General features: G+C 60.3%; 151 protein-coding genes and 1 riboswitch. Of the genes, 74 read left to right on the top strand and 77 right to left on the bottom strand.

Annotated features, from left to right (window positions below; all coding sequences use genetic code 11):
- The 3 genes from ACILSO_RS17435 to ACILSO_RS17445 form a co-directional block, all read right to left on the bottom strand.
- On the bottom strand, positions 1 to 1346 hold a 1346-nt coding region (locus ACILSO_RS17435; protein ID WP_395738720.1), incomplete at its 3' end, for an efflux RND transporter permease subunit.
- On the bottom strand, positions 1343 to 2359 hold the full coding sequence (locus ACILSO_RS17440) for an efflux RND transporter periplasmic adaptor subunit (RefSeq protein ID WP_395738721.1): 1017 nt from the start codon (positions 2357 to 2359) through the stop codon (positions 1343 to 1345). The genes ACILSO_RS17435 and ACILSO_RS17440, both read right to left, overlap by 4 nt.
- A 70-nt stretch (positions 2360 to 2429) precedes the next feature.
- A complete protein-coding gene (locus tag ACILSO_RS17445; RefSeq protein ID WP_395738722.1) occupies positions 2430 to 2636 on the bottom strand; it encodes a DUF2892 domain-containing protein in 207 nt (68 codons plus the stop codon).
- 111 nt (positions 2637 to 2747) lie between these two features.
- On the opposite strand from ACILSO_RS17445, the gene ACILSO_RS17450 reads away from it, so the two are divergent.
- The 4 genes from ACILSO_RS17450 to ACILSO_RS17465 are packed head-to-tail and all read left to right on the top strand — an operon-like array spanning position 2748 to position 4740.
- The gene (locus ACILSO_RS17450) at positions 2748 to 3098 is read left to right on the top strand and encodes an ArsR/SmtB family transcription factor (RefSeq protein WP_395738723.1); all 351 of its coding nucleotides are present in this window, start codon (positions 2748 to 2750) and stop codon (positions 3096 to 3098) included.
- 25 nt (positions 3099 to 3123) lie between these two features.
- On the top strand, positions 3124 to 3549 hold the full coding sequence (locus ACILSO_RS17455) for a rhodanese-like domain-containing protein (protein ID WP_395738724.1): 426 nt from the start codon (positions 3124 to 3126) through the stop codon (positions 3547 to 3549).
- The gene (locus tag ACILSO_RS17460) at positions 3546 to 4034 is read left to right on the top strand and encodes a DsrE family protein (protein ID WP_395738725.1); all 489 of its coding nucleotides are present in this window, start codon (positions 3546 to 3548) and stop codon (positions 4032 to 4034) included. The genes ACILSO_RS17455 and ACILSO_RS17460 overlap by 4 nt, the downstream gene beginning before the upstream one ends.
- A gap of 25 nt (positions 4035 to 4059) precedes the next feature.
- Positions 4060 to 4740, top strand: coding sequence for a class I SAM-dependent methyltransferase (locus ACILSO_RS17465; protein ID WP_395738726.1), 681 nt, complete (start codon positions 4060 to 4062; stop codon positions 4738 to 4740).
- A gap of 4 nt (positions 4741 to 4744) precedes the next feature.
- Here the strand turns inward: ACILSO_RS17465 and ACILSO_RS17470 are convergent, their stop codons facing one another.
- Positions 4745 to 5203: a thioredoxin family protein gene (locus tag ACILSO_RS17470; RefSeq protein ID WP_395738727.1), complete on the bottom strand. Its 459-nt coding sequence runs from the start codon at positions 5201 to 5203 to the stop codon at positions 4745 to 4747.
- An 86-nt stretch (positions 5204 to 5289) separates the two neighbouring features.
- Here ACILSO_RS17470 and ACILSO_RS17475 point away from each other — a divergent pair, with 86 nt between their 5' ends.
- The 3 genes from ACILSO_RS17475 to ACILSO_RS17485 are packed head-to-tail and all read left to right on the top strand — an operon-like array spanning position 5290 to position 7400.
- Positions 5290 to 6519, top strand: coding sequence for an NAD(P)/FAD-dependent oxidoreductase (locus ACILSO_RS17475; protein WP_395738728.1), 1230 nt, complete (start codon positions 5290 to 5292; stop codon positions 6517 to 6519).
- Positions 6520 to 6540: 21 nt separating this feature from the next.
- Positions 6541 to 6852 carry a TusE/DsrC/DsvC family sulfur relay protein gene (locus ACILSO_RS17480; protein WP_184340353.1) on the top strand — a complete coding sequence of 104 codons (312 nt, stop codon included), beginning with the start codon at positions 6541 to 6543 and terminating at the stop codon, positions 6850 to 6852.
- A gap of 20 nt (positions 6853 to 6872) precedes the next feature.
- Positions 6873 to 7400: a DsrE/DsrF/DrsH-like family protein gene (locus tag ACILSO_RS17485; protein ID WP_395738729.1), complete on the top strand. Its 528-nt coding sequence runs from the start codon at positions 6873 to 6875 to the stop codon at positions 7398 to 7400.
- A gap of 6 nt (positions 7401 to 7406) precedes the next feature.
- Here ACILSO_RS17485 and ACILSO_RS17490 read toward each other — a convergent pair whose 3' ends face one another.
- The 5 genes from ACILSO_RS17490 to ACILSO_RS17510 all read right to left on the bottom strand — a co-directional run bounded on the left by ACILSO_RS17490 (position 7407) and on the right by ACILSO_RS17510 (position 12130).
- Positions 7407 to 8390, bottom strand: a complete 984-nt coding sequence (locus ACILSO_RS17490) for a cupin-like domain-containing protein (RefSeq protein ID WP_395738730.1) — start codon at positions 8388 to 8390, stop codon at positions 7407 to 7409.
- 11 nt (positions 8391 to 8401) lie between these two features.
- The gene (locus ACILSO_RS17495; protein WP_395738731.1) at positions 8402 to 9178 is read right to left on the bottom strand and encodes a hypothetical protein; all 777 of its coding nucleotides are present in this window, start codon (positions 9176 to 9178) and stop codon (positions 8402 to 8404) included.
- On the bottom strand, positions 9175 to 9753 hold the full coding sequence (locus tag ACILSO_RS17500) for a DedA family protein (RefSeq protein WP_395738732.1): 579 nt from the start codon (positions 9751 to 9753) through the stop codon (positions 9175 to 9177). The genes ACILSO_RS17495 and ACILSO_RS17500 overlap by 4 nt, the downstream gene beginning before the upstream one ends.
- Positions 9754 to 9759: 6 nt before the next feature.
- Positions 9760 to 10938, bottom strand: a complete 1179-nt coding sequence (locus ACILSO_RS17505; protein WP_395738733.1) for an SDR family oxidoreductase — start codon at positions 10936 to 10938, stop codon at positions 9760 to 9762.
- A 448-nt stretch (positions 10939 to 11386) separates the two neighbouring features.
- Positions 11387 to 12130, bottom strand: coding sequence for an ABC transporter ATP-binding protein (locus ACILSO_RS17510; protein WP_395738734.1), 744 nt, complete (start codon positions 12128 to 12130; stop codon positions 11387 to 11389).
- Positions 12131 to 12225: 95 nt separating this feature from the next.
- Between ACILSO_RS17510 and ACILSO_RS17515 the strand changes: the two genes are divergently transcribed.
- From ACILSO_RS17515 to ACILSO_RS17530, 4 genes are read left to right on the top strand one after another with little or no spacing between them, the layout of a single operon-like run.
- Positions 12226 to 12999 (top strand): metallophosphoesterase family protein, encoded by a 774-nt coding sequence (locus ACILSO_RS17515; RefSeq protein WP_395738735.1) that lies wholly within the window; start codon positions 12226 to 12228, stop codon positions 12997 to 12999.
- Positions 13000 to 13010: 11 nt separating this feature from the next.
- On the top strand, positions 13011 to 14615 hold the full coding sequence (locus ACILSO_RS17520) for a hypothetical protein (protein ID WP_395738736.1): 1605 nt from the start codon (positions 13011 to 13013) through the stop codon (positions 14613 to 14615).
- On the top strand, positions 14615 to 15724 hold the full coding sequence (locus ACILSO_RS17525; protein ID WP_395738737.1) for a hypothetical protein: 1110 nt from the start codon (positions 14615 to 14617) through the stop codon (positions 15722 to 15724). Before ACILSO_RS17520 ends, ACILSO_RS17525 begins: the two co-directional genes overlap by 1 nt.
- A 13-nt stretch (positions 15725 to 15737) precedes the next feature.
- A complete protein-coding gene (locus ACILSO_RS17530; protein WP_395738738.1) occupies positions 15738 to 16313 on the top strand; it encodes a hypothetical protein in 576 nt (191 codons plus the stop codon).
- Between the two features lie 66 nt (positions 16314 to 16379).
- On the opposite strand, the gene ACILSO_RS17535 is transcribed toward ACILSO_RS17530, so the two are convergent.
- From ACILSO_RS17535 to ACILSO_RS17545, 3 genes are all read right to left on the bottom strand, one after another.
- Positions 16380 to 17192, bottom strand: coding sequence for a superoxide dismutase (locus ACILSO_RS17535; RefSeq protein ID WP_395738739.1), 813 nt, complete (start codon positions 17190 to 17192; stop codon positions 16380 to 16382).
- 76 nt (positions 17193 to 17268) lie between these two features.
- The gene (locus ACILSO_RS17540; protein ID WP_395738740.1) at positions 17269 to 18453 is read right to left on the bottom strand and encodes a serine hydrolase domain-containing protein; all 1185 of its coding nucleotides are present in this window, start codon (positions 18451 to 18453) and stop codon (positions 17269 to 17271) included.
- A gap of 29 nt (positions 18454 to 18482) precedes the next feature.
- Entirely contained in the window at positions 18483 to 19811 is a 1329-nt protein-coding gene (locus ACILSO_RS17545; RefSeq protein ID WP_395738741.1) for a PEP-CTERM sorting domain-containing protein, read from the bottom strand.
- A 286-nt stretch (positions 19812 to 20097) separates the two neighbouring features.
- Positions 20098 to 20209: riboswitch (TPP riboswitch) on the top strand.
- 67 nt (positions 20210 to 20276) lie between these two features.
- Here ACILSO_RS17545 and thiC point away from each other — a divergent pair.
- Entirely contained in the window at positions 20277 to 22238 is a 1962-nt protein-coding gene (thiC, locus tag ACILSO_RS17550) for a phosphomethylpyrimidine synthase ThiC (protein WP_395738742.1), read from the top strand.
- Between the two features lie 50 nt (positions 22239 to 22288).
- Positions 22289 to 24256, top strand: a complete 1968-nt coding sequence (locus ACILSO_RS17555) for a hypothetical protein (RefSeq protein ID WP_395738743.1) — start codon at positions 22289 to 22291, stop codon at positions 24254 to 24256.
- 231 nt (positions 24257 to 24487) lie between these two features.
- On the opposite strand, the gene ACILSO_RS17560 is transcribed toward ACILSO_RS17555, so the two are convergent.
- Positions 24488 to 25897 (bottom strand): hypothetical protein, encoded by a 1410-nt coding sequence (locus ACILSO_RS17560; protein ID WP_395738744.1) that lies wholly within the window; start codon positions 25895 to 25897, stop codon positions 24488 to 24490.
- Positions 25898 to 26016: 119 nt separating this feature from the next.
- Between ACILSO_RS17560 and ACILSO_RS17565 the strand changes: the two genes are divergently transcribed.
- Entirely contained in the window at positions 26017 to 26793 is a 777-nt protein-coding gene (locus ACILSO_RS17565) for a hypothetical protein (RefSeq protein WP_395738745.1), read from the top strand.
- Positions 26794 to 26940: 147 nt separating this feature from the next.
- Here the strand turns inward: ACILSO_RS17565 and ACILSO_RS17570 are convergent, their stop codons facing one another.
- A complete protein-coding gene (locus tag ACILSO_RS17570) occupies positions 26941 to 27678 on the bottom strand; it encodes a hypothetical protein (protein WP_395738746.1) in 738 nt (245 codons plus the stop codon).
- Between the two features lie 431 nt (positions 27679 to 28109).
- On the opposite strand from ACILSO_RS17570, the gene ACILSO_RS17575 reads away from it, so the two are divergent.
- A complete protein-coding gene (locus tag ACILSO_RS17575) occupies positions 28110 to 28538 on the top strand; it encodes a hypothetical protein (RefSeq protein ID WP_395738747.1) in 429 nt (142 codons plus the stop codon).
- 46 nt (positions 28539 to 28584) lie between these two features.
- Here ACILSO_RS17575 and ACILSO_RS17580 read toward each other — a convergent pair whose 3' ends face one another.
- Both ACILSO_RS17580 and ACILSO_RS17585 read right to left on the bottom strand, forming a co-directional pair.
- A complete protein-coding gene (locus tag ACILSO_RS17580; protein ID WP_395738748.1) occupies positions 28585 to 29943 on the bottom strand; it encodes a DUF1501 domain-containing protein in 1359 nt (452 codons plus the stop codon).
- 21 nt (positions 29944 to 29964) lie between these two features.
- Positions 29965 to 31494 carry a DUF1549 and DUF1553 domain-containing protein gene (locus tag ACILSO_RS17585; RefSeq protein ID WP_395738749.1) on the bottom strand — a complete coding sequence of 510 codons (1530 nt, stop codon included), beginning with the start codon at positions 31492 to 31494 and terminating at the stop codon, positions 29965 to 29967.
- Positions 31495 to 31714: 220 nt separating this feature from the next.
- On the opposite strand from ACILSO_RS17585, the gene ACILSO_RS17590 reads away from it, so the two are divergent.
- The 7 genes from ACILSO_RS17590 (at position 31715) to ACILSO_RS17620 (ending at position 36815) form a co-directional block, all read left to right on the top strand.
- The gene (locus ACILSO_RS17590; protein WP_395738750.1) at positions 31715 to 32305 is read left to right on the top strand and encodes a hypothetical protein; all 591 of its coding nucleotides are present in this window, start codon (positions 31715 to 31717) and stop codon (positions 32303 to 32305) included.
- A gap of 216 nt (positions 32306 to 32521) precedes the next feature.
- Positions 32522 to 32998, top strand: coding sequence for a VOC family protein (locus tag ACILSO_RS17595; RefSeq protein ID WP_395738751.1), 477 nt, complete (start codon positions 32522 to 32524; stop codon positions 32996 to 32998).
- 168 nt (positions 32999 to 33166) lie between these two features.
- A complete protein-coding gene (locus tag ACILSO_RS17600; RefSeq protein ID WP_395738752.1) occupies positions 33167 to 33931 on the top strand; it encodes an SDR family oxidoreductase in 765 nt (254 codons plus the stop codon).
- A 152-nt stretch (positions 33932 to 34083) separates the two neighbouring features.
- Positions 34084 to 34866 carry a zinc-dependent peptidase gene (locus tag ACILSO_RS17605; protein WP_395738753.1) on the top strand — a complete coding sequence of 261 codons (783 nt, stop codon included), beginning with the start codon at positions 34084 to 34086 and terminating at the stop codon, positions 34864 to 34866.
- Between the two features lie 102 nt (positions 34867 to 34968).
- A complete protein-coding gene (locus ACILSO_RS17610; protein ID WP_395738754.1) occupies positions 34969 to 35445 on the top strand; it encodes an FKBP-type peptidyl-prolyl cis-trans isomerase in 477 nt (158 codons plus the stop codon).
- Positions 35446 to 35506: 61 nt separating this feature from the next.
- On the top strand, positions 35507 to 36139 hold the full coding sequence (locus tag ACILSO_RS17615; protein WP_395738755.1) for a DUF1080 domain-containing protein: 633 nt from the start codon (positions 35507 to 35509) through the stop codon (positions 36137 to 36139).
- Positions 36140 to 36182: 43 nt separating this feature from the next.
- The gene (locus tag ACILSO_RS17620) at positions 36183 to 36815 is read left to right on the top strand and encodes a DUF1080 domain-containing protein (RefSeq protein ID WP_395738756.1); all 633 of its coding nucleotides are present in this window, start codon (positions 36183 to 36185) and stop codon (positions 36813 to 36815) included.
- Positions 36816 to 36896: 81 nt separating this feature from the next.
- Here the strand turns inward: ACILSO_RS17620 and dacB are convergent, their stop codons facing one another.
- Positions 36897 to 38381 carry a D-alanyl-D-alanine carboxypeptidase/D-alanyl-D-alanine-endopeptidase gene (dacB, locus tag ACILSO_RS17625; RefSeq protein WP_395738757.1) on the bottom strand — a complete coding sequence of 495 codons (1485 nt, stop codon included), beginning with the start codon at positions 38379 to 38381 and terminating at the stop codon, positions 36897 to 36899.
- 78 nt (positions 38382 to 38459) lie between these two features.
- Here dacB and ACILSO_RS17630 point away from each other — a divergent pair, with 78 nt between their 5' ends.
- The 3 genes from ACILSO_RS17630 to thiS all read left to right on the top strand — a co-directional run bounded on the left by ACILSO_RS17630 (position 38460) and on the right by thiS (position 40249).
- The gene (locus tag ACILSO_RS17630) at positions 38460 to 38807 is read left to right on the top strand and encodes a VOC family protein (protein WP_395738758.1); all 348 of its coding nucleotides are present in this window, start codon (positions 38460 to 38462) and stop codon (positions 38805 to 38807) included.
- Between the two features lie 78 nt (positions 38808 to 38885).
- Complete coding sequence (gene thiH / locus ACILSO_RS17635) at positions 38886 to 40031, top strand: 2-iminoacetate synthase ThiH (RefSeq protein WP_395738759.1); 1146 nt, start codon at positions 38886 to 38888, stop codon at positions 40029 to 40031.
- A 17-nt stretch (positions 40032 to 40048) separates the two neighbouring features.
- Entirely contained in the window at positions 40049 to 40249 is a 201-nt protein-coding gene (gene thiS, locus ACILSO_RS17640) for a sulfur carrier protein ThiS (RefSeq protein WP_395738760.1), read from the top strand.
- A gap of 182 nt (positions 40250 to 40431) precedes the next feature.
- Here thiS and ACILSO_RS17645 read toward each other — a convergent pair whose 3' ends face one another.
- From ACILSO_RS17645 to ACILSO_RS17655, 3 genes are all read right to left on the bottom strand, one after another.
- The gene (locus ACILSO_RS17645) at positions 40432 to 41832 is read right to left on the bottom strand and encodes an alkaline phosphatase family protein (protein ID WP_395738761.1); all 1401 of its coding nucleotides are present in this window, start codon (positions 41830 to 41832) and stop codon (positions 40432 to 40434) included.
- Positions 41833 to 41912: 80 nt separating this feature from the next.
- Positions 41913 to 42296 (bottom strand): DUF3307 domain-containing protein, encoded by a 384-nt coding sequence (locus ACILSO_RS17650; RefSeq protein WP_395738762.1) that lies wholly within the window; start codon positions 42294 to 42296, stop codon positions 41913 to 41915.
- A 79-nt stretch (positions 42297 to 42375) separates the two neighbouring features.
- Positions 42376 to 42831, bottom strand: coding sequence for a Crp/Fnr family transcriptional regulator (locus ACILSO_RS17655; RefSeq protein WP_294396665.1), 456 nt, complete (start codon positions 42829 to 42831; stop codon positions 42376 to 42378).
- Between the two features lie 260 nt (positions 42832 to 43091).
- Here ACILSO_RS17655 and ACILSO_RS17660 point away from each other — a divergent pair, with 260 nt between their 5' ends.
- From ACILSO_RS17660 to ACILSO_RS17670, 3 genes are read left to right on the top strand one after another with little or no spacing between them, the layout of a single operon-like run.
- Positions 43092 to 43577: a hypothetical protein gene (locus ACILSO_RS17660; protein ID WP_395738763.1), complete on the top strand. Its 486-nt coding sequence runs from the start codon at positions 43092 to 43094 to the stop codon at positions 43575 to 43577.
- 50 nt (positions 43578 to 43627) lie between these two features.
- Entirely contained in the window at positions 43628 to 45091 is a 1464-nt protein-coding gene (locus ACILSO_RS17665) for a Gfo/Idh/MocA family protein (RefSeq protein WP_395738764.1), read from the top strand.
- Positions 45092 to 45130: 39 nt separating this feature from the next.
- The gene (locus tag ACILSO_RS17670) at positions 45131 to 45856 is read left to right on the top strand and encodes a discoidin domain-containing protein (RefSeq protein WP_395738765.1); all 726 of its coding nucleotides are present in this window, start codon (positions 45131 to 45133) and stop codon (positions 45854 to 45856) included.
- Positions 45857 to 45941: 85 nt separating this feature from the next.
- Here ACILSO_RS17670 and ACILSO_RS17675 read toward each other — a convergent pair whose 3' ends face one another.
- Positions 45942 to 46313, bottom strand: a complete 372-nt coding sequence (locus ACILSO_RS17675; RefSeq protein WP_395738766.1) for a YkvA family protein — start codon at positions 46311 to 46313, stop codon at positions 45942 to 45944.
- Between the two features lie 168 nt (positions 46314 to 46481).
- Here ACILSO_RS17675 and mtnB point away from each other — a divergent pair, with 168 nt between their 5' ends.
- From mtnB to ACILSO_RS17705, 6 genes are all read left to right on the top strand, one after another.
- A complete protein-coding gene (gene mtnB / locus ACILSO_RS17680; RefSeq protein WP_395738767.1) occupies positions 46482 to 47096 on the top strand; it encodes a methylthioribulose 1-phosphate dehydratase in 615 nt (204 codons plus the stop codon).
- Positions 47097 to 47110: 14 nt separating this feature from the next.
- Positions 47111 to 47704, top strand: coding sequence for a 1,2-dihydroxy-3-keto-5-methylthiopentene dioxygenase (locus tag ACILSO_RS17685; RefSeq protein ID WP_395738768.1), 594 nt, complete (start codon positions 47111 to 47113; stop codon positions 47702 to 47704).
- A complete protein-coding gene (gene mtnC / locus ACILSO_RS17690) occupies positions 47701 to 48408 on the top strand; it encodes an acireductone synthase (RefSeq protein ID WP_395738769.1) in 708 nt (235 codons plus the stop codon). Before ACILSO_RS17685 ends, mtnC begins: the two co-directional genes overlap by 4 nt.
- Positions 48405 to 49499 carry an S-methyl-5-thioribose-1-phosphate isomerase gene (gene mtnA, locus ACILSO_RS17695; RefSeq protein WP_395738770.1) on the top strand — a complete coding sequence of 365 codons (1095 nt, stop codon included), beginning with the start codon at positions 48405 to 48407 and terminating at the stop codon, positions 49497 to 49499. Before mtnC ends, mtnA begins: the two co-directional genes overlap by 4 nt.
- Positions 49500 to 49603: 104 nt before the next feature.
- On the top strand, positions 49604 to 52003 hold the full coding sequence (locus ACILSO_RS17700) for a VWA domain-containing protein (protein WP_395738771.1): 2400 nt from the start codon (positions 49604 to 49606) through the stop codon (positions 52001 to 52003).
- Positions 52004 to 52072: 69 nt separating this feature from the next.
- Complete coding sequence (locus ACILSO_RS17705) at positions 52073 to 52417, top strand: hypothetical protein (protein WP_395738772.1); 345 nt, start codon at positions 52073 to 52075, stop codon at positions 52415 to 52417.
- Positions 52418 to 52485: 68 nt separating this feature from the next.
- On the opposite strand, the gene ACILSO_RS17710 is transcribed toward ACILSO_RS17705, so the two are convergent.
- Positions 52486 to 53919 (bottom strand): Gfo/Idh/MocA family protein, encoded by a 1434-nt coding sequence (locus tag ACILSO_RS17710; RefSeq protein ID WP_395738773.1) that lies wholly within the window; start codon positions 53917 to 53919, stop codon positions 52486 to 52488.
- Positions 53920 to 54036: 117 nt separating this feature from the next.
- Positions 54037 to 54459, bottom strand: a complete 423-nt coding sequence (locus ACILSO_RS17715; RefSeq protein ID WP_395738910.1) for an NINE protein — start codon at positions 54457 to 54459, stop codon at positions 54037 to 54039.
- Between the two features lie 117 nt (positions 54460 to 54576).
- Between ACILSO_RS17715 and ACILSO_RS17720 the strand changes: the two genes are divergently transcribed.
- From ACILSO_RS17720 to ACILSO_RS17730, 3 genes are all read left to right on the top strand, one after another.
- On the top strand, positions 54577 to 54924 hold the full coding sequence (locus ACILSO_RS17720; protein WP_395738774.1) for a PQQ-binding-like beta-propeller repeat protein: 348 nt from the start codon (positions 54577 to 54579) through the stop codon (positions 54922 to 54924).
- Positions 54925 to 55015: 91 nt separating this feature from the next.
- Positions 55016 to 56302, top strand: coding sequence for a hypothetical protein (locus ACILSO_RS17725; protein ID WP_395738775.1), 1287 nt, complete (start codon positions 55016 to 55018; stop codon positions 56300 to 56302).
- Positions 56303 to 56336: 34 nt separating this feature from the next.
- Positions 56337 to 57083: a hypothetical protein gene (locus tag ACILSO_RS17730; RefSeq protein ID WP_395738776.1), complete on the top strand. Its 747-nt coding sequence runs from the start codon at positions 56337 to 56339 to the stop codon at positions 57081 to 57083.
- Between the two features lie 16 nt (positions 57084 to 57099).
- On the opposite strand, the gene ACILSO_RS17735 is transcribed toward ACILSO_RS17730, so the two are convergent.
- The gene (locus ACILSO_RS17735; RefSeq protein WP_395738777.1) at positions 57100 to 57720 is read right to left on the bottom strand and encodes a sulfite oxidase heme-binding subunit YedZ; all 621 of its coding nucleotides are present in this window, start codon (positions 57718 to 57720) and stop codon (positions 57100 to 57102) included.
- A 6-nt stretch (positions 57721 to 57726) separates the two neighbouring features.
- Positions 57727 to 58692 carry a protein-methionine-sulfoxide reductase catalytic subunit MsrP gene (msrP, locus tag ACILSO_RS17740; RefSeq protein WP_395738778.1) on the bottom strand — a complete coding sequence of 322 codons (966 nt, stop codon included), beginning with the start codon at positions 58690 to 58692 and terminating at the stop codon, positions 57727 to 57729.
- 117 nt (positions 58693 to 58809) lie between these two features.
- On the opposite strand from msrP, the gene ACILSO_RS17745 reads away from it, so the two are divergent.
- Positions 58810 to 59607, top strand: coding sequence for a phthiotriol/phenolphthiotriol dimycocerosates methyltransferase (locus tag ACILSO_RS17745; protein ID WP_395738779.1), 798 nt, complete (start codon positions 58810 to 58812; stop codon positions 59605 to 59607).
- Here the strand turns inward: ACILSO_RS17745 and ACILSO_RS17750 are convergent, their stop codons facing one another.
- From ACILSO_RS17750 to ACILSO_RS17775, 6 genes are all read right to left on the bottom strand, one after another.
- The gene (locus tag ACILSO_RS17750) at positions 59608 to 59934 is read right to left on the bottom strand and encodes an H-type lectin domain-containing protein (RefSeq protein ID WP_395738780.1); all 327 of its coding nucleotides are present in this window, start codon (positions 59932 to 59934) and stop codon (positions 59608 to 59610) included.
- A gap of 167 nt (positions 59935 to 60101) precedes the next feature.
- Positions 60102 to 61325, bottom strand: coding sequence for a molybdopterin-dependent oxidoreductase (locus ACILSO_RS17755; protein ID WP_395738781.1), 1224 nt, complete (start codon positions 61323 to 61325; stop codon positions 60102 to 60104).
- Between the two features lie 41 nt (positions 61326 to 61366).
- Complete coding sequence (locus ACILSO_RS17760) at positions 61367 to 62002, bottom strand: hypothetical protein (RefSeq protein WP_395738782.1); 636 nt, start codon at positions 62000 to 62002, stop codon at positions 61367 to 61369.
- Positions 62003 to 62018: 16 nt separating this feature from the next.
- Positions 62019 to 62918, bottom strand: a complete 900-nt coding sequence (locus tag ACILSO_RS17765) for a uracil-DNA glycosylase (RefSeq protein ID WP_395738783.1) — start codon at positions 62916 to 62918, stop codon at positions 62019 to 62021.
- 197 nt (positions 62919 to 63115) lie between these two features.
- A complete protein-coding gene (locus ACILSO_RS17770; protein WP_395738784.1) occupies positions 63116 to 64240 on the bottom strand; it encodes a sugar ABC transporter permease in 1125 nt (374 codons plus the stop codon).
- A 6-nt stretch (positions 64241 to 64246) separates the two neighbouring features.
- Positions 64247 to 65317 (bottom strand): zinc ribbon domain-containing protein, encoded by a 1071-nt coding sequence (locus tag ACILSO_RS17775; protein WP_395738785.1) that lies wholly within the window; start codon positions 65315 to 65317, stop codon positions 64247 to 64249.
- Positions 65318 to 66029: 712 nt separating this feature from the next.
- Between ACILSO_RS17775 and ACILSO_RS17780 the strand changes: the two genes are divergently transcribed.
- The 3 genes from ACILSO_RS17780 to rplQ all read left to right on the top strand — a co-directional run bounded on the left by ACILSO_RS17780 (position 66030) and on the right by rplQ (position 69213).
- Positions 66030 to 67352: a Trx7/PDZ domain-containing (seleno)protein gene (locus ACILSO_RS17780; protein ID WP_395738786.1), complete on the top strand. Its 1323-nt coding sequence runs from the start codon at positions 66030 to 66032 to the stop codon at positions 67350 to 67352.
- Positions 67353 to 67555: 203 nt separating this feature from the next.
- Positions 67556 to 68677, top strand: a complete 1122-nt coding sequence (locus ACILSO_RS17785) for a DNA-directed RNA polymerase subunit alpha (RefSeq protein WP_395738787.1) — start codon at positions 67556 to 67558, stop codon at positions 68675 to 68677.
- Positions 68678 to 68724: 47 nt separating this feature from the next.
- Positions 68725 to 69213: a 50S ribosomal protein L17 gene (gene rplQ, locus ACILSO_RS17790; RefSeq protein ID WP_395738788.1), complete on the top strand. Its 489-nt coding sequence runs from the start codon at positions 68725 to 68727 to the stop codon at positions 69211 to 69213.
- Positions 69214 to 69293: 80 nt separating this feature from the next.
- Here the strand turns inward: rplQ and ACILSO_RS17795 are convergent, their stop codons facing one another.
- A complete protein-coding gene (locus tag ACILSO_RS17795; RefSeq protein WP_395738789.1) occupies positions 69294 to 70454 on the bottom strand; it encodes a hypothetical protein in 1161 nt (386 codons plus the stop codon).
- 128 nt (positions 70455 to 70582) lie between these two features.
- On the opposite strand from ACILSO_RS17795, the gene ACILSO_RS17800 reads away from it, so the two are divergent.
- Together ACILSO_RS17800 and ACILSO_RS17805 are read left to right on the top strand one after the other, a co-directional pair.
- Positions 70583 to 71851 (top strand): Gfo/Idh/MocA family protein, encoded by a 1269-nt coding sequence (locus ACILSO_RS17800; protein WP_395738790.1) that lies wholly within the window; start codon positions 70583 to 70585, stop codon positions 71849 to 71851.
- Positions 71852 to 71950: 99 nt separating this feature from the next.
- A complete protein-coding gene (locus ACILSO_RS17805) occupies positions 71951 to 72196 on the top strand; it encodes a hypothetical protein (RefSeq protein WP_395738791.1) in 246 nt (81 codons plus the stop codon).
- Positions 72197 to 72267: 71 nt separating this feature from the next.
- Here the strand turns inward: ACILSO_RS17805 and ACILSO_RS17810 are convergent, their stop codons facing one another.
- From ACILSO_RS17810 to ACILSO_RS17825, 4 genes are all read right to left on the bottom strand, one after another.
- A complete protein-coding gene (locus ACILSO_RS17810; protein ID WP_395738792.1) occupies positions 72268 to 74763 on the bottom strand; it encodes a c-type cytochrome in 2496 nt (831 codons plus the stop codon).
- Between the two features lie 68 nt (positions 74764 to 74831).
- The gene (locus tag ACILSO_RS17815) at positions 74832 to 75575 is read right to left on the bottom strand and encodes a platelet-activating factor acetylhydrolase IB subunit (RefSeq protein WP_395738793.1); all 744 of its coding nucleotides are present in this window, start codon (positions 75573 to 75575) and stop codon (positions 74832 to 74834) included.
- Between the two features lie 59 nt (positions 75576 to 75634).
- Entirely contained in the window at positions 75635 to 76702 is a 1068-nt protein-coding gene (locus ACILSO_RS17820; protein WP_395738794.1) for a D-alanyl-D-alanine carboxypeptidase family protein, read from the bottom strand.
- Between the two features lies 1 nt (position 76703).
- Positions 76704 to 77414 carry a type I 3-dehydroquinate dehydratase gene (locus ACILSO_RS17825; RefSeq protein ID WP_395738795.1) on the bottom strand — a complete coding sequence of 237 codons (711 nt, stop codon included), beginning with the start codon at positions 77412 to 77414 and terminating at the stop codon, positions 76704 to 76706.
- 87 nt (positions 77415 to 77501) lie between these two features.
- On the opposite strand from ACILSO_RS17825, the gene ACILSO_RS17830 reads away from it, so the two are divergent.
- The 3 genes from ACILSO_RS17830 to ACILSO_RS17840 are packed head-to-tail and all read left to right on the top strand — an operon-like array spanning position 77502 to position 81832.
- Positions 77502 to 78869 carry a sugar transferase gene (locus ACILSO_RS17830; RefSeq protein WP_395738796.1) on the top strand — a complete coding sequence of 456 codons (1368 nt, stop codon included), beginning with the start codon at positions 77502 to 77504 and terminating at the stop codon, positions 78867 to 78869.
- Positions 78870 to 78903: 34 nt separating this feature from the next.
- Positions 78904 to 80586, top strand: a complete 1683-nt coding sequence (locus ACILSO_RS17835; protein ID WP_395738797.1) for a CocE/NonD family hydrolase — start codon at positions 78904 to 78906, stop codon at positions 80584 to 80586.
- Between the two features lie 7 nt (positions 80587 to 80593).
- On the top strand, positions 80594 to 81832 hold the full coding sequence (locus tag ACILSO_RS17840) for a lactonase family protein (protein WP_395738798.1): 1239 nt from the start codon (positions 80594 to 80596) through the stop codon (positions 81830 to 81832).
- A gap of 3 nt (positions 81833 to 81835) precedes the next feature.
- On the opposite strand, the gene ACILSO_RS17845 is transcribed toward ACILSO_RS17840, so the two are convergent.
- Positions 81836 to 82414 (bottom strand): TMEM175 family protein, encoded by a 579-nt coding sequence (locus tag ACILSO_RS17845; protein ID WP_395738799.1) that lies wholly within the window; start codon positions 82412 to 82414, stop codon positions 81836 to 81838.
- A gap of 8 nt (positions 82415 to 82422) precedes the next feature.
- A complete protein-coding gene (gene fabV / locus ACILSO_RS17850; protein WP_395738800.1) occupies positions 82423 to 83616 on the bottom strand; it encodes an enoyl-ACP reductase FabV in 1194 nt (397 codons plus the stop codon).
- A 165-nt stretch (positions 83617 to 83781) separates the two neighbouring features.
- On the opposite strand from fabV, the gene ACILSO_RS17855 reads away from it, so the two are divergent.
- From ACILSO_RS17855 to ACILSO_RS17865, 3 genes are read left to right on the top strand one after another with little or no spacing between them, the layout of a single operon-like run.
- On the top strand, positions 83782 to 84126 hold the full coding sequence (locus ACILSO_RS17855) for a hypothetical protein (protein ID WP_395738801.1): 345 nt from the start codon (positions 83782 to 83784) through the stop codon (positions 84124 to 84126).
- Positions 84127 to 84142: 16 nt separating this feature from the next.
- Positions 84143 to 84967, top strand: a complete 825-nt coding sequence (locus ACILSO_RS17860) for a hypothetical protein (protein ID WP_395738802.1) — start codon at positions 84143 to 84145, stop codon at positions 84965 to 84967.
- Entirely contained in the window at positions 84964 to 85719 is a 756-nt protein-coding gene (locus ACILSO_RS17865) for a class I SAM-dependent methyltransferase (RefSeq protein WP_395738803.1), read from the top strand. Before ACILSO_RS17860 ends, ACILSO_RS17865 begins: the two co-directional genes overlap by 4 nt.
- Before the next feature lie 180 nt (positions 85720 to 85899).
- Here ACILSO_RS17865 and ACILSO_RS17870 read toward each other — a convergent pair whose 3' ends face one another.
- The 3 genes from ACILSO_RS17870 to ACILSO_RS17880 all read right to left on the bottom strand — a co-directional run bounded on the left by ACILSO_RS17870 (position 85900) and on the right by ACILSO_RS17880 (position 93361).
- Positions 85900 to 86964: a hypothetical protein gene (locus ACILSO_RS17870; RefSeq protein WP_395738804.1), complete on the bottom strand. Its 1065-nt coding sequence runs from the start codon at positions 86962 to 86964 to the stop codon at positions 85900 to 85902.
- A gap of 3 nt (positions 86965 to 86967) precedes the next feature.
- Positions 86968 to 92691, bottom strand: coding sequence for a putative Ig domain-containing protein (locus ACILSO_RS17875; RefSeq protein ID WP_395738805.1), 5724 nt, complete (start codon positions 92689 to 92691; stop codon positions 86968 to 86970).
- 148 nt (positions 92692 to 92839) lie between these two features.
- Entirely contained in the window at positions 92840 to 93361 is a 522-nt protein-coding gene (locus ACILSO_RS17880; RefSeq protein WP_395738806.1) for a hypothetical protein, read from the bottom strand.
- 53 nt (positions 93362 to 93414) lie between these two features.
- On the opposite strand from ACILSO_RS17880, the gene ACILSO_RS17885 reads away from it, so the two are divergent.
- The 4 genes from ACILSO_RS17885 to ACILSO_RS17900 all read left to right on the top strand — a co-directional run bounded on the left by ACILSO_RS17885 (position 93415) and on the right by ACILSO_RS17900 (position 104078).
- On the top strand, positions 93415 to 94374 hold the full coding sequence (locus ACILSO_RS17885; protein ID WP_395738807.1) for a glycosyl hydrolase family 18 protein: 960 nt from the start codon (positions 93415 to 93417) through the stop codon (positions 94372 to 94374).
- A gap of 84 nt (positions 94375 to 94458) precedes the next feature.
- Positions 94459 to 101904 (top strand): DUF1800 family protein, encoded by a 7446-nt coding sequence (locus ACILSO_RS17890; RefSeq protein ID WP_395738808.1) that lies wholly within the window; start codon positions 94459 to 94461, stop codon positions 101902 to 101904.
- A gap of 6 nt (positions 101905 to 101910) precedes the next feature.
- Positions 101911 to 103476 (top strand): DUF1501 domain-containing protein, encoded by a 1566-nt coding sequence (locus ACILSO_RS17895; protein WP_395738809.1) that lies wholly within the window; start codon positions 101911 to 101913, stop codon positions 103474 to 103476.
- A gap of 23 nt (positions 103477 to 103499) precedes the next feature.
- The gene (locus ACILSO_RS17900) at positions 103500 to 104078 is read left to right on the top strand and encodes a hypothetical protein (protein WP_395738810.1); all 579 of its coding nucleotides are present in this window, start codon (positions 103500 to 103502) and stop codon (positions 104076 to 104078) included.
- A 37-nt stretch (positions 104079 to 104115) separates the two neighbouring features.
- On the opposite strand, the gene ACILSO_RS17905 is transcribed toward ACILSO_RS17900, so the two are convergent.
- The 3 genes from ACILSO_RS17905 to ACILSO_RS17915 are packed head-to-tail and all read right to left on the bottom strand — an operon-like array spanning position 104116 to position 106782.
- On the bottom strand, positions 104116 to 105384 hold the full coding sequence (locus tag ACILSO_RS17905) for a hypothetical protein (protein WP_395738811.1): 1269 nt from the start codon (positions 105382 to 105384) through the stop codon (positions 104116 to 104118).
- Between the two features lie 40 nt (positions 105385 to 105424).
- Entirely contained in the window at positions 105425 to 105712 is a 288-nt protein-coding gene (locus ACILSO_RS17910) for a translation initiation factor (RefSeq protein ID WP_395738812.1), read from the bottom strand.
- Positions 105709 to 106782, bottom strand: a complete 1074-nt coding sequence (locus tag ACILSO_RS17915) for a nucleoid-associated protein (RefSeq protein ID WP_395738813.1) — start codon at positions 106780 to 106782, stop codon at positions 105709 to 105711. Before ACILSO_RS17915 ends, ACILSO_RS17910 begins: the two co-directional genes overlap by 4 nt.
- Before the next feature lie 210 nt (positions 106783 to 106992).
- Here ACILSO_RS17915 and ACILSO_RS17920 point away from each other — a divergent pair, with 210 nt between their 5' ends.
- The 3 genes from ACILSO_RS17920 to ACILSO_RS17930 all read left to right on the top strand — a co-directional run bounded on the left by ACILSO_RS17920 (position 106993) and on the right by ACILSO_RS17930 (position 109382).
- Positions 106993 to 107292: a DUF2934 domain-containing protein gene (locus tag ACILSO_RS17920; RefSeq protein ID WP_395738814.1), complete on the top strand. Its 300-nt coding sequence runs from the start codon at positions 106993 to 106995 to the stop codon at positions 107290 to 107292.
- 361 nt (positions 107293 to 107653) lie between these two features.
- Positions 107654 to 108112 (top strand): hypothetical protein, encoded by a 459-nt coding sequence (locus tag ACILSO_RS17925; protein ID WP_395738815.1) that lies wholly within the window; start codon positions 107654 to 107656, stop codon positions 108110 to 108112.
- Positions 108113 to 108329: 217 nt separating this feature from the next.
- The gene (locus ACILSO_RS17930; protein ID WP_395738816.1) at positions 108330 to 109382 is read left to right on the top strand and encodes an SAM-dependent methyltransferase; all 1053 of its coding nucleotides are present in this window, start codon (positions 108330 to 108332) and stop codon (positions 109380 to 109382) included.
- A 16-nt stretch (positions 109383 to 109398) separates the two neighbouring features.
- Here ACILSO_RS17930 and ACILSO_RS17935 read toward each other — a convergent pair whose 3' ends face one another.
- The gene (locus ACILSO_RS17935; protein ID WP_395738817.1) at positions 109399 to 110061 is read right to left on the bottom strand and encodes a hypothetical protein; all 663 of its coding nucleotides are present in this window, start codon (positions 110059 to 110061) and stop codon (positions 109399 to 109401) included.
- A 362-nt stretch (positions 110062 to 110423) separates the two neighbouring features.
- Here ACILSO_RS17935 and ACILSO_RS17940 point away from each other — a divergent pair, with 362 nt between their 5' ends.
- A complete protein-coding gene (locus ACILSO_RS17940; protein ID WP_395738818.1) occupies positions 110424 to 111134 on the top strand; it encodes a PEP-CTERM sorting domain-containing protein in 711 nt (236 codons plus the stop codon).
- Positions 111135 to 111143: 9 nt separating this feature from the next.
- The gene (locus tag ACILSO_RS17945; RefSeq protein WP_395738819.1) at positions 111144 to 131906 is read left to right on the top strand and encodes a beta strand repeat-containing protein; all 20763 of its coding nucleotides are present in this window, start codon (positions 111144 to 111146) and stop codon (positions 131904 to 131906) included.
- A gap of 141 nt (positions 131907 to 132047) precedes the next feature.
- Here the strand turns inward: ACILSO_RS17945 and ACILSO_RS17950 are convergent, their stop codons facing one another.
- Positions 132048 to 132587, bottom strand: a complete 540-nt coding sequence (locus ACILSO_RS17950; protein WP_395738820.1) for an ATP-dependent Clp protease proteolytic subunit — start codon at positions 132585 to 132587, stop codon at positions 132048 to 132050.
- 317 nt (positions 132588 to 132904) lie between these two features.
- On the opposite strand from ACILSO_RS17950, the gene ACILSO_RS17955 reads away from it, so the two are divergent.
- Positions 132905 to 133423 carry a hypothetical protein gene (locus ACILSO_RS17955; protein ID WP_395738821.1) on the top strand — a complete coding sequence of 173 codons (519 nt, stop codon included), beginning with the start codon at positions 132905 to 132907 and terminating at the stop codon, positions 133421 to 133423.
- Between the two features lie 123 nt (positions 133424 to 133546).
- Here the strand turns inward: ACILSO_RS17955 and ACILSO_RS17960 are convergent, their stop codons facing one another.
- The 3 genes from ACILSO_RS17960 to ACILSO_RS17970 form a co-directional block, all read right to left on the bottom strand.
- Positions 133547 to 134350, bottom strand: coding sequence for a DUF2314 domain-containing protein (locus tag ACILSO_RS17960; RefSeq protein WP_395738822.1), 804 nt, complete (start codon positions 134348 to 134350; stop codon positions 133547 to 133549).
- A gap of 99 nt (positions 134351 to 134449) precedes the next feature.
- The gene (locus ACILSO_RS17965; RefSeq protein ID WP_395738823.1) at positions 134450 to 134902 is read right to left on the bottom strand and encodes a hypothetical protein; all 453 of its coding nucleotides are present in this window, start codon (positions 134900 to 134902) and stop codon (positions 134450 to 134452) included.
- A gap of 48 nt (positions 134903 to 134950) precedes the next feature.
- Positions 134951 to 136033 carry an SPFH domain-containing protein gene (locus ACILSO_RS17970; protein ID WP_395738824.1) on the bottom strand — a complete coding sequence of 361 codons (1083 nt, stop codon included), beginning with the start codon at positions 136031 to 136033 and terminating at the stop codon, positions 134951 to 134953.
- Between the two features lie 387 nt (positions 136034 to 136420).
- On the opposite strand from ACILSO_RS17970, the gene ACILSO_RS17975 reads away from it, so the two are divergent.
- From ACILSO_RS17975 to rpoN, 3 genes are all read left to right on the top strand, one after another.
- The gene (locus ACILSO_RS17975; protein ID WP_395738825.1) at positions 136421 to 138388 is read left to right on the top strand and encodes a phospho-sugar mutase; all 1968 of its coding nucleotides are present in this window, start codon (positions 136421 to 136423) and stop codon (positions 138386 to 138388) included.
- Positions 138389 to 138543: 155 nt separating this feature from the next.
- On the top strand, positions 138544 to 139545 hold the full coding sequence (locus ACILSO_RS17980; protein WP_395738826.1) for a hypothetical protein: 1002 nt from the start codon (positions 138544 to 138546) through the stop codon (positions 139543 to 139545).
- 168 nt (positions 139546 to 139713) lie between these two features.
- Entirely contained in the window at positions 139714 to 141132 is a 1419-nt protein-coding gene (gene rpoN / locus ACILSO_RS17985; RefSeq protein ID WP_395738827.1) for an RNA polymerase factor sigma-54, read from the top strand.
- 165 nt (positions 141133 to 141297) lie between these two features.
- Here the strand turns inward: rpoN and ACILSO_RS17990 are convergent, their stop codons facing one another.
- Both ACILSO_RS17990 and ACILSO_RS17995 read right to left on the bottom strand, forming a co-directional pair.
- A complete protein-coding gene (locus tag ACILSO_RS17990) occupies positions 141298 to 141858 on the bottom strand; it encodes a hypothetical protein (RefSeq protein ID WP_395738828.1) in 561 nt (186 codons plus the stop codon).
- A 127-nt stretch (positions 141859 to 141985) separates the two neighbouring features.
- Positions 141986 to 143122, bottom strand: coding sequence for a M20 family metallopeptidase (locus tag ACILSO_RS17995; protein ID WP_395738829.1), 1137 nt, complete (start codon positions 143120 to 143122; stop codon positions 141986 to 141988).
- Between the two features lie 68 nt (positions 143123 to 143190).
- Here ACILSO_RS17995 and ACILSO_RS18000 point away from each other — a divergent pair, with 68 nt between their 5' ends.
- Positions 143191 to 145998: a PSD1 and planctomycete cytochrome C domain-containing protein gene (locus tag ACILSO_RS18000; protein WP_395738830.1), complete on the top strand. Its 2808-nt coding sequence runs from the start codon at positions 143191 to 143193 to the stop codon at positions 145996 to 145998.
- 69 nt (positions 145999 to 146067) lie between these two features.
- On the opposite strand, the gene ACILSO_RS18005 is transcribed toward ACILSO_RS18000, so the two are convergent.
- From ACILSO_RS18005 to ACILSO_RS18060, 12 genes are all read right to left on the bottom strand, one after another.
- Entirely contained in the window at positions 146068 to 148161 is a 2094-nt protein-coding gene (locus ACILSO_RS18005) for an exo-alpha-sialidase (RefSeq protein ID WP_395738831.1), read from the bottom strand.
- 64 nt (positions 148162 to 148225) lie between these two features.
- On the bottom strand, positions 148226 to 150259 hold the full coding sequence (locus ACILSO_RS18010; protein WP_395738832.1) for an FAD-dependent oxidoreductase: 2034 nt from the start codon (positions 150257 to 150259) through the stop codon (positions 148226 to 148228).
- Positions 150256 to 151071, bottom strand: coding sequence for a glycerophosphodiester phosphodiesterase (locus ACILSO_RS18015; RefSeq protein ID WP_395738833.1), 816 nt, complete (start codon positions 151069 to 151071; stop codon positions 150256 to 150258). Before ACILSO_RS18015 ends, ACILSO_RS18010 begins: the two co-directional genes overlap by 4 nt.
- Positions 151072 to 151076: 5 nt before the next feature.
- Entirely contained in the window at positions 151077 to 152012 is a 936-nt protein-coding gene (locus ACILSO_RS18020) for a glycerophosphodiester phosphodiesterase family protein (RefSeq protein ID WP_395738834.1), read from the bottom strand.
- Positions 152009 to 154258, bottom strand: coding sequence for an FAD-dependent oxidoreductase (locus ACILSO_RS18025; protein ID WP_395738835.1), 2250 nt, complete (start codon positions 154256 to 154258; stop codon positions 152009 to 152011). The genes ACILSO_RS18020 and ACILSO_RS18025 overlap by 4 nt, the downstream gene beginning before the upstream one ends.
- Positions 154255 to 155457, bottom strand: coding sequence for an exo-alpha-sialidase (locus ACILSO_RS18030; RefSeq protein ID WP_395738836.1), 1203 nt, complete (start codon positions 155455 to 155457; stop codon positions 154255 to 154257). The genes ACILSO_RS18025 and ACILSO_RS18030 overlap by 4 nt, the downstream gene beginning before the upstream one ends.
- A 54-nt stretch (positions 155458 to 155511) precedes the next feature.
- The gene (locus ACILSO_RS18035) at positions 155512 to 156717 is read right to left on the bottom strand and encodes an exo-alpha-sialidase (RefSeq protein ID WP_395738837.1); all 1206 of its coding nucleotides are present in this window, start codon (positions 156715 to 156717) and stop codon (positions 155512 to 155514) included.
- Between the two features lie 9 nt (positions 156718 to 156726).
- Positions 156727 to 158181: a right-handed parallel beta-helix repeat-containing protein gene (locus ACILSO_RS18040; protein ID WP_395738838.1), complete on the bottom strand. Its 1455-nt coding sequence runs from the start codon at positions 158179 to 158181 to the stop codon at positions 156727 to 156729.
- Positions 158182 to 158187: 6 nt separating this feature from the next.
- Positions 158188 to 159000: an HpcH/HpaI aldolase/citrate lyase family protein gene (locus tag ACILSO_RS18045; protein ID WP_395738839.1), complete on the bottom strand. Its 813-nt coding sequence runs from the start codon at positions 158998 to 159000 to the stop codon at positions 158188 to 158190.
- Positions 158997 to 160139, bottom strand: a complete 1143-nt coding sequence (locus tag ACILSO_RS18050; protein WP_395738840.1) for a sialidase family protein — start codon at positions 160137 to 160139, stop codon at positions 158997 to 158999. The genes ACILSO_RS18045 and ACILSO_RS18050 overlap by 4 nt, the downstream gene beginning before the upstream one ends.
- Complete coding sequence (locus ACILSO_RS18055) at positions 160136 to 161317, bottom strand: exo-alpha-sialidase (protein ID WP_395738841.1); 1182 nt, start codon at positions 161315 to 161317, stop codon at positions 160136 to 160138. The genes ACILSO_RS18050 and ACILSO_RS18055 overlap by 4 nt, the downstream gene beginning before the upstream one ends.
- A gap of 2 nt (positions 161318 to 161319) precedes the next feature.
- A complete protein-coding gene (locus ACILSO_RS18060) occupies positions 161320 to 162120 on the bottom strand; it encodes an RraA family protein (RefSeq protein ID WP_395738842.1) in 801 nt (266 codons plus the stop codon).
- Between the two features lie 36 nt (positions 162121 to 162156).
- Between ACILSO_RS18060 and ACILSO_RS18065 the strand changes: the two genes are divergently transcribed.
- On the top strand, positions 162157 to 163221 hold the full coding sequence (locus ACILSO_RS18065; protein WP_395738843.1) for a substrate-binding domain-containing protein: 1065 nt from the start codon (positions 162157 to 162159) through the stop codon (positions 163219 to 163221).
- A gap of 9 nt (positions 163222 to 163230) precedes the next feature.
- Here ACILSO_RS18065 and ACILSO_RS18070 read toward each other — a convergent pair whose 3' ends face one another.
- From ACILSO_RS18070 to ACILSO_RS18115, 10 genes are all read right to left on the bottom strand, one after another.
- On the bottom strand, positions 163231 to 164223 hold the full coding sequence (locus ACILSO_RS18070) for a hypothetical protein (RefSeq protein WP_395738844.1): 993 nt from the start codon (positions 164221 to 164223) through the stop codon (positions 163231 to 163233).
- Positions 164213 to 164848, bottom strand: a complete 636-nt coding sequence (gene tmk, locus ACILSO_RS18075) for a dTMP kinase (RefSeq protein WP_395738845.1) — start codon at positions 164846 to 164848, stop codon at positions 164213 to 164215. The genes ACILSO_RS18070 and tmk overlap by 11 nt, the downstream gene beginning before the upstream one ends.
- Before the next feature lie 4 nt (positions 164849 to 164852).
- On the bottom strand, positions 164853 to 166373 hold the full coding sequence (guaA, locus tag ACILSO_RS18080; RefSeq protein ID WP_395738846.1) for a glutamine-hydrolyzing GMP synthase: 1521 nt from the start codon (positions 166371 to 166373) through the stop codon (positions 164853 to 164855).
- Positions 166374 to 166421: 48 nt separating this feature from the next.
- Positions 166422 to 167879, bottom strand: a complete 1458-nt coding sequence (gene guaB / locus ACILSO_RS18085; protein ID WP_395738847.1) for an IMP dehydrogenase — start codon at positions 167877 to 167879, stop codon at positions 166422 to 166424.
- 87 nt (positions 167880 to 167966) lie between these two features.
- Positions 167967 to 168680 (bottom strand): Verru_Chthon cassette protein D, encoded by a 714-nt coding sequence (gene vccD, locus ACILSO_RS18090; protein WP_395738848.1) that lies wholly within the window; start codon positions 168678 to 168680, stop codon positions 167967 to 167969.
- A 65-nt stretch (positions 168681 to 168745) separates the two neighbouring features.
- Positions 168746 to 169963, bottom strand: coding sequence for a Verru_Chthon cassette protein C (gene vccC, locus ACILSO_RS18095; RefSeq protein ID WP_395738849.1), 1218 nt, complete (start codon positions 169961 to 169963; stop codon positions 168746 to 168748).
- A gap of 12 nt (positions 169964 to 169975) precedes the next feature.
- Entirely contained in the window at positions 169976 to 170446 is a 471-nt protein-coding gene (gene vccB, locus ACILSO_RS18100) for a Verru_Chthon cassette protein B (protein WP_395738850.1), read from the bottom strand.
- Between the two features lie 29 nt (positions 170447 to 170475).
- Complete coding sequence (gene vccA, locus ACILSO_RS18105) at positions 170476 to 175389, bottom strand: Verru_Chthon cassette protein A (RefSeq protein ID WP_395738851.1); 4914 nt, start codon at positions 175387 to 175389, stop codon at positions 170476 to 170478.
- A 129-nt stretch (positions 175390 to 175518) separates the two neighbouring features.
- Positions 175519 to 211353 carry an autotransporter-associated beta strand repeat-containing protein gene (locus ACILSO_RS18110; RefSeq protein ID WP_395738852.1) on the bottom strand — a complete coding sequence of 11945 codons (35835 nt, stop codon included), beginning with the start codon at positions 211351 to 211353 and terminating at the stop codon, positions 175519 to 175521.
- Between the two features lie 318 nt (positions 211354 to 211671).
- Complete coding sequence (locus ACILSO_RS18115) at positions 211672 to 215094, bottom strand: PVC-type heme-binding CxxCH protein (RefSeq protein WP_395738853.1); 3423 nt, start codon at positions 215092 to 215094, stop codon at positions 211672 to 211674.
- A 155-nt stretch (positions 215095 to 215249) separates the two neighbouring features.
- Here ACILSO_RS18115 and ACILSO_RS18120 point away from each other — a divergent pair, with 155 nt between their 5' ends.
- The 3 genes from ACILSO_RS18120 (at position 215250) to ACILSO_RS18130 (ending at position 216303) form a co-directional block, all read left to right on the top strand.
- On the top strand, positions 215250 to 215516 hold the full coding sequence (locus ACILSO_RS18120; protein ID WP_395738854.1) for an addiction module protein: 267 nt from the start codon (positions 215250 to 215252) through the stop codon (positions 215514 to 215516).
- Positions 215513 to 215806: a type II toxin-antitoxin system RelE/ParE family toxin gene (locus ACILSO_RS18125; protein ID WP_395738855.1), complete on the top strand. Its 294-nt coding sequence runs from the start codon at positions 215513 to 215515 to the stop codon at positions 215804 to 215806. Before ACILSO_RS18120 ends, ACILSO_RS18125 begins: the two co-directional genes overlap by 4 nt.
- An 80-nt stretch (positions 215807 to 215886) precedes the next feature.
- Positions 215887 to 216303: a hypothetical protein gene (locus ACILSO_RS18130; RefSeq protein ID WP_395738856.1), complete on the top strand. Its 417-nt coding sequence runs from the start codon at positions 215887 to 215889 to the stop codon at positions 216301 to 216303.
- Between the two features lie 9 nt (positions 216304 to 216312).
- Here the strand turns inward: ACILSO_RS18130 and ACILSO_RS18135 are convergent, their stop codons facing one another.
- The gene (locus tag ACILSO_RS18135; RefSeq protein WP_395738857.1) at positions 216313 to 217197 is read right to left on the bottom strand and encodes a GH25 family lysozyme; all 885 of its coding nucleotides are present in this window, start codon (positions 217195 to 217197) and stop codon (positions 216313 to 216315) included.
- A gap of 172 nt (positions 217198 to 217369) precedes the next feature.
- On the opposite strand from ACILSO_RS18135, the gene ACILSO_RS18140 reads away from it, so the two are divergent.
- Positions 217370 to 218194, top strand: a complete 825-nt coding sequence (locus ACILSO_RS18140; protein WP_395738858.1) for a HipA family kinase — start codon at positions 217370 to 217372, stop codon at positions 218192 to 218194.
- Positions 218191 to 218619: a DUF3037 domain-containing protein gene (locus tag ACILSO_RS18145; RefSeq protein WP_395738859.1), complete on the top strand. Its 429-nt coding sequence runs from the start codon at positions 218191 to 218193 to the stop codon at positions 218617 to 218619. Before ACILSO_RS18140 ends, ACILSO_RS18145 begins: the two co-directional genes overlap by 4 nt.
- 111 nt (positions 218620 to 218730) lie before the next feature.
- On the opposite strand, the gene ACILSO_RS18150 is transcribed toward ACILSO_RS18145, so the two are convergent.
- Together ACILSO_RS18150 and ACILSO_RS18155 are read right to left on the bottom strand one after the other, a co-directional pair.
- Complete coding sequence (locus ACILSO_RS18150) at positions 218731 to 219090, bottom strand: hypothetical protein (protein WP_395738860.1); 360 nt, start codon at positions 219088 to 219090, stop codon at positions 218731 to 218733.
- A gap of 391 nt (positions 219091 to 219481) precedes the next feature.
- On the bottom strand, positions 219482 to 220039 hold the full coding sequence (locus ACILSO_RS18155) for a YaeQ family protein (protein WP_395738861.1): 558 nt from the start codon (positions 220037 to 220039) through the stop codon (positions 219482 to 219484).
- Between the two features lie 1029 nt (positions 220040 to 221068).
- On the opposite strand from ACILSO_RS18155, the gene ACILSO_RS18160 reads away from it, so the two are divergent.
- From ACILSO_RS18160 to ACILSO_RS18180, 5 genes are all read left to right on the top strand, one after another.
- Complete coding sequence (locus ACILSO_RS18160) at positions 221069 to 221692, top strand: hypothetical protein (RefSeq protein WP_395738862.1); 624 nt, start codon at positions 221069 to 221071, stop codon at positions 221690 to 221692.
- 151 nt (positions 221693 to 221843) lie between these two features.
- On the top strand, positions 221844 to 223034 hold the full coding sequence (locus ACILSO_RS18165) for a hypothetical protein (RefSeq protein ID WP_395738863.1): 1191 nt from the start codon (positions 221844 to 221846) through the stop codon (positions 223032 to 223034).
- 705 nt (positions 223035 to 223739) lie between these two features.
- On the top strand, positions 223740 to 224144 hold the full coding sequence (locus tag ACILSO_RS18170) for a helix-turn-helix domain-containing protein (protein WP_395738864.1): 405 nt from the start codon (positions 223740 to 223742) through the stop codon (positions 224142 to 224144).
- Between the two features lie 354 nt (positions 224145 to 224498).
- Positions 224499 to 225713, top strand: a complete 1215-nt coding sequence (locus tag ACILSO_RS18175; protein ID WP_395738865.1) for a CHC2 zinc finger domain-containing protein — start codon at positions 224499 to 224501, stop codon at positions 225711 to 225713.
- 203 nt (positions 225714 to 225916) lie between these two features.
- The gene (locus ACILSO_RS18180) at positions 225917 to 227275 is read left to right on the top strand and encodes an AAA family ATPase (RefSeq protein ID WP_395738866.1); all 1359 of its coding nucleotides are present in this window, start codon (positions 225917 to 225919) and stop codon (positions 227273 to 227275) included.
- A 224-nt stretch (positions 227276 to 227499) separates the two neighbouring features.
- Here the strand turns inward: ACILSO_RS18180 and ACILSO_RS18185 are convergent, their stop codons facing one another.
- Positions 227500 to 230637 carry a DUF3427 domain-containing protein gene (locus ACILSO_RS18185; RefSeq protein ID WP_395738867.1) on the bottom strand — a complete coding sequence of 1046 codons (3138 nt, stop codon included), beginning with the start codon at positions 230635 to 230637 and terminating at the stop codon, positions 227500 to 227502.
- Between the last annotated feature and the right edge of the window lie 49 nt (positions 230638 to 230686).

Below are 230686 nucleotides of genomic sequence, written 5' to 3' on the forward strand. Positions count from 1 at the left end.
TCTCCCACGGCCTCCACCGCGATGGTGGACCAGCTCCGCCCTTTGTTCTGCGGCAGGTGGAAATGACGCACGATGTTTTCCACCACCACGATGGCGTCGTCCACCAGGATGCCGATGCTGAAGATGAGCGCAAAGAGCGTGATGCGGTTAAGCGTGAAGCCGTAGAGGTAGAAGATGAGCAGCGTGAGCGCCAGCGTGGCCGGGATGGCCACCGCCACGATGCCGCTCTCCCGCCAGCCGAGCGTGAGCCAGATGAGAATGGCCACACTGAAAACCGCGATGCCCATGTGCAGCAGCAGTTCGTTGGATTTCTCCGCCGCAGTCTCGCCGTAGTTGCGCGTCACACTGACCTGCACATCGGCGGGAATGATCGTGCCTTTGAGCAGGTCCACTTTCTGCAGCACCTCGTCGGCCACGCTGATGGCGTTGGCGCCGGGGCGCTTGGCGATGCTGAGTGTGACGGCAGGCTCGTCGGCGCTTTTGCTGCCGTGAAAGACGTACTGCGTGGGCTCCTCGCCACCGCCGATGATTTCGGCCACTTCGCGCAGATACACGGGTCGTCCGCTGAAGACGCCGATGACCACATCTCCCACCTCGTGTGCGGTGCGCAGGAAGGCACCGGTCTCCACCAGCACCTCGTTGTTGCCCGTTGTCAGGCCGCCTGCGCGGAACTGGCGGTTGGCCTGCTGGAGCATGGGCACGAGGCCTGCGGGGCTGAGATTGCGCGAGGCGAGCTTCACAGGGTCCAGCATCACGCGCACGGCACGGCGGGAGCCGCCCAGCAGAGTGGTCTCCGCCACCAGCGGCACCTGCTTCACCGACTCCTCCACCTGCGAGGCCAGACGGCGCAGAGTGAGGTGATCATAACGCGCACTGTGGAAGGTCAGCGCCAGGATCGGCACGTCGTCGATGCTCTTGGGCTTGATGAGCGGCGGGGTGACGCCCATCGGGATGCGGTCAAAGTTTGAGCGCAGCTTTTCCGTGATTTTCACCAGGCTGCTTTCCGGGTCTTCGCCCACCTTGAAGCGCACGATGACGAGGCTCTCGCTGTCGCGCGAGGTGCTGTAGAGATACTCCACGCCGGGCACCTCCCAGAGCAGCTTTTCCATCGGGCGCGTGGCGCGCTCCTCGATCTCATTGGCAGAGGAGCCGGGCATGGACACCAGCACATCCACCATGGGCACCTTGATCTGCGGCTCCTCCTCGCGTGGCAGCAGCACCACGGCGGCAGCCCCGAGAATGACGGAGGCGATGACGACCAGCGGCGTCAGCTTGGAGTCCACAAACGCAGCGGCGATGCGGCCTGCGATGCCGAGGTGGGGGGAGTTGTCGGCGGGGGTGCTCATGGCTGGATCGTCACGGGTTGACCATCGGTAAGTTTGGCGGTGCCGTTGATCACGACCTGCTCCCCTTCCTCAAGACCGGAGAGGATCTCGATGCCGTCAGAGAGCACCTTGCCCGTCTTGACCAGACGCAGCAGCGCATGGCCATCCTTGGCCACAAAGAGCAGCTCCATCTGCCCGCGACGGATCACGCTGGCAGCGGGCACCACCAGCAGCTTGGTCTGCGCCACTGGCACGGCCACGCGGCCAAACTGGCCCGTGCGCAGGCCGTCGGCGGCAGGCAGGTCCAGCTTGACCAAAAACGTGCGGCTCACCGGATCAGCCACTGGGGCGATCTCGCTCACCACGGCCTCCAGCGGCTGCGGGAGTGTGGCGATGCGCACCTGCATTTTGGCGCTCATGCTCACGCGATCCAGCATGGCCTCGGGCAGGTCGGCTTCAAAGCGCAGTGAGGTGGGGGCCTCGATCTCCAGCAGCGGCTTGCCCGGCATGGCCAGGTCTCCCACGTCTGCCAGCTTGCGGGTGATCACGCCGTCAAACGGGGCCGTCACGCGGGCGTATCCCGCCATGGTTTCGGCCTCCGTCACGCTGGCGGTGGCCACCTTCACGCGCGCTTCGGCGGCGTCAAAATCCTGCCTCGTGGTGGCCTTGCTCTCGATGAGCTGCTTCTGGCGGGAGAAGTCGCTCTGCGCCTGCTCCAGCATGGCCTTGGCCTGATCCACCTTGGCCTGGATCTCTTGATTCTCCAGGCGTGCCAGGAGATCGCCCTTCTTCACTTTGGTGCCGGGGATGGCGGTGTATTCCAAAAGGCGGCCGCTGATCTTGGCCTCCACCATGGCGCGGAGTTTGGAGCGCACGGTGCCCACCACCTCTTCGGCGGCGGTGTGTGGCTGCAGTCGGGCCACCTGCACCCTGACCGTGGCTGCGGGCAGCGCGGCGGCCTCGTGGGTGGCTGCTTCATGCCTGCCGCAGGATGCCAGCAGCGGGAGTGCAGAGAGTAGGATCAAAGGTTTCATGGTGATCATAAGTCGGATGGAGCCTGCTGAGCCACACTTACGGCGGCAGATGAGGTAGCGCTTCCCACGTTTAGCGTTTTGCTGTGCAGGAATCTTTAAAGCCCAGCTTTCTGAAGATCGTCTCAGCCGGGCAGAAGCCGGTGAAAGCGGACTGCAGGAGATTGGCCGCCACAAAGGCGGCCAGCCAGATCCAGTTCGGATTCACGTAGCGGCTCAGGGCCAGGCTGAGGAGGATCAGGGTGCCGGCGAGGGCGCGGATGGCGTTTTCGAGCTTCATAAGGATGTTTTGATTCGGGTTTGACTTCGGAGACGGCTCAGTGAATAATCCATTATCAACTATATGAGTCTATACGCATATAGCAGATGCCTGCAAACCCTTTTTCAACTCATGCCTGCCGCACGCAAAAAAAACCTGCCGCCGGTTTCGGAGGAGGCGCTCGTCTTGATCGCCTCCTGGTTCCGAACCCTGGCCGAACCCAGCCGTCTCAAGATCCTGCGCGCCTTGGAGGAGGGCGAAAAGAACATCACTGAGCTCGTCGAGGCCACGGGCCTGACCCAGGCCAACGTCTCGCGCCATGTGCAGTCGCTGGTGGAAGCCGGCATGGTGGGCCGCCGCCGTGAGGGGCTGACCGCCATCTGCTTCATCGCCGACCCCACCATCACCGAGCTGTGCGACAACGTCTGCACGAACCTGCTCAAGCGCCTCTCCCAGCAGATGAAGAAGCTGGGCGGGGCCTGAGAGGGCCGCCTCGAACCTCAACTCCATGATCCTGCGCACCATGATGTGGACAATCATCACCCTCGCCATCGTAGTCGTCCTGTGGTTCTGGTATGAAGGGAGCTGGGACCGACGGCTCTTCTCCGCCGCGCCCGGCTGCACCTGCGCCAACCTCGACGCAGGGCAGGCAAATGCGTGGCTGCAGGCGCATCCTGAGACCCAGGTGCTGGACGTGCGCTCCTCCGGTGAATATGCCGACGGCGCCCTGCCAGGAGCCGTGAACATCTCCGTCGGCGATCCCGCTTTTGAGACCCGGGTGGCTACGCTCAGCAAGGACAAACCCGTGATGGTGTACTGCGCCGGCGGCTTCCGCAGCCGCAAGGCCGTGGCCGTGCTCAAAGAGCTCGGCTTCCGTAACATCCAGCACATCCACCGCGGCTATATGTCGTGGAAACCCGATGCCCAACCATGAAACGACTTTTCCTTCCCATCCTTCTCCTCACCGCCTCTGCAGCCACCTTCGCCGCCGAACCCGAGGTCATTCCCATTCAGGTGCGCGAAAACCTGCGCATCGTTTATCAGGTCACCGATGACGTGGCGCACGACGGCGTGAACAAGGGCCTCTTTTACGCCCGCAAGCTCATCAACACCTACGACAAGCAGGGCATCGCTGCCGACCAGGTGCACCTGCACCTCGTCTATCACGGCACCGGCATCGCCGCCGTGGTGAATGATGCGGCGCGCAAGCGCCTCGGTGTGGATGCGCCCAATCCCAACGCCGACATCCTCGCGGAGCTGATCCGGTGTGGCGTGCAGATCGAGCTATGTGAGAACACCATGCAGCAGAAAGGCGTGAAACCCGCCGAGCTGATGCCCGGCGTGAAGCTCGTGGTGGGCGCCTTCCCGCGCCTCGTCGATCTGCAGTTGCAGGGCTTTGCGTACATTAAGTTTGAGTAGGTGGTTCCAATCTTTTTTCATTTCCATGAAACCTCTCCGCTATCTCCTCCTTCCACTTCTTTCCACGCTGACCCTCGCCCAAGACGCGAGTGTCAAACCGGGCATCAATGACAAGTTTCTCGACCCCAACCTCAAGGTCGGCGAATGGACGCAGAAGTTTGAAACCGAAAGCCGCGAGATCTTCCACCAGCGCGAGAAGATCGTGGCGGCGGTGGGGCTGAAGCCGGGCAGGGCCATGGCGGACATCGGCGCGGGCACGGGGCTCTTCACCCTTCCCTTTGCGCAGGCGGTGGGGCCCAAGGGGCAAGTCTATGCGGTGGACATCGCCAAAAATTTCCTTTCCCACATCCAGGCCCGCGCTCTGCAGGCTCAGGCGTCCAACGTGACCACCGTGCAGTGCACGCCCCGCAGCGTGGAACTGCGAGAGAGCAGCATCGACCTCGCCTTTATCTGTGATGTGTACCATCACTTTGAGTTCCCGCAGGCCAGCCTCGCCAGCCTGCACAAGGCGCTGAAACCCGGCGGCGAACTGGTGCTCATCGACTTCAAGCGCATCCCCGGCGTGAGCAGCGACTTCGTCATGGGCCACGTGCGTGCCGGCCAGGAAGTGTTTGAAGCGGAAGTCACCGCCGCCGGCTTTGAAAAGATGGGCGAGGTGAAGGACGTGCTGAAGGAGAACTACTTCGTGCGGTTCAAGAGGAAGTGAGGCATCAACCCTGCCGTGCCCAGGCAAGCAGTCGCTCTGCTGGCTGGAAGCCGGAGGTCTGGGCGGCGAGACGGCCGCTCTTCACCAAAGCAAAGGCGGGGATACCCTGCACCCGGAACTGACCGGCGATGTCCTGATGCTCATCGGTGTTTACTTTGACGAGAACCGCCGTACCAGCGGCCATTGCGGCTGCTTTGGCAAACTCCGGCGCCATCATCTGGCAGGGGCCGCACCAAGGGGCCCAGAAGTCGATGACCACCGGCAGCGTGCTGCCTGAAACGAGCGCGGCAAAGCTGGCCGCGCTGTCGATCTCCACGGGCGCGGCAATGTGGGGCAGGTCCGACTTGCACGAGCCGCAGCGGCCCTGCTGGGCAACTTTGGCGTAAACGATGCGGTTGGCGGTGCCGCAGGCAGGGCACGGCAAAATGATGCCGCGTTCGTCGGCGGTCAGGTGAGAGTTCATAAATGACAATAAAGGGAGAACATTAAATATTGTATATACGCATACACGCATATAGATGGAATGCAACTCAACCCTTCCACAACTCCATGAGCAGACAGCTTCTCATCCTCGGTGGCGGCACCGCCGGCACCATCATGGCCAACAGCCTGCGCAGGAGGCTGCCAGCGCAGGAATGGGATATCACGTTGGTGGACCGCTCAGACAAGCACCTCTACCAGCCCGGCCTGCTCTTTCTGCCCTTCGGCCAGTATGAGGAGAGAGACATCATCCGCAGCACCCGCGACTTCATCCCGCAGGGCGTGGAGTTCATCCAGGCGGAGGTGGAGCAGATGGTGCCGGAGGATCATGAGGTAAAACTCAAAGACGGGCCCATCCTGCATTATGATCTGCTCATCGTGGCCACCGGATGCCGCACCGCCCCCGAAGAGACGGCAGGCATGCTGGGGCCTAAATGGCACGTGAACGTACACGACTTCTACACACTGGACGGCGCACGCGCGCTGCGCGGCTTTTTGCAGAACTTCGAGGGCGGACGCGTGGTGGTGCACATCAATGAGATGCCCATCAAATGCCCCGTGGCGCCGCTGGAGTTCACCTTTCTGGCGGACACCTTTTTCCGCGAACGCGGTATTCGCGACAAGGTCACACTGACCTACGTCACACCGCTCTCCGGCGCCTTCACCAAGCCCAAGGCTTCCAAGAAACTGGGCCACCTGCTGGGAGACAAGGGTGTGGATCTGGTGACGGACTTCGTCGCGGAAAAGATCGACCAGGAAAACAACAAGCTCGTGTGCTTTGACGGCCGCGAGGTGCCCTATGACCTCCTGGTCACCATTCCCACCAACATGGGCGACGAAGCCGTGCGCCGCTCCGCCCTCGGAGACGATCTGGATTTCATCGCCACAAACAAGCACACGCTGCAGTCCATCGAGTACAAGGACGTCTTCGTCATCGGAGATGCCACGAACCTCCCGGCCTCGAAGGCGGGATCGGTGGCGCACTTCGAAAGCGAAACCCTGGCGGACAACATCCTGCGCCACATCGCCGGAGAGCCGCTCAAGGAGGAGTTTGACGGCCACTCGAACTGCTTCATAGAGTCCGGCAACGGCAAGGCGCTGCTGATTGACTTTAACTACGAGTATGAGCCTCACGAAGGCGGCTTTCCCTTCGCATTCGGCCCCATGCGCCTGCTGGAGGAGAGCCGCGTGAACCACTGGGGCAAGCTGGCCTTCCGCCACATCTACTGGAACGTGCTGCTGCGCGCGTGGCCGCTGCCGGGCATCAGCCGGCAGAAAAAGAAACCCGTCGAATCTTGAAAATCACTCCGTACAACGATCATGAAAAAGAACATCGCAGGAACTGAAGTGGACGTGAACGAAGAGGGCTACCTCACCGACATGTCCCAATGGAACGAAGCCATCGCAGCCGCCATCGCCGCTGAGGAAGGCGTGGGTGCGCTGACGGACGCGCATATGAAAGTGGTGCGCTACCTGCGCGAGCAGCAGGCCAAGGGCGCCGCGCTGACCATCCGCAGCATGGGCAAGAGCGGCGTGGTGACCACGAAGGAACTCTACGATCTCTTTCCCGGCGGCCCGCTGAAGAAGTCCTCCAAGATTGCCGGCATCCCCAAGCCCGTCGGCTGCATTTAGACCTCCCACATTCCGCACTTATGAGCACTCCTGACGACAAACAACCGGTGAAGAAGATCTGCATCATCGTGAGCCGCGGCTCGCTGGACGGCATCTACCCGGCGCTGATCATGGCCAACGGCGCGCGCATGGAGGGCATCGAGGCCTCGCTGTTCTTCACCTTCTTTGGCCTCAACGGCCTGGCCAACAAGACGCTCGACCACATGAAGGTCTCCACCGTGGGCAATGCCGCGCTGAACATGGCCATGCCCATGCTCGGCATGCCGATGACGATGCCCTTCCCCACCTGGATGGGCGCGATTCCCGGCGTCTCCGCCTTTGCCACCCATCTCATGAACAAGGAGATGGAGAAGCTGGACATCCCGCCCGTGCGCGAATTCCTCGAACTCATCTCCGACTCCGGCGGCAAGATCTTCGCCTGCAAGCTAGCGATGGACATGTTCAAGCTGAAGAAGGAAGACCTCATGGACCGCGTGGACGGCGTGCTGACCGTGGGTCAGTTCTATGAGGAGTCAGCGGGCGCGGGCACGCATATTCTTTTTACGTGAGCAGAGTCAGACTTTGGCGCCTTTGGGGGCAGCTGTCATCTTGTGGCAGGTGCAGTTGCCCCAGCGATAGAGACGCATGCTGTGCAGCAGCGCTTTGAGCTCAGCCCTGCCACCGCCAATCAAAACTTCAGGCAGCGTCAGTCCAAAGACCGCGAGGCTCACGGACGGTTCCAGTGCGACAACACAATGCCAGGTCTGCTTGGGAACAAAAAGCGCGTCTCCTGCCTCCACGCGTGCATAGAGGCCTTTCGTTTTGGCAAAGTCCTCCCGCATTTGCGGCTGCTCCGCGAGCTTTGAAATGTTGATGTCGCTGAGAGTAGCACCCCAGTCGAACTTCTTGGAAGTGTGCATGTGCGGAGTGTTCTCCGGCGGGAAGAGCAGGAACTCTTTCACCCCAGCCACCTGGCAGAACCAGTTGTCCGGAAAGTCGTAGTGCAGGCCGGTGACGGTGTTTGAAGGACCGATGAAAACATACTGCCAGGTCATGCGCCAGCCGGGCCAGAGGGTGCGGATGGCAAAGTCCTTTTTCATTTCCGGGAACTCCCGCAAAATATCCCACTGAGCCAGGTAGATGCGATTCGGCGTGAAGCTCTGCAAATGGTCCCAGTTTAGGTGAAAGCGATCGCCTGGTTTGAGTCCTTTCCAGACACGATCCGGACATAGCCCCGTGTTTCCGTTCCACTCCGCACGAATCTTGCGCGCCAGCTCATCGAGCTCACGCAGGTAGGGAGCCACGGGAAGATCGAGCGGCTCTTTGGTCATGCCCTGCTCGACCAGTCCATTTTGGAAACTGGAGATGACTTCCGAGCCATCAGGCCGCTTGAGTTCTGCAAGCTTGGCAAAAGTCCATTTATCCCAGGCAGGCCAGGATTTCACCGCCCCCTTCACGAGCAGAGGTGTCTTGCGAGGCTGAAATCCACCCTGCCGCGCCAGGTCTGCTGCGGAGATGGTCTCGACCAGTTGGAATTCGGGACCTTGATAGTTGATCATGGTATCGCGAGTCAGTAGTTCCACAGCACCACCGGGAAGCTGTCTTTCACCTTCACATCCGACTTGGTGCGGAGAAGCTGCTCCAGTTGTTTCGCCCATTCGGTGATGGCAAAGTGTGCCTGCCCGGAGGGGAAGAACTCCTGGATAGGCAGGATCAAAACGGTCTTTCCTATCTCCTTGTCAGCAAACTCGAAAAAAGACTTCCCTGACTTTGGCTCAATCAAGCGCCCTTCAATGGCGATGAGCCCCCGCGTCCCTTTGAGAGTTACAGCAGCCACTCCGTCAAACGTGACCCAGTCCACGACTTCGCGCACGGTGAATCCCGTGTAAGTGTTTGGCACCCATTCCAGCAATGAAAGCTCGAGGGTCACGGCCTCCTTGTCAGGCTCGTCCACCACGGCAAAGCGTGGGTTCTTGGCATCCCGAAAGACCTGAATGAATTTTTTGCGGGTGTATTTTGCGAGCGAAGGCAGGTTGCGGTCACGGCGCCAGGAGCCGTATTCGATCTTCGGAATTATCCCCTCCATCGGCCGCACGTGGCTGTGCTGCACCGGAGCGATGTGGATTTTTTTGGCCTGCTCCAGAACCGCAGACATTTTTTTGTCCGGGTTCCACCAGTTTCCAAGAAACGGAGAGCGTTCGCGGACTTCCTTCAGATCCCCGGCGTGCTCCAGGAAAGCTGAGGGCTTGACCTCGACAGCAGCGACGACGCTTTTGGCGGTGCGGCAGGATGAAAGCGCCAGCAGCAACAACAAGCCTTTGAACAGGCGGCATACAACGGCGCTCACAGTGCGTCCTCCTTTTCCACGGCCCGGGCGGCACGTGCCGCGCGCCAGTGGAACAACAGCAGGATGACGCAGGCCAGCACGGCCAGCAGCCAGCCGCTATACTCATGGAATTTCTCCAGGAGAGGCTGGATGGACATGCCAAACAAATAGCCCACGCCAAGGAGAGTCCCGGACCACAGACCGGCAGAGAGAACATCCAGCACCAGAAAGCGCAGCGCCAGCAACCGTGTCATGCCCAAGGTGAAGGGCACGATCATGCTCAGGCCGGGAAAATACTGGAAGCTGAAAATGATCGCCGTCTGGTGGCCCTCCACTCTTCTGCGCACCGATTCAAAACGCGCCCGCATTCCCGGGAAGCGTTGCAGCACCCTGCCTCCCATCAGCCGTCCTGTGTAAAAACAGAACTGGTCCGAAATGACGGTGCCGAGCAGCGCGGCGAGCAAAGCCGCCACTGGCGGCAGCAGTCCCTGGCGGATGGCAAGACCTGCCACGAGCACGACACCCTCTCCTTCAAAAATGGTACCAATGACAAGAGCCAGCAGGCCATAGTCCTGGATAAAGCCCGAAGTGTTCATGCCGCCTCAGACAAAATCGATCATCGCCTGGGCGTAGATGTTTACCTCCTTGCAGGTCTCCAGGCAAACCGCCAGATAGTCTGAAAACTTTGGCGGTGGCGGAGCTCCTTCCTTTAGCAGTCGTGCATTGTCGAACGTGGCATTCAGCGCCGCAAATCCCCCGTAAAGCCGGATGGCCATCTGCATAAAGCGGCGATTGCATTCGCCGAAGATTTCGTGGAAGCTGGATTTGCGCGCAATCGCCTCTTCCACGGTTCCGCTGTAAAACGTCTTGTCCGCACCAGTGCCCGCCGACTTGACAAAGGCGGCGTCAATTTCCGCGAAAGTCGAGCTATGGGAGGGACCGGACCCCACGTGGTAAATGGAATGCTTGAGCTTTCGTGCGGCCACAAGGTGCAGCACAGCACGCGCGGCATAATCCACCGGCACGACATCGATCATGCCATCCAGAGGCGAAGTCGTCATGCGGAGCGCATGGCTCATGCGGAAGGCCCAGAAGATACTTCCGGAGGGGCGGCAGCCCAGCTTTGTGTGTCCGGCGATGATGGTCGGCCGAACAATGACGAACGGCAGCCCTTCCATCTCTTTCATCAACCGCCGCTCGGCCTCGGCCTTGCTTTCGGTATAAGGCACCAGGTGCTGGCCGTTGATGGTCAGGCTTACATCTTCATCCACGACGCTCGGCGGCTTGTCTCCGCAGATCATTGCCGTGCTGATGTGCATGAAGCGCTTCAAGCCCGAAGCCCGCTTCAGAAGGCGTGCGAACTCCAGCGTGCCGTCCACGTTCACGCGCCAGACGTTGGGATCTTTTCCAAAGGAGGTGATGCCTGCGCAGTTCACCACATGCGTCACGTTTTTCAACCTCTCGTCATGCCCAAAGGCACTCACGTTGGCAAGATCTCCACAGAGAATGTTCTCCACCGTCAGCTGCTCAAGCCGCGAGGAAGACACCTCAAACCGCTGCAGGGAGCGCTTGATACGTTCAAGCCCTTCCTCAGCGCTGGCCGCCCGCGCCATCAGAAGCAGCTTTCCTGGAAACACTGCATTCAGCAATTCTGCGACGACAGCCCCTCCCAAAAAGCCCGTCACGCCAGTGACCAAAAACACATCCGAGGTCACCACATGTGCCAGATTCGGGAAAGGCAGTGAAGCGGCGGGGCTTTCGACCCGTCCCTCGGATTCCATGACAACTGATTCAGCAAATGAAGTCTTCCGGCCATCTGCACGGCGCATGCCCGGGGTCACAGAGAAAGGGGTTCGGTAACGGCTGGCAGCCAAGGCGAGACCCAGGGAGTCTTTATCAAAAAGGGTGTCAGGAATCATGAAGGGGCCGCAAGAGATGGAGCATCGCGCTTGGTTTAAAGCACTCTAAAGGAAACAGAGGAATGGTTGCAGAGATCGATATGCAACGGGGTAAGCATACCTTGGGTATTCAAAGAAAAATAAGCCCTTTAACGCAAGCACAAATCTTTGAATTTCAATATTTTACACACTGTCTACAGCCTATTCACGAGCGGCGCTGAGCCAACACAAAGGCTTACCGAATGCCTATCGATTTCAATCGAATAACTATATCTTTATAAGATATTTTGTTATCAGAATAACATTTACCCACCATCACTTCCTGTAAAGCTTACCACTGCAAGCTGGACACCGCAGCGCGCTCGGCATTGCGGCTTTCCTTCACGATGTGGCCGTCGGACAGGTGCAGCACGCGGTCAGACATGGCGGCCATGGCTGCGTTGTGAGTGATGACGATGGTCAGGGTGCCGAGCTCGCGGTTGATGCGCTCAATGGCTTCCAGCACGGTGATGCCGGTGTTCACGTCCAGAGCGCCGGTGGGCTCGTCGCACAGAAGGACCTCGGGCTTTTTGGCGATGGCGCGGGCGATCGCCACGCGCTGCTGCTCGCCACCGCTGAGCTGGGAGGGGAAATGGTCCATGCGGTGGCTGAGGCCCACGCGGTCCAGCGCGTCCTCGGGTTTCATGGGGTCCGGGGCAATGTCGGTGATGAGAGCCACGTTCTCCCGCGCGGTAAGGCTAGGGATGAGATTGTAAAACTGGAAGACAAAGCCCACGCAGTTGCGGCGGAACTGCGTGAGGGTGCGTTCACCGCCACTGGAGAGGTCCCAGCCCTTATAACGGAGACTGCCCGAGGTGGGGATGTCCAATCCGCCGAGGATATTGAGCAGCGTGGACTTCCCACTGCCGGAGGCGCCGAGAAGCACCACCAGTTCCCCCGTGTGGAAGTCCAGATCCACTCCCTGCAGAGCCACCACGTTGAGGTCTCCGGTGTGGTAAACTTTCCGCAGGGCACGGGCCTCAAAAATCGGGGAGCCAAGTCCGGCAGGCTGCTGGGGGGAGATACTGGACTGCATGGAGCTGGGCATGCCGCCACTTTGCATGGCGAAAGTCATTGTGCCAACACGATGATCGGCAGTTGCGTCCGGCTCTCATCGCGCAAGAGTGATCGATGCCCATTTTGGTCAGCGACGACACCCCCGAGATTCATACCTCGAGGGTCCCACTTCCCACGCGTGAACGCAGCTGCGGACGCACGATGGTCATTGGCGACATTCATGGGTGCTCCACGGCGCTGGACCTCATGCTGGAGGAGCTGAACCCACAGAAGGATGACGTCCTGGTAACGCTGGGAGATTACGTGGATCGCGGCCCTGATACACGCGGGGTGATTCACCGGCTGCTGGAGCTGGAGACGCGCACGCAGCTTATTCCGCTGATCGGCAATCATGAAATCCTCATGCTGGACGCCCGCGCCAGCCTGGTGGACGCCACTTCCTGGTATGGCGTGGGGGGCAGGCAGACCATGCAATCCTATGGCTGCATGGACACTCCGGACTGGGAGTCCATCCCGCAGGAGCACTGGGATTTCCTGAGCCAGCGCCTGCGCCGCTGGCACACGAATGACACGCACATCTTCGCCCATGCCAACGTGAATGCCATGCTGCCGATGCCGGATCAAAGCGACGACTGGCTGTTCTGGCGGCGGTTTGACGACTCGCACCCGCATTTCTCCGGCAAAACATTGATCTGCGGGCACACGGCGCAGAAAAGCGGCCTGCCCCTCATTTTGCCGGGACGCATCTGCCTCGACACCTGGGCCTACGGGGAGGGCTGGCTCACCTCTCTGGTCACCGGCACGGAGACCCTGCTGCAGACCAATCAACGTGGCGAGACGCGGCGCTTCAGCTTTGACGAGGTGCGAATGCTGACTGAAAAAGCGTGATCTCTCCCGCCATGACTCGCGCGCGCTGGATTCTCTCTGCTGCCACCCTCTTCGCGCTCTGGCTGATCGGTGCGCTTGTGTGCATACCGCGACTTCAGGGTGATCTTCAAACAGCGACGGAAGAGGTGCTGGCCATGGAGCCGGCGCTGCAGAAGCGTCTGGGAAAGCTGCGCCTGGAAGCAGACGGCCAGGTGCTGCGCCTGAGCGGGAGTGTGCGCACGCCGCTGGACCGCGAGACGATCGAGACTGCGGTGAATGACCGGGTGCGGGTGTCCACGCCGCTTACTGGATTTCTCGGAAAGCACCTCAACCCCGTGAGCAACGTGCACAACGAGATCGAGGTAATCCCGTATCCGCCGGGCTGGATGCTGCTGGCCGCGCAGGGTTCACAAGCCCGGCTGCTGGGCAGCGCCGCCACTCCCTATGAAGCGCGAGATCTGGCGCGCAGTGTGCAGGAGAGCTGGAACACCCACGGCGGCACAGCGGAGGGCACGCCCGGAGCTGATGCAGAAAATCACGACGAAGCCGCCAGCGTCTCCGCCACGCTGCGCGGAGTGCCGCCCCCGCAGACCACGGTGCAGGCCCATCTGGTGCGCATAGGCCAGCCATGGAACGAACTCCCGCTCAGCAAAGGGGATGAGGAGCTTTATCTTGAAGCGCAAACCCTGGGTGTCAGTGAGACGGAGTGGCGGGAGCAGGTGCTGCCGGTTTTGAAAGATCTGCGGGCGGCCCTAAAAGAACAGAAGCTGAAGCAGAGCGAAGAAGAGCGCCTGGCACGGCTTGCGCCGGGGTATCTTTTCATCGCTGTGCGCGATCAGCAGATCATCATCAGGGGAGAAGTCGGCACTGAAGCGATGAAACAGGAGATGCTCGAAGACGCGCTGGCCACGTTTGCCCCGCGCCGTGTGCATGACGAGATCCGGGTGAGCGAGCAGCGCAGGCCTGACGGGGAATTTGGCCCCGTCACCACGGCGCTGCTGCCTGAAGGAAACAAAACCAAGGGGAAGTCATATTTTCTCGGTCTCAGCGGCGGAGCCTGGAAACCGGTGGACTGGCAGATCACAGCGAAGGAACAGGCGTGGAAGGACGAGCTGCCGGCCGGGCTGAAACCGAGGGCGCTGCAGGAGGACAGCGCCGTGCTGAGCACCTGGCTCGAGGGAGACAACTCCAATGCACCCGCGCCTTCCCAGCCCACGGAGCCTGCGTTCATGGCACTGGCCCTGTTTGGCGACCGCGCCATTCTCTCCGGTCAGGTGGCGGAAGAAGCCGTGCGGGCTCAATTTATTGCGGCAGCTCACAGTGCCTACGACGCTCGATTTTTGGTGATCAGCGACGATGTACATGTGCGTGGCGACTGTGAGCCATCCAGAGGCATCCTGCATACGGTCAAGGTCCTGCCACCGCCCCCGCCGGCGAACAGCGCCGGGCTTTTTGCCATCGCCAGACCGGGCGGCAACTGGACGCTTATTCCGGTGACACAGGAGCTTGTGGAGGCGGGAGGGCTCGCGAAATCCGGCGCGCTGCCCGCTGGCATTCCTGCCGCCGTCATTGAAAATATCACCGCCGAGACCCTTGAGCAGCTGCGCCTGCGTCCGGCCATTCCTGTATCCCGCTGATGTTCTCCTTCCTCTGGCTGCTGCTCTACCTCGCACCTCTGCTCGGCCTGACCGCCGCGCTGTTTGCGTGGTTTGGCTGGCAATGGCGTGGCTCCGACCTGCAGCAACGCATCTTGGAGCTGTCCCTCGATCTCGAAGCGGCCCGCAAAGACGGGCAGGAGCACGTGGAAACCGAATCCGAAAAGGCATCGTCCGAGGCGGCGTCTGCCGCAGCGGAACCTGCTGCGACCGCGCAAGCGGTGGAGAAACCCGCCGAAGTGAAAGCGGAGCCTTCGCACGATGCACGTGCCGAGGAACTCAATGCCCTGAGGGCAGGCTTGCGGGACGCAGAAAGCGCCGCGCAGGCGGCTGCGATCCTGCGCGAGGATGAGAAGGCGAAGGCCAATGAGGCGAGGCTGGCGCTGGAAACAGAAGCAGCGCGGCTGCTGGACGCGCTGGACCAGCTTCGAGCGGACCATGCCGCCGCAGTGGCAGAATTAGCCCTCCTGCGCAGTGCAGCGCCTCTCGTGGACACGCCCGCGGAAGCACCTGCGGACGAAAGCAGCCTGCCGGCGAAATCAAAACGCAAACGCAGTGCTCCCGCAAAACCAAAGGCGCCCGCGGCAGCCACGGCTACCCTGCGCGAAATCACCTCCACCCTTGAGGGTCAGCTGGCGGCGTACCAGTCCAGCCTTTCAGCATTGACTCAGGAGAGAGACGACTGGCAGCGACGCATCGCCAAACTCGAAGACAAGGCGCCACCAGATCCCGCCGGCCTGGGACTGGCGCGCCGGAGTTTTGCGGACAGTGAAAAGCGACTGGCGACCGCCCAGGCGGAGATTGAGCGTCTGCAAAATCAGACGCGGGTGCTGCACCGCGTGGAGGCGCAGGCCGAGGCTCTTGGCGGGGTGCCTGATGATGACCTGACGCAGATCAAGGGCATCAAAAAAGTCATCAGCGAGCAGCTGCGGGCCCACGGGATCCGGACGTGGCGGCAGATTGCCCAATGGAATGATGATGAGCAGCGTGCTTTCAGCGAACTGCTGGCATTCAAAAACCGTGCCACGCGCGAACAATGGCAGGAGCAGGCGCGTGCGCTGCACGATGCCGCTCATGGTCCCTCTGCCTGATTTCCCCCACTGCATGTCTTTTCTCCCAAGCCTTCGTTCACTGCTGCTGATCCCTCTTTTCCTCGCCTCCTGCGCCAACCCTGGAACTCCTGAAAAACGCCAGGAGCAGGCACGCCGCATGAGCCAGGATCTTCAGAAACTGGCTCCGACGGTGAATGCGCGTGAGGCTGACAAGCTGGCGCTGACGGCCATCGAAGAATCGGCCAAAATGTCCGCGGACTTCAAACCCTTCGTCCATCCCTGGATGAACAACGGGCTGGTCAACATGGGTCTGCGCAAGCGCGGCCTGTGCTACCAGTGGCGGGATGATCTTTTTCCGCATCTGTTTCGCCTGAATCTCAAGACGATGGATCTGCACCTCGTCGTTTCCCGCGCTGACACCGTGCGTCAGCATCACGGCATTGTGGTGACTGCCAAGGGCCAGCGCTACGAAGACGGACTGGTGGTGGACCCCTGGCGGAATGGCGGCCGGCTGTGGTGGGGCCTAATGAAAGATGACAAGAGTCATCCATGGAAGCTGCTGCCCTGGGAAAAGACACCCATGGTGCTGCGGCCGCTGCTGATGCCGGATTTGTATCCGACGAGGTAGGCTCTTGAGGGCTGCAATTCGTTAAGCAGCGCTGCCCAGAGCGAGCTGAAGCTCTCAACTACTTTCTCACACCCGTACTTTATTAGTGACCACGGTGTAGGTGCGAGCCACGAACTTCCAGTTCACGACGTTCCACCACGCCTCGATGTATTTTTTGCGGTCATTCCGATACTTGAGGTAGTAAGAGTGCTCCCAAAGATCGAGGCAAAGAATGAAGCGTCCGCGCTGCCCTAGCTCCACGATGTCTGTCATCAACGGATTGTCCTCATTGCGCGTGGTGGTGATGACCAGTTTGCCATCGGGGCGGTAAACTAGAAAGGCCCAGCCTGAGCCGAAGTGCTTGAGCGCGGCTTCGGTGAAGGCAGTTTTAAATTCGTTGATGCCGCCGAAGTCGCGAATGATTGCCTCTGCCACCTTGCCTTCTGGTCCGGCAGGGCCGGAACCGGCGGGAGCAAGGAACCGCCAGAAGGCGGTGTGATTGATATGCGCGCCGCCATAGACTCGGATGTCGTGCTGCGTTTCTGCGGAGAGAGTTTGCGGAGGGCCGCCCATCCGCACCACGCTTTTGCGAGGATCGGTTGGCAGCACCAGATCGCGCAGATTCGGCATCAAGGAGGTAAGGTTTCCGATGCTGAGATTCAGCGGATGCAGGGTGGCGCTCAGTTTGTCGAAGATCTCGCCGTGGTGCCTGGTGTAGTGCAGCTTCAGTGTGGCTGCGTCGAGATACGGCTCCAAGGCATCGAACTCAAAGGCGAGCGGCTCCTGCCGCATGGGGATGCCCAAAGAAGCAACAATCTCCTCTTCTGCAGCACTGAGCACACCCGCCACCGAGATGCAGCTGGCAGAAAGAAAAGTGCGTCGGGTGAGTAGGTGTTTCATCAGGGCAGACGGCAAAGTTTAATCAAGAATCGACTGAATGCGCAAGCAGGAACCACGCCGCGAGTGCAAATGAATTTCATGGCTTGGCTTTCTTCCCTGCGGGTACCGCGACGACTTTGATGGCCGCAGCTTCCATCACCAGATGCTGAAAAGCATCCTTAGGCTTGCCACTGTCTGGCACCAAGACGTTTTGCACCATATACACCGTGACGATTTTGCTCTGAGGATCGATGCAGCCGTTCGTGGCAAAGGCGCCACCGTGGCCGAAGCTGCCCACGGGCATCTGGGAGTTCACGCGCTGCGTCTGGGTGTTCACCTGCCAGCCGCAGGCGTAGTTGAGCTGCTTGCCACCTGCGGTGACGGGCGTGGTCATGTCGCGCACGGATTTTTCGGTGAGGATGCGTGTGCCGTCCAGTTCGCCGCCGTTGGCGATCATGGCATAGAAGCGGCCCATGTCGGCTGCGGTGGAGAAGAGACCGCCTGCGGGTTCGGGCATGTGAGTGACGCTGGCATCGCTGGTGACAAAGGGATTGTAGCCGGGCACGAGTTCATGGGTCTCGTCGTCCATTTTATAGGTGCGTGCGATGCGGACTCGGTGGGCGTCGTCTGGATTGAACATGGTGTCCTTCATGCCCAGGGGAGCGAAGATTTTGGCCTGAAGGAAGGCTTCATACTTCATGCCTGAAGCAAGTTCGATGATGCGGCCGGCCACGGTGGGGCCGAAGCCGTACTCGTAGGAGCTGCCGGGCTGGAAGGCGAGCGGGGTCTTGAGGAGGGAGGCCACGTAGGCTTTCAGGGAGATGGCTCCGTCCGAAGGAGTGCGGCGTGGAAAGGCGATGCCTGCGGTGTGGCTAAGCAGCATGCGCAGGGTGATGGGCTTCTCCGGCGCGCTGCCATTGGCCAGCTTCACTTTAGCCAGTTCGGGCAGCCATTTGGAGGCGGGTTCATCGAGGGAGAGCTTGCCCTCATCGACCAGCACCATGACGGCGGTGCCGTTGATGGATTTCGTCATGGAGGCGATCCAGAAGAGCGCGTCTTTTTCCATTGCGCGGCCTTTGGCGATATCGGCCATTCCTGCGGCATCGTGGTGGACGACTTTGCCATTTTCCATCACCAGGGTGACGATGCCGGCGGCCTGCTTGGCCTTCACGGCCTCCTCCATGGCGGGATGGATGGCGGCGAGCTTGGTGGCATCGAGCGCAGGGAGCAGCGCGGGAAAGAGAAGGAGGGCGGAGGCGACGACGAATGCGGCGGGATTCATCGCGACACAACGTCGCTGCATCACACCATCTAGCGGCGTCTGCGTGAGCCGAGAAAAAACATGCCGCCGAGCATGACGAGGACGACGCCGGCGGGTTCGGGGACCACGGCGAAATTGTTGGAAAGGACGTAGTTTGCCACGTCGGCGCCGAGGGCCTGGCCGTCGGTGACGGAGGTCTGGAACTGGGTGCCGCCATAGACGCCGCTCATGGCGGCCTCGTGTGCCGCCTGGCTGAAGCTGGTGAAATTGCGCGTGAGGTCGATGCTGCCATCGCCATTGATGTCGCTGCCGAGGCTGAAGGACACGTTGTCGCCGAGGTAGGAGGCGAGCACGACCGCGGCGGCTTCGCTGATGGTGGCGCCGAGGGAGACGTACTCAGGGAGCGAGGGGGACTTGATCAGGGGTGCCCAGAAGGAATCCACCGCGGTGCTCGCATTGCTATCGATGTCGCCATTGGCGATGGCTGTCTCGGGACGCCAGAACTGGGTGTCGTAACTGGTGGCCATGGCGGCGGTGCTGGCATCTGCCATGGCCACATTGAGCGTGGCCAGCAGGCGGGCGGAGTCGGTGACGCTCAAGCCTGCATTGGCGGCGACGGTCTGGGCGATCTGATTCCACATGCCGGTCATTTTGACGGTGCCGTCTCCGGCGGCCCAGAAGTAGGCCTGATTGGTCTGGTCCGAGGTGCGGGTGAGGCTGAAGGCGGAGCCGAGGTCCTTCACTTGATTGTAGTCCGCGGCATACTGGCTGGACTGCAGGTAGGTGGACACGGAGCCGCCCGGCAGAGCGCCCATGTAGCTGCCGGTGCCGGGAATGGCGAAGGTGCCCACGCTGCCCCAGCCAGGGAGCATGGCGCCCGCTGCGGAGGTTTGCTGCCAGTAACCGACGGTGCCCACCGGGGTGTAAGGGGTGCTGGCAGCGGCGGCGGAGCCATCGGTGGCGCGCCAGTTGAGGAGATTGTTCGCGACGGTGATGCCCCAGTTGATGCCGTCCGTTTTGGCCTGGCTGTCGGCGATGGCGCCGAGCTGAGCATTGTAAAGGCTGGTGGCATTGCTGCTGGAGCCCGGGTAGAGGCTCTGCATGACGGTATTGGCCGCGGCGATCATGGCGGCCTGGTAGTCCGCGCCCGCCGGTCCGGCGTCCGGTGCGGGGTAGGCGCCATAGCCGTAGGGGTTATACACTCCCTGAATGCTCTGGCCCGCATTGTAAATGGAGGCTTGGAGGATCGCCAGATCGTGGGCCACCATGGGGTCCTCCGTGGTGGTCATCGAGGTCAGCGCGAGTGCATTCCAGTCCGAGACGAGATCCGCGCGCGCTGCCGTGACCGTGGTCAGAAGCAGGGCGGAACAGGCCAGCAAGCGGGTGAAATGGGGGGTAAAACGCAGCATCGACTGATAAAACATCTAAGTTTATTATAATTTTCATAGTTTACCAACCACTTTCTGGGGGTTTTCCTCCGAGGGGGGCCTAGCGCGGTGATGGGGGACGATTTCCTCGGGGCGAGTTCGGAGGGCCGTGTCCCCTTCCCTTTCTCCCCCTGTCTAAGTGAGCGGCGGCGAACTGGCGCGAGTCGCGGCAATCTCCGGGACGGGGTCCACTTCCCCTTGACCTTCGCCCGGCCAGCCGGACTATCCGGGGCACATATCATCACGACAGGGGCGTCCCGCCGCAGGGACTGAGACAGGCCTTCCTCGGCCCGAACCCTCCGAACCTGATGCGGGTCATGCCGCCGAAGGGAGTTCGCTCGGAGGTTCATCTCAGTTTCTGGCCGCGTGCAGCGCCCTGTTTGAAACTTTAAATCCAAACCGAAACTCCGACCCGCCATGATCGCCACGCAAGATTCCTTTGAGCCGCATTCTTCCGACCAGCTCCCCGCCTCCACCCGTGTGTATGTGCAGGGGCAGATCCATCCGGAGGTGCAGGTGCCCATGCGCGAGATCACGCTTTCGCCGACGAAGGCCTTCAATGGCCGCATCGAGGAAAACGCCGCCGTGCGTGTCTATGACACCTCCGGCCCCTGGGGCGACCCGGATTACAAAGGCACCGTGGAAGAAGGCCTCCCTGCCCTGCGCAAAAGCTGGATCCTCGCCCGCAATGACGTGGAAGCCTACGAAGGCCGCGCCATCGAGCCGCGCGACAACGGCTACCTCACCGCGAACCACGCCGAATACGCCGCCGCCAAGCGCGAAGGCATCCTCAGCCCCCTGAAGGCCCCCATCAATGCCCAGCGCCAGCCGCTCAAGGCGAAGGAGGGCAAGGTAGTGACGCAGCTCGCCTATGCCAAGGCGGGCATCATCACCCCGGAGATGGAATTCATCGCCATCCGCGAAAACATGAAGCGCGCGAAGATCGCCGACTTCACCACGGACATTGTTCGCAATGATTTGGACAAGCAGCACGTGGGCTCCTCCCAGGTGCAGAACGAGTACACGCCGGGCATCTTCAAGCGCTTCCCACAGCGCATCCCGAACGAGATCACGGCTGAGTTTGTGCGCAGCGAAGTGGCCGCAGGCCGCGCCATCATTCCCGCGAACATCAACCACCCCGAGCTGGAGCCGATGATCATCGGCCGCAATTTCCTGGTGAAGATCAATGCCAACATCGGCAACAGCGCCGTGGCTTCCAGCATCGAGGAAGAGGTGGAGAAAATGCGCTGGGCCACCCAAGGCGCGGACACCGTGATGGACCTTTCCACCGGCAAGAACATCCACGCCACGCGCGAGTGGATCCTGCGCAACAGCCCCGTGCCCATCGGCACCGTGCCGATTTATCAGGCCCTGGAAAAGGTCAATGGCAAGGCCGAGGACCTCACCTGGGAGCTCTTCCGCGACACGCTCATCGAGCAGGCGGAGCAGGGCGTCGACTACTTCACCATCCACGCCGGCGTGCTGCTGCGCTTTGTGCCCATGACCGCAAGCCGCATGACGGGCATCGTCCCCCGCGGGGGCTCCATCATGGCCAAGTGGTGCCTGGCCCACCACAAGGAAAACTTCCTCTACACCCACTGGGACGACATCTGCGACATCATGGCCGCCTACGACGTCTCCTTCTCCATCGGCGATGGTCTGCGCCCCGGCTCCATTGCGGACGCCAATGACAAGGCGCAGTTTGGCGAACTCGAAGTGCAGGGAGAGCTGACCAAGCGCGCCTGGGCCAAGGGCGTGCAGGTCATGAACGAAGGCCCCGGCCACGTGCCCATGCACATGATTGAGGAAAACATGGCCAAGCAGCTCGAATGGTGCCACGAGGCCCCCTTCTACACCCTCGGGCCCCTCACCACCGACATCGCTCCCGGCTACGACCACATCACCAGCGGCATCGGTGCCGCCATGATCGGCTGGTACGGCTGCGCCATGCTCTGCTACGTGACGCCGAAGGAACACCTCGGCCTGCCCAACAAGGAAGACGTCAAAGCCGGCGTCATCACGTACAAGCTCGCCGCCCACGCCGCCGACCTCGCCAAAGGCCACCCCGGCGCGCAGTATCGCGACAACGCCCTCAGCAAAGCCCGCTTCGAGTTCCGCTGGGAAGACCAGTTCAATCTCAGCCTCGACCCAGTCACCGCCCGCTCCTTCCACGACGAAACCCTCCCCCAGGAAGGCGCCAAGTCCGCCCACTTCTGCTCCATGTGCGGCCCCCACTTCTGCAGCATGAAGATCACCGAAGACGTCCGCAAGTATGCGGCCGAACAGGCGATCTCCGAGGAGGAAGCCCTCGCCAAGGGAATGGCGGAGAAGAGCAAGGAGTTCGTGGAGGCGGGCGCGGAGGTGTATTCTAAAGCATGAGGCCAAGGGCAGTGTGCCAAAGAACCTGACAACCACTTAGACTCACTAAAATGGCCAAACTTACTGACTCAATCGATCCGCTCGAGGCAAAAGCCGCTCAAGGTACAATTGCAGCCCAGGCAGCTATTAAGCGCGAGATTGAGAATATCTTGAGTTCTTATGTTGGATGGTTCGACCCATTTGCTGAGCTACTGCAAAACTCGCTGGATTCTGTCGAAGAGATGACAAAAGCGGGCATCAAAGGATATTCGCCGCGCATTCGCATTTTGATTAACCTGAAAAAGCGAAACACGTCTCTCACAGTTTCAGACAACGGCACAGGACTATCAGAAGAAAAGTATCGACAGTTTCTCGCCCCAAGCTTTTCATTTAAATCTGGAAAAACGCGAGGTCACAAAGGAGTGGGAGCCACCTATTTGGCATATGGTTTCAACTTCATGCAAATTGCCACCAAAACAGATGACTTCTCGCATGTGGGGAAAATGGAAAACGCGAGGAAGTGGCTCACCGATGCCAATCCCGCCTCAAATCCATTAATTATTCGTGACAGAAATCCATGTATTGATCCTGGATTCAAGGAATTCGAACAAGGCGTATCGATAACATTACGTTTTGACTCTACAACAGTCCCAGGTGACCTCAACTGGCTGAAAGCAGACTCAGCAAAAGTCTGGAAAGATATCCTTCTACTAAAAACTGGACTTGGCGCGGTGCTTGCCCCACTCAAGGTTAATGTTCATTTGGAGGTCACCACCGACGGTGGCTTAACCACTAAAGAAGACTGGTCAACAAGTGAATATAGATGGCCACACGAGTTGGTCGGCAAACATAAGACATTGAGAGAGGTTCAGAAGAAAGCTGCCGAGTTGCATAAAAGGCTAGGCAAAAACTACCAAATGCCGGCCGCATTTCGGAATCTAGACTGTATTTATGAAAAGATAAAACCTGCCGAATTGGACTCGTTTATTGAGCTCACGCAGGATGAGCAAGAACTGGTGGATCGCTGTTTGCCTACCATTTACCTTTGCTACGCACATTCTGCACGGGTCTGGTCGGACTACAACGCTTCTTGTCAGATACGCGCAGGCGTGGATATTTTAAAGCCAGGAATTCAAATCGCAGCTAACAACATGCCGCAAGGCGAAATGATCCAAGTACCACTGAAGAGGAACATTGGTAGACAAAATCAGGTTCACTTCGTTGCACATTTTGATAACTGCAAACCTGATCTTGGCCGAAAGGGATTCCAGAAAGAAATCGTGACTTTCTGTGAAGACATAGCACGCAAACTCATTGAGGGACCATTTCAAAAAGAGCGGCACGTTTTAAAGGCAGCTACTGGAGCGAAAACGGATTTGAAACGCGAACTCGCTTTGGATGAATGGAAGACAGAAATGGAGAAGCACGAACAAGATTCGCCTTTGCTTCTGCAGCATCAGCACTTTTTTCTACCAACAAAGCAAATTTCGATCACGTCCACTCCTACTCGTGAGCAAGATGTTATTGCATTGTTTAACCAACTGATCGCTGGAGGAGTCATACGTGGTGTAAAAATCATGTCCACAAATGAACGCTTCACTTATGATGGCATGTATAAGGTTGTGTTCTCCCCACCAAAGGAGATACACCTCCACGATTCCAAAAAAAATCCTCTGGGCATTGATAAGGATAATCTTCAGGATGAAGGATTTGAGACAAAGCCGAGGATTCTTGAATACAAGTTCTCTCTCGATGGATTGATTGAGGATCTAGAAAGTGGTGACAAGAACGCAAAGGATATTGGGTTGGTGGTAGTTTGGGAGACCGGCGATTCCTACCAGCACAACTATCAAATCGTTTCGCTATTGGATCCGGACAATTTGTCTGAACGCCAGTATCACGGAGTAACACACGTCGTTCAGAACTTGCAGACAAATGCCCGCGAAATGGATCTAATTGTTTTGAGTGAGTTGATCAATTTCTTGAACTCATCAACCATTGAGATAGCGAACCAAAAGAAAAAATACGATATTGAATGATCTGCTGAAGACGCCCTTGATTTACGGTAGTCAATCGCGAACCGAATAAAAGTATAACTTCGCCCCCGCAGAGTTAGTCGCGAGGAACACGTAGCATCTTTGCTCGCGACTTTCAGCATAAGATATCTAGACCAAGCAACCAGGAATTATATAAGCTAACCATTACCACAAGCACTCTTCAAGCACTCACCCATGGCAAGGCAACTCAATATTGCACCCATGAAATGAAGATCACCTCTGACTACAATAATAGTTCCAAAACGCTTCTGCCAATAGGCTGTCGTTTGTCTGAAGACGAACAACCGACCCAGTTATGGACTCAACCAACTGAAGGTAACCGGACTTATCTGCAGGCTGCTGTAACGTGTATTCCATCTCATTCTCAAACAGCCTGTCCAACAACTCTGAAACCTCTTCAGCCTTTGACGTGACAATGGCACCCACAGCAACACCTGTCTCAAAATTAATCAAGCGACTGAGTGGATGCACTTCCTTGTAAAAGGTTTGCCGCTGCTGTTCATCACACAAGAAGATAACTGGTTTGCCGAGACTGAGCGCCATCGCTGCCTCAGCATCTTTACCGTAGCTTTCCTTTTCTCCCGCACAGTAAAGCAGAACCTTCGCGCACTTGACCATTAAGCACTCGATTAGCCCTTTGTCCTGATGGCCGTCGGCAGCACTCATTGTGGGATCAAAATACCTGAGATGCAAATCCGCAAGACGGTTATGATGAAACACTTGCTCGCAGCGGTCGGCCATCGATCTAAAATCTTTCCTTGTGCGCATACTTGTCGCTACATAAACATCCAAATCGTTCACCATTGACAAGTATAGCTTAGTATTTTCGAGCGCTGCCTCACGTGCAGCCAAAAATGAATCAGCAATTTTTTCATACTTGGACTCGATGTCGCAGACGGATGATATCGTGTCTTCAAGCATATCATCAGCAGAGAATTCAAACATTCCCTGCGCCTTGCTGTACTTGGATTTATTGAGTGAATTAGATAAAAGATCTTTTACAACAACCGGGCCCCCAACTGCTTTCTCGTGCGTTTGCCACGCTTCGATTAGCGCATCTTTGAGTTCACTGCTGGTTTTTGGAGCTGCTCCATAAGACTTGCAAGCCATCTCAGAAATCAGGTAACGACTGTCTTTTTTGATCGTTCGGAGAGGCAGTATTGGGCCACGCCGTTTAATTGACTCAGTGGGAAAAAGGTGTGACTCGACGAAATTCGTAATATCCTGTTCCGATTTAGCGGCGAATTCACGAAAATATGCGCGGACATTCCCTCTATAAAGCAAGCCATCGATGAAGATTCGATATAGGCCATACGCGAAGTGATCGAGATTAATAATCTTTTCGTGTTTTGGATACTCGATTGAGTATCCTGGGAGTGAAGATAGCTTGTAAGGTGCGCGTGGTTGAGCGTTCCAGTAATATGTAAAAAAGCCGTCGGAAACAGCTCGTTCCATTCTAAGACCTAATAGCTGGTTAAGTTGTACTTTTGACAAAGGATCGGAGTCGATGCTTGACACTCTTTCGAGCAAAAGTCTGTCTGCATCTGGACTAATAAAATTCTCGATTCCTGGGTTATTTGTGCGAAAAACAGCAAATTTGTCTATCAATTTATCGATGTTCATAGGCATGTTCACTTAAGTTTGCATATTGTTATACCCGAAAAAATCAAGAGAGCAACACCAGGAAAAAAGCTGATTTGAACATAAAATTTACCACCGTGTGCTGCACGTTTCCTTCCCCAATGAACCTCCGCTTCCTCACCCTGGCCAGCTTTCTCACCGTCTCCACCTTCGCCGCTGATGCGCCGAAGCTGCCTGCCGTTGCCGCTGCCAAAGAGAAGCAGATGAGCGGCGAGCTTCGCAAGCCCGCAGAGCCGACGGCGAAGAAGAAGGAGCTGCTTTTCTCCGATGACTTTGAGCGCGCAGAGCTGGGCAAGGACAAGGGCTGGGCCATTGTGGTGCCGACGTTTTCGTTGGAGAACGGGGCGCTGAAGGGGACGCAAATGCGCTTTGATGCGCCGGCGAAGGATGGCAAGCCGCCCGTGAAGGGGCACCAGGCGGTGATCGGCAATGACATCCCGACGAAGGACAGCGTGATCGAGTTCCGCTTCCGGTTGGGCGGAGCGCAGTCGGTGACGGCGGAGTTTGACGACCGCAAGTTCAATGGCTCGCACTACGGCCACCTTTGCATGGCGCGGATCGCAGCGGACAAGATCATTCTGGTGGACCAGAAGGGCCTGGCCGTGGCCCGACCCGAAGGCGCCACCGGCGAGCCGCCGACGCCGAAGGGCCGCAAAAACATCTCCTTCCCCCTCAGCCTCGATCCCCAGGCTTGGCACAGCTTCACCCTCGAAACCGTGGGCGACACCATGCGCGCCTCCATCGATGGCAAGCCCGTCGCCTTCCTGCAGTCCCCCGGCATCGCCCACCCGACTAAGTCCAAAGTCGAATTCGGCTGCATGGGCCAAGGTGGCTTCTTCGACGACCTCAAGATCTGGAACGCGGAGCCGGTGAAGTAGCGGCGCTATTGGCAACGCGGATGGGCACGAACATTCGCGAATTGGCTCGAATCAGAGGTCCTGGACATTCGCGAAACTTCGCGGTCATTCGTTGGCATTCGCGTTTAAAAATTCGGCCCGCCAATCAAGCCCCTCAAAGCAGGGCTGTCACTTCGACTCGCTGGCAGATTTCGACGACGATTCTCCGCATTCCACGAGTCTCATCTCGCAGTCGCCGGGGGTGCCGTGGTGGACGTAGGTGTATGAGGTGATGCCGATGCCGGCGGCGAAGAGGACATTGGTGTGGTCAGGACTGGTGCGGAAGGTGAGGGCGATGGTGAGGCGTTGTTCGGAAGGCGCGCCTTTGATGGCGGGGGCGGGCTTTTCCGTTGTGACGTCTGTGACGGCCCAGCAGTAGCGGGCGCCGAGCTTGACCTGTTCAGGATCGCCGAAGCGGTCGCCGACCTTGGGCGGAAATTTGAAGAGGATGGTGTCGGGCCTGATGAGTTTATCGGGAAGAACGCCGCTTGATTTGAGGGTTTGAAAGGTCTGCGCGAGGTTTTCTGAATCGCTCACTTCGTGGAACTCTCCGCTGGAGGTGAGGATGACGAGGGTGTCGCTGCGTTTGGTTTCGTCCGAATACCATGCGAGATCGTGGGGGTGACCTTTGAGCAGGGCTGCTTTGAAGGTGGTAGCTTCGGCGGTGTCGATCACCTCGGAGCGCCAGCCGGTGATTTGCTGTTCCTTGGTTTTGCCTTCGGCGGCAAATTTAACCTGGCCGTCATAGAGCCAGTAGTGACCTTTGACGAAGGGGAACACATCGCCGCGAGGCTTGGCGGCATCTGCGGCGAAACTGGATGCGACAAAGAGAAGAGTGCCGCCTAGAACGAGCAAGATCGACTTCATGGTGGGATTGAAGGAGCGAGGGAGGGCCGCGTGCAAGTTGGAACCGTGTGGGCAGAAGCGGGGCGATTGAGGATTGTCGAGCATTCGACTTTGGATATTAAAGGTTCGAATCCGAGCAACACCTGCCGCGACCAAGAGACAAGGCGAGCATCTTCTTAAATAGTTATTTATACCGCGCCCGAGGCAAGAGCTATAAAATGCCCTCAACCTTTAAGCGCTGATTCAAAATCGCCTGCGTGACTCTGCACTTGTGCGGCGCGGGTTCCACTCCCTTCTTACGGCGCGACGCCATGACCGGACCTCAACCTCAACTTCCGTCTGAATACTTTTTCGAACGGTTTCCCTGGAACCACCGGGGGGTATTGTTTTGCATCGCGCTGCTGATGGCTTGCAGCGACTTCCTGGCGGGGCCGGTGGTGTTTTTTCCTTTCATGTTTGTGTTCCCCGTCGCGCTGATGGCGTGGAACTGCGGACTGCGCACCGCGCTGTGGCTGGCGGCGGTGCTGTGCATCATCCGCTTCTCCATTCAGTATGCGTGGGGCATTCCGTATGCGTTTCACGTGGCCTTGATCAATGCCATTCTGCGTCTGGCGATTTTGTTCTTCATCACGTTTTTATGCGGCAAGCTCTCGGAGCAGACGCAGGCCCTGCGCGCCCGCGTGCGCACGCTGGAGGGACTGCTGCCGACGTGCGCGCACTGCAAGGACATCCGGGACGAGAATGGAGAGTGGCAGCAGATCGAGGAATACGTGGCTCTACGCTCCGAAGCTCAATTTACCCACGGCATCTGCCCGACGTGTGCTGCGAAACATTTCGGCCACGTCCTGAACCGTGAGGAGAAAAAGGGTGCGGCAGCTTGAGGTGGTGCGCTGGAACAGACTCAATCTGCAAGTTCGGTTGCAACGGCTATATCACCTCGCTGATGACCTTCACGTCCTTGCTGGTGTCCACGATGGGGATGGGGCGATCGACTCCGGGCGGGCGGTTCTTCTGCTTGTAGTCGATGCCAAGGATGGTGCAGATGGTGGCGAGGAAATCGGGCACGCTGATGGGGCGGTCCACCACGGTGGCGCCGTCGCGATCGGTCTGGCCGACGACCTGACCGCCGCGGATGCCGCCACCGATGAGGACGGTGCTCCAGGCTTTGGACCAGTGATTGCGCCCGCCGCCGGTGCACTGCGGTGTGCGACCAAACTCGCCCATCCACACCACGAGTGTGGAGTCCAGCAGGCCGCGGCTTTTGAGATCGGTCACGAGCGCGGCCATGGCGGCATCGCACTCCAGGGAAAGGGCGCGCACGCGGGGGAAATTGTCGCGGTGGGTGTCCCAGCCGACGCCATCGCCCATGACGACCTCCACGAAGGGCACGCCCGCTTCTACCAGACGCCGCGCCATGAGGCAGCCCTGGCCAAAGCTGCCCGCGCTCGCGCCGCTGCTGACCATTTTACCCATCTTGCCACCGGCCCCCGGCGCAGGTGCTGTGACGGCTGGCGGCGGGCTGTAGAGATCGCGCATGCTGGCGGGTTCGCGTGAGAGGTCGAAGGCTTCCTTTTGCTGCGAATTCATCAGACGCACTGCGCGCTCCACCGCCTTGTGATGTGCCTCTGCAGCGGGGCTTTGGAAGCGGGAGTGGAAGGCGGCGTCGAAGCCTTGAAGGAGATCGAGCTGACGACGGAACTGCGCAGGCTCACCGGCAGGCTCCACGAAGTCCAGCCCGCGAATGGGATCATTCACCGCGAGCGGCTGATGATCGGGCCCGAGAAAGCCGGAGGTGAGCGCCTCCTGCGGGCCACGGCCGATGGTGATGAAATTGGGCAGAGCCACGTCCTGTTTGCCAAGCTCTTTGGACACGAGCGCACCGAGGGTGGGGAAGGACACCGCACCGGCGCGGTTCTGGTAGCCAGTGTGCAGCTGGTAGGTGGCGAGCTTGTGATCTGACTCCTGCGTGCTCATGCCGCGCAGGATGGCAGCGTGCTGCATGAACTGGGCGAAGCGGGGGAAGTGCTCGCTGATGCGGATGCCGGAGACGGAGGTCTCGATGGCGCTGAATTCTCCGCGGATGTCCGCGGGTGCGTCGGGCTTCGGATCAAAGGTGTCGATGTGACTGGGGCCGCCCGCCATCCACAGGAGGATGCAGGCTTTGGGCCGCCGCCCCTCCGGTGCCGCTGCCGCCAGACGGCCGAGCCAGCCGCTCAGCGGAAGGCCTGCGCCGATGGTCGTGCCGGTGGTGCCGAGAAATTGCCGTCTTGGAATCGTGGTGTTCATGATGATGGACGGTGTAAGGTGTCAGTGATTGAGAGAAAACTCGCTGGTCATCATGAGCACCCACGCGAGTTCGCGCAGGGAGCCTTTGCTCAGGAATGCGACGGCCTGACGGCGCTCGTCTGCCGAGGGCTGGCGGGAGAGGAAGGTGAGGAAGACATCGGAGACGAGTGAGTCTTGCACACTGACCGAGCCGCCCGCGCTCTGCGAAGTCTGCAGCGCGGAGAGGGAGAACTGTCCGGAGTTCATCTGGCGCAGCAAATGTGGAATGCCGCGGCGATAGGCGGTGGGATCGGGATCGCCGCTCTCGCCAAAGAATTGCACGAACTCCCAGCGCGCGCCCTGCTTGGTATCAATGCCAGATACTTTTCCGGGTGAGCCGCAGACGGTTTCCAGTGAATCATAGAGCTGCCCGGCTGAGAGCACCTTGACGGCCATGCGACCAAACAGCGACGTCAGCTTGCTGGCGACATCTCCTGCCGGGCCCTGGCTGGTACGCTGGTAGGCGCGCGTCAGCACGATGGCGCGCGTGAGAAACTTCAGATCAAAACCTGAGGCTGCAAAGCGGCGCGACAGACCGTCCAGCAGCACGGAGTGACTGGGTGGATTGCCCTCGTGCATGTCATCCACGGGTTGAACGAGGCCGCGACCAAAGAGGCGCCACCAGGTGCGGTTCACCATCGCACGGGCAAAAAACGGATTCTCCGGAGCGGTCATCCATGCGGCCAGCGCGGCGCGATGCGTCTGCCCCGCTGCGGCATCTAATGCCTTGCCGCCGGGAAAGGTGGGTGTGAGCGGCATGTAGCCATCCGGCTTGCCCGCCTGTGTCAGAGAGGCCAGCGTGAGGCTGGGATCGTCCACCACGCCTTTTTCATAGACCTGTTTGGCGCGCTTCGGTGTCTGAATCTGCGTGAAGAAAGCGGCCATACCCCAGAACTCCTCCTGCTTCCACTTCACGACGGGGTGATCGTGGCACTGCGCGCAATTCAACCGCACGCCGAGGAAGTAGCGGCTGGTGAGGTCGGTGAGGTCCGGAACGGCGCGCGGCAGGCGGGCCTCGATGAGGTAGGTCACCGCAGGATTGTCCTCCATTTTGCCAGTGGCGGTGAGGAGGTCGGTGACGATCTGGTCCCAGCGCCGTGTATTGAACTGCACCGCGAGCCAGCTGCGAAAGAGATCCGAGCGTTTGGACATTTCATCCGCGAGCGGAGACATCAGGTAGGCCTGCCAGATGTCCGCCATGTAGCGGCCATAGCTTTCATCTGCCAGCAGGGCATCCACCAGTCGCGCGCGTTTGTCCGCTGTGGCATCGGCCAGAAAGCGCCGCGTCTGCTCCACCGGGGGGACGGTGCCGTGGAGGTCCAGGTAAACGCGGCGGATGAATTCCGCATCATCCGCGAGTGCTGCGGGCTGTATTTTTTCTTTGCTCAGCTGCGTGTCGATCTGCTGATCGATCAATGCTGCGAGTTCTGCGGCGGCATCGGCCGCATGGGATGGGTTGTCCACTGCGACGGCGAGTACAAGCACGATGAGAGAGCGGAGCAGGCGGCGCATGGTGGTGCTTTCCAAAAAAAGGTTGAGGCAGTTTGCGGCGAAGTTTTTCCCTCAAGCAGGAGATCAGAACTCCGAATGAACTGCTGGCAGGCCTAAAACGGGCGCGCCGGGCTGCCTCTTTCTGAGGGTGCTCTAGGGGGCGGCACCGATGCCGTCCAGCCCATCCGCTGCGGGCTTCGTTCGCGATGATTTGGAAACCCCAACTTCAATTCCCAAACCCATGACCTCCACCACGACTTCCACCACTGACACTCACGCCGACAATCTCCGCATGTATGTGAACGACACTGCCGCGATGGCCAAGCACATCGAAGGCGCCTTTGACCAGCAGCGGACAGACGATGACGTGCGCGCCAATCCCGCGGCGCATGAGCTGATCGAGCGCATGCACAGCACGCTGGCGGCGCAGCGAGTGACGATGGAACGGCACGCGGAAGCTCTGGGCGGTGGCGTAGGCGCATCTCTGAAAGAAGCGGTGACCACTGTCACTGGTGCTCTCGCTGGGCTGTATGGCAAGGTGCGCAAACATCCCCTCTCCCGCATCCTGCGGGACAACTACACCGCCATCTCCCTCGGCTGCGTCTCCTACGAGATGCTGCACACCACCGCGCTGGCGCTGAAGGAGCAGGCCCTGGCAGACACCGCGCTGCGCCACCTGAAGGAGCTCGCCCCGCTCATCATGGCGGTCACGAAGATCATTCCAAACGTGGTGTTGGAAGAGCTCGCCAAAGACGATCCCGCCCTCGACACATCCGTGGCGAAGCAGGCGCTGGAAAACACGCTGAACGCCTGGTGCGCTGAATCGAAGTAAGCGCGTGCAATTCATTCCGCAGTGCGGCGCACCAAGGTGAAGTCCGTCTCTTTGGGTCGCCTGGCTGCGGAGGAAGCCGTGGCTTTGCTTTGTGTCTTCATGCGAGAGACGCGGGAGGAGGAATGAGTGGCCCCTGGCTTTACGGGCGTCTGATACGTGCTCCATTCGCGATTAGCCGGGCAATCCACCGCACCCACCTTCACCCCGCCACACGCCATGCAAAAAGTCACTCCTTTCCTCTCCTTTGACGGCAAAGCCTTGGAGGCTGCCGAATTCTACACCTCGCTGCTGCCGGACTCACGCATCGACCGCATCACTCGCTCTCCCATGGACACTCCGGGAGGCCCGACTGGGACGGTGCTGGTGGTGGAGTTCACGCTGGCGGGCATCTCCTACATCGCGCTGAACACGCCGGGATTTACCTTCACAGAGGCGGTGTCGTTCATGATCTCGTGCGAGGACCAGGCCGAAACTGACCGGCTCTGGGCGGCACTCACCACGAATGGTGGAGAGGCTGTGGCCTGCGGCTGGCTCAAGGACAAGTACGGCCTCTTCTGGCAGATCACACCGACGCGCATGCTGGAACTGCTGCGCGATCCGGATCCCGCCCGCGCCCACCGCGCAATGAAGGCGATGACCGAGATGGTGAAGATCGACATTGCGACGATTGAGCGTGCGGCGGATGGCGCGTAGGAACGTGTGTGTTGAGACCATATCAGTGTCATTCGTGTCGATTCGTGGTCACTCATCATTCCCGTTGAATGAGTCTCTGCTAAGCGGGCGGCGGCTTTCATTAAATCGGCACCTGCGCAATTGCAGGGGCGTATGAGTTGACTCAATCAACCCGTCACACCTCTCCTCATGAACACTCAAGACAACACCATCCTCATCACTGGCGGCGGCTCCGGCATTGGCCGTGCTCTGGCGGAAGCTTTTCACGCTTTGGGCAATCAGGTGATCATTTCCGGACGCAGCCCAAAGACGCTGGATGAAACCACAGCGGCGAATCCGGGGATGAAGTCGCTCACGGTGGACATGACCGATGAGGCGAGCATCCGTGCGTTTGCGGCGAAGCTGGAGGCGGAGTTTCCGAAACTGAATGTGCTCATCAACAACGCAGGCATCATGCGGCCGGAAAACCTGCTGAGCGGAGAGGGCGGCACAACGGACGCGGAGGCGATGATTCTGACCAATCTACTCGGGCCGATCCGCCTGATCCATGCGCTGCTGCCATTGCTGCGGAAGCAGCCGCAGGCCTCGGTGGTGAACGTGACCTCCGGGCTGGCCTTCATCCCTCTGGCGATGACGCCCACCTACTGCGCCACCAAGGCGGCGATGCATTCCTACACGGAGTCGCTGCGGCATCAGCTCCGCGAGACGACGGTGGAGGTGCTGGAACTGGCACCGCCCTATGTGGCCACGCATTTGATGGGAGAGCAGCAGGCGGCGGATCCGCGTGCCATGCCTCTGGACGATTTCATTGCGGAGGTGATGGAAATCTTCAAGACGCAGCCGACGCCGAAAGAGATCCTGGTGAAACGAGTGGAGCCTCTGCGCTTTGCGGTGGCCGGTGGTGCGGAGAATTATGCCAAGGTGTTTGAGGGGCTGAACTCCATGGTGTATTGACGTGTTGTCTTCCAGAAATTTGAGGGCCACTGCATGGTTTGCTTGTGGCGGCGCGCCTCCCTGTTCAGCAGGAACGGGGAGGCTTTGACGGGCCTTGCCTTGCGGCGCGAAATGGTCTCGCGCGGGGCTTTGTGCTCTTCATGCTGCGGAGCATGATCTGGCAGAAACTGAAATCCTTCTTCGGCGGAGAGGCGCAGGAGGCGGCGGTGTTCCACGAAGAGTGGATCGATCTCCTGAAGAAGAATGTGCCGCTGTATGCACGATTGCCGGAGGATCTGCGGCTGCAGCTTCATGGAAGGATTGCGCAATTCATTGCCACGATCCGGTTTGAGGGTTGTGGCGGGCTGGAACTGACGGAGGAGATGATCCTGACGGTGGCGGCGCAGGCCTGTCTGCTGGTGCTGCACCGCGAGGGGAGGCCCTATCCCAAACTGAGCGCTGTTTACATGTACCCCACGACTTTCAGCTCCGTCAGAAAACAGGCGGACGCCCACGGCATCGTCACGGAAGGCCAGGTGCACCGGCTGGGAGAGTCCTCGGGCTGGGGCACGGTGGTGCTGGCCTGGGATTCGGTGGTGCAAGGAGCGCGCTGTATTGATGATGGAGACAACGTGACGTTTCATGAATTTGCCCACCAGCTGGATCACGAGGACGGTCCTACGGACGGCGCCCCTGCCCTGCCCACTGGCGCGGCGTATCGGACGTGGTCGCGGGTGTTTCACGAAAACTATGCCGATTTCCTGGAGCGCACGGAGGAGGGAACCGAAAAGGTGCTGGATGCCTATGGTGCGACCAATCCGGCGGAGTTCTTTGCCGTGGCGACGGAGACCTTCTTTGAGAAGCCGCGGCAGTTGTTTGAAGAAAGGCCGGAAATGTACACGGAACTGAGAAGATACTACCACCTGGATCCTCGGGAGTGGTGGCAGGAGCCATGAGGCGGCGCAGCTGGAGCGCGCATCCCGGTTGCGGAGACGCCGTTTCCGGCCACATCTACGGGCGTCTCGCGCCAAAGCCGGGGCACCACCCACCCAACCGCCATGAAACTCTCGCTCTTGTCCTTGTCCCTCTCCGCCGCGTCGCTGCTTTTCATCGCGGGATGCCAGACGAAACCTGAACCGAAGAAGACGGCCAACGACAGTACGCAAGCTGCTGTGAATGCCGCGGACCGGATCACGACGGCGAGCGGTCTGCAGTATCAGGTGATCGCGAACGGTCCCGCGGGCGGGCGCTCGCCGACGGCGACGGATTCCGTGACGGTGCACTACATTGGCATGCTGACCAATGGCACGGTCTTTGACAGCTCGCTGGATCGCGGGCAGCCGCTGACGCTGGGAGTCAATCAGGTGATCCCGGGCTGGACGGAAGCGCTGCAACTCATGAAGCCTGGCGACCAATGGCTGCTCCACATTCCAGCACGCCTGGGCTACGGCAGCCAGGGTGCAGGTGAGAAGATCCCGCCAAACAGCGATCTGATTTTCAAAGTGGCGCTGATCTCCGTCAACGGCGCGCAGTGATACAATGCCCCTCTATCCTTTCTGAATCCCAACCCTCTGACCTTTCCATACGAACTCGCCCATGAAATCACGCCTCTTCCTCGCCACACTTGCCCTGGCTGTCTCGATTACCGCGTTTGCGGCTGACTTTGTGCCGCTGTTTGACGGCAAGACGATGACGGGCTGGAAGAACCCGTATGACTGGGGCCAGATCGACATTGTGAATGGAGAGATCCATCTCACGGGGGAGAAGAAGTTTTTTGTGGTGACGGAGAAGACTTACGGTGACTTCATCTTTGAAGGGGACATCCTGCTTCCGGAGGGCCAGGCGAACAGCGGCTTCATGTTCCGCGCGCACGTGGAGAAGAACAAGGTCTTCGGGTATCAGGCCGAAGTGGATGGCGATGCGAAGCGCAAGTGGAGCGGAGGCCTGTATGACGAAGGACGCCGCATGTGGTTCGTCAGCCCGATCAAAGGGAACAAAGAAAGCGAAGACGCCTTCCGTGCTCGTGCCGGAGATGCGTTCAAGCGCAATGACTGGAACACCTACCGCATCGAATGCCGTGGGAAGAGCCTGAAAATCTTTGTGAACGGTGTGCTCACCACGGATGTGGAAGACGACAAGGATGCGACGGGCGTGATTGCCATTCAGCATCACGGCGAAAAAGGGCAGACGTACAAGTTTCGGAATCTGAAGATTCAGGAGCTGAAGTAGAACTGCAGATACATGGGCGAAACCATCACAGGTGTTCCCTGCCATGAAACAACGCTTTTTCTTCACGCTCTTCGCCCTGGCCTTCTCAATGGCTGCATTTGGGGAGGACTTTGTGCCGTTGTTTGATGGCAAGACGCTGGCAGGGTGGACGAACCCGTTTGAATGGGGGCAGGTGGATGTGGTGGACGGGGAAATTCGACTGAGCAGCGAGAAGAAGTTTTTTCTGGTGACGGAGAAGACCTATGGCGACTTCGTCTTTGAAGGAGATGTCTTCATCCCGCCGGGCAAAGCGAACAGCGGCTTTATGTTTCGCGCGCATGCGGAGAAGGGCAAGGTCACGGGGTATCAGGCGGAGGTGGATGGGGACGATGCGCGGCAGTGGTCTGGAGGACTGCAGGAGGCAGGAGGGCGGGCGTGGTTTGCCAGCCCGATCAAGGGGAACAAGGAGAGTGAGGCAGCCTTCCGCGCGCGTGCCGGAAGCGCCTTCAAGCGCAACGACTGGAATACCTACCGCATTGAGTGTCGTGGCAAGAGCCTCAAAATCTTTGTGAATGGTGTACTGACAACGAATGTGGAGGATGACAAGGCTGCGAGCGGTGTGATCGGCATCCAGCATCACGGGGAGAAGGGGCAGACGTACCGGTTTCGGAATTTGAAGATTCTGGAGCTGAAGTAAATTCGGGGCGCTCGCCCAGAGCCGATAAAATATCGGCGCTCCCAGCACGGACCGGCACGCGACTCTATCGAGGGCGTAGCGCTACTGCTCCATCATCGCATCCATCACGGCCTGGCTGAGTTCGGAGACAACGGCGCCATCGGTGTAGTGATTGATCATGAGGGCGTAGCAGTATTCCTCGCCGGATTTGCTCTGCGCGTAGCCGGTGAAGGTGCGAATGCCGGACATGGCGCCGCCTTTCCAGATGAGGCCGTCTTTGGCGAGGAGAGAGGCTTTGTAGGCAGGCCCCTGCGGGCCGGTGCCAGCGAAGAATTGCAGACGGGCGAGATCCAGCGGGCGGGTGAAATCGGCGCGAGCGAGGCCGCAGCCGTCCACCATGCGGAGGCCGGTAAAGTCGAGGCCACGAGTTTTCCAGTGCTCGAGGATCACCTCGGCAGAGGGTTTGGCGGCCTTGATGCCGAGCATGCGGAAGACGCACTCGGTTTCGTGATTGTCGGAAGTGGCGTGGATGCTTGTGATGATTTTGAGCAGCGGCGGGGAGTCGTGTTTTAATAGCGAGCGAGTGGCGGGAGCTGTGCCTGGGTGATCGCCGACCTGAATGCCCGCGGCGATGAGGATGGCGCGGAGATGATGAGCGGCAAAACGTGCGGGATCTGGCACGGCGCCCTGGACCTTAAACTTCGTGGCGCCCAGAGGCACGGTACCGCGCAAGAAGATCTCCGAGGTTTTCTCACCACCATGAATAACCGCGCCATCGCCTGAGTCCTCGGGACCGGTGGTGACCTCATTGTTCCAAATGGCCCCTGGCACTTCCAGATTGATGCCGAGGATCTGCGCCGGAGAACCAACCTCGGGACCCGCAGTGAATGCCACGACATAGCGGTTGTGATTGAGGTTCAGACCCGCCACGCCGCTGCCGTAGCCATTGCCGATATCTCCCCAGTTCCAGAAGTCGCCGTAAAGGCTGCCGGGGAAAAAGGTGGTGTCCGCGCGAACGCCACCCGTGACACGCATGAGGCCGCGCGTTTTGAGTTCGGCGGCCATGGCTTTGAGATCGTCCAACTTCAGCATGGGATCGCCACCGCCGACGAGGATGAGATCGCCTTTGAGGATGCCGCTTTGAATGGGAGTGGTGGATTTGAGCTCGGTGGTGAAATGAAAATCAGGGCCGAGAATTTCCAACGCGGTGGCGGTGGTGAGCGTTTTCAAACTGGAGGCGGGAATGAAGGCCGTGGTGGCATTTTCATCGAGCACGACTTCTCCTTTGCTGTTGAGGAGGGAGAAGCCAACGGCCGCGCCTGCGAGAGCGGGATTGGCGCGGGCTTCCTGGAGCAGAACCGCGATGGGGTGTGACGGCGGCTTCGGAGGCTGAGGCGGAGCGGGAGCTGGATCTGGAGGCGTTGGCAGCGTTTGGGTTTGCTGCGGAGGCGCGGGCGAAGCTTGAGATTGGGCTGGGGGCGCAGAAGGCGGCGATGCGATGGAATGTTGCGGCTTCTCAGTGAAATGAATGAACAGCAGGCCGGTCAGCGCCGAGGCGAGCAGGAGGATGAGGACGTTTTTCCACATGCGCGTGAGTGTAGCCTGAAAGCGAGCAGCGCCAAGTGTGGTGCTTGCGGATTGGCAGGAGGTGGGCAGCTTGAACCTATGAAACCGGAAAAAGTAAAGTTTATGCTGATGGCGGCCGACATGAAGCGCGCCGTCCGCTTTTACTGCGATGTGATCGGCCTGGAAAAGATCTTTGTGAGCGACTTCTGGACGGAGCTGAGCTTTGGAGATGCGATCATCGCACTGCATGGCGGGCACGACGGATCGCGGAATCCGACGGGGCTAAGCTTTCAGTATGAGAATGTGCTGGCCCTGGCGGAAAAAATCGCCGCCGTCGGCGGAACGATTTTGCAGTCGCCGCAGCAGCGGGAGGGGGAGCCGATTCTGCTGGGGGTGTTTCGCGATACGGAGGGGAACGAAGTGTTTATGACGCAGTATGTTGGCTAGGAGGGCGAGCGCCTGAGGCATTCTGAATTCAGCATTTCGGGGTGTTCCCGGCGTTGCACCCTGCGTGAGGCGCGTATTATGTCAGCCCCCCAAATGCTTACCTCCTTCATACCCACGCTCGATGCCCTCCCTGCGCGCAAGACGCCGCTGATGGAGCGGTTTGCAGGGCTGCTGGAGCCGAAAGGGCCGGGGCAGATCGAGGCGATGGCCAAGGAGTCGCGGATGATCACGCGGCGCAATTTTGGACGGACGATGCGGCTCTTTGCCCCGCTGTATGTCTCCAATGAGTGCGTGAACAACTGCAGCTACTGCGGCTTCTCACGCGACAACAATTCCATCCTGCGTGTGACGCTGACGGTGGAGCAGGTCGTGGCGGAGGCGAAGCATCTGGTGGCGCAGGGCTTTCGGAACATCCTGCTGGTGGCCGGGGAGCATCCGCGCTTTGTGAGCGAGGGCTACCTGGAGGAATGCATCCGGGCGATCCGGGATTTTGTGCCGACGATCGGGATCGAAGTGGGCCCCATGGAAGCGCCGGAATATGAGCGCATGGTGAAGGCGGGAGCGGAGGGGCTGGTCGTGTATCAGGAGACCTACGACCGCGAGATTTACAAGGACATGCACACCGCCGGCCCGAAGAAGGATTTTGACTGGCGGCTGGCCTGCCCGGAGCGCGGGTATGCGGGCGGATTTCGCCGCATCGGCATCGGGGCGTTGTTTGGCCTGAGCGACTGGAGGCTGGAGGCGCTGCGACTGGCGGCGCATCTGGAGCATCTTTATAAACACTGCTGGAAATCGACGTTCACAGTGGCGTTTCCACGGCTGCGGCCGGCGGCGGGTGGGTTCACTCCCATGACGGATTTTCCGGACTGGGCGCTGGTGCAGACGATCTGCGCCTTCCGCATCATCTTCCCTGAGGTGGGTGTCATTTTGAGCACGCGTGAGCCTGCGCCGCTGCGAGATGCGCTGGCGCCGCTGGGGGTGACGGTGATGAGCGCGGGCAGCCATACGGAGCCGGGAGGCTACACGGGTGCTGGCTCTGAGGACCTGCACCTCACGGTGAAAGGAAAGCGCGTGGAGGTGGCTGAGAAGGCGGAGACGAATCGTGCCGAAGGGCAGTTTGGGATCGCGGATCAGAGATCGCCGCAGAGTGTGGCGGAGATGCTGAGGAAGCAGGGTTTGGATCCGGTGTGGAAGGACTGGGATGCTTCGATCTTGGCGGCGTAATTTAAGAGACCTCAGACATGACGATCACATTGAACGGACAGAAACGTGAGCTGGAAGCCCCGCAGACAGTGCGCTCGCTGCTGGACCTGGTGGGCCTGGGAGGCAAGCCGGTGGTGGTGGAGCAGAATCAGGTGGCGCTGCTGCCGCGAGAGATCGAGGCGGCGAGTGTGAGCGATGGGGATGTGATCGAGGTGGTGCAGATCACGGCGGGGGGGTAGGACAGTGCGTCGGTGAATCAGTGAATCAGTTGGTGGCGAGCGTCCGTGCGTTTCACCGGCCCTTGTGAGAGCTGGACGTGCGTGATTGACGATCGATGAACAAGGATTGTCGATTGCCGAAGTTCGGAGCGGCAGGACCGAGGACGAGTTCGGGTAGGAGGACGAGGACGATGTCGCTCGCGTTACCGGGATACGTTTGAGTAGCCGTGGCCGCTGGAGCAGAGGCGGAAGAGGTGGTTGCAGACTTCGTGGGCGGAGAGGATGCCGGTGCGGGGGAGCGAATCGAAGTCGCCGATGAGGACGGGCCAGTCGGCGCGGTCTTCGGGGATGCGGCCGTGGGAGCCTTTGACGAGGGTGGCGTCGAGGGGGATGACATCCATGAGCATGCGCTGACCCATGGCTTTTTTGGCGAGCTTGGAGGCGACTTTGAGCTTGGGCCACTTGATGGCGGGATCGACGAAGAGCTCGGCGGGGTCGTAGCCGCATTTGCGGTGGATGTCCACGCAGCGGGCGAAGTCGGGGGCTTTCTTGTCGTCCTGCCAGTAGTAGTAGGTGAACCAGCTTTTGGCATCAGCCACGGCGATGAGGTCGCCACTACGCTCGTGATTGAGGCCGACGAGGTGTTTTTCCATCTTTCCGAGCACCTGGGCGACGCCAGGGGTGGTTTCCAGCGCGCCACGTACGTTGGCGAGGATGCTTTGATCGTTGACGTAGATGTGGGCGATCTGGTGGTCGGCGATAGCAAAGGCCCTGGAGCCGCCGAGGTCGAGGGTTTCGCGGCCGAGTTCATCCTTGATGCTGAGCCAGCCGCGCTCGCGGAAGACGCGGTTCAGATGGACGGGCTGCTCGACATTGGTGATGCCGTATTCGGAGAGGAGGACGACCTTGATGTTGCGCGTTTCGTAGAAGCGGATGAGGTCTCCGACGACGTTGTCGATCTGCCGGAGGTCGAAGCGGATTTTCTCCATGTTGAGCCCGACGCGCTGGAGATTGTAATCAAGGTGCGGGAGATATACGAGGGAGAGACCGGGCCAGTGCTTTTCCTCGATCCATTTGGCGCTCTCGGCGATCCAGATGGAGGATTTGATGTCGGAGCCGGGGCCCCAGAAGTGGCGGAAGGGAAAGGGGCCGAGGTCTTTTTTGATGCGGTCGCGCAGCGGCATGGGCTGCGTGTGGATGTCAAAGACCTTGCGGCCATCGGCCGGATAGAGGGGGCGCGGGGTGATGGAGATGTCAGCGGTGGAGTACATGTTGAACCACCAGAAGAGCTTGGCGCAGGTGAACTGGGGATCCACACGGCGGAGTGCCTCCCAGAGCTTTTCCCCCTGCATGAGCTGCTCGGGCTGTTTCCAGAAGCGGTGTTCGGCGTAGTCACGGTCATACCAGCCGTTGGCAACGATGCCGTGATCCCGTGCAAGGCGGCCGGTGAGGTAGGTGGCTTGGGCCGTGCAGGTGACGGCGGGGAGAACCGGCTCGATGAGGGTAGAGCGGTTTCGCTCGACGAAGGCCCGAATCGCCGGCGTGTGCTCACCGATAAGCCGGGACGTAAGGCCGACGACGTTCAGGATGGCGGTGCGCTGCATGACTTCCCAGTGACAGGTTCAAGGTTTAAAGTTTCAAGTTACTCCAGAAGCAGATCGCTGCTCAAAGGGGACTTGGAGCCTTAATAGAGCATGGCTGCGACGACATAGGCAATTTTGCAGATGCAGTGCAGGGCCTGGTCCTGGACGAAGGTGGTCTTGTTCTCACATTTGGCCAGGTCGATGAACCAGTGCAGGACCAGTTCAATGCAGGCGAGGATGAAACAACCCGTGACAGCCCAGACCGCGACAGCATGGAGCAGGCAGTGGGATGTCATGCACCAGGGCCAGATCTGGACCGGACGCGTGGGATCGTTTCTGAGAACCAGCAGATGCCGGTTTTTGCAGGTGGAAAGAAACTCCCCCTGCAGCGGGTAGTCCATCAGTGCATGCCCGGCAAAAAGAAGGAAAACGACCTGGATGGCGTCCAGCAGGGTGTGCGGAGGGAATGGCAGCAGGCCGGACATGGGGAATTTTTAATTGTGACAGGCAGACTGCAACGCAGGATTCGTTCCTGCGCCGAACAATCCGCCGCACCTCCATGAATCAGGCGCTGTAGAAGGCGGCGATCTTCTCATTCACCGCACGAAGGCGGTGGGAAATGGTGCGACCGACACCAATGAGCAGCCAGGCGGCGGCACGAGGGTATTCATTGATGTAGCTTTCGAGGGTCTCGCCATCAATGCGCCAGACTTGGGAAAACTCGACGGCGGTGACACTTGCGCTGGCGACATTGGGGTCGAGCAGATTGATTTCCCCGATGGTTTCCCCCTTTTGGATGGAGCCGAGGAGCACTTTGTGGCCGCCGCGCATGGCGGTGGCGTGGAATTTGCCCGAAACAACAAAGAAGAGGCTGTTCTGCTGCTGCCCCTCTTCAATGAGGTGCTGACCAGGCTGCACTGGGAGGAATTCGCCGTAGCCACTAAGGATGTCACGATCCTCATCGCCGAGCGGTTCGAGGATGCCTTGGGCGGGAAGCTTGGGAGATGAGAGGGAGCTCATAGGAGTGGGTGAGATGAATTAAGCTGCCTTTTTTAAGCGGGGACGGCCTGAATGGCAAGCACGGCTAGCAATAAGCCGCAGAAAGGCCAAAGCGCACAAGACTGACACATTTGCCACCTGCCGCCACTTCCCGGACCGTTCAGGGGCGGGCCTTCCTTCACCTTTACGAAGCATGTGGGGGCCAAATTTTGCTGGATTTCCAAGGGCATCGGTTCAAAATCACGCCCCTCACTTCAACCCAGCCACCCAGAACTCAATCCATGTCCGACACATCCTCCTCCAAGTGCAGCAGCTGCTGCGGCTATTCGTTTGCCCATCTTCTGCTCCGCCTCTGGGTCGGCATGCGCTTGTTCATGGCTGGACTGGACAAATTCCGCTACGGCAACGGGCCGGACACGACCTTCAGCATCGCCAACTACACGGACAAGAAGGGGCCGCCGATCGCCAAGCTGATGAGCAGCAACAGTTTCATGCCGGAATGGGCATGCACCGCCTTCGCCAACAGCATCGGCTACATCCTTATCCCCGTGGGCGTCTGGGTCGCCCTGGGCATCTTCACTGAGCTGGGCCTCCTTGTCGGCGGCCTGGTGTTCCTGGCCCTGGGTTTTGGCCTTGCCGCCCTGCCGGACGACACGGAAGTGGTGAGCAACATCGGCCTCTCCATTCTCATCGTGGCAGCCGCGCTGGTGACCGCGAAGGCAAAGAATTTTTCGATCGACGGATTTCTCGGCCGTAAGAAAGCATAAACACGACTTTGTGTCGTTAAGGCAGTGAACCCACGCGCCTGAATGCACCTATGAATTCCCAGACTCCATCCCCTTCCCCAGCGCCGCTGTCCCGCTTCATGGACCGCCGCGGCTTCCTCCGCACCAGCGCCCTGACCAGCAGCGGCGTCTACCTTGCCACCAGCAAGGGAGCCATCGCCCAGCAGACCGCACCCGGCCGAACCATCAAGTGCGCCCTCGTCGGCTGCGGCTCCCAGGGCAACAAGGCCCTTCGTGTCGCTTCCAAGGATGTCCCAGGCATCCAGTGGGTCGCCATGTGCGACATTTGGAAGTACTCCCTCGACCAGGCTCGCGGCGGTTTCCGCAGCGAAAACAAGCATCAGGTCGAAGGCGAGATCAAAGTCTACCAGGACATCAATGAGATGCTCGACAAGGAGCCGTCCATTGAGGCCGTCTTCATCGCCACGCCCGACTTCCTGCACGCCCCCTACTCGCGTCTATGCCTTGAAAAAGGCAAGTCTGTCTACTGCGAGAAGATGATGAGCAACACCCTCGAAGGCGCCCGCGACATGGTGCGCGCCGGCAAGGCAAACAACGGCATCTTCCAGATCGGCCATCAGCGCCACTCCAACCCGCGCTACATCAACCTCCGCGAGAACATCATCAAGCCCGGCAAGATGATGGGCCGCATCACTCACGCCTATGCGCAATGGAACCGCGGTGTCTCCGGCAGCGCGCCCCAGGGCATGGTGAAGGGCTACGACATTCCTTCCGATGTGCTGGCTAAAAACGGCTACGGCAGCATCGAGGAGTTCCGCAACTGGCGCTTCTTTGCCAAATACGGCGGTGGTCCGCTCTCCGACCTCGGCGCACACCAGATCGACATGTTCAACTGGATGTATGAAGCCACCCCCGTGTCGGTCATCGCCTCCGGCGGCGTGGATTATTTCGATGGCACGGAAGGCCGCCCGAAATTCGAGCTGCCGGACAACATGATGTGCATCTACGAATTCAAGACGCCCCAAGGAGCTTTGCGCGCCTACTATCAGGTGCTTACCACCACCGGCTCGCAGGGTGCGTATGAAAAGCACATGGGCATCGGCGGTACAGCCATCATTTCCGAACTCGACGCGAACGGCAACCAGCTCTACGCCGAACCCGGACAGGACTGGGAACCCTACGCGCTGGGTGACAATCCGCCGATCATGAAGGCGGCGGACAAAGCCAAGAACAAGTTCTGGGAACATCCCCGTGACTGGGAAAAGCCCAAGCCACCGTCCTACGGTGCTGTGAGCGTGGCCGACGTGCGCGAGAGCAAGGCGCTGGCCCAGTGGGAGCTGGCAGTGAAACTCCAGCGCAAGCCGCACTCCCCCCACGTGCAAAACTTCATCGAAGCCGTGCAGACCAAGAACCCTGCGCACCTCACATGCCCCGTGGAAATGGCTTACAAGTCATGCGTCACGGTGCTCAAGGCTTACGAGTCGGTCAAAACCGGCAGCAAGTACATCTTCACCCCTGAAGACTTCCAGGCCTGATCTGCCCTCTCAATTCACCCGCACCACCAACCACTCCCCATGAAAAACACCCTCCACATCCTCACGGGCCTTGCGCTCGCCCTCACCCTTGCCTCCTGCGGCAAGAAAGAAGAATCAAACGCCGGCGCTGCCGCCGCCTCCACCACCGCTGCCGTTCCAGCCGGTGACCTGGTCGAAATCCCGCTTGAGTTCCCCAAGCCCATGTTCATCGGCACGCCGGTGCCTGCTGAACTGCCGAACCTTGAGAAGGCTGACCCCAGCAAAGTGGTGAAGACCATCATGGTCCCAAAAGGCACCACCAACCTGGCCAAGGGCAAGACTGTCACCAGTTCTGACTCGGCTCCGATCATTGGTGAACTCAAGCTGGTGACCGACGGCGATGCCGACGGCGCTGACGGTTCCTTCGTGGAACTCATGCCCGGCAAGCAGTGGGTGCAGATCGACCTCGGCGAAGAGGCGAACATCTACAAGATCGCCATGTGGCACTACCACAAGCAGGCCCAGGCCTACATCGACGTGGAAGTGCAGGTGTCTGACGATCCTGATTTCAAAAACGGCGTGACCACGCTTTGGAATTCCGACCACGACGACTCCTCCGGCATGGGCAAGGGCAGCGATCCAGCCTACGTGGAAACCAATCATGGCCGCGTCGTGGACGCCAAGGGCATCAAGGCCCGCTACGTGCGTCTGTGGAGCAACGGCAACACCAGCAACGACATGAACCACTACTGCGAAGTGGAAGTGTTCGGCAAGCCTGCCAAGTAAGCTCCGCCGGCCATCTGTAAATCAAATTGCCGCCGTGCAGGAGACTGCACGGCGGTTTTTTTATGCCCACGTTGGGCGCGATTGGCTACACGTCCCCGACCTTGCCAGCCTTGGTCTGCGCGGCCTTCCATTCCTGATAACGTTCGAGCTCATGTTGTACGAGTTTCAGACAAAAGGCCACCACGGTCGCGTCGTCGAGATAGCCAACGCCGACAATGACATCTGGAAGGACATCGGCAGGGTTGAGGACGTAAAGCAGGGCCAGGGATACGGCGCTGATGGCCCAGTAGGGGATTTCGCGATAGGCCCCCGTCCAGTAGTCCTTGACCATGCTGAGCATGACTTTGGTCTGTTCGAAAACCGCTTTTAGCCTGGGCAGTTTCAGCTCAATCTCCTGCGCGCGCTGGTTGACCTTGGCGATATCCAGATCGTGTTCGCCGTTTGGGGGAGTGCTCATTCTAAAAAAATAACCATCCGGACCCGCGAAGTCCAGCCAGCAATGCCAGGAGATGCGGGAGGAGAATCTGGCACACAGGCGGATTTGACACATGGACCACAGCCCGAATCATGCCGTGTGACACCCGCCGCAACTGCTTCAGTCCCCTGCCCCGAAATGAGTGATGCCATGACGCAGGAACTCATGGAATGCGGCAGCGACTTCCACCGGCGCGGTTGGTCGCTGGGCACAAGCAGCAACTACAGCGTGGTGATTGAGCGAGATCCGCTGACCCTGCTGATGACTGGCAGCGGATTCGACAAAGGGCGGCTGAGGCCGGAACAGTTTGTGATGGTGGATGAACAGGCGCGGCTTCTCAGCCCCGGGCCGCTCAAGCCTTCCGCGGAGGCCTTGCTTCATACCGTTCTGGCCAGGTACGGTGCGGGTGCCGTATTGCACACTCACTCGGTGGCGGCCACGGTGCTGAGCGAGCACTTTTTGAAGGACGGCGGACTGCGCATCGCAGGGTACGAAATGCTCAAGGGGCTTGCGGGCATCACCACGCATGAGGCTGAGGCGTGGATCGAGATTTACCCGAACACCCAGGATATCGCCGCTCTGGCCACGGTGATCGAGGCAAGGCTGCAAAACGCGGCCAACCCGTTGCGCCATGGTTTCCTCATGGCCGGCCATGGGCTTTACACCTGGGGCTGCGACATCGCGGCGGCCCGGCGCCAGGTGGAGGTGCTGGAGTTTCTTTTCGAAGTCGTCACGCAGAAGCGTTTGCTGTCAGGTGCTTTTTAAGCCGCACTGTGCTCATGGCCTACCTCCGCATTCCATCCACCCACTGTGTTATTGAAGACGTGGACAACATCCGCAGTTTTTTGCTGCCTCATGGCATACACTATGACCGCTGGCCGGTGGCGGGCCGCATCGACCGCGATGCCTCGCCGGAGGCGATCCTGGCCGCATATGCACCGGAGGTGGAAGCCCTGAAGCGAAGCGGCGGCTACATCACCGCCGACGTGGTGAACGTGACCCCCGACCTGCCCGGCCTGCAGCAGATGCTGGAAAAATTTAATCAGGAACACCGGCATGCGGAGGACGAGGTACGCTTCATCATCAAAGGCCGCGGCCTTTTTTACATCAATCCAGCAAACGGGGATCCCGTTTTCTCCATTGAGATCGAGGAGGGAGACCTCATTAACGTTCCCGCCGGCACAAAGCACTGGTTTGACCTCTGCCCGGACCGCACCATTCGGGCCATCCGACTTTTTCGCGAGAGGGCCGGGTGGACACCTCTCTATACGGGTGACGCGATCGCCGGAGGGTACCAGCCGCTCTGCTTGAGCATACCGCCCACGCCTGCCAAAGCCATTCAGATTGATCAGGCGGTCGCCATCGCCGCATGATCACTTTTGGAGGCAAGCTCATCCTGCTGGACATAGAAGGCACAGTTTCGCCGCTGGCATTTGTGCATGATATGATGTTTCCGTATGCGCGGCAGCGCGTCGACGCGTTTCTCTCAGCAAACTGGGATGATGCTGGTGTGCAGGCAGCGTTGAAGCAAATGGCGCAAGATGGCGGATCGCGTTGGGAAAATGTGCAGGATCTGCAGCCTTTCGTCGTGGCGGAAGTGCACCGTCTGATGGATGCGGATGTGAAAGCCACGGGACTGAAACTGCTGCAAGGGCTGATTTGGGAAGAAGGCTTCCGCACTGGTGAACTGCGCAGCAGGATCTTCGAAGATGTGCCGCACGCCCTGGCTCAGTGGTGCCGAAAGGGCTGCGACATCCGCATTTACTCATCTGGCAGCGTGCACGCCCAGAAGCTCTTCTTTGCGCACACCCAGCGGGGGGACCTTTCCGTGCATTTGTCCGGCTGTTACGACACCACCACCGGCTCCAAGCGCGAGGCCTCCAGCTACGCGTCCATAGCGGCTGACTGCCGTTTGCGGGCAAATCACATTCTCTTTGTAAGCGATGTTGCTGATGAATTGGACGCCGCACGAACCGCAGGCATGTTCACAGCTCTGGCGATCCGTCCAGGCAACCGATCTGCGCCGCCGCACGATCATCCAGTCATCCACTCTTTTTCAGAAATAGAAATCGCATGAATATTCACGGCCAGCCGCACCGCTCCATCGAAGCCGTTCCCAGCACACGGACCGCCCGCATCATTGACCAAACTGTCCTGCCGCATGGGGTGGAATGGCGGGAACTGCGGACGATGGAAGATGCCGCGGAGGCCATCAAGGTCATGCGGGTGCGTGGCGCGCCATTGATTGGCGCGACGGCCGCATTCGGCCTGTGCTTTGCCCTGCGGGAGAATGCCACGGACGCCGCGCTGCAGGTGGCCTACCACGTGCTGCATGCCACCCGGCCCACGGCGATCAATCTGCGCTGGGCGCTGGACCGCGTGAGGCGGGTGGTATCCCCGCTCAGCCCCGATGAACGCGCCGATGCCGCATGGGCTGAAGCACTGGCGATTTGCGAGCATGATGTGCAGGTCAATCACGCCATTGGCAAACACGGGCTGGAATTGTTCCGTGCCATCCAGACGAAGAAAGCCGACCCCGACGCTCCTCTGAACGTGATGACTCATTGCAATGCCGGATGGCTGGCCACGGTGGACTGGGGCACGGCTATTTCACCGGTGTATCAGGCGCATGATTCTGGCATGAAAATCCACGTCTGGGTGAGCGAGACGCGGCCACGTGGCCAGGGTGCCTCCCTCACGGCCTTTGAACTCAGGGAGCATGGCGTGCCGCACACTCTGATCGTGGACAACAATGCCGGACATCTGCTGCAGCGCGGGCTGGTGGATGTGGTCATCGTGGGCACGGATCGCGTGACGGCGCACGGCGATGTGGCCAACAAAATCGGCACCTACCTCAAGGCGCTGGCGGCAAAGGCGCATGACGTGCCCTTTTATGTCGCCACCCCCGTCAGCACCATTGACTGGACCATCACAGATGGCATTCGCGAAATCCCCATCGAGCAGCGTAGCGCGCGCGAAGTGACGCACATGCCCGGACTGACAGCGGCAGAGCAGCGCGAGGAAGTGCTGATCACTCCCGATGGGACGCAGGCGCGAAATGACGGCTTTGATGTGACGCCGGCAGCCCTCGTCACCGCTTTGGTGACAGAATACGGGGCCTTCCCGACCACGGCTTCAGCCCTGAAGGAGTTGCAGGCACAGGCCTAAATCAGGGCAATCCCTGATTTTTTTGATGTTTTGAACGGCGGCTTGGCATCGGACATCCGAATAGCCTTCGTCAGTTATTGCCTCAGAAAGAAAATCTCCTCTCTATGAACCGTTGCCTGATCAGTTTGTTGACAGGGTGGGCCTTGCTCATCGGAACTTCGGGTTTGTTTGCCCAGCAGCCCGCTGCGCCCTCACGGGCGATCATCGTTTTTGATGCCTCCGGCAGCATGTATGGCCAGGTGCCGGGCGGTGTGAAGATCGACATCGCCAAGAAAGTGGTGAGCGACATCGTCGGCTCCGTTGATCCCGCGATGGAGCTGGGTCTCATGGCTTACGGACACCGTAAAAAAGGCGACTGTGAGGACATCGAGCTGCTGGTGCCGCCGCAGCCAGGCAGCTCCGCCGCTATTTTGAAAGCGGTGTCTGGTTTGGAGCCGAAAGGCAAGACTCCACTGACGGCGGCTGTAATCCAGGCGGCGAAGTATCTGAGATTTGAAGAAGCAAAGGCCTCCGTGATCCTGGTAAGCGACGGGGTGGAGACCTGTGACAAAGATCCGTGCATGGCTGCGGAGGAACTGGAGCGCCTGGGCATTGATTTCACCTGCCACGTCATCGGTTTCGATCTCAAGCCCGGCGAGTCATCCGGCCTCGAATGTCTGGCGAAAAAGACCGGCGGCATGTACCTCGCGGCCAAGGATGCAGCGTCGCTGAAGACTTCGCTGGAAGCCGCCATGAAGCAAGTCGCCAAGCCCGTGACGACGCTGGTGGTGGATGCCAAGAAGTCCTCCGGCGGAGCGCTGATTGATGGCGTGAATTTCCAGGTCTTTGCCGAGGGTGCTGGTGAGAACGCCATTGCAACCGGAAGTGGCGGACACTGGAGCACGGAACTGCCGAAAGCTGGGAAATACACCCTGAGCGCGAAGCTGGGCGCAAAGTCGATCGAACTCGATGTGACGATCAAAGATGGCGAGACGGTGACAAAGGAAGTCGTGTTTGCTGAGACTGGAGTGAAAGCGGTGGCCTATGACAAGGAAGGCGGCGTGGCCTTTGAAAAGGACGTCAGCTGGGATCTTCTCGGACCGGCAGATGCCGAAGGCAGCCGCCCGAAGGTTTCCTTCAGCTATGAGGCCAAACCCTTCTTGCAAGTGGCGCCGGGCACCTACCTGCTTGCGGCGACGCGAGGCAATGCCACCGCCAGCGTAGAAGTCACGGTGAAAGAAGGACCGCCGCAGGTGGTGAAGGTCATTCTAGGCAGCGGCAACCTGAAGCTGAGCGCCATCAGCGCGGAAGGGCAGCCGCCGATTGCCAAAGATGTGAGCTGGGAACTATTCTCTCCGCCAGATGCGGAAGGTCAGCGCAAGAAACTGGGCTACAGCTACGAAGCACAGCCCAAAATGACCCAGCCATCCGGACCTTGCCTCGTGGTGGCGACTTACGGCAATGCCAAAGGGCAGCGAGAAGTAGAAGTCAAAGCGGGGGAAACTCAGGAGATCGTGGTCCTCCTAGGCAGTGGAAAACTCAAGCTCTCCGTAGTCATGGAGGAAGGCGGCACACCTGTGGCCAAGGACGTGAGCTGGGATGTCTTTGGCGAAGCAGATGCGGAAGGCAACCGCCCGAAGGTGGCCTACAGCTATGAGGCGCAGCCCACGCTGGCAGTCCCAGCGGGGAAATTTCAAGTGGAAGTGGCCTATGGCAATGCCAAGGCAAAAGCGATGGTGGAGGTCAAAGCGGGTGCGACTACGGAAAAAGTCATCAGCCTTGGGGCTGGCAAGCTCAAGCTTTCCGCACTGGCAGTGGAAGGAGCGGAGCCGATTTCCAAAGACTTGTTCTGGGAGCTACAAGGCGCCGCAGATGCAGAAGGAAACCGCAGCAGGGCTGGCTATAGCTACGATGGGCAGCCCTCCTTCAGCCTGCCTGCCGGAAAATACCTGCTGCAGTTGGAATGGGGCGCCGCCAAGACAAAACAGGAGATTGAAGTCGTTGCGGGAAAGCTGACGGCGATCCCCATCGTCATCAATTCCGGCAGCATCTCTATAAGCGCCATCATGGCTGAAGGTGCGGATCCTGTGTCCGAAGGCCTCAACTGGGACGTATTTGGCGAACCAAATGCCGAAGGTGAACGCACCAAGGTCACTTACAGCTATGACGCCCAGCCGAAGCTCCACCTCAAGGCAGGCAAGTACACCATCATGGTAACTCGTGGCGCCGCTGCCGCCAAAGCAGATGTCGAAATCCAGGCGGGCAAAATGGTCACCAACGTCCTCAACCTGAGTGCAGGCACGTTGAAGGCCAGCAGCTCCACCCCCGGAGACTGGGAGGTATTTGGCCCGGTGAATGCCGAAGGCGAACGCAAAAAACTCACCTACTCCTATGATCAAAACGCGAAGCTCTTCCTCCCGGTGGGCAAGGTGCTGGTGGTGCGCAGCAAGGACGGTAAAAAGGCCGAGCAGGAGGTGGAGATCAAACCCAATGCGCTGACCGAGCTCACGCTCGATGCGAAGTAGCCCTTTAACCGAATTTCATGCCTCTCAACGAGGCAGGCCTCGTTTCTCACATCAACATCACTCGCCATTATGAAACTTCACCAACTCATCCTGATCGGGTTGCTTGCGGGCAGCTTCACCTCATGCCACAAAACGCCTGAGAATGCCAAGGCTGCCGAAGACACCAAAAAGGCCGCTGAATCCGTCAAAGAAGCGGCCGTGAAAGAATTGGAAATAGCCAGGGAGAAGGCCATCGAACTCGAGGCCAAGGCCAAGAAAGAGGCCATTGTCCTGAAGGAGGAAGCGAAAGTAAAAACTGCCGAGGCAGCCAAGGCCTTGGAAGATGCGGCAAAGAGAGCCAAGGAATCTCTGACTCCGGCACCACAGCCGCCGCCTGCCCCTCCTCCAACTGCGGCACCGGCCACGCCGAAATGATCAGCCAACAGCACCGCTGAAGAACGAGCGTCAGGATTTCTCCTGACGCTCGTTGTTTTGACACACCATCACACTTCTTTCGGCACGGCATAGCCCTGGCGATACTCACGCGTGAGGAGGGCAAGAGCCTCCGGCGTGGCGGTGTCTCCCACAAAGGTTTCCTTGGCGGCATCGATTTCAAGCATCGGTCCCATTTTGATGTCGAGCTTCGAGGCATCGAGTTCGTTTTTGATGAGATGCTCGTGGAAGTCAGCGATCACATCATTCCAAGGCTGGAAGTCTTTGACCGCAGCCTCAGCCTGCTCTCGATTGTACTTCTGGCCGAGGCGGAAGGAGTTGTTGGCCAGGTGGCACCAGGCGCTGGAGAAGTGAATCTTCTCCACCTCGCCCTTAAGATCCTCCGATTTACGGCTGCGGATGGCTTCGATGAAGTTGGCCGCGTGCGTTTTGCCACCATCGCCCTTGAAGGTGTGGAGTTTCTGTCCGGCAGCATCATAAGCGGTGCCGCCGCCACGGCTGCCAGTGTAGTAGCCGCCTTCGCATTCGATGATGAGAAAGGCGCCTGTACGACGCCGCAGGTACACATCAGGCGCTTTGACGCCCTTCTGCCGTGGCAGGTTGTGGAAGTCGATGATCACTGGGATGCTTCCCGTGTCCATGTAGGCGAAGTGGGTGTTGGGTGTTTCGCCGGCATCATCCCAGGCGAAGCGGCCGCCACCGGCGATCACACGTTTGGGCAGGGCCACCTTGTCACGGAAGACGACATTGCGCAGGTCATCGAGGATGTGCGGTCCCCAGTTGCCCATCTCGCCGTTGCCAGTGTTCCAGTTCCAGTGCCAGTCGTAGTGGAACTTCTCGCGGGAGATCGGCTCGTCTTTCGCCGGGCCAAGCCAGATGTCGTAATTCACCGTGGCGGGTGGTGTGAGTGGCTCGGTGCGTTTGCCGATGGAGGCGCGCATGCTGTAGTGATTGCAGCGCACGTACTTGATCTTGCCCATCGTTCCTGCATCCAGAAAGCCTTTGATCTCCTCCTGCAGAGGATCACTGCGCTGCTGCGTGCCGCCTTGTACGATGCGGTTGTACTTGCGCGCGGCTTCGACGAGTTTGCGCCCTTCCCAGATGTTGTGGGAGACGGGCTTTTCCACATACACGTCCTTCCCGGCCTGCATGGCCCAGATGGATGCCAGCACATGCCAGTGATTTCCCGTGGAAACAACGACAGCATCGATGCTCTTGTCCTCCATCACCTTGCGCAGGTCCTGGGTGGTCCTGGCATTGGGAAAAGCCTTCTTTCCTTTGTCCAGCGCTGCGGTGTCAGGATCGCAAAGATAAGCGATTTCAACCCCGGGCACCTTGGCCATGCGACCTGCATTGCCAAGTCCCTGGCCGCCGAGTCCGATCGAGGCAATGCGGATGGTTTCGTTTGCCCCCAGCACGCGGCTGGCAGACAAAGCGGTGAACGCGAGTGCGGAGTGGGTGATGAAGGAACGGCGTGAGGTCATGGGTTGGGACGGATTGGAGACGGATTGGAGACGGAACTTCTGCCAGAACGCAGCCCTGCCCACAACTCCTTCGCCAACTTCCCACATTATTTTTGGCCTGCTCCTGCAGCGCCCCTTTTATACCCCGCCACGGCTGTTTTCCTCCAGATTGATGCCGCTGATCTGCGTGTTGAGGGTGCAGAAGTCATAGACGACGCCGATCAGGAAGCCACCGCCTGTGACGAGATAGAGCAAGCCGGTGGCCCATTTCCCCAGGTAGAAGCGATGGACACCGAACACCCCAAGATAGGTCAGCAGAATCCAAGCGACTGTGTAATCGAGTCTGCCCTGGGCAAATCTGCGATCCGCCTGACGATCCATTCCGGGAATCAAAAACAAATCAATCAACCAGCCCACGCCGAGAAGGCCTCCCGTGAAGAACCACAGGATTCCCGTCTTGGTTTTGCCAAAGTAAAAGCGGTGCGCTCCGGTAAATCCAAAGATCCAAAGAAGATAACCCACCAGTTTGTTGTGTGTGGAAGGAAGCGTGGTGTTGTTCATGACGGCCTTATCATCATGCGTGGCGGACATCTTGCGATTGCAAATCTGCTTCATTTTTACCAGTCCGAGCCTGAAGGCTGGACAAGCCGCGAAGGATGCGGCTAATCTGCCCGTGCCATGAACATCGCAGATCTTGTCTTTGTGGGTTTCAATCGTCGTGTCGCAGCACTCAGGCGCCAGAACGGAGAGATCGTCTGGGAATGGAAGGCCTCCCATGGGGCATCCTACGTCAGCCTGCTGCTGGATGGTGGAACGCTGATCGTGTCGGTCCAGGGATACATGTATGGTCTGGATGCAGCCACCGGAAATCAGCTCTGGTTCAATCCCATGAAAGGCTTTGGCACCGGCGTCACGGCTCTTGTTTCTCTCCATGGCATGAGCAGCAATCCGCTGAGCGCCGCTGCGGCGGAGCAGGCGGCCCAGCAGGCAAGTCAGTCCTCAAACGCGGGAAGCACGAGCACGTGATGAATTGCCCGGCCATGCACGTTTTCATGGGAATTCCAAACGGGTTGCGTGAGGGGGCGGAGATGCTTGACTGCCAAATCCCATGATCATCATGCCCCGGAAACTCGCTTCTCCCACCACGCAATTTGCCAGTCTTTTGTGGGCTGGTGTTTTGGGTTGCGCCCAGCTTTCGGCACAGCATGCCACGGTGTCTGCCGCAGTGGAGCAGGCGCATGGCGTCCTTTGGCGCTCGTTTGTTGATTCCCATGGCATCATTGATGACTATGTGGGAGAGCGGCCCACGCCCGAAGACTGCAAACTGGGAAAACCGAATGCAATCGGCTGGTGGAGCCCGATTGAAAACGGACCCATGTTCACCGGCCTCTATCTTCCGGCGGCCTGCGAACGCGCCCGCCGCAGCGGAGACGCCACGGACAAAATGCATGCGGGACAGCTTGCACAGGGCCTGCTGAAATGCGCTTCCGTATCGGATGTACCAGGGTTCATCGCACGTGGAGTTGGCACAGATGGCCGCTGCCACTATCCGCTCGGGTCGGATGATCAGACGCACCCGTGGTTCCTGGGTCTGCACGCCTATTTCAAGAGCGGCCTCCCTGCCGAGAAGGAACGCCAGCAGATCGCGGCCAAGGTGAAAGAGGTGGCAGAGGTGCTGCAGTCCACAGGGTGGCAGTGCCCTTGCGATGGTGACTTCAAAGGACAATACCGTGGCGCCTACAAAGGACATCTGTTTCGAGATGCCGTGCGCTACCTCTATCTGCTGCGTGCCACGCATGAAATCACCGGCGAAGGCATCTGGCTGGAACGCTACCAGAAGGCTCTGGTGGAGCGTCCGGCCAATGCCAGCAAAACGCGGGCTGAGATCTGCGCTGAAGGCTACGCCTTTGATCACGAGGCGATCAAGCATATCGACGAATTCCAGCTGTGGATTTATGTGGGCTGCCAGGGCTCGCTCGCGCAGCTTGTAAAGATGGAAACAGTAGAAACGGTCCGTGACCGCTATCGTGCAGGGCTGGCGCTTAATGCCCGCAACGCGGCCGCTGCCATCACTGCGCACTCCCAGTTCGACAACGCCGACACCAAGGTCTTCGGCAATGCCGACTGGCGGGCCGTTTACTCCACCTGGTTTCCCCAGCACACGCAGGAGGAGGCCGCCAAACTCGCAAAAATCGAGGACAAAGCAAAACGCGGCGAGCGCAAATACTACGAGGCCAAATGGATGCGCAACCCGTTGGCGGCTGCCGTCATTGCCGCCCTCGGGGGAGATTCAGCACGCACGGAAATCCATGCAGCCATCTGCCATTACGATTACAGCAGGCTGCACATGGCGGAGTTGTTCTTTGCCGAATGCGCCTACTACGCGCTGCCGGAAGCACGCTGATATAGTTCCCCACTTGATTCGTTTAAACTTTCCCATGAAAATCCGCCACCTCCTCGTCCCCTGCCTCCTCATCAGCGCCGCCGCCTTTGCCGCAGACCCGCCCAAAATTCCGGCCGAACCCATCGCCGTAAAGAAGGAGCTGCTGTTCTCCGATGAGATGACGGGCAGCGAGCATGACAAGCGCTGGCACCGTGTGGTGGACACTTTTGTCTTTGAAAAAGATGCGCTGAAAGGCACGCAAACACGCGTGAAGGACATGCCTTCCAAGGATGGAAAATCCGTGATCACCGCACACGCAGCCGTCTATGGCCTGGAAGTTCCCACCAAGGACAGCGTGGTGGAAGTAAAAATGCGCTTCGATGGCTGCACGATGATGGATGTGGAATTCGACGACCGCAAATACACCGCCGCCCACTACGGCCACCTCTGCCGGGCGCAGATCCGCCTGGACAAGGTGACCATCATGGATGAGCGCGAAGGCAGCCAGAACCTGATCATCAAGGAGATGCGCAAGGATCCCGCCAAGAAGGACGAGGTAAACAAGATGATGGCCGGGAAAAGCGCCACCTTCCCCGTGCAACTGGAGCAGAACAAGGAGTACACCGTCGTGGTGGAAACCGTGGGCGATGAAATGCGCGTGAGCATTGATGGCAAGGCCGTGGCCTTTCTGAAGTCTCCTGGCATCGGCCACGAGACAAAGTCGAAGATCGAACTTGGCGTGGCGGGTCAGAGCGGCTGGTTTGACGACATCAAGGTCTGGAACGCCGCGCCTGCGAAATAAGCCTCTCCCGAAAATCTCATGAGGCGCGGGGTGCAGCAGCACCTCGCGCTTTTTTTATGGCCATCACAGCGCGGTATCCGAGCAGCAACGCCAGCACCAGCGCGAATAGGAACGGATAGGTGACATCCGACTTCACGATGATCCAGTAGTGCAGCACACCGCCCATAGTGATGTAATAGGTGAGGCGATGCAGCTGCGCCCAGCGAGGACCACCGAGCTTTTTGATCATGGCATTGGTGGAGGTGACGGCGAGCGGCACCATCAGCAGAAAGCTGAACATGCCGATGGCGATGAAGGGACGTTTGTACACATCTCCGATCACGGTCTGCAACTGCCAGTCGCGATCATAAGCCAGATAGGTCATGAGGTGGACGAGGCCATAAAAGAATGCATACAAGCCCAGCAGCCGGCGCTGCTTGAGCAGCCAGTTCCAGCCGTAGATCTTGCGCAGCGGCGTGACCAGCAGCGTCAGAAAAAGAAAAACGAGCGTGAGCACTCCCGTGGCACGCGTGACGAACTCCACGGGATTCGCCCCCAGTTTGCCACGCCAGCCATCGATGAGGATGAGGAGGACGGGCAGCAGTCCATTGAAGAGAAAGAGCTGCCGGTGAAAGCGGGTGTCTGCGCTGAAGTTCATGACGGGTTAAAAGTCCGTGGTGAGATCCATGCCTTCATAGAGATGCGCCACCTGCTCCGCGTAGCCATTGAACATGAGAGTGGGACGCGTGCCTATTTCACCGATGCGCCTCTCCCGGGCCTGCGACCAGCGCGGATGATCGACCTTCGGGTTCACATTCGAATAGAAGCCATATTCACCCGGATTGGCGAGGCTCCAGGTGGTTCCCGGCTCGCGATCCATAAGCGTGATCTTCACCACCGACTTGATGCTTTTGAAGCCATACTTCCACGGCACCACCAAACGCACCGGCGCGCCATTTTGATTGGGCAATGTCTTGCCATACAGGCCGGTGGCCAGCAGCGTCAGCGGATGCATCGCCTCATCAAGCCGCAGGCCCTCCTGGTAGGGCAGATCAATGCCGGCGAAACGCGAGTCAGGCATCTGCTTGAGATCATAGTACGTTTCAAAGGCCACGTGTGTGGCTGCGCTCAGCGGCTCCACCTGGTATAACAATTTGGAAAGAGGGAAGCCCACCCAGGGGATGACCATGGACCAGCCCTCCACGCAGCGGAAGCGATAGGTCCGCTCCACGGATTCAAATTTAAGCAGGTCGGCGAGATCATAGGTGCGCGGTTTCTTCACCAATCCTCCAACCTGCACGCTCCAGGGGTCCGTGACAAAATTCTTGGCCTTGGCCGCCACCTCGGATTTGTCGGTCGAAAACTCGTAGTAGTTGTTGTAACCCGCGATGTCCGTAAACGAATTCAACTTTTCATCCGGGGCCAGCCCTGTCTGCACCGACGGCTCTGCCACGGTGACGATGGACGCCCCCGTATTCTTCACCTCAGGCCGCGGGCTGAAGGTGCGATACAATCCCGCCGTAGCCAGAGTGGATCCGGCCCAGATGGCGGACTTCATGAAGAAGCGCCGGTTGCGAAAAGTCTCCTCTGGCGTGATCTCGCTGGAGGAAATGCGGGGGCTGTGTTTCATGGCGGGTGAAGCGTGGGCTTCCTGGTGGGAGTAGCTGGAGTCCGGGATATTCCCGCACAACGAATGACAACTGGCAAGTTGCATCCGCCGCCATCACCTCACACGCTTTGGCATTCCATGTCCCTCCTCGAACGCCTCTTCTCCATCGGCCCCATCCGCAAAGCCATCTGGCAGCTGTGGTATCCCTTTCTCACCCGCCGGCTGCGCGGCGAGGAGGTGCTGTTCTTAAACTATGCCTTTGAAACGGATCCCCCAGTGGGCCTGAAGCTCGATCCTGCGGACGAACCCAACCGCGCCTGCATCCAGCTCTATCATCATGTGGCCGCTCAGGTGGAGCTGCAGGGAAAAAACGTGCTGGAGGTGAGCTGCGGCCATGGTGGTGGCGCTTCGTGGCTCACCCGCACCCTTCATCCGGCCAGCTACACAGGCCTTGATCTCAATCCAACTGGCATCGCCTTCTGCAAAAAGCGCCATCAAGTTCCGGGGCTCCGCTTTGTGCAGGGAGACGCACAGGTGCTCCCCTTCCCTCCGCAATCGTTTGATGCGGTCATCAATGTCGAGGCGTCCCACTGCTATCCAGATTTCCCCGGCTTTCTGACCCGAGTGGCGCGAGTGCTGAAGACGGGTGGTCATTTTCTCTATGCCGACTTTCGTTTTCGCGATCAATGGGCCGAGTGGGAGCAGGCCATTTCAAATGCTCCACTGGAGATTCTGCAAACGCGTGACATCCGCGCTGAAGTCCTGCGCGGCATGGAGATCAACGCCGCACGCAGCGAGGCGCTTATCTGCCAGCGGCTGCCGAAGTTTCTCCACTCGCTGGGCCGCGATTTCGCCGGCCTGCCGGGAGCGCGGGTGTATGAGGCGCTGAAGTCGGGCGAACTGTCCTACCGTTCGTGGTGCTTCCGCAAGCCGTGATCAGGCACCGATGGCCAGCCAGTGAAACTCCACCGAGAACAGGCGCGACACATCCCAGGTGGAGATGACCGCCTGGAAGCCGAACTCCGTGAGATTTGCGGCTTTTAGCGTCAGGCGCGAGCTCTCCCGCCGGTCCATGTCAAAGCCGGTGAGGCCGAGGTGCACCACCGGAACGGCAGAAAAGGGCGAATCAAAGACGACTTCGTACACGAACTGCCTCGGCTCGGCAAAGTCGGGATACACCACGTCAAGCGTCCAGCCCTCCGTCAGGATGCCGACACCCACATTGGAGGACAAAACTTTCCAAGGAACGGAGGATGAATTCATGCGGCTGTCATAGAGCAGCATCCGGGCCGGTCACCGTCTTTCTTGTCACAAACGCGTGCTTTTGATCAGCGGTTTATCCGAGCCGATCCGCAGCAGAAATCTCCAGGCCCGCATCCAGACCGCCTCCCGCAAAAGCACGAGCGGCGACTCCGCCAGAAGGCGGAGCTTTAAGCCACGACCTCCAGCAGCGCTTTTTGAATGTTGTTCTTTCCCGACTTTGGAAATGGCCGCGGCATCGGCTGCGCATTGCCGTTGGCATCCACGGTGCGGCAGCGCACTTCATACTTTCCAGGTGCCAGCTTGACCGGCTTGGCGGTCCATCGGCAGAGTGTGTGGCGCAGCGGCCATTCAAGCGGCCGGCGCGTTGCAGGATCAAACTGCACGGGATGCAGCGGCGCACCCTTGAAGCCAGCGATGCCACTGCCGTCAAAGGGCACGATCTCCGCATCCTGCCACGGTGCCTTGGAGAAGTGCGGATCATTCGATGGAAGCGGTGCACTCACATCACGCACCCAGTACTGCACTTTTTTGAGGCCGGAAATGCCCACTTGCGCATTGCCATGCAGTGCCAGCGGATCGGCAGCCTTGATCTGCGCGGGCAGATCGCCAAAGCGCGCGAATGTCTTCAGCCAGGAGTTGGTGTCGTTGTTCCCATTGGCATAGGTGTCGTCGGACCTGTGGGCGTTGGTAAAGCCAATGCGCTGGAGCCATTTCACCGATTTGAAACCATACGCCTCCGGCACGATCATGCGCACCGGGCCGCCACGCTCGCCGGTGAGGAATTCACCATTGAGCTTGTAGCACAGCATTACAGGCAGTTCTCCTGGCGGCTCCTCAAAGACACGGTTCATCGGCAGGTAGCATTTGAAGATCTGCTTGGGGTCTTCGTTGTGGTGGCCGTGGTACCAGACGTGGCGCAGATTTTCCACCGGCCCGCACTCCCACAGCACATCCCGCAGCGGTACGCCCTCCCACAGGCCATGCCCCAGCGGATCGGCCAGATTGTTGCACGTGATGACCTTCAGATAACTGACCGCCTTCGTCTTCGCGATCTCCATGAGCATGTCAAACGTCAGTGCGGTGCCGTCGCTGCGCAGCATGGGGCGCTCGATTTTTGCATTGCTGGCAGGATCTGAAATGATTTCGAGCTGCCACGTCTCGCGCACCATGCCGATCTCCCGCAGTTTTTCGGGGGGCAGCTTGTAGGGCAGCGGGTTGCCGCGCTCCACATTGTAAAAATCTCCCGAAGGCGTGATGCAGCAGCCGCCTTCTTCACAGACGGGGCCTGCCTTCTTTCCCGCCGCCTGCAGTTCGGCACGAGTCGTCAGCACCGCAGCACTTGCGGTGCCCAGCTTGAAAAGATCACGGCGGGAGAATGCTTTGGCCTTCATGCGCACGATTTAAATCCAAACCGACGGCGAAAGACAAGCTCTCAATCCGGCAGCTTGGCTGGCTCGGGAGCAGCAGCAGGAGCGGGCGCGGTACTTTTCACCGTCACGCCATTCCTGGTCTGCTCCATCGTCGGGTCAAAGGCAAACTCGAAGATGGCGCCATCCAGCTTGTTGAGCATGTACTCCTGCAGCAGATCAGCGTCTTCGGCAAACATGGCCTCCAGCCAGGCGCGGCTTTCCGGGCTGTCGAGCTTGCCGGTGCCTATGGACAGCATTCCGTGTTCATGCCCCTTGGCGGCTTTGATCAGATCCATGCGCTTTTCCATCTCTGTCTGAAATTCCGGCGTTTCCATCATTTTCCCGAGGCGCTCCATGAAAGGGGCCAGCTCTCCGCTTTTGTTCAGTTCATCGGGAGAGGCGTCTTTGTAGCGGGCGATGAAGGCATCCACTTTGCGGCGCACAGCTTCAGACACCGGCTTTGGCCGATAGTGTTTGGGCTCCGATTTTTCTTCGGAAGAAACCGTTGCAACCTCGGCTGCCGGGGCAGTCGTGACGGCCAGCACCGGGGCTGGCTTCTTTGGCGGCGCCGCAGGTGATTTCGTGGTTGGCCGCCAGATCAGCCAAACCAGCGCGACAAACACCCCCGACACCAGCAGGGCGACAAGGTTCTTGTTCATAAGATGCGGAGGTAAATTACTTCGCCTGAAAATAACCGCGCTGCTTGGCGCTGATGGGCAGCCCGAGCTTTTCCATGACCTTGAGCATGTCCTCCCACACAGCGCGCTTCGCACGGATACCGTCGCCCATTTTTTCCTCTCTCAGCAGGTAGGATGGATGGTAGGTGACCATGGTGGGAATGCCGCTGGTGCTGTGAAACTTCCCCCGCAGACTGCCAACGCTGCCGGGAATGCCCAGCCCCTCAGCCGCCGTGGCACCAAGGGCCACGATGACTTTTGGCTGGATGAGATCGATCTCCGTGAGAATAAACGGCAGGCAGGCTTTCATTTCTGCGGCTTCAGGCTTGCGATTGCCGCTGCCCTGGTTCTCCATCGCCGGCCGGAATTTGCAGATGTTGCTGATGTACACCTGCGGACGGTCCAGCCCCATGGCCTTGATGATGGCGGTAAGTTTCTGCCCCGCAGGTCCGACAAACGGCTCGCGCATTTTTTCCTCCTCCGCTCCCGGAGCTTCACCCACAAACATCAGGCTCGCGCGCGGATCTCCCACGGCAAAGACCATGGTCTGGCGCAGGCTTTTCATGGCTCGTGCAGGTTCCCAGTTCTCCGCCATGGCTCGCAGCGCCGCGAGTTTTTCTTCGAGCGTTGCACCGGCCACCTCAAGCAAACCGGATGGCTTTGTCGCTGGTGGCGGAGTTTCACGAAGCATCCGAAGAACTGGCGCTGGTGCAGGAGCAGATGCAGTTGAAGCTGCCGCCGGCCGGAAGACTTCTGGTGCGGCAGCAGTGCGCACTACGGGCGCATGGCTGACACCCGTGAGTTTCTCCATCGTCCCCGGTCGCAGCGCAACATGCGTCTTTCCCTGAAGCTGACGCTGCTGCAGGTGCTGAATGAGGAGATCGGAGGCGGCGGACATGGGGAGAGGCGGACAAAATGCCGAATGACCTGTGAATGTCGAATGCGGAGATTGGCTCATTCGTCATTCACTCCCCCAGCACACTCCACCTCAAAACGCTCACCGGATGCAGAAACCACCCGTTGGTGATGGTGGGAGCATGCACCGTGATGACCTCGCAGCTCTTGAGATTGATTCTTTCCCGTCACGCTTTCCCGTCACGCCTTGCGGCTCAGCCGCATGTCCATCCACACCGCGAGGATCAGCACCACGCCGCGGGCGACGAATTTTTTATCGTTCTCCACCGACATGAGCTGCATGCCGTTCAGCAGGCATGCGATGATCAGGGCACCCAAAAGTACGCCCAAAACCGTGCCGCGCCCGCCGCGCAGGTTCACACCGCCGATCACACAGGCGGCCACGGCATCCAGCTCCATCAGGTCGCCCACCGTTGTCGTGGATGATCCCGCATAGGCCGTCTGCATGAAGCCGGTGATGGCCACGATGGCCCCCATGCAGCCATAGGCCGCGATGACAGTTCGCTTCATCGGCACCCCGGAAACCAGCGCCGCCTCCGCGCTCCCGCCGATGGCATACAAATGCCTGCCCAGCGCCGTGTGCTGCGTGAGCGCATACACGATCAGCATCACCCCGCCGAGGATCAACGATGGCAGCGGGATGCCGCGAAACTGACCGGTGACGAGCACAAACAATGCAATGGCCTGCGCGGCAATGAACAGTCGCAGAAAGGCCATCTCACGGCTTTCCACCGCAAAGCCATGGGCGATGCGCTGCCTGCGCGCGCTGAGCGTGGTGAAGATCAGTGCGAACACGAGCACCGCGGCCAGCACCCAGCCATAGTGAGCCGGCAGGTAGTAGGTGGTGAGCAGCGAGTACAGATTGCTTTGCCCGCCGGGGACGACGGGCACGGTGGAGTTGTTGATCACTCGCCAGAACAGGCCTTTGAAAATCAGCATCGCCCCGAGCGTGACGATGAAGGAGGGCATGCGCTCGCAGACGATGAAGGCCCCCATGGCCATCCAGATCAGCACGCCGCAGAGAAATCCGAGCCCCAAAGCGGCCGGTGCCGGCAGGTGCTGATGCATGACCAGCACACTCCCGATGCCCCCGAGCAAACCCACGCCGCTGCCTGCGGAAAGATCGATGTGCCCCGGCAGCAGCACAAGCAGCATGCCCATGGCCAGCGTGGCTGTGATCGAGAGCTCGGTGACAAGCATCGAGAGATTGCGCGCGCCCAGGAATGCGGGCTCTTTGGCAGCAAAGAAGGCGCACACCGCGAGCAGCGCGATGGCAATGGGAAGTTCTCGAAAGCGTAGATTCACACAGGCTCAGTTTTGCGATGCAAAGAAGATGCCGAGGATGATCAGGAGGATCACGATGGCGATGGTGATCTTCACCCAGCTCAGCGGGTATTCGCCGCCGATCTTGCCCGTGGCCCCATTAACGGTGACCTGATAGGTCTTCGTGCCATAGGTGTAGGTCAGCAGCCAGACTGGCAGCAGCACGTGCTTGAATGTCACTGCGCTATACTCGGGAAAGATCTGCAGATTGCGGCTGGTGTCCCCGGGGATCTGCTGCTGGCACGCACGGCGGAGGATGTCGTCCATCCTTCTGCGCGAGTCCTCGGCCGCCTGCACGAGATCGATCTGATACTGCTCAACCACCCAGCCGGAAAGATACCCGGGATCATAGGGCAGCAGATCGGTGGTGGTGGGAAAGGGCTGCAGCTTTTCCAGCAGATGCCCATGCACACCTTTGGAGGCAGGAACCAGCAAGTCGTCGAAATCGCCGCTGTAGTGGCCGGACGCATACTCCCAGCGTGTGTGCTGCTGGCGGTTACCTTTATCGTCCGTCGTGTAGTAGTGGTAGCCGGCCTCCGCCTCCCAGGGGCATTCGGCATGCGCGTCGAAGGTCCAAAACGGCAGATACATGCCGTGCAGGGTGTCAGTCATGGCCTTCTGTCCCAGCGCATTCGGCGCCCAGAAATGGCTGCCATACCAGCGGCGGATGTCCTCGCGCACCTGGCTTTCGGGAACTTTGAAGGGAAGCTGACTGCCAGGCCGGATGGGAGCGCCGACATCATCCACGGCGATGATGGCCGGGGACCCGCAGAAGTCACAATTCTGCGCCACACGCTTTTCATCAAACACCGAGATGGCATTGCAGCTCTGACATTTCACGGTTTTGCGCGCAGCATTCCAGCCGCGCTGGTTGTCAGGAATGGACCGCAACATGGCCGCCAGGTCATTCTCCTCCACCAGCGTGCCATCGGCTTTGAGTTCCGCCGGGGACACCGTGCCGCAGTAGGGACAGACCAGGGCCTTCTTGGACGGATTCCATACGGCCTCGGCACCGCAGGCTGGACAGGCGAATTTTGAAATGGCGGTGACTTCAGACATAAAATGCGCGTGTGGGGTGGAAGCTGGCACGATTAACCGGAGAAAACCGAAGGCTGTCCATTCCAAAAACTGGGTCAAAACATTTTGCGGGAGCCGGCTACTGCATCCTGTCAGCTCTCCTATAGAGGCGAGTCCGATCGCTCAAAGAAACAAATTGATAATCTCGGGTCGAAAATTTCCTCTCGAAAGGACTGAAAGGCTTCAAGTCAGCAGGCCACCACTTGGGCTTCAAGCGACTGTTTTGATATGTCTCATCCAAATAACTTTGGTACAAGTTTCGCTCTTGAATCTTTTTGAAAATCTCCGCCTGCAATTCCAGATCGTTCACTCTCCAACAGGTGAATATTGTAATGTGCGGTCTTGGAGATTTTTTGCCAAAAAGTCGATAAAAATTCTGCCTCACAATGAAGGCACGCTCCAGACTCGTCCCTGGGCCTTCTCCCACCATGCTTCTCATGCTGTCTGGCATCGGGTCTTTTGACTCAATACTCCATTCTGAAATGACGGGCTCATCCGAATACTCAATCTGCGAAGCGACCCGTGCGAGTGAGCCCGCTACCACGACGGCCACCCCACAGGCAACGAGGCACAGGGCGACTCTCGGCAGCCAAAGCAATCTCTTCATGTGAGATCGTTACCATGGATGTAAATTGAATCAAATTCCGGCTGTTTTGCCTTGTCATTTGCTTGGCGGGCCGCGCAAAATACGGTCATGCGATTTCATCACATCCTTTCGGTCGTCCTCATTACCCTCGCGGTCACTGTTTCTGCCGCCACCGTCAAAGACCGCGAAGGCGCAGTGCGGGGCGACAAGGCTAAAATGGAAAACGACCCGCGCTGGAACTGGAACGACCTCGATGGCGGCTTCCGTCTGGCCAAGACGACCGGCAAGCCGCTGCTGGTGGTGCTGCGCTGCCTGCCCTGCATGTCTTGCGCCGGCATCGACGCCAGCGTGCTGGAGGAGCAGGAACTCGTGCCCCTGCTGGACCAGTTTGTGTGCGTCCGGATTATCAATGCAAACGCGCTCGATCTCTCACGCTTCCAGTTTGACTACGATCTCTCCTTCTCCGCCATCATGTTCAATGGAGACGGTACCATCTACGGCCGCTACGGCTCGTGGTTGCACCAGAAGGATCCGCTGAACAAAACAACGACCAGCTTTAAAAAGGCGCTAGAAGCGGCCCTCTCCGTCCATCAGGGCTATCCGTCCAACAAGGCCCAGCTGAGCGGCAAACAGGGCGGCCCCACCCCCTACCAGACTCCCATTGAGTTCCCGGCCCTGGCCGGCAAATACCAGAGCAAGCTCGACTGGAATGGCAAAGTGGTGGCCAGCTGCGTGCACTGCCACATGGTGGGAGACGCCTTCCGCGCCTACTACCGCAGCCAGAACAAGCCCGTGCCTGTGGAGTGGATTTATCCGCAGCCGTCCATTGAGACCTTGGGAATCACCCTTGCCACGGATGATGTCGCCAAAGTGGAGGCAGTCGTCGCGGATTCAGCGGCAGCCAAGGCCGGCGTGCAGGCAGGTGACAGCTTCGTCACCCTTGATCAGCAGCCGCTTGTTTCCATCGCGGATGTGAGCTGGATTTTGCATCGCTCACCAGATTCAGGTTCTCTGCCCGCCAAAATCCTGCGCGGAGGCAAGGAAACGCCCGTCACCCTCGGCCTCCCCGCCGGCTGGCGCCTGAGCTCAGACATCGGCAAACGCGTCGGCACCTGGCCCATGCGCGCCATGGCCTTCGGTGGCATGAAGATGGACGACATCCCCGATGACGAACGCGCCACCCTCGGCTTGGACAAAAACCAGATGGCGTTGCGCATCTTCCACGTCGGAGAGTTCGGCCAGCATGCCGCCGCCAAAAAAGAGGGGTTCAAAAAGGACGACATCATCGTCCAGATCGGCGACGACAAGCAGCGCCTGACCGAAAGCGCCCTCATCGGAGACCTCCTGCTGCACCACCTTCCCGGTGAGAAAATCCCTGCCATCGTGCTGCGCGGCAAGGAGCGGGTGGAGCTGAAATTGCCCCAGCAATAATTAAGATTCCCGTAGTTTCAGCGCTGTTTCCGCACCTTTTTACCCCTGAAAATGCCGTTTGCATTCCCGGGAGCGGCCTGCATACTCCACGCCCCCTGCGAGTCGCCATATAATTCGCCGTTGGTCTCCGCGCCTGCCTCTCTTCGAGATGTGCAGGGTTCTCGCCCGGAGGTAACCCGGCTGGTAGTGTTAGTACAAATCCTATGTCAGTACGTCTTGCTCGATTTGAGATGCCAAGCCGCCTTGTGAAAAACGAGGCCACGGCCACCGAAACCTACGCCCAGTTCACCGCTGAACCTTTTGACAAAGGTTACGGCCACACGATTGGGAACTCCCTCCGCCGCGTGCTCCTTTCCTCCCTGGAAGGCGCCTCCATCACCTCCGTGAAAATCCGCGGTGCGGAACACGAATTCACCACCCTGCCGGGCGTGCTCGAAGACGTTGTTCAGATCATCCTGAACCTCAAGAAGGTCCGCTTCAAGCACCACAGCGATGCCAAGGAGCCCCGCCTCCTCTCCATCCTGGCTGACAAGGAAGGTGCTGTCACCGCTGGCGACATCAAGGAAGACAACCACTACGAAGTCATCAACAAGGACCTCGTCATCTGCACGCTGGACCGCAAGACCAAGTTCGAATGCGAATTCGAAGTGCGCGTGGGCCGCGGTTTCTCCACCTGGGAAGAAAACAAGCGCGTTGACACCCCCATCGGCGTCATCCCGATCGACTCCATTTACAGCCCCGTCACCCGCGTGAAGTACGCGGTGGAAAACACCCGTGTGGGTCAGAACACCGACTATGACAAGCTGGTGCTCGACATCTGGACGGACGGCCGCATCACCCCGCAGGACGCCCTCCTGCAGTCCGCCGCCATCCTGCGCCACCACCTGGACGTGTTCGTCAACTACGACGACAAGGCCATCGAATTCGAAGCCGCACCGGAAGCCCAGAGCGAAGAAAACAGCGAGCTGCGCAAGCTCCTGAACATGAGCGTCAACGAGATCGAACTCTCCGTCCGCGCCGCCAACTGCCTGAACAACGCCAACATCACCAGCGTGGGCCAGCTCGCGATGAAGACCGAAGGCGAAATGCTCCGCTACCGCAACTTCGGCAAGAAGTCCCTCACCGAGATCAAGGAAAAGCTCGCCGAGCTGGGTCTGTCTCTCGGCATGAAGTTCGATCCTGCGCTGCTTGAGGCCACCCCTGGCGGTGTCTCCCTCCTCGCCCGCAGCAGCATGATCGGCGACGACGATGAAGAAGCCGACTCCCTCGACTTCAGCAAGCTGGTGGACAGCCATCTGCCAGACGCAGATGACGAAGACGAGTAATCAAATCACAGGAAACAGAAGACCCATTTAGTTAGAATTTTAGGACAATGAAACACGGAAGAAAAATCGTCAAACTTCAGCGCAAGCAGGATCACCGCGACGCGCTCCTCATGAATCTCACGTGCTCGCTCATCGAGCATCGTCGCATTCGCACCACGCTGGCCAAGGCCAAGGCTCTCCGCCCCTACGCTGAGAAGCTCGTCACCCTCGGCAAGCGCGGCACCCTGCATGCCCGCCGCACCGCCCTCTCCTCACTCCGTCACAAAGACATGGTGAAGAAGCTCTTCGAAGAGATCGCCGTGGCCTCCAAGGACCGCGTCGGTGGCTACACCCGCATCACCAAGCTCGGCCAGCGCCGCAGCGACTCCGCTCCGATGGCCTACATCGAGTGGGTGGACGCTTACGTGCCCAAGGCCGCCGCAGCTCCTGAAGCTGAAGCCGCCGCTGAACCGGCAGCCGCAGAAGAAACAGCTCCTGCCAAGGCCCCCGCCAAGAAGAAGGCTGCTCCGAAGAAGAAAGCCGCCGCTGCTGAATAAGCAGGCGTCTCTCATCGAGAACAATCCAAACCCAACGCGGGAGTCGCAAGACTCCCGCGTTTTTTGTCTTGGGACAGATTTTAAAGCGTCTCGTTGCTGGGCGGCGGAGAACCGTTTTCATCCTTCAGCGGCTGGGTTGTCTCAAAGGAAAAGCCGCCAAACCATTGCACCAGCTCTGTCAGCGGCACATCCATGCGTCCCTGTGTGCGCACGTAGCCGTTGGTTAGTCCGGCGGGCTCCGCGCCGGGCTTGAAGTCATCGCCATGCGGGTCCCACAGGGTCACCACATCGGACTTCGCATCAAAATGGAGAACGGCATAGGCGTGCGGACCACGCACTCCCGGTGGTTTGTGGCCATCGGCTGTTTTCCCTCTCAGCGTGCCGCCGCAGATCAGCCGGCCCGCCTCCTGGGTCGTCATCATCTGCCGCCGGATTTCCCCCAGCAGTTTGCGCTTTGCTTCGTCGGTGGCCTTGGGGTCACGAAACGGCGAGCATGAGGCGCGCTCGATTTCATGCCCTGTCAAAATCGAAAGCATGGTGCCCGCTGAACCACCCCGCGTGACCACGCTGAGCTCGGTGGGATGTTCAGCATCATCCCTCTTCATCCTCATCTTTCCCACGGCCTTCTCGTAACAGTTTGCCCACGTGCCGCTGCCGTCTGTCGTTGCCATCAGGGCTCGCTCGGCATCGGTGGGAAACGGCACTGTCAGCGCACGCCCGCCCCCCAGTGTCACCGTCACCTGCCCGTCTCCGGTGAGAGCAAACATCTTGGCCACCTCGACAGGCCTTCTTCCCAGCATGGCACCCAGAGGGGCAAGGCAGAAGCAATCCCCCAGCTTCCCCTGCTCCAGGCTTTCGAGATTCAGCTTTGAAAGCTCCAGAAGCTTCGGCGGACTTGCCTCGATCTTCCGAAGTGCAGACTCAAACATGCCGTCAAAATCAGGCGTATCCTTCTGCTCCTGGGGCTTCGGAGTCAGTTTTTGAATGTTCTCCAACGTCAGTGGAGGAAGCTTGTACTCCGAGGTGCGCACCGCACGCCTCAGACTTGCAATGGCGGCACCCGCAGGCCCCTTGAACTGCGGAGATGCCACGCCCCGCTCGATCTCCGCGGTTGAAAGGACACCGTCATGATCAGCATCCCATGCGCTGAAGTGTGTTTTTACCTCGCTCAGAAAGGCCGCAGTCGCACAAGTTTGGCAGCTAAGGGCCAGCAGACCGGCAAGGAACAAAGACAGTTTCATAACTGCAGCGTACGATAAATCCCCGCCGCCTCAATCCTGGCAGGCTCACCAAAACATGCGAACCTGGCACTCGGGTATCATCCAGACCGGTTGCATGCCGCCTAAGTTCGCGTTCCATGCCGGCCACCATGGAACCCACCATCAAGATCGCCCTCGTTGGCGCCGGCATGTTCGGCGGAGATGTTCACGCGCGTGCTTACGCGGACCTGCAGCGCTTCGGCATCGCCGGACAGCTCGCCCGCGTCGGCCTGGACAAATACTCCCGAGAACTCGCCGGGGTGAAGTTTGACCTCGTCGCCGTGGCCACCCGCAGTGAAAAGTCGGCGAAAAAGGCTGCTGCCGCCTTCAAAGACATCACCGGTCATGAGCCGCGGGCTTTCCATGGCGATGAGCCTTGGAACGACATCCTCGCAGCTTTCCCTGATCTCGACGTGATGGCCGTGGCCACGCCGGATCACCTGCACACCCAGCCCATCCTTGCCGCTCTCGCCAGAGGCGTCCATGTGCTCACGGAGAAGCCCATGTGCCTTTCCATCCAGGAATCCGATGAGATCATCGCCGCAGCGAAGGCGAAAAACCTCATCGTGGCCGTGGACATGCACAAACGCTATGACCCCGACCATCTGCGGATTCGGGATGACATTCAGAACCGCATTGGCGCGCCACTTTATGGCACCGCCTATCTCGAAGAGCCTCTCGAAGTCAGCACCAGCACCTTCAAGTGGGTGGAAAGCAGCGATCCCTTCAGCTACGTCGGCCCGCATTGGACGGACCTGATCTGGAGCTACTACCACAGCAAGCCGGTCTCCCTCACCGCTGTGGGACAGAAGAAACGTCTCGTCCGTGATGGCATCAATGCCTTCGATGCCGTGCAGGTTCGCGTGGACTTCGACAACGGCATGTCCATCAACTTTCACAATAACTGGGTTACCCCCGCAGACTTTGAAGGTCCGGTCAACCAGGGTCACGAGATCGTGGGTGCCGATGGCAAAGTGGAAAGTGATCAGCAGTATCGTGGCTTCCGCTGGTGGAACCAGGGCGGAGGTTCGCGCACCAGCAACAATCACTTTACCCGTGAAGTTACCCGTCCCGACGGCAGCAAAGGCTACATCGGTTACGGAGTGGATAGTCTCACCGTGGGTCTTGTCGCCATTTGCCGGGTCAAGTTTGCCAAGGAGTCACGTGACGCGGTTGCGGAACTCTACCCGACAGCAGAAGAGGCCCGCATCACCTGCGCCATTGTGGATGCCGCAGCTCGTGTGCGTGACCTTAACTGGAAGTACATGCAGGAAGGAAAGGGCGCCACGGTCACCGCCAGATTTGGTAAAGATGGCATTACTATCATCGATCCAAATGCCTCGGAAGTCTTCCAAAGCATCTATGACAAAGAACTCTGAGGTCTAAAACGGGACTTTCACCGTCGGTTATGTGCTTGACTTTAAGCTACCTCTTTCATAAACAAGAGGTTGCAACCCGTATCAATTAAAAAACAAGCTATGAACCTATCTTCGTCCCAACTTCGTCGTGCCGCCACCCTTCAGGAAAAAATCGAAGCCATGCAGGAGGAGCTGTCCGCTCTCCTTGGTGGTGCCGAAGCCGCACCTGCCAAGGGCAAGCCAGGCAGGCCTGCCAAGAAGAAGCGCGTCATGTCCGAGGCAGCCCGCAAGAAGATCGCTGATGCCCAGCGCAAGCGCTGGGCCAAGCAGAAGGGCGAAGCTCCTGCTGAAAAGAAAGGCAAGTAAGCTCCAGTTACCCGCTTAAATGACTAAGGCCCCGGTTCTCACGAACCGGGGCCTTTGTTTTGAGAAAGAAGTTATTTTACGAACATGGGATCTTCTGGATTTCCCTTGCTCAGCAGATAGGCCAGAAGGTCGAGAATATCGTCCTCCTTCAGCATGAAAAGCAGGCCAGGCGGCATCATGCTGATCTTGCTCTCCTCCGTTTTCACCACTTTGCGGGCATCCACATTGGTGAAGTTGTTGGGGTCCATCATGTTGGTGCAGACCATCATGTTATGCTCCTTCATGTTGGCGATGCGGCCGGTGACCGTGCTGCCATCCTGCAGCGTGAAGACCGTGCTGCCGTACTGGTCGCTGATTTCTTTGCTTGGGTTGAGAATGTGCTCCAGCAGATCCCGCGGGCTGTACTTTCCGGCCACGCTGGTAAGGTCAGGTCCCACCGCCCCGCCTTCATTGTTGAAGCGATGGCACGCAAAGCAGGTGGCGGCCCCAAACATGTTGCGACCGTTGGCAAAGTTACGATTGCCTTCCAGGCCGACTCCGAGCGACTTGCTCAGCTCATCGAGCGTCCATGCCTTCACAAACTGCATGGGCTTCACGGTGAACGAGGGAGGCCTGATCTCAGGTTTCGCATCCAGCACGTCCTTGATGGCCAGCTTCTCCTCCTCCGTCATGGTGGAGAGAGCGTTCTGCTTGATCTCACCAATGAAGAGGTCAAACGATGCCCCCCCCTTGTAATTCGCCGCGCGCAGGAACCAGCGGAAGTAATCAGCACGCAATTCCTTGGTCCAGCCCTTCTTCGCGAACCGCAGAATGCGCGCGTAGTCGATTTGCTCTTCCTGTGTGGGCGAGCCATTCACCAGCGGCTCAGCCTTGGCCACGATGCTTGGGTCATCCAGATACACCAACACTTCGCAAAGGTCCCGGTTGAGCGCGGGATCATTGGTTGGAAAAAGTGGCGCGAGGCGCTTGCTCAGCGCCTCCTTCGTCGCGGCATCCGGCTCGCCCATGCGGGTGAAGGTGAGCATGTAGTCCCGGATAAGCGTCACACGGTCGATGCCTTTGAGTGCCTTGAGATCGATCTTGTTCAGTGCCGTCAGAATCGGCTGCTGCAATGCCTTGTCTCCGCCGCTGCTGCGGGCCAGTGCCATGAGAGCGGTCAGAGCCGCACGAGGATTGGCTTCATTGAGCGCTTTATCCTTCCAGGCAGCAACCGGCTGATGCTCCAGCGCGATGCGGGCGGCAAAGCGGAGGTTGCGATCGGCAGACGCAAGCTGGGGCCAGGCGACTTCGATTGCTTTGGGGTCCTGTTTCACGTGGAAAGCTTCAAGTTCGCGTCGGACCAGGAGAGGATGCTTATTGCCAAGGATGCCTCCAACCATCATGCCGTCTTTGGCATCTTTCTCGCCAACATACGTCACCCGATACAGTCCAGACTGCACCTTGCGTCCACCCACGCTGACATACATCGCTCCGTCTTTCTTGGAGACTTCGATATCCGTCAGCGGCAGCGGCGAGGCGCTCATGAATTCTTCGGCCACCCCGGTGTAGCCACCACCATTCGCCGAGAGGTGCACGGCATACATTTTGCCATAGCTCCAGTCGCAGATGTAGAGCGCCTCCTGATATTTGGACGGAAACTTCGCACCATAGCCAAAGGCAACGCCCGTGGGCGAGCCGGGGCCGATGTCCACCACGGGCGGCAGGCTGTCCTCCCAGCGCACGGGCCACTTTTTGCTGCAGGTGCGCCAGCCAAACTCTCCACCGCTCTGCATGAAGCACACGCGTGTAGGGCGGTACCAGGGCATGCCGGTGTCCCACTCCATGTCTGCATCAAAGCCGAAGATGTCGCCCTGGTGGTTCATCGCGATGTCGTAGGTATTGCGCGTGCCGGTGTTCACCAGCTCCCACTTCTTGCCATCGAGATCGGTCTTCGCCAGCCAGCCGCCGGGGGCGAGCACATCGCGCATGAAGCCGCGGCCCAGCAGCATGGGATAGAGCTGATCTTCGCTCCAGTGCCGAGGCACACGGCTGGTCTCGCAGCTCGGTTCGGGCGTTTGATTGCCGCACATCACATACAGGCTTTTGCCGTCCTGGGAGGCGATCACACCATGCGGCCCATGTTCACCAGCTTTGCCAGGAAAGGCACGAAGTTGCTCCACGGTGTCGAATTGATCATCGCCATTCGTGTCCTTGCACCGGTACAAACCGCGCCCCTGGTATGCCTCATCATTCACCACGCCATACAGCGCGCCCGCATGAAACAGCAGGCCCTGGCAATGGCCGAAGTCGATGCTGAGCTTTTCCACCTTCGTCTCGCCCGGACTTCCGTTCAAAGCGGGAGGAGTGATGCGGTACAGCGCGCCGTATTGGTCACTGCAGATCATGCGGCCCTTGTCGTCCTGCGTCATCGCCACCCAGGAGCCTTCTTTCTCCTTCGGCACCGAATACAGCAGCTCCACTTTGAAGCCTTTCGCGACTTTGATTTTATCCACCGGTGTCGCTTGATCGGCCAGCTGTGCCAGGGCCGCCGTAGTGAAGAGCAGGAGAGGAATGAGAACAGATTTCATGGTTGGAAAAAAAGCAGCAGAGAGTCGTTAACTTGAGGAAAAGAGGGACGAGAAGCCCCAGCTTTCAGTTACTTCATGAGTTCTTTGACTTTGCCTTCGATGGCGTCGGCCCACATTTGGTAGCCTGCGGGGTTCAGGTGCAGCAGGTCGGGCATGATCTCCTGGGGCAGTGTGCCGTCGGGTTTCAGGAAGGTGTTGCCGATGTCCATGTAGAACACGCGCTTGTTGTCACCAAAGCCGGAGATGATGTTGTTCGTGGCGACGTTTTGCACACGCTTCGGATCGTCCTTGGTGGCGCCCCGTGGAAAGATGCCGAGCAGCAGAACCTTGGCCTGCGGCTGTTTTTTGGCCAGGATGTCGAGGATCATCTTCACACCCTCGGCGGTCTGCTCCGGACTGCTGCTGTAAACAGCCCCCCCATGCTCGGCCGCGGCACGGCCCTGATGACCGGTGTTGTTGGTGCCGATCATGAGCACCACCAGCTTCGGCTTGATGCCGTCGAAATTGCCGTTTTGCAGACGCCAGATCACATGTTCCGTGCGGTCCCCGCCGATGCCAAAGTTCGCCGCTTTCAGCGGTGCCCAGGTCTTGTCCCAGACCTCCTTGCCATTCTTTTCCCAGCCCTGTGTGATCGAGTCTCCCAGAAACACCAGCTGCGCCTCCCCCTTCTTGGAGATTTCATTGAAGCTCTCGTGCCGCTTCATCCAGCCCTCATCACGTGGCTTGGGATCGATGGCGAAGTTTTTGGTGGTCTGCGCAAAACCGGACGCGGCAACGCAAAGGGAGGTGAGAAGAAGGGTTGTGAGTTTCATGGGCTTAGAACGGCGATGATGCCGGGAAGCCCTGAAACTGGCAAGCCGTGTTTGTTATTTCACGCCTTCAGTGCCCAGTCCAGCAGCGCCTGTGCATCCCGCCAGACGCCTTCGTGGCTGTCATTGAGCACGACCACGATGCGGCGGCGGCCATTGCGTTCCCCTGTCGCCACCAGGCAGTAGCCGGCGGCTTCGGTAAAGCCGGTTTTCATGCCATCGCAGTAGCTGGCGGTGCGCAGCACGCGGTTGGTGTTGGCCAGTTCGATGGATTTCCCGTCAGGCTTTGTGAACTTGAAACTCTGCAGCTTCACGATGGCCCTGATATCCGGCAGCTTGTCTGCCTCCTTCGCGATCATCGCAAGGTCACGTGCGGTCGAATAGGGATCTTCGTCCGTCGTGGAGGGCAGGCCGTGTGGATTCACGAAGTGGGTGTTCTTGAGTCCAAGAGCCTGGGCCCGAGCGTCCATCTTTTCGGCAAAAGCTGCCACGCTGCCGGCATTGTCCCGGGCCAGTGCCTGGGCGATGTCGTTGGAGCTTTTCACCAGCATGGCAGTGAGAAGCTGACGGCGGGTGTAGGTTTCTCCCACCTTCAGACCGATGCGCACCGGCGCGCACTGGGTGTCCGCCAGTTCAATCGTGACAATTTTATCAAGGTCCCCGGCTTCTACCACGAGCAGTCCGGTCATGATTTTCGTGGTGCTGGCGATGGCGCCTCGCTGGTCGGGATTCTTTTCAAAGAGCACATCATCATTCTCAGGATCAATGATGATGCAGCGCCCGGCCGTGATCTGGGGTATGGAACCCCTCAGGTTTTTGATCTCGATCTCCCGGCGGATCTTCTTGGTTTTTTCGATCTCATCGGCCAGCTGGGTTTCCAGTTTTTTCTTGAGCTGTTCGACGGCGGCCTCCCGCGCGGCGATATCGGCCTTGGCCTGGGCAATCATCTGCTTTTCGCCGGCAAAATCTTGCTCACGTTTGGCGATGGCGGCAGCTTTGGCTTCGACTTCCTCTTCCCGCCACTGGAGCTGCTGCTCGCGCTTGGCATCGCCGCAACCGGTGACGGAAGCGCAGCAGAGACCGGCCAGCAGAAAAAGGCGGAGGGGATGAAACTTGCGGGAGATAATCATTTCAAAGTTCAGCGAGGATTTCTTTCAGGCGGGCGACGGGCCACTGGCCGGGAGCATTTGAGGCACCAATAAAGCCGTAATTCAACAGACTGCCACATTTTGCCAGCACCAGCCGGGAGACCCGCCCCCAGGGTCCCATCCCCATGACCGACAGTCGCAGCCGGTGGGTCTCTCCTGCCAGCTTCATGAGGCGTGTCAGATCGTCCTGAGTGTTCAGATAGGTGGCCAGCTTCACGCTGTCCAGACCAGCCTGCTGGGCAAAATTGACCGCACCGCGCAGCACTTCATCGGCAGGAGTGGCCTGAAAGTCATGGAAAGACCCCACCACCGCCACGCCAGCCGCACGGGCTTTTTGCATCGTTCCCTGCATCTGGGCTGCACTTCGCAGTTCCACATCGATGAGGGTGGCAAGATCCAGCAGTGGTTCGAGCATGGCTGCCCGGGCGGCCGGATCTTCGGGTGCCTGACCGCCCTCCGCCGGATGGCGTGCGGTGAGAAGGAGCGGCACCGTGTTGCCTGCGAGCGCGGCGCGCAGGTCTGCGGCCGGTATTTTCAGCTGATCCAGACGCAGTTCCGCCACATCACAAAGATTCTCCCGATTCACCGGGTCAAGGGATGTAAAGTGTTCAAGGGCAGCGGCATCTGCGAGCACCCCGACGGCGAGGGGGCGGGAGGAGAAAAGCAGGCTTTTGTTGGAAACAAGTTGTCCCATTGGCTAGTTTGAGTATAATTTTAATAAATCTAAAGAAAATTCAGTATCTGATACGCCACTATGCTGGGCCGGAAGCAAGAAATCAATTTGCAGCTCACCGAACTGCTCGACACGACGCTGCTGGCGTTCTGTCTGTGGTTTGGTCATTATCTGCGTTCTGCTGTGGTGCCGGTCTTTTTTCCCGACGCGGTGGAGATTCCGCCGCTGGAAAAATTTTACTGGGTCATCGCGCTGGTGGCCCCGTTCACGCCTATCATTTTGGAGGGGCGCGGCTTTTATTCCAACATCTACAACAAGACCCTCAAGCGCTCGATCCGCCAGCTGTCGGAGGCCCTGGCGGTCATTGGCATGTGCATCGCTTTTTGCATCGTGTTCTTCAAATGGTCTGTGGAAAGCCGCGCCGTGGTTGTTTTCTCTGTCGCCCTGGGCGCACTCTCCCTGCTGCTGCGCGAGGCGTGGCAGCGCGAGATCCTGCGCCGGCAGATGGCTTCCGGAAAAGGCCGTGAGCGCATCCTCATCGCAGGATCGCAAAGCGATCTGGAGGCATTTCGCACCAACATGCCCGCCGAGCAGCGTGCAGAGATCGAGATCATGGGCGAGATCGACATCATGCAGCGACCTGTTTCCGACCTTGTCGACGCGCTGCATGAGCACAGCATCAGCCGCGTGCTGTTTGCCGCACAGCATGTGCATTTCAGCAAGATCGAAGAAGCTGTGCAGGCCTGTGAGACGGAAGGCGTGGAGGCTTGGATCGCCGCCGATTTCTTCCAGACCGCCATCGCACGGCCTACCTTTGACGTTCTGGGCGGCCGCCTGATGCTGGTGTTCCATTCCACTCCTCAGGCTTCCTGGGAGCTGCTGTTCAAGAGCATCGTTGACCGCGTAGGAGCGCTGGTTCTCCTCCTGCTCTCGCTGCCGCTGTGGCTGGTGGCCTACATTGGCATCCGCATGGGATCGCGCGGCCCGGTCTTCTTCAAGCAGGTGCGCGCGGGGCTTTATGGCAAGCCGTTCGTCATGTGGAAATTCCGCACCATGCACCAGGGTGCCGAACTGAAGCGCGACGAACTGGAGGCGCGCAATGAGATGGACGGTCCGGTGTTCAAAATCACCAACGATCCACGCATCTTTGCCTTCGGCCGCTGGCTCCGCCGCACCAGCATCGACGAGCTTCCCCAGCTCATCAATGTGCTGCGCGGAGAGATGAGCCTCGTCGGCCCGCGTCCCCTCCCCGTCTACGAAATACAACGCATCGAGAAGCACGCCCAGCGCCGCCGCCTCAGCGTGAAGCCCGGCCTGACATGCCTGTGGCAGGTCACCGGCCGCAACGGCATCAAGAACTTCGAGGAGTGGGTGGCGCTTGATCTGAAGTACATCGACAACTGGTCCTTCTGGCTCGATTTGAAAATCCTGGTGCAGACCCTGCCTGCGGTGATCCGCGGCATCGGAGCGAGCTAAGTATCAGGATTCGTGCCTTTCGCATAGCATGTGCGTGAAACGTGCCGTCCAGGCCACCCGTAATGGACTGATGCGCCACGCCTTTCTTTTCTTTGCCACCTGCGTCTCCCTTCACGCAGCTCCTCCTGCCAAGATCGACTTTGGTCCTGTCCGCGAAGAGCACCTCATGATCCCGATGCGCGATGGAAAGCGCCTTTCGGCCTACGTTTTCTTTCCTCCTGGCGAAGGCAAATTCCCCGCCATTTTTGAGCAGCGCTATGCAGACATCAGCAGCGCGGGATCGCGCAAGGCGGCGGCGAAGTTTGCCGAAGGCGGATTTGTGATCGCACTGGTGAACTACCGCGGCACGCATGAGAGCGAAGGCGTCTATCGTGGTTATCGCGGACTGCAATGGGGGCCTCTGCGGGATGGCTACGACGTGTGCGAATGGCTGGCGGCGCAACCTTGGTGCACGGGCAAAATCGGCACCTATGGGGGCTCGCAGGCGGGCTATGCGCAGAACTATCTGGCGGTGACGCAGCCGCCGCATCTGGTGGCACAATACATGACAGACACAGGTCTGAGCCTGTATCAGGAAGGCTACCGCATCGGTGGTGCCACCAAGCCGCAGCGTTTCATCAAAGGCGGCGCCGTGGCGCGCGACATCAAGGACAACGAAGCCATGCTGCGCGAGTGGGACCAGCACCCCAACTACGACGACTACTGGAAGGATGAGGACGCCTCCCTGCATTTCGACAAGATGAACTACCCCTGCTTCACCATCGGCAGCTGGTTTGATTTCATGTGCCAGGGCAGCGTGGCCAGCTTCATCGGCCGCAACCAGCATGGCGGCCCGAATTCACGCGGCCAGCAGCAGCTCATCATCGGCCCCTGGCTGCATGGTGGCTATCCGAAGTCGAACAAGATCGGTGAACTCGTCTTTCCAGAGAATGCCATGTTCGACGTCTATGCGCACATGACGAAGTGGTTCAACCATTACCTCAAAGGCGAGAACAACGGCATCGAGAAAGACACTCCGGTGAAATACTATGTGATGGGCGCGACCGGCGAAGAAGGAGCACCTGGCAACGTGTGGCGCGAGGCCAAAGACTTCCCGCCTGCCAGCAGGCCTGCCGACTGGTTTCTGCAGCCCGATGGCAAGCTGGCCCCCGCCAAACCATCCGCCGCCAAAGCGAGCACCTCTTATCTCAGCGATCCCGTACATCCGATGAGCCTGCCCTACACCGGCTTTCCAGGTGCGCGCGATGCACGCGGCTTTGAAGAGCAGGCAGAGGTCCGCACCTGGACGAGCGAAGTGCTGGCGGAGCCACTGGAGGTCACCGGACGCATCAAGGCCGAGGCCTTCGTTTCGTCCACCGCCAAGGACACGGACTTCTTCCTGCGCGTTACCGACGTCTATCCAGACGGCCGCTCCATCCTGATCGTGGACTATCCGTTGCGGGCACGGTACCGCGAAGGCTTCGATCACCAGAAGCTTCTGGTGCCGGGAGAAGTGGCCAAGCTCTCCTGGGACATCGGCTGGGTCAGCATCATCTTCAACAAAGGCCACCGCATCCGCGTCACCATGGGAAGCACCGGCGCGCCTTACTTTGAACCCAATACGCAGACTGGCGCGCCCATCAGCCATTTCATCACCGATCCCGGTGTGAGCGCCATCAACACCATCTGGCATGACTCCGCGCATGCCTCCCGCGTGATTCTGCCCATCATCAAATAATCTCCTCATGCTCTCTTCCATCTCCCGCCGTTCCCTGCTCAGCCTTGCGCTCACTGCCACTCTTTCGGTTCAAGCCAAAGACCCCGCGCCGCTGATCGCCTATGTGGGCACCTTCACATCGCCGCTGCAAAACATGAAGGCCACGCAAGTGGACCTGCCGCCGGGAAATGGCCAGGGCATTCACCTGTTTGAAGTGGATCGCAGCACCGGTGCCATGAAACCCATTGGCATTCACAAGCTGGGCACCAGCCCGAACTGCCTCACCTTCAACGCCACGAAGACGGTGCTGTATTCCACCAACGAAACGGACCACCAGGGCGAGAATGAAGCTGGCTCAGTGAGCGCTTTTACCATCGACCCCAAAGACGGTCACCTGACCCTGCTGAATACGGTCAGCTCAGGTGGCAAGGGACCGACGTATGTGAGCCTGCACCCTTCAGGACGCTATCTGCTGGTGGCCAACTACTTCGGCGGCTCGATGTCTGTGCTGCCCATCAAGGCTGACGGCAGCCTCGGCAAAGCAACGGACTTCAAGCAAGACTCCGGCACCATCGGCCCCAAGAAGGCCACAAACGCGCCTCCTGGCAGCTTTGCCTTCAGCGGCCATGATGGTACGCACTCTCACATGATCGCGGCGGATGCCTCAGGGCGTTATGTGCTGTCCGTGGATCTCGGGCTGGACCAGATCCTGGTTTGGAAATTCGATGAAAAGCAGGGCAAACTGACACCCAATGATCCGCCCCATGTGTCTCTGCCTCCAGGAGACGGCCCGCGCCACTTTGCGTTTCATCCCAACAACCGCTGGCTCTACTCGCTGCAGGAGGAAGGCTCCACGGTGGTGCTGTTTGACTATGATGCCGACAAAGGCCGCCTCACGTCACGGCAGACGATCTCCAGCCTGCCTCCGGGTTTTGCGGGCAGCAATTTCTGCTCGGAGATCCTGGTCTCAGCAGATGGTCGCTTTGTGTATGCCGGAAACCGTCTGCATGACAGCATCGGCATTTTTGCGGTGGGCAAGGACGGCACGCTCAGCTTTGTGGGCGAGGAATGGACGCATGGGGACTACCCACGCAGCTTCAACTTTGACCCCACCGGTGAGTTTTTCTACTGCCTCAATCAGCGTGGTGACAATGTGGCCATTTTCCGCGTGGACCAGAAAACGGGAGCTCTGACCTTCACCGGGCACTATGCGGCGGTGGGCAATCCTTCGAGCATCGTGTTTCTGGACTTGGCGAAGGGGAAATAAGGCTCACTCGCATTCCGCCAGCACGCGCTCGATGCGACGGTCGGGGATGAGCCAGACGAGGGCGGCTGAGACGTAGAAGGTGGCGGAAATCCAAGGCTGGTAGAAGGCGGCGCCAATGGCGGCGAGATAAACCAGAGGTGACAGCTTGCCTTTGAGATCGCTGCCCAAGGCGGCGGCGAGCTTGGAGTCCCCCTGCCCTTTCAGGATGCAGCTCTGCAAAATGTAGTAAGCGATGGCAGCACAGAGCAGGACGAGGCCGTAAAGCGCAGTCGGCAGCGGGGCGACGTGGTTCTCCCCCATCCAGCCGGTGGCAAACGGCAGCAGCGAGAGCCAGAAGAGCAGATGCAGATTGGCCCACATGATGGGGCCGGACACCCTGCGGCAGGCCTTCAGCAGGTGGTGGTGATTGTTCCAATAAATGCCCACGTAGATGAAGCTCAGCAGGTAGCTGAGAAACACGGGCAGCAGTGGCTTGAGCGCTTCCAGGTCGGCGCCATGCGGCACCTTCAGTTCCAGCACCATGATGGTGATGATGATGGCGAGCACGCCATCGCTGAAAGCTTCAAGCCGGTTTGCTTCCATGGGAAAAATCAGGCAAGGGATGGCACGCCGACGCCGGTGTCCACCTCAGCGTTGTAGTCCACGCCTTCGAGGCCGAAGCCGAAGAGGCGATGGAAGCTGCTCTGATAGCCTTCAAAGTCTCCAAACTGCGCCAGATTCTCAGTATTCACCTCGGCCCAGCGTTTGCCGACGAGCTCCTGCAGGGCGGGTTTCATTTCCCAGTCGTCCACACGGATGCGTCCGGCTTCGTCAGGCTGCGGATTGCCATTGTAGAGGCGCTCGCGGAAGAGGCGGTCCATTTGCTCGATGCAATCCTCGTGCGTGCCTTCGGCCTTCATGGCCTTGTAGAGCAGGGAGATGTAAAGAGGCACCACAGGGATCGCGGAGCTGGCTTGGGTGACGAGGGCCTTGTTCACGGAGACCCAGGCCTTGCCTTTGAGGGGGGCGAGCTTGCCGTCCAGCTCGCGCTGCACGCGCTCCAAGTCTTCCTTGGCGCGGCCGATGGTGCCGTTCTTGTAAATGGGCCAGGTGACTTCCGGCCCGATGTAGCTGTAGGCCACGGTTTGCACGCCTTCGGCGAGAACGCCGGCGCTTTGCAGCGCATCGATCCACATCTCCCAGTCTTCACCGCCCATGACGGCGACGGTTTGGGCGATCTCGTCTTCGTTGGCGGGTTCGATGGTCACTTCATTGACCACGCCATTGCCAGTGTTGAGGTTCTTGTTCGTATAGGACTCAGAACCAATGGGCTTGAGCACCGATTTGAAAACTTCGCCCGTTTTTGGATGGGTGCGGCGTGGGGAGGCGAGGCTGTAGATGACGCAATCGACCTGGCCGAGATCCGCCTTGATGGCGTCGATGACGGTGGTCTTCATGGCGTCGGAGAAGGCGTCTCCATTGAAGGAGCGGGCGTAGAGTCCGGCGGCCTTGGCTTCGTTTTCAAAGGCGACGGAGTTGTACCACCCTGCGGTGCCGCAGCGTTCAGGTTCGCCGGGTTTCTCAAAGAAGACACCTATGGTTGCAGCACCGGAACCAAAGGCTGCCGCGATGCGGGAGGAGAGGCCGTAACCGGTGGAAGAACCCACCACGAGCACCTTCTTGGGGCCGTTGGCGATAGGGCCGCGGGACTTTACGACGGCGATCTGTTCGGCGACGTGTTTGGCACAGCCGGTGGGGTGTGCGGTTGTGCAGATGAATCCGCGGATTTTGGGAGTGACGATCATAGGTAGGTGGCGCTGAGCGTTAGCAGCGGCAGGGGGGCTGGCAACTGGTTTTCCCCGGCCGGAATCCGCGCCCTACCCCAAGATCGGGGGAAATGAGTTCGTGTGTTGGATGGCGGCCGATGGTAAATTGCAGCTGCTTTCATCTCCTTTCCACTCCCTGCATTTATGAAAACTTCGATCCTGCTTACTCTGTCTTTTTGCCTGGGGGTTGCCGGGCCGCTGATTGCTGACATTTCTGCGCCGGAGACTGCAAAGGAGGGCAAACAGGGGAAAAAGGTGGTGGCAAAGCATCTGGTGACGGTAACGGATGACTTTGTGGTGGAGGCTTATAAGAACGGGAAGCGCATTGAGGATGGAAAGAGGGTGCTTTTGAATGAAATCTTTGGGGCGACGGTGGAGCGGATGGACGTGGAGGTGCGGCCGGGGGACTGGCTGGTGTTTCATGTGGTGAACAATCACCTGCGCTGGGGGGGGCTCGAAGTACTTCGCGGTGGCGGGAATTTTGGGTGAAAATGAGTTCGGTTTTGTGTCGGATCCGGCAATGGAGGCGTGGTCGGCGTGCGATGATCCGGACCGGGTGAGGGACTTCATCCGCCACCGGGATGAGGGGACGGAGGTGCGGGCGAGCGCCATCGCCAAACCCTGGGAGGAGGGGGATGAGCACATGAGGCAGAATGCCGGGGCGGGATTTTCAGGCAAGCCGCTGTGGGGTGGCGGGGCATCGACTTGGATCAAGTATGTGGCGCCGAAACATGCGGGGAAGCCGGCGGTGGAAACTGAAACGGAGACGACGCCGGTGAAGGAGGTGACACAGCCATCAGCGCCGAAGGAACTGGTCACGCCGAAGCGGTGGCCGGTGCAGATCTTGTATGGGATGTGGGGCAGCGGGGACAGGAATGCGGATGTGACGATGAAGCTGAAGGAACTGGTGGAGGAGAAGCGGACGTGGTTTGCGCTCACACCGGATACGATGGGAGTTGATCCGATTCCTTACTGGCAGAAAAGTTTGTGGATCGCGTATGTGAAGGACGGGGTGCGGCATGAGGTGCGGCGGTATGAAAACGAGCACATCCTTCCGGAGAGCTTTTATGGACCGCAGGATGCGAATGAGCTGACGAAGTGGCTGCCGGAAAGCCGCTGGAAAGCTGAGAAGGGAGAGCTGCAATTTCATGCCGACAATACCGCAACGGGCTACGGCACGGAGGGCCTGCCGCAGTGGCAGGCGGTGGCCAACAACAAGATGCGGATCACGTGGGCGGACAAACGCAGCGCGGAGTATGTTTTTGATTACACGTGGAGCAGCTTCCACGAAGAGGGGAATGACCGCGTGGTGTATCGGGTGGTGCCATGAGTGCGGCTCCTGAACAACGCTTCTCCGACCGGGTGGAGAACTATGTGCGCTACCGGCCGAGCTACCCGCAGGAGCTTGTCGCCATGCTGCAACGGGAGGCTGGGCTGGTGCCGCAGTCGGTGATCGCTGATGTGGGTTCGGGCACGGGCATTTCGGCGGAGCTGTTTTTGCGTGCGGGGAATGTGGTGCATGCGGTGGAGCCGAACCGGGAGATGCGGGAGGCGGCGGAGCGCCTGCTGGCGGGTTTTCCCAACTTTCACAGTGTGGCTGCGAGCGCGCAGGAGACGACGCTGGCGGATGCGAGCGTGGATTTCATTGTGGCGGCGCAGGCGTTTCATTGGTTCAACACCGCGGAGACGCGGGCGGAGTTCTCGCGGATTCTGAAGCCGGGAGGGCGTGTGGTGCTGATCTGGAATGAGCGCAAACTGGATGCGACGCCGTTTCTACAGGCCTTTGAGCAGCTGCTGCTGACGTTTGGCACGGACTACACGGCGATCCGGCATGAGAATGTGAATGCGGCTGCGCTGAGTGCGTTCTTCCAGGGAGCGTATGTGACTCACACGTTTGCGAATGAGCAGCGCTTCGATTTTGAGGGGCTGAAGGGACGGCTGCTTTCCAGTTCCTATGCGCCTGCGGAGGGACAGCCGAGGCATGAGGAGATGCTGGCGGAGTTGCGTCGGATCTTCGACGTCTATGAGGTGTCAGGGCAGGTGTGCTTTGAGTATGACACGCGGGTGCATGTGGGGCGGTAGAGGAAGCGGAGGCCGGGGCGGAAGTTTACGATTGTTGACAGTGGTTTGTCCGGAAGAGGGGGAGGGAATGGAGTGGAAAAAGAAGAGCGGAGGAGGAGTTGATGGTTGTTTCTTCGGAAGGTGCTTTTTTTGCCGCCTGACCCGCTTTACGTGCTGATGATCTCAAAGGGGTTGGTTCCTCTACGGTTTTAACATATAAAATAAGATGGCAGCAACTTTTTGCCTCAATTCGTTATCTATGTCGACTATCATCAAATTTAACTTGTGCGCAATGCGATACTCCATGGCTTCGTCTCCCTGAAACGCAGCATTTATCATCTTGTGTTGATCCTGCTCCGATGATTCACTCTTCGCCTCTAAATTCTTTAGAAGATTCATGCTGGCAAAAGCTTTTTCTACGGGCTTGGGCTTATACGCTGCACTAGTAAGGCATCCAAGAGCCAGACCTTCAGCAGTCCCAGGGTCCCTTCCATGCTCTTTGACCTGCTCCATAATTTCCTCTTCATGAGAGGCCGAATCGTTGAGTAAAAGAAAGAGTAAGGTTCCTACTTCAACAGGTTTTCCAGCTGATGCCTTCAGCATTTTTTGAATATCTTCTCGACGCAGTCGCTTCAACTCTAGCAAACGGCACATGACACAATACCTCCACAGAGGATTTGTCGCGGTTGCTTCAGCTTGCATGCTGGCCACTTCTGTTTTTTTAATTCCAGGCAGGAACCAGTTCCGACGCCGCGCACGAAGATCGGCCGCCTCGGCGACCCACCCTCTCCATTGATCTGGAAGTTTACGAGGCGATCCTATGGCCCTTTCACCACTAGCACCGGATGCAGGGCGAAACACCAAAAGACCTGTCGTATCATACCATTGCCATTCTGCTAGTCTTACAAAACGAAACGACCCACTAGTCTTAATAACTGAGTTTACGGGATACGGTGCGCCTTTAATACGAAACTGCAGTTCATTTTTTGCCTCTTGGCCAACTTTGCTAGCCAACGTGTCTGCTGTGACATGCACTTCGCGGATAAGCGACTCACCCTGTAATCCACTTGGCAACATAGCATTTTCAACGCCTGAGTCAGTGGCAACAACGTTACCCAGAGACCAATTTGCCGCCAGAAACTGCTCATGTGCCAGATCTCTTGCTAAAGAAGCAGCGCCCCGACAATGAATGACCTGTTCGTTGATGCCAATGTCATCAGCCGCCGCCATCGAAATTGACGAAATAACAATAAATATGATTTTCATTTTTTATTTTGGTGAAATCAAAAGAACTCCCTCTTCGTCCCCTGGCAAATAAGGATCGACGCTGTTTATGTACGTAGAGTTGTCGTTGCCAATTGGCGCTCCAACCACCGGAATGATATTTGGAATCTTGTCGTTTGGTTCAGCCTGCGGCGGTTGGGGGGTATGAAGACGTGAATCTGCAGAATAAATCCAATTCCGTTGCCTAAGTGGAATGAATATTCCTGGAGTCGGGGTGGGCACTTCTTGACCATTTGGCGGCTTTACTTCAACCAAACCACCCCAAACAACAAAATTAAATTGGAAATATCGCCACTCTGTACCGAAATAATTCACTTTGTAATTTTTATTTGGATCGTTTAGCGTAGGAAACTCAATGGGCTTATCAAAACTTTTTTCAAAAGGTATTGATGGTGAATCTACCGCGTAGTAATGAGCCTTGCCATCATCCATTCCTTGACGAGGATGAAAGCTCGAATTGCCTCCGCGGTCATTTAGACCCTCTAATCCCTTGACTAATACTTGGTCTGCATTGTCCGCGTCCAAAAAAAAGCTCGGCTGCCTCTTAATAATGGTGACTTTTGATGGCACTATCAGGCGGTCATCATCAGCTGGTTTGTCCCACGAAAATTCCAAACTAGGTGGGGATTTAACCCAGCTTGCGGTAACTTGGACGTTTTGGACCATGCCAAACTGCCAGTCCCGAATTTGGGGCACAGAACAATCAACTTGGGTTGGAACCACTTGCGAAATCAACTCGAACCGCACCGGTTCCTTAAATTGATCTAGTCCATATCGCCTATCATGGTCTATCCTATCCACAAAATCTTCGGTTACCACATTGTCAGTATTGATGTCAATGGATGTATTGAACCAAAACACTGTCATTGGTTTCGTACCAATCACTATACCTGACGCGGTGTTTTTTCGAATCTCAATAATTCGGTCATTGACGTTGTTTGATTGCTCCACCCCTGTGATCCAAAAACTGCCAGACCCTTGTGAGTCTAGCGGAACAGTGAGGCTATAAGAACCTTCGGTTGCATCATCTGGCGGCTGCAATATGGTAAGTGCGAACTTCATGGTGTTGCCTTGAGAACTCGCTACGATACTGGTAGCTTCTGAGCCCGACGGATCCGCTATTTTTACTGTGCAGGGTATCCATTGACGCCAGGCCTTGACACCAATTTTTTGTTCTTTGCGAACAATATCATCTTTGGTTTCAACAGTATCGTTAACATCGATAAGAATGTCGCGACGCACGCCGTCCACAATCTTTTGGCCTTCAAGGGCGTCTGGCTCTTTTTTGATAGGATCAGTAGCATTTTGGTTCGCAGCGAGATCTTTGTTGGCAACGGAGCAGTTCAGCAATTTTTCCACTCCATCGGCTTCCGTTGCATAAACGACGTTCATAATGGGTATTGAAATGGCAGCCATGGCCCCTGTTCCGCCTTCCTCTATTGTTTTACGGCTGACGAAATACTCTGACGTGGTTTTTGTTTCGCGATTGACAACTTTGCCCATCCATTGGCCGTTGATCAAGTGCACCCCAGATGAGTAGGTCCAAGGCGGACGACCATTCATGCTGACACCGCTATCGTTAGCGGGAGGGCCAACTTGCCCATAATCTGTGGGCACGTACTTTTGATCGAAACCATCGATCACTCCCTCGACCCAAGGCAGACTCGCGAGCATGGGCATTGAGCCTCCGGTCCCGGTGCTACCATCGCTGGCACTCCACTTGGTTTGAGTGAGGCTGTAGTCGGGCCTTCCTTCTTCATACCAGACTTGAGGGTGCCCATTTACGTAGCCGATGGCTCTCCCAGGACAATAATGAGCCATCAAAGTACCTGTGGACAGGCTCAGTGAGTGGCTCTGAAACTTGACATCTGCATCAGACAATTGGCGCAGCTCGGGTTTTGGTGGTGCATCTGGCACAATCTCTGAGATGGTGTTATTGGAACCATCTGGAAGTTGATATCCATAGATTGAAACAGTGGCACTTATACCTCCTGTTGTGCTAACAGTGTAAATCTGCTCTCCTTCAGCCTCGGGTGCAGCAAGCAGGAAACCCGCGCTGCCGTCTGCCTCGGTCGTGGTGCTCTGAGAACCCATGGACAAGGTTACCCCTGCGAGTCCGATGCCGCCAGCGGTAAGCATCACCGTGACCGGCTGTGGTGTATCCCCAACCACCACAATCTGTTGATTGCCGCCCGTGACAGAGAGCACCGGGGACGCCACCGGGACTTCAAACGTCGCAGTGGCACTGCCCTGAGCGGAATCGGTCACAGTGGCATTGACCGTGATGTCCGACTGGCCTGGAACGCCGGTGATGGTGCCATCGGGATTGACAGTGAGAGTACCACCACCGCCTGAGAAAACGTAGCCGCCGCTGCCGCCAGAGGCGGTGATGACCGCGCTGTAAGCGATGCCCTTGCCAGCCACGGGCAGGGAGGTGGTGGTGATGGCAAGAGACTGAGGCCGCGGGCTGATCACCAGTCTGAAGGCCTGGTCTTTGACATGGCCGACGGCGTCGGTAGCCCTCAGCGTAAAGGCGTAGATGCCGCTGGCCGAGGGTGTGCCAAGAAGCCGACCGCTGGGAGTAAGCACCACATCGGGAGGCAAGGGTCCGAGCACCACGCTGAAGAGCTTCTGGCTCCAGCCGCCCGTGACCTCGATCTGCTGGGAGTATTCAGTGCCCACCTGGCCGCCGGGCAGATCTGAAGCGGTGATGAAGGCGAGGGGATCGCTGACGGTCAGCAGAAAGTCCTTTGTGGCGCTGCCTGTGCCATCATTGACGGTGGCGGTGAAGCTGAAGGAGCCGACTTCGGTCGGAGTGCCGCTGATGGTTTTGTTGTCGGCAGAAATCGCCAGTCCGCTGGGAAGGGTGTTCACGCCCCCGATCACAAAAGTATAACCGTCCGAAGCGCCACCGCTGGCCGCCAGTGTCACAGTAAAAGGCACGCCCGTGATCGCATTCATCTGGGCGTTGGTGGTGGTGATGGCGAGGGGTTGATCGCTACTCAGGATGAAGAGGTTATAGCCGCGCATGGTGCTGCGGTTGCTGCTGTCTGTCACCTGCACGGTGAAGGTGGAGACTCCGTCGGCGGTGGGGGTGCCTGTGATGCTGCCGCTGCTGCCAAACGTCAGCCCTGCTGGCAACGGTCCCGTCCTGCTGAACGAATAAGGCGCCGTGCCTCCGCTGACCTGGATGCTGGTGCTGTAGGCCGCGCCTACGGTCCCCAAAGGCAGGGTATTTGTGGCGAACTGCAGCGTTGGATCGTCATTGATCCACGGATTGCGGCTGCAGTTGTACTCCTGGAGGTTGGTCAGGGAGTCATTGTCGGGATTGTCCTGAGCATCCGCAGCATCGCGGGCATCGAGACGGTTCAGGTGCTCCCAGAAGTCCGGGATGCCGTCCCCATCGTAGTCGCCGCTGGCGGCGCGGGAAGGCAGGATGAAAGGGCTGGGAGTGGGGGCGGCATTGAAGGCGGTGACAAAAGCCTTCAAACCATCTGGCACACTGTCTCCGTCGGCATCTGCCATAACCGACCATTCCGGCGGCAGCGTGCCGCTGTAGGCCAGGCCATGGTGAGAGAGGCCAAATTCATTTCCCAGCACCAGACCGCGCCACGCCCACTCCAGCGCATCGTTCACATTCGGGCTGCGGCTGAACTGGCTGCCAGGATCGAGTCCGAGGGCGATCTCCTCAAAGTTCATGATGCCATCTCCATCATGGTCCTCCGCGGCATCTTTGGCGTTGCTGCTGCTGAGGATGCCGGGGTAGTTGGCGTTCCAAGCATCTTCCAGGACGTCGAAAATCCCGTCCTTGTCAATGTCATAGGTGCCGGTGTTGGCGGTCAGGTTCCAGTGATTGCGGTAGGCTTGCAGATTGGTGTAGCCGTCGCTGTCCAGGTCGCCCATGGCGTCCGTGGGAACAGAGGGATTCATGCCGTAGCCCAGGCTCGCATACCATTGCTCAATCCGGTCCGGAATGCCGTCGCCGTCTGAGTCCGTCTGATCAACGACGTAGTAGTCGGAGTAGAGCTGGTTGGAATTCGTTTTTTCCTGAAGGGGACTGGTATGGTAGGTGAAAAGCTCGGCAAAATCGGAGAGGCCGTCGTTGTCAGTGTCTTTTTTGGCGGGATCGGTGCCGTACTGGGTATTTTCGTCGTAGTCGGTCAGGCCATCGTCGTCAGTGTCAACGCGATTGGAGGGATCGTCAGGATAGGCGTCCGCAGGATCAGGAATGCCGTCCTGGTCTCGGTCGCTCCAAATTCCGGCGTATTCCGTTTCCTGGTATGTATAATGAGGGGAGTCATTCCACGGATCGCCGGGAGCAGTATCCAAAGAATCTGGAATACCGTCCGCGTCCGAATCGTACCACGGGCCAGGATACTCTGCGCCGTTATACCAGAACGAGTACGCGACGTTGGGAAAGGTATCCGCTGGATCTGGCACACCATCATTGTCTCCATCCACCCAGCTGCCAGGGTATTGAACGTCGTGATAATAATAACTTCCTGCGATCGTCGGATAGGGGTCGAAAGGATCAGGAATACCGTCTGCATCCTGGTCCACCGGGGTGCCGACATATTCGATGCCATCCCACCAGTAGCTGTTGCCCGGCCCTGAGAAAATAGTGTCGAAGGCGTCCGGGATGCCGTCGTTGTCCATATCGCTCATAGAGCCCGGGTAAACGGTGCCGTTGTACACGTAGCTCCCGGCGATGGAGGGCCATTGATCCAGAGAGTCCGGAATTCCGTCCCCGTCCTGATCGCTCATGGAGCCCGGATAAGTAACGCCTTGGTACTCGAAGCTTCCGGCGATGGCTGGCCAGGGATCAAAGGAATCGGGAATGCCGTCGCCGTCCTGGTCCACCAACGTCCCGGCGTATTCCACCCCCAGGTACCAGTAGCTGCCATTGGGAAAAGGGTCTGCCGGATCTGGGATGCCGTCATTGTCACTGTCCACGGAGGAGCCGCCGTATTCGATGCCTTGATAGACAAAACTCCCGTACGGAAAGGGGTCGAGGTGATTGGGCGTGCCATCCCCATCGCTGTCGAGCGTGCCGGTCGGATACCAAGTTCCGCCAATGATGACGCCGGGGTCATCTGGCGGTGGCGTGACGCCGTTGTTCGGGTCATCCATCTGGCCTGAGGCTTCCTTCCAGTTGAGGATTGTGTCGCCGTCGCGGTCCATGTTCAGGGGATCGCTGTCTTCGAAATTTTTAAGGCCATCGCCATCGGCGTCTGAGTAGGAAAAATACGTTCCTGCCGGCCAAGTCGTCCCGGCAGGAAGCTGGAGGTAGTTCACCACCGGTTGATAGCCCTGGATCTGCTGGTAAAACTCGTCGTGATCAGAGAAACCGTTGCCATTGGTGTCCCAACTCCAAGGATCGAAGGGGAGAGGAGAGCCGGCACTAAAGGCCGCAAAAGATACCTGATATTCCGCTAAGTCTGGCAGGCCATCGTGATCGGAATCGATACTGCCTGGATCTGAGCCAAAGAGCACCTCTTGGGCGTTGGTGAGTCCGTCGTTGTCGTCATCTTTCTGATACCATTCGTCTCCTTCGGGCGGATCCGTGAGTTGAGTTTTGACGTCTCCAACCATGCCCCAATAAGAAAGGGCTCCTGGAAACGGGTTTATTAACCAAGAAATAAAGACTAGGGTCTGAATAGAATGAACCCAGCGAGAGCGACGCAGAACTTTAAGAATTGTTTCGTCCATATATCCGCCATTTTATTTTTAATAAGCATATGGTTTATGCATTTCTCCGGAGGATGGCAATCCTAAATGGACTTTTTTCTCAGGCAGTGTTTTGAGTCTCCCGAACCGCCGAGCGTGACACCTATATTTATGCGGCGGCGCAATGGTGCTACTGGCCGAGCTTGGCGCGGAGATTGATCAGGTCTTTGCGGGCTTCGCCGAAGGCGTTGAGGTTGGTCTCGTCGGCGGCTTCGGGCATGAGGCGTTCGATGAGTTTGAGGCGGGCTTCGATGAGGGGGAGATCGGCGCGGGTGGGCTGCTTGCGATTGGAGAAGCCGTCTTCGTTCAGGTCTTCGATGAGGTCCGAGCGCTCCTGCCTGGGGAGGTTTGGATTGTTGATGGCCTCCAGCCAGATCTGCTCGGCTGTGGCGTCTTTTCCCACCATGCTGAGGGCGGCGCGTGCGGCGGGATCCTGGGCTGGGGGCTTGCTTTTGCGGGGTTGGGCTGCGGGAGAGGGAGTTTCCTGTGGGAGCTCGAAGGAGGGCGGTTGCGGCGTTACCACGACCTGCGGCTGGAGGCGCGAAGAGGGGGCGGGCTGCACGACGGCTGGCGGCTGAAACTGAAAGTACAGAGCCATGGCCAGCACAGCGGTGGTGATGCCCGCCATCCAGAAGCTTGAGCGAGTGTTCATGCGATTAAAGATTGTGCCATGCGGCCGGAATCGCGTAAACAAGATTCAGCTCCATGAACCGCCCCGCCCTCCTTCGTTTTCTGCTCGTCACGTGCCTGCTGGCAGCGGGCGCAGTGCAGGCTCAGCCGAAGGTGGTGGCGTATGTGCCAAACTGGACGGACTTGAAGACCTTTGCGACGCAGATCGACTATGCGAAGATCACGCACATCAACGTGGCGTTTGAGAATCCGCGGGATGCGGAGGGAACGCTTTCGTTTCATGAAGGGGATGGGCTGGTGATCACGAAAGCCCATGCGCATGGTGTCAAAGTGCTGGTCTCGGTAGGCGGCGGATCGGCTTCGGAGAATGAGGCGATGCGAAAGCGGTACTTTGAGCTGATCAGTTCCGCAAAGCGTGCGGGGTTTGTGGCGAAGCTGACAGAGTACGTCAGAGCGCATGAGTTTGACGGTGTGGACGTGGATCTGGAAGGTCCGGCCATCAACGGTGACTATGGGCCGTTTATTCAAGAGCTGGCGACGGCATTGAAGGCGAAGAACAAATTGCTGACGGCGGCGCTGTCCAAGGGGTATGGGGGCAAGGAGGTGCCGGAGGCGGCGCTGGCTTGTTTTGATTTTGTGAATGTGATGGCTTACGACGCGACGGGGCCGTGGCAGCCGAAAAAGCCGGGCCAGCATTCATCACTGGAGTTTGCGCAGCACAATCTGGACTACTGGCTGGGGCGTGGGGTGGCGAAGGAGCGGCTGGTGCTTGGGGTGCCCTTCTATGGGTGGGGCTTTGGCAAGGCGTTCCGGGAGGGGGAGTATCGCTACGCGGACCTGGTGAGGCAGAAACCGGAGGCGGCGCAGGCGGACCAGACGGGTGAGACGATCTGGTACAACGGCCTGCCCACGATAAGAGCGAAGGCGAGGCTGGTGCGGGAGCAGGGCTATGGCGGAGTGATGATCTGGTCTCTGAACTCCGATGCGGAGGGTCCGCTCTCGCTGCTCTCCGCCCTGCAGGGGGCGTTGAACTGAAAAATTCCAGGCTGGACATGGGAAGCGCTTTTTGGGTAAACTCATTAAGTGCCGATAAATTGAGGCGCTCAATCCCAACCACCTATGAAGAACCGCAGCTGTCACTCGCTGTTCCGCGGATTTGTCCTGCCCTCATGCGCAGCCCAGTGGCTGCTGCTCGGTGCCTGCTGGCTGGCAGGCAGCGGAGCAGGCCACGCGATCGACTCCGCCCTCACCCGCTCGACGTGGAAGCTGAAGTATGGGGTGACGGATGCGCAAATAGGAGACTCGACGTGGCTGGCGAAGGACAGCGATGGCGACGGGCTGAAGAACGCGGATGAGATCACGGCAGGGACGAGCCCGTTTGACGCGCAGAAGACGATCCGGGTGAAGAGCATCACCAAAAATGGCGCCAATGTGGACATGCAGTTTCCGACGGAGCTGGGAAAGCTGTACCAGGTGCAGTATGCGGCGACGATGAGTGCCACGACCAACTGGGCGCTGCATGCGACGCCGGTGCAGACGATGGGCGACGGGACGGTGATGACGCTGAGCGCGCCGTACCAGGCGAATGCCTTCTACCGCATTGTGGTGACCGATTTTGACACGGACTCCGACGGGCTGGGCGACTGGCTGGAAGGGGCGGTGGCGCTGAACCCGAACCAGACGCAGACGGTGGCGGGCACGGATGACTACACGTATGTGAGCCAGCAGGTGGCGCTGACGAATGTGGTGTCGATCAATGCGCCCGAGGCGTTTGCCTCCGAAGACGGGCCCACGGCAGGGCGGCTGACGGTGACGCGAACGCAGACGCTATTTCCGCTGACGCTGAGCTACAGCGTAGGCGGCACGGCGCAGCCGAACACGGACTACACGCCGCTGGCGGGGGCGGTGACGTTTCCGGCAGGGAGATCGGCCACGGCGGATATTTTTGTGAATCCCAAGATCCAGAGCTCGGTGAAAGGCGGGCGCTCAGTGACGGCCACGCTGGCCACGGACACGGGAAACAGCTACACTCTGGGAACGCAGAAAGCGGCCACGGTGATCATCAACTCCTCCACCGCAGCGACGGGAACGGGCCTGACGGCACGCTACTATGACACTGCGAGCTCGACGTATGTGGACGCGGCGAACTTTGGGCAGGCGGGGATGTATGCATTCACGCGGTCTGCAAGCCCTACAACCACCGGAACGGCCGTGGTGACCTACACAGGCGGCACGATTGCTGGCTTGGTCATAGGCACTCAGATAAAGGTCAGTTTCACCTCAGGCAGCGGCAACATTAACAATTCGACCTTTAATAATCAAATCTACTCGGTGACGGCTGTCACCGCTTCCACCTTCTCGGTGTCTCTTTCCTCGGCTACTTCGTTCGGGGGGACGACCTCCACCAACGGCAGCTGCAATTTCAGCATCCAATCCTTCACACATCCGGGAATCGTGGAGCGGATTGACTCGACGGTGAATTTTGACTGGCAGTATGGCACGCCGAACGGGGCGGTGATCGCGCCGCTCAATTCACCGGACAACTATTCTTCCACGTGGGACTTTTACCTGAACCCGACGGTGGCGGGGAACTACACCTTTCAGCTGGATGCGGATGACAAGGCGGAGGTGCTGCTGGACACGGGAGCGGGCCTGACGCAGATCGTGCAGCACAACTGGACGACGCCGGGTTCCGATGCGGTGGGGACTTTCAAGCAGAGCGCGGCGATAACGCTGGCTGTGCCGGCCAGTCCGGCGCAGCGCTACCACATGGTGGTGCACCAGGTGGAGACGACGGGAGATGCGCGCTGCCGCCTGCAATGGCTGGTGCCGGGGACGACGAGCTATGTGAACATCCCGCAGGCGAATGTGTTCACGCATACGCAGGCGATGACGTACAGCTACTCGGGTGGAAACCTGGTGGTGACTCCGACCGGCGGGCACAGCTTCAGCGTGGGCAATACGGTGCAGCTGGCGTTCACGTCAAACACACTGTTCACCCCGGGAGCCGCAAGCACGTACAATGGCACCTACACCATTTCGGCGGTGAACGGGACGACGACTTTCACCGTGCCTCTCACAGGATTCCAAATCAGTGTGCCGGGAGCGACGACCACTGCGGGGAGCCCCACCATTGCCGTGCCATCCATTTCAGGGCTGGCGGTGGGAATGGCGGTGACGGGCACGGGACTGCCAGCGAGCGAGTTTATCACGGCGATTGCGCCTGGATTGATCTCTGTGACGACGGGCAGCGGTGTGACCGCGCAGGCGGCAACGACACTCACGGTGTCCCTCCCGTCTTCGGGAACTGGCAGCGGCTTTGTGCTCAACAACAGCACCAGCACGACGACAGGCGTGTACAACTTGTGCTATGCAACGACCGACTTCAGCGGCTCTCCAGGACGCATCGGTGTGGACTCTGCCGTGACGAGCGGAAACAACGGCATCTGGTACTCGGGCACTCCGGATGGGGCCAAGATCCAGCCGGACACCTTTTCGGCACGCTGGAGCGGGCAGGTGCAGCCGCAGTTCAGCGAGGACTACACGTTTGTGGTGCAGTCGGATGACGGGTGCACTTTAAGGATCAACGGGCAGCTGCAAACGCTGATGCCTGCGCCTTCGACAAGCGTGGGCGGCACCAACAACTACATTTATAACGCAAGCACGGGGGAGGTGGTGTTCAACTACTCGGCGCTGGCAGCGGCCTTTGGCAGCTTTTTGATCGGTGAGACGGTGAGGCTGGACCCGACCTCGGGGAACCTCTCGCATGCACCCACCACGGCACCGACCTACACCTATGACGGCAGCACGGGACTGGCGGTGATTGATTATTCCAACCTCATCGTGGGAGCAGCAGGCGGGACGGTGGTGGCGGGGAGCTTTGCGGTGGGAGAGTACATTGAGCTGGATCCGACGAGCGGCAGCCTGAGCGCGCTGAGCACGGTGGCCTATCCGATCACGGCAGTGTCAGGAAACACCTTCACGGTGAACTTTGGCACAGGCGTGTATGTAAGCGGCTCGGGCAACATCACGGTGGCGGACACGCGGAATGCGGCCATCACCAAGCTGTATTCAACGGGAAGTTCCTACAGCTACAACTCGACCACAGGACTGGCGGTGATCGATTACACGAACCTCACGGGCGTGCCTGCGGGCAGCTTCCCGGTGAACTCGAGCGTGGAACTGGTGCCGACTTCCGGCAATCTCAACGGACTCTTCTCGACTCCCTACACGGTGACCGCGACGAGCGGCACCACCTTCACGGTAAGCTTTGGGGTGAGCGCCTTCACCACCGGCACAGGCACGATCAACATCCGCGCGCAATCGGGCGGCCCCATCCCACTCGCGCAGACGTCGGGCTTTGCCTTCAACATGGGCACTGGCAAATATGCGAATGGAAGCGTGGGAAACATGAGCGTGGAAATCATGAACAAGCCGCTGAAGGACTGGTCGTCGATGGGGAACGAGCGCTATGTGCGCCTCCCGATGATCGGCGGAGTGCGGTATGACATTCAACTGGACTACATGGAAAGCACGGGCGCGGCGCGGTGCTTCCTCTCCTGGTACAGCCCGAGCCAGACGAAGCAGATCATCCCTGCGGAAAGACTGTACCCCAGCAGCGTGCCGCAGGCGCCACCGGCCCACGTGAGCGACACCTCGGCCATAGCGCTGACAGGCGGAAGTTTCTCCTATGCGATCGGCGGCAGCAATGGCGCGAGCATCAGCGTGAGCGGAAATCCGGCCTGGCTGACTTACAGCAACGGCGTGCTGAGCGGCACGCCGCCGCCTGGCTCGGCAGGAGACTACCAGGTGATCATCACCACCACGAACGGAGCAGGCTCGGGCACCTCAGTGCTGAACCTGCATGTGGATCAAAATGTGGGCACCGTGCCGCGCGAATACTGGGGCAGCGTGAGCGGCACCAGCGTGGCGACCATTCCGACGAGCACCTCTCCCACCAGCACCTCCAGCCTGACCACGCTGGAAGGGCCGACGAATTCCGGCTCCGACTACGGGGCGCGCATCCGCGGCTACATCACGGCTCCCGCGGACGGAAACTATTACTTCTGGATCGCGGCGAACAACAGCGCGGAGCTGTGGATCTCCAATGATGATGAGCCGGTGAACATCTTCCGCCGCGCGGTGGTGGCCACGGGCAGCGGCACGGCGAGAAACTGGAATAATGAAGCCGGGCAGAAGTCCCCGTGGCTGGCGCTGGAGCAGGGGCATAAGTATTACTTTGAAGTGCTGCACAAGGCCGGAACCGGCGCCACGGACAATCTGGCCATCGGCTGGAGCAAACCGGGAGAGGCGACGACGGCACCGAGCGAAGTGATCCCTGCGTACGTGCTGAACCCCTACGTGACGCCACCGGCGGGCTCGACTCCGGGCACGCTCTATGTTTCAACCATGCTGTCCCAAAACGGCGCAACCACCACGGGTGTGGGCAACTCCACGCTGAGGCTGAGTGAAGATGAGAACACGGCGTACATGACCCGAACCTACAGCGGGCTGACCGGGCCGATCACGTCCGAGCACATCCACACGGACCCGTATTTGACCAAACCCTCGACGATTGTCTTCGACATCGACACGCCTGTGACGCCGGGAGACGGCCTGCAGCCGGACGGTCGCTACAAGTGGACGATCCTGCCGGTGGGGACGCTGACGAAGGCGGACATCATTGAAATCATCAAGGAAGGGAAGGCTTACATCAACCTGCACACCACGGCGTATCCAAACGGAGAAATCCGCGGCAACTACACGCTGGCAAACGGCACGCGCACCTTTACGCCGCCTCCCGCGCCGCCCACCTTTGCCGATGACCACACAACGGACAACGGGGCCGTGCGTTTCCTGACGCAGGCCACGTTTGGCCCAAGCCTGAGCGACATCAGCGCGCTGAAGGGGATGGCCAGCTATGAAGCGTGGATTGACGATCAGTTTACCAAAACGGCCACGCAGCATCTGCCGGAAGTGCTTTCCCATGAACTGGCGGATGTGTTCGGGGCCTTCGACACGAAGCTGAGCTCCAACACGTGGTGGAAGAATTCGATCACGGGAGCGGACCAGCTGCGGCAGAGGATCGCCTTTGCGCTGAGCGAGATCCATGTGGTCTCCGGGCAGGGGCCGCTGGAGGACAACTCCCAGGCGATCTCTCATTTCTACGACACGCTGCTGACCAACGCCTTTGGCAACTTCCGCGACATTCTGGCCGGGACCACGCTGACGCCGGGAATGGGCCGCTACCTGGACATGCTGCGGAATGACAAGCCTGACCTGACGGTGGGACGCACGGCGAATGAGAACTATGCACGCGAGATCAAGCAGCTCTTCTCGATAGGACTGTACCGCATGTGGCCGGACGGCACGCTGATGCTGAGCTCCGAGGACGCGCCGATCGACACCTACTCGCAGCGGGAGGTGGTGGGACTGGCGCACACCTTCACGGGATGGGACTACGGCTACGATGGCGACATGCACACCTCCTTCTCCTCCGCCACAAACTGGATGCGGCCGATGCGCGAGACTCCGGCGCGCCACTACACCGGAACGAAGCGTGTGCTGAACAATCAGGTGCTGCCGGGCCTGAGCAGCGTGGGCGGCCAGCCGCTGGACCCCTATGCGACGCACAACGCCACGCATTTCCAGGACACCGCGTACCGCGCCCTGCCGGCACAGGAGTTCAATGCGGTGCATGACATGCTCTTCAACCACCCGAACGTGGGCCCATTCATCTGCCGGCAGCTGATTCAACGGCTGGTGACGAGCAATCCTTCGCGAGACTACCTGTACCGTGTGGTACTGAAGTTTAACGACAACGGCTCCGGCGTGCGCGGAGACATGAAGGCGGTGATCAAGGCCATCCTGCTGGACTATGAAGCGCGCAGCCCGGACCTGGTCGGCATACCCGCCTATGGCAAGCAGCGTGAACCGATCATGCGCATCACCGCCGCGGCGCGTGCCTTCCGCCCCGCGGATCTCACGGGCACCTACTCGCAAAGCGGCAGCAATGCGATCACGATCACCACCAGCGCCCCGCATCTGCTGCAAGGTGGCAACAACACACAGCTAGAATTCACCGACACCTCCGGCAACACACCGCCCGCCGCAGGCACGTACGCGGTGCTGAGTTCCCCAACACCGACTACCACGCAGTACACCATCAACTCGCCTGGGTGGTTGACTGGCACGTACAACCAGCCCTCGGGCTCGAGTGTGCTGACGGTGACCATGAGCGGGCATTGGCTGCCTGCGGGAGGGCAGGCGTGGTTTGATTTCACGAGCGGCGGTGCGAATGGCAATGCCTCGCTGGATCAAAAGTATCTGACGGTGGCCACCTCCACGGCCTTTGATACGCCCAGCGGTGTGGGCAATGTCTCCGGCACCACTTTCACCCTCACGGCACCCGACACCACCGCGCGCAGCGGAAATGTAATGATCGCACGTTTTGCGGGATCGTATTCCTGCACGGGAGCGGGAGGAACGATCACCATCGACACGACGAACGGTTCGACGACCACCTATGGCGGCATGGCCAACCACGGACTCTCGGTGGGAGACTCGGTCTTCCTGAACTTTACGAATTCGCGTGACACCACCTCGTTCAATGAAACTTCGACGGAGAACGACATTGTGTACACGATCGTCAGCGTTCCGGATCCGACCACCTTTACGGTGACGGCACGAAGCGCGGCGAATGCGGCGATCAACAGTGACGACCAGGTGGTGATCTTCCCGCTGAAATCGCAACCGCTGACGCGCAATGGCACGATCAAGAGCGTGGCCTCCACTTTCACGCTGGACAACACGGATCTGGACCTGGTGCAGACGCCGTTGTATTCGCCCACGGTGTTCAACTTCTTCCTGCCGGGATTCAAATTCTCCGGCACGCTGGCCTCCCAGGGCATCACGACGCCGGAGTTCCAGCTGACGGCGGAAACAAGCACGGTGTACCAGGCGAACTTCCTGTACAACGGCATTTTCAATCCCTCGAACACGACGGGAATCAGCAGCTTCAAAACGGGCACGAACGCACTGGTGCTAGACCTGAGCGGATGGATGGGCAATGCGACCAACAACGGACTGGGAGCCGGAACGGTGCAGACCGAGGTGTGGACGAGCAACTCGAACGTGAGCAGTTTGATCGACCGCTTTAACACGCTGCTGCTGGCAGGGCAGCTGCCCGCCAATGCGAAGACGGCGATCCTGAACCTGCTGGGTGGTCAGATCAGCAGCATTGCCACCGGCAATCCATGCACCATCACCATGCCCAGCGCGCACGGGCTGCAGACGGGAGATTCGGTGACGATCACGGGAGTGACGGGAGGCAACTTCAGCAGTTCGGTCAACGCCACCTTTACGATCACCGTGCCGAACGGCAGCACCACGACCTTCACCATACCGATCACGTGCAACAACACGACGAACCTCGTGCTGACCAATTCAACCGCGGGGATCATTCCCTACACGAACAATGCGCCAACGACGACGAACATCCGCGACCGTTTGCGGAACATTTTGCACCTGATTCTGACCAGCCCGGACTACACCATCCAGAGATAACCTGACATGAAGCCCTTCCAAGCACCCAACATCCTGACACGGCGCGGCTTTCTGCACCGCAGCGCCGTGCTGGGCGGCAGCGCCGCCGTGGCCAGCCACACGATCCGCGACCTGCGCCTGATCAACACGGCCATGGCCGCGCAGGGGCCAGTGTCCGGCTACAAGGCGCTGGTGTGCATTTTCCTGAGCGGAGGCAACGACTCCAACAACTGGATCGTGCCAACGGACAACACCACCTTTGCGGATTACACGGCAATCCGAGGAAACCTGGCACTGCCGCAGTCCTCTCTGCTGAACTTGCGCCAAGGACCAAACACCACGGATGCCGCCTACGCGGATGCGGACGGCCACACGTATGGCTTCCACCCCGGCTGCCCGGAACTGCAGACGCTGTTTGGCGAAAAGAAACTCGGGGTGCTTTTTAACGTGGGCACGCTGGTGCGGCCGACCACTCGCGCGGACTATCTTTCAGGACTGGCCGCGTACCGGCCGCCGCAGCTTTTTTCCCACAGCGACCAGGTGACACAGTGGCAGACCTCGATTCCCGACCAGCCGCCCACGACGGGATGGGGAGGACGTGTGGCGGATCTGCTGAATTCCGTGGCGAATCCATCGGGCTCGATCTCGATGTCCGTGTCTCTCAGCGGAGCGAACACCTTCGAGGTGGGGAATCTCATCACGCAATATCAGGTGGCCACGAGTGGAGCGATCGTTTTGAGCGGCAGCCTCATGAGCGGCACGAGCGCCCGCGCCCGCGCACTGAAAAACATCCTCGGAGTGACGCACACGAATCTGCAGCGGAAGGCGTATGCGGGTGTGAGCAGCAATGCGATCGCGGTGGGGGACGCACTGAACACGAACATCGGCAGCACGCTGGATCCCACGGATTCGCCTGCGAGCTACACTTCGCAGAATGCCAGCGCGCCGTGGCGCTGGAACACGGGGCTGGTGAACATTTACTCTGCGGCATCGCAGGCCAACAGGCTCGGAGGCTTTCCCAATTCGACACTGGGGACGCAGCTGAAGATGGTGGCAAGATTGATCCAGGCGCGAGGCGCGGGCGGCTTCAACATGAACCGCCAGATCTTCTTCTGCTCGGTGGGCGGGTATGATACGCACACCTCGCAGGTACTGGTGAATGGCACGGACCAGCCGACGAATGCCAGTGGAGCCCACTACAAGCTGCTGGCAGATGTGAGCCAGTGCATGTTTGCCTTTCAGCGCGCAATGGAGCAGCTCAATCTGGGCAACAACGTGACATCCTTCACCACGAGCGACTTCTCCCGCACGCTGCCCACCAACAGCCAGGGAAGCGACCACGGATGGGGCAGCCACCACCTGGTGATGGGAGGCGCGGTGAAAGGTGGGCAGGCCTACGGCCACCTGCCCGCTTTTGCCATCAACGGACCGAATGACACGGGGCTTGGGCGCTGGATTCCCACCATCTCCGTGGACCAGCATTCTGCGACGCTGGCGAAATGGTTTGGTGTCGATCCGTCTGAGATTTCGAACATTTTTCCAAACATTGGCCGATTCCCGACTTCTGACCTGGGATACATGAACCTGACGTAATCGAAGTCATGAGCGTTCGAACCATGCTCTTACTCGGCCTGCTGGTGGCAGTCGCGCTGGTTGCGGGGTGGTGGATGTCGTCCTCGCCCAAGGCGCTCCCGACGGCCGTGGCACGTCCGCCATTGCCAGCAGGCAAACCTGTGGTGAAGAGCGCTCCGGCAAGCCCGTCCTCCCCTGCCCCGACGCCGTCAGTGCCAAAACCGGTGCCGCCCCCTGCCCCAACGGTGGTGGAGACGAAGCCAGCTGCCGGGGCGGAACCAAAGGCGTACCCGCCCCCGATCTCACCGATGGCGCTGGATGTGCGCAAACAGTACGCCGAGGAACTGGAGCAAGTGGGGCTGATGCTGCGGGACTACCGCACGCTCATGCACGAAAATCCCGTGGGAACGAATGCGGAGATCATGGCGGCGCTGATGGGGGGCAATCCGAAGCGTGCGCGGCTGGGACCTCCGGGAGGCGAAGGATTGAATGAAAAGGGAGAGCTGCTGGACCGTTGGGGCACGCCCTACTTTTTCCACCAGATGTCAGCCACGGTGATGGAAATCCATTCGGCAGGGCCAGACAGGCGGATGTGGACTTCGGACGATGTGGTGGTGAAGTGAAGGAGTCCCAGGATTTTGAAAATCGCCCAGCCTGCTGCTACGGGACGACGTTCACATTGAAGGGGGCGAAGAGCATGCGGCCGTTGACGCTGACCTGGCAATAGAGGCGGATGAAGCCGGCACGAGGAGGGAAAAACATGAAGCTGAGACCCGGGCCGCCACGAGCATCCGAGGCGGTGACATCTCCACCTGCGGGATGGAGATGGACGACAGAGCGGTAGTCATCGTAAAAGCCGACGAGATGCGCGAAGGCATTCATCACGGGCTCCAGCTGGGTGACGGGCTTTCCCGCAGCATCGGTCACCATGATGTCCATTCTGCGGGCCTGATTGGCCTTCAGTGGTTCGCCATTGCCAGATCCGAGCGTGATCACGAAGCTGTAAGCATCCACTTTCGAGGAGAATTTGGTCGCCTTGTCCGTGATGGGACCCGCTGCACCCACCGAAGGCAGATCGGTGAAGGGCAGCTCCTGCACTCCGGTCTCGGCAGGCACAAGGTCCGCCCAGATGCGATAGGGAGCGCTGCGCTGAGGGGTGAAGGAAAAGGCGTATTCGCCGGGCACATCCGTCATGACCGGATGCTCGTGGTGGTAGTCGCCAAGAGAAGGCTCTTCGATGAGGAGATGAATCCGCTCCGTGTGCATGACGAGCAGATCTTTGTAGAGGACAGGCGAGTCATCCGCCTTCCTGAGCCTGACTTTCACCTCCAGTTTCTTTCCGGCTTCCACGGGTCCACTGGCCTGGGCGCTGAGGCGCATGGTGGGCTCTCCGGGCTTCATGTAGATGAAGCTGTAGGGAATGCGGCGGGTGAGCAGGTGCATGCCGCATTTGTCGCACGGAGTGGTGGCCGCACCGGCGATGAAGTCGGGGTGCATGGGGCAGAAGAAGATGTCTGACTTCACCACCTTAGGATCGAAATGGCGGGCCATGCCATCGAGCGTCTGATGCAGGTTTTGATACACCGCCTCCGCACCGCCGGCGTTGTTGTCCCTGGCGGCTTTGGCGAGGGTGTTGACCAGTGTCAGGGCACGCTCGGAGAGAGGCGTGACTTTTTGAAGATTCTCCGCGCCGCCAGAAAGCTGAGGCAGCGCACGCAGGGCGGGACTGCAGTAAGCGATCTGCACGGCAATCTCCGCGAGGCGGCCCTCCTGCAGAAGTTTCTCCACGTTGGTGGTGGCGAGGCGGATGACGTTCCAGGCTTCTGGTGCGGTCTTGGGATCAAGCACGTTGCCGGGAATGACCTGGTCTGCGTGCAGATGCGTCAGAAAGAGGCTGGCACAAAGAATGGAAACAAAACGGCGGTGCATCAGCGAATGATAATCCGCAGCGGCAAACAAATGCAATGCGCTACTTCACGCCGCGAACCTCAAAGCCTTCGGCTTCGAGGACGGCGCGGACTTTTGCGGCTTGGTCGCCTTGGATTTCGATGCGCTTGTCCCGCACGGTGCCGCCGCAGCCGCAGGCGGATCGAACGCGTTTCGCGATGGTCTCAATGACAGAAAGCGGCAGGTGTGTCGCAAAGTCCTTGATGACGATGACCGTCTTGCCACCGCGATGCGCGGTTTCACGCTGAAGCACCACACGCCCCATTTTCCAGAGGCGCTGTGGAGAGTCGGGATCGGAGGCGGGATTCATTGACCAGGTGCGGAGAGGTCCTTGTTGTAATACACCTTCACATACTTCATGCCCTTGTCGTCGTCGAAGCCGCGCTCGAGCTGGGGTTCGGTTTCGGTTTTGCCGGGCTTGATGTGAATCTCAACGCCGGTGTCCAGCTTGAGGACGGCGGCGATGCGCTTTTTGGCCTTGGTGAGGTCTTTTTTGGAGATCTCGAAGCTTTTCTCCAAGGGCTGGCCCTGCTCCTCTTCCATGCGGGCGCGGTGCTCGTCGAATTTGGCAATGACTTCGGGGTCTTTGAGGACGGTCTGGCCGAATTCTTCGAGGTTGAAGGTTTCGCGGTCTTCGAAGTACTCGAGTGCGTCTTTGGCGGCCGTGGCGGTCTCCCAAGGGGGAGAGTCATCATCGGCGGGCTGCTGCTCCTCGAGGAAAGAGACGGCCATCTTGGCGTAGGCATTGGTGAGGAAGGCGCCATCTGGCACAGCCTCGACTCCGAGGAATTCGCGGATCCAGAAGCGGGTGTCCCCACCGCTGCGGTCAAACGTGAGGACGTAGTAGCCTTTTTCGGCCCAGTAATTGAGGATGAGACAGCCTTTGTCGATCTTGTCCGGATTGATGCCGTGCTCGGTGTGGAGCTGGAGATCGCCATTGCGAGGGGTGATGGTGAGGAAAGGCACGACGCTGTCGCTCTTCAGAATGCAGAGGCCGCTGACGAGCTCGCCTTCGATGTGGATCTCCTTGAGCATGGCGATGCAGAGGTCGCCTGCCTTGATGTTCGGGTGATTGGACTTGGCGTAGAGGCGCTGGGCGATTTCGACACCTTTGGCGAGGAGCTGGTCTTCGTCGGCGAAGATGGCCTTGGCGCAGTTGTTGACTTCGTGCTGCTTGAGGGAGGCGTGATGGGTGAAGCGGTGGGCGATGCAGGCCTTGAACGGTTTCAAAAAGAGCGCCGTAAGGGCTTCCTGATCTCCTTCGGCGACCTGAAAGACCTCGCGGGAGGTTTGCAGGGGTTCCTCGCGCAGAGGATTGCCGACTTTGGCAAGAACGACTTTGGTGACGGTGGCGGTGTTGAGGCGGAGCTTGACGGACATGGGGGCGCGGAGAGTAGAAAGGGATTGGAATTCGCCAAGGATTAAAGGGGCCTGAAAGCAGATGCCGAAATTAAATTTCACGACAACTGGTTCAGGGTTTCCCTGATGGCACGAGAAGGGCGCGACTGATTGCGTAAAAAATCAGCAAGGTTCAAACTGGTCGGAATAAAAAACCGGTTCGCAGCTCAACTTTGACCTCCCTTTTAAAATATGAGTGCTCTTGTGATACCCATGCCGCGCGAGACGGAGAATCCGTGCCCGCACCCCTCTGACAAAGAGATCGCCCTGCTTGCATTCAAGCACTGGAAAAACGAAGGCTGCCTGCATCTGCGTCCGGAGCACTGGCTCACAGCAGAGAAGGAACTGCTGGCGGCCTATTCGGCAGAGGGAAAGGGGCTTGTGCCCGCCGAGGCAGACCGGCTGGATGACTACTGGGAACAGGAGACTGAGGATGCCTCCCGCTACGCCATGAACAGCGAGCTTTCACTGGCAACAAGAGACTGGTCTTGAGAGCCTCCTGGAGGAATGGAAGACCAAGGCGCAGGGGGACTTCCCCACGCTGACTGGACGACAAGAGCTGGAAACCCTCAAGCAAGGCATTCGATGACAGGAGGCGGACATGAACAGCCACTTCAGAGCAGCCCGTCTCTCCGACAGCATTTCTCTGTCCGGAGGCTCCCGCGTCAGTCAGTGGGCGGACGAGAGGTGCCGATTTCAGGAACTACGAAACCGTAGAAACAAGCGACGTGCGGCGAGTCCGTGGCGAGCTGAAGAGAACAAGGTCCGCATCGACGAGCCGGCGAGGTTTCACCGGGCGAGGTACGAACGGCTGGCAGCAACGATGCGTGGCAAGTGCAGGATCGCGGCATTTTTGCTGACCACGCTCATTTTGATGATGCTGGGATGGAACGCTGCGGGCGGCCAGCACATCCCTCCTGGGCGCTGGCTATGCGGTCTGCTATCGGGCTGGTTCATCGTCTTCATGTTCCGCACAGGGTTGTTCATCTGGCTGGCCGCGCCGCGTTTCATCTGCTGCGATTGCGGGCAGTTGCAGGTGTCAGGACTGGGCCGCCTCAGGACATCGCAAATCCTGCATTGGACGATCGAGCACCAGGTGATGATCCACGCACGCAATCCACGCGGGGCCAGGCTGCGAATCTGCTGCCGATGGCTTGGCTGGAAACGGCACTGGATGATGCTGATGGAGGAAGGCCCGCGAACCGAACGACTCCAGCGCGAGCTGGAGCTGCTGCTGCCGCGTACTGTGACGACCAACCCAAAACCCACTCAGAGCCCCCTCCCGATGGAGGCGGGCATCCTCAGTCCGTGAAGCATGCGCGCCGCTGGGGAATGGTTGACACGCCACAGCGAGACGGAGTTTTGAGGAAGCCTTGTGATGGAACATGCCTGCCCAAAGAGGGCTGTGCCAAAGATGGCGGAATGGCGGGGAGGTTTGAGCAGGAAGCTTCAACTCCGGGGCTTGCGGAGGCGGCAATGACGGGCGAGGGCAGGAGTGAATGAGCGAGAATGTGAAGAATGATCCCCCTATGGCACCGCAGCCCTGGCTGGTACGCATCCCCGAGATCTTTGCCGGAATTGCAGGTTCGGTGCTGCGGCAGCTGGGCGCAGTTTCGAGCACGAAACTGGGGCAGGACTACTACCTGATCAAGACAGCGACTCCGGCTGCGATCCGTGATTCCGAAGCAGCGAAATTCATCCGCTGGAACCTGCCAATGGATCATACCTGGCCTTGCAACGCGCAAAAGATGGACGGCTTCATCGAAAAGGCGGCGCAGACGCTGCTGAAGAAATTTGGGGACCGAAAGCCCCAGGGCATTTTCATCGGCACCCTGCAGCCCACCTCCCCTGACAAGTACTACAAGGGCCTGGCGTCCAACCTGCGGGGCCGGGTGCTGCAGTTGTTTCCCAAGCTGGCCGCGGCAAACGTGGAGGAGCAGGATCCGACGGCGGAGACGCTGTTTTGCCTCGTCGGCAAAGAAGGCCTGTTTTGCGGCATGCAGAGTCCTCGTGCCGCCAACGGGCTCTATGCGGGAGGGAGCAAATACATTGATCAGGACTCTCCTGACACGATCAGTCGCGCGGGTGCAAAGATCGCCGAGGCCCTGCACTACCTGCTGTTGTACCGGCCACCGATGAAGGAGGGCAGCCATTGGATCGAACTCGGTGCCTGCCCGGGTGGCATGACGTCTGAGCTGCTGGCGCGCAACCAGCGCATCACGGCGATCGATCGTGCGCCGCTGGACGCAAGGCTGGAGGGTAGGCCGGGCCTTAAATTCTTCCTCGAAGATGTGGCCACCTTTCAACCGAGGGCCGGCACCAGCTACGACGCGCTGCTGTGTGACATGAACGGCCCGCCCGAAGAATCGATCGAACAGGTGATCCGGCTGTCGCGTTTTCTGATACCGGGAGGGCTGGTGGTCTTCACGCTGAAGGTTCCCCGGATCGATTCCCTGGATGAACCGAATGAACTGTTTCGGCTCATCGTGTCGATGGGCAGAGGGGCCGGCCTGCGCCTTTTTGCGCAGACGCACCTGACCTACAACCGGCACGAGTTTACGCTGTTCTTTGAAACCGTTTGAGGGCAGGTCTCAGCTATCAGGGGATGAAGGTCAGCAGCCAGTCGATGGACTCGTGGTTTTTCGCGTTCTGACGGGCCTTGAGTTCGAGCAGTTTGCTCCGGCACTTTTCTGGCTCGCGCTCGGCCAGTTCGGTGAGGAAGCCCTGAAGGCCATCGTTGTCATGACCCTCGGCGAAGCCGGCATCGAGAGCGTCGAGCAACTCTTCGAGGCAGTCCAGGCCGCCGGTCTCCGCCACGAGTTCTGCGATGAGCTCGCGAGACCAGAAATTATTGTCAGGCGACTTCATCGCCTCCAGCAGCAGAGGAAGATCATCGATGCAGATGGCGGCTTTGACCCGGTGGAAAGCCTCCAGCACCACGTCCTCTTCGCCTTCGTTGCTGGCCTGCCGAATGAACCGGAGGTCAGCGGCAATGCTCTCGGTGATGGCATTTTCCAGCTCGGGAGAGAATTCCTCTTCTTCGCTCGCCGCCTCCACAGAGCTGCTCTGCAGATCTTCTGGCTTGAGCAGCACGGCGCCTTTGAGAAGGCGGCAAAACTGCTTCTTCGTTGCCTTGTGGAGGGTCCCCTGCTTGGTCAGTGGGTCTTTCATCCGCTTGTACTCGATGGACAGGCGCGCCCATTCGACGATGCGGAAATACTCGTCTCCCTTTTTCCAGATTTGACCTTGTTCCAATTTCATCGGGTCCATTAGCCGTGGTGGCAGGCAGCGCCATGATCTTTTTGTACGAAGATAGGCCGTGCCACGTGGACGGGGGTGAAAAGCCATGAGCCGGAGGGGTCTGAGGCACCCGCCCCCCTCATTTGGGGGGGAAGGCTGGCGTCGGGGCCCCCAATTGGGGGACGAATTCAAACAATCAGGATTTCCAAAATAAAGTGCAATTCACGCTTGTTTGCTGGATTTGTTATTATTATAATTATAGAATATGTAATATGTGATAAAAGGGTCTTCATCTTCCCTCGCCCTCCAAGCTCCCCAATCCACGCAGCCCTGACACGCACCGACTTCCCCTCTCCCCAAAGCCTCAAACCACCCTCGCCGAAATGAAAACGACCTCCTACCTACCCAAGCTCCTCTGCCTCGCCCTGGCGCTGGCTTGGACTCAAGGTGCCCAGGCCAGCACGGTCTTTTGGGGCAGCACCTTCCAAGACAACCTCTTCGACAGTGCGGGCAATGCGCTCGACCCGACGTATTCCTTTGAGATTGGCACTTTTGGAGCCTTTACGCCGACGTACCAGAACGTGGACCAGTGGCAGGCCAACTGGCACGTGATCGACCGCGCGTTCGACCCAGATTCGAACGGGTGGAACTCCACGGACCAGTTTTTTGCGGGCACTGTGGGCTTTAACCCGGACGGCACGTCGGATTCCCCGGACGCCAACCCGGTCGATGCCTTCACGCAGGGGGATGTGGTCTATCTGTGGGTCTACAATTCCAAATCGATTGTTCCCGGCAGTGAGTGGGCGCTGGTAACGGACGGAACAACGGTGGGCAACTCAGGGGATCCCTGGATCATACCGGACCCCTCTGACACGCTGGGATCCTACAACTGGAACCTGGGCGATGCGAGCACGCCCGTGGTAGGCGGAGCCAACAACGTGCAGGGAGCCGGCACCTACACGGCCACCCCCGGAGTTTTCAGCCTGCAGACGGCCGTGGTTCCAGAACCCGGCTCTGTGATGCTGCTGCTTGCAGCCGCAGCCGCCCACCTGACACGCCGTGCCCGCCGCCTGACCCGCATGTCCCAGTTCTGAAGACACCCCATGAGGGAAAACGCATCACGTCCAACGAGCCTGACGTGCCGCCTGAAAGCGGCGCGTTTCATCGTTTCCATGTGCTGCGTTCTGTTTGGCGGGGCCATGGCGGCCCATGCGGCGACTGATTTCAGTGACTACTCTGTGTTCGCCAGCGCCAGCAGCACGACGGTGAGCACGATCAAAATCGGCGCCACCACGGACAGCGAAACCGCCATCACGGCCAACACCACGGCCACCGGGGACGACGTCACCGGCACTGACGACGAAGACGGCGTGACTCTGCCGAGCAGCGTGGCCTTGGGAGCATCCAGTTCCATGACGGTGAACGTGACCAACACGAGCGGTGCGTCGGTGTACCTCAATGTGTGGATCGATTTCAACCGCAATGGCGTGCTGACTGACAGTGGTGAGCAGGTGGCCAGCAACACCATCATCGCCACGGGGACTTCCGGCTCCAATAAAACGGTGAACTTCACGGTGCCTGCGACAGCCACTGTTGGCACAGCCGGCGTGCGTGTCCGCCTCACCTCCACCAGCACACCGGGCTCCACGGGTCTGATAGGAAACGGCGAGGTGGAAGACAACGTGATGACGCTGGCCTGCCCCACCGTGACTTTCAGCCCGACTACACTGACGACCCCGACCGTGGGCGGGTCGTATTCGCAAACGCTAACGGCTTCGGGTTCAAGCACCACGTTTTCGTATGCCGTCACTTCAGGCTCGCTGCCGGCGGGTCTCTCTCTGAGCACGGCGGGGGTGCTGTCCGGAACGCCCACGAGCACCAACTCGACGACGTTCACGGTCACCGCCACGGGCGCGAACAGCTGCGCAGGATCTCAGTCCTACACGGTTACCCCGGTGTGCCCCACCCTGAGCTTCAGCCCCTCCGCCGCCGGCATTCCAGACTCCTACGTGAGCAGCGCCTTCAGCCAGACAATCACGGCTTCAGGAGGGACCACTCCCTACACTTATGCGGTGACGTCCGGCACGTTGCCGGCGGGACTTTCGCTGAGCAGCGCCGGTGTGATCAGCGGCACGCCCACCACCAGCAACGGCTCGGGAACCAGCGTCACGATCACGGCCACGGATGCACGCAACTGCCAGGGGTCCCTCACCTACACCGTTCAAGTGTGCCCGGTCATCAGCATGAGTCCGGCCACGCTGCCCGCGCCCGGGCTGGGCTCTCCTTACAATCAGACCGTGTCCGCTTCCGGCGGCGCCGGCGTGTACAGCTACAGCATCGCCACTGGCAGCCTGCCCTCCGGAATGACGCTGAACTCCAGCACAGGCGTCATCTCCGGCACTCCCACCAGCACCGCAGCGGCCACCTTTACAGTGAATGCGGCCGATGCGAACGGCTGCCTGGGCATCCGCAGCTACAGTTTCACCCCGGCCAGCACGGATTTCGGAGACTACTCAAGCTTCGGCAGCGTCAGCAGCACGTACAACTCCAACCTTAAACTGGGCGCCATCTTTGACGCAGAATCCAGCGCCACGACGAATGCCACGGCCACCGGTGATGACATTACGGGACTGGATGATGAAGACGGAGTAACCCTGCCAGCCTACCTGGAGCAAAGTACTTCCGCCACCATCACCGTCAACGTCACCAACAACACCGGCCTCACGGCCTACCTGAACGCCTGGATCGACTACAACAAGAATGGTGTGCTGACGGACTCCGGCGAGCAGATCGCCACGAACACCGCCGTGAACACCGGCACCACCGGGGGCAATGTGGCCATCACTTTCACGGTACCTGCCGGTGCCACGGTAGGCACCACGGGAGTGCGCGTGAGACTGACCTCCACAAGCTCTCCGGGAAGCACCGGGGCCAGTGGCAACGGTGAAGTGGAGGACAATGTCATCACGGTATTACCGCCCACGGACTTCGGGGATGATTCAGGTCTGGACCTCGCGGGCAGCACGGCCTCCACCACGCTGCGCATGGGCGCCTTGGTGGACACGGAAGGCCCCACTCTGGGCAACAGCGCGGCAACCGGTGACGACACCAATGGCAGCGACGACGAAGACGGTGTGACCCTGCCCGCCTCCGTCATTCAAGGGCAGTCGGGCGCGAGCGTGTCCGTAACCGTCACCAACACCACCGGTGCAGACGGATACCTCAATGGATGGATCGACTTTAACAACAACGGCCTGCTCACGGACGCGGGCGATCAGATCGTGACCAATGATGTGGTGGCCACCGGCACCAGCGGCGCCACGCGCACGTACACGTTCACGGTGCCAGGCTCCGCAGCCACAGGACCGGTTGGCGTGCGTTTCAGGCTGAGCTCCACCGCCACGCCGGGAGCCACTGGCATTTCAGGCACGGGTGAAGTGGAAGACTACGCGCTAAACATCGTCCCCGCCTCTGACCACGGGGACTTCTCCCGCTTCGCGGACGCCAGCAGCTACAACTCCGCCGCACTGGGACTTGGAGACTTGGAAGACAATGAAATCACTCCGGTGACCAATCTCGCGGCCACGGGTGACGACATCACCAACGTGAACGATGAAGACGGGGTGACGCTGCAGGCCATTCTGGTGCAGGGCCAGGCCGGCGTGGCGGTCACCGTCAAGCTTAACAACACCTCCGGCGCTCCGGCCTACCTCAATGGCTGGGTGGACTTCAACAGCAACGGCACCCTCGACTCCACCGAGCAGGTGATCACCGACTCCGTGGTGGACGACGGCACCTCCGGGGACTTTCAGACCTTCTACTTCGATGTGCCGAGCACCGCCACCATTGGCACCGCGGGCGCCCGTTTCCGCCTGACCTCCGTCGCCTCCCCCGGCCCCACAGGTGCCAGCGGGTATGGTGAAGTGGAAGATTATACCACGTCCATCGTCGCGCCCTCGTCCAACTTCCGCGACTACTTCTACACCATCCGGAATGTGAGCGGCCACTTCTACCTGGACGAAATTTCGGTGTACAATCCCAACTCCGCTTCGCCCACCGTTTCGGTGACACCGGGCATCCTCGACCTCAACACGGCCTCCCCGGGCTTCAGCACAAGCTCGACGGATGCGATGATGAACGGCCTGGCGCTCGACTGGCTCAACCGCCGCTTCTACTGGCTGGCCACTTCCACCGCATCCGGCGGCAGCGGGTACAATGCCAACCTTTACACCGCGGCCTACGACAATGTGAGCAAAACGTGGAGCTACCAGCTTGTGACCGGCTCGGCATTGTCCAACATCACTTTCAACAGCGGGACTCCTTCGTCGGCATCGGCAAGCTCGGGAGCTTTCCCACGTGCCGCATTCTACAATGGAGAATACTACGCCGGCGGCCAGCTCAACAACAACGTGGCCGTGTGGCACCTGAACGCCACCGGCACTGGCCTGAGCACTCCTGCCTACAACGACTACACCAACTTCTTCCACCTGAGCCAGACCTTCAACGGCGGCGACTTCGTCATTCGGCCGCAGGACGGCCTGCTGGTCACCTCCACCGTGATCAACAGCGCAAACACGCTTTTCAATCAGTTCCTTGATGACGGCATGAACGCCTCCGGCCCGGCGGCCACGACGGCGAATGTGGACGCGCAGATCCCTTACTCCAGCAACAGCTCCATGCAGATCGCCGGTGTGGGTGGTGTGTCCCGTCTCTATGGCCTCGGCTCAACGGGCACGAACATCTACCGCATCGACAGATATGACACGTCTTCACCGTCCGCAGTCAAGGTAGGTCCGCTGCCCACGGCCTCCTACACGGACCTTTCGGAAGGCATTTCTTCCTCGGTGACCTCCCTCGGCGTGAAGGGCATCGTGTACTATGATGTGAACGGCCTCACCGATGGCATCATCAGCGGCACCGGAACCAATGCCAGCGGCACCCTGTATGCCATGCTGGTGGATGGCTCCGGCAATCTGGTGGATTCCTTCCCGGTCAAGAGCGATGGTACCTTCATCCTCGGCGGGGCCTCGGCCAACACGTCCTACCGCGTGGTGCTCAGCACTTCCTACGGCAGCCTCGGTTCCACCGCTCCAGCGGCTGCTGTTCCCAACGGCTGGCTGAATGCGGGTGAATTCCTCGGCTCCGGTGCGGGCAGTGACGGCACCATCGATGGCAGCCTCGCCGTCACGGTCGGCTCCGTTGGAGTTGTGAACGCCACCTTTGGCCTCTCCCAGACACTGTCCATCGGAGACACCGTGTGGAACGACGTCAACAACAACGGGCTGCAGGACGTGGGGGAAAGCGGCATCGGCAGCGTCACGGTGCAGCTTTGGAAACCCGGCACGGACAACGCCATCGGCGGTACCGGCTCTGCGGCGGACACGCTGGCCGCCACGACCTCCACGGACGCGACCGGCAACTACAGTTTTGTAGGCCTGACCGCAGGAAAATACTTCGTCACCGTGACGCCCAGCACGCTCTACTCCGTGGTCAGCAGCACCGTGGCAGCAGACAATGGTGTGGATGGCGACAACAACGGATCGCAGCCGGGTGGACGCGCCACGGCGGTTTACAGTCCGATCATCACGCTGACGCAAGGGGCCGAACCGGGGAATCTCTCCACCGGCGGCGGCAACATTGAAAACACCATCGACTTCGGCCTGCTCACCGCGGTGGACTTTGGAGACAATGCCGCCTTTGGCTCCGCTGGCAGCGCGCTGGTGTCCACTCTTTATCTGGGATCGCTGATTGACTCCGAATACTCCGCCAACAACAACGCCACGGCGACGGGGGACGATATCACGGGTGTGGATGACGAAGACGGCGTTATACTGCCAACTGCTTTTTATCAGGGTGCCTCTGCCACGCTGACGGTGAACGTGACCAACACCAGCGGCTCCACGGCCTTCCTGAACGCCTGGGTGGACTTCAATGGAAACGGCGTGCTCACCGACTCCGGAGAACAGGTGGCGAGCAACACCATCATCGCCAACGGCACCAATGGCGCCAGCCGCAACATCACCTTCACCGTTCCGAGTTCTGCACTGCCTGGCACGGTGGGAGTACGCGTGCGCCTTACGTCCATCAGCAGTCCGGGCCCGACAGGAACCGTGGGCAACGGCGAAGTGGAGGACAGCATTCTCACCATCAAGGGCTATGCCAACCTTTATGACCCAGACATCGGTCAGTTTGGCCTGTTCGTCACGGACGGAACTTTCTCCATGTCCAATTCAGCCAGCGGTGTGTATGGCGGCACGGGCATCGCTTCAGGGGTCACGCTGAACATATCCGATGGGGGTCTGGCCAATTTTGTCATGATTCACCCGCCGCAGACAGGCACTTTTGGCAATGCGGACACCCTCCCCGGCACCGGTGGCAGCACTATTTCTCCTGTGCTCACAGATCTGAGCATCCAGCGCACGCAGGCCTACAACCTTTCCACGAATGTGGCCGCCATGGCGAGCACCCAAACGTTCGGGGCCATGAGCAACTCCTTTACCATCACGTCCAGTGGAACTCACAATGTCATCAGCATGACGAGCCTCAAGCTCTCCGGTGGCAGCATGCTGACGCTGCAAGGTGGGGCGAACGATTATTTCTTCATCAATGTGGCCTCTGAGTTCACCTTCACAGGCAGCAGTGGCATGATCTTATCCGGAGGTGTGAAACCCCAGCATGTTATCGTCAATCTTCTTCCAGGAGCCAAAGCCTTGAACCTCACTGGCGGATCCGCGGCTTATTCCGGCACTTTTCTTGCGGTGCAGTCGGGCACAGCCACCACTCTCACCGGCGGCTCCATTGTCACCGGTTCCGTCTATGCGAGGGATGTCACTCTCACAGGCGGTTCCCTGATCAACGGCTCCGCCTTTGACAACGGTGCCCCGTTCGACCTCGGCGACTACTCAGGCTTCCTGGCCGCAGGCAGCGTTGTGAGCAGTGCGTTGACGATTGGTTCAGTGATCGATTCCGAAAGCGTTCTGCTGGAGGACAGCAACGCGACCGGTGACGACCTCAGCGGAGTGGATGACGAAGAAGGAGTCACCGTTCCCGCCACCATGCTGCGGGGAGCCACGGGCACCCTCAGCATCAACGTCACCAACACCTCCGGAGCCACGGCTTATCTCAATGCCTGGATCGACTACAACCGCAATGGTGTGCTCACTGACTCTGGCGAACAGATTGCGACCAACACCGCCGTGGCCACAGGAACTTCTGGCTCCGCCCAGACGGTGACCTTCACCGTGCCTACGACGGCCAGCCTCGGCACTGCGGGTGTGCGTGTGCGCCTGACATCCACCAGCAGCCCCGGCTCCACTGGCAACAGCGGGATCGGGGAAGTAGAAGACTACATCACGACGATATCGTGCCTGCCGGTAACCGTTTCCCCAGCGACACTCCCTGCCGCCAGCGTGGGCACCGCCCTCAGCGCCACGATTTCCGCCACCGGTGGCACGGCACCTTATGCCTACACAGTGTCCAGCGGCACTCTGCCTGCCGGGACCACTCTCAGCTCCGCTGGTGTGCTCAGCGGCACGCCCAGCAGCGCCAGCGCCAGCACGTTCACCATTCAGGCCACGGACGTCAATGGCTGCGCCGGCACTCAGAGCTATACCGTGACTCCGGTGTGCCCTGCCGTCACGATCGGCCAGTCTTCGCTGCCACAGGGCACGGTGGGCACGGCCTACTCGCAGACGCTTTCCGCCACAGGCGGCACTGCGCCGTATGGCACGTGGGCCGTGACCACGGGCACTCTGCCAGCGGGTCTCTCCCTCAATGCCAGCACGGGAGTCATCTCCGGTACGCCCACGGCTTCAGCCTCTCCGGCGACCACGCTTACCTTGAGCGTGAAGGACACCTACAACTGCCAGGGCACCAAGTCCGTCACGCTGCAAGTCTGCCCGGCGGTCACGCTCTCCCCGGCCACGCTGCCCACGCCGTCTGTTGGCACGGCCTACTCGCAGGCCATGACTGCCAGCGGCGGCACGGCCCCGTATACTTACACCGTCTTCAGCGGGACGCTGCCCACCTGGGCCACTCTGACCTCCGCAGGTGTGCTCAGCGGCACGCCCAACAACACCATAGCGGCGACCTTTACCGTCAAAGCCACCGATGCCAACGGCTGCGCCACCACGGTGAGCTATACCGTGACGCCTGTCTGCCCCACCATCAGCATCGGCCAGTCAGCCCTGCCTCAGGGGACCGTGGGCACGGCCTACTCGACGACCCTCAGCGCCATAGGCGGCACAGCCCCCTATGGCACCTGGACGCTTACCAGCGGCACTTTGCCCGCAGGCCTCACGCTCAATGCCAGCACGGGTGTCATCTCCGGCACTCCCACCGCCACCGCCTCTCCCGCGACGACACTGACCGTGCGTGTGAATGACGCCTACGGCTGCCAGGGTTCCAAATCCATCACGCTGCAGATTTGCCCGGTCGTCACGCTCTCCCCCGCCACACCGGCCACCGGCACGGTGGGTACGGCATACACGCAGACCTTCACCGCCAGCGGCGGCACCACCGCCTACACCTACACTCTGGCCAGCGGCACGCTGCCCGGGGGCCTCACGCTCAATGCCAGCACCGGTGTGGTCAGCGGAACGCCCACCACGCAAATCAGCAGCAACGTAACCCTGCGCGCCACAGATGCCAATGGCTGTGCAGGCACACTGGCGGTCACCTTTGCCATCAGCTGCCCGGTCATCAATCTGGCTCCCGCCACTTTGCCGGTAGGCGTGGTAGGCAGTGCCTATTCGCAAACCATCAGCGCCAGCGGCGGCTCATCCTCCTACACCTACGCCCTGAGCAGCGGCACACTGCCCGCAGGCCTCTCTCTCAATGCCAGCACGGGCATCATCAGCGGCACGCCCACAACCAGCAACGGCGTGGGCACGAGCATCACCGTCAGCGCCACAGACAGCTTCAACTGCTCCGGCACCAAAACTTACGCACTGCAAATCTGCCCGGTGGTGACGCTCTCCCCTGCCACGCTGCCGACGCCGACGGTGGGCACAGCCTACTCGCAAACCCTCAGCTCCAGCGGTGGTGCATCCGCCTACACATACACGGTTTCCAGCGGAGCACTGCCCGGCTGGGCCACGCTAAGCTCCAGCGGTGTGCTGAGCGGCACGCCGACGAGCACAACTGCTGCCACCTTCACAGTCCAGTCCACCGATGCCAACGGCTGTGCGGTCACACGCAGCTATACGGTGACGCCCGTGTGTCCGACGGTGACGGTCACGCCTGCCACGCTGCCCGATGGCATTGTGGGCACGGCCTACTCGCAGACGATCTCCAGCAGCGGCGGCATCGCCCCATACACCTTTGCGCTGACAAGTGGAACCATGCCTGCGGGCCTGACGCTCAGTGCTAGCACGGGTGTGATCTCCGGAACGCCAACGACGGCCAACGGCCTGGGTGTGAACCTGACCATTCGCGCCACGGATGCCAATGGCTGCCAGGGCTCGCAGGTGGTAGCGCTGCAAATCTGCCCGGTCATCAACCTCGCTCCTGCCACGCTGCCAACTCCGACCGTCGGCACCGCCTACTCGCAGACGCTGACCTCCAGCGGCGGCACTTCAGCCTACACCTACACGCTGGCGAGCGGAGCACTGCCGACGTGGGCCACGCTGAGCTCCGGCGGCGTGCTAAGCGGCACACCGAACAGCACCACCGCCGCGACCTTCACTATCAGGTCAACGGATGCGAATGGCTGCACCGGCACGATCAGCTACACGCTCAATCCGGTGTGTCCTTCCATCACCATCACACAAACCTCGCTGCCGCAGGGCACGATGGGCACAACCTACTCGCAGACGCTTTCCGCCAGCGGCGGGATCTCACCTTACAGTGCCTGGACGCTCACCAGCGGAACCCTGCCAACGGGACTGACGCTGAATGCCAGCACAGGCGTCATCAGCGGAACGCCCACGGCACAGGCCTCGCCGGCGACAACGATCACAGTGCGAGTGAATGATGCAAACGGCTGCCAGGGCACGCGCTCCATGACGCTGCAAATCTGCCCGGTGGTGACGCTCTCGCCGTCCACATTTGCGGCCAGCACGGTAGGCACAGCCTACACGCAGACAGTCTCCGCCAGCGGCGGTGCGGCAGCCTACTTGTACGCCATCACCTCCGGAAGTCTGCCTGGCGGATTGAGCCTTAACACCGCCTCCGGCGTCATCTCCGGCACGCCCACGACGCCTACTGCCGCCAGCTTCACGATCTCCGCCACGGATGCGAATGGATGCGCGGGCTCCGTCAGCTACACGATGACCCCGGCGCCGAACACGGACTTCGGCGACTTCAGCGGTTTTGCCACCGCCAGCAACACGAGCAACGGCACCTTGAAAATCGGCTCGCTGATTGACATGGAAGTCACCGGCACCAGCAATGCCAGCGCCACGGGAGATGACATCACCGGCAGCGATGACGAAGACGGCGTGACCGTGCCCGGCTCCATCACCGCAGGGGCAACGGTGACGATTCCAGTCGTGGTGACCAACAGCGGCAGCACCACGGCCTACTTGAATGCGTGGATCGACTTCAACAACAACGGCGTGCTGACGGACTCCGGCGAGCAGATTGCCATCGACACTCCAGTCGCGGCTGGCACCAGCGCAGCCACGATGAATGTCACCTTCACCACTCCCGTGGGAGCCTCTGTGGGCGCATCACGCGGCGTGCGTGTACGTCTGACGGGCACGGCTTCTCCAGGATCCACCGGCACGGGCGGCCTGGGAGAAATTGAAGATTACATCGTGACCATCGCGGCACCGACCATCGACTTTGGCGACAACAGCGCCTTCGGCTCGGCAGGCAGCACCATGAACTCCACACTCAAGCTTGGTTTGCTCACGGATGTGGAAGGACAGCCCACGACCAACACGGCGGCAACCGGGGATGACATCACCGGCAGCGATGACGAAGACGGTGTGACCGTGCCCGCAACCATCACCCAGAACGTGGCAAGCTCCATGACGGTAAACGTGACCAACACGTCCGGAGCCAGCGCCTATCTCAACGCATGGATCGACTACAACGGCAACGGCGTGCTGACGGACTCCGGCGAACAGGTGGCCATCAACACGGTGATCGCCACCGGCACTTCCAACTCCAACAAAACAGTCAGCTTCACTGTGCCGGCGACGGTGAAAGTGGGCACGGTGGGCGTGCGCGTGCGGCTGACGTCCACGAGCAGCCCGGGCTCCACCGGAACGAGCGGCAATGGTGAAGTGGAGGACTACGTCACGTCCATCGTGGCCACGTCGGACTTTGGCGACTACGCGAGCTTTGGCAGCGCCAGCAGCAAGTCCAACAACACGCTGAAACTGGGCCTGCTTGTGGATGCGGAAGGCAACAGCGTCATGGACGCCACTGCCACCGGCGATGATCTGGATGGTTCTGCCGATGAAGACGGCGTGACCGTGCCGATAAACATCGCCCAGGGAGCTGCCAGCAGCCTGACGGCGAGGGTCACCAACACCTCGGGCAGCGCGGCCTACCTGAATGCGTGGATCGACTTCAACCGCAATGGTGTGCTTACAGACTCAGGCGAGCAGGTTGCAGTAAACACGAGCATCACCACCGGCACCTCCAATGCAGCACAGGTGATCAATTTCACCGCCCCGGTCGGCGCGAGCCTCGGCACGGCCGGTGTGCGCGTGCGCCTGACAAGCACTAGCTCCCCCGGCCCGACCGGCATGAGCGGCAACGGCGAGGTGGAGGACTACCTCACAACGATCGTGGTGCCGACCACGGACTTCGGGGACTATTCGGGGTTTGCAGACGCCTTCAGCACCGCGAACAGCAACCTGGTGCTTGGTGACGTGGTGGATGCGGAAGGCAGCGCCACCAGAAACGCCACCGCGACAGGCGATGACACCACCGGCAGCGATGACGAGGACAGCGTGGTCTTCCCGTCCATGACAGCGGGCCAGCCGGGATCTGTGTCTGTCAGTGTGACCAACACCAGCGGGGCTCCGGCATATCTGAATGCGTGGATCGACTTCAACAACAACGGCGTTCTCACCGATGCGGGCGAGCAGATCGCCAGCGACATCCTGATTGCCGATGGAACCGACGGCGGCAGCCAGGTGGTGAACTTCACCGTGCCGACGAACGCCGTGACGGCCGCCACGGCGCTGGGCACACGTCTGCGCCTGACCAGCGTCGCATCGCCCGGCCCCACCGGCGGGGCAGGCATCGGCGAAGTGGAAGACCACACCATCGTGATCCTGGCACCGCTGACGGACTTTGGCGACTTCAGCGGCGCACCGGACGTGTCCAACACCGCCAGCACCAATCTGCGCCTCGGCGCGCTTGTGGACACCGAATACAGCTCCACACGCAATGCCACCGCCACTGGTGACGACGTCGTGGGCAGTGATGACGAAGACGGCGTGACGCTGCCCTCCCTGATGGCGGGTGCACCAGCCACGATCCCGGTGGTGGTGACGAACAACTCCGGCAGCGTCGGCTACCTGAACGCATGGATCGACTACAACAACAACGGCGTCTTCACCGACTCCGGCGAGCAAATCGCAAGCAACGTGTCCATCGTCACCGGCACCAGCAACATCACGCAAAACCTGAACATCACCGTCCCGGCGGCGGCGCAGACGGGCACCAATGTGGGCGCGCGCTTCCGCATCAGCACGGACATTTCTCCGGGCTCCACGGGATCCGGCGGCGTGGGTGAAGTGGAAGATTATGTCGTCAACATTGCACCGGCGACGACCGATTTCGGCGACTTCGCCAGCTTTGGCAGCGCCAGCAGCATCCAGGTGAGCACGATCAAACTCGGTCCGCTGACCGACACCGAATATGTGCAGACCACGAACGCCACGGCCACGGGCGATGACATCACCGGCCAGGCTGACGAAGATGCGGTGACCTTCCCGACTCTGACGGCGGGCGCGCCGGTGACCATTCCGGTGCTGTCGACGAATACAAGCGGTTCGGCCGTGTACCTCAATGCGTGGATCGACTACAACAACAACGGCGTGCTCACCGATGTGGGCGAGCAGATCGCCACGAACGTGTCCATCGCCACGGGCACCAGCAACGCCGCTCAAAACCTGAACATCACCATTCCGGCCACCGCTTTGACCGGAGTGAATCTGGGAGCACGTTTCCGCCTCACCAGCACCAGCGGAGCGCTCTCCACCGGCGCAGCGGGCAATGGCGAAGTGGAGGATTACATCGTCAACATCTCCGCGCCGACGACGGACTTCGGCGACTTCAGCGGCTTTGCGGACGCCTCCCAGGGGGCGAACCCCGCCCTGCACATCGGCGCGCTGATCGACGCGGAGTATGCCTCCACGCGCAATGCCACCGCCACAGGCGATGACATCACCGGCACGGACGATGAAGACGGTGTGGCGGTGCCTTCGATGATCGCGGGCCAGAGGGTCACGATCCCCGTCACCATCACCAACACCACCGGAGCGATCGGCTACCTCAATGCGTGGATCGATTTCAACAACAACGGCGTGCTCACGGACGGCGGCGAGCAGATCGCCACTAATCTCAACATCGCCACCGGCACCACGAATGGCGTGACCAGCCTCGCCGTCGCCGTGCCTGCGAATGCCGTGACGGGCACCAATGTCGGCCTGCGCTTCCGCCTTTCCGCCCCCAGCGGTCTCGGTCCGACCGGAGCCAACGGTCTGGCCGGTGAAGTGGAAGACTATGTGGTGAACATTGCCGCGCCGACGACGGATTTCGGCGACTTCTCGGGCTTTGGCAGCGCCAGCAGCACCCAGATCAGCACGCTGAAAATCGGCGCGCTGACAGACACCGAATACGCGCAGACCACCAACATCACCGCCACGGGAGACGACATCACCGGCACGGACGATGAAGACGGCGTGACGCTGCCTTCCATGACCGCGGGAGGTCCGGCCACCATCCCGGTGACGGTGACAAACAGCAGCGGCGCCACCGCCTTCCTCAACGCCTGGATCGACTACAACAACAACGGCGTGCTCACCGATGCGGGCGAGCAGATCGCCAGCAACATCGTCATTGCCAACGGCACGAACAACGTGGTGCAAAACCTGAACATCACCGTTCCGGCCACTGCAACGGTGGGGACCAATCTCGGCGTGCGCGTGCGCCTGACCTCCACCAGCACCCCTGGCTCCACGGGCCTGAGCGGGAACGGCGAAGTGGAGGACTACCTGGTCAACATCGCCTCCCCCACGACTGACTTTGGGGACTTCAGCGGCTTCTCCAGCGCCAGCAATGCCGCAGGCAACGGACTGCGCCTGGGTGCCTTAATAGATACAGAATACGCCGGCACTTTGAATGCCACCGCCACGGGCGATGACATCACCGGCCAGGCGGACGAAGACGGCGTGGTGCTCCCCGCCATGACCGCCGGACAGACTTTGACGATCCCCGTCGTGGTGACCAACACCACCGGCTCGGCCGCTTTCCTCAATGCGTGGATCGACTTTAACAACAACGGCGTGCCCACAGATGCCGGAGAGCAGATCATCACCAATCTCAGTGTTGCCACCGGCAGCAATGGAGTGACGATTAACCCGAGCATCACCGTGCCTGCGGACGCGGTTACAGGCACGGCGCTGGGCGTGCGCTTCCGCCTCACCGCAGTCAGCTCCCCCGGAGCCAGCGGTGCGCTTGCCAGCCTGGGCGAGGTGGAAGACTACACGGTGACGATCGCTCTGCCGACCACGGATTTTGGCGACAACTCCGCACTGGCGAGCGCGAGCAGCACGGCCAACACCAACCTGCGCCTCGGCCTGCTGACGGACGTGGAATACGTGGCCACCACGAACCTCACAGCCACGGGTGACGACATCACCGGCCAGGCTGACGAAGACGGCGTGACGCTGCCGACGCTGACCGCGGGCGCTCCGGCCACCATCCCTGTCGTCGTGACAAACAACACCGGCGCGGCAGCTTTCCTGAACGTGTGGATCGACTACAACAACAATGCGGTGCTCACGGATGCAGGAGAGCAGATCGCCACGAATGTCAGCATTCCCACCGGCACCACCAGCGGCACGCAAAACCTCAACATCACCGTGCCTGCGACCGCGTTGACCGGAACCAACCTGGCCGTGCGCGTGCGCCTGACCTCTGTTTCCTCCCCTGGCTCCACGGGTGCCGCGGGCCTCGGTGAAGTGGAGGATTACCTCGTCAACATCGCCAAACCTCCGCTGGATTACGGTGACTGGAGCGGTCTGGCCGATGCAGCCTCCAACGCCTCGGCCACGCTGCGCCTCGGCGCGCTGGTGGACACCGAGTATGTCTCCACCCGCAACGTCGGAGCCACGGGCGATGACATCACCGGCGTGGATGATGAAGACGGGGTGACGCTGCCCTCACTGACGGCCGGCGCCCCTGCAACGATCCCGGTGGTGGTCACCAACACCAGCGGAGCGAGCGCCTACCTGAACATCTGGATCGACTACAACAACAATGGCGTGCTCACGGACTCGGGCGAGCAGATCGCCACCAACGTGGTCATTGCCAATGGCACCAACGGCGCCACGCAGAACGTCAACATCACCATCCCGGCCAATTCGGTGACGGGCTCCAATCTCGGCCTGCGCGTGCGTCTTACGGACGTGGCGTCTCCAGGCGTCACCGGCACCGCGGGCACAGGCGAGGTGGAAGACTATGTGACCCCGATCGCCGTGCCGACGACCGATTTCGGCGACTGGAACGGAGCGGCGGACGCGTCCAGCATCGCCAGTTCCAACCTGCGCATGGGTGCGCTGGCGGACACGGAATACCTCTCCACGCTCAATCCCTCGGCGACGGGCGATGACATCACCGGCAGTGATGACGAAGACGGCGTGACCCTCGGAAGCCAGACACCCGGCACCGCCGGCAGCGCCACCGTGGTGGTCACAAACAACAGCGGCGCGGCAGGCTACCTGAATGCGTGGATCGACTTCAACAACAACGGCTCCTTCGCCGATGCGGGCGAGCAGATCGCCACGAACACAAGCATCGCCACCGGCACCAATGGAGCGACGCAGACGGTGAACTTCATCGTTCCCGTGGGTGCGGTCCCCGGCCAGCGCGGCGCGCGCTTCCGCCTGACGAGCACGCAGAATCCGACCTCCGTCGGCGCCAGCGGCACGGGCGAAGTGGAGGACTACCTCGTCACCATCACCTGTCTGCCCATCGCCGTCACGCCGGCCACACTCGCCACACCGACGGTAGGCACGGCTTATTCGCAGACCGTGACCTCGACCGGCGGCCTCGCGCCCTACACCTTCAGCATCGGCAGCGGAGCACTCCCCGCAGGCCTCACGCTGAGCAGCGCGGGTGTCATCTCCGGCACGGCAACGAGCAGTAGCAGCGCCACCTTCAGCATTGTGGCCACGGACTCGTATGGCTGCTCCGGCAGCACCAGCTACACAGTTACGCCCGTGTGCCCAACGATCACGGTGAACCCGACCACTCTGCCCAGCGGCCTCGTGGGCACCGCCTACTCGCAGACTCTCACCGCCAGCGGTGGCACCGCCGGTTATACCTTTGCCGTGAGCAGCGGCACGCTGCCGGCAGGCCTGACGCTCAATGCAGGCACCGGTGTCATCAGCGGCACGCCCACCACCAGCAATGCCAGCGGCGTCTCGCTGACCTTCCGTGCCACGGATGCGAACGGCTGCAGCGGCACGCGCACGATCAATCTCATCATCTGCCCGGTCATCACGCTCGCGCCAGCCACGCTGCCCACACCGGTGGTCGGCACTTCCTACACGCAGAGCATCACCGCCAGCGGCAGCACTGCGGCCTACACTTACACGCTGGCTGGTGGCGCGCTGCCCGCATGGGCCACGCTTTCCTCCTCGGGTGTGCTGAGCGGCACACCCACGACCACCACCTCCGCGACGTTCACGGTAAAAGCCACGGATGCGAACGGCTGCACCGGCACGCTGAGCTACACGGTGGCACCGGTCTGCCCCACCATCTCCATCACGCAGTCGGCGCTGGCGCAGGGCACGGTGGGCACGGCCTATTCGCAGACACTTACCGCCAGCGGCGGCACAGCGCCCTACAGCGCATGGACGCTCACCAGCGGCACGCTGCCCGCAGGCCTCACGCTCAATGCGAGCACCGGCGTGATCAGCGGCACGCCGACCGCCGTGGTCAGCCCCGCGACCACGATCACCGTCCGTGTGAATGATGCCAATGGCTGCCAGGGCAGCCGCTCCATCACCGTGCAGATCTGCCCGGTCATCACGCTCACTCCTTCGACACTGCCTGCACCGGTGGTGGGCACGGCCTACTCCCAGTCGCTCGCGGCTGCCAATGGCACCTCCCCCTACACCTTCACGCTGGCCAGCGGCGCGCTGCCCGCGTGGGCCACGCTGAGCTCTGCCGGAGTGCTGAGCGGTACACCGACGACGACCACCGCCGCATCCTTCACCGTCAAGGCCACGGATGCCAATGGCTGCGCAGGCACGCTGAGCTACACGCTCACACCGGTTTGCCCGACGATCAGCCTCGCACCGTCGGTGCCCGCACAGAGCATGGTGGGCAGCTTGTATTCGCAGACGCTCACGCCATCCGGCGGCACCGCGCCCTACAGCGCCTTCACCGTCACCAGCGGCACGCTGCCAGCAGGGCTCTCGCTCAATGCGAACACGGGTGTCATCAGCGGCACACCCACCGCCACCAATGGCGCAGGCGTGAGCGTTTCCATCCGAGTGACGGACACCTACGGCTGCCAGGGCACGCAGGCCATCACTCTGCAGGTGTGCCCGGTCATCACTCTGGCACCGGTCACGCCCGCGACGCCGACGGTGAGCACCGCCTATTCGCAGACCTTCATCGCCTCCGGCAGCACCGGATCCTACACCTTCACCTTGGCTGGTGGTGCACTGCCTACGTGGGCCACGCTGAGCAGTTCAGGAACCCTGAGCGGCATGCCGGACAGCCCGAACAGCGCCACGTTCACCCTCAAGGCCACGGATGCGAACGGCTGCAGCGGCACGCAGAGCTACACCATCACGCCGGTGTGCCCTGCCATGACCATCACGCCTCTCACGGTGGCTTCTGGCACGGTGGGCTCCACCTACTCTCAAACTCTGAGCGGCAATGGCGGCACCGCGCCGTATGGCGCGTGGACGGTCACCAGCGGCACGCTGCCTGCGGGCCTCTCGCTCAGCTTGTCGGGCGTCATCTCCGGCACACCCACGGCCTCCAATGGCGCGGGCGTGAGCTTCACCGTGCGAACCACCGATGCGCGGGGCTGCAGCATCTCGGCAGTGATCTCCCTGAAGATCTGCCCGGTCGTCTCCGTCAGCCCCAGCACCTTGGCCGCCAGCACCGCAGGCAGCAGCTACTCGCAAACCATCAGCGCGTCCGGTGGCGCCACGCCCTACGTGTATGCGGTGGCCAGCGGCACGCTGCCGGCAGGATTGACGCTCAACAGCAGCTCCGGCGTGATCTCCGGCACTCCCACCAGCACGGCCGTGACAAACTTCACCATCAGTGCCACGGATGCCAATGGCTGCGCGGGCACACGCAGCTACTCGCTGACCCCTGCCTGCCAGACCATCACCGTCGGCCCTGCCACGCTGAGCAATGGCACTGTGAACAGCGCCTACTCGCAGACTGTCAACTCTACCAGCGGCATCGGCACCGTGACCTTTGCGATCAGCAGCGGCAGCCTTCCTGCGGGCCTGAGCTTGAACGGCAGCACCGGTGTGATCTCCGGCACGCCCACCAGCACTCTGGCCGCCACCTTCACCGTCCGCGCCACAGACTCGAACGGCTGCACCGGCAGCACCAGCTACACCGTCACGCCAGCCTGCCCCACCATCACGGTCACTCCGACCACACTCATCACAGGCGGTGTGGGCGTCGTCTACTCGCAGACGCTCAGCGGCGTGGGAGGCATCGCGCCTTACACTTCGTGGACGGTGACCAGCGGCACGCTCCCTGCAGGACTCACGCTGAACCCCAGCAGCGGTGTGATCAGCGGTACACCGACCACCGCCAACGGCGCCGGCGTGAACGTGACCGTCCGCACCACGGACGCCAATGGCTGCACCGGCAGCTCCTCGCTTTCCATCAAGATCTGCCCGGTCATCACGCAGTCGCCGGCCACACTCACGGCACCGACGGTGGGCACGGCCTACACGCAGGTCATCACGGCGGCAGGCGGCGTCTCGCCTTACACCTTCACCGTTGCCAGCGGCAGCCTGCCTGCGGGCATGACGCTGAGCAGCAGCGGCACCATCAGCGGCACCACACCAAGCTCCGCCACGGCCAGTTTCTCCATCAAAGTCACCGCTGCGGACGGATGTTCCGGCACGGCGAATTACACGCTTACCCCCGTCTGCCCCACGCTGGCCATTTCTCCGAACGGCACGCTGCCGCCCGCTTACCTGGGCGCTGCATATACACAGGCGATCACAGCCTCCGGAGGCACTTCGGCTTACACCTTTGCCCTGCTGAGCGGCGACCTGCCGAGCGGAGTGCTGCTGGCCTCCAACGGAGTGCTCAACGGCACGCCGACCGCCAAGGGCGTCTTCCCTGTGACGATCCGTGTCACCGATGCCAATTCCTGCGCGCAGTCCTTCAACGTCACACTGCAGGTGCATACCCTCACCATCGGCAACCTTGTCTTTGAAGACTCCAACAACAACGGCCTCAAGGACACCAGCGAACCCGGCGTGGCGGGCGCGACCGTGCAGCTCTTCACCCCTGGCAGCGACAATGCCATCGGCGGCAGCGGCACAGCGGCGGACACGCAGGTGGGCGGCAGCCTCACCACCGACTCCACGGGCGCCTACCTCTTCAACTTCCTGCCCGCCGGCAAATACTACATCAAGGTGACTCCTCCTGCGGACTACCTCTTCACCGGCGGCACGGCAGACACCAGCGATGACGACATTGACAACAACAACGACGGCGCACAGCCCGGCGGCTCCGGCACGCCGCTCTACAGCCCCGTCGTCACGCTCTCCGGCGGCGCGGAATCCACCGCCGATGGCGATTCAGACCCTGACACCAATCTCACCGTGGACTTCGGCCTCTGGTCCAGCGTGGGCGTGGGCAACATGATTTTCCTCGACATCAATGGCGACGGCCACCGCAATGAAGGTGAAAGCCTGGGCAGCATTTACGTGGAACTCTATGCCCAGGGCGCCACACCGGGCGTGGATGATCCTGTTAGCGCGGGCACCTCCGGCTGCTCCTGCAAAGGCCGCTATTTCCTCGACAGCCTGAACCCCGGCACCTACTTCCTCTACATTCCGCCATCCCAGTTCGCCACAGGTGCGCCGCTGGAAGGACTGCTGCCCATTTCCAACGTCGTTGCTGGAGATGACGACGTGGGCCAGGACCTCATATACAACAGCAATCCCGCGGTGAACGGCGCCAGCACCAGCCTCTTCACGCTGCGCCCTGGCTTCTGCCCGACCGGCAGCGCTGAATCCGGCGCCGAAGGCAGCATCGATGACAGCATGGACGCACGGGTGGATCTCACCCGCGACCTCGGCGTGGTCGCTCCCGCGGGCACCGGATTTGCCGCCAGCGAGGCCATCCGCCGCTACATCGTCACCGGCGGCTTCACCGCCAGCGTGCTGCCAGGGGCCACCACCTTCGCTCTCTGGAGCCAGAACAGCAACATTGGCAAGGCCACCGACGATCCTGACGAGGACGGACTGGCGAACCTGATGGAATACGCGCTCGGCACCGATCCTGGCAACCCCCTGCAGACCAGCCGCTTCACCCTCACGCATGACGCCGCCACCGGCAGCCTCACCGCACTGCTCACGCTGCCCACCGGCACGCATGACGATCTGAGCATCAGCCTTGAAACGCTGACCGACCTCAGCAAGGCCGGCACCGCCTCCGCATGGAAAAAACTCTCCATGGCCGCCACCACCACGCTGAATGCCGACGGTACGCTCACCCGCGCGTATGCAAACCTGGAAAAACTCCTCGTCTTCAGCGGACTCGACACCGGCTTCATCCGCCTGCACGTGGATCTGGACGCAAACCGCGACGGCGTGCCTGAAGCCACTGTGACCTCCGCCATCCAGGGCTGGAGCCGACAGAGCTTCGCCACCGGCTCCCGCACCTTCAGCATGCCGCTGCTCAACGCCGCCTTCTTCACCGGCAGAGCCGTCTCCGCCAGCGGCAATGAGATCATGCTGCCTGCCATCCTCACGCTGCCAGCCGGATCGCTCTACCTTGAGGCGCTCGACGGCACGCTCGCCGGGCAGCGTTTCGACATCGACAGCACCGCCAGCTCCGGCAACACCGTGGTGCTGCAAAATACCAGCCAATCGTATGCCGGCCTTGCCAACGCGCGCATTACCATCCGCCTGCACCACACTCTGGCCGGGCTGCTGCCAGCCGCCGCATTCAGCAGCGACGACCGCGTGCTCTTCTTTGACACGGCCGCCAGCAACTTCACCACGCTGACCCAAGACGGAGAAACCTGGCTCAACGGCGTGCTCAGCATGAACGCCCGCCCCGTGGCCGCGCATGAAGCTGCCATGGTGCAGATCCGTGGCAGCGGCACCGTGATCATGTTCACTGGCGAAGTACGCCAGAGCACCTACGCCACGCCGCTCGTCGCAGGCACTCAGCTCGTTGCACCCGGCTGGCCCGTCATCTCCCCTGCCCCGGTCACCGGTCTCAGCTCCGGCCTCACCGCCGAAAGCGCCGACCGCTTCCGCCTGTGGGATGGCGACACCACCACCGGTGCCAGCAGCTACACCGGCTACTACCTCGACGGCAGCACCACGCCTCCCGCCTGGCTGCCACAGACCACGCCTGCGCCAGCAGCATCCGTGCTGCCCTTCCACGGCTACTTCCTCATCCGCACCGCGCCGCTGCAACTGCAGCAGAACGCGCCGTGGTGAGAGTGATGTCCATGGGATGATGCTGAGTCATACTGGCAGCTTTTTGAGGTGCTCGCAGGCCCGGTTTCCAGTTTCCACGGTTTCCACCCAAAGCACACGCCGTTGGAAACCGGTCAAAACTTGCGGGACCGCATGCTCTCTTCAAAGAGGCCTGTCAGAAACTTTGTCTGCCAGAGAGAATTCCACGGCCTCTGCCACAGTAAAAGAGCGGCCATGGAGCAAAGCGGAGTTCACCTCCCTCTCGGACAACACCGTTTTGGAGGCGAGCAGGATTGCCAGCCTGGCATTGAGTTTTCTCGCATGCTCCGCTGTTTCACCCTCAAGACTGCCGAATTGAGTCGGCTCGATGGCCAGCCAGGAGTCAGGCTGAATGCTGCGATGCCCGGGCTCTCCAGCGGCGAGCAGCCACAGGGCACAACCGCTGACCAGCGAGAGTCCGTGCGTGTGCACTGGCGCTTCCAGAAACTCGATCGTGTCGTGGATCGCCAGGCATGCCGTCACCTGCCCGCCGGGTGAGTTGATGAAGAGCGTGACCGGAGCCTTCGAATCCCGCATTTGCAGGAACAGCAGCTTGGAGATGGAGACACTGGCGTTCTCATCGTCGATCATTCCTGAGACCATGATCTCTCGCCGATCCAGCATCTGGCGTTCGGCATCTGAAATCGATGGAGTACTTTTCATCAAAAGGCGCGGCGGGGATGTTGGCAGAACCATGGCTGCCCGCCGTTCTTCACCCCATCTCCAACCACGGTCAACCAGCGCGCGGAGGAAGTTTGTCGTGAGGCGGCGCAGTTGCGTGGTTTCCAGTTTCCTCCCCTTGCCGATGGGGCGGGAAACTGGAAACCAAGCCCCGCCCAAGCCACTAACACCTCATTTCGGTGGCCCATCCGGGCCCCCGGCTGGCCCTGATCGCAGCATCAGGTCAAGACTGACGGGACACTTTGAGACGCTCACGGCATGCACCAGAAACGATGACTGCACGAACAACACCATAAACCATGAGCACTGACATCAGCACACTCGCCTACGACAAGCATTCCCAAGCCGCCAAAGACCTCGCTCAAGAGGCTGCCGGAAACGCCCGTGACGCTGCCCAGCAGGCCGGCTACGCCGCCAAGGATCTGGCCCAGCACACGGCTGCCGCCGCTCAGAACGGGCTCGCCGCAGCCAAGGATGCGGCACAAAACGGCCTTGCCGCAGCCAAGGACGCCACCCAGCACGGTTATGCCGCCGTCAAAGATGCCGCGCAGCACGCCGGGCAGGCCGCGAAGGAACTCTACTCCACGGCCGCGAGCCGCGCGGAGGATGTCTACCACTCCGCCGCCCACCGTGCCGAAGACCTCTACAAGAGCGCCGCCGCACGTGCCGAAGAAACCCTGGACCAGTCGAAAAAATACGTGCGTGAAAACCCAGTTCCGAGCGTCCTTGGAGCATTCGCCCTCGGCCTCACTCTGGGTGCGCTGCTGGGCCTGACTCATCACCATGAGCCGACCCTGCGTGAGCGTCTCCGCTGGTAATAAGTCGCTGTGCTCTCACCAAGGTGGTGAGAAGTGGTGCCCGATTTGATCGGGCACCACTTTCGTTTCTGTGTAACTGTTCCGGAATTGTCTCAAGGCGTGGCTGCGTCCCTCACGCCTGACTCAAGGAATTGAATCCGCCACCTCTGACCAGCCCACCTTTTTGGCCAGCTCTGCAGCCGTGTATCCGGATGGGGTGCGTGCGGCGGGATCGGCTCCGTAACGTAAGAGGAGGGTTACAATGCCCAGGTTCCCGGCCAGAGCCTCATGGTGGAGCATGGTCCATCCTTGGTCATCGATGAAACTGGCCAGGCTTGGATCGGCCTTCAACTGGGCCTCCACTTTGGGAAGCATGTTCACGCACATCGGATGGTCGCTAAACGACGCAGATGCCTGCGGAGAAGCTTTGCCAAACAATCCGGCAAACAGGCCCTTTTTTGCTTTTGGCTGCCGGTGAATTTCGATCTGAATGTCGGAAGGATCGCCAAAGTCCAGGCCCCAGGCCTGATCATGCTGTGCACGTGCGCTGCGATCCATCCTCGCTCGCATGAGATTGACCGTATGCCCGCCGTAGGCTCGGCCACCAGCCGTCATCATCCAGTCCGTGATGCTGGAGAAAGGAACGCTCACCGCCTGCCCCTTTCGAACAGAAGTCAGCCATTTGGGAGCATTCAAGAGCGTCCCGGTAATGGAGTCTCCATCAAACATGACGTCGCCCACCCACATGTGCTCATGCTCCGAGTTACCGTCCGTCCTGGGGCCGTCTGTGAACGGCACCTTCACCATGGCCATGTCCAGACCGGGCACGATGCGCCGCTGCTCCCACGCCAGCTCCCTCCAGAAGTAACGAAAGGTCTCCCGTGCAGACCGGTACGCTTTTTGCATCTCCGGGTCTTCGGCATCAAACATGAAAATGGTTTCGCTCATGGTGCAGGGTGGGTGGTTCGAACACGGAACTTGTCGAAGCCCATGCAAATGGACATTGCAAGCGCAGCATGCAAATGAATGGCAGGTTGAAATTAGCGCTCAGCGCCCGCCATAGCGAACGTTTGGCATCTTCGTCAAAAACACCATGCGGCCACGGTGCGTAGGTATTTCCGAAACAGTAATCTCACCTCGTCGCAGGCGCCCTCCGTCTTGTGCTCCAAACTGCCTTGGCTGATTTCGTGCAAACATCTGCATCTCAGGTAACGAATCCCAGTAACCACTCACCACGCCATCCAGATAGCACTGAGCTATGCCAGCGTCCGTGTGCACAGCCCGAATCGCAGCAAGCAAGGCGGGACGGTCGAACGGGAATCGCCAGCATCTCCAAACTCTCTGGACTTCAAAATACAAAAGCAGGAACGGCAAGACCAACAGGCCGCCCATAAAGTGGAAGATGCTGGCTATCAGCTTAACGCGATAGCGCATCCCCCGCGTTTTTGCACACGAACCGCAGAAACCACCGTTGGTGCTCGCGGTGATTTCCAAAATCATCGCGGAGCACTTTCGGCATTTCACACGAGGGGTCATGGGCCCGCTCGGTTACTTCGCGAGAAACTCATCCAGCGCCGCTTTGGTGATGCGGTACTGCGTGCCGATCTTCTTGGCTTTGATGTCGCCGGCTTCGATGCTGGCAAGGACGTCTGCCTCAGCGACACCGAGGGTCTGCGCCACTTGCGCGGGGGTGAGGATGTCTGGGGAAGCAGCCGCTCCGGGCACGGGCGGCGGGGCGGAGGCGCCGGGCAGCGGGGGAGGCGTGGTGCCTTGATTGGGATTGAAGACGCCCTGGGCCATCATGTTTTGCGCCATGCCAAAACCCATGGCGATCTCCGCGGCAGATCCGGCCGGGCCGCCGCCGCCTTTGGCCATGCCTTCGGCCATCTGAAACTTAACGTAGTCGTTGAGATTGCCGATGGCGCTCATGCTGCTGCGTTTGTCGATGGCGGCCTCGACTTCCGGCGGCACGCTGGCGTTTTCCAGGATGAAACTGGTGATCTCGATTCCGTACTTGCCCTGGGTGGTGGGATTGATAATGGGGAGCAGCGCTTCGCCGAGCTCGGAGTAGCGGGTGGCGAGGTCAAGCACAGGCACCTTGGCGGAGGCGAGCGCATCGGTGAACACGCTGACGATGCGGCTGCGCATCGTGTCGGCAAATTCATCCAGGCGGAACTGGTTGTCCGTGCCTGCGACTTCCTTGAGGAAAAGCTTGGGCTCGGAGATTTTGAAATCAAAGGTGCCAAAGGCGCGCACGCGGACGATGCCAAAGTCCGCATCGCGCATCATGATGGGATTGCTGGTGCCCCATTTGTTCCCCGTGAAGAGGCGGGTGGTGACATAATAGACGTCCGCCTTGAAAGGAGACTCAAAGCCGTACTTCCAGCCTTTGAGCGTGGAGAGGATGGGGATGTTCTCCGTGTTCAGCGTGTGCTTGCCGGGGCCGAAGGTGTCGCCGAATTCGCCGAGGTAAACAAACTGCGCCACCTGGGACTCGCGCACGATGAGCTGCGCCCCGCGCTTGATTTCTTTGTCCTCGTCCGGAAAGCGCCAGGAGAGCGTGTCGCGCGAGTCGTCATTCCACTGGATGATTTCCAGAAACTGTCCTTTGAGGTAATCCATCAGGCCCATGATCGTAGAGGAGGTGAGAGGGTTGTGTGTGTGCGTTGGCTGGGAACGAGGACGAGTTTAGAGAGAGGCTTTGGTTTTGGCGAGTGCAATTCTGTGTGTGCGTTTGTAAAGCACTCCCAGTGCCTCGGGCACGCGGGCCACCGCGCCCGCAGCAGGTCGTGTGCGCATGACGTGGGCTTTCTCCTGGACGTTTGACGCAAGCATGTCCGGCCGTATCGGGGCGTGTTGTTGCGAGACCAAAACCGAGGCGGAGCAGGTTCTTGCTTGCGGAGGTGCTGCGGCTTCGGAGAGCCGCGCTCCGAGGGGGGAATAAAGCTAGCCTCACCCGCCACTGAGCGCTTTGCCGTTTGATTCCTTAAAGGTCCGGTTCAGATTGATATTTCATCTATGTCCCTTGCCGACCAACTCCAAGCCGCCGCCGCCTCCGGGCAGCTCCTCGCCGCCAGCCATGACAATATCCGCGCTCTGCTCGCCGCCAGCGACAGCCCGCTGTACCGCGCCAGCATTGAGGAACTGGCCACCGCCGGCCAGTGGGATGAGCTGAACGACCGCTTCTTCCAGGCGCTGAAATTTGGCACTGGCGGCCTGCGCGGACGCACGGTGGGCCGCAATGTGACCAAGGCCGAACGCGGCAGCGCCCCCGAGGACCAGCGCCCGGAGCACCCCTGCGTGGGCACGAATGCGATGAACTTTTACAACGTGAGCCGCGCCACCCGCGGGCTGGTGACGTACATCAAAAACTATCGTGCCAATGCCAAGCTCTCCGGCAAGCCGAGCATCGTCTTTGCGCATGACACGCGGCATTTCTCTTCGGAGTTCGCCAAGTTCTGCGCCAAGATCGCCACGGACCACGGCGCAAACGTGTACCTTTTTGACTATTGCCGTGCCACGCCGGAGATGTCCTTTGCCGTGCGCCAGCTCCGCGCGGACGCGGGCGTGATGCTGACTGCCTCCCACAACCCGCCGCATGACAACGGCTACAAGGTGAACTTCAATGACGGTGCCGGCATCGTGGAGCCGCATGCCACCGGAATCATCAAGGAGGTGAACGCCATCAAGGGAGAAGACTACGAAGCACTGCCCGAGGCCCAGCGCGGCAAGATCACCACCCTCGGAGACGACATGGACCAGAAATATCTGGCCCGTGTGGAAACGATGATGCTGCAGCCCGAGCTGCTGCAAAAAGAGGAGGCTAAGAAACTCAAAATTGTCTTCACCGCGCTGCATGGCACCGGTGGCGTACTCGTGCCCGTGCTGCTGAAAAAGCTCGGCTTCAATTTCCTCACCGTGCCCGAGCAGGACGTGCGGGACGGTCGTTTCCCCACTGTGAAGTCGCCGAATCCGGAGAACGCCTCCGCCCTGAAAATGGCGGTGGATCTGGCCAACAAGGAAGGCGCGGACATCATCATCGGCACCGATCCGGACTGCGACCGCATGGGCGTGGGCGTGCGGAATTCCAAGGGCGAGATGGTGCTGCTGACCGGCAATCAGGTGGGCTCCCTCATGGCCTGGTATCGTACGAAGACGATGTTTGAACTCGGCATCCTCACCCCTGAAAACAAGAGCCGCGCCGTGCTGCTGAAGACCTTTGTCACGAGCCCGTTGCAGGACGCCATCGCCGCAAAGTTTGGCGTGGGCTGCGTGAACACGCTCACCGGTTTCAAGTGGATCAGCTCCAAGCTGGCCAAATACGAGGCCGCGCTGCCTGCGGACATCCAGGCCCGCTACCGCGACCTCAACAATGTGGAGAGCCGCAATGCACGCCTGAAGCACAGCAAGTTCCTGATCTTCGGCGGAGAAGAAAGCTACGGCTACATGGGCGATGACTTCAGCCGCGACAAAGATGGCAACGGTGCCGTGGTCATGTTTGCCGAACTCGCCGCCTACGCCGCCAGCCTGGGCCTCACCGTGGCCGGTTTGCTGGACCAGGTGTACTGCGAGGTCGGTTACTTCCTGGAGCGCAATGAAAGCAAGGTCTTTGAAGGAGCCACCGGTGCCGCGCAGATCGCCAAGCTGGCAGACAGCTACGGCAGCAATCCGCCGAAGGAGGTGGATGGCTCCGCCGTGGTCAACGTTCGCGACTTCCGCAAGGATGAGATCAAGGACGAAGAAGGCGATGTCGTCCTGAAGGAAAAAATGCTCTTCGTGGATTTGGCCGATGGCCGCAGCTTTGCGGTACGCCCCTCCGGCACCGAGCCGAAGATCAAGTACTACATGTTTGGCCGCAGCGTCCCCGCCGCGGGCAAGACTCTAAGCGCCGAGGAACTCTCTGCCGCCAAGACCAAGGTGTCCGACGGCCTGGCCTCCATGTGGGCCTGGCTGGATAAGGACATCGACGCCCGTCTCGCGGAGTAAGCCCGCGTAACGTTCAATCTTTTCCGAGGCATTTTGGCGATGCGGCTGAACAAACTTCAGCCGCATTCGTCTATCCAGCTGCGATGTCATTTCGGAAGGCGCAAAGCCACAAATGGGGCTTGAAGTTGCCTCGAATATAAGAACTATTAACTACTATGAACAATCGATCCACTCACAGAGGGCTGGTCAGCTCCATCGGATTGGGCTTCTGTGCTGTCACCGTGCTGGCTTCGACGGCCACGGCGCAGCAGCAGCGCTACTATCCGCAGCCTCAGGGTGGCTATCCGCAGCAGCCCTACGCCCAGCCTGCCAATCCCTACGCCCAGCAGCAGCCGCAGGGTTATGCCTATCCGCAGCCGCCTTCTCAGTATGAGAACCCGATCCAGTTTCTGCCCAAATTTGGTCAGCGCATGAGCGAGATGGTGCGCCGCCTGTTTTATGGGAAAGACCCCACGGGGTACGATTATCCACCGCAGGGTGGTTATGGCCAGGGTGGCTACAGCCTGGATGCCAGCCCGCGCCAGCAGGGAGCGCCAAACTACAACTACCCGCAGGCGCCTGCTTATCCGCAGCAGTCCGCACCTGCCTACCCTCAGCAGCTTCCCCCAGGCTACACACAGCCGCCGCAGCAACAGCCCGGCTACCAGTATCCGCCACAGCAGCAGCCCCAGTCGCAGAACCAGCCACGCTACAGCTATCCCCCGCAGCAACAGCAGCAGCAGTCGACGATGCCTCCTCAGCAGCCGTCCACATCGTCCCGCACCAAAAGCACGCCTCCTGCGTCCACCAAATCTTCCAGCAGCAGCAGCAAGCGCACCTACCTTCCGCCCAAGGTGAATGTGGATGACTCGCCTCCCCCCACCAAGACCACCAGCAAGCCACCGGCTCCGGTGACCCCGAAAAAAGAAACGCCTCAGAACACCCCTCCCCCGCCCTCGACGACCACTCGGCGCTCTGAGACGACTTCCAAGGACTTTCCAGCCACCACCTCGTCTTCCAGCGGCTCCTCCGGCTCCTTCTTGAAAGGCAAGAAAACGTCCAAGCCCGGGCGCGTGATCAGCCCTTACCCGCCCTACAAGGAGCTGGACATCACCGGACTCGAAAGCGGCTCGCTGGCGCTGGACCCCACCACCCAAAAGGTTTTCGAGGTGCCTTGAGATAAACTTAAGACATCCCAAGGTCCCATCAGAAATCCCGGAACTCCCGGGATTTCTGCTTTTATGCCAGCAGGGCTTCTTTTGCCGAAATTCAAAATAAACGAGCCGCTGGCCCGATGTTTGCTTGCGTAGACATTGGGGCAGCGCTTGGCTGTCCTCCAACCATTCATGGCCGACCACGGACTCCAGCAGTTACAGACTCAAAAGCTCGCCATCGGGCCGCAGATGCAACAGAGTTTGCAGATTCTGCAGGCCCCCACGCTAGAGTTGAGGCAGATCATTCAGCAGGAAATCGAGATCAATCCCGTGCTGGAGCTCGAAGCACCTGAAACTTCCATTCAGGACGCCATTCCCGACGATCCGGACGACCGCAGCGTGGATGACAGCGACATCGACGCCCTGACCCAGATGGACGACGAGTGGCGGGAATACTGGCAGCAAAGCCGGCAGCAGACCGCCACCCACCGCAGCGATGACCAGGAGCGCTGGCAGTTTCTCATGGACTCCATCGTGGCGCCCACCACGCTGCAGGAGCATCTGCTGTCCCAGCTTCACACCTCGGACGCGAAAGAGAGCCTGGCCCCGCATGTGGAGTTCCTCATTGGAAATCTGGACGACCGCGGATTTCTCAACACGCGCATCGACGATCTGAGCCTTCAGCACGGCATTCCCATCGACGTCCTCATCAGCGCCAAAAAACTGCTGCAGAGCTTTGATCCCGTAGGCGTGGGTTCGGAAGACCTGCGCGAGTGCCTGCTGGTGCAGCTGGATCGCCTGGGCAAGAAACAGAGCCTCGCCTGGCGTCTGGTGGATCAATACATCGACGACCTCGCCAACAAGCGATATCCCATCCTGGCCCGCAAGCTCGGTGTGCCGCTCGAGCAGATCTCACGTGCCGCCGACTTCATCAGCACGCTCGATCCCCGGCCTGCGCAGCGCTTCGCGGTCTCGTCCAACAACTACGTCACTCCAGATGTCGTCGTGGAGCGTCAAGGCCGCGACTGGGTGGCGGTGATGACCAATGATGATCTGCCACACCTGCGCATCAGCAACACGTACAAGGACCTGCTCAGCCAGCCCGGAAACAACGGTGAAGTGCGCAACTATGTGCGGGACAAGATCCGCAGCGGCAAGTTCCTCATCCGCTCCATCCATCAGCGCCAGCAGACGATCCATCGCATCGCCACGCAGATCCTAAAATACCAGCGCGAGTTTTTGGAAAAGGGCACCAATTTCCTCCGCCCGCTGAACATGGCCACCGTGGCCGATGAAGTAGGCGTGCATGAGACGACCGTGAGCCGCGCCATCGCCGGCAAATACATCGCCACTCCGCATGGCGTGTTCGACATGAAGTTCTTTTTCTCCCACGGCGTGAAGACCGAGTCCGGCGATGACTTGAGCAACACCAGCGTCAAAAACGCCATTGCCGACCTCATCAAAAACGAGCCCAAGCACAAGCCCCTCAGCGACGACAAGCTCGCCAAGCTGCTGGATGGCCAGGGCATCAAGGTGGCACGCCGCACGGTGGCGAAATACCGCGAAGCCCTTGGTATCCTGCCCAGCCATCTGCGGAAGTCATTTTCGTGAAGTACGATGGACACTCTTGTCCGTCGATCAACGCTCACGCAAACACCCGGTCGCCTGACAGCCTGAGAATAGTCTCCACCCAAGTGAGAGCGGCTTATGACTTGCCCCGGATGGCGGAAACCAGCTAAAGAGACATCCCTCCGGCAAAAACCGAACCGCTAAACCTTACTTTGCCGGAGAGATGATTTCGTCGAGCCACAGCCCGAAAGCGTCTGCACCGGTCTCCCCATAGCTGTCCGAAAAATGAATCACGCGCCCATCCCGGACAATACGGATGTCGATACCTATGGCGCCAAAACCACCGATGGGATGCCCCATCGTCTTAAAAATTCGGGACATCTCCTTTTCCCGCTCCTCCTGCGTGGAAAGAGACGCCAGGTGCTCTTGAATATCTTCCGACGCAACCGCAGCCTGGTAATGCTTCAAGATGGCTGCACAGAACTTTTCTCTCGTGAAAGAGGTCGCAGACTGCACAGGCCCCTCAGTCTTGTCATTGGGACCACCTTTGCCACGATCATTCCATGTAGAGACAGTCAATACACCTTTGTCCGACCGAACGCGAACTCCGCGCCACATCGGAGCCACGCACCCCTGATCAATCATCATGGTGACAGTCACGGACTCCCAGGCAGCCGCAAGCTCTGAGGCCAGATCCTTCGATCTGTCTGCAGCCCACGAATTCACCGTGAAGACCAGCACGATTAAAAGGATTGGCGCAACTTTCATGACTCTATTGGTTTAGATCACTAAGCACGAGCTGAACGGAGAGAGGCATTTCTCTCACAACTTGCACCCCAATAGCAAACCATATTTGCCCGGAGAACCGCAATGAATATCTCCATATCTCGCCCCCTCACACAAACCGCCGCGCGATCTCCGTGTAAACCGCCAGCGCTTTTTCCACCTCCGCGCATTCCACGTACTCCACCGCGGCATGCGCCTGGTCGATGCTCCCCGGGCCAAACAAAATCGTTGGGATGCCCATGCGTGAGAACTTGCTCGCATCGCTTCCAAAGGGCACGCCGCACACTTCGTCATCGCGCTCCATTTCGCGCAGCACCTCACGCGCCAGCTTGACGATCGGCGCACTCGCGTCCGTCTGGAACGGCCAGTCCTGCAGCATCGGCTCGTCCATCTCCGCCAGCACGTCCGGGTGCTGCTTCATGAGTGCATCCAGCAGCACCTGATAACGCGCCAGCACCTGAGGCACCTCCTCGCCGGGCAGCAGGCGGCGGTCGATCTCGATCACCGCCTCGTCCGGCACAAAGTTTACCTGCACCCCCCCATGGATCACGCCCACATTGCAGGTGCCCGGCCCCAGCAGCGGGTGCCTCGTATGCTGCATGCGCTCATGGTCCTCATTCAGTGCCAGAACCACGCGCGAGATCGCGGTGATGGCATTGATGCCGAGGTGCGGCTTGGAGCTGTGCGCCGCCTTCCCCTTCGTGCGAATGCGCCAGCGCAGCACGCCCTTGCTGGCAATCACGCATTTAAACTCTGTCGGCTCCGCCACCACGGCGGCGTCCGCCTTCAGTCCTTCGCAGAGTTTGACGACCCCGCGGAAGGAAAACTCCTCGTCCACCACCGCAGCAAGCCAGATTTCACAGGGAGGCGGCTCGCCGCTGGCGTGAATGTCTGCCACGGCATGCATCATGGCGGCCAGCCCCGCCTTGTCGTCCACCGAGCCACGGCCGTGCATTTTTCCATCACTCACCACAGGATCAAAAGGATCAATCGTCATCCCCTTGATGGAAACGGTGTCCATGTGGGCCTCAAACACGATGCGCCTTGAGGAATCGCGCCCTGGCACTCGGGCGATGACATTGTTGCGCCCCGGAAACACCTCCTGCTCCAAGGTTTCAATGCCACGCTGCTCAAAGAACTGCCGCACATACGCCGCCGCCGCCGCCTCACCCGGCCCGCCTTCATAGGAACTGTTCACACTGTTGATACGGACGAGTTCGGCCAGGGTTTGAAGGACGGGAGACATGCCTCAGCCTAGCCGGGGGCGCACCTTCGGCAAGAAGGGCCGCTTTCTGGCCGTACTTTTGCTGTCCTATGAAGCCCTCTTTTTCCATCGCTCTCGCCTTTACGCTGCTCGCCAGCAGTGCCGTGGCCGGCGCGCCTGCGAACGATGCCAGGATCGCATTCTTTGAGAAGACCATCCGCCCCATTTTGGTCAAGCGCTGCTACGAGTGCCACTCCGTCGAGGCGGGCAAGAGCAAGGGGGGCCTGCTCATCGACTCGCGGGATGCCATTCTCAAAGGGGGCGACAGCGGCCCCGCCCTCGTCGCGGGCAATCCCGACAAGAGCCACATCATTGAATCCGTCCGCTACCAGAATCAGGATCTGCAAATGCCGCCCAAGGGCGCCATGCCCGCCGCCGAGGTGAAGGCGCTGGAGGAGTGGATCAAAATGGGTGCGCCAGATCCGCGCGATGCCGTCATTTCCGGCAAGCCCAGCGCGCCGCGCATTATCGATCTCAGAGAGGGCGCGAAGCACTGGGCCTTCCGTCCCATCGTGCCACCCGAAGTGCCGAAGGTGAATGCGAACAATCCCATCGACGCCTTCATCACGACCAAGCTGGCCGAAAAGGGGCTCACCTTCGCGGCACCGACGGACAAACGCACCCTCATACGCCGCGCCACCTTTGACCTCACCGGCCTGCCGCCCAGCCTGCAGGAGGTGGACGCCTTTCTCGCAGACAATTCGCCGGACGCCTTTGCCAAGGTGGTGGACCGCCTGCTGCGCTCGCCGCAGTATGGGGAGAAATGGGGCCGGCACTGGCTGGACGTGGCACGCTACTCCGACTCGAACGGCCTGGATGAAAACATCGCCTTGGGAACAGCCTGGCGTTACCGCGATTACGTGGTGCAGGCCATCAATGCGGACAAGCCTTTCGACCAGTTTATCACAGAGCAGATCGCCGGTGACTTGCTCGATGCGAAAGACCTCGCCACGCGCAAGGAGCACGTGACCGCCACCGCTTTTCTGAATCTCGGCGCCAAGGTCCTCGCGGAGCCGGACAAGGAAAAGCTCACCATGGACGTGGTGGATGAGCAGATCGACGTGATGGGCCGGGCCTTCATGGGACTGACGCTCGGCTGCGTGCGCTGCCATGATCACAAATTTGATCCCATTCCGCAGGACGACTACTACGCGCTGGCCGCCATCTTCAAGAGCACGCAGAGCTTCAGCGTGGACCGCATCGGCGCGCTGAGCACGGCGTATGAAGCCCCGATGGGATCTCTCGAAGACTTCGCCGCAGTCAAATCTTCCGAACGAATCCTCAAAGATCAGCGTGCCGCCGTTTCCAAGGCTGAAGCCGCTGCCATAGCCGAACTGCGCAAAGAAGTGCGCGAGCATGCCGTGGACTACCTTATGGCCGCCGCCGCGCTGCCAGAAACACCCGTGATGAGCCAGGTGCAGCCCGTTGCCAAAGCCCATGGCCTGCGCGCCCACGTGCTGCTGAACTGCCGCGTCTACCTCGCCGCAAATGAAAACCTGCCCTTGTTCAGGCCCTGGCAGGACGCCGTGGAAAAACGCGCCGATGCCTCCCCCCTGCGCGATTACTACACGGCCATCTTTGCGGCTGCAGAAAAAATTGCTCCTGTGCCCAAAGCCAAAGCCAGGGCAAAAGGAAAAGCGGAGACCGCAGATGCAAACGAAGACTCCCTTTTGCATCAGGCACGTGCAGCTCTGGACGCACCCGCAGGCTTCCTCGCCCTGCCGCCCGAACCCATCATTCTCTTCCCGAAGGACGTGGCGGAAAAGGTGCGCAGCCTCAAGGACACCATGATGACCACGGAGAGCAATCTCCCCGACCTTCCCACCACCCTCGCTGTTTCCGAAGCGCCGAAGATTCTCAACGAACTGCCCATCCACATCCGGGGCAGTCATCTTTCCCTGGGCAAACCCGTGGCACGCGGCTTCATCCAGGTGGCGCAGGCATCTCTCAAAACCAAGCCTCAGTTCCCCGCGCGTCAGAGCGGCCGTCTTGAGCTCGCACGCTGGCTCGCCAGTCCGGAACATCCGCTCACCTCGCGTGTCATTGCCAACCGCGTCTGGTCCTGGCATTTCGCGCAGGGCATAGTCTCCTCCACGGACAACTTCGGCCTCCTGGGCCAGAAACCTTCCCATCCTGAACTGCTGGACTGGCTCGCACACTGGTTCACCAGCAACGGATGGAGCCTCAAGGACATGCACCGCCTGATCATGAGTTCGCGCACCTACCAGCAAAGCTCCGAGGCGCCTGCCGCAGCTGCGCTGAGCGATCCTGAAAACCGCCTGCTGAACCACTTCCCTGTGAGACGTCTTGAAGCGGAAGAAATCCGTGATGCTCTCCTCAATGTCGCAGGCAGCCTCGACAACACCATCGGCGGGAAAACCATTCCGCGGCGCAACCGCGAATTTGTCTTCAATCATACCTCCAAGGACTTCACGAGCTATGGCAGCACACGGCGTGCGCTCTACATGCCGATCATTCGCAACAATCTGTACGATCTCTTCCAGCAGTTCGACTACCCGGATCCCTCCACCAGCACCGGCCTGCGCAACAGCACCGTCGTCTCTCCTCAGGCCCTCTTGCTGATGAACAGTGACCTCGCAGAAGACGCCGCTGAAGCATTCACCGCCCGCCTCTTCAAACTCTCGGCAGACAAGGAAGCCCGGCTGCGCGCGGCCTATCGCCTCGCCTTCGCCAGGGAGGCCACTGCCGAAGAAATCCGCCGTGCGAAAAACTACCTGACCGCCACGGATGCCGCCCTCAACTCCAGCCAGCAGGACTCCACCAAGCGTGAGCGGCAGGCCTGGGCCCTCCTCTGCCAGGCGCTCATGATGAGCAACGAGTTCATCTACCTGCGCTAGTGCAGCCTCCATCCCGCTCTGTCGAACTGGGCATGGCGGCAGCGGGAGGCAACGCCAGCAAAGCCTGCTTCAATTCATGCCCATGTCCTTGAAAAACGCGTCCATCTTTTTGAGCGTCTCGGCATACAGGGCCGCATCTTTGAACATGTAGGTGTGGATCGCGTCTTTCGGTGCCACAAGCTCGATCCGGTTGCCGGCCTTGTGCATCGCCTCGGCAAAAATCTGCGCACCTTTGAAGGGAGTCGTGGCATCGCCCGTGCCATGAAACAACAGCGTGGGAGGCAGGCCTGCATGCACCTGATGTGCCGGAGAGAGCTCCTGCCAGCGCTCGCCGATTTTCGCATTGCCATAGCCTTCCAGCGAGGTGTCAATCACCGGCGAAAACAGCACCAGCGCGTCGGGATGGCACGAGACATCAAGATTTTCATCCGCATGATCCACGCCATCAAACATCGCCGTAGCCGCAGCCAGATGGCCGCCCGCGGAAGCCCCGTTGGCAATGATCTTGTGCGGATCAATCCCCAGCTCCGCCGCATGAGCACGCAGGTAGCGCAGCGCCGCCCGCGCATCCTTCACACACTCAAACACCGTCACCGCTGTCTTCGCCTTGTAGAGCCGGTATTCCACACTGACGGCCACCATGCCGAGCCTGGCGCAATGATTCGTAAAAGCGTACATGGAGCCGGGAGAGCCGCTCGTCCAGCCGCCGCCATGAATGGCAGCAAAGCAGGCTCGTTTGTCGCCCGGCTTCAATCCCGCAGGATTGAAGAATTCTAGATGCAATTCCAGGTCGCCAACTTTCTTATAGACCACCCGCCGCGCAGGTTTCATTCCCCGTGTCAGCTGTGCGGTGTAAATGGGAGGTTTGGCAGCCGCCGCCAATTTGCCGAGCTGGGCCTTGGTGGGCAGCTTCCCGAACGAATCTTCAGGAATCGTCAGGTGCAGCACCTGCTGCCAGCGGTGCGGCATGAAGAGGTGCATGACGCCATTCTCGGTAAAGGCGTCCAGGTAGGAGCACTGCGAGTTGAACCCTGAGACCGCATGCACGGGCGCAACCGCATTCGCGAGCACGAAGCGCGGCTCGCTCCACGTGTGGCCTTCATCCGTGGAGAGGGAAGCCCAGACTTCGCTGCGCATCTTCATGAGCTCGGCTTTGTCGCTCAGCTCGCCATTCCCGGTGACGGGAACTTTGTTGTGGTGAAAGGCCACGAGCGTTTTGCCGTCTGACATCGGGAACAGCATCGGCGGCGCATCAGGATGCACGAGGGTGCTCGGTGCGGGTTGTGTCCACGTTTTGCCGTCATCCCGGCTCCAGGCGGTGAAGAGATGTCCCTGCGGCGTGCGTGACATGAAGAGCACGCGGCCGCCGCCGAGATTCAGCGGACGGCCTTCATCCATCCGATCGAATCCTTCCGCGATCCAACCATTCGGGCGTGCCCCTGGAAGCACCGTCCAAGTCCTGCCCTGATCCTCGCTGCGCAGGAGATACTGCTGAGTGGTGAAAGGCTTTACCGACCAGTCGGCGAGGTGCGAGCCAAGGAGCCAGGTGCCAGCGTCGGTCTCCGTCATGCGCATGACGGACATGCCTTTGAAGTTGGGATCGTTCACCGGCGAAAGGAGATTCACCTCGGACCAGGTGTGACCGTCGTCATCGGAAGTGCGCCAGCCGATGGGCGCATTTTCACGCTGTCCATTTTCCCAGGTCCATTTGCCAGGGACAGGCTGAGTTCCAAATGCATAAATGCGCCGGGTGCCGCGGGGGATCAGCGGAATGAAACCATGCTGGCCGTAGGGGATGTCATAGGCCACGGCGGGAGCGCTCCAAGTTTTGCCATGATCGGCGGAGCGGCAGACCATCATGGAGTTGATCTTCTCGCCCTTGCTCTTCGCATAATGATCCCCCTCAGGAAACATCAGCAGGTAGTCGCCCTTGGGAGTGATGGTGGCGCGTGTTTCGAGAATTCGTGTCTGAGTGCGATGCACCACCTGCCCTTTCATCAAGGAGCTCAGGAGCAGGCCCGTTTCCGGATCGAGCACCAAGCCCTTGGGTGGCGACTTGGCACTCAAATCGATGCCATTGACCGTCACCGTCTCCATCAGAGGGAGAGGCTCAAGTGCATGGAGAGACGCCGAAACAAGGAGCAGCAGCACGAGTGCCTTCATGGTTGCAAACATGCACTCAAGACGGACCGCAGGAGCCGTTGTTGCTGGTCAAGCCATCTGACCACTATTTGGAGGCCAGCCGGACAAAGTTCCGCATGATGGCACGCACATTGTCTCCGCCGCAGGTGCGCCCGGCAGTGGCGCGCTCGCTCCAGTAAGCCTCGGAAGCCAGGACCTTGCGCTTCATGAGCACCTTCAGGGCCGCATCCCTGTCTTGTACAGAAGCATCGAAACGCTGCGCCATCTTGACTAGAAGAACCGCCACCTGTGCGCCGTCGCAGCTCTGTCCTTTTCGCGCATGCGCTGTCCAGTAGTCTCCCGCATCGATGATCTTCATGTCCACGAGTGTTTTGACATCGCCCAGGGACTGCTCATTGGGCGGTACGGCTGCGGCGGGCTGGCTCGCGGCTTTGGCCTTGCCTTCGAGGATCTGCTTCTCCGCCAGCAGACGCTCGCGCAGCGCAGCATAGGGCACACTTTGCACCGCGAGCTTTTGATCCACCGCAAGGCTGGCCGCAGCACCGGCTGCATGGCCCACCATCATGAACACAGGCTCCATGCGCACGGAGCCATAAGCAGCATGGGAGCAAGACAGGCAGCTCACCACGAGCAGATTGTCGCATTCAGCCCCCTTTGGCCGCAGAGAACGGTAGCTGATGGGAAATGCAGAGAAACCTCCCACAAAGAAGCCGCGCTCGCGGTGCAGCACACCCGCTTCGTCCACATACAGCGTGACGCCATGGGAATCGAGCGGATAGGACGCCAGCGCCACGCCATCCTCGGCATGCGGCCCGCCTTTGGCATCGTGTTCCGTGATAACATAGTCGCTGATCATGCGCCGCGCCTCGCGTACATAGATCTGATGCGGAAAATGGCCCGTGTCGGCAAACTCATCCTTGGGCAAACCCCAGCGCAGCATTTCATTGCGCACTTCGATGGGCAGACGCTCATCATGCCCAAGAAACCACAGCAGGCCGAGCGTGTAGTTTTTGTGCAGTTGGAAAAGCCTGTCGCGCGTGGCGTGATCGCCCTCCGGCCACCCGTAGCTGGCACCGAACATGTCGGTGCCAAACTCACTGCCGCAGTTGGAGTCGGTTTTGCGATTGGGCACGAGTTCAAAATTGATGCCGAGATCGCCGCCATTGCCACGCAGCCCCACGGCCGCATGCTTGCGCGGACCCGGCTTCACATTTTTCATGCTGGCGATGTGCCTGGCGAGAAGTTCGTAGTCGAGCGGGTTGTAACTGGCGGGCTTCTCAACAGGCACGCGGTTTTCTTCGACATCGGTAAGACAAACGCGAAAGTTGTAGGCCTGCACCCGGTGGTCTGCGCTGCCTTTGGGTGCGGGTGGTTTCGCCTCAACGCGTGGCAGCAGACCGCTGGATGGATCTCCTGCAAGGACGTAGGGACTGATTTTCGGAAAGGGAGCCGGCGTGAAAGGAAAGGTGCCGTTCAGAGTCTCGGCATACTGGGCGTTCGCTTCGCGTCCGACGATGTAGCGCACGGCTGCCTTCGCCATGAGGTCGCCTTCGTAGCTCGCGTCGATGAAGACTGTGGCGGCAAATTCACGCCCGCTCTCCATGCGGATGCTTTTGATCTTTGCTCCTTCTTTTTGCACGCCGTTTTTCAGATCGAGGCGCTCCCCCAGGACGACCTGCACGCCAGCCTCGCGCACCATGTCATCAAACACGGCCTTGGCAGCACGCGGCTCAAAGAGAAACTGCGCCTGGATCTCCTCCATGCGCGGGCCGTCAACGCCCCAGATTTTCGGCAGCCAGCCCAGGTAATCCTCCCGCTTCTGAAAGCGCCAGTTTTCGGGCTTCCGATAGAACTGATACACGCGCTGATAAAACTCCCGTGACAAACCGCCGATCGTTTCCGTGGAGCCGTTGTCCGTCATGCCAAGGCCGCCGCTGCTCATGCCGCCGAGGCGCTGTGTGGACTCAATGAGCACCGTCTTTTTGCCAAGACGCGCTGATTCAACTGCCGCGATCACACCACCCGATGTGCCACCATAGATGCAAACATCCGACGTTACCAGCTCTGCGGCAAAGGCAGGCAGGCTGAACAAAAAGAATAGAGCCAGGTGCGGTCTCATGGCTGCTGATCCAAAGGCGTGATGCCCAGCTCCTGCGCCACAGGCAGGGCCCTGGCGAGATCATTCACGAGCGGAAAATTCACCCCGGCATTCCACTGGCGGCGCAGTCCCTCGGGCGTTTCATCGTGGTAATAGTTCACGCGCACTCCGGCCGCATTAAGCAACTTTACTGCATCGGCGGGAACTTCGCCTTTGCCGAGCAGCTGGATGAACTGAGCCTTCATGGCGATGGTCTCCCGGGCATAAACCATGGACTCGCCCTGCCGCTCCATGTTGCAGATGAGAATGTCCGGCACCGCGGCACGCGCCGCCTTCGCAGCATCTGCGGTGGCGGCGAGGAAAGCTTGATGCATGCGCCCTGTCCGGGCGATGACTTTGGCACAGGCCTCACCCAGTGCGCCGCCCCCTTTGAGGTGGCAGTTGAGCCAGACGTTTTTAGGAAACACCGCCAGTGCTTCTTCAAAGGTGGGAATGCGTGTGCCAGCAAAGCGGGCGTCCAGTTTTGCACCTGCGTCCAGCGCCTTGATCTCTGCGAGCGTGAGGTCAGACACCCTGCCTTTGCCATTCGTGGTGCGGTCAACCGTGCTGTCGTGCATGAGAACGAGCGCGCCGTCTTTCGTGAACTGGATGTCAAACTCGATCATGTGCGCACCGAGCCGCACAGCCTCTTCCAACGCAGGCAGCGTATTCTCAGGATGCGTGCTCATGGCGCCGCGATGCGCACAAAGGCCCCGGACGGGCATGGCGAATTCTTCGGCATAGCCTGGAAAGGATGCGGTCAGTGTCAGCAGGGCGAAAATGAGATGCTTCATGGAGATTACTTCAGTTCAAAAAATGGCTGTTTCAGTGCAGTCACGTCGCTGTGGAGCATGGGGCCAAGAAGCACCGGAATATCGGTTTCGAAGATGTCAGCACCGAGGCTGAGAAAGCTGCGGTAGCCCTGCTCAAGCTCGCTGATCTCGGCGACTTCTCCCCGGAGCACTTTGAGATCGAGGTGGCGCGAGGTGCCCGCCATGCAGCAGGCTCCTTTGCCATGAATAAAATCATAAAGAGCCACATCCTCAGGCGGCGTGTGCCCGACGAAAGCGATCACATTCCGCCAGGGGATGCCAAGCTGGTCAAACTCTCTGGCCTTCGCCACGGTGGGAATCATCACTTCCATCACGATATTCGGATTGAGTTGATGGACCGCGGCCGCGTCTTTGAAACTGGAGACAATCAGCATCACATAAGCCTCGGCTTTGTGGCGTGCGACGATCTCCGCACGCTCAATGGCGCTCACATCTTTTTGATCGAGCACCAGGACGGTTTTACCGCGCGCCCATTCGATGACTTCGTCCAGCGTCGGCATCTGGTGGGGTGTGGCATTCCCCTCTGTGTCTTTCAGGCGCAGCTGCCTGAGTTCGACCAGGGAGAAATCCGTCACACGCCCGGTCCCTGTGGTGGTCCGCTCCAAAGTGGGATCGTGCAGCAAGACGACAGCGCCGTCCTTGCTGCGGCGCGGATCGATCTCCAGCATCGAGAAGGTATGCTGCAGCGTGTGCAGGAAAGTGGCGATGCAGTTCTCCGGAAAGCCTTTGGCAGGCCCGCCACGATGCGCGCTGACGAAGGGCAGATGCTGTCCTTTGAACTGCAGCACCGCCTGCAAATCCTGCGGGGTCCGCGGGCTGATGCGGTGCAGTCCAACCTCCTGCGCCTGCACCATCAGCGGCACTAGCAGAATCAAAGAAACTAACCAAGGCGGCATTTTCATGGCTGTTTTTTAGACTGGGCTTCTCCGAGCCAGATCCACCGCACGCCATCCACGGCGATGCGGCCATCAGTATCGGCATTGCGAAGTTCGAGAAAGGCGGACGTGCCTGCTTTGAAGTTAAATTCGCCCAGCGGCACCCAGTTGAAGGGCGTGGTCTCCTCGCGCTGATTCACGGAGAGCCTGGCAATGCCGTCCGCGTGCCTGATCGTCACCGGCGTATTGGTTGCCTGGGTTTTCGACGGCCGGAAGGCCAGGCAGACCTGATAGCGCCCTTCGCGTGGCAGCGTGGGTTGAAAATGGCCGCGGGCAGCCGCGACCTTGCCCCGCACGACTTGATCTCGATGGATGCCGGGACCGTAGAAGACATCCGAGCAGCGCAGCGGCAGGCCGGCGATGTAGTCGGGAAAGGTGCCGTTCCAGCGCCCGGCAAGATCCCCTTCAAAATCATCCAGCGTTACGTCCAGCGGTTCGGCAATGCCGACAGGCACTTCAGCGCTGAGCAGGCGACGACGCCCCAACGCATCGGTCACGAGCAGGCCGACCTCATGCTTCTTTTCAAGGTTGAACGCATGAACCACGCGCTCCCCCTCGGCGGCCACCATGCCATTGCCGCTGAAGTCCCACTGGATCTTTGTCAGAGCATCCTTATTGAGGCCGCTGGGAATGGCTTTGAAGATCACTCGCTCCCCAGGCTTCGGATGTGCAGGAGTCCAGGTCAGTTTGAGCTGTGGCTGATACCCTGCATCCAGCACCGCTCCCTGCTGAATGAGCCTTTCGCGCAGCTTTTTCGCATCCACCTTCTGCACGGGTTCTTTGTCCGCCAGCGCAATGCCTGCGGCAGTTCCGGCGGCCTGCCCAAGCATCATATAAACGGGCTCCATGCGCAGCGAGCAATAAGCCACGTGCGTGGCAGAGGCACACACAGGCACAAGGAGATTTTCAACATCGGGCGGCACGATGCTGCGATATGGGATGTCATAATTGTTCACCGCCACGTGACGCGTGTGCTCGGGGACCAGCCTGCCATTTTCACGCAGGTACTGCACCACATGGCAGTCGATGCCATAGCTGCCAGTGGCGATGCCATCGGGCTTCCAGCGGTCCTGCGTAAGATCGTTCTCCCGCAACACATACGCGCCGAGCATGCGGCGGCCTTCGCGCACATAGAGCTGGAAAGGCCAGTGGCCGTTGTCGGTGAATTCATCCTTCGGCAGCCCCCACGTGCGGGCTTCGTTGCGGAAAGCCTCCGGGAGTTCAGGGTCATTTTGAAAGTAATAAAGGCGGCTCATGAAGCCATCGCGGATGCGTGCAGCGATGCGCTCGCGCGTTTCCCAGCTGCCCTCCGCATAGCCCTCGCTGTTGCCCGCAGAGTCACCCCAGTTGGCATCATACTTGGCACCGGGGTGGGCTTTGTCGATCGTGGTGAAAAAATTGCCGAAACCCGTGGCCCTGCCTTCCTTGATGCGTTTGCCATCAGTCAGCATGAACGGCGTGGGATCGTAGTGCTCGGGCTTGGGGAACAGCACGCGGTTCGCGGTGTTTGAAGTGATGGAGACCCGGTAGTTGTAGGACTGCGTGCGGTGGTCGCCCTTGCCGATCTGTTCCTTGGGGCCCATGCTCACTCCGGCCAGCTGCTCGCCGTACTCACTGCGCCCTTCCCGCCCGATGCGATATGGCACCTTGGCCCCGGCCATCAGATCGCCCTCGTAGCTGGCATCAATGAAGACATCGCCAGTGAAGGTGAGCGTGGTATTCGCGGCCAGATCATCGACGATCAGCGCGGTGACACGATTGCCAGCCCGCGAGCGATCTGCATCGATCTGCGCTGCCTTGTAACGATGTTTTTTCCACACCTTGATGCGCGGCTGCTCGGCAATCATCTGCTCGAAGATGATCTCCGCCACATGCGGTTCGAAGGTGGCACCGTTGCGCGCAGCTTTGAGTTCTTTGGAATCCGCGCCGTATTTATCGGTGTAATATTTGACGATGCGTTTGAAAAAATCATCCGCCAGGCCGCCCACGGTTGCGCGGTCTCCCATGTCCGTGGCCACAAGGCCGCCGCTGACCATGCCGCCCACGTGCGCATTCATCTCCACCAGAGCCACTTCCCTCCCCTGCCGTGCGGCGGCGATGGCGGCCATGATTCCCGCAGGCGTCCCACCATAGACGACCACTTCGCGATGGACGGGCTCTCCAGCACGCGCGGTGCTGACGAGAAGCAGGAGTGAGAGGAGACGATGCATCATGGTTGGAGTGCTTTGCCGTTCGTGATCCATTCCAGATTAAAACGGGCAAAATGCAACTCATCCCAGTAGTGCGTGCTGCCTTTGTCTGCGCGCTCATAAATGAAGCCAATGGTTTTGTCATCCAGCACGACGATGTCCGAATAAGAGCCTGGATGCGGCCAGATGGTTCTGCCGGCGCTCCATGTTTCCCCTTCATCGCGGCTGAGGCGGATGGTGAGATTGTAGCGGCCATAAGGATGCTCCTTCTGACGAAACGGCGAGGCTGGACTGGAGAAAAGCAGCGTGTTCGCATCATACCGCTCCACCGCGCCATGACAGCGCGGCGTGATGAGTTCCTCCAGACGGTGCAGGCCGCCCCAGGTCACACCACCGTCTTTGCTGATGGCAGTAAGGTGGCGCAGATTGTCCGGAGAGTCTTCGCTGCTTTCGTTGCGTGAAATCACGCGGACATCGCCGTTGTTCAATTCAACGAACTGGCACTCGCTGGTGTGAATGCCGATGGTCCCGCCAAGCTTCCAGGTGGCTCCATGGTCGTCGCTGAAAAAGCAATGAGCGAAGCTCCGCAGCCGGCCATTTCCCGTGTCTTCACGGTGCCGCCCCGGAACGAGCAGCCGGCCGGACTTGAGCTGGATCATTGCATTGCCCGGCCCGCAGCCATAGCGCTGCACCCAGCCCTTTTCCCATTGCACAGCATGGCTTTTGGGATTGCCTCTCGGCTCTTCATCTTCGTCCTTCCCTTGGAGGGCCTGCCATTCCGGCTTGATGACCTGTTCATGAATGACCACCGGCCCTTGCCAGTTCAGGCCGTTGTCGGTGCTGGTAAGATATGCGTATTGCTTTTTGTCCTTCAGGAAGAAGAGCCAGAGTTTTTTTGTCTGGCGATCCAGTCCGACCGTGAGATCCGTGCAGACTCGATTTTCATCATCCAGGAGGGTGATTTCACCGCTCCAGGTTCTGCCCTTGTCTGTGCTGCGCTTCATCACGATGTCGTGATTGCCGATATCGCCAGGGCCGTCATTGCGCCGCTCGCAGATGACGAGGACGTCGCCATTCGGAGCCTGGATGATCGAGGGTATGCGGTAGTTTGGTTTGTTCTTCGGCGTGAACGCGAAGAGGGGTGTGGTTTCAAACAACGGCTCGGCGGCCGCATGCACGAGGCAAAGGGCAAACGCAAGCATGGCAGTGGCTGTCTGCATCATGATTTTATGAACGGCCTAAGACGATGATTTCCTGTGGCATCAACCTGTCGAATGTCACTGCGGGGTCATAACCCACTCCAAATTGAAACGGGCAAGCGTCAGGCGGCCACCAGCAAAATGCGCCAGGGTGGAACCATCCCCGCTGCGCCCGTAGAAGCAGAGAATGGTTCCGCTTTTGGTGACGGCGATGTCTGAGTACATGCTGGCACCGGGCTCGATGGACTTGCTGACCGGCCAGGTCCTGCCATCATCACGGCTGATTTTCACGCTCACATTTTTGCGGTCACGGTTTTTTCCAGGCTCGGCCTTCCCTTTCTCTTTCTCCAGGTTGTGCGGATTGGAGAAGAGGATGAGGTTCTGGCCATCGCGATTGTAGCGCACGATGCCGCCCATGCAGATCGGCTCGAGCAATGCATCGTCAAACTTCGGCGTGCTCCAGCCCGTCGCGCCGTCTTTGCTCACGGTGACCAGCCGTCGATGCGCCTTCGACTCACTGCGCACATTGAGCATGACACTGCCGTCGTTGAGTTCGATGGCGACGGTTTCGTTCGGATTGATCCACTCCTCGGTGCAGGGCACGGCGATCTCGCCTGCCTTCCACGTTTTGCCCTGGTCATCGCTGAAGATTGTAGCGGTGACGCTGGGGCGATGAGCATTTCCGCCTGTGCCGGTGGAAAGCCACACGGGAACGATGAGGCGGCCGTTTTTGAGCTGGATGCTGTGATCCGGGCCCGTGGCCAGCACCTTCCAGTCGTAGTCTTTTTTGAAGGCGTCGAAGGTGGTGGTGATTTCCACGGGCTTGCTCCAGGTGAGTCCATCGTCTGCGCTGCGCTGGTAGAAGCACCGCTCGTACTCCAGGCAGAAGAGCATGTGCACCGTTCCGTCCTTGTCGGCGATGAGCACGGGGTTGTTGTAGGTGACGTCATTGGGATCGACGTTCTTCATCTTCATGGCGAAGGGATTTTTGGCCTTGGGTCCTTCCACGTTGGCGATGCTCTGCGGCTCGCTCCAGGTCTTTCCCTCATCGGTGCTGCGGCGGAGAAGAATGCGGATGTCGTCCCAGTCGCTGACGCCTGCGGCGCGTTTGCGCGCCTCGCACCATGCCAGAACGCTGCCTTTGGCTGTCACGACGATGCCGGGGATATGGTAGATTTTGTACGCAGGGTTGTCCCCGGTGATAAACAAGTCCTGTTTTTCGATGAAGGGTTCAGCGGCTGCGAGAGAGCCGCAGAGCAGCAGAAGGGAGAGGATGTGTTTCATGGTTGGAGACTAACGGGCGTTGAAAAGGACTTCATTGCCCCCAAGGCTGGTTTTGACGCCTTGATCGCGGATGGCCGAGGAGGTCATGTTATTGCGCACGACGTTGCCTGTGGCAGCGGTGTCGAGTTCGAGGGTGCCCGCGGCATGCGTGTTGTCCGCCCAGATCCAGCCGCTGGCTTTGAGGACCTGGTCGCCCTTGTGGCGAAAGGTGTTTCCGCGGACGGTGACGCGCGAAGATTTCACCTCAGACCCAGGCGCATTCAGGAACATTCCGTCGCAGACATTGGCTGCAAACAAGACATCTGAGATGGAGGTCATCGCAGGGTTTCTGCGGTCATAAAACTGCACATTGCCATCGAACACATTGCCAGTCATCGTGATGGCCTCATATTTGCAGCCGAGCGATTCGTCGCGCGTCTCAAACCGCATCGTTACTTTGGCTTCGGTCGCCTGATTGCGGAAGATATTGCCCGTCACGGTCACATGGGAAACCGTCGTTGCCAGGGGCAGTGGCTCGGTGCGGAACACCAGGCAGGCGCCCCAGTTTTTCGGACTTCCCCCGGCAGCCTGTTCGACGATGTTGCCCGTGACGGTGATGTGGTGGGAGCCTTCGGTGATGTTGATGCCGGTACGGACGAAGAAAACCTGGTTGTCACAGATGCGGACATTGCGCGAGCCAAAGATCACCTGCGGGCCGTCTTCGCAATTGATGATGTAATTGTCCGCGATGAGGCCTCCGTTGCATTCGGCAAGCTCGACCGCTTTGTTGCCACAGGTGTCGATCATGTTGTGATGAACCTGCCAGTTTTTGAACTGCGATGCCTGACGCTCCGGCAGGCCGTAGAATTCTTTGCCTGCACCGGTTTTGCTGGCGGCCCTGGCTTCTTCAGCAGGAATGACGTGTTTGGCGTGATACAGGTTCGAGGCCGGCTTGGTGCAGCCGGCGGCCTGCTTGGCGTCATAAATCCAGCAGTTGCGCACCGTGATGTTGTCGCAGGAAAGCAGCATCGACTCCGGCTCGTCAAGCCGCGCGTTGAAGCCCATGACGGAACCACCGCCGATGGCTTTGTCGTTGCCGGTGTAACGCAGGTTTTCAATCACCACATTGCTGGCCGGCACCTTGGCGGAGCCGATGCGCACTGGGAAGTAGCGCAGGGGGTTAGGCGGCGTTTTGGGATCCAGATAGATGTGGGTGGCATAGCCCTGTCCGCGCAGGGTAACATTGCTTTTGATGATCACGGTGTCATCTCCCTCTTTGCGGGAGAGCTTGAAGTCCCCGGCCCCTAGAATCACGGTGCCTCCTCCTGCGGCAGACACTTTGTCGATGGCCCGCTGAAGCACGTCATCCGCGAAGACATCGGCACCTGGCGCAGGCACTTGAAGGCCGAAGTTGCTTTCTGCTTTTTGCGCAAGGCACGGAAGGGCTAAAAAGCAGACGAGCGCTGGGATCAAAATGAATTTCATGCGGAATCAAATGAGTGCGGTGGTGGAAGCAGAAGCATCCGCTGCAATGCCTGCTGTCTGCCTGATCGCCTCCAGTTCGAGACGAAGATGTTTTTGGAAAAGCGAGATGTCGGCGCTGTGAATGAGCATGCTGGCACCGAGCTTCAGAAAACGCACCTGCTGCGTCACATCGCCCCAGAAATGAATGCCCGCACCTATGCCTGCGGCTCTAGCTTTACGGAAGATGGTTTCGCAGGCGGCGAGAAATTCAGGATGATCCCACTGCTCGGGGATGCCGAGGCTGCATGACAAATCGTGCGGACCAATGAGCACCGCATCAAGGCCTGGCACCCGCAAAATCTCGTCCAGCGCAGCGATGGCAGGAACGCTTTCGATATTCACGATGAGCAGGCGATTTGCAGCTCCCTGCTGCATGTAATTGCTGAGCTCGGCCTCCGGCGTGCCACCTTCAAGCATCTGCTGAAGCCGCTGCCCTTTGATGGGGCGCAGCTTCACCGCACCCCGCAGAGCCTGCACCTGCTCGACCGTTTCCACATAGGGCGCGATGACTCCGGCCGCTCCGCCATCCAGCACCATCGTGGCGGCGTAGGGATCAGGTGCAGGAATGCGCACCAGCGGCGGCAGGCCGAGCGCGGAGTAAGTCTGGCACATCCAGCTCAGTTCCGCGCGGTCCAGCGCGATGTGCTCGGTGTCGATGAAAACGAAATCGAGTCCGCAACCACGCACCACCTCCGGCCAGCGTGGCGAAGGCGAGACAATGAGCGTGCCGAAAACCTGGCGTCCGGCGTGCAACGCAGCGGAGAGATCGCTGGCGGTCATGGCTTGATTTTGATTTTACCGAAGTGAATGTGCGTGCGGGTTTTGTCCGCGGTTCCACTGTCCCACACGGCACGGAAGTCGCCGGGGGCCACCTCGATCAGCGTTGGGTAGGAGTTCTTGATGCCAGCCTCATAGAAGGTCTTCTCCTCACTCCATTGGCCGCCCGCAGGCTGCACTTTGTATCGCAGCGATGAACGCGCGGCTTTGGCAGGCATCGCAGGGCCGTCGTTATAGACGTAAAGATGGCTGCCATCGGCATTGCGGCTGAAGTAGCCTTTGGAACGCGCATTCCACAATTCCGGCTCCTGTTTGGCGGGCGTCCAGGTGCTCCCGCCATCTTTGCTGATGCTGGAGAAAGCGCGGGGTGGATCGAGTGCGCCCTTTTCCTCCCAGTTCGCCGTGCGCATCACGAGCTTGAGCTCTCCGGGCGCATCTCCTACGGCAATGCCACCTTCGTGCAGGAAGACCTTGCCCGTCTCCGGCTGCGGGATGTAGCCCTCAAATTTCCATTCGAGCAGGCTGGTGCTGCTGAGAATGAACTGATCGCGGGAGCCGAGAGGATCATTGCGCAGCGTGTTGCGATGAGCCGGCAGCAAGTAGCGCTTCTGGCCGTTTACTTCGGTCTCCATGATTCCGGCCACGACGATCAGGGGCCCGGTGTAGTGCATGGCCAGTTCCACCGGCGTCCACGAGCGGCCGCCATCGGCGCTGTAGGCCGCGACGAGCTGGGAGTCTTCGCTGTGCCGGAAATTCATGGGGCAGCGCATGGCAAAGCACCACATCACATCCTGATTGGCAGGCTTGAACAGAATGGCGTTTGCGTAGGCAAAGTGGATGGAGCCCTGCCAGTGGTTGTGGTCAAAGACTGGCACGGGCTCGTTCCATGTGTCTCCGTCATTGGTGGAGATGCTGGCGTAGATGCTGCCCATGTCCACTTTGCCGGGAATGCCCACACCGTAGGCTGCCACGAGCTGCCTTGGCTTCCACATCGCAATATAAGGCTCCCACACCAGCGAGGCCCCGGGATGCTGGTCCATGTGACGGATGACACGGACGTCTTTGACGTCTCCGCGATAATCCTCAGCAATGGCGAGGCTGGCAGCGAAGACGGCGGCGAGGGTGAGCAGGTTCGTTTTCATGGCTGGTTCCAGATGATTTTGGCGAGCAGGATGCGGTTGTTCTCTCCCTGACGATTCTTGGGAAAAGCCATCTCCGTGCTGATGACCCAGGTTTCCTTTTCATTCACTGCCACCGGTGCGTAACCGCCGCCGAGATCAACGCCAGTTTCGGGCATGAGAATCTGCTCGGTGGCACGGATGACATGCAGTTGATCTGGGTCGACCCTGGCAATGAAGATCGGCGCGCGGTGGCGGAAAACGTGGTCGTTGTTCGCGCCTTTGCGGGTATAGATGAGATAGAGTCCGTCTTCATGCACGATCCAGTGCTGCTGCGTGCAGTAAGTGCCGACAGGCCTGCCATCATCGAATTTCCATTCCACCGCAGGCTCGTAGTTGATGCCATCGGTGCCACGGGCCACGTAGCCGGTCTTTTCTGCCCGCATCGTAAGGAAGTAGCGCCCTTTGAAGCCTGTGACGGACGGCTCATAAAGCCCGCGAGGCACCGCGGTGGTGAGTTCGGAGCCGTGTTCACGATAGGTCAGCGTCTCGCCATCGAAGGTGCAGCGCGCCACGATGGTGGTGTAGGTTCGGAGTTTGGGATCATGCCGATAACGCACAGGCAGGAGCACTTCACCGTTCGGGAGATCGAAGCGCTGATTGCAGCCGGCATTGGGTTCAATGATCGGATGGCCGGCATGATCCTTTTCCGGCATGGCCATGATCTTGAGGCCGCTCCACTCCCCCTTGTCAGGCGAATAAACGGAGTAGGCCACACGCTCATAGGCGCGGTCGTCCTTGGCCTCATTGGGTTTGGCGTCCTTGCGGAAGCCGAAGGTCTTGCCGGTGACGAGCACTTTTCGGCTGGCGGCGTGCCACTGCGGACAGAGATCCCCCATGACCATCTCGACACCTAGCGGACTCATTTTCCGATCCAGACTTTCGATGCGCTGCGGATTGCTCCACGTTTTTGCGCCGTCGGTTGTCTCCAGGGAATAAATGTCGCGGTAGCCATGTGAACCCTGTTTTTCAAACTCCTGCGTGGTGATCATGACCCGCGCTGGATCACCGGGAATGACCGCCGCGCGCGATTGTGACCAGTGGTAGGCCCCAGTGCTGGTCAGCACGGTGCTGTTTTCGATGCGGAAGTCAGCACCAAAACAAGCTCCGATGGCGAGGAGGAATGCCAAGGCGGCTTTCATGCTCACCACTCTCCTTCGCGTTGAAATTTGGCTTTGGCGTTTTTGCCGAACTGCGCACCCGCGGCGGCGAGGTTGGCCAGCACCTGATCACTGCTGAGACCCGCGCTGCCACGGGCGGCGGGAATGACCGTCTGGCATTCGTTCGAGTCCATGAAACGCGAGGCTTCGAGGATCTGCGGCTGCGCTTCAGGCTCGATGACGAGGAAGCCGTGCTTGTCGGCATGAATGAGATCGCCGGGGCTGATTTTGCGGCCAAAGACCTCCACCTCGCAGTTCCAGCGCACGGGATGCACATGCGCATGCCCCACGCAGAAGCGTCGGGCCAGCGCTTTGAATCCGGCGTTGGTCATTTCATCGACATCTCGAATCGCGCCGTCCATGATGGTGCCCACGCAGCCGAGAGCACGGTGCATGTTGCTGTTCACCTCTCCCCAGAAAGCACCGATGGTGCGTGGCTTGTCGAGATCCTGCACGCAGACGATCTTCGGGCCGGGAATGCTGGCCACGTAGCGGCGGTATTCATTCCACGCGTCCGGACTGGCATCACGATGCGCCTTGTTGCTTGGCTCCACCACCACGGTGATCGCATACCCGACCATGGGGCCCATTTGCGGCATGAAATCACGCGCTTCTTCGAGATTGAAGCCGTCCGCGGCAGGGTCGCGTTTGGTGATCTGCTCCCAGCCATTGTAGATGGTGGGCGTGTTCCAGCGTTTGAGTTGAAGAAGGTCGGAATGAGGCAGCATGAGATGCGAAGGGTGGGACATCATGAACGGCATGACACTGGATTTCTCTGTGGTCATTTCTGCTTACCACGCCATGTTCACGGCTCTCCGACCATGCACGCCGTCCCGCCCCGCCCCTCGCTCATCACACACAGCGCCGACTTCTTGCGCGAGGCTTTGCGCAGCGGTGAATGGGAGGGCGTGCTGCCCTCGGAGCGCACTCTGTGCACACGCATGCGCATCAGCCGGCCCACGCTGCGGGCGGTGCTGGGCCAGCTGGAACGCGAAGGGGTGATCGGTGCTGTGGTAAACAAGCGCCGGCAGATTCTCGCCGCCCCAGCTTCGGTCGGCAGGGCTGCCGTCTCACGCATGATCGCTCTCCTCACTCCAGTGCCGCAGCAGGCCATGCCGCCCTTCGTATTGTTCTGGGTGGATGCACTGCGGGAGCTGCTGGCTGAAGCCGGATATCAGATGGAAGTGCATGTGAGCCCGCATTGCTTCACCGGCAAGCCCGCAGGAGGCTTGAAGAAGCTCACTCAGCGTGTTCCTGCAGCAGCCTGGGTGTTGTTCCGCTCCACACCGGTGATGCAGCGCTGGTTCATTGAACAGAAGGTCCCGGCCATCATCGCCGGATCTTGCGCGGATGGCGTGGAGATACCCTCCGTCGATCTGGACTACCGCGCCACCTGCCGTCATGCGGCGACGATGCTGATGCAGAAGGGCCACCGGCGCATTGCGCTGCTGCTGCCAGATTCAGCCCATGGTGGTGATGCCGTCAGCGCCCAGGGCTTCCGGGAAGCCTTTGCCACCAGCGATGCGCAGGCTTGCGTACTCCCGCATCATGAAACAGCGGAACAAGTGATCGAAAGCCTGAACGGTGCGCTAAAACGCAAGCCTGCGCCCACGGCCTTTCTGGTGGCACGATCGATTCACACTCTGACGGTGGTGACTCATCTCCTGCGCCTCGGCTACAAGCTGCCGGGGGATTTCGCCATCGTCTCACGGGATGACGATGCGTTTCTTGACCATGTGGTGCCAAAGGTGACGCGATATTCTGCCGATGCGGCTAAGTTTGCCAAACGCCTCGCACGGCTGGTGCTGGAGCTGGCGCAAACCGGTCACACCAGCACGAAACCGGTACGCCTGATGCCGGACCTGCGCCGAGGGGAGACGGCCTGACGAAAATCGCTACGCAAAGGCCTCGATGAAACACACCTCAAGCGCCAGCCCTTCATTCACATTCGTGTGCAGGTGGCTTTCGAGCTGGCGGAGGACTCGAATACGTTTGGCAACGTCTCCTGGCTCCCACTTGGCTGCGAGTGCTGCGGTGGCTTCCTGAAATTTGGGCAGATCCAAATGCGGCGCACCAGCCTGTTGGCGGGCCACATCCCCCATCCAGGAAAGGAGGAGTTCCATGAGAGAAGTGCGCTGCTGGAGGTAGTCGGCCTCGATCTGTGCTTCCACCTGTTCCTCCCGCTGCTTGAGCCAGGCACCGTCGGTGGTCTTGGCGTAGTGATCCTGCTCGCGTTCGAAGTCGGCCTCCTGATCCTTTTTGATGGCCTCGTGCATGGCTTCGAGGATTTCTTCGAAATCTTTCTTCAAGGAAAGCGCCGCCGAAATGCTGCCGCCCTCTTTTTTGGCCATCTGCTTGAGCACATAGAGCAGCCTGCCTTCGTGCTCGGTGAAGATGCGCGCGCCGACAGGCGGCATCAGCGCCACTTCCAGCACGCGGGACTGGATGGTGGGGAGCAGCTGCTCGGGCTGGGTGCTAAGCAGCAGCAGCAGTGTGTTAGGCGGCGGCTCTTCAAGGGTTTTCAGGAAGGCATTCTGCGCCTGCACATTCATGCGCTCGGCATCCACAATGATCGCGAGCTTCCAGCCATTCGGCGCAGCAGTGCGGTGGATCATCTTTTCCAAGTAGCGGATGGTGCCGGGATCGTCGCCATCATCGCCGATGGTGATGCGGCGGGACTTGCTCTGCGGACGCAGCACCACGGCGCCCTGCCCTTCCCAAGCTTCCAGCGCACCTATCTTGGTGCCGACGATGAGATCGAGCATTCTGGCGGCAAAGACTTCATGCTGCGCCTCTTTGGGGCCGGTGATCAGGTAGGCATGGCCGAGGCGGCCGTTGTCACGGGCACGGGCAATGAGCTCCAGGGCGTGGTCGCTTTTAAACGGCATCGGATTGAGCGGTGATGATCTGCCAGATGCTGGCGTGAACGGTTTCGGGCGATGCTGAAGCTTCGACGATTTTCACGCGTTCCGGTTCTGCCTGGGCCACTGCTAGGTAGCCCTGCCGCACTTTTTCAAAGAATGCCTGTGGCTGGCTCTCGATGCGGTCCAGCTCCCGTCCCGTCTGGTGAATGCGCTGGCGTGCGGTGGCGCTGTCCATGTCCAGCACGAGCGTCAGCTGCGGCAAGGTGCCGCCGATGGCAAAGTGATTGATGGCGCGCACGCTTTCCAGCGGGAGACCGCGGGCGATGCCTTGATAGACGGTGGTGGAGTCGAGGAAACGGTCGAGGATGACGAATGTGCCGGCCTCCAGCAGCGGGCGGATTTTTTCCCGCACCAGCTGGGCACGACTGGCGGCAAAGAGCAGCAGCTCCGTCTCCGGCGTCATGGCAGCGCCTTCTTTGGCGTGCTGGAGCAGGTGGCGGATGCTTTCGCCCAGCTCGGTGCCCCCAGGTTCGCGCAAGACCACGACGCTGCGCCCGGAGGCTTCCAGCCGCGAGCGAAGCAGAGAGATCTGCGTGGATTTTCCGCAACCCTCGGAGCCTTCAAAGGAGAGCAGGAAGCCGGCGCTCATGACATCACTCCCACTCAATGCTGGCGGGCGGCTTGGTGCTGATGTCGTAGAGAACGCGGTTCACACCTTTGACACTGTTGAGGATCTTGTTGGAGGCGTTGCGCAGCACGGAGTAGGGCAGCTCCACCCAGTCGGCCGTCATGGCGTCTTCACTGATGACAGCACGCAGGGAAATGGCCTGCTCATAGCTGCGTTCATCACCTTTCACACCGACTGTTTTCACCGGGAGCAGTGCTGCATAGGCCTGCCAGGTCTGCTCGTACCAGCCACTGCGGCGCAGTTCATTGATGAAGATGGCGTCTGCCTGCTGCGTGGTGGCCACGCGCTCGGCGGTGATCTCTCCAGGAATGCGAACAGCGAGGCCCGGGCCGGGGAATGGATGACGCCACAGGGCCTGATGCGGGATGCCCAGGCTGGCGCCGAGGGCGCGTACTTCGTCTTTGAAAAGTTCGGCCAGAGGTTCAAGCACCTTCCCCTGCTCCTTGAGCTCCATGATGCGGTCCACACGGTTGTGGTGCGTTTTGATCTTGCTGGCAATGCTGCCGCTGGTGGCGCTCTCGATCACGTCCGGATAGAGAGTGCCCTGAGCAAGCAATTCGACGTTGTCCGCGACCTTCCAGAATTCTTCCACAAAAAGCGTGCCGATGATGCGGCGCTTCTGCTCGGGATCCGTGACGCCTTTGAGTGCACCCAGGAAAGTGGCGCTGGCATCGATCTGCTCGATGGGCACGCCGACTTCATTGAAGAGAGCTTTGACCTCGGCCGCCTCATTCAGGCGCATCATTCCCGTGTCGATGAAAATGCAGCGAACTTTGACACCAGCCTTGGCCAGCAGAACAGCCAGCACGGTGCTGTCCACACCGCCAGAGACTCCGCAGATGACTTCGCGGCTGCCCACTTCGGCTTTGATGCGCTCCAGCATCTGGGCTTTGAAGGCCTGGATGTCGAACTTGGCCAGCGTGGCACCGCTTTGGGTGAGGAAGTTTTTGAGGATGGCGGTGCCTTCATGGCTGTGCGTCACCTCGGGGTGGAACTGAATGCCCCAGCAGCGGTCCGACCACTTCAGCGCCACGGGCACGGCGTCTTCGTTGGTGGCGATGACCTTTGTGGTCGTGGAAAGATTGGCGCAGGTGTCGCTGTGGCTCATCCAGACCTGGGACTCATGCGAGATGCCTTTGAAGAGGTCATCGTGATCGGTGACCACAAGCTTGGCCGGGCCGTACTCACGCGTGACCCCCGGCTTGACGGTGCCGCCGTGCTTGATGTTAAGAAGCTGCATGCCATAGCACACGCCCAGGACCGGCACGCCGAAGGACATCAGCTTGTCGTAATCCACATCCGGCGCGTCTTTCTCCGAAGTGCTGCGCGGACCACCGGAGAGGATGATGGCTCCGGGCGACTGCAGATTGGCGAGTTCAGCGGGCGGATAAAGATGTGAGGCAAATCCCAGCTCGCGCACACGGCGGACAATGAGCTGGGAATACTGGGAGCCGTAATCGAGAACGGCGACTTCTTGGGCGGTCATGAGAGGGGGTATGACAATGCAGATTAAAAAAAACGGGCGTCAGCCGCATCAATGCGGCTCGTAGTTCACCGGCTCCTCGGTGATGACGACGTCGTGTGGGTGGCTTTCTTTGAGGCCGCCTGCCGTGATGCGGACGAAGCGGGCTTTGGCGCGGAGTTCATCGAGAGTGTTGGCACCCACGTAGCCCATGCCGGAGCGCAGGCCGCCGATGAGCTGGAAGACCACGTCTGCGAGCGGTCCTTTGTAGGGCACGCGAGCCTCCACGCCTTCGGGGACAAGTTTGCCGCTGGAGTTCTGGCCGTAGCGGTCGCCCGCGCCTTTGCGCATGGCTTTGAGGCTGCCCATGCCACGGTACTCCTTGAAGGTGCGGCCCTGCCATTTGACCATGTTTCCAGGGCTTTCAGCGGTGCCAGCCAGCAGGGAGCCCAGCATGACGAAGTCCGCACCTGCGGCGAGGGCTTTGACGATGTCTCCGGAATAACGAATGCCACCATCGGCAATGACGGTGACGCCTGCCGCACGGCAGACTTCGGCCACTTCCTGCACCGCAGTGAACTGAGGCATGCCCACGCCCGAAATGATGCGCGTGGTGCAGATGGAGCCGGGGCCCACTCCTACCTTCACTGCAGAAGCGCCGGCTTTGACCAGATCTCGTGCGCCGTCGGCGGTGACGACATTTCCTGCAACGATGGGAATGGTCGCCCCAAGGTTTTCGCGCAGACGGGCAATGACTTGCATCACGCGGCTGGTGTGTCCTGTCGCGGCGTCAATGAACACAGCATCCGCACCTGCGGCCTGCATGGCAAGGCCGCGGTCCACGCAGTCTTCGCCCACACCGACGGCGGCACCCACCCGGAGCTGGCCATTGGCATCCTTGGCGGCATTGGTGAACATCTGGCGCTTCACAATGTCCTGCTTCGTGATCAGGCCTGCGAGCTGGCCATTGGAGTCCACCAGCGGAAGTTTTTCAATGCGGTGGGTGTAGAGAATCTTGAGCGCGTCCTCAAAGCTGGTCTGCGGCGTGCCGACCGAGAGCTTTTCACGGGGCGTCATGATGGCCGAGACGGGCGTGGCTTCGTCCTCGATGTACCACATGTCACGGCTGGTGACCATGCCGGCCAGTTTTCCCTGCGCATCCACCACCGGGAAGCCGCTGACGCCCTTTTCATGCATCAGGCGCTGCACCTCGCCGAGACGGGTCTCTGGAGTCACGGTATGCGGCTGCTGAATGACGGTGTTTTCCGAGCGCTTCACCCGCGCCACGTGTTCCGCCTGCTGGTCGATGGGGCAGTTGCGGTGGATGACCCCGAGGCCGCCCTCACGTGCAAGGGCGATGGCGAGTTCAGACTCCGTGACGGTGTCCATGGCCGACGAGAGAATCGGCACATTCAGGCCGATGGCGGCCAGTTTGGTAGAAACATTGACGTCCCCAGGCAGGACCTGACTCAGTCCGGGAAGGACAAGAACGTCATCGAAACTTAAAGCAAGAGAAGGCAGTTCACCCATACGCCATTCAAGCGACGATCAGGCCGCTGTCATGCGGAAATTTGGCGGATGTTCAGTATCACCTCCCTGTTCGGGCGGCTCTCCTGCTCAGAAACCTGGCTTGTAGCTGCGGGCTTTGCCGGTGTAAGGGTCAATCTGCACCGTGAAAAAGTTTTTGGGCAAGGTGGCGACGGTGACCGCTGTGCCGCTGCCAAAAGTGAGGGTGAAAAAGTTTTTCTGAAGGCTCTGGAGCGTCAAGGTGGCCAGACCATTGGAGGTGCTGCCCACCGAGCGGCAGGTACCATCCGGCATGAAACGAATGGCGCTGTAAGTGGCGCCAGAAACGCCAGAGTAGCCCACCTGAGAGTTTTCCTTGGTGTCCGTCAGGTTGGTGCCGGAGCCGGAAAGCGCGTAGGAAAGCTGGGAGTCCACTGGAATGACGATGCCTTCCGGCAGCCGGATCAGATTGCCAACAGGAGTGATGGTCTCTTTAATGGTTGCGTTGCCGCCCGACCCCTCGGTCGTCTGGGCGATCTTGAACAGCTGGTAGGAATGGAAAACTGGCGCGGCGTCGAGGTCTTCCATGAAGCTGAAGAAGCGGATGTCCACGGGCGTGTTGTTGGTGAAGGCGGTCTGCTGCGCTTCGGAAATGGCCCCCATCATGGACTCACCCGCGGAGGAAAGGCGGCTGGCCTGCAAAGTGCGGGTGAGAGCCGGCGTGGCCAGCGCCAGAATCATGACAACGATCGAGACCACCACGAGCATCTCGATGAGGCTGAAGCCTCGACGGCCTGGTGCAGAGGATGAAATGAGACGTTTCATAACTCAATAATCAAAGAGGTTGGGAGAAGGTAAGTATCGGCCACAAGGCGGCTCTCAAAATGGGATCAATAACTCCAACGCGCCTGGCGGAGGGCGATGGTGGTGGTAAACACACGGTAGTTAAGCTTGGCGCCAAGGAGGAGTGTTTTAAGGGCGCCGGGAGAATCTGGCGTCCCCTCCAGATCGGCAGTGTAGTTGGAGGCAGAAGTGAACAAGCTGGAAATTCCCTGCATCACTTTCGACTGAGTCGAGGCATTGTCCGCGGAGGACAGGAACTCGCCAGAGCGCTCGTCCAAAGCCACCATGGTCACCTTCAACATCGGCGGCATGAGATGCTGTGTCCCCTGTGCACTGGTGGTGGAGGTGGCGGTGCCTACCAGGGCGGAGTCGTAGAGATAGTTTTTGGCAATGTCATACACATTGGCAGAGACGACTCCGGAGGAGGTGTTGGTGTTTTCAGTCTGGGGGGAGATGATGAGCGCGAGAATGTTTTCAGCAATCGGCCGTGTAAAGTAACGGCCGGCAGCCGCAGCAGAGTCATCACCGCTCTGCACCTCGCCAGTCAGAGCTCCTGTCGTCTGGTCCTGGTACCACTGCCGGATGTTGTTTGGATTATTGCGGAAGGCTGAACTGTAGATGTCATTCATTTCCGCCGTGGGGCTCCACTCCATCAGGCGCAGCCGGTTGCGCACTGGCACGATCTGATCGTAAGGTGCCTGGCGGAGAAAGTCGGGGCGGTAAAATTGATCGCTCCCCCACTCGACGAAGTAGCCGCGTCCGCAGAGAAGATTGGAAAGGTTGGCCGTGTTGACGGATCCTTTGTTGTCCGTACGGACGACTCCCAAGGGTGCCTGGAAGAAAACGGCGTGGCCGGGGTAGTTTGTGCCCGTGGCGCCGCTGAGTACCTGGGTGGTGGGTCCGCAGATGAAATGAAGTTCCGACTGCCTTTTATAAGACGTGGGAGTCTGAATGGCCTGCCCCAGCGCATCCGAGGAGAGCTGCTGCAGATCGTTGGTCCAGTAAGTGTTCAGCGTGGCCTGGCTGAGGTTTTGCGACAGCAGATCAAAGGCCTTGCGTGCTTCACGGAACTGGGAAACGCGGGAATTGGCCCGCACCCAGGTGCGCTGCACAATGCCGATCACCTGCGTCACGACCAGCATGAGGATGACCAGGAAAGTGATGGAGACAAGCAGCTCGACCAGGGTGAAGGCAGCCTGTCGTTGGCGCCGGGAGCCGATCCCGCTGACACCTGAGATTTTGACCATGCGAAGGTTGTGTTTCATGGCTGGAAAAGATCAGCGGCTTTTGGCAAGGAGATGGTTGAAAACGGAATAAGACATCCGGTTGTCGGTGCCGAACTTGAAGGTGGGGCTGCTGCTGGTGGCCACCCGAATGATGACTCGGTTCAGGTACGGCTCCTGCGTCTCCGCGAGGGGCAGAGTGGCCTGCTTGCTGAAGTCGATCTCTGCCACAAAGCTGATTTCCTTGGAGTCGGAAGTTACTTCCAGGCCCTGGTCGGAATAGTACTTGTTCGTGACACCCGATGTCGGGATGTCGGACCACTTCATGTTTTCCAGATTGCGGATGATCTGCTCAAGAATGCTGCTGTTGGTATTAAGCAGCGCGGTCCTGCGGGACATCTCCAGCCCCTGCGGCAGCAGACCAAGAAGCGTGATGATTGCCAGCGCGGCAATCGCCACGGCCAGGGCCACTTCGACGAGGGAGAAACCCGAGTTGGATGCGCGACGCAGGGAAGTACGCTTCATGCTGGAAGGAGAGTTGAAGGCAAGGGTGTTCATGGATTGAAACGTTTGGTTTCGAGGGCATGAAAGCGGTAATAGGAATCCAGCGGCGCCTGATTGAGGCCCGTCTGGGCGTAGTCAGTGATCGGGGTGCTGAGGTCGTTCGGATCGATGTAACGCTCCAGGAGGGTGGAACCACGATACTCGCTGATGACTGCGTCCTTGGTGGTGTCAAAGGTGGCGGGATCTGACGAGCGGGCCTTTTTGAGCACCTGGGCGCGGACATGAACGCGGAAGGTGTTGCTGCGGGTGGTCAGGCGTGCGTAAAGATTCGAATAAGGACGTTCGCGAACGTTGTCCCCAGTCGGGCGGTTGTTGGACCAGAACACGTTCATGATGTCGTTAATCTGGCCTTGATTCGTAGCGCTCTGAACACCGACGGGGTCATACGTGCCGGAGCCGTCCGACTTTGTCTGGGGGACCAGGTGCATTTCGCAGATCTGGCTCGCGGAGCGGAAAAGCCCCTGATACGTGTCCTGACCGCCAGACTGGTGGCTGAATTTGAGGTCAAACTGACGCAACGTTGCGGGCACATCGATCGGGCGGTGCCAGTAGCGATGATCACTGGCATCATTCCAAAAACGCTGGTCCCAGGCGGCGGTCGAAGATCCTGAAGGCGTTGGATAGAACTCCTTGGCAGAGGTAATCTGATTGTTCGGGATGGCGGTCATGAACTCACCTTTCATCACCGCATGCATGCCGGTGGCACGCCGAATGTTGGTGAAGGGCATGATTTGATAGTTCATGTTAATGCGGCCGGCGACGGAGAGAGGCTCGCTGATGGCGTAAGGTTCCACCACAGGCATGAAGAAGAGATCCAGCAGGTAGTGGTCGCTTGGGTCCATCATGCCAGGATGGCTGGCCTGCGAGTTTGGATCCTGGTTGGTCACCTGGGCATGGGGGCGGAAGAGCAGCGTCTGCCATGGGGCCATGTCCTGGAGTGCATTCGAGCCCGTGGGCAGGCCCGAAGGATTGCCCCATACCCCCGTTGGAAGGGAGCCGAACATCACTGGAGAGGAAATCATGCGGTTTGGCGTCATATAGATGCCGCTGCGCCAGTCGTCCGCATTGTGCCAGGTATTGAAGAAGTACGCAGAGCGGTAGAACTTGGTCTGGCTGTTGAGGGTTTCGTTGCCGGCGTAGAAGTTGCCCTCGTCGGCTTTGTTGATGTAGGGGCCTTCACGTGCGTTGGAAAGTCCGGTGTCAAAATCGCCAAAGGCATTGGCGGCGTAAGCAAAATCAGCGCTCGGTGGCAGATCCGCCTGACGGGGATGGACACTGTTGTAAATTGTGCCATTGGGTGCGACGTCGAAACGCGCGCCACCAATCAGCTGCATGTTGGGCTGGTAGTACTGGGCGTAGTTTCCAGCGATGTTGTCACCATTGGACTGCGCAAGTTTGCACCCTGGCTCGGAACTCGCGATGGAACTGGTAAAGCTGTGCGCCTGGAACAACGAAGAATTTCCGGACATCGGGTGGGGCACCCACCAGCTGCTGGGCACATTGTATCTGGCGGCCAGCGTGCGGTAATCTCCCATGGCGGGAACGATGCTGCGCACCACGTCCGTAGGCTGGGTGGTGTCCGGAGCAATGACGGTAAGACCGAGGGCGGTCACGTTGTTACGAGTTTCCTGGAAGAGCCCCGCGCTCGTATCCAGACGTCCGCGCAGGCTCTGCCTATCACGCCCTTCCTGGGCGTTGTTGGCATTAGCTGTGTTGATTGCAACGGGCGCCACCAGCCAAAAGCCGGCGTCAGGATCAGTACCGTACTCAGGATTGGGCGTGCCTTGGAGCCGTCCGAGGCAGCCTTCATAGTTAGCCACCCAGTCGTGCGGTCCCTGACGCGTGCGAGTGTAAACAATGCGGCCGAAGGAATCGATGGTTTCCGAATAAGGATGCGAATTCGCCAGATTGGGCATGGGAACCTGCGGAGACAGGTTGCCGAAGTTAACGTACATCACCTGCACGGGGTTGGCGGACTCCCAGTTGTGGGTGTCATAGATGGCCACTTTGATGTCTCCCGAAGGGAAGGTAACAGTAAGAGGCTGAGTGCGGTCCACCGTGATAAAGTCACTGCAGAACGCATAGTTTTGCAGAGCATTGTGTCCGGAGGTGTTGTTGACGTCGTAGTTGACGTCCTTCGGCAGCAGCACCAAGCCCCCCCCTTGCGAGATCTGACGTGTATGCCTTCCACCAGCGATCGACGTCGGGCTGGAATGACCGCCAAGAATGTCTGCGCTGTGCCCCTGCGAAAAGATGTTGGTGTAGGATTTGATCGGGACGTCGCCGGTGGTGTTGAAAAGAGACTGAGGCCCGTTTGTTCCCACAATTTGCATCTGCGCAATGGTCGAACCATCGAGCACGATGGTATATTCGGGATAAAGGCCGGTGTAGCCAAGGCTGGGGCAGAAGGCTTCCAGCAGCAGCATGACCTGAATGCGTTTTTCGTTGGGCTGCAAAGGCGTGCCTTCAGCAAGAGTCATGTTCCAATTCTCGGGATAGAAAGCGGGATGTTTCGACGGATGATACTGTGGCTTCGCCAGTTTACCGGTCTTGCAACCGTAGTAGGTGATGGCATTATCAATGCTTTCTTGGTTAATCAGCGGCGGAAAATTCGAGTACCAGGCCGCATTGCCGTCTGGAACATTCAGGTTGGGGAAAACCGTGGACACCGGGATAAAGGATTCTCCTGGATTGACGCCAAAACGCCAGGAAGTGCCTCCTCCGCCCTGCGTGGCACCTTGAAAATTCGCAGCCAAGTCGTTGGAAGGCCCATCTGGCAAACCATCCGCTGTACAAAGGAACTGGAAGCCGATTTCTGAAACGGTGATCATACGCCCGAATCCCTTGTAAGAGCGTCCGCCTTTTGCCCAGACGGCAGGAGAAACCTGTCCATGGCCAGGAAGCATGTTGTTAGCGGAGACAGCATTCGTGTTGCTGGAGGCGGCATCTCCCGAAACATTCACCGAAGTCGGCTGCGGAGAAATGCGCTGGCTGGTGAAGGTGTAGCAACTGGAGATGTTCGTGTCGCGATAGCTGTATAGATTGGTGACGCTTGAACCATTGGCACCCCAGGCATCGTTGTTGCGGGCGGTGATGCCGTCATAAAGATTGGTGCTGCGGATGTAGTCAAAGAACTGGATGGCCAGCTGGTTGACGTTGTCCTGGCCATATTTCGAAACGTAGTTTTTGTAGCTCGTGCTGGAATTGTATGAGGTGGCAGGCCAGGAGAGCTGGGACATCTGATCCACCAAATAGTCGAGCAACTGGGTGTTGCGGTTGATGTTCATGTCGTTGCTGCCACTGCGTGAGTCGGCACGACGGAAGATATAGCTGTTGTTGTACCCGGAGGCGGAGGTCTTCTGGATGGTGGAACAGAAGGCGATGAGATTGTCAAAACTGGTGCGCCATTGAGGACCCAGCGCGTTTTCATCAGAAACGGGCCACATGCAGACGCGTGGGAGGCCGTGAATGTTGAATTCAGGAGAGCGGCTCTGCGCAGTGAGGAAGAAGCGCGAGCGCTCAATGATGTCGTGATTGACGAAGTCGGTGCCGTTGGGAAGTTTGAAGGCGTCGGTAAACTGCGCGGTTTTACCGGTCTGCGTACGACCGGTCTGCGAGCTGTATTCCAAGTCTGCAAACAGGAGCTCGTCCACATTGGCATAGAGACGTGCTTTGGAGGTGGCAGCCAGATCGATGGCCACGGCGGAACTACGTTCGCCGTTCTGTCCTGAGAAATCGTCCTGGGCAAACGGGCGAGTGCCCTCTTCCGAACCACCGGGGCTGATCTTGGGCGCGATCTTGTAGATGTTTTCCTTCAGCTTGACCACATCCATGAATCCAGAGAAGCCATCCTGCGAAGGAAGGAGAGGATCCAGCATGTAGTTCGGTGCCAGCACCGAACTCAGAGCGACCGTAGCCGGATGCCCCGGATAGCGCTGATACTCCCCGGTGACGGCCGGAAAGTGCGCCCATTTCATGTCACGCTCATGGAAATAAAATGGCGAGGTCATGAAGGTGGGCTCCGCAGCGGTGTTGATGTTCACCTTGCAGGACTCATCGTCCGTCCAGAAGGCGACGCGGCCCACGATCGGGTTGTCAGCACTTGCCTGGGTGCTGCTGGAACTGATGAACTTATTGGAAGAGTCCAAGGCGCCGACGGTGCCGTCCTCAAGAATGTACAACCACTCCACAGGCATCGGCAGGCGGAGGTTGTCCGGATTGCTGGTGTCGCTCGGAGTGATCACCGTGGTGGAATAGTCCTGACCACCACCAGCACCGACGGTGGCCGCAGTTTTGGTGTAGCTGAATCCTTCCACCTGGGTGCTTCCCACCACATTGGTGCCGCCCTGGCCGCCGCTGCCATAATTCCATGCAGCACGCGGATCAATAATGGGGAAATAGACAGCGTAGGTGCCAGTCGTGAGGCCCGGACGGATCACGGGTTCATTAAGGTCCACATACCGTGCGGTCATGGAAGTCCAGGTGGACGGCGGCACATGCTGGTCGCTGTAGAGGGAGCTCTCAGAGCCAGTCACCTTCATGTTGGCACTGGAGTAAAGTTTGTAAGCTGCGTTAAAGCTGCCATCGGCATTGTAAACACGCGCCATGCCTGGCTGTGTGGCATGGGTCGTCATTTGATTGGACACCTTGGCATTGGTGCCATTATCTCCCCCCGGCCGTTGCGCATTTTCAATCTGGGCCTGTACAATGGCGGTGCCGATGTCCGACAGTTGTTTGGCCGTTTTGCTGGCGATAAACGCCTGCGTGGATTTGTACTCCATGCGTGTGACCGAGAAGATGGCCACCATGAGAATGGACATCAGCGCCACCACCGTGATGACCATGACCAGCGCCATGGCCTTTCTGCGTTTACGGGCAGATAGAGAAAATTGTGCTGCATTCATAAAGGGTTTGTGATTGAATTTCGCGAATTACCTGATGCTACAAAACAGCCTTGGAAACAGCAAGGTATTTATTTTGTAAATACAGACCGAAATCCAATCCGACAGTTCAAAGGCCTGACGACGCCCGCATCAGACCACCCAGCGGCGGCGCCTTCTCCAGCCAAGGGCCAGCAGGCTCAGGACCAGCAGCAGGAGGCGTCCAGGTTCTGGCACTGCCACAATGATGGTGCCGGCCGAGTAAAGCTGGCTGATGTCCCACATGAGGCCGCCGGTAAGGGCTGGAAGATCGGTGAAGTCAGTGGTGTAGTTGCCGGTGACGTTGGTGAAAGTGAACGTCCCGGTAGGTGTGATGCCCGCCCAGTCGATCAGCTTCCAGGTGTCTCCCACTGCAAAGCTGGAAGGCGCGAGGCTGTTGGCGTTGTTGACGATCAGCTTCACGCCGGTGCCAATCGTGATGGTAGGCGTGCCGGTCTTGGTAAACACCAGACGATCCGATTCAGCGAGGGTGGAGCCCGCCTGATTGGAGAAGAGGTCCAGCTTGAGAGTGCTGGTATTCGCCAAGGAGAACACACTGCCCGTCTGCAGATTGATGGTGAACTGGCTGCCCTGGGTATCGGTAGGAACCCCGACGCTGAGTGTGCCACCCGTTTTGATGGTAACATTCTTGCCTGCGGCGGGCGCAATGCTGCCCGTGCCTGCCAGCGTGGCAGTGTTGCCGACCTGAACGGCTCCGAAGCCGGTGCCTGATCCACCTGGGGCATTGTTAACAAACAACGTTCCGGCAACCACATCCGTAAGGCCCTTGTAGGTGTTCTGATTGGTGAAGGTGACATTGCCCGCGTTGGCAGTTGAAGGAATGTAGTTAATCTGGACACCAAGCACGTCATCCGTGGCGGTGCTGCCGGATGCTGCCTCGCTGATCACACCCGAGAAGACCACACCAGAACCCGTCTTTGCCAGGGTTTCGATGTTGAGCGTCTGACTTTCCTTCACGCCAGCCTTGAGATCCTGCAGGGTGATATTGCCGGAGAAAGTGACGGGGTTGGAAGTGTAGATGCCGGTAAGCGCATTGGCAGTAATCGAACCTGTATTGGAATTCACATCGATGTTCTGTGTGATCGACGTGACAGCAGGGTTGTTGATTTGCAAGACGGCCACATTGATATCGGCCGAATTAGCGTCGCGTTGCCAGATGACGGGATCCGTTCCACTTCCATTGACGGTGGTGATATTCGGTGAAGCCATGAAGAAGGTCTGGCCTGCGAAGGTTCCTCCAGTCGCTCCGGAAGCAACAGTAACCTGGGTGCCATACAGCATGTTGGAGGAACTGTTGAAGTCGCTGACACGAGCAATGTTCATGGTGCCATCCGCATTGAACTGGATGATCTGGTAAATGCCATTGCGCTCAGGATTGCCAAGTTCGTCCTTCACCAGGATGCGGGTTCCCACATTGGCGTTGGTGAAGGTGCGGTTGTCGATGGTCGGGCTGATGTTGTAGAAGGCTCCGTTACCAGTGGTGACGGCATCGCCATTGCCAGCCACGGTGCCTGTCCCATTGGAGACAAAAGAGCCGCCCAAAGAACCGCGATTGTCGGCCGTGTATCCCACCGTGTTGCGATCCACCCCAAGCACCGAAGCACCATTGGTGGCGATTGCTACTGAGGCGCTAAGGGGAAGTGTGAAGGTCGCGTCTCCCAGTTCAATGGTCGAGCCACTCAGAGCTCCATTAGTGCCAACAGTCAAAATACCATTGCGAATCACCGTGGCTCCATTTACGGCAGCTCCTGAAGTGCCTGAAAGTGTGCCGTAGTTATTGGAGCTATTGGCAAGAATAAGTGTACCGTTGCCGACGAGGGTGAAGCCGCCTGCTCCCGTGATAGCACCGGACATTGTCACACCGCCAGCGCTGCCAATCGTGCTAGGATCTGAAGTGTTGCTGGTGGTAATCAGGAGGTTGCTGCCTGTAGGGCGGTCGATGGCGAGGTTGCCGGAGATGTTATTGACCAAGTTACCCAGCCTGAGGACACTGACGCCTTCGTAGTTGGCGGAGCCATAGGTGATGTTGTTGGACACGGTGGCAGTGGCCGTCGGCTGGAAGGAGAGCACAAGGGCCTGGTCAGGCGTCCGCGTGTCGCTGGTGGTGCCCACAAAGATGCCACCGGTGCCGAAAGCGGCGCTGCTGGCGCTGATAAGAGTGCCTTCTGCCAAGTAGGTGCCGCCTGAATAGCTGTTGCTCGTGTTGGTAAGTTCCAGCGAACCGAAGCCGCCCTTGATCAGGCTGCCGCCGTCTCCTTGGATGAGGCCGGTCAGGCGGGCATCCGTGGTGGCTGCAGCGCCGCGTCCGGAAACCACCTGCACAAAGCGAGACTTGCGGCCCAGATCGATGCCGTTGGCAAACACCAGCGTGCTGTCCGCGTCCTGCGCGCCGAGGATGAGGGAATCATTGTCCGGAACGAAGCCACCGGTGCCCCAGACCAGCGTGGCGCCAGCACCGCCAATGTTCACGGTGCGGTCGGTGGCGAAGGTGAGCGTGTTGCTGCCAGTCGCCGTGGCATTGATGGAAATGGTGAAGTCCGTGCCATTGGCATTGATGGCCGTAATGGTCGTTCCCGGAGCGATGCCAGTGCCGGAAACCAAGGTTCCCACCGTCAGACCAGCAGTGGAGGCCACTGTCACGTTTTTCGTGGAAATGGTCGTGGAGCCGACCTGCGAGGTGGAATAAGCCGCAAAGCCGCCGCTGGTGATCCAAGTAAGCTGTCCTGCACCCGTGCCGATGAAGCGTGTGAAGTCGCTGCCACCAAAGCCGAGACCGAGGACGCCGCCTTCCAGGTGGACATTGGAGTTCGGGGAGAGAGCCAGAGCGGAATCAATGCGCAGCGAACCACCCTGGATGTAGGTCACGCCCGAATAGGTGTTCGCTCCCGTGAGTTCGGTGGTGCCATCGCCCGTCTGGATCAGGTTGACGATCCTGCCACTGGAGGTGTTGTTGGCGATGACCGAGGCGATGGTGAGCGAGCGCGATGGATTCCAGTTGTGGACGATGAGGTCCGCCGAAGTGCCGTCGGTGTTGTTCAGGGCGCTGGTGAGGGTGCCGCCGGTGATCGTGTTCACGTGGTTGCCCGCATGCGTGGACTGCAGGATGGCTCCGGAGAGGAGCGTCAGGGTGTCTGCGATGGTGACGGTGCTGAAGTTTGTGGCGTCAACATAGAGACTGTCTGTGGAGGAAGAAAGCTGTGCATTGGCGCTCAGCGTGATGCTGTTGTTGGCAGCATTGATGGCCGTGATCGTGTAAGTAGTGCTGAAGGGCAGAATGCCCGGGATGCTGCGCACGACCTGACCAACCGCAAGGCCGGTGGTGACGATGTTGGTCACCTGGTTGCTGCCGCTGGTGAAGGTGGCCTGGCGTGCGATGCTGCTGTTGAAGAAGCGGATCGTGTTCACGGAGGCGGCGGAGCCGGTCGTTCCGCTGAAGGCGTCAAAGCTCAGCGCACCGTCCATCACATTCTGGTAGGCCTGCCAGTTGGCCGGATTGCCGACAATGGTATGGGCGGTGGCACCACCGATGGCGATGTTATCCGAAGCCACGACGCTGTAACCATTCGAGTCCACGAAGGCGAAGTAGTTCACACCAGGGTTTCTGATGTCGATGTCGGTCTTGTAGGTGATGCGTGGGAGAACAACCTGGACGTCAATGCCGAACTGGCCGGCCAGGGTGATGTTGGCGTCACCGGTGCCATTGTGGTTTTCCACAAAGAGGGCGGAGCTGCCGGTGCCAAAGCTCACCTTGGAAGGATTGGCGGAGTCCTGCAGATTGAGGGTGGTGTCCACATTGGAGCCGGTCACATTGGAAACGGTGACCACCGAGGCGCCCTCGGTCATCTTGAAGGTGCCAATGACATTCTGGATCGTGCTGCGATCCGGCGCGCCAAGGAGCTCCAGCGCTCCACCGCCCATGGTGATGGAACCCACGTCATTGCGGAGGAACTGGTCGTTGTAGGTGGCGTTGAGACGCAGCGTGCCATCATTGACGAGGAGCGTGCTGATGCCGTAGCTGCCAGCATTCGGGGTGAGCGTGCCGCGCAGTTCCAGGAGGCCTGCACCGAGCTTGATGATGCGGTAGTTTTCTTCCGCTGCCGGAGTCGTGATGTTGCCTGCCAGCACAAGGCGGGTGTTGGCATTGCCCACATCAAAGATACCGTCCGCATTGATGGTGAAGCCGCGGTCGGAAACGGCGCTCAGGCCGTTGTACTGGAAGGTTCCGTTGTTAAGGATGAGGTTTGAAGCGGCATTGCTCGATGCACCTAGCGTGCTGGCAGGTCCGGCGAATGCGAGCAGGTTGGACCCCGAGGTGAACATGACGGGGTTGGACAGAGTGATCTGCGTTCCGCTGAGGATGGACGCGATCGTGGTCCCCACTGGGATGCCAGGTCCCGTGACGACCTGACCGACGGTGAGTCCGGCCACGGCCGAAGCAAATGTGACGGTAGTGCTGCCGCTGGTAGTGGTGGCGGCCACCGTTGCGCCAAGAACGGTCGGAGAGTTGAAGGTCAGGTTGTTGGTGCCTGTGGCTGTGACAGGAACGCTGATATCAACATTGTGGGAGTCCAGAATGCGGATGATGACCGCACCAGCCGGGATGCCCCCGCCGCTGACGGCCTGACCCAGGGTAAGACCCACGGTGCTCGGCAGCACCAGGCGTGCGGAGCTTGTGGTGATGGAGGCCAGGGAGACACCGCTCTGAAGAGTAGGTGCCGAATAGGTCAGGAGGTTGGTCCCGGACCCGGTGGCAGTCAGAGACATGGTGAAACGAGTGCCGTCGATGATGGTGGCAATCACTGCGCCAACCGGGATGTTCGTGCCGGAAATCGCCTGACCTGGAGTGAGACCAGCGGTGCTGGCCACCGTGACCGTGGCGCTGTTGTTGGAGGTGGTGGAGTTGATGCCGCCGCTCTGGCCGGTGATCGTGCCATAAGACAGATTCTGCGTGGCCGAAATCGTGGCTCCGTTGGAGAGAGTGATCTGGGTGTCACTGTTGATGGCAGTAATGGTGGCCCCACCATAATTGATGGATGCACCATTCGTCGTCGCAGTGGCGTTCGCGCTGATGGTCACATTGTTGCCGGTGATGGCAGAAATGACCGCACCCGCCGGGATGCCAGGTCCCACCACAGGGAGGCCGGTGGTCAGACCAGTGGTGCTGGACACCACGACCACGTTGGACCCGGATGTCGTGTTGGTGCTGACGTTGAGCACGGCTGGGAGGCCATTGCCAGTAACGGTCTGGCCAAAGGTGAGACCATTGGTCGTGGTGCCAGATAGGGTGACCACCTTGGTGGTGGTGGAGTTCACCGTGGAGAGCACCGCACCCGTCGGGAAGCCTTCCACAGACATGCTGCGCAGAGTAAGCACGCCGCCATTGAGGGAGTTGACGCCGGTGTAGGTGTTGAGGCCGGACAGGATGAGGCTGCCTGCGCCGATCTTGTTCAATCCATTGGCCACAGGAGTAAAGGACAGGGTTGGCGTTCCCGTTGCAGTGGTGTTGCTGCTCAGGGTGATCGTTCCGTTCACTGCATCAATGCTGCTGATGGTGGCGCCTGCTGCAATGCCCGTTCCCGTGACCGCAACACCAGGGGCGAGACCGGACACGTTGATGCCGCTGATCACATTGGAGCCGGAATTAGTGGTGCCGGAACGGCTGGTCGGAGCCAGGTTGGCAATCACAGCCGAGATTTCCAGCGGAGCCTGCGTGTTGTTCTGGTAGATGCGCAGATCCGTGTTCAAGCCCGCACCGCCAGTAAGGCTGCCAGAACCATTGATCACCACCACGTCTGTGCCCACGCCCGGTGTGACGAGAATGCCGCTGCCCTGCAGGGTATTGGTCCCCGAGAGAGTAACGGTCATGTTGGTGGCGCTGCCATTGCCAGTGTTGAAGCGCAGGGTGTTCGGCGTGGTGTTTGTCTGCGTGCTGGGACCCACGATGTCCATGTTGGCGCCGAAGTTGGCAGCCGTGGGCAGCGCCCAGTCATTATTGGCACTGCTGGAAAGGTAGTTGGTGAAGGCGCGGATGAGGAGGTCGCCGCCTGTGGTGCTGCCAGTGTTCACCAAGGACTCGTTGAAGCTGCTCTTCGCGGCCCAGTCGGTGCCGCCCACCGTGGCCCAGCCGCCGAGGATGCTGTTGGTGTTGTTGGTGTCAGTGCTGGCGATGTCATTCGCACTGAGATTCAGCGTGCTGCCGGTCTGCACGCTCAGACCGTTCAGGCGCAGGATGGAATTGCCGCTCTGACGGCTGATCGTGTTGTTGCCAATGGCGATGGTGGTGCCGGAAACGATTTCCGTATGTGAACCACCCACCAGGATGATGGTACCACCGAGACGACCGCCACCCAGGGTAAGCGAGGCTGTGTCAGCAAGCTTCGACGTGTTATTGACGGAGTAGTCGAGCTTGAGCGTGCCTGCCTGGAGGGTGAAGCTCGGCACCACCGTGGTGCTTGCCGTGTTGCGCGTGATGGTCTCGGCAGTGCCGGAGAGGACGAGCGTGCCGGCGCCCAGCTGTGTGATGGCGCCTGCACCTGCGATGGTGCCGCTCAGGGTCAGGGTCGCGCCCGCATTGACAAGAATGTTGGAGTTTGCCGAGATGGTCACCGTGCCAGCCCAGGAGCTGTTTCCTGTGGTGGTGGCCAGCGTGCCGCCCGAGAGGAACATCTGCTCGATGGTGTTGTAGGCCACGTTGCGCAGGTCCAGAGTGGCGTTCTGGTTGCCCAGAACGTTGCTGCCATTGGTGCCGCCACCGATGACCACCCCTGCCCCGCCCTGAGCGCCGAAGGCTCCGTCGACCGTGGTGGCCAGGATGCCTGCCAGCACCACGGTTTCACCGCCGTAGCTGTTGCCCTGCACGGACACGGAGATGTCTCCGTTTGCCGTGGCATTGGCACTGATGGTGATGCTGTTGTTGACATCAATGCTGACCACCTTGCTGCCGACCGGGATGCCGGTGCCGCTGACCTGCTGGCCCACGGCAATGCGGGAGGTGTCGGTCATGGTGATCTTGTTGCTGCCAGTGACCGTGATGCCTTCGCGGGCAACGGTTGATTCGATGACCCATGTGCCGTTGCCGATCTTGGCCAGCGAGGTGAGACCGCCGGTGCCGTCTCCAAGGACGATGTCAAAGATATTGTCGCCACGGTTTGATCCGCCCAGAGTCAGGGTGCGGTCACCCGAGCCGGTGAATGCCGCCGCTGGCGAGAAATCGGTGCCCCAGTTTACCGTGGAACTGAGACGTGTGCCGTCTGCGATCAGAGCACCGGCATTCACACCCGTGCCGAGGGTGAACGCACGGTCGGTGAAAGTGGTGAAGGCGTTGACGTAGCGCAGAGCACCGCCGTCGAGCACCAGGTTGGCAGCGTTGCTGGAGGAGTTGCCAATGCCGCTGTTGAAGCCGCCGAAGTTGAGGTTGTCCACAGTGACGGTACCGCCCTGGATCACCGTCGGGCCACTGTAGGCATTGGTTCCACTCAGACCAAACACGCCCTGCCCTGTCTTGACGACGGACACGCTGCCGGTTCCGGAGAAGCCGTCACGAATGGTTCCCGTGAAGTTAAAGCTGGCGTCCGAACTCACCGTGAGGACGGAAACGCCTGTGCCTTCGTTGGTGAGAGCACCGCTGCCAGTCAGGCTGGAAACAGTGGTGTCGGAGCCATGAAGATCCATGACACCGCCGAGAAGCTTGAGCGTGTAGCCAGTGCCGCTGGCGGCCTGGAGAGCTGTGTCGCTGTTAAGAACCACACTGCCCGAATTGATGGTGAGCACTCCTTTAAGGATGTTGGTGCCGCCGCCTTGATAGCCGAGATAGAGGGTGCCATTGTTCACCGAAACATCGTTTTCAAGGATGTTGTTTCCACGCAGTTCAATCGCAGATCCCAGCACGCGGATGAAGCCGATGTCGTTGTCACCGGTGAGGCGCATCACATTGAATCCGCCATAGCTGACACTGATGTTGGTGCCGTCTGCGGTGACGGGTTTGGAAATGGTGATGGTGTCCGTGTTTTTGTCGATGGCGGTGATGACCGTGCCGGCCTGGATGCCATAGCTGGTGGTCGTGGTGCTGCCATCTGGAAGCGTGACCACCTGGCCGGTGACCGTGGCTCCGATTTCAAGAGCGTCCACCAGGCCAGCGGGCACCTTGAGAGTGGTGCTGCCATTCACATAGGTGGTGCTCAGAACGGTGGCACCCGTGGTGGTGGTGCCATTCGTCTCGAGGCCACCGGTGAGGTCGTTGTTGCCAGCGATCTGGAGCACACCTTCATGGGTGGCGTCTGTGACGAAGATGAGGCGGCCGAGCCTGCCGTCGATGGTATTGGTGGCTCCCATCGTCAGCTTGCGGCTGTCGGAGACGGAGATGAGGCCGTCCGTGGCACCGATGGTGATGCCGCGGTTGGTGTCATCAAAGCTCATGGTGTCGTTCACCAGCAGACGGCCGCCATTGAGGTAGAGCTGATCTGCCACAAACTGCTGCGGATTGGCACCCAGATCAGACTCACGGGTGATCTGGACCACGCCTTCGTTGATGATGGTCTTGCCAGTGTAGGTGTTCACCACGCCATAGGTCAGGTTGGCGTTTGTGCCATTGGCCGTTGCCGCTGCGGAGAGGGTGACAACATTGCCGTTCAGAGCGGTGATGGTGGTGCCCGCCGGGATGCCCGTGCCAGTGACCGTCGCCCCGATGCGGAGGTCCGTGAAGCCACCTCCAGTGACGGTGACGGTGTTGCTGCCCACCACATAAGTGGAGGTTTTGACCGAGATCGGATTGAGCAGCAGCGTGCCCGCACCGGATTTCACCACCGAGACGGGGTTCACGCTGTAGTCAGCCACGACGGCATTGATGGTCAGCTGGTTCGGATTGTAGATAATGAGTTCCGATGTGCCCGAACCCGCACCGGCGCCGGCCGTGAGAATGCCGGGACCTGCAATGATATGGTTGGCGCGGGAGGAAAGCAGACCGCCGCTCTCGAGTTTCAGGATGCTGCCGCTGGCGATGGTGAGCGTCCGCGCGGCGGTGTCCTGAATGTTCAGCGTGTTGATCGTGTAGGCCGTATTGGCGGCGGAAGTCTGATTGCCACCGCTCATCTTGACGTTAAGCGCCGCATTCGTCCAGCCACTGATGGCCGAGGTGCTGTACCCGGAGTAGGCGGAGATGGTGGATGACGACGAAGCCGCCCACTCATAAAGCTGGGCGTTGCTCACGTTGGTGGAGACCACCGCCCAGCTTCCAACAATGCCTGTGGAGGTGTTGGTAAGTCCGGTGATTTTGATCGTTCCGACGGGATTGCTGCCATTGAAGGTGTCAAACAACACCGTGCCTCCGATGGAGCGTCCTGCAAAGCTGGAGAACGTCAGCGTGTTGCTGGCCGCATTGGTCATCGTGCTCGCGATGTAGTTTGAGCCGCCCAGGAACTTAAGAGCGCCGACGGTTTCCGCGAAGACGGCGGTGGGGTTCGAGCTGTCGCCCTGCCCGGTCAGCACCAGACGTCCTGCATTCATGTTGATCGCCGCAGAATTAGGCAGGCGGTCAGCCAGATTGGCGCTGTTGTCGAGCACGCTGTTCACCACTGTGGCACGGTTCTGGATGACCAGCCCCGGAATATTGTTGCCGTTGCCCGAGTTGCCGCTGCCTGTGAGGTTGATAGCGGTCACTCCGGTGATCGCACCATTGACGCCATTGATACGGAGATCACCGCCGGCGAGGTCGATCACGCCGGAGACGTTGCTGTAGGACTGAACGTTCAGCACCGCGCCATTGATGGTGTTGTCACCCGTGCCTTTGATGTGCAGTCCGCCAGCCGTGACGTTCACGGGCTGCAGCCAGTTCACCGTGACGAGGCTTTCCAGACCGCGGATGTTGAATCCGCTGCCCCCCACTGTAGTCGGGGTGGAGAAGGTGGTGACGCTGCTGGCGTTCACGGTGCCATCATAGACGGTCAAGCCGCCGCCGAAGTTGACCATGCTGCCGAAGGAGAAGAACTGGCCGTTGTTGGTGGCCGTGGCCGCCGTCGAGATCGTGATCTGATTGCCGCTGATGCTGCGGATCACGCTGCCATTGGGGATGCCTGCGCCCGAAACTGCCATGCCAACCGTAAGACCGGTCGTGCTGGTCAGGGTCACCGTGGTGCTGCCCAGAACGGTGGAGTTGGTGGTGGCGCCGCTCTTCAGCGCCGTGCCGGTGTAATTCAGGTTGGTCAGAGTGGCGCCTGCGGTAGGAGCAACGCTGAGGGTATACTGATTGCCATTGATGATGCTGGCGATCGTGGTGCCGGGCTGAATTCCATTGCCGGTCACGCCCATGCCGACACTCAGTCCCGTGGTGGAACCCACCGTCACCGTCGTGCTGCCGGAGGTCCAGGTAGCCTGCTGGTTCGGCGTGGTGATGGTCACAGTCCCGCCGCCGCCATCGCGGAAGGCAGTGCCATTTCCAGTCACGATTTCAGCAAAGTTCCATGAAGTGCCGGTGCTGCGGATGCCGAGCGTGCCATTGTTGGTAAGGATGCTGTTGAAGTTGCTGGTGGTGTCGAGTACCAGCGTGGCTCCGGCGTTGATAGTGGTGAAGCCGGTGTAGTTGATGTTGCCAAGCCCGAGCACCTGCGTGCCGCTGCCGCTGACAATCAAGTTGAGGATGCCGGTGCCGTTGTTGTTGGCACGGTTGCGCAGGAAGCCGTTGAAGCTCTGGAGGTCGGTGGTGTTGAGCGTCAGCGTGCTGTCGAATGGGTTTGCCTCGCCTTCCGTATTTTCAATGACGCCGCTGGCCGTGTAGTCGGAGAGTCCCCTCACCGTCTCATCAAATCCCATCATCTTGAAGTAGGAGTTGTTGCCGCTGTTGCCCGTGGCTGCCGAGCCGTTGCCGGAGTCAAAGCGGATCAGCGCAGTGTCAGCGATCTGCTCATGACCCCCAAGTGCCACGACCGCGTTGCCCAGGCCGCCGAGGCTCATGTTGCCGATGATAAGATTGCCGGCGATGGAGCCATTGCTCACATTGGTGCCGAAGACCGTGGTCACCGCCGTTCCAGCAGCCGTCGCGGGAACCGACATGACGAACTGCGTGGCGTTCGTCACGGAGACGACGGTGGCACCTGCAGGAATGTTGGGGTTGCCGGTGATCGGCATGCCAGGATAGAAGCCGGCGGTGGATCCCACCGTCACGGTGGAACTGCCGCTCGCCGTGGTGGCAAAGCTGCCATAAGTGGTGGCCACGCCAGTCGCAGTCGTGAGAGCGCCCACACCGGAGCCGGTGACGTTCGAGAACATGGTCACCGAGGTGGTGTTGGTGGCAGCATTGTAGCTGACCGCTCCCACCAGCGCGCCCGCTGGAAGGTTGGGGTTGCCACCCAGCGGCATGCCGGTGACGAGGCGGTTGACGTAGTTGCCGGTGATCGTCAGCGTACCGCTGCCGGCGGTGCTGTTGAATGCCAGCGAGCCAAACGCACCGTAGGCGGCGGCGGTGGTGGCCGCTCCAGTGGCGTTGGCGGAAAGGGTGATTTCCGTCCGGTTCAGGGCGGAGTTATACAACACACTGCTGATGACAGCAGAGGCAGGAATGGATGACACGCCAGAGATCGACATGCCAGCATACAGCTGCGTGGTGAGGTCGCCGGAAGTAGTGACCAGATTGCTGCCATTGGCGGTGGTGAAAGTGGCTGTGCCGCCATTGGTGGACTGCGTCTTGGCAAGCACGAGCTGCGCGTTGGTGGCATCGCCAAAGCCGCGGTTGAAGACGCGGGTGTCTCCCGTGTAGGTGTTTGCGGTGATGCCGCTGTAAGTCACACGGCCAGCGCCCATGATGGTCACACTCATGGCAGGAGTCACCTCTGAGATGGCTCCGCTGATGTCCAGACGGCCGGCTGCACCACCGGAGTTGACGTTGATGTTCAAGGAGGATTTCAGCTGCACTGGAGCGGCGACCACATCGACGCCCACGGTGCCGCTGTTGGTCAGAACCTTGCTCAGCAGAGCGCGACCATAGGCGCCGTTGTCAAAGACCAGGCTGCCACCCGTGCCCTGGGCAAGAGTGAAGAAGTTGGAGTTGTTCTGGTCGCCAATGATCACTTTTCCGACGGTCTTGGTGCCGTCCAGAGTGACGATGGCATTCGAGGTGATGTTGGAAGTGAAGACGGCAATGTAAGCGCTGCCATCCGGGGCCGTGGCTGGCTTCCAGTTGGTGGCGAGGTTCCACGAACCGTTGCCAGCGAGGTTGTAGTAGCTCTGCTTGACCGGGATGACTGGAGGCGTGGTGATGATGACGATGATGCCGTCGGTGAGGAACTTGCTGATGTCATAGACCAGGCCGCCGTTGAGGGTTGGCAGGTTGAGGTTGCCGCCGCCGGTGCCACCATTGCGGTAGTTGGTGCCGGCATTGAAGGAGGAGGAGCCGTCAACGGCCAGCCAGTTGCCGAGATTCAGCACGTCGCCCAGCTTCGCATTGGCCACAAAACCGTTGTCGATCACATTGAAGGTCGCCTGACCAAGCAGGAGCGTGCCATTGAGATTGATAAAGTCGCTCTGGCCCGAGGATGGCAGGTAGTTGTTCCACAGAGTGAGCGTGCTGGCGCTGTCGCGGTAGCCGCCCAGGCTGTCGTAGGTTCCACCCAGGAGCTGGGCCAGGATGCCGCCATCGTTGCCGGTGGTGGCCGAGACCTGGAAGTTGGCGATGGAGCCAGTGGCGAGCTGCAGGTTTCCGTTGATGGTCAGGGTGCCGTTGCTGGCACCGCCCATGTCACCCGGAGAGAGGATGCCACCGCTGTTGATGATGTGGTTGGTGACGGATGCCGTGCCATTGACAAGGCCGGAACCTGCCAGCGTAGCATCTGAATTGATCACTGTAGCTCCTGAGCCCGTCCGGCCGACGCCGGCCACGCCAACCTGCAGCATGCCGCCATTGACGGTGGTGGAGCCGGTGTAGGTGTTCACTCCGCCAAGCACCCAGGAGCTTGAATCCGCTGCTTTCACAAACGAAGTCGGATTGCCCGGGGCGTTGTCGCTGATGACACCGTTGATGGTGTTGGAGCTGGCTGCATATGTGCCGCCGACCGTGAGCGTTTTGGCTCCCGCTCCCGTGGCAGTGAAGGCTCCGTTGAAGGTCAGGGCGCCGCTGCCGTTGGACTGGATGGTGGCGCCACCGGTGGTGCCCGCAAGGTTGAACACACGGTCAGTGGTTTCACCCGTGCCATTGTAATTCAGGGTGCCGGTGGACGTGTCGCTGCCGACGTTGACGGTGCCATTGGCCACGGTCTTGGGAGCGCCCATGCTGCTGCTGGCCGTGCCGCCGGAAACACTGTTGATGGAGCTGACCGTCAGAGAACCGTTGAGGATGCTGAGGCTGCCGGAGAAGGTGTTTGCTCCAGAGAGGATCCAGCTGCCAGCGCCGTCCTTCACCACCGAAGTGAGATTGAAAGCGCTGTTGTCCACGATGGCTCCTTCAAAGGCGTTGGCACCCGTGTTGCTGCCGCTGAGGGTCAGCGTCTTGCTGCCTGCGCCGGAGGCGGTCAGAGCACTGGAGATGACCAATGCGCCTGTGCCCGAGGCGAAAATGGCACCGCCACCAGTCGTGCCAGCCAGGTCAAACACACGGTCAGTCTGCTCTCCTGCGCCGGTGTAGATCAGGCTGCCCGCTGTGGCAAGGCTGCCAAGGGCGATGGTGCCTCCCGCGACAGAGGTAGGTGCACCAAGGCTGCTGCTTGGGAGGAGCGGCGTGCCATTGTTCACGCTGTTCAGGCTGCTGACGGTGAGCGATCCATTCTGGATGCTGACGGCTCCGGTGAAGGTGTTGGCACCTCCCAGAATCCAGTTGCCCGCACCAGTCTTGACGAGGCTGAGGGTCGCTCCGCCATTCGTGTCAGAAAGCAGGACGTTGAACAGGTTCGAGCCGGTATTGCTGCCAGTCAGAGTCAACGTGCGGGAAGCGCCAAAGTTCACAGACTCGTCCACGCTGGCAGGAACGCCATTGGTGAAATCACCGTCATCGTCATAATAAATGGCCTTGTCGATGGTGATGGTGTTGGTTCCGGAATTGATGGAGGCAACGGTGGCGCCGGCGGGGATGCCCTGCCCCGTGATGTGCATGCCCACGAAGAGCCCCGCGGTATTAACGTTGGTGATCGTGAAAGATGCCGAGGTGATGGTTCCATCGGCCGCAATGCCGGAGTTCATCACATGAGCCGAGGAGGAAATGTCCGTCTGATCCATCCTTCCGAAGCTGCTGAAGGTGAGCGTGCCCGTGCCAGACGAGTCGATGGCACCGCCAGCGGTCAGCAGCGTGAAGAGGCGGTCGGTGGAAGCATTGGCGCTGCCGGTGTATTGCAGAGTGCCGCCAGAAAGCACCAGATTCGCAGAGGCTGCGGAGGAGGCGCCGATGCTGCTGGCAAGCCCGCCATCGGTCAGAGTGCCTGCATTCAAAACACCGCCGGTGATGGAGGTGGCACCCGTGTAGGTGTTGGCAGGGTTGGTCAGAGCGAGGGTGCCGGGTCCGGCCTTGGTCAGGCCAAAATTGTTGCCGTTGTCACTGATGACTCCGCTGGCGGTGAAGGCGTTGGCAGCGCCGCTGTTGCTGATGGTCCAGGTCTGGCTGGAGCCAAGGATGACCGGAGCGCTGATGCTGTGCGCCACGGAACTGGCGGCCACATTGAGAGAACCATAAATCGTCAGGCTGAAGGTGCCGCCCACGGAGACGCTGCTGGTGGCCCCTGCTCCAGAACCAAAGTTGACCGTGCCAACAAAGATGTTTTGTCCCAGGGTGGTGTCCAGATTGGTCGCGGTGTTGGCGGTGAAATTGACGGTGTCCACATTGGCAGGGACAGATCCCGTTCCGCCCCCTGCGATATCGTTTTTCCAGTTGCCTGCGTCGTTCCAGAGTTTGCTGGAGCCACCGGTCCAGTAGAGAGTGTTGACCGTCTGGGTCGCGACGAGGAGAGACACTTTGCCAGCCACGTCGGTCTTGAGTGTGAGGCTGTAGGCCGTGGTCGGATTCAGCATCAGGAACGGCGTGGCGAGGGTCAGATTGTTCGCGCCCGTCAGGGTGGCGGAAGTGGTGATCAGATCGTAGCCATTCGTGGTGTTGGCGGTGAGGCTGGAAGTGCCGGCGAGCGCATTGATGGTGATGCGCGTCAAGTTGCCATCGGGAGAGGTGATGACGATGGGGCGGGTAACAACGATTTTGTCCGCGGTTGTGGTGAGGCCGCCGATGTCGAAAGCGAGAGTGGAAGTGCGTCCACCCGAAGAATCAATGGTGAGACCGGAGCCAACCGAAGCACCCTGCTGGAGTGTGAAGACGCTGATGGCGTTGTCCCCGCTCATGGTGAAGTTGGAGCCAGCGTTCATCGCGAGCGTGGCACCGGCGTTGGAGGTGGCGGTAAGGCCGGCCGTGTAGGAGCCGTCCACACGCAGCGTGGCGCCATTGGCCACGGTGATCGGCGTATTGTTCAGCGTACTGGTTGCGGTGGCTTTGCGCAGGATGAGCGTGCCTTGGTTGACACTGGTGGTTCCCGTGTAGGTGTTCGCGCCGGAAAGCACCCAGGTGCCAGCGCCCGTTTTGACCACCGAGGTGGTGTTGGTGGTGTCCTTGTTGGGGATGATGGCCGCAATGGTGTTGTCACCCGTGTTGGTCCCTTGCAGCGTAAGCGTTTTGATGCCTGTGCCACCCGCTGTGAAGGTTGAGGTGTTGAAGACGATGGCGCCGGTGCCGGAGGCTTCCAGATAGCCGCCACCCGTGGTGCCCGCGAGGTTGATGACTCGGTTCGTTGTGTCGCCAGAACCCGTGTAGATCAATCCGCCGGTATTCGCGCCGTTTCCAAGATCAATCGTGCCGGGAGTCAACGCCGTGGGAGCGCCAAGACCGCTCGCCCCACCGCTGACCGCCTTGAGCGAATTCACGCTGATGGCACCATTCTGAATGGTGGTCTTGCCCGAATAGCTGTTCAAGCCGTTCAGGGTTTGAATGCCGGTGCCGATCTTCACCAGATTCAGCAGGTTGGTGGTGTTGGAATTGGTGATGATACCGCCAAAGGTGGTGTTGGTATTGTCCCCACCAATGGTCAGAGTGGCCGCCGTATTTGAGTTGGTGATCAAGCCGTTGCCCGCAAGGGAGCCGACGGTTTCGTTGATGGCATTGATGTCCACCACGCCCGTCGCACCCACCACCAGGCTGGAGGAGTCCGGAATAACTCCTCCCGTAGCCGAGAGCTTGAGCAGACCGCCGGACACCGTGGTGGCACCGACGTAATTGTTGCCAGCATTGGAGAGCACCAGCGTCCCGGCGCCTGCAAGGGTGAGACCATTGCCACCCGAGATTTTGCCGCTGATCGTGGCGGTAACCAGCGGGCTGGTCACCGTGATGGTATGCGAACCAGCCGACAGGGTGATCGCTCCGCTCAAAGTCAGATTGTTGACGGTTGGCGCGCCGCCATTGGGGGTCCCGCCGAAAGTGAACCCACCATTGACAGTGATGGCATTGGAAATGGTGCGAGCTCCGGTGCCAGCCATGATGGTGACCTGATCATCCAAGGTGATAATCCCGGTGCCATAGGGGTTCACGCCTGCCGTGTTGTCAAAGATGACCGTGCCACCGCTGATGCGCAGTCCGTTGGTCAGCGGGTTGGCTGTGGCTCCGCCGAAAATCAGCGAACCATTGCCTGTCTTCTTGATGGTGCCGCCACCCGTGCTGTCAAGCGCCACGCCGGTGATGAGCAAGCCCTGAGGAGAGAGACCGCTCACATCAATGACCGGGTTGGCATCGCTGAGGTTCAGCACGCTCAGGTTGGCGGCCCCCGAGATGGTGGGCGTGAAGGCGAGGTTGTCGTTCACCACGGTGATCGCATTGGGTTTCGTCAGCACGACCGTGCTGATCGCGGTGGGAGTGCCAAACGAGAACAGCGGCGCGGAACCGCCTCCCGTGCCGTTCAATTTCAGGCTGGCATAGGTGTTGCTGATTGCTGAGGAATAGTTCGGCAGTGTGAAGGTGCCGGTGCCGCCGATCGTGATATTGCTGGTGGAGACGATCTGGCCCACGTTCGTGTTCGCAAACGTCACCGCGCCGCCATTGATGGTGAGATCTCCAGGAATAAGGATCGTGTTGTTAACTCCGGAGGAGAGACTCAAAGTACCCTGGTTCACGACCGTCGTGCCAGTGTAGTCGTTGCGCAGCTGCACCGGCGCTGTGGTATAGGTGGCCGTGGTTCCGTCCGCTGTGGCGGCATTGGAGAGAGTCAGCTGGGTGCCGTTGGCATTGATCGCTGTGATGACCGTGCCATTCGGGATGCCTGCTCCCGTCACTGGCTGGCCCACAACGAGGCCCTTCGTGCTCGCCACGTTCACCAAATTGCTGCCGTTGGTGATCGCGCTGGCAAGTGTCACCGTCTGGCCTGGCGTGTAGTTCACATAGACACCGGTGCCGGACGCGGTGGCGGCCTGCGAGATCGTCACCTGGGTCGGGCTGTCCACCGACACAATCGTGCTGCCGCTTGGGATGCCTGCGCCCCAGACAGGCTGCCCGACGACGAGTCCCGCCGTGCTGGCAAGAGTGACCTGCGTGCCTGTGGATGTGGTGGTGGATGAGACGGCCCCGTTCACCGGGGTGTAGGTGCCGTATGTCAGAGCGCCGGTCGCGGCAGCGGTGGCGGCTGCGGAGATCTGCACCTGAGTGCCGTTAAGAATTGCGGTGATCGTCGCCCCTGCGGGAATGTTGGCTCCCGTTACGGTCTGGCCGACGCTCAGGCCCTGGGTGTTTGCCACAGTGATCGTGGTGGAATTGGCGGCGGTGGTGGAGCTGATGGAACCCGTCTGAGCGGCCACGGAAGAGTAAGTCAGGCTTGAAGTCCCAGTAGCCGTGGCGTCGCTGGAGATCACCACCTGCGTACCATTGAGAATGGACTGAATGGTCGCGGTGCCGGTGATGCCCGTGCCGCTGACCGTCTGGCCGACCGTCAGGCCTGCCGTGCTGCCCAAGGTGAGCGTGTTGCGGGCCACCACCGTGCTGGCGGCAAGGCTGGCAGCGTTGTTGCCCAGGCTGTAGGTAAGCCCCACGTTCGCAGTGGTGGCCGTGGCAGCCGAGGAAAGAGTGATCTGTGTCGGGCTGTCCACTGAAAGAATGGTGGTGCCTGCAGGAATACCGGTGCCGGACACTGGCAGACCGGCCGCCAGCCCGTTGGTGCTGGCCATCGTCACCACCGCGCTCGCGTTGGTGGTGTTGGAGGTAAGCGTGGCGCTGGAGCCAAGAACCAAAGTGTTCGGTCCGGACTTCACCAATCCAATGTTTCCGGTGATCTTGGAGCTGATCGTCGTCGTGTTCTGATTCACCCAGACGAACAAGTCAGACGAGCCCGAGGTCAGGGCGGAACCAACAGAACCCGCGGCGATGCCGATCGCGAAGTTGGCGTTGGTGATGTAGCCACCGCTGGCAATGTTCAACGTCACCGGAGTGGCGGCAGTACCGAGGGTGAGCGTCTGTGCGGCGCCTGGAGCATTGCGGAGAGAATTGATGGTCTTGCTGACGGTGAGCGTGCGGTTGCTGCCATCATTGACGTTGTGGGTGGCTGCTGCCGAAGTGATGTCAGTGGAGCCATAACCGGCATAACCGGCCCCCGTATTGCCAAGGGTGCTGATGCCATAGGCGTTCTGGTAAGAGGCAAACTCCGAGCCGTTCACGACGGCCCAGCCACCGATGATGCCGTTGACCATTGCCGCCTGGTTGAAATTAACGCCGTTGATCTGATTGATGAACACCTGCGGCTGGGCGGGCGCCCCGGTGGTCACCGCATTGGAGGTGGCGCCAAACGTCTGGCTGGAACCTGCCGCAAAGTTGATCACTCCGCCGTTGGAAGCAGTGCGGGCGAGGTTCGAGAGAGTCACCGCATAGGCTCCGGAAGAGACGGTGCCGAATTGATTCATCGTCACAGAGGACGAGCCTTCAGCAAGGGTCACCGTGCCAAGAGTCTGGGTGTCGATGGCTTGACGCGCGTTGATGACAATGGCGCCACCGCTCAGGTTGATCGCTGCTGAGGCTGGCAGGCGCGCGGAGTTGTCCGCCATGCCCTGATTGTCCAGGGTGAGCGTTGCATACTTGATGTTCACAGCGCTGGTCTGGGTCAGGGCGCCATTGTCGCGCAGAATGAGGCCGCCACCGAGGATGTTCGTGGAGCCGGTGTAGGTCTGTGCGCTGGTCAGTGTGAGGGTGCCGGTTCCGGATTTGTAGACAGACAGAGCGCCACCGGTGTTGGAGATGACTCCGCCAAACGCAGAGGCGGCGGATGTGCTGGTGTAGAAGTTCACCGCATTGGCGCTGGTGTTGGTGATGTTGCCTCCCGAATTGGCCACCGCAGTGGTGGCGCCGCCCACGTTCGAAGTGGCGTTGCTGCTGAGCGCGCCCACCATCTGGCTGCTGCCATTCAAATCAACGGTCCCACCGTTAAGGCGGAGATCATAGACCGTGGCGACGGATGCGGTCGGGGTGACAAGCAGTGTGTTGTTGAAGCCCGAATTGAGCACCAATGTGCCTTCATTGACTGTGGTGGTGCCGCCGCTCAGACTGCTGCGGCCGAGGATCAGCCTGCCTGCGCCAGACTTGACGACTCCCAGGTTGCCAGAAGCATTGATGTAGCTGTTGAACGCAAGATCACCCACCGTGTAGAAGATCAGCTGGTTGGTGGTGCCGGTCGAGACCACACCGCCCGTGAATCCGGTGTTGCCAGGCAGGGCAAGGATGCCGCCGCTGTTGATGAGCAGGGAGTGCAGCGTGCCCGAAGCGTTGTAGAGGGTGCCCGAGGGATTCGCCAAAGCGGGAAGGGCGCCGCCAGAGAAAAACACACCGCCTTTGTTTTGCAGAACAAGGCTGTTGATCCCGGTGTTGATCGTAAGAGCGATGTTGGTCGACAGAGAGGAATTGAGGAAGGAGTTTGTAAAGGTGGCGGCCGCCTGCGGGACAACCGGCTGCGCGCCAACAGTGCTGGCCTGTTCCGTATCGGTCAGCAGCCTGAACCCCGTGCCGTTGATGTAGGTCACGAAGCCCGTTCCCGAACCGGTGAGGCTCTTGTCGCCGATGATGTCGGGACGGATGCTCATGGTCTGGGTGCCCGCAACGCCATTGTTGCCAATGAGCGCCGGAGCACTGACGCCCACAAAGTTGGCCACATTGGCTGCAGCAGTGGAGCCCAGGTTGGTACCACGGAGCAGGAGCGTTCCGCCGGCGCTGACGTTGGTTGCGGCGTTAAGGGTCCGGAAGGTGAGGACGTTCGTGCCGCCACTGCCAGGAGTGATGGTGAGCGTGCTTGCACCGTTCTGAATAGTGAGCGCACCGAGGTTTTCCGCCAGAGCACCCGAGCTGGAGCCGATCACATTCAGCACGCCGCCCTGCAGGTTCACGGCGCGGTTGGTCGGTGTAGCCGTGCTAAAGTCCGTATACTGGCCGGGGGTGCCGTCCGAGGCACTGCCCAGGCGGTTCGCCAGGTTGGCGGTGGAGTTGTTAATGGTCAGCACGCCGCCAGAGTCGACGGTGATGGTGCGGAAGTTCACCCTTCCGGCAGCGCCTGTCAGAACTGTGTTGCCCTGATTGAGTGTAAGGATGTTGGAGACAGTGGCCGTGGCGCCAGCCGTGCTGTCGCCCGTCAGTGTCCAGGTGCCCGTGCCAACCTTGGTCACATTCAGCAGACCATTGACAAACGGGCTGGTGAAGGTGCCGGAGAAAGTGCCGCTGGAGTTGTCGTAGCCAGTCACCAGGGTCCCCTGGGTGGTAAGATTGTAGTTGGTGATGGAACCCGACCCCACCACCAAGCCGGTGATGCCAGCCAGGCCGCGTGCGTCGAGGGAGGTGCCGCTGCCGAGAATGACCTGGGAATTGCCGATGAAGGCACCGTTCTGGCCAAAGGCCAGCGTGCCGCTGACAACATTGGTGACGCCGCTGTAGGAGCTCTGCCCGCCGATGCCGAGCACTCCGGCACCGGTCTTGATCACGAAGCCTGAGTTGATGGCGGCATTCAGCGCCAGGCCGATCTGGCCGGGCACGTAGGTAACGGTGTCCACGTTAAAGTTAAGGCCCGAACTGCCGTTCAGGAAGCCGTTCAGCACCGGAACGCTGTTGGCATTGAGCAGGTTGGTGGAAGAGATGACGCCGCCCACCACCATGCTGCCGCTGGCTGTGGCCGTGGAGTTCTGAGACAGGGTGTAGCTGGTGCCCGAGCCGCCCGCAATGGTGGTGCCTGGGGCAATGCCCAGACCGCTGACTGGAGTTCCCACTGCCAGATTGCCGCCGCCAGGGGCGATCGCAAACGTCAGGGTGTTGTTGCCAGCCGTCGTGGAGGCGCTCACCGGAACGGAAACGGTGCCAGTGGCCGTGGCGGCATTGGAAAGCGTGTAGGTCGTGCTGGACGTGCTGCCTGTGATGACCGTGCCGTCCGGAATGCCGACGCCGACGATCGGGGTGCCATTGGCAATCACGGCTCCAGGGGCCGTGTTGAATGTGACCGTGTTCGAACCCGCAGTCGTTGTCACCGTCAGAGCCTGGGCGGCCACCACAGTGAGGGTGCCGAGACCGGTGAGCACCGCCGGACCGTTGTTGCCGTTAGAACCGCCGTCATTGGTAAGGCCAAGGCGGGCGATGGTGTTATTAAAGCCGTTGAGGTTCAGCTGGGACCCGCCGTTGACGGTAACGGTGGAGGTGGTCGCGATCTGATTGCTCTGCTGGAGGGTGACGGAGGAGTTTCCGATCGGGGCAGAATCAGCGCCGTTGTTGGTGCCGCCGGAAATCACCAGATTGCCTGCGATGGCCGGTCCAGCCGGGGAATTCAGGTTGAGGATGACGCCGTTGGCGTAAGTCGTACCGGTGTAAGTGTTCGCACCGGTCAGCGTCACCGTCGGGTTGTTGCCCGTCTGGCTCATGGCATCAAAAATCACATTCAGCGGATTGCCGTTGTCGGTGATGACGGAGTTGATGGTCAGCACGTTGGCACCCTGGTGAACGAAGAGTTCGCTCACTCCGGAACCTGTGGTGATCTGGCCGCGGACGGCTGCAGTACCGATGCTCTTGCCGTTGTTGTCCAGACCGGTGAGGATGCCGCCTGCGGTGAGTTTCAGCACGTCGGTGGCTTCTGCAAAGGTAAGCGAAGCCGCCACGTTGTTAATCGTGAGGGTGTTCACCGTGATGCCGCCGGCCCCGAGGGTGACGTTGCCGGACTGGCGAACATTGGTAAACTGCAGCGAGTTGCCGAAAGCACCTGCCACCAGCGCCGTGCTGTAGGTACCAGCGAGGCGGATGCCCGAAGCCGGATCATAAGTTGCAAATTCAGCCTGGTTGCCGCCACCCGCGATGGGGTCAATGCCGATGGCCGTGGCGTATGCGCCGATGATGCCGTTCACCAAGGTAGGAGCGGTGGTGAAGAAGACGCGGCCATTGTCACCCACAGCGCCTGAGCTGCTGAAGGTGATGCCGGCGCCGGAGTTGGCCACGCGGGAGAGCGAGCCGAGGGTCAATGTGGCGGTGCCGTTGTTCGGGGTGACGCTGATGAGGGAGGAGCCCGAATTCAAGGTCACCGCGCCGGCCTGCGCCGTGCCATTGGTGCCGGAGCGACCGCGGAAGACGAATGCGCCGCCATCCATGGTCACCGGCACGCTGGCGGACAGACGAGTGGCAAGCGCCTGAACTCCAGCGTTGTCGTCCCAGATCAGGACGCCACGACGCAGAGTGATGCCGGAAGTGCCTTGCAGCGTGCCGGAGTCCTGAAGCTGGGTGACGCCTCCCTGAAGAGTCGTGGTGCCAGAGTAGGTGTTGGCACTGGTCAGCGTCAGGGTGTTGCCGCTGTCACGCACAAAGTTGAGCTTGCCGGTGGTGGTGAGGGCAGAATTGTCGGCCATGGTGCCGGCAAAAGTGCCGCTGGCATTCATGCCCACACGGAAGGTCGCCGCGGCGGTGCCGGAGTTCAAAACCATGCCGCCCATGCCAGGAAGCGAACTGGCGCTGTTCAAGACGCCGACACCCTGGTTGTTGCCATTGAGGTCGAGCACACCGGAGCTCACTGCGCCGTAGCTCAGAGTGGCGCTGCCACCGCCGGTGCCGGCTGTGGGCATGGAGATCAGGAAGGACGTTCCGTTGATGATGGAGGTGATGATGGCTCCTGCAGGAATGTTGCCGCCCGAGACAGACATGCCCACGCTAAGCGCGGCGGTGCTGCCCACGGTGACCACCTGGCTGTTGTTGCTGGTCGTGGAGGCGAGGCCAAAGGCAACGCCCGTTCCTGCATTCAGCTGCAGCACCTGTCCTGTCGGGGCCGAGTTGACAGCACCGGCCACCGGGATCGTTGCAAACGGGTTGAAGATAGCTTGTGCGACACCGAGCTTGAGAACGCCACCGTTGACCGTCGTCTGGCCGAGGTAGGATTGGGCCGAGTTCAGCAGCAAGGTTCCCGAGCCCGCCTTGGTGAGACCACCGGCGGTCGTGTAGAGAGTGGGGTTGATGGTCAGCGTATTCGCCCCCCCCATGACGTGGACGATGAGTTCGCGGTTGAGACTGTTGGTCGTCAGCAGCTGGCCGGTGCCATTGATGAAGCTGTTTGCCGTGGCCAGAATGCCACCGCTGTCGATGAGAACACGGCTGCCTGCATTGATGGCCAGCGCGCTTCCAGCTCCGGTGAAGGTCAGCGAGTTGACGGTGAGCGGACCGGCGCTGGAAGTCACCGTGGTTCCGTTGGTCAGGTAAATGTTGGCATTGGCCACAAGGGTATTCACTGGAGCCGTGTCGCTGCCGATCGCGAGGGCCTGCAGGCCGTTGCTAGCGGCGGCACTGGGGGCGGCAAAGCTGTAAGTGGTACCGCCATCATTGGTGATGACAGCCCAAGGCAGGATGCCGCGGTTGTTAGCAGCCGCGGCTCCACCCTGACCCGTGGCACCGGGTGCGGTGGTGAAGATGATGTTGCTGATGTTGTTTCCAGCGGCTGCGGTTCCAAGATTTGTGCCCTGGAACAGCGCGGTGCCAGCACCGCCGCGCGCGAGCGAACCAAACGTGAGCACTGCGCCAGTGGAGGCCGTGTTTCCAGTCAGCCTGATCAAGGACGCGCCGGCATTGATGGTCAGCGCCTGACCGGTCACGGTTTCGGTGGAGGTCGTGGAGGTGTTGCCGGCGAAGTTAAGCAGGCCGCCGCTCAAGGTCACCGGACGGACGCCCAGACGACCAGGAGTGTTGGTGCTGTAATCAAGCACGAGGCCCGCCCCGGTGTTGACTGTGGTGGTGCCACCGGCGCCGAGCAGGATGCCGGCACCGCTCACGACGACCGTTCCCGCATTCACGGTGATGCCGCCAGTCGTGGTGTTGACGCCGTTGATGGTCAGGGTGCCCGTGCCGGTTTTGGTGAGAAGAGTGGAACCCGTGACGATGCCCGTAAGGGTGATATTGCCGCTGCCACCGATGCTGCTGGCGGCGTTCAGAGTGATCGTGCCGGCATAGGAGGCGTTGGTTGCGCTGCTGTTGATCACGGCTCCCTGGGTGTTCGAAATTGGAAGGCCGGTGGTGCCCGCGCCGGTGATCGCCAGCGGTTCGGCCACGACACTCTGGCCATTGAGGTCCAGCGTTGCGCCGTTGGCCACCGTGGTGCCGCCCGAGGTGCTGCCCAGGGCCGTGGCGCTGCCGAGTTTCAGCACGCTGTTGTTGACCGAAAGAGCACCGGTGAAGGTGTTGTTGCCGCTGAGGGTAAGGGTTCCAGGGCCCACCTTGCTCCAGGCCACGCCTGCGGTGCCGCCATCCTGAACAGTGCCAGAAATCGTGATGTCGCCAAAGCCGCCGATGGCGGTGGCCAGCGGCGATACGGCCGAGCCAATGGAGACATTGCCGGCAAAGCTGGCCGCAGTGCTGCTGCTGTTAAAGAGGGCGGCGGGTGTGGTGGTGTTGCGGAAGATCGGGGAGACACCGTTGAGGGTGATGTCCCGTCCCACACTGGAGGCCACGCCATTCAGATCCAGCGCACCGTAGGTGTCTGTGTTGAAGGTGATGTTGGTTGTGGAGGTGCCCACGTTTTGCGTGAGCTGGGACAGCACGATCGTGGTGCTGTTGGTGATGGCGCTGATGTAGGTGCCCGGATTGATGATGCCGCCGGAGACCGCCATGCCCACGGAAAGTCCCGCCGTGGAGGTGACCGTGAGAGTCTGGGAATTCTGTGCCGGAGTTCCCACAATCGTCAGCCTGGACGGGTCATACGTGAGTCCGACGCCCGCGCCTGTGGCTGTGGCATTGGCCGAAAGGGTGTAAGTCGTGCCGCTGGTGATGGCGCTGATGAACGAGCCCGCGGCGATGCCGGTGCCGCTGACTGCCATGCCCACCTTCAGGACGGAAGTGTCGGCGACCGTGACCACGTTGGTATTGATAGTCGTGGAGGAGCTGACATTGCTCGTGGGCTGAATAAAGCGGGTGATGAGGGTGCCGCCGGTGGAAAGCGCATTCGAACCAGCAAGCTGCACAAAGCCCTGGTTCACCGTCATTGCTCCCGTGAAGGAAGAGCTGGAACCGAGGATCAGAGTGCCGTCTCCCGTCTTGGTCACACCATTGCCGCCATCGGAGATGCCACCAATCAAGTAAAGCTTGCCCGTGTTCGGGGAGAGCGTCGTGCCGCTGCCGAGGGTGGTCGTGCCGAGCACGCCGATCCAGCCCGTGCCGAGCTGGTTGTTGACGTTCACCTTGGAGCCATTGCCCACGTTGAGGCTGGCGATGGTGCTGTTGATGTCCGTGCCCTGGCCGTCCAGTGTAACGGTGGCAGCAGCAGGAACGATGAAGGCGTTGTTGATCTGGGCGGCGCTGTTGTAGTCGTTTGCAGCCGTGGCGGTGGCCGTGGACCAATACAAGGCGGAGGAAGGAATGGCCTGGAGGTTGGCTTCTGGGTTGGGAGCAGGGTTGCCGGTGTAGATACCGGTCGGAAGATTGTTCGAGGCCGTGTCCGGACCACCATAGAGAAGCTGCACGCCACCATTGCCGGTGGTGCTGTTGGACTTGAACACGATGGTATGGAAACCAGCCGACAGACGAATGGAACCCGTGCCAGAGGCCGCGAGGGCCATGTTGCCGGTGCCGCTGCTGAGATCCACGTTCGTTCCTGCCACCGGCACGCCATCGATAACGAGCATGCCCTGCTTGGAGGTGACCTGGAAGTTGTAATCCCCTGCGGTGTTGATCTTCAGCAGGCCGGAATAAACCGCCTGCGTGCCAGCCAGCTGGGTGGCAAGCGCCGGGCGGTTGTTGAAGTTGGCATCGTTAGGCAGCGCCCCGGTGAGGACGGCCCCCGGTGCCATGCCTGAGCCAAAGGCGGAGTTCAAGTTGTTGGCACCGCCGGAGAAGTAGCTGACGGTCAGACCGCCCTGGGTGTAGCCGTTCGGAGGAGAACCCTGCTGCGGCATGCCGCCGATGGGAACGATGGGGAAGTTCACCCCGTTGTTCAGCGTCACCGTGGCACCGGCTCCGACGCCGAAAGGTGTGCTCACCGTATCCACCGTCGGAGCGGCACCGATCAGCACGGCGGTGGTGACGTTTGTGGCGGTGGTGTTGGTGTTGTTGCCGCCGAGAAGAAGGGTGCCTGCGCCGGTGTTCGCGTAGCCCAGGGTGGGGGTGAAGCCACCACCGATGGTGAGCGAGGTGCCGACGGTGGGGGCGAAATTGATGGTGCCGCTTCCCGTATAGGCGCCGCCGGTGAAACGCAGATTGTAACTGCTGGAACCAGAGACCACCAGGGTCTGACCACCGGCGATGCCCAGAGTTCCCATCTGAATGGTGTTGTTGGTATTGGCAGGAGTGGTGGCGTAGTTGGGCAGGTTCGTGGTGTGGTCCACGCTGATGGTGGCGGTGGTCTGGCCGGCATCGACGGTGACGTTGTTGCCCATGACGATGCTGCCGTAGGAGGAGGCGCCGTTGCTGCGCAGATCGAGCGTACCACCCTTCAGCACGATGGCCATGGTGCCCAGCGGCGTCGTGGAAGCCGCGCCGGTGGGACCGATGAGGCGCAGCGTGCCGTTGTTGACGTTGATCGTGCCGGTCATCGTGCTGCTGTTAAGGTTTCCGGAAGCCACGTAGGAGTTGGCAAAGGCCAGCACGCCGAGACCATTTTTGTCAAAAGTGTGCGCTCCAGTGATCTTGCCACCAAAGGTCGCGGTCATCGTGGGCAGCACCACATTGATGGCGGCTGTGGCTCCGAGGGTGGCATCGCCGTTCAAGGTCAGGCTGTTCAGGCCGTCGAAGCGCAGGTCGCCATTGGCCACGATGGTGTTGCCGATGGTGTTGGTGGCTGCGGTGGAAATCAGCGTGGGGGTGGAGGCATAGCCAAGGGTGGGGCTGCCGCTGGCCGTTGCCGGCACGGAGAGGGTCACGTGGGTGGCGTCATCAATGCTGATGATGATGGCTCCTGCGGGGATGCCAGTGCCGGTGACCGCCATGCCCGTGAGCAGGCTTGAGGTGCTGGTCAGCGTCAGCTGCTTGCTGCCGTTCACAGTGGTGGTGGCCAGAGAGGCCTTGGTGGCGTTCAGCGTCAGCGTGCCAGTACCAACCGGACCGCTGGTGACGGTGGCGCCGACCGCGGAACCGATGCTGCTGGCGCCGATGATCAGGCCGCCGTTGTTCACCGTAGTGCCGCCAGAATAAACGCTCTGTGCGCCGAGCTGAAGCAGGCCGGCTCCATTCTTGGTGATGCCGCCGTTCACGATCGGCGCGCTGATGTTCAGCGTGGCCTGCAGCGGCGCGACGCTCTGGCCATTGGCCACGATGGCTCCGACGTCAAAGACGCGGGTGCTGCCGCCGAGGTCCAGACGGCCCAAGTTGACGTAGGTCAGATTGTTCGTGCCGGTGGTGGTGGCGTTGGCGGAGAGGACGTAGGTGTTGCTGTCAACGATGGCGGCAATGGTGGCCCCACCGGGGATGCCGGTGCCTGTAACCGAGGCGCCGACGAGCAGTCCGGCCGTGCTGGAGACGGTGACCACGGGGCTGCCGTTGGTCGTGGCGGAAGAGTAGTTGATGTTGCCGCTCGTGATGAGGGACACATTGCCCACGGAGGAAGCGTTGGCGGTGATGTTGCCGTTGAGCACGAGACCGGCGCTGCCCATGTCAATCGTGGGTGCCGCACCGCCGGTGTTGTTGATGATGATGCCGGCGAGGGTCTGGTTGAAGTCATTCAGGTCGAGCGAACCGCCGCCATAGAGCGTCAGGATGCCGCCGAAATTGATCTGGTTGGCGGACCCGAGGGTCACCTGGCCGCCATAGACGTTGTTTTCTTCGTTGTTGCCGCCGGAGATGGTGATGTTGCCAGGGATGGAGACGATGGAGCCGCCGTTGGCGTTCGGCGTGTTCAGAATCCAGGAGCCGGAGTTCACAAAGGTGCCGCCGGTGTAGGTGTTGTTGCCGGAGATGGTGTTGGCCACTGAATTGATGACAGTGCCAACAATCGCACCCGTGACGTTGCCGCCCAGCACCAGCGTGACAGCGCCGCCGGCGGAGTTGTTCACGATGTTGGCTCCCAGCACCTGCACGCGGTTGTTGGTGGGGCCTGAGCCGTAAGGCAGCGCCCAGTAGTAGAGGTCCGCCGGGGCGGAGGTGGTGCCGCTGGTCAGATTACCATTGGTGATGGTCAGCAGCGAGGGGAGGGCGCTGGTAAAGGAGCGGGAGGTGGGCGTATTGATCGCCGTGGCAACATTCGAGTTCAGCGTGATGATGTTGTTCACGTAGTCAATGGCGGTCACCGTTTTGCCGGAGTCGCTGAAGTTGGTCGAACCCACCACCAGGGTGGACGGGATGGACTGCACCGTCACCTGGTTGCTGCCGAGCACGGCGCTGAGAACCACCACGTTGGCGGTGTTGTCCGAGGTCTGGGAAGCGATGATGCCGCCACCGGCCAGGGTAAGAGTATTGCCACCGAGGTCCAGCGTCGCGGTGCGGCTGGTGTCCAGGTTCAGTGTGTTCAGCGTCCGGTTGGACGTCATCGTCTGGTAGGCGGCAATCGTCGGATTGTTGCCGGTGAGATTGTTGCTGATCAGGAACTGCGTGCCGTTGGTGATGGAGGTGATGGTGGTGCCATCCGGAACGCCCGGGCCGCTGATCACCTGCCCCACCTGCAGACTGGCGGTGCTGCTGACGGTGAGCAGGTTGGTGCCGGCAGAGCCCGTGGTAAGCAGCGCTGGCATGGAGATCTTGAGATTGTCCGAAGCACCGCCGGTGTTGATGGTGTTCAGCGGATTGGCGGCGTATCCAGCGTAGCCCACCTGGCTGAGGGAGCCCACACCAGTGCCGACGGCATAGCTGGCCCAGTCACGGTCTGTCACCGCCCAGCCGGTCTGGCCGGAGGCATTGGCGATGAGGTAGTTGTTCAAGGTGGGAGCGGTTGAGAAGAACACGCGGCCGTTGTTGCCAATGAGGCCGGTCGCACCACGGAAGAGCATCGTGGCACGGGAGCCCGCGGCCTGCGTCAGGCTGGCGAAGGTCAGGTCGGTCGAGCTGATGTTCACGCTGCTGAGCTGGGCGTCGATGATGTTCTGCGCGCCATTGAGCGTCAGCGTGCCAAAGGTTTCGGTGGAGCTGCCGCCGGTGCGGTTGCGGTACTGGAGCATACTGCCGCGCATGTCGATGGGGGCGGCGTCATTGATGCGGTTGCTGATGTTGATGCCCAGGTTGGAGGCATTTTGAATGAGCAGGTTGGCATTGTTCAGCGAGATCGAGGAGGTGCTGGCCAGCGTGCCTGCGTCCAGCAGCTGGAGGCGGCCGCCATTCAGGATGGTGGCACCGGTGTAGCCCTGCGCGTCATAGACGTTCCAGTCGTTGGTTCCCGCACCGACGATCGAGCGCACCACGGCGATGTTGCCGTTGATCTGCCCGGCCCAGTTCACACCTGCGTTGGCCAGGACCAGGGTGGCCTGGTTGCTGGAGCTGTTCATGACGATGCCGCCGTTGCCAGCAACGAAGACGTTGCCGTCATTGCGCAGGCGGTTGGCGTAGAGGACGCTGCCGTTCATGTCCAGCGTGCCGCCGGCATTGACCACCAGGTCGTTGTTGAAGTAGATGGAGTTGGTGCTGCCTGCCGCGAGCTGGAGGACGCCCTGGTTCACGCTGGTGAGGCCGGTGTAGGTGTTGATGGCGCCCAAGGTCAGGGTGCCCGCGCCTGATTTCGACAAACCACCGGAGCTGCCGACGATGGCGCTGCCGATGTTCAGATTTCCAAGAGCGAAGACGATGAGTTCGCGGTTGCTGGTGGTGCTGAGCAGGCCGCCATTGATGCCGGTGTTGCCCGTGAAAGCGAGAATGCCACCGCTGTCGATCGTCAGGGTCTGAGCGAGACCGACGTTCACCGCACCGCCGCTGTTCAGGGTGAGGGAGTTGATGGTCAGGGGAACGGCGGTGCTGGAGGCGCTGCTCAGGGAAACGTTGGCCAGGGAAGCGAGGGTGGTGGACATTTCACCTGCGGCCAGGGGGCGCAGGACGTTCGTGCCAGTGGTTGCAGTGCCGGTGGAGTCCGCCGTGGCAAAGGAGATGCCGTTTCCGGCGGCATTGGTGTCCACGATCGCCCATGGAACGATGGCCTTGTTCGTGGTGCCTGTGATGCCAGCCTGGCCGATGAAGGTCAGACCCGTGGTGGTGGTCGGTCCGGTGACGACGGCGGTGTTGGCACCGGCCGCATTGCCAAGGTTCGTGCCGCGGAAGAGAACCGTGCCGCCCGCGCTGCGTGCCACTGCGGCGGCAACGCCGAGCACCAGCGTGGTGGACTGGCTGGCATTAGGTGTCAGCGTGATGGTGCTGAATCCATTGCCCGCGGTGAATGTGCCGGTCTGCTCCACGGTGGCGGCAGAACTGCTGCCCGTGATGTTGAGCTTGCCGCCATACATCGTCAGCGGCGCGTTGGAGAGGCGGTTGTTCACGTTCGTGCCGCTGTTGTCAATGCTCAGCACCGCGCTTGGAAGAATGGCGATCGTTCCCGTGCCGGTGACCACGCCCGCGCCCGAAAGGCCGATCGTGCCGAGGTTGATGTTGAAGTTGCCGATTCCAGAGGTGGCGGAGCCAAAGGTGGTGACCACGTTGGAGGCGGTGGCGGAGGCATTGTTGGAAATGGTCACCTGGGTGTCATTCAAGATGGCGGTCACGGTGCTGCCGGCAGGAATGTTCGGATTGCCGCTGATGGTCATGCCCACAAAGAAGCCGCTGGTGCTGCCGACCGTGACCGTGTTGGTGTTGATGGTGGTGGAAGCCTGGAAGCTCGGGGTGAAGGCGTTGGCGGTGGTGATGTTCCAGGTGCCTGAGCCGATCTTGTACAAGGTGGTGGCGGCCGGGGTGTTGTTCAGGTTCACCAGCGGTGCGGAAAGAGTGCCCACACCGGTGCCGGTGGCAGAAAGGTAGAAGTTCATCGACTGACCGGAACCGCCGACGCTCCAGTTGGAGCGGACGCCGCCTGCCAGCGTGAGCTGTGTGCCATTGTCCACACCCGCAATGATGACGTTCTTGGAGTTGCTGTCCGCCGGAGTGCCGGAAATGATCACCGGAGCGGAAAGCGTATTGTTGCCCGCCATGTTGCGGATGGCCCCGAGAGAGTTGATGCCGGAGACGTTGCGACCATTCTGCGTGTTGATCTGGAAGGTCTCGTTGATGGTGGCACCAGCCGGAATGTTCAGGGCCACTTCCGCGGAGATGTCATTGATGATGGTGCGCAGGGCCGCATTGGTGGAGCCCGTGGCGCCAAACGCCGCCGCGCTGGTGACCTGCAGACTTCCCTGGGCGACGGTGAGGGTGCCATTCCAGGCTGAGACTGCTCCGGTGCCGCTCTCCGGCGCTGCAGTCAGGACGAGGGTGCCCTCATCATTCTTTTGCAGGTTGTTCGTGCTTGTCACCACCCACAGGCCCGAGTTGGCCCCCGAATCGCTGAGCGTCAGGGTGTTGCCCTTGGACACTTCGATGGAGTTGTTCGCCTGATTCAAGATGATGGCGCGGGAGGTGGTGAAGGTGCCGGTGGCGCGCAGGCCGCCGGTGGTCGCGTTGTTGTTGATCAGAATCTGATTGGCCACATTGCCCAAGGCACCGTCCGAAGAGGCAGCCACCGTGCCGGCGGCAATGTTGATGACCGGTGTGGCGGTGACCGTGCCGGCGGAACCGGTCAGGTTCGCATTCAGCGTGACCTGCTGCAGCGTCACGGTGGGATTGGCGGCGGTGGTGGCACTGCTGAGCGTGAGCGAGTAGCGCTTGATGGTCGGGTTGGCGGCCGTGATGTTCTGATTGAGCGTGAGGACGTTGCCATTGATGGCTGTGATCACAGTGCCGGCAGGGATGCCGGTGCCGGCGATGAGGGTGTTGCCCACCTGGTAGGTGCCAATGAGCGCTCCGCCGGTGACCGTCACAGTATTGGTACCATTTGTGCCCGAGGTAAAGGATGTGACGCTGTTGCTGAAGCCGGTGACGGTGGTGTTGGCGGCGATGCCCGTACCGGTGACCGGCATGCCGTTGGCAAAGATCGTGGTGGGGTCCGATGTAATATAAATGGTGGTGGCGCCAGAGGCGGCGCTGGCGGCGAAGTTCTGAACGTTTACCGCCGTGATGAAAGCTCCGGCAGGGATGGTGGTGCCGTTGCTCACACGCTCGCCCACGGTCAGCTGGGCCACGCTGGGGGCGGTGATGACGGCCGAACCATTGACGCCAAAGGCCCCCGTGATGGTGGCGGTGCCGCCAAAGGTGTTGTTTGGATTCGTCAGGGCGAGGGTGCCGCCGCCTGTCTTGGACAGGCTGGAGTTGCCCGAGACCACACCGCTGAGCGTAAGGCCCTGCACGACGTTGGAGTTGGTGCCGTTGTTGACCTGGAAGGTGGGAGCGCCGGTAAAGGTGGTGGCGCCGGTCACTTCCAGCCCGTAACCATTGTTGTTGGCGACGATCAGGGTGGCCTGGCTGATGTTCAGCGTGGTGATCTGCGCCGTCTTGTTCGCAGCCTGGGCAAAATACGGGGCGAACAGCGTGCCAATGCGGCCCACCTGGATGGTGTTGCTGTTGTTGACCGTGAGGTTGATATTGAAATTGAGGTTTTGGGCCCCGCCCGAGCCGTTGCCATCTTCGAAGAGGAAGAGGGTGTTGGCATTGTTGAGGGCAAAGGTTCTTCCATAGAGGGCGTTGACACCTTCCACGCGCAGACCGGCATTGGCTTCAAAGCTCAGCGTGCCGAGGAAGTTGGAGTTGTCTCCACGCAGGGCCACCACACCGGGGGTGACGCTGCTGTTGCCAATGGTCTGCGCACTGGAGGTGACCTGGGCCTGGGAGGAGCTGATCGTGGTGCCCGCATTCATCACGGTGGAGCGGATGACGATGGTCGTGGAGGCGTCCCCCACGATGTTGGACGCCACCGTCAGCGTGGCGCCGGGGTCGCCGACAGGCAGACCGCCGGAGATGGCGTCGAGCACCAGGGTGGTGCCATAGGTGAGGTTGTTCGTTCCCGCGCCAACACCCGCCTGCTGCGAGAGGGTGATCGTGGTGGGGCCGTCGATGCTCTTGATGGTGGTGCCGGCGGGGATGCCGGTGCCGGTCACGACCTGGCCCACGTGCAGGGAGCCCGTGCCGCTCGGGACGGTCACGCTCGCGCTGGAAAGCGTCGCCGTGGAGCTGATGGACTGCGAGGTGACGGTGATCGTGTTGGAGCTGCTGCCCAGAATGGTGATGGCCGCATTGGCGGTGGACTGGATGCTGGCGTCTTTGACCACCTGCACGTTGTTTGCAAAGGTGGGGCCAAAGCCGGTGATCGTGGATCCCTTCGAGTCCAGGATCATGTTGCCGCCATTCAGCCGCACGGTGGCGGAACCGATGGGGTTGAAGGTGCCGGAGGTGGCGTCAGCGCCGCCGCTCAGCACCAGCGTGGGGGTGGAGGCAAAGTTGAGAACCTGCGCACCGGCCGTGGTGGCCGAGGCTGAAATGGTGACGGAGGTGCCGTTGATGGCGGTGATGAACGCTCCAGCAGGAATGCCGGTGCCGCTGACCGTCATGCCCAGCCTGAGGGTGGAGGCATCGGAGACGGTGAAGGTGTTGGAATTCTGCACCAGGGTGGGAGACAGCGTGGTGCTGATGCCCTGCATCTCAATGATGGAGGTGTGGCCGACGCCGAAATTGTTGGCAACGGCGGTCTGATTGAAGAACAGGCGCCCGTTGCCCTTCTTCACCAGTGTTGCGGAGACACCGCCGTCCGAGATCGTGCCATCGAAGGCCACGTTGGGATTGGCATCAATGGTGGTGGTGGTGCCGAAAACCGAACTGCCTGCAAAACGCAGCGTCTGGCCGAAGCCGCTGCTGCCGCCCACCACTTCATTGGCACCCGTGATGTCCGTGGCCTTCACCGTGAGGGTCATGCCCGTGTTCAGCTGCAGGCCGCCCAGCGCGACGGAGGAGGTACCGTTTCCTTTGAGATTGATGCCAGCGTTGCCGCTCACGACGATGTCATTGCCCAGTGCGATGGCGTTGCTGGAGCCGGCGGCGGTGTTCGTTTCCGCCTGGTAGAGGTAGGAGGTGAGGTTGGTGCGGACGTAGGAAGTCTGCGGGCCGGCAATTCCGAGGTCCAGCGAGCCGCCCCCCGTGCCCTGCACGTAATCAACGCGGATGTCATGGTAGCCCACGCCGAGCTGCAGCACGGCGCTGGAGAGGTCGGTGGCGCCCTTGCCGCCGTCATTGTTCAGCACCAGCACGCCATCGATGTACACCCGGGCTGCGTCATCCGGCTTGGCGAAGAAGGTGTAACCACCCGCGGTGGTGATGTTCACCTTGCCCACCCACTGCACGGCGTAGTTGGCCACGGTCTGCACCGTGTTATTGGCGTCCAGATAACGGATGGAGGTGACGGCGGAACCGTCCAGGCCGTTGAGGGTGAAAGTGGGCGAGAGCGGCAGGCTCGGGCTCGGATTGCTGGACAGCTGGGACGTCAGCAGGGGCGTGACGGTGATCGAGGAAATCGGGGCGGTGAGGTTCAGCGCCTGATTGTTGGAATCCACCACGGTGAACTGCGTGCCATTGAGGATGGTGCCCACGCGTGCGCCAGCGGGCACGCCTGCGCCGCTCAGCAGCTGACCGGAGGTCAGGGAGGCGGTGGTCGGCAGGGTGCCGGAAGTGCCCACGATGGTGTTGCTGAGGGTCACCACATTGGCATTCGGGCCGGGGCCGCCGCTGGCAACCAGGCTCTGGCTGGGCAGCGATTCGCCGGTGGCGACGCCGTTGAAATTGACGCGGGAGGTGTCTGCCGTGGCGGGGATGTCAAACAGACGGCCGGAAATGCCGATGCTGGAATTACGGGTGCCGGTGAGGTCCAGATTGGAACCGGCCTGCAGGGTGATGGCGTTGGTGCCCAGCGGATTGTTGTTTCCGGTGCGGATGATCGCCTCCACCGTCGCCTTGTTGGCCACCGTGATGCCACCCGTGAGGTTGTTGGCAAAGTTGGTGTTGGTGCCGGCCGCGCCCAGGATGAGGCGGGCGGAGGTGGCCGTGCCGCCAGGCTGCACGGTCATGCCACTGGTGCCGTTGAGCACGGCATTGATGGTGGCGGAAGCACCGGTGCTGGTGTTGCCGATGGTGATGGTGGGGTTCGTGCCGGCCAGGGTGAGGCTGCCCGTGGGGGATGCCACCGTGCCGCCGCTGAGGAGGGTGAAGCCGCTGGTGCTGTCCAGCTGCAGGCCGTTGGCCGTGACGGCGGAGCCGAGCGTGATGTTCTGGCTGGTGGAGCTGCCGACGATGCCAAAATCCGCGATGCTGGTGTTGGAGTTGACCCAGGCTGCAGGCACCTGCGAACTGCCGGAAGGAGGGTTCGCCACCCAGTTGGCCGTGGTGGTGTCCCACGTACCGCTGGAGGTCTGGCTGCTGCCGGACACTCCGCTCGGATCCCAGTAGAACGTAGCCCCCCGTAGAGGCGTGGCGACTTGCATGGCGAACACCAGCACGGTCATGAACCAGCCGAGGAGGATGCGATTATGTCGGAGTGTTTTCATCAGAAAAATGGGGGTGCGGGGGCGGCGCGGGAGAATGGAAAAAAAAGGGATACAAAAATTCAGCCGGGTGGCGTTCAGTCAGGGAGCCGGTCATTCACGGGAAACCCTAAAAAACCACAATCGTTCGACCCCACGAGCGTTTCGTCTTGGGTCAGCTGGTTGGATGGGTTTCTCATGAACAGGCAATGCAATGGTTGGGACGTGAATACGCGTCGGGTTTATGACACGGATTTTGGGCCAGCGTTCAGAATAGCGAAAATGCTTCTGTTACGTCAATGCAAATACATCGGCTTTACCACTTTTTAGCTTTGCAAACCCTCACGGGACCGCCACCGCTGCGCCATCTAGGATTTCCACGCGTAATGCGCTCAAATCTGCAGCCTCGCGGGTGACTAACACACTGATTCTGTGTGTTCCAGCGCTGAGATCGAGTTCTTGTTGTGCGTTCAATTCCTTAAGCTCGGCTCCGTCCACCGCCACCACAATCCCTTTCACGGCGCTAAAGCCAAGCTTTATCTTTCCGCCGCTGTCCAGCTTTAACCCAAACTGAACAATTTTCGGGAACCACGGATACATCTTTTGCGCAGCGGGTAAATCGGCCAGCGGGAGGTCGCCATTGACCTGGCTGAGCGCGATCTGCCATGGGTAGGCGTATTTCTCATCGTTCAGGGCGAAACTGCCAACATGGCGCACATGATCGACATCCTTCTGCTCCATCTTGCCCATGGCCTTCCAGGTGCGGACGTAGCGGTTCGGCTGGGTCTTGTAGGCCCCTTCCCGGCCGAGTTCGGAGAGGAAGCGCACCAAATCCACAAATTCGTCCTCGCGCAGGCTGGCGGTCATGCCGGGGGGCATCATGCTCACGGGGCTCATCTGGCGGCTGGCGATGGCGGACTTGGCCACCTTGATGATCTGGTTGGCGGGGTCACGAATCGTCAACTCCTCAGCGCCGTCGTTCACAAGGCCGCCGGAGACGACTCCGCCGTCCTTCTTGCTGATGATGACCATGTGGTAGCCTTCTTTGATTTTCTTGCTGGGCTCCAGCAGGCTTTCGATGAGGTAGTCCACCGGGGCGCTGGCGCCGATGCTGACGAGGTTTGGCCCCAGCACGCCGCCGGATTCGCCAATGGCGTGGCAGGTGGTGCAGAGAAGCTGCTGGCGGCGGTACACGGCCTCCCCACGGGCGGGGTCTCCCTGGGTCTTCACCTTGGCCACGAGGGCGCTCATTTCTTCAGCGGTCAGAGGGCGGTCCATCTGCTTCACTCCACCGGCTTTTTTCAGCGCGTCTGCCAGCGGCCCCTGGATGCCACGGGAGGTGACCATGCGGATGCCTTCCACGGCGACGGAGTCAAGAATCGTCCTGCCTTCCAGCTCCTTGGCCAGCACGGCGGGGAGCTGCTTGTTTTTGAGGAAAACGGCCAGGATAGGCTTGGCGGCGTCCACGTCTGCCTTGGCGAGGAACTCCACGGCGCGCTTGGCAGCAAGCTGCGGGCCGACGCTGGTGAGGCCGTCGATCATGAGGGCGCGCAGGCCGGCGTCCTGGGATTCCACGAAGAGCTTGTCAAAGAGGTCGCGGGATTTCACCCCGCCGAGAGCGGTGAGGCCGCGCATGGCGCCATCGCGGATGGGGGGAAGGGTCTTGGCGTCGGTGAGCAGGGCGACCAGCTTGTCGCGGGCGGGTTCCACCTTCCACAGTCCGGCCAGGATGGCGGCGCGGTGCACCACATGGGGCTCGGGGCGGTCAAACCAGGCCATGACGGTCTCCATGGCCCCTTCCGGGATGACTTTGCGATCGGTCGCGGCCTTCACCAGGGCGTCCTGCAAGCCGATGTAATAGGGGGCGAGAGCGGCGTCATTGACCATGTCTGCCATGAGGCGGGCTTGGGCGGCGTCTGCGGCGGTGCCAGCCATGCCAAGCACGGCATCTGCGTCATCCTGGCTCAGTTTTCCACCTTTGAGGGCGGCAAAGAGGGGCGGCAGGGCATCGCTGCGACCCGTGCTCTTCATGGCATAGACGAGGTGCTTGGGGCGTTCGTCGAGCTTGAACTTGCCGCTGACCACGGCGGGCATCCAGATGTCCGCCTGCTCGCGGCAGGTCTGCTCCAGAAGGAAGTCCAGGGACTCGTCCATCGGGTGGTCTAAAACCTTGAGCGCGAGGCTGATAGCTCCAGGCTTGCGCATGTCTGCCAGCACGGCCAGCGCCCAGAGGCGGACTTGAGCGTTTTCGTCGGCCACGGCCTTTTCCAGCACCTTCATGGACTCAGGGTATTCCTTCCAGCGATGGCTGAGGATACGGAGGGCGGCGGCGCGGACGCGGTAGTCCGGATTTTCCCACAGGCGGCGCCAGATGGCCGGCGAGAAGGAATTGGTGCCTTCCCGCGCCCAGGCGGCCTCAAGCAGGGCGTGAGTGTCGGCCTCCTTGCTCGTGTCCAGCTTGGCAGCCCACTCGTCCAGCGCCAGGGTCACCTTGGAAGCGCCCTGGTCCCGCAGTTCGCGTTTGGCAAAACGACGCACGTAGTTGCGGTCGGACTTCAGCATTTCCAGCAGGTCGGCGGTTTTGGCACCGGCGATCTGGGGCTTGGGGCTGAGCGGGCGGCCCTTGGCGGAGACGCGCCAGATGCGGCCATGCTGGTGGTCGCGGCGCTGGTCGCGGAAGTCCACCTCGCCGTGCTGGATGATGGGATTGTACCAGTCTGCAATGTAGAGAGCGCCATCGGGTCCCATTTTCACATCGATAGGGCGGAAGGCGCGGTGGGTGGAGGCGAGCAGGTCCGGGAGCTGCTTGGCGATGTAGCTGCTGCCGCTGGGGGTGAGCTGGAAGCGGTTCACGCGGTTGCCGCGGAAGTCATTCAAAACAAAGGTGCCCTGCCAGTCGGCGGGGAAGTGGGGGTCTTCGATGATTTCCAGGCCGCACTGCTTGGGCTGGCCGGGGCTGAGGCCGTGGAGGATGCGCTTGGCCCCCGGGGAGGTGGCAAAGACGGAGCCGGGGAAGATGAAATTGACCCCTTCGCCGCCCGCGCCATCGCAGGCGAAGCTCTGGCCCCAGCGGTCGAACTCAAAGCCCCAGGGGTTGATGAGCCCCTTGCTGATGATTTCCGCCCGGCGCGTCTCGGGGCGGAACTCCCACACGCCACCGCCCATGAGGCGGCGCACGCCATGGGGCGTCTCCATGTGGGTGTGAATGTAGATGGACTGCAGGAAGTACAGCATGCCCTCCGGACCCCAGCGGAAGGTGTGCAGCAGGTGGTGGGTGTCCTCCGTGCCAAAGCCGCTGAGCATGACGGTGCGCTCGTCCTCTTTGAGGTCGCCGTTCGTGTCCTTTAAAAAGAGCACCTCGGTGGAATTGGCCACATACAGACCGCCATCTCCGGGGGCGAGGGCGGTGGGGATGTGCAGCCCCTCGGCAAAGGTGGTGGATTTGTCCGCCTTGCCGTCGCCGTCGGTGTCCTCGAGCACGACGACCTGGTCCTTCGCCTCCTCGCCGGGCTTGATGTGCGGATAGGTGGTGCTGGTGACGACCCACAGGCGGCCCTGCGCGTCCCAGTTCATCTGCACCGGCTTCTGGATCATCGGCTCGGAGGCAAAAAGATTCACCTCAAAGCCCTCCGGCACCACAAAGGCCTTCAGCTCCGCATCAGGGTTCGCATCCGGCAGATCGGCCAGCGAAGTCGGCTGCGAGGCATGAGCATGCACGGCGAGGCCGGTCAAACCAGCGAGAATCAGGGCAAGGCGGGAGGTCATAAAAAGAGAAGCGCAAGATACGACGCTGCGGCGGGCTTTTGGCAAGCATTCTCTCGGGGGAAATGCGGGGGTGGGCTGTAAACTTCCTGGTGGGTGAGAGGGCCACGCACCGTATCCCGGTTGAAATCGGCGCCGCCATCCTCTAGTGTCCGTGCATGAGTGCTGTCCTCCCTTACGATCAACTGTTGGAAAGCTCGATGAACCTGCCTTTGCAGGACCGCTCACGCCTGGCGACACGCCTGATCGAAAGCCTGGACGAAGCGGATGACGAAATCGAGATCAGCGATGCCTGGCGTCAAGAACTCGACCGCCGCATCGAGGCCGTGCGCAACGGCACCATGCGCACCATTCCTCACGAGGAAGTCATGGACGAAATGCGGGCGCTGCTTGCGGACATTCAGTCGAAGAAGCAGGCAGCATGAACCTGGTCTGGAACGACAGTGCCAGACTGGAACTGCTCGAAGCCGCCAGCTACTACGGCCATATCGATGGCGAACTCGGCGGACGATTTGGTGCTGCCATGGAAGCAGCCCTCGTACGACTGCGGAACGCCCCACTCTTGCACCGCCGATTTAAAGGCGAAGTGCGCAAGGTCCGGGTGGAACGATTCCCCTATGCGATTCTTTATCGCATCGAAGAGAGAGGTCTCCATCTGGTGGCAGTCATGCATCTCAATCGCGAGCCGGGTTACTGGCACGGGCGTTTGGAGTAAACCGTAAAACGAGCGCGCAATGGCCCCTCATTTCTAATGATGTGAATGCAGCAACCGCCAAAGGAGGGTGTGAAGTCCTCATGCGTGAAGTTCTGCCTCTCGCAAAGCGAATGCTGGCAGAGAATGGCGAATTTTATCCCTACGGCGGCATCACAAAACTCGACGGCAGCATCGTGCATGTCGGCGCTCGGGAGGAAGACACCGATCACCCAACCCCAACTACGTTGGTGAAAATCCTGAGAAAAGAATTTCAGGCTCAAGCAGCGAATCAGGAGATAGAAGCCTGCGCCATCGTTTTTGATGTTCTGATTCGTCCGCCCAATGAAACGGAGAAAGTGGATGCGATTCAGGTAAACCTTGATCACAAAGGCCACTATTCCGTTGAGGTCCTGTTTCCGTATCTGATCGCTGATGGCGCGGTAACCTACCGAACACCGTTCGCCCAAGAAGGAGACTACTCGATCTTTGGAACAAAAGAGAACGCGCAAGCAACGTAATGAAGCCCCTCACCTCCACGCCCCCACCGGCGAGGCATGCTCGCGGAAAAACTTCTCAAACGCGCCGCGTGATCCATTGAAGAAGCTGCGGTCGCAGAAGTGGCGCAGGGTCACGCGGCCACCGCTGCGGGTGTAGGCTCCGCCCACATTTCCGGTGAACTCGGGGCCGAGCAGCGCGGTCTTCGGATGCCCGGCGATGTCTCCGCAGTACTGCCAGAAGGTCCACGTACCAAACACGCGCGGCACGCTGAAGGTCATGTGGTGCGCGGACTGCTCGCCGTAGCGCGGAATCCACAGGCCGCACTCCCTGAGCACCTGGCGCTCCCCGGCGGTCAGCGCCTCCAGCTCGCGCTCCTGCTGGGCAAAACCCGGCATACCAGGAAGTGGCACACTGCAATACAGCAGCGGCCACACGCCGGTGTGCGCCCGCACCTGCTGCGCCGACGCGGCGATCTGCCGCCAGGAGACGCGGTCGCCGCCTTCATTGTCCAGCACCATCATCACCGGATGCCCCGCGGTGCCATTGCGATGCGCCGTCGCGGCCACGGTGCGCACAAAGCGCTCGATCTGCGCCTGCAGATTCCCTGCGCGGTTCACGTAATGATACGCACCCCACTTCAGCCCGGCCACACGCGCCGCGTGCTCCCGCCGGGAGAAGTCCACATCGCTCTTGCTGCTGCCACGGGTGGCCCGATGAATCATGAGCTCCACGCCCATGCTGCGCAGCAGATCCGGACGCACACCGCCGCCATCCCACCCGAAGTCCACGGTGTTGTTCAGCAAAGTGGTGCGCGCCTGATGCGTCGAGACCGTCACCGTGCGGATGGGCGCGCAACTGGCGAGGAAGGAGACTGCAGCGGCAAGAGCGAACCAGACCGGGGCGCGTGATTTCATGCGCGATGTTCTAGCGGAAGGGGGATGGGAGAGTCAATGAAGAAGCAGCTGTGGAACCTCTTGCCATGGAAAGACCCAGACGCTTTGATTGCGACCATCTCACGGGGCTGGCAGACAGGCCTCTCGCGGGACTGCTGGCCGCGCCATCGGCGAAGCATTGCACGAATCTCAGATGAACCCCAACAACACCATCACAGCCGTTCTGGGCCGCTCCGAGCAGGGCATGACGAGACCATTTCTCTGCCAGCTCAATCGCTGGAATACGTGCTACGTGAAAGGTGCTTACGCGGGGAAGCGCTCCCTGTGCTGTGAATGGGTGGCGGGATGGCTGGCCAAGGCTGTTCTTGACGATCTACCCGGAGGCGTGCCGTCGATCGGAGTGCCGGTCATCGAAATGGCACAGGTGCCACGAGCGTTGATTGAGACCAGTGCACGCAAAGACATTGGCGAACTGGGTGCGGGCACGGTGTTCGCCTCCTGCCGGGTGGACGGAGCCCAGGAGCTATCGTGGTCTTCGGCACAAGACTGGCCGGCTGAGACGATGGCGGCCCTGCTGTTGACCGATCTGTGGCTCCACAACGAGGACCGTAGTTTATCCGCCAAGGGCGGCAACCCAAACCTGCTGGTGGCCCAGATTCCACCACTGCCAGACTGGGACGAAGAAAGCGCCCTTTGGAAGGACATTGCGAGACGCGAGATGCTGTGGGCCTACGATTTCAACCTGGCCTTTGACGACCACTTTGACCGGTCGCGTTTTTTTGACGCCCATGTGTTTGGAAACATGCTGACACGGTGGCCGGACGGATTTCGTGAAACGATGGAGCCACGACTGCGTGAGGGTGTCGAACGGCTTCCGGAGCTGTTTGCGCAACTGCCTCCCGAGTGGCTGCACCTTGACGGGGATGAAAGTCTGCCTGTGCAACTGGACATGGCTCGTGTATTGTCCGTACTAAACCTGCCCTTCACAGCACCGGAGCACTTTTGGAAACTGCCATGAATCAACCCCAAGCCGCCTGCAACTACGCCGTGCTCCGCTTCCTGCCCTACCCGGAGACGGGCGAGTTTGTAAATGTGGGCGTGGTGGTGAACTGCCTGCAGCCATGCCTGTTTGATTTCCGCGTGGAACCACAGATGACCGGACGCATGAAGGCGCTTTTTCCTGATCAAAACGAGCAGGCATTTGCCGCCGGTGCCGCAGCCATGCACCAGGAAATGATGCGGGTGAAGGCCATGATCCGCGATCCCAAAACCTGCCAGCTTGCATTCAATGAAGCGGTGCGTCCCCGCGAGTCCACTTTCCGTTTTGGTGAAACAAGGACACTGCTGACCACAGACCCGCAGCGCCAGGCTGAAGATCTCTTCAGGCAATATGTACGAATGGAGGCACGCCCGCAGAACAAAGCGCAACGGGCGCTGGCGTAATCGCTTGTTTGGAATCGGCCGCCCGTCATAAAAAAGCGCGGCATCCGTGAAGATGCCGCGCTTGGGGCAGTGAGTGACCCAGGCTTTCTTCGCCTGCATCAACCGTTCCGATCAGCGATGGAACCAGCGATGGAAGATGTTGTGGTGCTCCGTGCGGTTGATGCCGCGGGACAGATGGTTTTCCTCGCGATTGAGGCGCATCTGCTCACGTCCGGTCAGGTGACCACCGTGCCGGGCGAGGTCGCGCGATTCCTGACGCTGGATGTGCTGCTCGCCGCGTTCCAGTCGGCTGGCCTGTGCCGCGCTGAGCCTGCCGGTGGCGACGCCGTTGTTGATGCGTCGCTGCTCGTTGTTCAGCCGGCCGTTCACTTCGTTCACACGCGGACGGAAGGGCCATGCGGCGCTGGCATTGCTGGGAAGGGCAACTGTGCCGAGCACGGCGGCAATGGCGATGGGGAGAATGGTTTTCATGTTCAGTGAGGGGTTGAGGGTTTCTGTTTTTTTGGGTGCGTTCGCAAATTCGAACGTCGCTGATTGAGACGCAGCGAGCAGCGGTATGATTCAAAACCATTCAAACAGCGACAGGGGATTCCGGCCCGAGCTTGCATGGGCTGAGAACCTAGGCGTGTGACGACTTCACGGGGATTACCGCAGGCAAAAGCGATTCAGGATTCTCCACTTCCCGCCTCCACGCCATGCCCCCTCCTGCTATTCCGTGCTATTTGATACCATGCAGTTCAGCATGCTCCAGTGAACGCTTACACAAGCCTCCACGCCATCCACTGCCTTTTCAATGCCGACTTCCGCCAAACCATTGCCAGCAACAGCAAACCACCGCCAACAACCGCAAACGCCCCCTCCCCTACTCCCCACCGCACAGCTTCACCATCTTGATCTCCACCGTGCGGTCCCCTTCCCCGACAAACAGAACGCCTTCCTGCAGCGTGATCGTGAGGTCCATGGAGCGGTCCGCGAGCTTCGCCAGCTCCTGGCTCTCCGCAGCGGGGATCTGCCACACGTGGAGATTGTTCACGCGGGTGAATTTCCCGGCAAGCCCGGCCCACCACGTGGCGGCGGTGGTGGCAAAGCTGTACACGCTGACTTTCTTGGAGCGGCCGCACAGGCGCACGAGCTTCTTTTCATCCGGCTGGCCCAGCTCGATCCAGTGCATGAGCAGGCCGGTGAGATCGTGCTGGCTCAGCGCGGGCTCGTCCGCCTCCCACATGTCCTTGCCAAATTCGAGCAGGCCGAGGTCGTTCGTTTCCGGCGCATTGAGCACAAAGGCCAGCAGGCGGATCATCATGCGCTCCTCCGTCTCGGAGGGGTGCCGCGCGAGGGTGAGCTCGTGGTCTGCGTACACATTGCGGTCCAGGTCCGAGAAGGAGACCTTGGCTTTGTAGATGATTGCTTTGAGGGCCATTGGGGATTCACAAGGAGTGAAGAGCCAAAGCATTAGTCAAGGACTCAAATGGTGACTGCGGTGCCCGGCTAATCCTGCTCGTGTCCTGCTCGATCACAGCGCGTTGTTTCAAGTTTCAGGTTTATTGAGTCTTGCGTAATAGGGTGACGTCCTTCGGCGCTGAGTGGCTGAACTGTTTCCAGGGCGGCTTTGCAGCTGCTCATGGAAGGAGCCAGGAAGATAGCCGTTAGTGAAGCGAGGCTTGGCGAGCGAGAACCACCGGAACAGGTGAAAGATGAATTTTGGCCCAGGGCCGCATGCTGAAGGCATGCGAGAGCTGTGCGCAGACTCCACGTCTCCACGTCCACGCTGGGTGTCAGGAGGTCGCATACCTCCGGCATGCGACCTTCATGGGATGCGGCGCGCTGCTCCGGTCCGGTGGTTCACGCTGCACCGCTTCGCGGTTTCGCTTCACCACCGGCTATCTTCCTGGCTCCTTCCAGGAGCCCATGCCCAGGGCATTTTGAGTCTTCTCCGGCGATTTGTTTTTTTCACCCTATGGCGCAACTCTCAATAAAGTTAAAAGTCAGCGCCGCATGCCTCGACAGCTCTCTTCTCTTATCGCTCCCACCTGGCCTTCGTGCAGCCTTTTGCGCTCCTGCGCCAGCGTGCCTAAAAGGCCCTCGTCCATCTTCGCCGAAGCCGCTCCTCCAGCCACCATGTCATCGGCTGTCGGATAAAGACCTGAGGCGCTCTTTTGCCTCACAGAGGTTTCCAAAGCAGCCGGAAGGGTCACGGTCCCTGCATAAAAGTCTCTCGACCCCGGTCACCACCAAGAAACCCCGCCTTCCGCTGAATAGGATTGCAAAGTTTCCGTTAAACCGAAATGCTGCTCCGAAATTCAACCTGCACTGCCCGGGGGTCCCCCTCGCCACGCGCACGTGTTCCGTATTTTTCTGAGCGACCTTTGATTGACGCCTCGCACACCGCACAAATCCCATCGCACATCCGCTCCCACCACGAACTCCGCACCTCTCACTCCCGCAGATCATGAAGCCTCTCTCCCGCCTCCGCCTCCTCTCTTTCGCCGCACTCCTGCTGGCCGCCGGCCTGCCTGCGGCACACGCTCAGTCGAGACTCAGAGTGCCTGGCGAGCCTCCCGCGGCCGCGCCGGTCTCGGCAGCGACGCTGAGCACCAACTACCGGCTGACGCTGGCGGCGAAATCCGGCGAGAAGGCGCTGGGCCAGATCTCCCTCCTCACCTGTGCCAGGACCATCGATGCCTCGGGCATGCTGGACAAGCCTGCCGATGAGGCCCTGCCCGCAGCGATGCTCTCGCTCCGCGGCACGCTGACGGAGGAGGAAGGCGGTGCGCTGCTGCTGAACTACACCTTTGGCCTCAGCACTCCCGTGGTCTCCAAGACGATGACGTCTGCCATGGGAGCCTCCGCGAAACGCGCGGAGCCCGATGCCAAGGCGGCTGCCGATGCCAATGCGAATGAAAATGCCAGCGCCAAACCGGAGCCTCCGCGCGCGGCTTCCACCAGCCTCATCTCATACCGCGACTCGGCTTCCAGCGGTGCGCTGCGGATGAAGCCCGGCAGCACCTATGAACTCGTGACGATGGCAGGCGTGGTCTATTCGCTGACGCTTGTCCCCGAGCCGCTGAAATGAAGCATGCGGCGCGCCCCTGCGCGGGTGCGCTTCCCTCATTCGCACGGCATCCCTTTGCCGCCACACGCCTTGAGGCGGCACGCTCCCTCACCACGCATTGCACATCGCATCCCATCGCACATCGCATTCCACCTCTTTCGCACTCACTCCCATGAAACTCTCTCCATTCGCGCTACTTGCCATCGCCATGTGCGGCGGCACGCTTCAGGCTCTTGCGCAGGGCGGCTTCACCCAGCCCCGTGAGGAGGCGGCGAAGGCCAACCGGGGAGGCTTCACTTCTGCGCCTCCCTTCAAGCAGTCCCCCGTGGATGTGCTCCGTGCGCCCGGCTCTGCGGAGGAGGAGAAACTGGAAAACGCCATGCTGAGCGTGAACTACCGCATCGTCATCACCGCCACGCAGAACGGCACCCGGCTGGGCGAGCTGATGACGCTGACCTGCGCCTCCGCATTTCAAATGAACGGCGCCATGGACAAACGCAGCAGCGACGAGCCCACCGGCGCCACCCTCTCCGTGCGCGGCGCGCTGACAGAGCAGGAAGGCGGCACGCTGAAGCTGAGCTACGTCATGCGGGCCGAAGTGGCCGTGCCCATGCAGACCATGGGCGTGCCGGGAGGGCCTGCGGTGTGGAGCACGCATGCCTACAAGCACACCGGCGCCACCGGCATGCTCCTGCTCAAGCCCGGACAGGACTACGAGGTCATGACAGTTTCTGGTATCGCGTACGCCATCTCCATCACGCCCACGGAAACACCGCCCGCGCCCAGGCCGCAGCCGCGGAAAAATCCGCGCGGGGCCGCCGAAGACGCCGCCGCGCAGCCCGCCGAAGGCCCGCGCCGCGAGCGCCTCCCCCTTTCAGACGCCGAGCGCGAGGCAGAGAGCGCGGAGGGCCGCAAAGACTACGAAGCCCTCTCTGACGACGCCAAGGAACGATTTCGCGAAGCCATGACGGAAACCTTCCGCGACGAAAAATTCCGCAATGCGCCCACAGAGGAGCGCCGCGAGACGATCAAGAAGCTCTTCGAGAAGATCAAAGCCGAGGACAAGGCGACACCGGGCAGGAAGGCCGCTGAAACCCATGCCACCCCCGCGCCGCCCGCCGCAGCCCCCCTTCCCGAAACCAAACGTCCTTCCCCCGAATCGCGCCATGGCCCGACCGATGAAGACCGGCGCCGCTTCGAAAGCCTCTCCGAGAAAGCGAGGGAGAAATTTCGCGACTCCATGAGGGAAACCTTCATCGATGAAAAGTTCCGCAACGCCCCCGAGGAAGAGCGCCGCGCGAAGATCCGGCAGCTCTTTGAAAAAGCCGAAGCCGAGGACAAGGCGGGGAAAGAGCAGCGCTGAAGCGCCTACGTCCAGCGTGCTGCATCAGACCTGAAGCGCACACGTCCTGCGTGCTGCATCCGGCGTCCCGCCGGATGCCCGCCCAGCGCCCTCTCCACGATGAAAGCGCCCGCAGCGCTCACGCATGCGCGGCAGCGTCCCCGGAGTGCGCGCGCTTCAGCGCCGCTTTCGAACGTCCCCTGGCCTGCGGAAAGCTCCAGAGCACCGGAACTCAAGGCGGCTTGATTGTGGAACAGAGATTAACTCTCAGGTCTCACGCTGTAGGAAACCTGCTCACAGCGTGTGGCCAGGGGGATGTGGCTCGGTATTACGATACCGAGTCGGCACCGTCGCGGTATCGGAATACCGCGCTACATCCCCGCGCCTCCCCGCATTGAGTTACTCGGGAGGACTGGAGCACTCCAGGACGCTCCCGCGTTCCTGCGGCATCAACGAGACCATCAGCTGAAGCCCCCCACGAAGGCTCGTCCTTCAAAAAAACACGCCCGCAGGTGATCACACGCCGCGCGACCCCATGCCCGCATACCAGAAACTACCGGCGAGTGATAATCACCTTCCCTCGCATGCCCCTGTTTGCGCTTTATTTCCAAATGTTCGTTGACATTCCAAAAACGGACCCAAGTAAATTATCATCACGAACGGATTGCAGAGCCCAACCCTCTGCGAGCCGTCCGGGATGGATACCAGAACCTGCTCTTTCCACCCATGACACTGAACTCGATCCCCGAGCTGCATGCTCCACCCCTGCCCGGCCCCGCTGCCGGGAACGGCTCCACCGCCGCCTCCACGACGCCCCCGCTGCTGCCGCCCTCTGGGGCTGAGGCGGCACCTTCACCGGCATCGCCCGCGCCAATGCCTGCACCTGCGGCCCCGGTGTTTCTTTCCCCGGCCCAGCTCGCGGTGGCGCTGGGCGTGAGCCGCCGGACGCTCACCACCTGGAATCAGCGCCGCATCATCCCCTCCGTGTGCGTGGGCCGCGTGCGAAGGTATGAGCTGGAGGGCGTGCGGCAGGCGCTGCGGGCTCATGGGCAGCCCTGCTCCTCCTCTTCTTCTTCCTGCGCCGCTCCCAGCATCGAGGGCGGGGATCATGGGGCGACCGCGACCTATTGATACCATATAGAGCTAGTTTATACCACGCTCGCCACCGCCACGCCCTTCAGCCCCTCCTACTCCTCCTCCCTTATTCCGGGAGCACTCGAGCGCGATCCGCCGCACGACTTCCAAACCAAGGGAGCAGGAGGAAGAGGAAGACGCCCAAAAGCCCCGCCCTGCCCACGCCACCCGCAGGTCACACGCCGTGAGCGAGAACGCCCCAGCCTCCGGCAAACCACCGTCAACCACCGTCAACCACCGTCAACCACCGTCAACCACCGTCAACCACCGTCAACCACCGTCAACCACTGTAAACAACCGTCAACTCCCCCCCGCCCCTTTATGACCACAACACGCGAAACCCGTCCCAGCATGAAAAAGCACGACATACCAGCCCTGAAGGAGCGCCTGCTCATCCCGGAGGTGTGGCAGATGCTGGGGCTGCAGGGCGTGCCGGCAAAACGCTGCCGCTCGCCCCTCCGAGAGGACAGGAAACCCTCGTTCTCCATTTACAATGGCGGGCGGATGTGGAAGGACCACTCCACGGGCGAGGGGGGCGATGTCATCGACTTCATCGCCACTGCGAAGCAGCTGGACATCAAGAAAGCGCTGAAGCTGTTTCTCGACCTGGCCGGCGTGCCACTCGAAGCGCCCTCCAGCCGCCCGGCAAAAACCAAAAGCGCACAAGCCCCCGCCGCGCCCGCACCCCGCACTCCCGCCGCGCCTCATGCCCCCGCCAGGAGCGGCACCTTCCACGTCCCGCACCCAGCGCCCGCACATCCCCCCACCACGCCCACGGATTCCCCCACTGCGCCCACGGCTTCACCGGAGCACATGGCGCAGGCTGTGGCGGCGGTGCCACCGGTGCAGCCGGAGGGCATCCACGTGCCCTTGCAGCATGGCACGGAAAATGACCGGCAGCTCGTGGCGGAGTCGCGGCACATCACACCGGAGGCCGTCTCGCTCGCGCTGGCGCTGCGCACGCTCACGTTTGCCATCGTCAAAGGCTTCCGCTGCTGGGTCATCGTGGATGCCGAGGGCCGCATCGCCGAGGCGCGGCGGCTGGACGGGCAGCCCTTTCCGGAATGCGGCACGCTGGGCAGCCGGAAGGCGCACACGCTGCGCGGCTCCCGCAAAAACTGGCCCGTGGGCGCGGCGGTGCTGCGGCGCGTGCCCAGCTTCAAGACGCTGCTGCTGGTGGAAGGCGGGCCGGACTACCTGGCCGCGCTGCACTTTGCCCACGAGCTGGAGCGCTGGGACGTGCTGCCCGTGGCCATGCTGGGCCGCAGCGCCGGCACGCGCATGGATGCCGAGGCGCTGAAGCTCATGCGCGGCCGCCGCGTGCGCATCTACCCGCATGCCGATGCCGACGGCGGCGGTGTGCAAAGCGCCCGCGTCTGGGCCGCGCAGCTGCACGGTGCGGGCTGCACGGTGGACATCTATGAATTCACCGACCTGCACCGCACCGACGGCAAACCCATCAAGGACCTCAACGACTGCACCGCAGGGCTGGATGAAGCCTCCATGCTCAAACTCCGCGAGAGCCTCATGCCCAAGCCGGATCTCGAGGTGGATCCACCCTATTGAGTCCTCCGCTGCCCATCCTCCTCCGCTGCCAATCCTCTCTTCCTCCTACTCCTCCTCTTCCTCCCTTAGGTTCGGAATCCAGACGCGCCACTCTCGCACAGCGCTCCAGCATTCTCCAAACAACCGCCAACCACCGCAAACAACCGCCCCCCATTTCTCAACGCTACCACAACCTACCATACAACCCAAACCACGACACCACCATGCCCACCATCACACCCTTCATCCCCACCCGCGAAGAGCTCGAAAACTACGAGCGCATGCAGGCCCGCGACCAGTCCCACACGCAAAGCACCACGGGCGCGCCCGCTGCGCCAGCGCAGGGCTTTGACGGCACAACGATCAGCAGTGGCACCAGCAGCAGCACAGCCAGTGGCGTCCCTGCCCACGGCGGCCACGCACCAGCTCAGCCGCATGCCTTGGTACAAACACAGGCGCAACCACGGCCGCCGCTGGCGCAGTTTGTCCTCACGGCGCAGCAGCTTGCGGCGCTGGTCATTCCGCCACGGCCCGCGCTGCTGGACCGCTGGCTGTGCCAGGGAGATCTGGGCTACATCTTCGCCCCGCGCGGCGTGGGCAAGACCTGGATGGCCATGGCCCTGCCCGGCGCCATTTCCAGCCGCCGACCGCTCGGCCTCTGGCAGGCTGGTTCCGGCACCGGTGCGGGCACCGCGCCATCTATTTCCGCCTCCTCTTCCACTGGCTCTTCCTCTGACTCCTCCTCCCTTTCTGACGCCGCCCCCGCCTCAGACTCGGGTCCCATCCCCGTCCTCTATGTGGATGGCGAGATGGCGCTGCAGCTCACGCAATACCGCGCCCACGGGCTGGATCTCTCCCACGTGCATCACCTCCACCACGAGCACCTCTTCAATGCCAACGGCAGCAGCCTGAACATCGGCGAGGCGGAGGACCGCCAGCGCATCACCGATCTCCTCGTGCAGCAGGGCTACCAGGTGCTCATCCTGGACAACCTCAGCTCCCTGGCCAGCGGGATCGATGAAAACAAAGGCATGGACTACGAGCCGATCTCCCACTGGCTGCTCGAGCTGCGCCGGCGGAAGATCACCGTCATCGTCATCCACCACGCCGGGCGAAACGGCTTCATGCGCGGCCACACCAAGCGTGAAGACGCCTGCTCCTGGATCCTCGAACTCCGCGACGCCCGCCAGGAAGCCGACCCCGGCGCGAAATTCGTCAGCCACTTCACCAAACCCAGCCGCAACACCGGCGAGCCCCTGCCAGACCTGCTGTGGCATTTCACCACAGACAAGGTGAGCGGGATCACGGACATCAAATGCGAACTGTCCATCGAGAGCGAGTATGAGCAGTTCATCCAGCATGTGTGCGAAGGGGTGACCAGCCAAAAGGACATCTCTGAAATGATGGATAAAAACAAAGGCACTGTGAGCAAATGGGCACGGCGAGCGCTAAACGAGGGTCTTATTAGTGGCAGTGCGCACAAGCTTCTACCTCCATCGACCGCAGACAAAACTTGCGCCAAAAGCTTCTACGATCCCACCGAGAACGACGATGGAGATGACGATGCGAACAATGACCAATAAGACGACCAGTCTCCGCTGATGCACTCACCTCGGTTGCCGAGTTGCCGCACCTAAGCACGGCAACTTGGCAACCAGCTGATCGGAGACGATCGAGGTTTACATCGAATGTTATTTTGAGGTATTTGATGGTATATTGAAGCAAATAGCGGCGCTTAAAGACTTCTTCCGAAGCGCCCCTAGATGCCCATCTGGCCCCATGGATTTTGCGCACCTCAAATCCCCTTTTACGCCCCCCTCAGCACATTAAACCTCTGAAACAGGCGCATCGGCAGAGCTTGGCGCAGCCGCCAGGTAATCGACATAGGCTGCGATCCCTCACAATGCTGCAGCTCTACGGGGCCGCAGGCATGGTAGGCGTCCCCTTTGTCATACCGCACAAACAGCTGAAATTGCCAGCCATTGGTGGCGCTCTCTAAGTAACGCTTGCCTGCTTCGGTATGAGGCCCCGCGGAATTCTGTGTCTGCCAGTGGAATAGCTCTGGTGTGATGGCGTAGTCGTGGTAAGCGATGCTGGGGTAAAAGCCTTCATCCTTGTTCACGGTGATGAACAGCAGCTCCATGTTTTTTTCTCGCAGTGCCAGCACCCCAGCTTGGAAAGGAATGCGCCGCGTAGGAGTGTAGTAGCCCACTGCGGTAAGGATCTCGCGCATGCTGTAGGAGGCATACAGACGCAGCAGTGTGTCTTCCAGGCCGGGGATCTGCTGAGAGATCAATGAGGATGAAGAGAGCAGAGCAGACGCTAGCTGACTCAGCTCCTCCAGCAATTCCGGAGCCGCTTTTAGTCGATCCAGAAACTGAAGGCCGGTACCGAGTTGGCTATTTTGGCCATCTACCGCATAGGCCAGCATTTGCAGACGCGCCTGCTCAGCTTCGTCAAATGGCGCCCCTTCTCCTAACCGAGAGGGAAGAGCCGCGAAGAAATCCAACTGCGCAGTGTCATCCACATGCAGCAGGCTGGAAAAGCGGCGTCCGAAGTATTCGTCCTCTCCCTGTGCCGTCGAGTCAGTTAGGCCTGCGGCCCGCTTTAGAGCCGTCCAACCACTGGGTGCAGAGCCGCGGTAGATATCAGACACCTCCAAGTTTTGATCGCGGAGAAAGTGCGCCAGAGTGACGTTTGCACGGCCTTTTAGAGAAGCATACCCTCGAAGCTCGCGCACGAGACGCGGCCATGTTTGGTTTACGGCAGCCCGTAAGCTATCCAGCACCTGGTTCTTCGTACGGGATTGAAGCTGCAGGTGGCAGCCCGGCGGAAGAGAGCTGAAACCATTTTCGACCGCGTGCTTGAGGTCATTCCGAGTCAGCCCCGTGATGGTGCTCAGCAGGCGGTCAAAGCGGAACTCCACGCGGTAGCGGCCCACAAAGTCGAGCACGAGGCAACTTAGCTTATCCTTTGCAAGCCGCAGGCCGCGGCCGATTTGCTGCTGAAAGAGCACCGGGCTCTGCGTGGGCCGCAGTAGCAGCAGAGTGTCCACAGCAGGCAAGTCCACGCCTTCATTGTAGAGGTCACAAGTGACTAACACACAGACCTTACCCTCCTGCAGCAGTAGCGGAGCACGCCGCCTCTCTTCCGCATCGGTGCCGCCAGTGATGCATAGCGCCTTCAGGCCTGCCTCATTGAACTTACGCGTCATGAATTCCGCGTGTGCCACACTCACACAAAAGGCCAGGGCCTTACACTTGCTCGGCTCCGCGGTCAGACGTGCCCACTCTCGAATCACCAACCGGGCGCGCACATCATTCCCAGAGACGATGGCATCGATCGCGCTCACTTCTCCGGGTTGATTCCATGGCACCTCGGAGAAGTCTGTGTCATCATCACATCCATAGTACTCAAAGGGGGCTAGCAGCAGGCGATCTAGGGCATGCCACAGCCGGAGTTCCGCTGCAGGGGCACCGTCTGGGCGACAGTCGAAATAGCCGGTGATCGGGCGCCCATCCGCACGCTCCGGCGTGGCTGTGAGGCCGAGCAGGATCGTTGGCTGCACAGCACGCGCGAAGGCGTCAAAGCGCTCTGCAGCCAGTCTGTGGCACTCATCGATCACCACCGTGTGCCAATAGCCTGCACCATGCCGCTCAACAAGTGCCCGGGAGGCGACGCTATCAATGGTGGCGAAGAGATGATCCGCGCCATCCGGCTCGTCTGTGCCTGTGAGCAGTTGACCAAAGGAAGCATCACGCAACACCTCACGATAGGTGCGCTGAGCCTGCAGTAGGATCTCGCGGCGATGCGCCACAAACAGCAGCCTTGGCCTGCCGCCCTCCTGGGCACAGGTGCGGCGATAGTCGAAAGCTGCCACCACCGTCTTGCCCGTGCCGGTGGCTGCCACGACCAAATTGCGCCAGCGTGCATGCGCGCGCTCGTTCTGCAGCGCCTCCAGCATCTCCTTCTGGTAGTCCTTCGGCTCGATGTCAAAGAAGGTGGGGGAAGCAATGATGCCTTCAGAGCCAGACTCTTTTTTCAATGCACGCACAAGCTGAATGCGGTGCGCCTCGATGCGCGGATCATAGGGCTGAAACTCACCATCATTCCACAACGTCTCAAAGTGCGCCACAGAGCGGGCGTACATGGCTTCCTGACCGCGTTGTGTGAACTTCACCGTCCATTCCAGCCCTCCCATCAGCGCCGCGCCGGAGAGATTGGCGCTGCCCACGTAGGCCGATCCAAATCCCGTCTCGCGGTGGAAGATCCATGCCTTGGCATGCAGCCGCGTGCGCCGGCCATCCAGTGACACACGCACCTCGCAGCCCGGTAGGCCCGCCAGGGTGTCCAGCGCTGCTACTTCGGTTGCCCCAGTGTAGGTGGTGGTGAGCACACGGATCTGCGTACGTGCTCGTCCCTGCGCATCCAAGGCCGTCACGGATTTCAGTAGGTCCTCGATTTTGCGAATGCCAGAGACGGTGATGAAGCTCACCAAAATGTCTACCCGATCACAGCTGGCGATTTCTCTCCGTAGTTCCGTGAGCAGCGAAGGCGAATGCTTGCCCGCGGTGAAAAGCCAAGGTGCCAACAAGCCTGTTTCGGGTGGTGACAGCTCTTTGTCTCCACGGAAGATACCACGCAGCACCTTCGGAGGAGAGAGCAGATCGCTGGTGTCTAGCGTGCTTTCTGAGTTACGGCCCCGCAGGTGAGCCAGCAATTCGTTCACCAATGCGATCTGTTTGGTTACACGTTCAGATGCATCACCGTCGAGATCGTCCAGCAGCTTTGCGAGCAGTGCGTGCAGGCCCTCCGTGGCACGCTCATGCACCTCCGCCGCCGCCAGATGGTGGACCATCGCACGATGACCTTTGGGCAGCGTAGCGAGCTGAGAATGCGCCTCCTGAGTTAAAAGCTGATCGTAGAGCCCTTCTGCAAATGCCATGCGGCATCCAGTAGCAGTCAGCGCGGGAATCGTCACGACTAAACTTGAT

The organism is Prosthecobacter sp., from assembly GCF_044226605.1.
GTDB lineage: Bacteria > Verrucomicrobiota > Verrucomicrobiia > Verrucomicrobiales > Verrucomicrobiaceae > Prosthecobacter.

Excerpts from the sequence above, each read along its gene's own strand:
- ACILSO_RS17440 (WP_395738721.1), bottom strand. The coding sequence starts at position 2,359 with ATGAAACCTTTGATCCTACTCTCTGCACTCCCGCTGCTGGCATCCTGC.
- ACILSO_RS17445 (WP_395738722.1), bottom strand. The coding sequence starts at position 2,636 with ATGAAGCTCGAAAACGCCATCCGCGCCCTCGCCGGCACCCTGATCCTC.
- ACILSO_RS17450 (WP_395738723.1), top strand. The coding sequence starts at position 2,748 with ATGCCTGCCGCACGCAAAAAAAACCTGCCGCCGGTTTCGGAGGAGGCG.
- ACILSO_RS17455 (WP_395738724.1), top strand. The coding sequence starts at position 3,124 with ATGATCCTGCGCACCATGATGTGGACAATCATCACCCTCGCCATCGTA.
- ACILSO_RS17460 (WP_395738725.1), top strand. The coding sequence starts at position 3,546 with ATGAAACGACTTTTCCTTCCCATCCTTCTCCTCACCGCCTCTGCAGCC.
- ACILSO_RS17465 (WP_395738726.1), top strand. The coding sequence starts at position 4,060 with ATGAAACCTCTCCGCTATCTCCTCCTTCCACTTCTTTCCACGCTGACC.
- ACILSO_RS17470 (WP_395738727.1), bottom strand. The coding sequence starts at position 5,203 with ATGAACTCTCACCTGACCGCCGACGAACGCGGCATCATTTTGCCGTGC.
- ACILSO_RS17475 (WP_395738728.1), top strand. The coding sequence starts at position 5,290 with ATGAGCAGACAGCTTCTCATCCTCGGTGGCGGCACCGCCGGCACCATC.
- ACILSO_RS17480 (WP_184340353.1), top strand. The coding sequence starts at position 6,541 with ATGAAAAAGAACATCGCAGGAACTGAAGTGGACGTGAACGAAGAGGGC.
- ACILSO_RS17485 (WP_395738729.1), top strand. The coding sequence starts at position 6,873 with ATGAGCACTCCTGACGACAAACAACCGGTGAAGAAGATCTGCATCATC.
- ACILSO_RS17490 (WP_395738730.1), bottom strand. The coding sequence starts at position 8,390 with ATGATCAACTATCAAGGTCCCGAATTCCAACTGGTCGAGACCATCTCC.
- ACILSO_RS17500 (WP_395738732.1), bottom strand. The coding sequence starts at position 9,753 with ATGAACACTTCGGGCTTTATCCAGGACTATGGCCTGCTGGCTCTTGTC.
- ACILSO_RS17505 (WP_395738733.1), bottom strand. The coding sequence starts at position 10,938 with ATGGAATCCGAGGGACGGGTCGAAAGCCCCGCCGCTTCACTGCCTTTC.
- ACILSO_RS17510 (WP_395738734.1), bottom strand. The coding sequence starts at position 12,130 with ATGCAGTCCAGTATCTCCCCCCAGCAGCCTGCCGGACTTGGCTCCCCG.
- ACILSO_RS17515 (WP_395738735.1), top strand. The coding sequence starts at position 12,226 with ATGCCCATTTTGGTCAGCGACGACACCCCCGAGATTCATACCTCGAGG.
- ACILSO_RS17520 (WP_395738736.1), top strand. The coding sequence starts at position 13,011 with ATGACTCGCGCGCGCTGGATTCTCTCTGCTGCCACCCTCTTCGCGCTC.
- ACILSO_RS17525 (WP_395738737.1), top strand. The coding sequence starts at position 14,615 with ATGTTCTCCTTCCTCTGGCTGCTGCTCTACCTCGCACCTCTGCTCGGC.
- ACILSO_RS17530 (WP_395738738.1), top strand. The coding sequence starts at position 15,738 with ATGTCTTTTCTCCCAAGCCTTCGTTCACTGCTGCTGATCCCTCTTTTC.
- ACILSO_RS17535 (WP_395738739.1), bottom strand. The coding sequence starts at position 17,192 with ATGAAACACCTACTCACCCGACGCACTTTTCTTTCTGCCAGCTGCATC.
- ACILSO_RS17540 (WP_395738740.1), bottom strand. The coding sequence starts at position 18,453 with ATGAATCCCGCCGCATTCGTCGTCGCCTCCGCCCTCCTTCTCTTTCCC.
- thiC (WP_395738742.1), top strand. The coding sequence starts at position 20,277 with ATGATCGCCACGCAAGATTCCTTTGAGCCGCATTCTTCCGACCAGCTC.
- ACILSO_RS17555 (WP_395738743.1), top strand. The coding sequence starts at position 22,289 with ATGGCCAAACTTACTGACTCAATCGATCCGCTCGAGGCAAAAGCCGCT.
- ACILSO_RS17560 (WP_395738744.1), bottom strand. The coding sequence starts at position 25,897 with ATGAACATCGATAAATTGATAGACAAATTTGCTGTTTTTCGCACAAAT.
- ACILSO_RS17565 (WP_395738745.1), top strand. The coding sequence starts at position 26,017 with ATGAACCTCCGCTTCCTCACCCTGGCCAGCTTTCTCACCGTCTCCACC.
- ACILSO_RS17570 (WP_395738746.1), bottom strand. The coding sequence starts at position 27,678 with ATGAAGTCGATCTTGCTCGTTCTAGGCGGCACTCTTCTCTTTGTCGCA.
- ACILSO_RS17575 (WP_395738747.1), top strand. The coding sequence starts at position 28,110 with ATGTTTGTGTTCCCCGTCGCGCTGATGGCGTGGAACTGCGGACTGCGC.
- ACILSO_RS17580 (WP_395738748.1), bottom strand. The coding sequence starts at position 29,943 with ATGAACACCACGATTCCAAGACGGCAATTTCTCGGCACCACCGGCACG.
- ACILSO_RS17585 (WP_395738749.1), bottom strand. The coding sequence starts at position 31,494 with ATGCGCCGCCTGCTCCGCTCTCTCATCGTGCTTGTACTCGCCGTCGCA.
- ACILSO_RS17590 (WP_395738750.1), top strand. The coding sequence starts at position 31,715 with ATGACCTCCACCACGACTTCCACCACTGACACTCACGCCGACAATCTC.
- ACILSO_RS17595 (WP_395738751.1), top strand. The coding sequence starts at position 32,522 with ATGCAAAAAGTCACTCCTTTCCTCTCCTTTGACGGCAAAGCCTTGGAG.
- ACILSO_RS17600 (WP_395738752.1), top strand. The coding sequence starts at position 33,167 with ATGAACACTCAAGACAACACCATCCTCATCACTGGCGGCGGCTCCGGC.
- ACILSO_RS17605 (WP_395738753.1), top strand. The coding sequence starts at position 34,084 with ATGATCTGGCAGAAACTGAAATCCTTCTTCGGCGGAGAGGCGCAGGAG.
- ACILSO_RS17610 (WP_395738754.1), top strand. The coding sequence starts at position 34,969 with ATGAAACTCTCGCTCTTGTCCTTGTCCCTCTCCGCCGCGTCGCTGCTT.
- ACILSO_RS17615 (WP_395738755.1), top strand. The coding sequence starts at position 35,507 with ATGAAATCACGCCTCTTCCTCGCCACACTTGCCCTGGCTGTCTCGATT.
- ACILSO_RS17620 (WP_395738756.1), top strand. The coding sequence starts at position 36,183 with ATGAAACAACGCTTTTTCTTCACGCTCTTCGCCCTGGCCTTCTCAATG.
- dacB (WP_395738757.1), bottom strand. The coding sequence starts at position 38,381 with ATGTGGAAAAACGTCCTCATCCTCCTGCTCGCCTCGGCGCTGACCGGC.
- ACILSO_RS17630 (WP_395738758.1), top strand. The coding sequence starts at position 38,460 with ATGAAACCGGAAAAAGTAAAGTTTATGCTGATGGCGGCCGACATGAAG.
- thiH (WP_395738759.1), top strand. The coding sequence starts at position 38,886 with ATGTCAGCCCCCCAAATGCTTACCTCCTTCATACCCACGCTCGATGCC.
- thiS (WP_395738760.1), top strand. The coding sequence starts at position 40,049 with ATGACGATCACATTGAACGGACAGAAACGTGAGCTGGAAGCCCCGCAG.
- ACILSO_RS17645 (WP_395738761.1), bottom strand. The coding sequence starts at position 41,832 with ATGCAGCGCACCGCCATCCTGAACGTCGTCGGCCTTACGTCCCGGCTT.
- ACILSO_RS17650 (WP_395738762.1), bottom strand. The coding sequence starts at position 42,296 with ATGTCCGGCCTGCTGCCATTCCCTCCGCACACCCTGCTGGACGCCATC.
- ACILSO_RS17655 (WP_294396665.1), bottom strand. The coding sequence starts at position 42,831 with ATGAGCTCCCTCTCATCTCCCAAGCTTCCCGCCCAAGGCATCCTCGAA.
- ACILSO_RS17660 (WP_395738763.1), top strand. The coding sequence starts at position 43,092 with ATGTCCGACACATCCTCCTCCAAGTGCAGCAGCTGCTGCGGCTATTCG.
- ACILSO_RS17665 (WP_395738764.1), top strand. The coding sequence starts at position 43,628 with ATGAATTCCCAGACTCCATCCCCTTCCCCAGCGCCGCTGTCCCGCTTC.
- ACILSO_RS17670 (WP_395738765.1), top strand. The coding sequence starts at position 45,131 with ATGAAAAACACCCTCCACATCCTCACGGGCCTTGCGCTCGCCCTCACC.
- ACILSO_RS17675 (WP_395738766.1), bottom strand. The coding sequence starts at position 46,313 with ATGAGCACTCCCCCAAACGGCGAACACGATCTGGATATCGCCAAGGTC.
- mtnB (WP_395738767.1), top strand. The coding sequence starts at position 46,482 with ATGACGCAGGAACTCATGGAATGCGGCAGCGACTTCCACCGGCGCGGT.
- ACILSO_RS17685 (WP_395738768.1), top strand. The coding sequence starts at position 47,111 with ATGGCCTACCTCCGCATTCCATCCACCCACTGTGTTATTGAAGACGTG.
- mtnC (WP_395738769.1), top strand. The coding sequence starts at position 47,701 with ATGATCACTTTTGGAGGCAAGCTCATCCTGCTGGACATAGAAGGCACA.
- mtnA (WP_395738770.1), top strand. The coding sequence starts at position 48,405 with ATGAATATTCACGGCCAGCCGCACCGCTCCATCGAAGCCGTTCCCAGC.
- ACILSO_RS17700 (WP_395738771.1), top strand. The coding sequence starts at position 49,604 with ATGAACCGTTGCCTGATCAGTTTGTTGACAGGGTGGGCCTTGCTCATC.
- ACILSO_RS17705 (WP_395738772.1), top strand. The coding sequence starts at position 52,073 with ATGAAACTTCACCAACTCATCCTGATCGGGTTGCTTGCGGGCAGCTTC.
- ACILSO_RS17710 (WP_395738773.1), bottom strand. The coding sequence starts at position 53,919 with ATGACCTCACGCCGTTCCTTCATCACCCACTCCGCACTCGCGTTCACC.
- ACILSO_RS17715 (WP_395738910.1), bottom strand. The coding sequence starts at position 54,459 with ATGAACAACACCACGCTTCCTTCCACACACAACAAACTGGTGGGTTAT.
- ACILSO_RS17720 (WP_395738774.1), top strand. The coding sequence starts at position 54,577 with ATGAACATCGCAGATCTTGTCTTTGTGGGTTTCAATCGTCGTGTCGCA.
- ACILSO_RS17725 (WP_395738775.1), top strand. The coding sequence starts at position 55,016 with ATGCCCCGGAAACTCGCTTCTCCCACCACGCAATTTGCCAGTCTTTTG.
- ACILSO_RS17730 (WP_395738776.1), top strand. The coding sequence starts at position 56,337 with ATGAAAATCCGCCACCTCCTCGTCCCCTGCCTCCTCATCAGCGCCGCC.
- ACILSO_RS17735 (WP_395738777.1), bottom strand. The coding sequence starts at position 57,720 with ATGAACTTCAGCGCAGACACCCGCTTTCACCGGCAGCTCTTTCTCTTC.
- msrP (WP_395738778.1), bottom strand. The coding sequence starts at position 58,692 with ATGAAACACAGCCCCCGCATTTCCTCCAGCGAGATCACGCCAGAGGAG.
- ACILSO_RS17745 (WP_395738779.1), top strand. The coding sequence starts at position 58,810 with ATGTCCCTCCTCGAACGCCTCTTCTCCATCGGCCCCATCCGCAAAGCC.
- ACILSO_RS17750 (WP_395738780.1), bottom strand. The coding sequence starts at position 59,934 with ATGAATTCATCCTCCGTTCCTTGGAAAGTTTTGTCCTCCAATGTGGGT.
- ACILSO_RS17755 (WP_395738781.1), bottom strand. The coding sequence starts at position 61,325 with ATGAAGGCCAAAGCATTCTCCCGCCGTGATCTTTTCAAGCTGGGCACC.
- ACILSO_RS17760 (WP_395738782.1), bottom strand. The coding sequence starts at position 62,002 with ATGAACAAGAACCTTGTCGCCCTGCTGGTGTCGGGGGTGTTTGTCGCG.
- ACILSO_RS17765 (WP_395738783.1), bottom strand. The coding sequence starts at position 62,918 with ATGTCCGCCGCCTCCGATCTCCTCATTCAGCACCTGCAGCAGCGTCAG.
- ACILSO_RS17775 (WP_395738785.1), bottom strand. The coding sequence starts at position 65,317 with ATGTCTGAAGTCACCGCCATTTCAAAATTCGCCTGTCCAGCCTGCGGT.
- ACILSO_RS17780 (WP_395738786.1), top strand. The coding sequence starts at position 66,030 with ATGCGATTTCATCACATCCTTTCGGTCGTCCTCATTACCCTCGCGGTC.
- ACILSO_RS17785 (WP_395738787.1), top strand. The coding sequence starts at position 67,556 with ATGTCAGTACGTCTTGCTCGATTTGAGATGCCAAGCCGCCTTGTGAAA.
- rplQ (WP_395738788.1), top strand. The coding sequence starts at position 68,725 with ATGAAACACGGAAGAAAAATCGTCAAACTTCAGCGCAAGCAGGATCAC.
- ACILSO_RS17795 (WP_395738789.1), bottom strand. The coding sequence starts at position 70,454 with ATGAAACTGTCTTTGTTCCTTGCCGGTCTGCTGGCCCTTAGCTGCCAA.
- ACILSO_RS17800 (WP_395738790.1), top strand. The coding sequence starts at position 70,583 with ATGGAACCCACCATCAAGATCGCCCTCGTTGGCGCCGGCATGTTCGGC.
- ACILSO_RS17805 (WP_395738791.1), top strand. The coding sequence starts at position 71,951 with ATGAACCTATCTTCGTCCCAACTTCGTCGTGCCGCCACCCTTCAGGAA.
- ACILSO_RS17810 (WP_395738792.1), bottom strand. The coding sequence starts at position 74,763 with ATGAAATCTGTTCTCATTCCTCTCCTGCTCTTCACTACGGCGGCCCTG.
- ACILSO_RS17815 (WP_395738793.1), bottom strand. The coding sequence starts at position 75,575 with ATGAAACTCACAACCCTTCTTCTCACCTCCCTTTGCGTTGCCGCGTCC.
- ACILSO_RS17820 (WP_395738794.1), bottom strand. The coding sequence starts at position 76,702 with ATGATTATCTCCCGCAAGTTTCATCCCCTCCGCCTTTTTCTGCTGGCC.
- ACILSO_RS17825 (WP_395738795.1), bottom strand. The coding sequence starts at position 77,414 with ATGGGACAACTTGTTTCCAACAAAAGCCTGCTTTTCTCCTCCCGCCCC.
- ACILSO_RS17840 (WP_395738798.1), top strand. The coding sequence starts at position 80,594 with ATGCTCTCTTCCATCTCCCGCCGTTCCCTGCTCAGCCTTGCGCTCACT.
- ACILSO_RS17845 (WP_395738799.1), bottom strand. The coding sequence starts at position 82,414 with ATGGAAGCAAACCGGCTTGAAGCTTTCAGCGATGGCGTGCTCGCCATC.
- fabV (WP_395738800.1), bottom strand. The coding sequence starts at position 83,616 with ATGATCGTCACTCCCAAAATCCGCGGATTCATCTGCACAACCGCACAC.
- ACILSO_RS17855 (WP_395738801.1), top strand. The coding sequence starts at position 83,782 with ATGAAAACTTCGATCCTGCTTACTCTGTCTTTTTGCCTGGGGGTTGCC.
- ACILSO_RS17865 (WP_395738803.1), top strand. The coding sequence starts at position 84,964 with ATGAGTGCGGCTCCTGAACAACGCTTCTCCGACCGGGTGGAGAACTAT.
- ACILSO_RS17870 (WP_395738804.1), bottom strand. The coding sequence starts at position 86,964 with ATGAAAATCATATTTATTGTTATTTCGTCAATTTCGATGGCGGCGGCT.
- ACILSO_RS17875 (WP_395738805.1), bottom strand. The coding sequence starts at position 92,691 with ATGGACGAAACAATTCTTAAAGTTCTGCGTCGCTCTCGCTGGGTTCAT.
- ACILSO_RS17880 (WP_395738806.1), bottom strand. The coding sequence starts at position 93,361 with ATGAACACTCGCTCAAGCTTCTGGATGGCGGGCATCACCACCGCTGTG.
- ACILSO_RS17885 (WP_395738807.1), top strand. The coding sequence starts at position 93,415 with ATGAACCGCCCCGCCCTCCTTCGTTTTCTGCTCGTCACGTGCCTGCTG.
- ACILSO_RS17890 (WP_395738808.1), top strand. The coding sequence starts at position 94,459 with ATGAAGAACCGCAGCTGTCACTCGCTGTTCCGCGGATTTGTCCTGCCC.
- ACILSO_RS17895 (WP_395738809.1), top strand. The coding sequence starts at position 101,911 with ATGAAGCCCTTCCAAGCACCCAACATCCTGACACGGCGCGGCTTTCTG.
- ACILSO_RS17900 (WP_395738810.1), top strand. The coding sequence starts at position 103,500 with ATGCTCTTACTCGGCCTGCTGGTGGCAGTCGCGCTGGTTGCGGGGTGG.
- ACILSO_RS17905 (WP_395738811.1), bottom strand. The coding sequence starts at position 105,384 with ATGCACCGCCGTTTTGTTTCCATTCTTTGTGCCAGCCTCTTTCTGACG.
- ACILSO_RS17910 (WP_395738812.1), bottom strand. The coding sequence starts at position 105,712 with ATGAATCCCGCCTCCGATCCCGACTCTCCACAGCGCCTCTGGAAAATG.
- ACILSO_RS17915 (WP_395738813.1), bottom strand. The coding sequence starts at position 106,782 with ATGTCCGTCAAGCTCCGCCTCAACACCGCCACCGTCACCAAAGTCGTT.
- ACILSO_RS17920 (WP_395738814.1), top strand. The coding sequence starts at position 106,993 with ATGAGTGCTCTTGTGATACCCATGCCGCGCGAGACGGAGAATCCGTGC.
- ACILSO_RS17930 (WP_395738816.1), top strand. The coding sequence starts at position 108,330 with ATGGCACCGCAGCCCTGGCTGGTACGCATCCCCGAGATCTTTGCCGGA.
- ACILSO_RS17935 (WP_395738817.1), bottom strand. The coding sequence starts at position 110,061 with ATGAAATTGGAACAAGGTCAAATCTGGAAAAAGGGAGACGAGTATTTC.
- ACILSO_RS17940 (WP_395738818.1), top strand. The coding sequence starts at position 110,424 with ATGAAAACGACCTCCTACCTACCCAAGCTCCTCTGCCTCGCCCTGGCG.
- ACILSO_RS17945 (WP_395738819.1), top strand. The coding sequence starts at position 111,144 with ATGAGGGAAAACGCATCACGTCCAACGAGCCTGACGTGCCGCCTGAAA.
- ACILSO_RS17950 (WP_395738820.1), bottom strand. The coding sequence starts at position 132,587 with ATGAAAAGTACTCCATCGATTTCAGATGCCGAACGCCAGATGCTGGAT.
- ACILSO_RS17955 (WP_395738821.1), top strand. The coding sequence starts at position 132,905 with ATGAGCACTGACATCAGCACACTCGCCTACGACAAGCATTCCCAAGCC.
- ACILSO_RS17960 (WP_395738822.1), bottom strand. The coding sequence starts at position 134,350 with ATGAGCGAAACCATTTTCATGTTTGATGCCGAAGACCCGGAGATGCAA.
- ACILSO_RS17965 (WP_395738823.1), bottom strand. The coding sequence starts at position 134,902 with ATGATTTTGGAAATCACCGCGAGCACCAACGGTGGTTTCTGCGGTTCG.
- ACILSO_RS17970 (WP_395738824.1), bottom strand. The coding sequence starts at position 136,033 with ATGGGCCTGATGGATTACCTCAAAGGACAGTTTCTGGAAATCATCCAG.
- ACILSO_RS17975 (WP_395738825.1), top strand. The coding sequence starts at position 136,421 with ATGTCCCTTGCCGACCAACTCCAAGCCGCCGCCGCCTCCGGGCAGCTC.
- ACILSO_RS17980 (WP_395738826.1), top strand. The coding sequence starts at position 138,544 with ATGAACAATCGATCCACTCACAGAGGGCTGGTCAGCTCCATCGGATTG.
- rpoN (WP_395738827.1), top strand. The coding sequence starts at position 139,714 with ATGGCCGACCACGGACTCCAGCAGTTACAGACTCAAAAGCTCGCCATC.
- ACILSO_RS17990 (WP_395738828.1), bottom strand. The coding sequence starts at position 141,858 with ATGAAAGTTGCGCCAATCCTTTTAATCGTGCTGGTCTTCACGGTGAAT.
- ACILSO_RS17995 (WP_395738829.1), bottom strand. The coding sequence starts at position 143,122 with ATGTCTCCCGTCCTTCAAACCCTGGCCGAACTCGTCCGTATCAACAGT.
- ACILSO_RS18000 (WP_395738830.1), top strand. The coding sequence starts at position 143,191 with ATGAAGCCCTCTTTTTCCATCGCTCTCGCCTTTACGCTGCTCGCCAGC.
- ACILSO_RS18005 (WP_395738831.1), bottom strand. The coding sequence starts at position 148,161 with ATGAAGGCACTCGTGCTGCTGCTCCTTGTTTCGGCGTCTCTCCATGCA.
- ACILSO_RS18010 (WP_395738832.1), bottom strand. The coding sequence starts at position 150,259 with ATGAGACCGCACCTGGCTCTATTCTTTTTGTTCAGCCTGCCTGCCTTT.
- ACILSO_RS18015 (WP_395738833.1), bottom strand. The coding sequence starts at position 151,071 with ATGAAGCATCTCATTTTCGCCCTGCTGACACTGACCGCATCCTTTCCA.
- ACILSO_RS18020 (WP_395738834.1), bottom strand. The coding sequence starts at position 152,012 with ATGAAAATGCCGCCTTGGTTAGTTTCTTTGATTCTGCTAGTGCCGCTG.
- ACILSO_RS18025 (WP_395738835.1), bottom strand. The coding sequence starts at position 154,258 with ATGATGCATCGTCTCCTCTCACTCCTGCTTCTCGTCAGCACCGCGCGT.
- ACILSO_RS18030 (WP_395738836.1), bottom strand. The coding sequence starts at position 155,457 with ATGATGCAGACAGCCACTGCCATGCTTGCGTTTGCCCTTTGCCTCGTG.
- ACILSO_RS18035 (WP_395738837.1), bottom strand. The coding sequence starts at position 156,717 with ATGAAACACATCCTCTCCCTTCTGCTGCTCTGCGGCTCTCTCGCAGCC.
- ACILSO_RS18040 (WP_395738838.1), bottom strand. The coding sequence starts at position 158,181 with ATGAAATTCATTTTGATCCCAGCGCTCGTCTGCTTTTTAGCCCTTCCG.
- ACILSO_RS18045 (WP_395738839.1), bottom strand. The coding sequence starts at position 159,000 with ATGACCGCCAGCGATCTCTCCGCTGCGTTGCACGCCGGACGCCAGGTT.
- ACILSO_RS18050 (WP_395738840.1), bottom strand. The coding sequence starts at position 160,139 with ATGAAAACGAACCTGCTCACCCTCGCCGCCGTCTTCGCTGCCAGCCTC.
- ACILSO_RS18055 (WP_395738841.1), bottom strand. The coding sequence starts at position 161,317 with ATGAAAGCCGCCTTGGCATTCCTCCTCGCCATCGGAGCTTGTTTTGGT.
- ACILSO_RS18060 (WP_395738842.1), bottom strand. The coding sequence starts at position 162,120 with ATGACCACAGAGAAATCCAGTGTCATGCCGTTCATGATGTCCCACCCT.
- ACILSO_RS18065 (WP_395738843.1), top strand. The coding sequence starts at position 162,157 with ATGCACGCCGTCCCGCCCCGCCCCTCGCTCATCACACACAGCGCCGAC.
- ACILSO_RS18070 (WP_395738844.1), bottom strand. The coding sequence starts at position 164,223 with ATGCCGTTTAAAAGCGACCACGCCCTGGAGCTCATTGCCCGTGCCCGT.
- tmk (WP_395738845.1), bottom strand. The coding sequence starts at position 164,848 with ATGAGCGCCGGCTTCCTGCTCTCCTTTGAAGGCTCCGAGGGTTGCGGA.
- guaA (WP_395738846.1), bottom strand. The coding sequence starts at position 166,373 with ATGACCGCCCAAGAAGTCGCCGTTCTCGATTACGGCTCCCAGTATTCC.
- guaB (WP_395738847.1), bottom strand. The coding sequence starts at position 167,879 with ATGGGTGAACTGCCTTCTCTTGCTTTAAGTTTCGATGACGTTCTTGTC.
- vccD (WP_395738848.1), bottom strand. The coding sequence starts at position 168,680 with ATGAAACGTCTCATTTCATCCTCTGCACCAGGCCGTCGAGGCTTCAGC.
- vccC (WP_395738849.1), bottom strand. The coding sequence starts at position 169,963 with ATGAAACACAACCTTCGCATGGTCAAAATCTCAGGTGTCAGCGGGATC.
- vccB (WP_395738850.1), bottom strand. The coding sequence starts at position 170,446 with ATGAAGCGTACTTCCCTGCGTCGCGCATCCAACTCGGGTTTCTCCCTC.
- vccA (WP_395738851.1), bottom strand. The coding sequence starts at position 175,389 with ATGAATGCAGCACAATTTTCTCTATCTGCCCGTAAACGCAGAAAGGCC.
- ACILSO_RS18110 (WP_395738852.1), bottom strand. The coding sequence starts at position 211,353 with ATGAAAACACTCCGACATAATCGCATCCTCCTCGGCTGGTTCATGACC.
- ACILSO_RS18115 (WP_395738853.1), bottom strand. The coding sequence starts at position 215,094 with ATGACCTCCCGCCTTGCCCTGATTCTCGCTGGTTTGACCGGCCTCGCC.
- ACILSO_RS18120 (WP_395738854.1), top strand. The coding sequence starts at position 215,250 with ATGAGTGCTGTCCTCCCTTACGATCAACTGTTGGAAAGCTCGATGAAC.
- ACILSO_RS18125 (WP_395738855.1), top strand. The coding sequence starts at position 215,513 with ATGAACCTGGTCTGGAACGACAGTGCCAGACTGGAACTGCTCGAAGCC.
- ACILSO_RS18130 (WP_395738856.1), top strand. The coding sequence starts at position 215,887 with ATGCGTGAAGTTCTGCCTCTCGCAAAGCGAATGCTGGCAGAGAATGGC.
- ACILSO_RS18135 (WP_395738857.1), bottom strand. The coding sequence starts at position 217,197 with ATGAAATCACGCGCCCCGGTCTGGTTCGCTCTTGCCGCTGCAGTCTCC.
- ACILSO_RS18140 (WP_395738858.1), top strand. The coding sequence starts at position 217,370 with ATGAACCCCAACAACACCATCACAGCCGTTCTGGGCCGCTCCGAGCAG.
- ACILSO_RS18145 (WP_395738859.1), top strand. The coding sequence starts at position 218,191 with ATGAATCAACCCCAAGCCGCCTGCAACTACGCCGTGCTCCGCTTCCTG.
- ACILSO_RS18150 (WP_395738860.1), bottom strand. The coding sequence starts at position 219,090 with ATGAAAACCATTCTCCCCATCGCCATTGCCGCCGTGCTCGGCACAGTT.
- ACILSO_RS18155 (WP_395738861.1), bottom strand. The coding sequence starts at position 220,039 with ATGGCCCTCAAAGCAATCATCTACAAAGCCAAGGTCTCCTTCTCGGAC.
- ACILSO_RS18160 (WP_395738862.1), top strand. The coding sequence starts at position 221,069 with ATGAAGCCTCTCTCCCGCCTCCGCCTCCTCTCTTTCGCCGCACTCCTG.
- ACILSO_RS18165 (WP_395738863.1), top strand. The coding sequence starts at position 221,844 with ATGAAACTCTCTCCATTCGCGCTACTTGCCATCGCCATGTGCGGCGGC.
- ACILSO_RS18170 (WP_395738864.1), top strand. The coding sequence starts at position 223,740 with ATGACACTGAACTCGATCCCCGAGCTGCATGCTCCACCCCTGCCCGGC.
- ACILSO_RS18175 (WP_395738865.1), top strand. The coding sequence starts at position 224,499 with ATGAAAAAGCACGACATACCAGCCCTGAAGGAGCGCCTGCTCATCCCG.
- ACILSO_RS18180 (WP_395738866.1), top strand. The coding sequence starts at position 225,917 with ATGCCCACCATCACACCCTTCATCCCCACCCGCGAAGAGCTCGAAAAC.
- ACILSO_RS18185 (WP_395738867.1), bottom strand. The coding sequence starts at position 230,637 with ATGGCATTTGCAGAAGGGCTCTACGATCAGCTTTTAACTCAGGAGGCG.